The sequence below is a fragment of the Haloferax prahovense genome (assembly GCF_000723845.1).
Taxonomy (GTDB): domain Archaea; phylum Halobacteriota; class Halobacteria; order Halobacteriales; family Haloferacaceae; genus Haloferax; species Haloferax prahovense.
Genome location: NZ_LK053001.1, coordinates 115,343 through 346,028 on the forward strand (window position 1 = coordinate 115,343; position 230,686 = coordinate 346,028).

The following is a 230,686-nucleotide window of genomic DNA, read 5'->3' on the forward strand; positions in this document are numbered from 1 at the left end:
GCTTCGTCAACAACACGCCCATCGTCGCCGTACTCATCCCCGCCGTCACGAATCTCGCCCGGAAGACCGGGACCTCGCCGTCGAAGCTGCTGATTCCGCTATCGTTCGCGTCGATGATGGGCGGAACCCTCACTGTCATCGGGACGTCGACGAACCTGCTTGCGAGCGATATCTGGGCGCAGACCGGTCCGACCGGCGAGCCGTTCTCGCTGTTCGAGTTCACACAACTGGGTGCCGTCGTACTGGCTGTCGGTCTCGTCTATCTACTGACGATTGGGAGATACCTCACGCCCGCCCGGATCACTGCCGAAGGGTCCCCCACAGACCAGTTCGGGATGGCCGACTACCTGACCGACGTCGTCGTGCACGAGAACTCCGACCTCGTCGGGTCGCAGGTCCGAGAGCTGCGGCGCGGCGACCTCGACCTGGATGTGTTCGAGATCGTACGCAACGGTCGCAGCATCGTCCGCGGTCTCCCGAGCGAGCGGATCCACGCTGGCGACATCCTCTCCGTGAGGGCGAGCCAGGAGACGCTCGAACAGGTCATCGGCGACGACCACCTCGATTTCCTGCCGGAACTTCTCGACGCCGCGGAGGACGGGCACGAACCGCTCCCCGACGGGGCCGTGCCCGAACACCACGCGTGGAGCCGACCGTCAGCGACACCCGACCCGAACACGAACGACGACGAGAGCACGGAAAAACCATCTGAAGCCGAGGATGAAATTTCGCTCACGGAGATCGTGTTGCTCCCCGGGACGTGGTTGAACAGACGGAACGGCGTTGCCGGATTCGAACGCGACTACGACGCGACAGTGCTTGCGGTTCGCCGGGGGAATGAAGTGATTCGCCAGCGCCTCCGGGACGTGCGCCTGCAGGGTGGTGACGTGTTGCTCGTCCAGACGAGCGAAGACGTTCTCGACCGACTCCGGGCGGACAACAATATCGTCGTCTCCAGTGACAGACGCTGGGAGGACTTCGACCGGACACAGATTCCCATCGCACTAGGAATCGTTGCCGGCGTCGTCGGACTGGCCGCACTCGAGTATCTCCCGATCATGGTCAGCGCGCTCGCCGGCGTCGTCGCGATGCTCTTTTCGGGCATTCTCCGACCCGCAGACGCCTACGAGGCCGTCGACTGGGATGTCATCTTCCTGATCGCGGGCGTCATCCCGCTCGGCATCGCGTTCGAGGCGTCCGGAACGGCTGACCTAATCGCGACGGGCATCGTGGCCGGGAGTGCCGTCCTCACACCAATTGCGATGCTCGCGACGTTCTACCTCGGCACCGCGCTCATCACGGAGATGGTGAGCAACAACGCGAGCGTCGTGTTGATGCTTCCAATCGCTGTCGAGGTCGCGGGGCAACTCGGCGTCAACGCCTTCGCGTTCGCCCTTGCGGTGACGTTCGCCGCCAGCACGCCCCTGCTCAGCCCGGTGGGCTACCAGACGAATCTCATGGTCTATGGGCCTGGCGGCTACAAGTTCACTGACTTCGCGCGCGTTGGTGCGCCGCTCCAGCTCATCCTGACGGTCGTCACGACCGCTGGCATCGCGTTCTTCTGGGGGCTATGATGAGACAGAATCACGACTGCGACGTGCGCTAAGGCGGCGCGACCGCAGCCGCCCCCTACAAGGCCCCCACACGCCAATACCGGTGTATGGTCAAGTTGCTCTCTATCGGTGGGTTCCTCGCGTTCTTCCTCGTGGTCATGAATGGGGGTGTTCGTCGCCGCCGAATTCGCATTCGTAAAAGTCCGGCCAACTCGGGTGAACGCACCCGTCGACCGCGGGAAACCCGGTGCAGGACTGGTACAGGATGCCATCGAGAACCTCGACGGCTATCTCGCTGTCAGCCAGCTCGGGATTACGCTCTCCTCACTCGGCCTCGGGTGGATCGGTGAGCCGGCTGTCGCAGCGCTCATCGAACCCATTCTCGGGGAACTACTACCTGCAGGCGTGATTCATCTCGTGGCGTTCGCGCTGGGATTCGGCTTCATCACGTTTCTCCACGTCGTGTTCGGCGAACTCGCACCGAAGACCTTTGCTATCCAGGAGGCCGAACGGGTGGCGCTCCTCGTTGCGCCGTTCATGAAGTTCTGTTACTACCTGTTCCTGCCCAGCCTCGTCGTTTTCAACGGCACCGCGAACTACTTCACCAGCCTGGTCGGCGTCTCGCCAGCGTCCGAAAGCGAAGACACTCATTCCGAGGAAGAGATCCTGATGATTCTCACGCGCGCTGAGGAAATAGGACACGTCGACCTTGATGAGGTCGAGATGATCGAGAGCGTCTTCAACCTCGGCGACACGCTCGCCCGGGAAATCATGGTGCCACGCCCCGACGTGGAAACCGTGTCCACCTCGATGGCGCTTTCAGAACTTCGTGCGGTTGCCGCCAGCGGGACCTACACTCGATACATCGTCCTCGACGAAGACGGGGAGCAGCCAACTGGGTTTGTCCACGCGAAAGACATCTTCCAGGCGAGCGAAACCTCATCGAAAAGTGGTTTCATACCCTCAAAATTCGAGTCGACCGCGTCCATAATTCGTGGGTGGGCAGTCACGGCAGCGTCCGCGAGTGGTTCATACAATTTGTGCAATACTACAATTTTCAGAGATCGCATCAAGCGCTCGATGGACGAACGCCAGTCGAGGTGGTTACTAACTAGACAGTGCCGAATGGACATAAATACTGACCGTTGATATGTGACCGGTCTACGTAGCCAACCCGACCGGTCAACGATAATCGAAAGAATGCAGTCCGATAACCAGAGACATCAGCCAGAAACACAGTATCTGAGAACTCGTGTTTCTCACAGATTCCGTGGAGAAACACAGTCGCCGGAACAGCCCCGTGGTGCTTGAACAGCGCGACGTCGACACTCACTTTTGTGAGAGGCCTATTGTGTCTCACAACCAAGACTACTCGCCCATTCCTTATCTGGACAGTACCCAAGAATGTTCCATCTCAGAAGACCAGATCCGAAATGTCGTGAACGGCTTTTAGTAGGCCCCATCCGTTAGGTATCCCAATGGTTACGTCGAGAGGACAGCCATGCGCGTGATCGTCGTCGGGGCCGGTGAAGTCGGAGCGAACATTGCGGTCAGTCTCGCTGAGAGTCACGACGTCATCGTCATCGATATTGATCCAGAGAAAGTCGAGGACCTCACGTATTCGAGTGATATATTGGCGATTAAAGGGGATGGGACCTCGCTGAGAATACTCGAAGAGGCAGGCATCGCCGAGGCAGATATGCTCATCGCCAGCACGGACGACGACGAGACGAACTTAGTCACCTGCGGGACGGCGAAGACAACGGGCGATGTCTTCACTATTGCTCGGGTCCGGAACGCGAACTTCCTCGATACGTGGACGCGATCAGAGAGGGCGTTCGGGGTTGATTTCATGGTCTCGACGAACCTACTGACGGCCAACGATATCGTCCGCGTCGTCGGGCTCCCGGCCGCCGTCGACGTCGACCCGTTCGCCGGTGGACTCGTCCAGATGGCCGAGTTCGAGGTGGCGGCAGATTGTGAAATCGAAGGACAGACCGTCGAAGAGGCGGACAAGTTCGATGCGCTCACGTTCGCAGCACTAGTTCAGGAGGGCGATGTCGTAATCGCCCGTGGACAGACACGAATCGAAGCCGGAAACAGAGTGATCGTCATCGGCAGTCCAGAGAGCGTCCAAGCGTTTTCGAAAACTGTTGCCTCAGCTGAAACCTCAGATGAGGCTCGTGATATCGTCGTCGTTGGTGGGAGTGACATCGGGTACCACACGGCTAGGTTGCTCGAAGAGCGCGGCCTCGAACCTCGTCTGATCGAACAAGACGCGGATCGCGGCCGTCAACTCGCCGAAGACCTTCCCGGAACAATCGTGATGGTACACGACGCGACGGACGTGGACTTCCTTGTCGGTGAACACATCGACCGGGCGGACGCAGTCATCGCAGCGACCGACAGCGACGAAAAGAATCTCTTGGTCTCGTTGCTCGCAAAGAACATCGGTGTCGCTCGTACGGTCGCCGTCGTCGAACAAGGGCAGTACGCAAGCTTATTCGAAGCGGTCGGAACCGACGTCGCGATCAACCCCCGTGAAGCGACCGCGGAGGAAATCGTCCGCTTCACACAGGAGGGACAGGTCGAAAACCTCTCGCTCATCGAGGGTCGCCAGGCAGAAGTGCTAGAGATCGAGGTCGACGAGGCAAGCGTCCTCGCAGGACGCCCCATCCACGAGAGCATTACTGAGCTTCCATCCGGTGTGGTTATCGGTGCGATCACTCGCAATCAGGAGTTCATCGTTCCCCGTGGCGAGACCGTGATCAAAGCAGGTGACCACGTCGTTCTCTTCGTAGCTGCAGATGTCCTCTCTCCCGTTATGGAGCTCGTATGAGAATTCGCGTCGATTGGCGGGTTAGCTGTCGACTGGTCGGGACGATTCTCAAATGGCTGTGGGTACCACTCCTCCTTCCGCTTGGAATCGCCCTCTACGACGGAACGGCGCTGCTCCCGTTCATCTTCCCGATACTTGGGACAGCACTCCTCGGGGTCGGGCTCGAACAGCTCACCGACAAGCGTGACCTCCGAGCGCGGGAAGCGTTTCTGATGGTCTCGCTGACGTGGTTGAGCATTGCGCTCGTCGGTGCGGTCCCATTTGTTCTTGCCGGCGAGGGAATGCTTGTAACGCCGGTGAACGCCCTATTCGAGAGTATGAGCGGAATCACGACGACCGGAGCAACGGTCATCGTGGATTTCGAACGCCACTCACGGGCCATCCTCATGTGGCGAGCGGTCCTGCAATGGCTCGGTGGACTCGGAATTCTGGTTCTGGCGACGGCTGTCCTCTCCCAACTGTCCGTCGGTGGTGCACAGCTCATGGAGACCGAAACCCAGATTCAGGACGTCAACAAGCTCACGCCCCGAATTTCGGAAACAGCAGCCCTTCTCTGGAAGATCTATATCGGCCTGACCGGGCTCCAGGTGGCAGTTCTCTACGGACTCCATTTGATCGGATACGCGCCGGAGATGACGCTGTACGACGCTGTAGCGCATGCGTTTACGACCATCTCGACGAGTGGCTTTTCACCCCGTGGCGACAGCATCGCTGCCTTCTCGCCCGCCGTTCAGTGGGCGATTATCCCGTTCATGGCAATCGGTGCCACGAGTTTCATTCTACTGTACTTCGCCTTTCAGGGGAACTTCGACCGACTCCGCAATAGTGACGAATTCCGCTTTTACGTCGGACTGCTCGGGTTCTTCACGGTCGGTGTCGGGGGGGTGTTGTTGGTTGACGGTGCTCCCTATACAAGCCTCGAACAGATAGCTCGGCACGCACTCTTTCAGGTCGTTTCGATAATGACGACGACAGGTTACGCGAGTACGGATTTCAACCTCTGGTCGGCAGCGGCCAAACATCTCCTGTTCGTCTGTATGTTCATCGGTGGGATGGCCGGTAGTACGACCTGTTCGATCAAGACGCTCCGGTGGCTCGTCGTTGTGAAAGCGTTCAGTCGAGACCTGTTTACCGCCTCGAATCCGAGCGCGGTCCGACCAGTCCGCCACAGTGGGAACGTCGTCGACGAAGAGACGGTTCGGGACATCTACGCCTACACACTGGTTAGTCTCGTGTTCTTCATCGTCGCGACAATCTTCGTCGTCGTCGACGCATCCCGAGTACAGCTGTCAGTCACCGAATTCGAGGCCATGAGCGCTGCGGCAGCCACGTTCTTCAATGTCGGGCCGGCGTTCGGAATCGCGGGACCACTCGAGAGCTACGAGCCGTTCCCGCAGTCGACGAAGATCGTGATGACCTTCCTCATGTGGGTCGGTCGGATCGAAATCATTCCGGTGCTGGTGTTACTGACGCCGTCCTACTGGCGGTCGTGAAAAGCGAGGTGAAATGACACTAGTTTACTTGCGTTCCACTTCTCGATGTCCGGGCGCTCATCACCCTCTTGGGACTCGTCGGGTCACGCTGAGCGTGGAGGTCAACTACTCCGACACGGGAGAGTCGTGTTCCTCCGACCGCGCCCACCCTTAAGTATCTACTTAGCGAACATTCAAGCGGGATAGATATGAGCGAGTTAGTGGATGAGGTGGTCGTCTTGTACGTCGACGACGACGAGGACTTCACCGAACTAACGGCGACGTTCCTCGAACGGGAACACGACCGGTTCCGGGTCGAGACGGCCACCTCGGTCGCCGAGGGGCTCGACCGCGTGGCAGACACGGAGTTCGACTGCGTCGTCTCGGACTACGACATGCCCGAGCGCGACGGATTGGATTTCCTCGAAGCCCTCCGCGAGGACGCGCCGGACCTCCCCTTCATCCTCTTTACTGGCAAGGGAAGCGAGGAGGTCGCGAGCGACGCAATCTCCGCGGGCGTCACCGAGTACCTCCAGAAGGAACACGGGACCAGCCAGTACACCGTACTCGCCAACCGTATCGAAAACGCGGTCGAGCAGTACCGCTCACAGCGCGCGCTCGAGACGAGCGAACAACGCCTCTCCCTGTTCATCGAACAGTCTCCGCTCGGCGTCCTCGAGTACGACAGCGACTTCCAAATCGTCGGGCTCAACGAGCGCGGCGAGGAGATTCTGGGCTATACTGAAGCGGAACTCCGCGGCCACAGCTGGGAACTCATCGTCGCGGACGATAGTTACGACAACGTCGACGCCGTGACAGACCAGCTTGCAGTCGCGGAGGGCGGCTACCACAGCATCGACGAGAACGTCCGAAAGGACGGCGAACACATCCGCTGTGAGTGGCACAACCGAACCATCACTAACGACGACGGTGCGGTCGTCGGCATCATCTCGTTGTTCCAGGACGTGACCGAACGAACCCACCGTGAGGACGAACTCGAACGGACCAACGCCCTGCTCTCGACGCTCATTCGGTCGCTCCCGGTCGGCGTCCTCGCCGAAAACAGCGACCGAACCGTCCTCGCCATTAACGAGCGACTGCTCGAACTGTTCGATGTCTCGGAACCGTCGACGGAACTCATCGGCGCAGACTGTCGGGAACTGGCGCAGATGGCCAGCGAACTCGCGGTTGACTCGGAGGGCTTCGTCGAGCGCGTCGACGAACTGATCGCCGGGACAGAGTCGATCCACAACGAGACAGTCGCTCTGACGAACGGTCGGACGCTCAACCGAAGCTACGAACCGATCGAACTCCCCGAGGGGACCGGCCACCTCTGGATGTATCGCGACACGACCGAACAGCGAAAGCGAGAGCAACAGCTCCAGCGCCAAAACGAGCGGCTGAGCGAGTTTGCGAGCGTCGTCAGCCACGACCTCCGGAACCCGCTGAACGTGGCTGCTGGGAACGTGGAACTGGCCCGCCAAGACCACGAAAGCGACCGTCTTGCGACCGCCGCGCGGGCGTTGAACCGCATCGACGACCTCATCGAAGACCTGCTCACGCTCGCCCGAAAGGGCGACAACGTCGGTGAACTGGAACCGGTGTCCTTGGGTCCGCTCGTCTCCGACTGCTGGGAGACCATCGAAACGGCCGGCGCTGAACTCCAGACGGACGTGACGGCGACGGTCATCGCTGACCGAAGTCGGCTCCAACAGCTCGTCGAGAACCTCGTCAGGAACAGCATCGAACACGGTGGAGACGGCGTGGCGGTGACAGTTGGTGAACTTCCGGACGGCTTCTACGTCGAGGACGACGGTGTCGGCATCCCAGCCGAGCGCCGCGACACCATCTTCGAAGCCGGCCGCACAACCTCGCGTACGGGTACCGGATTCGGGCTCGCAATCGTCAAGCAGGTCGCCGAGGCCCACGGATGGGACGTTAGCGTCGCCGACTCTGACGCCGGCGGGGCACGATTCGAGATTACGGGAGTCACGTTCGCTGATGTCGACGACTGAGCCCCACGCCGGAAGCTTTTACAGGCCCCGTGCGGACCGCTGTCACATGTACTATCACGGCGAATCCGGCAGCGCGGCGCGGAGCGTACGATGACGATTACGAGCGATTGGGGCGAATGGTGGGCCCGGGAGGAACTCAACGGCGTCGACGTCGAGGAGGGAGTCTCACTGTGGTATCTCGGCGTCGCCGGCTGGGCGATACGGACGCCGGAGACCGCCATCTACATCGACCCCTACTTCAGTACCGAGCGGGACCGCGAGTACGTCGCTCGGATGTCGCCGGTGCCGATGGAGCCGCAGTGGGCGGACGCCTGCGACGCAGTCTTCTGCACCCACGACCACCGCGACCACTTCTGGCCGCCCTCGTTCGGCCCGCTTCTCGACCACGGCGGCGACGTCCACGCGCCCGTCGAGTGCTACGAGAACTTCGACGTGAGCGCGATCGACGAGGACAAGCGGACGGCCGTCGAACCCGGCGACAGCTACGAGGTCGGCGACCTCACCGTCCACGTCAGAGGCGGGTACGACCCGGACGCGACCGGCACGGTGACGTACGTTATCGAGCACGAGACGGGAACCATCTTCCACGGCGGCGACAACCGGCCCTGCGAGGCGTTCCACGAGATCGGTGCGGAGTTCGACATCGACCTCGGGATGCTCTCCTACGGAACCGACGCCCGCGTCGTCCAAGACGGCGAGGTCATCACGCGCAAGCTCTACAACGACGCGGACGAAATCATCGAGGCCACGAACGCGCTCGGCATCGACCGCCTGATTCCCGAGCACTGGCGGCGCTGGCGGTCGATTCACGCGGACCCCGGCGCGCTCTCGAAGGCCGCGACGACGTTCGAGTACCCGCACGTGATCGAGGAGGTCGAAGTCGGCGACCGCTTCCGACTCGGCCGGCCGGGCGTCGTCCCACCGGCGCGCCTCGGCGGTGAGTAACTCTCCAACTCGTCACCGAACTCTTCTGCCCCACAGGCGACGTCGCGCGGCGCTCCCATTCAACAGCGATGTCGTACTGTACCACAGAAACCGCAGTCGAGTCAGTCGGTGCGCGGGAGTTCGACGACGAAGACGGCACCCGTCGGTTCGTTGTCTTCGACCCGGACCGAACCGCCGTACCGCGTGACCAGGGTGTCGACGAGGTAGAGTCCGATACCCGTGCCGGGGCTCCCGAGACCTCGCTCACCTTTTCCGAACGCGAGTTCTTTCCTGTCGTCCGGGATGCCCGGCCCGTTGTCGGCGATTCGAATCTCGACATCGTCGTCTCGGGCCGTACACGAGATCTCGACGCGAGGCGCGTCCTTGTCGTTGTGTTGGACGGCGTTGTTCAGGAGGTTCCGAAACACCGAACTGAGCATGCTATTTCCGGCGACCTCGACATCGGGGAGCGCTCCCGCCACCACGAACGCGGCCTCCGGGAAAGACTCCTTGCGAATCGATAGCTCGGTTTCGAGAATCGAGCGAATCGGTACCGACGCGATAGTGACACTCTCGTTCGATGCAATCGTCTCCACGTAGTCGCGTGCGACCTCGGTCAGTTCGACGACGTGCTCACCGCTGTCGAGGATTTTCTGGAGGTACTCGCTCCTGTCATCATCGACGTGGTCTTCGAGCATCTCTGCCCACCCGAGTACGACCCCCATATCGTTGCGGATATCGTGGCGGACGATTCGGTTCAGCAGTTCGAGTTCTCGCTCCCGGCGTTTCTGCTCCGTGATGTCCGTACAGATACCGACGACCTCCGAGACGTCACCGTCGTCATCGCGGAGGAGCACCTGCCGCGTCAGCACCCAGCGAACCGACCCATCGGGTCGGACGACGCGACCCTCGTACGCCTCGTCGTGGGCCCCCTGGGCTGAGGCCTCGATATTCTGTCGCACCCGGTCGCGGTCTTCGGGATGGATGGCGTCGAGCAGCCGTGTGATGTCGTCCATGACCGCCTCGGGGGGAATCCCCCAGATGTCTTCGAAGCCAGCGCTAATGTAGTCGAACTCGCCGGGCGCGGATACCGTCCAAAGCGCGACCCCATCAAGCTGGTCGAACAGGTCCTGGAAATCGGGCCGTTGGCCAAGCGAGCTGTTACTCATACGGGGGTGTTTCGAGGCGAGTGAGATAAGTACCAGTCCCGGAGTCCGACGGCGGAGCAGCCGGCGTCAAAGCTGCGTTCTGAAGGGTGAGTCTCGTTCGTGGACGAGCAAACCGGACGTTAGTGCTAATCGAGTGACGTCGAAGGAGGTCGGCTCGAGCCGACGGAAGGATAACCGAGGAGTCCCACGCGGGGCAGTCCACTGCGACTGGTCGGTGAGTACGTGCAGGAAACGCTATTCCTGTTCTGTATCGCTGACCGACCGGAAGACGACGCGCCGGGCCTCGAAATCCTCCAAGAACGCCTTCGAGCCACCGACGGTAAACGTGTCGTCAGGCGTCTCAACGACGAACGACTCCTGGGTCGGGAAGTCGTTCGAGAAGGGCCGAACGAGGCTCTGTTTCACCGCCACGATCGTCCCAGTCGTCGTCTCGAACGCCGCGTTACTCTGGGTGGGACGGATGTCCATCTCGGCCGTGACGACAGATCCGTCCATCAGATGTAGCGTCGCGTCGAACACCGCGTGGCGGAAACTCGTGAACGTCGCCGGCAGTTGACTTTTTGACCCGACATGCACCTGCTCGCCCATCGGCCAGTAGTTCGCGATAAACGAGTCGAACAACGAGGAGACGATGTGCTCCTCAGCGTGGTAGATGGCATATTCATCGGAGTTCGAGTTCAGTATCGCATCTGCCGAGGCGATGATACCGTCACCCCGGTCAACAGTAAGCGTCACCGGGGCCGGGGCGCTCCACGTCTGGATGATACTCGCGGTCGCACCGTCGATCGAACTCGTGCCGTCATACTCCGTGACGAGAAGCATACAAAATACGCCCCGACTCCGCGCCTCTCTGAGCGAGTCTTCGACCCGATGAAGCACCGATGCGGGAAGTGCGAGAACGAGTTCCGATTCGGCGGCGTCGATCAGCTTATTGAGCTGAGCGAGTATCGTCCGTCGAGATTTGATGATACTGAACTTCTGCTGTTCGTAGCTCTCGGAGTCAAACAGGTCCTCTAACTGGGACTCGACGGTCTGTAGTTGGGAAACGAGGTTGTCGATGCCCTCTGCGGGCGGAATCGCTCGCAACTGCGTCGGTTGGACGTGGTCGTCGATTTCGATGAGGTCGCGCTCCTCGAGTTTTCCGACGATATCGTACGCGTAACTCTTAGAGATGTCAGCCTCTTCAGAGACGACTCGGATTGTCGTCGCCCCGTTACGGAGTATCGTCACGTATGCCCGCGACTCCTTGTCCGAGAGCCCAATCCGCATGAGGCTGTCCACCACCTCGTCTTCCACCATATCCAAGTGTTCGGCCAAGGCGGGGGATAAATCTTAGTAAAGCGTTGGACACCGAGAGGCCATTGTAGGCCGACAGACCAGTATGATGAACGTGATTCCTCCCCGGCGTAAACGGCGGGGTCCCCTCACTACAGAAAGATGAGAGGACAGGCAGGGAGCTGTCCGACGCGTGACCGCCCCGAACCCGTTTCGAACGATAACTCTCTACTCGGTGCAAGTACCTCGGGTGACACGGGACGCGTGCGTGGCTAGTCGAATGGCGTGAGACCAACCCAACGGCGTTGCGCTGTCCGGCGCACCGGTGTCGAAGAACTGCTCTGGGAGGTAGCCCGATGGAAGGCACAGACTACCGTCGAGATCTATTTCGTCGAACAACCGATCCGCCCACGTTTCGGGGTCGTACTCGTCAGTCGACGAGAAGAGTCGAATCGACTTCTCGGCCGCGTACGCGCCCCAGCCAGTCGAGACGGTCCAAACCTTCTCGCTTCCCTGCCCTCGCTGCCGCCACGTATCGCCCTCGAATCGCGTGAGTCCAGAGATGTCGCCGGTCTCTTTCCAAAGCCTGGAAAACGCGGTTTGGAGGTGACACTCGAGTCGCCGCAATCGCGTGTCGCCGATATCCTCGATGGCTCGGTAGGCGAGGTAGGCGTCGACGAGCGAGAACGTCGTGCTGTCGACTCGGTCGTCCAAGTCACCGTCCCCGTCGTCTAATCGGAGCGCGTAGATACCCTTGTCGGCGGCCCACGCCATATCGAGCGCGTCAAAGACCTCCGTTGCCCGCGTCGCTGCGCGCTCGCTGGTGGCGGTATCGTACGTGACCGCCGCAATCGTACTGTAGGCCTGAACGAACTTCGCGGCGGTGTGCGTGAAACGACCATTCGTATTCTCCCACGCGTTTTCGCATACCGTCGGAAAGCCATCGTCTTTCAGCGAACTGTCGAGCCCATCGACTCCCGACTGTAACGCGTTCTCGATGGCCTCGACCGTGACGTTTCGGAGCGACTGTCGGTATGTCGAGAGGTACTCGGCGAGGAAGACGAGGACACTCGCAGTCTGGTCGGCTTGGTACTGCGTTTCCGTGCCCTCGATGTGGCCGTTCGCCCACCCCGGCGCAAGCCGGCCGTTCATCGGCCACACCCGATGAGGCCACCGGCCGTCAGGTAACTGCGTCTGCAAGTAGAACTCGGCGCTCTGTCGGTGTGCCTCGGCTGCGCCGAACCCGAGCGATTCGTCGGCTTCCAAGAGAAACGTCGAAACTTCTCCGTCGTCTCGAAACCACGTGTAGCCATAGCCGCCGGAGTACTGGTAGTATGGGTCGAAATCCGGCCCCGCAATTCGGGCCCCAGTCGGTGCGGAGAGCAACTCAAGGACCGAAAGGTCAGTCGCGACGAGTCGGTCCGTGACCGTGGGATACTGTCCTGCCTGCCGTGCCGTCGCGAGGAGCGCGGCTGAAGCGCTGTTGGTTCGTCGCGTCCGGGTCGCGACCGCAGAGAGCGCATCCGAGCGCGACTGCGTTTCGATGTCCGACAGCAGGGTGACGAGACTGGTCTCACCGTCCTCGAAAGCGACGCGGACGCCAACACCACCGGTGAGGCGACTCTCCTCGTACTCTTCGGACGCACCGAACTCCGGAAACGACCGCGATTCCGCGGCGAGTATCTCGTCGAACCGCTCGAGTACTTGGGGCGTACACTCCACGAACTCAGTCGAGGCGCCGAGGTAGTCGTGTTCTCGGTTGTGATACACCTCAACGACGTCGTCGTGGACGAGTTGCCCGACGCGCCCATCTCGCCCCTCCGGGCTGATCTCGATGAACGCGGCCAGTTCGATATCCTCCGGTGCACCGTCGCCAAGCTCAAACGCCGTCGTGTGGGCGAGCCCGTCGGTAACGTCGCGTTGTACCACGTCGAACCCATCGAGACGGTGCGTCGTCTCGACGAGCGACCGACCCGCTCGGTACGTCTGAATCCCCGTGTCGAGCGCATCGAACCACTCGATAGTGTCACCGATACGGACGCCGAAACGCGAGGACACGATGCCGCCGAATCCCGAAAGTGGGTACGAGTAGTCCCGTAGTGACCCGGCCGGTGACACGTGAACGAGGCGTTGGTCCGACCCGCTGAATCTGCCTCGCCGCGTGCGCCGTTCGCCCGGAAATACGTCGGTCGCGTCTTCGTTCTGCTTGTAATCGTCGAGTGACCGTCGGAGTCCCATACACCTACTGGCCACAGAGTCCAGATAAAGTTCTTGTGATATCTCAAAGATAATCCCTAAATTATAAGTGGCCCTATTTTGATGAACAATTCGGACGATGACAACGAACCCAGAGACGAGCAAGACGACGAAGAAGAGCGTCTCACGACGGCGGTTTATCGCCGCTGCAGGTGCGACGGGAGTCACAGCGGGCCTCTCCGGCTGTGCGAGTATGTTCGGCAACGGCTCCGGCACCGGTGGACAGGTCGGTGAGTCCGAAAGCGGCGGAACGACCGTCGTCTGGGGCTTTGACGCGACTGTCGCACAGGACCACGCGGACCAGCTCCGTACTGCGCTACACGAGAAAGGGGGACTCTCGGACGACATCCGCGTCGAGTTCCAGCCGGGCCAGCCGGACAGCGGGAAGCGCCGGTCGACGTACAACCGGCTCTTGAGCTCTCAGGAGACGACGCCGGATATGTTCATGATGGACAACGGCTGGGTGAACATCTTCATCCAGCGGGGACAGCTCGCTAACCTCTCGGAGGTGCTCCCCGAGAGTGCGCTTTCGACCATCGAAAGCGAGTACTTCGGCGGGTTCACCGAGACGGCCATCGACCCCGCCAGCGGGGACCTGTTCGGTGTCCCGCTGTACCCCGACTACCCGACGATGTTGTACCGGAAAGACCTCGTCGAAGAGGCGGGTTACAATCCGACCGAAGAGAACTGGGCCACCGAGCCGATGACGTGGAAGCGGTGGTCGAATATCGCCGCCGAAACACAGGACGTCTCGGGCGTCGATTACGGCTTTACCACCCAGTGGGATATCTACGTCGGCACCGCCTGCTGTACCTTCAACGAGGTGCTGTCCTCGTGGGGCGGCGCCTACTTCGGTGGTCGAGAGAACCTATTCGGCCCCGTCGGCGAACGACCCGTCACCGTCGACTCGGACCCGGTCGTCAACTCGTTGAATATGATGCGAAAGTTCGTCCACGACGAGAGCTTCGACGGGCAGTTTAGCGACTACGGCGGCGGCTTCACGCCGACGAACATCCTCGGGTGGATCGAAGACAGTTCACTCGCACCGTTCGTCGACGGGAACGCCGTGTTCCACCGCAACTGGCCGTACGCGATTAATCAAGCAGCGTCGGAGTTCGGCGACGACCTCGGGACGATGCCGCTTCCCTACGGTGTCCCTGAAAGCGAGGCGCAGTTCCCCGGGACCGGTGGGTCCACCTCCGCACTCGGTGGCTGGCACATTACTGTCAACCCGAACAGTCAGAAGCTCGACGCAGTCACACAGGTCATCCAAGCGTCGATGCGCGAGGAATTCCAATTGTTCCTTCTGGAGGTCGAGGGGTGGCTACCGCCGCGGGCGAGTCTGTTTAACTCCGAGACGGCTGCGGAGCTCGAACCGGCCGGTGACTACATGGACACGCTCCGCGTCGCCGGTGAGAACACAATGGCTCGACCGGTGACGGCAGTCTGGAACAACCAATCGAGTAAAATCGCGGAGCAGGCCAATCGCGCGGTCGGACAAGAGGTGTCTTCGTCCGAGGCGATGGCGACGCTCCAGTCCAGTCTCGAAGAGACTGAGAGAGACAACTGACGAGTTGAGAGCTTTACACTCAACAGATCAAATCATGAGTTCCACACCTCTCAGAGGGGTAGTATGAGCGCCGATACGACTGCAAAGTCGGTACGCGAGTCACGGCAGTCGGGGCCAGTCGTCGCCTTCTTGCGGTGGCTGGAGAACCTGAGCGACACGCAGTACGCGTACCTGCTGTTGACCCCGGTATTCGTCCTGCTCGGTATCGTGGCCATCTACCCGCTCTTGCGGACGTTCGAGCTGTCACTATACGCCGTCTCGACCGACCTCTCTAGTGTCCGTTTCGTCGGTCTCGACAACTACGTCGCGCTGTTCACCGGGGAGAAAAACCGGTTCCTTCCCGGTGGGACGACGTTCCTCCCGACTGGGTTCGACGCCGCGAGTCTCCTCGATAGCGCCCTCGTAATTACCCTCATCTTCGCCGTGGCCAGCGTACTGTTCGAGACCCTCATCGGACTGGGGCAAGCGCTCGTCTTAGATCAAGACTTCTATGGCCGGCGGTGGGTCCGTGCGGCGATTATCATTCCGTGGGCCGTCCCAATCGTCATTCAGGGGATGATGTTCTTTTTAATGTTCGACTCAAACGTCGGGTTCGCCACGCCGATTCTCGCCGACCTCGGAGTAGTGGCGCCGACCAACACATTGAACGACACGGTCAGCGCGACGTTCATCATTATCGTCGCCGACATCTGGAAGACCTCGGCGTTCATGGCGCTACTCATCCTTGCCGGGCTCCAGAGCATCAATCGTAGCCTGTACGACGTGGCTCGTGTCGCCGGTGCGAGCAAGTGGCAGCAGTTCAGATACATCACGCTCCCGCTCATCCTGCCGACCATCGGGGTTGCGGTGTTATTCCGCTCGGTGCAGGCGATGCGCGTGTACGGTATCATCGATACTGTCTCGAGTTGTACCGTCGTCCCCTCACTCTCCTGCATGGTCGTCTCGACGTTCAACACGCACGAGGGGACGTCGGCCGCCATCGCGTTCGTTACGGCGGCCATCATCGGCGTCGTCGTGATGGGAATCATCCTGTGGCAGGGGGAGGACGCGATATAATGTCCAGCGAAATCGAGGATACGTCAGACGATACCGGGCCGCTCGCACGGTGGGCGCGGAATGCGATCCACAACCCACGACGCGTGTACCGAGCGTTGTTCTACGTCGCGATGGCGTTTTTTATGGTCACGACAGTGTTCCCGTTCTACTGGTTACTCGTCCTCGCGGTGACACCACAAGAGAATCTACTTTCCGGGAGTTTCCTCCCAACTGTCGACCTGTTCGGCGTCAGCGGTACGTTTCCGCTCCCCGTTCCGAAGGGATTCAATCCGACAGCGTTCGTTACCGTCTTCGAGCAGGTTCCGTTCCATCTGTACGTGCTGAATAGCTTCGTGCTAGCTGCCACGACGACAGTTATCGTCCTCGTCGTCGCGAGCCTCGCAGGTTACGTGTTCGGACGGATCGAGTTTCCCGGGCGCGCGCTGTTGATGCTCGGTATCCTCGCCATCAGTTACTTCCCGCCGGCAGCGTTCGTCATCCCGCTGTTTCAGGCGTTCGCCGGTAACGCCCCGATAACGATTCCGTTCGTGGGTATCCCGCTCTTCACACCACCCCGACTGCTGAACACCCCGGGGTCGATGGTCATGCCGTTCAGCGCGCTGTTCCTGCCGCTGTCGATATTCATCCTCACGACCTTCTACGGGCAGATTCCCGACGGGTTGGAGGACGCGGCGCGGGTGGAGGGAACGACCCGACTGGGCGCGCTGTTCCGCGTCATCGTGCCGCTTTCGGCACCCGGCGTGGCGACCGCGGGCGTCCTCACGTTCATCAGCGTCTACAACGAGTACTTTTTCAGCTCGATTATGGCGACGTCGCCCGAAGCGTCCAAGTGGTCGCCAATCGTCGGCGGGATTCTCAGCTACCAGACCCAGTACACGACGCAGTACAACCTCATGGCCGCAGCGAGCGTTGTGGGGGTCATCCCGGTCGTCGTCCTCGTCATCATCGCACAGGAACGCATCGTCAGCGGACTGACCGCAGGAGCACTTAAAGAATAACAATGGCACGACTACGACTCGAACACGTAAGCAAGCACTACGACGACGTAACGGCGGTCGACGACATGAACCTCGACATCGACCACGGCGAATTCATCTGCTTTGTCGGCCCATCGGGGTGTGGGAAGTCGACGACGATGGAAAGCATCGCTGGACTTACGAAGCCGAGTGAGGGCGAAATCCACATCGGCGACCGCAAGGTAACGAACCTCCCGCCGAAGGACCGCGGGGTCGCGATGGTGTTCCAGAACATCGCGCTGTTTCCCCACATGGACGTCTATGACAACGTCTCCTTCGGGCTTCGCCTCCGCAACTACGACAAGGAGGAAATCGAGCGCCGCGTCGAACGCGCCGCCGAAATCGTCCAACTGGAGGGAATGCTCGACCGTATGCCCGACGAGATGTCCGGCGGGCAGCGACAGCGCGTCGCCATCGCCCGCGCCATCGTCCGTGAGCCCGATGTCTTCCTCATGGACGAGCCGCTAGCGAACCTCGACGCGAAGCTCAAGGTGCACATGCGGACTGAACTCCAGCGCCTGCACAAGGAACTGGACACGACCATCATCTACGTCACCCACGACCAGGAGGAAGCGATGACGCTCTCAGACCGTATCGCCGTCCTCGACGCCGGCCAGCTCCAGCAGATCGACCCACCGCTCGTCTGTTACAACGAGCCGGCGAACCTGTTCGTCGCCGGCTTCATCGGCTCGCCGTCGATGAACTTCGCTGAGGCGACAGTCACAGAAGACTCGCTTTCGACGGCGAACTTCTCGCTCGCGTTCGATCCGGCGTCTGTCGAGGCTGTGGACGTGGGTGACGAGGTGACTGTCGGAATTCGTCCCGAAGATATCTATCCCGGCGGAACGCGCGTCGAAGTGGAAGACCCCTCTTCGCTCATCTCCACGCGTGTCGATATTCTCGAACCGATGGGCGACGAGATATTCGCGTACATGCTGTTGGGCGAAGGCCGAACCTCGATGGACCAGTCAGGGACTGATGACCAGTTGCTGATGAGCGTTGAGCCCGACTCGACGATTCGAGAAGACACGGCCGTCGAAGTGGTGATAGACCGGGGGAACGTCCACCTCTTCGATACGGCGTCAGGAAACGCACTCGTCCACGGCCTCCCCCCCGTTTCAGCCGAGTTAGAGACCGAGACGACGGCCGACGCAGACGACTGAAGCGACCCGGCAACCTCGCCGTCGGCGACGGCGAGACGCAGTAACTCCCGGAGGCTACCGGAAGTAACCGCGCGCTCGACTCAGTACGGAGCGCCACAGCTCGGACACATCGGCGGCGCGCCCTCGGGAAGGTCGATACCGCAATGGGGGCACTCCCCGTCCACGTCTGGCGACGTCATCTCGTCGACTGCGTCGTCGGTCGTGCTCCGAACGCCGGCCAGCGACCCAACGCCTTCGACCGGTGACTCCGCTGATTCCCCCTCCGACGCCGCCCGGAGAAATCGGACCCGTTCGGCGACGAACTCGGCCGCTTCGTCGGATTCCGCGTCGAGAACCGAATCCGGTACCCGAACCGCCTCGCCGCTCCCGCGGGCCGACAGTCCGAGCGCCTCGGCGGCGCGGCCCCGGACGAAGGCGTTCTCGTCGGCGAGTCGAGCCGAGAGCGCCGCCCGAGCCTCGGCGAGCGAATCCGGCGCGTCGCAGCCGACGACCGCCACCGCCGTACAGAGGTGGTAGCGAACGAGTTCGTCCCGGTCGTCGAGGTGGTCTGCGAGCGTCGAGACGCGGTGGCGAAGTCGACCGGGGTCGCCGAGCGCAACGCATTCGAGCGCCTTGGCCAGCTTCTGTTTCACCTCGGGTTCGTCGAACGAGAGACCGACGCGGAGGTCCGCGAGCACCTCCGGCGAGGCGACCGCATCGGAGTGTTCGAGCGCGACGTAGCCCAGCGCCTCGGCCGACCGGGCGCGGACGTAGTAGAACTCGTCCTCGTCGGCGAGTCGCTCGGCGAGCGACGGAACGGCGGGAGCGACCGCGTCGGGAGCGGCCTCCGCGACCGCGACGAGCGCTTTCGCGGTCAACAGCCGGGCGGCGCGGTCGTCGTCGGTGAGAAACGGCGTGACAGCGGGGAGGAGCGACCCGAACGCAGTCGGCCGGTCGTCGGCGAGGCGTCGAAGCTCTCGGAGCGCCCGTTTTCGGTCCTCGGTCGACGCCGTTCGGAGCTCCCCGAGCGACCCGCTCACCGCCTCGTAGGCGCGGTTTTCGACTGCTTCGACGAGGCGCTCCAGCGGGGGCGCGTGACGTGTGTCGTCCATCGGTTCGTGCTCCTCGTTAGCGAAGTATCTCCTCGGTACGTCAATAAGTTGGTGGGAGACCGCGTCGTCGACACCGAACAGAACAGACAAAAAGACTACATTTTCGCGGAGCGACGACAGAACCGTGAGCCCGATTACGCTTGCCGCGGCGGCGCTCCTTGGGAGTGTGGCCGCGGCCGCGACGTATCGACACGCGAGACGCCGCGACCGAAACCCGACGAGGTGGAGCGGGGAGGTCGGAGCGACGTTCCTGCTCGCGCCACTTCTCGCGGCCGAAGTGGGACTCGACGCCGTCCGAACAACGCTGGTCGCCACGTCCTCGGCTGGGGTCGTCGAGGCGGTCCCTCCGGTGGCGTTCCACGGCGTGACTATCGCTGTTGGGCTGGTCGCCGGTGCGGCGGCACTCGTCCACTACCGGCGTGCCGCGGTGGCCGGGTAGTCGAGTCGAAGCGACGCGAGGCAACGAACCACGTCGTCCTCGCGGTCACTCCAGCGGGAACCGCGCGACTGCGCCGTCGTCGACGTACGAGACGAACACCGACGCCGGCTCGACGCGGAGGGAAAGCCGGCTGTGCGATTCGGGTTCGTACGACCACCGCGTCTCGCCCGTCTTCCGGGAAAGCACCTCGAAGCCCCGGTCCCAGACGGCGACGACGCGGGAACCCGTGACGGCGAGCGAGTCCAGCGACGGGAGTCCGGTTACGGTCTGCCACCGCCGCGTGCCGTCGAGGTCGAATCGGTCGATTCGGCCGAGAATCCCGCCGTCGGGGTCGTCGACACGGCTCCCGACGAACACCGCGTCGTCCGTGGCCTCGACCGCCCGAATCTGATAGCCCACGGGGTTCGCCCACCGCTTCTCGCCCGTCTCGCGGTCGAACGCGAGCAGTCCCTGACGGCCGTCCGGTCGGTCGCGGGTGAGATACACCTGCGACCCGAGGACAAGCGTACGTCCCACGTCACCGATGGAAATTCGCCACCGAACACTCCCGTCCGACGGTCCGTAGGCCGTCAGCGTCCCGTCCCACGCGGCGACGACGAGCTGGGAGTCCGCGACGGCCCTCGGGTACCACCGCTGGGTGTCGGTCCGCCACCGGACGCTCCCGTCCGCCGGCGAGAGCGAGACGACGCGCGATTCGGTCTCGCTCACCGGTACGCGAACCACGACCGAGTCGTCGGCGACACCGTCGAGGGAGTACGACGAAACCGCCCGTTCGAAGCGTCGGTCGCCAGTCTGTGGGTCGTATCCGGTGAGCGTGCTCTCGGGGCCGGCGAAGTCGAGTTCGGCGACGAGTGACCCGGTGCGGACGAGTCTCGCTCGATGGGCCGTACCCTCGTCGCGCCACAGTTCGTCGCCCGAAGAATCGACCGCGTAGAGGTCGCCGTCGGTGCTGTGGACGTGGTACGGGCCGCCGGACGCCGGGGCGACGGGTCGCGTCTCTATCGGGCCGCCGGTCTCGAACCGGACGGCGGTCGACCCGTCCTCGCGCCGCAGGCCGTACAACGCCTTGTCCTGCATCCCGGCGAGGACCAGTCCGTCGGTGACGGCGGGCGGGCCGGCCATGAACGCCCCGTCGATATCGCGTCGCCAGACCGGTCGTGGCCCGCCGAGCCCCGGAATCGAGCTACAGCCGGCGACGGAGAGCGAGCTGACGGCCGCGAGCGTCCCGAGCACCTCGCGGCGGGTGACGGTTTGCTCCCGGCTTCCGGCCGAACCCGTCCGCTCCGGAGGCTCACTCGGCATCGAGCACCTCCGCGTCGAGGCGAGCGAGTTGCCATTCCTGTCCGACGTAGACGCCGTCGCCCGCGGCGACGACCCAGTTCACCGTGCCGCCGTCGAGGTAGCCCTCGAACCGGTATTCACCGAGGAGAGCGCCGTCGGTCGCGTGGACGTACAGCGCGGTCGGGTCGAACGGGACGGTCCCGCTGTGCCCCCGGACGAGGATGTCCGCCCCCACGACGGTCACCAGTCGGTCGCCGACGCGGGTCGGTCCGCAGGTCACGGGGCCAGCCAGTTCGCGCCGCCACAGTCGGGTTCCCGTCTCGGCGTCGAAGGCGTACAGGAAGTAGTCCGCACCCCCGACGTACACGCGGCCGTCGGAGACGAGCGGCCGGGCGAACACGGTGTTTCGAAGCGACCCACGCCAGCGAACCTCGCCGGTCGCCGCGTCGAGCGCCAGTAGCTCCTCGGTCGCGCTCCCGACGAAGACGGTGTCCCCGGCGACTGCCACCGACGACGGCGACGGACCCACGTCGACGCGCCACGATTCGGAGCCATCCGTGGCGAACCGGCGAAGCGTTCCGTCGAGGACGGGCGCGACGACGCCGGCTTGGGAACCGTCTCCGGCGGGTACGGAGGCGGGCGCGCCGGCGAGCGACGCCGGAAGTTCGGCGCGAAAACGCCGCTCGCCGTCCTCGCGGGACAGCCCGAGCAGTCGGTCTACAACGTCGTTTTCGGTGCCCGAGATGGGGAAGACGACGGTGTCGTCGGCGACGACCGGCGGGTACTGAACGACGCCCGGGTCGGCTCTGTCGACGCCCGTCAGTCCGGTGTCCCACACTCGCTCGCCCGCCTCGTAATCGACCGCCGTGGCTCGCCCCGCCTTCGAGAACAGGTACGCGTGCCGGTCGTCGACGCCGAGGGGTGAGCGGTAGCCCTTCCGGCCGGTCACCGTCCAGCGCTCCTCGCCGGTCTCGGGGTCGAGCGCGGACACCATCGGGTCGGCGTGAAACGGACTTCCAGTCCCGACGAGCAAGGGGCCGGACGACGGGCGCAGGGCGCGGGTCGGAGTTCGCACGCCCGCCGTCCACGCGGTCGGCATCGGGAGCGAGTCGTCGTGGCCCGTGAGGCTCGCACAGCCGGCGAGGCCGGCGGCGAGCGCCGGAATCGTCTTCAGCGCGTCGCGTCGCGAATAGGAGGGCATCAGCGAGGACGTGTGGTCCGGCTGATAATACTCCTGTTGGTTCGGACGGCGGCGGGACCGGTCGCGAGGGCGGGTCTCCGAGCGGGGAGCCACGAAGGTTTTTATCTCGCGCCGAGACGGCGGTCGTATGCTCTCCAGACGCGAGGTACTGGCCGCCGGCGGAGTCGCGCTCGCGGGCGGAGTCGCCGGGTGCGGCGGCTCCCTACCGGCTCCGGACGCGACGTTCGACGCGCCGACGACGGCGTGGCCGACCACCGGCTACGACCCACAGGCGACGGGCCACGCACCGACCGGCCCGTCCGAGGGAACCGTCTCGTGGAGCGTCTCGCGGGGGAGCCTCGACCCGCCGCTCTACGGCGCGCTCGCCCCGCCGGTCGTCGCCGACGGCACCGTCTACGTCACCGGAGTCGCTACCCACTATTACAGGCCGGACGACTTCGTGAGCCCGCTGGCCGCGATTGACGCCGCGTCCGGGTCGGTCCGCTGGGTCGAAGGCTTCGCGGACGGGCTCGGCGGCGGCCCCGCGGTCGTCGGCGACGACCACGAAACCGTCGTCGTCGGCAGTTACGACGGCACGCTCCACGCCGTCGGTGCCGACGGGTCGAGCGAGTGGACTGCGGACCTCGGCGGCCGGCTGGGAACCCCGACGGCGTACGGGAACAGACTGTACGTCGAAAGCGGGAGCGGCCGCCTGCACGCCGTCGGAAGCGACGGGAGTCGGCTGTGGGCCGCCGACCGGCCGGGGGCGCTCGAACTCCTCGTCGGCCCGGACGAGCCGGTCGAGACGACGATGCCCGTCGCCGACGACCGCGGCGTCTACGCCGCCTTCACGCCGTTCGAGCGGGAGCGCGAGGCGGTCGTCGTCCTCGGCTACGACCACGGCGGCGGGCGGCGCTGGCGGACGGTGCTCGACGGTCGGTACGGCCGGTCGCCCAACGGCCTCGCCGTCACCGACGACGCGCTGTACGCGACCGTCGGCGGAACCGTCTACGCGCTCGCCCCCGACACCGGCAAGGAGCGCTGGCGGTTCGTGACCGGCTCGGAGGCCGCCGGCCCGCCGACGGTCGACGGCGAGCGAGTCTACGTCGGCGCGAAGAACCTCTACGCGCTCTCCCGGACCGATGGCGTCGAGCGCTGGCGCGTGGTGAACGAAGCGCCGCCGAGCCACGACCGCGACCCGACGACCCTCCCGTATCTCGCTCGCCCGCCCGTCGCCGACGGGCGAGTCTACCTCCGAACCGGAGCCGTCGACGCCGCCGACGGGACGCGGCTGTGGGGCGGCGACGCCGACGAGTGGCTCCAGTCGGGGAACTACTTCGCCGAACCGTACTACAGGCGGCCGATGGCGTCGCCGGTCATCACCGAGGAGGCGATGTATCTGACCCACGCGCACCGCGGGGTGGTGAAGGTCGCATGACCGACACCGGCCAGCGACCGACTCGGCGGCGACTCTTGGCGAGTCTCGGAAGCGCCGCCGTCGGCGCGGCGGGCTGTCTCGGAACGCGGTCGGAGCACAACCCGACGAGCGGGGAGTGTCCCGAGTACGACCCCGTCGAGCCGGCGACCGCGGACTGGCGCGGCGTGATGGGTCCGACGACGAACACCGGGGCCGTCGCGTCCGAGGCTGTCCCCGAAGGTGACCTCACTGTCGATTGGACGGTGCCCGTGGAGACCCACGTGGGCCACCACGTCCCGGTTGTCGCCGACGGCACCGTCTACGTCCACGACATGGACGACGAACTCTCCGCGGTCGACGCCGACACGGGCGAGCGAGTGTGGACCAGACCGCTCACCGACCCCGAACCCGCGCCCGCAGTCGGCGACGGAACGCTCGTCGTCGTGACCCGCGAGGAGACCCACGCCTTCGACGCGGCGACGGGTGACCGACGCTGGAAACGGGAGGGACTCGGCGGCGGCATCTTCGGTGCGAGCCCCATCGTCGCGGGCGACACCGTCTACGTCCAAGCGGGCGTCGCGACTCACGCGCTGTCACGTTCGACCGGCGAGACCCGCTGGCGGGCCGCGACCGGGTTCCCCTCCGACTCGACGCCTGCCGTCGCCGACGACACCGTCTACACCGCCGGCGACGACACCTACGTCCGGGCACTGGCGGCGGCCGATGGGACGGAGCGCTGGCGTGCGAAGACGAGCGCCCGAATCGCGTGCAACGTCTCGGTGGTCGAGGGGACCGTCCTCGTCGGGACCGGTGCCGGGAGCGTGCTCGGACTCGACGCCGAGACGGGTGAGGAGCGCTGGCGCTATCGACTCGAACCGCAGCGAGCGGGCGGCGAGAGTCGACCGAGGCAGCCCGAGACCATCGCGACCGACGGTAGCCGGGTGTACGTCGCGACCGACGACCGGTTGGTCACGCTCGCGTTGGCCGACGGGACCCGCTGCTGGGACAACCGAAACTACGCCGGAAGCTACGCGAGCGGCATCGCCGTCGGCGCGGGGAACGTGTTCGTCCCGACGCACGACGACAGCGGGGGAGCGGTAACCGTCCTCGACGCCCCCACCGGAAACACGCGACAAGAGCTGGCCGCGGGCAAACGCCAGCGCTTCGACATCGGTCCGAGCATCGCCGAAGGCGGCGTCTACTTCGCCGGCCGGAGCGCCGTCGTCCGACTCAGTTAGGGCGGTCTTCGGGCGTGACCGACCCGAGTGGTTCGTCGAGTTCGTCAGTTCCGGCTCGTCAGTTCCGGTTCGTCGACCCGTCAGTTCGGAAGCGGCGGCCACGTCGTCGCCACCGTCTCGGCGATGAGCCGGGTCTGCGCCCGTCGGAGTCGCTCGGAGGTCGAAGAAGCGGCGATGCCGAGTTCGTCGGCGACCTCCCGCAGGGTTGCCCCGCGGGGGATGTCGAAGTAGCCAAGTTCGTACGCCGTCCGGAGCGCCTCGTCCTGTCGGTCGGTGAGCCCCTCCCCCGGTGGTTCGGGGTCGCCGTCGCGGGCGAGGCGCCGGAGTCCGAAGCCGGCGTTCCGCCGCCAGAACGATGCGAATCGCCCGAACGCGTCGCGGTCCGCGAACCAGCCGGTCTGCCGCCAACCACCCGGTTGGGCCTCGATGCGCTCGATGATGGCGTCGGCGGTGGCGAGGGCCTCCAGTCCGGCGAGGTCGTCGAGGCTGTCCCCGAGCTGTTCTTCGAAGCTCAGCGCCGGGACGGCCTGATACCGGCGGGTCTCGCCCGACTCGCCGATTCGCGTCCAGTCGGCCACGTCGACGGCGTCGTCCATAGCGGTTTCGAGTGCCCGGTGTGCCCCGCCGGTGGCCGTCACGATGAACATCGGCCGCTCGCCGTGATTGTACTGGAGTTCCAACGCGAGCGTCGCCTCCGGAACCGCCGCCGCGACCCCTGTCAGCGGGAGCGCGTCGCAGTCGATGTCGAACTCGGCGATGAGACCCATACGTCCGCCGTCTCGGCGGTCGGTCATGGGCGTGTCGAAGCGGCCGAGACGGTCGCCCGCCCTCGGAGGCCACTTAAACGACCGCACGCCTGAGAGTGCGACTTAGCCGCCGCCGGCGACAAGCGAGGCCGCGATGCAACCGATTCGATTCGAACGCGGAACAGAACTGTCCGACGAACGATTCGGGAGCGGCGCGCCGCTTCTGTGCTGCCACGGCGGGATGGCACCGCCGGCGTACTGGGACGCGGTCGTCCCGCACCTCGACGGCTACGAGGTCGTCGTCCCGGAGCGACCCGGCTTCGGTACCTGCCTGGACGACGCCGAGACGACGCCCGCCGAGGCGGTGCTGGAGCGCGAGGTCGAGTACGTCCGGGAAGTCCTCGACGAGATTCGCGAGGCGACCGGACGCGACCCGGCGCTGTTCGGTCACTCCTACGGCGCGCTCACGGCTCTCGAAGCGGCGACCGACGCGCGGGTGGCCGCCGTCGCCGCCTACGAGCCGGCGGTGCTCCCGGAGGCGTACCGGAGAGAGGCGGACCTCTCGGAGCGCATGGCCGCGCTCGTCGAGGCGGGAGAGCGGCGCGAGGCGGTCAAACGCTACGTCGAGCAGGTGCTCCACCCCGACGGCATCGACGACCTCGACGCGTGGCTCGACGAGTGGCCCGTCTGGCCCGACTGCGTGGCCCTCGCCGAGGAGGTCGTCCGGATGAACCGCGCCGTCGAACGCTACCGGCTTCCGGCCCGCTTGGACGTTGACGCACCCACCGTGGTCATGGCCGGCACCGGGGGCCCGGACTTCCTCCGCGAGAGCGCCCGAAACGTCCACGACGCTCTGCCGACCAGCCGGTTCGTCGAGTTCGACGCGCTCGGCCACGGCGGCCCCGGTGACGACCCCAAACGGGTCGCGGCCGCGGTCGATTCGTTCCTCCGAGACAGGGGCAGTCACGCGTGAAAACATCGATTACACGGGTACAGGTGTAATCACAGTCTCGGCGATACGAGCCGTCTCGCGTTCGTTCGCGACCGAATCTCGGGTCTGAGACCGGACGCGCGAGACGACCTGTCAACCCAACATTCTTTGCTCGGTGCGGAGACGTGGTCGGTATGGCAGCCCTCCAATCCATCGGCACAGCCGCCGGGTCCCTCAGACGGAACCCGATACTGTTCGTCGTCGCCGCGGCGTTCAGCCTCGTCCAACTCCCGTCGCTGTTCGCGCAGACGGTCAGCCCGCTCATCGGAAGCATCGTCTCGCTGGGATTCAGCGGCCTCACCGTGTTCGTCGTCCCGTTCTTCCTCGGTGGCGTCCTCGGCATGGCCAACGAGGCCATCGACGGTCACACCTCGCTCGGGACGCTCGTCAACGAGGGGAAGTCGCACTACGTCTCGCTGCTCGCGGTCTACTTCAGCCTGCTCGCGGTCAACCTCGTGTTGGCATTCATCGGCGTCTTCGCAACGCTGTTCTTTGGCCTCCTCGTCATCGGGAGTGGCAGCCAACCGGGGACCGCCACGCTCGCGATTCTGGGCGTCATCGTCCTCGCCGTGACTCTCACCTACCTCGCCGTGGTGTTCGTCTCGCAGTTCTTCGGCCACGCCATCGTTATCGACGACCTCGGCGCGGTCGACGGCGTCAAGCGCAGCATCTCATGCGTCAGGAACAACCTCGTGTCGGTCTTCGGCTACTCGGTCATCGTCGGACTCGGGGGCCTTCTGGCCGGCGTGGTCGGCGGCGTGGCCTCGCTCCTACTCACCCCGTCGCTCCAGCATCAGGGGGCCGCAGTGGCAGGGTCGGAACCCGGCGCGACCGCCGCGTCGGCGTTTTCGGGACTCCCGACCGTCGGCGTCGTCGGCATGGTCGCCATCGCGGTCGGACTCGTGCTCGTCAGTGGTCTCGTCGGCGGTTTCTTCGCCGCCTACTCGACCGCGTTCTACCGGTCGATTCGACCGGCGAACTCCGAGGGAGTAAACGCCTGACGACGCTGCGAACCGCCGCCATTTCTGTCGGTCGTGTATCAATTCGCAACCGTTAGGCGTCCGGGGGGCGAAACGCGGGCCGTCCCATGCCCTCCACCAACGCGGACGTCGCCGTCGAAGCGACTGACCTCAGGAAGTCCTACGGCTCCGAGGTCGCGCTCGACGGCGTTTCGCTGTCGATTCCGAGCGGAACGGTGTACGGATTCCTCGGGCCGAACGGCGCGGGGAAGACGACGACGATGCGCATCCTGACGGGGCTCTCACAGCCCACCTCGGGGTCGGTCCGCATCTGCGGGCTCGACGTGAGCGACCGCAGGAAACTCGCGCCGCACGTCGGCTACCTCCCGGAGACGCCGCCGCTGTACGACGAGTTCAGCGCCCGCGAGCAGCTCGATTACGTCGCCGACCTCCGCGACATCCCGCCGGAGACCGCCGAGGCGCGCATCGACGACCTGCTCGACCGGTTCGGCCTCGTCGGCGACGCGAACAAGCGCATCGGCACGTACTCGAAGGGGATGAAACAGAAGACCGCGTTCATCCAGAGCGTGCTCCACGAGCCGGACGTGCTGTTTCTCGACGAGCCGACCTCCGGGCTCGACCCCCGCGCAGCGAGACAGATTCGGACCTCCATCGGCGACGTGGCCGACTCGGGGGCGACGGTCTTCCTCTCGACGCACATCCTCCCCGTGGTCGAGGCCGTCGCCGACGAGGTCGGCGTCCTGTTCGACGGCCGCGTCGTCGCCGAAGGGACGCCCGACGAGGTGAAATCGCGCGCCCAGACGGGCGGCGAGGGCTCGCTCGAAGACGCGTTCCTCGCGGTCACGAGCGACGAGACGCAACTGTCGGGTGTCGCCGACGAATGAGCCTCCGACGAGACGTTCGCCACGGCCTGCGAATCGGGCGCGCCGAGTTCGTGCGAAGCCTCCGAGGGTACGCCTCCGAGACGCGCCGAATCATCGGTCTTCTGTTGCTCTTGCTGTTCTTCGGCGGCAGCCTCCTGTTTTCGCTCCCGGCCGTCTACGTCGTCGGCCGGGGCGCGCAGTCCGTGACCGAGATTCCCTTCTTCGACCTCGTCGCCACCGCGATACCGGTGGGGCTCGCGCTCCTCGCGACGTTCCGAACGCTCGAACGCATCGGCCGCGTCGAAAACGAGTCGCTCGTGCTCACGACAGTCCATCCGCAGGCAGTCGTTATCGGGCTCATTACCGCCGAGATCGCTCGAATTGGACTCTGGTTCGGGCTCCCGCTCGCGGTCGTCGCCGCGACGTTCACGGCCGGCCTCGGCGCGCCGTCGCTGTTGTTCACGACGGCCGTCGTCGCGGCCCCGCTGGCGTGCTGTACGACCGTCTGGGGCTACGCGGCCGGCGTCGCCGTACTCCGCGCGTTCAAGCGCCTGCCCGGCGTCCGGCGCACGCTCAAGGTCGTCGGCTTCGTCGCGATGGTTGGACTCGTCCTCGTCTCGCAGTCGTTCGGTCGGTTGCTGGCCGAGGGGTCGCTCCCGCTCGAGTGGCTGGCGGCGACGCTGACGTTCGGCCCGCTCGCAGACTACCTCGCGCTCGCATTCGTCGGGACCCCGCTCGCCCGACCGTTCTCGGCGGCCGCCGTCGTCACCTTCGCGGCCATCGTCGCGCTCACGCCCGTCGGCCTCGTCGTCGCCACCCGACAGGCGAGCGCCCTCTGGTTCACCGACCGCGCGACCGGGGGCGACCGGGGTTCGTCGGCGGCGAGCGCGGAGGCGAACGGCTCGCCCGGCGGCTTCTCGACGCCGAAACCGCTGGCGGCGACGAGCGGCGGCCACGTCGCGTGGGGCCTGCTCGTCCGCGGCGTCCGCCACCCCCAGAAGTTCACGCACCTCGTGATGCTGGCGTTCTTCCTCGGCCCGCTCGGCACGACCATCGTCCAGTCCTCCGCCGACGGCCTCGGCCCGCTGCTCGCCGCGAGCGGGGCCGGCCTCGGCACTTACCTCGCGGGCGCGACGTTCGGTCTCAACCCCATCGGCGACGACCGACCGCAGTTCCCGATGTTGCTGTTGACTCCGACTGCGCCGCAGGAACTGGTTCGCGGTCGCGTGCTCGCCGGCGTGATTCTCGGCGTGCCGGTCGCCGCGGCGCTCCCGCTGGCGGCCGTCGCCCTCGGCACATCGCCGCTGTCAGCGGTCGGGTTCGCGCTCGTCGGCGCCCTCATGTGCGTCGCCGCGGCGGCCTTCTCGGTCGGCATCGGCGCGGCGTACCCGATATACGAGGAACGCGAGTTCTGGGGCGCGACGACCGTCGTCCCCTCGACGCTCGTGTTGATGGCGTTCATGTTCGTCGTCGGCCCCGGCACCGTCATCGGCCTCGTCGCCACGTGGTTCGGCGTCACCGGGCACCTCTCCGCGACGCCGCTTCTCGCCGCCGGACTCGGGCTGTACCTCCTCGTAACCGTCGGCGTCTCCTACGGGTCGTACCGGTACGCGGTTCGACGGTACCGGACGTACACGTTCGAGTGACGACGAGCGCGTCGTGGGGACGCGAAACTCGGCGTCGGCAACCGCGGCGACGGCCCGCTGGCCTCAGTCCGCTACGCGGAACACGCCGGGGTTCCTTCCCGTCCCGGCGAAGTAGAGTTCCGACCCGCGGACCGACAGACCGCCGGTGGGTCGGGCGTCGAGCGCCGTCACCCACAGTTCGTCGCCGGACGCCGCCGAGACGGCGTAGAGTCGGTCGTCGCTCGCCACGAAGCGAGTATCGCCGGCGACGACCGGCGGCCGGGCGAACGTGTCGGCGTCGAGCGACAGCGTCCACTTCGTCGCGCCGTCGGCGGCGTCGAACGCGGCGAGGCTCCCCCGCGAGGACTGGACGTGGACCGTGTCGCCCGCGACGGCGGTCTGCGGGCTTCCGTTCTCCGGGAGCGGAACCGACGCCCGCCACTGCGTCGACCCGTCTTCGAGAGCGAGGGCGAACACGTTCCCGCGGTGGGCGTTATAGTAGAGGTGAGAGTCGCCTATCGCGAGCGGGACGCCGGTCTGCGGGAGGTCCTCGCGCCGCCACCGCTCCTCGCCGGTCGCGGCGTCGAGTGCGGCGACGCCGGTCTGCTCGTGGTCGGCACCAACGGTCGTGTAGACGACGCCTTCGCCAGCGGCGAGAACGGTAGACACCTCACCCGGGTCGTACGTCCACCGCTCCTCTCCGGTCGCAGGGTCGCGCCCGAAGACGGGCGCGCTCCCACCATCGACAAGCGTCCCCGCGGCGAGTATCGGCGCGTTCGCGGAGGTCCCGTACCCGCCCTCGCTCGTCCGCCAGCACCGCTCGCCGGTCCGGGCGTCGTAGGCCGCGACGAACTCCGCGGTCGAGACGAACATCGCGTCGCCGGCGAGCGTGGGCGTGGACTTGCCGTACGCGTAGTCGACAGTCCACGCGTCGTCGGAGTCGGCGGGAGCGGCCTCCGAATCGAGGTCGAGCGCGCGGTAGACGCCGTCCTCGCCGTCCCCGTCGCTGTAGCCGAGCACGCCGCGCCCGCCGGCGAGCGCGACCGAGGTGGCGAGCGCCGCGTCGCCGGACGCGATTCGCTCGACGCTCGCGTCGGCCGACGGACCGGAGTCGGTGGTGTGGCCGGTGTTGGCGAAATCGCGCTGGTACGTCGGCCACGCACCAGTCACGTCGCCGACCGGCGCGTCACGTCGGTAGTCGCGCTCGACATCGAGGGCACCGATTGCGCGGGCGACACAGCCTGAGAGCGACGCGAGGGCGGTCGCGCCGCCGGCCGCGAGGACGGCTCTGCGCGTGTGCATGTTGGAGGGCATACATGTCTGTGTCCCGTCGCTACCGTACTAACAGTTGCCCTTGGAGCGACAGGGATAGGCGGTGGCGTCGGGGGCGGTGACGGCGGGAGTCGCGACTCGTCCTACCGATTCTCGACGAGTGCGTCGACCGGGTTGTCGAGGGCGAAGTCGACGTTCTCGGACGGGTCGTCGGTCCGGGCTTCGAGGTCCGAGACGACCGACTCGGCGCGGTGGCGGAACGCGCGGAGCGTCTGTCTGCCCTCCTCCGTGAGTTCGAGGTAGCGGCGGGTTCCGCGCTGGGTGACGGTGACGTAGCCCTGATGTTCGAGCGTCGCGGTGACGCGGTTGTCGAGGACGTTGTAGTCGCCGGTGACGGGTTCGTAGTCGGCCGCCTCGCCGTCGACGCGGCCGCGCATGAACTGGAGGCCGTAGCGGGCCGCCTCGGTGATGAGCGTCTTCTTCTTCGCGTGTTTGGCGTCGGTGTCGTGGGCCTCGATGATGGCGAGCGCGGCGACCTGGTCGGGAGAGGGCGAGTCGATTTGGTAGGTCGTCAGGAGCGACGCCTGCGCGAAGCCCTCGGTGACCGGCGCGTCGAGGCCGTGCGGCCGGACCTCCGGGTCGACGACGTACGGTTCGGCGTCGGTGCGTTCGTCCATGCAGGCCATCGTCGCGCCGACCGCCGCGCGTTTGGTGCCGGCGGTGACGTTGACGCGGACGAAGTCGTCGGGGTGCCAATCGGCGATTGTCGTAATCGCGCCCATCACCTCGTACATGTCGAAGAGGTCGAGGTACTCGACGTCGGGCGGGGTGCCGACCACGTCGGCGATGAGGTCGACGACCGCATCGTGGTAGGTCGGGCGCTCGACCGCGGGGTCCTCGTGTTCGAGGAGGTAGACCTTGTCCGGCCGGTCGTCCTCGATGGGGCCGACGATGCGGTCGTGTTCGCGCCACAGGGGGACGATGTGAACGCGGAGGTGTCGTTTCATCTGTCACTCTCGGCCACGACCCCCCGCGTCGAAAGTCATTCGGTTGGGAGATTCACCCGTAAGTGAACGATAGAGCGCCCATAAACGCCGAATGGCGAACAATACACGCTATTCATGCTACTCACGTAACTTACGGTAGTTACTGGGGAACCGCCAATATGGGTTGTCGACTACGAATAGTTGCCGCCGGCCGCGCTCCAACGGACCGGCGGTTGCGACCCGCCGACGGCGGCGCGACCACCGGTCCCCGGTCGCGTCCCCGCGGCGGACCCCGCGTCGGCGGACGACCCCCCGAAACCCTCGTTCGGTGCGCTCGGGGCGTCGGCCAGTCCGCCGACCACGCGCCCTCCAGCCCCCTCGCTTCGGCCCTCCACCGCCGGCCGACGCCCCGACAGCACCGTCTTTTTCTCCGAACCTCACTCGTCGCCCGACGAGCGCGGCGCTCTCGACCCGCGGCGGGCGCACAAAAAACGACCGAGTGTCCGCACCGCGATTCACGCGGGTCAGGCCGGTTCAGTTCGGTCCGGCCCGGTTCAGATGTCGAACACGTCGAGACCGGTCCGCTCGTCGAGGTGGTGAGTCAGCGGCGTCTCGCCGAGGTGGATGACGACCTCGAACGTCCCGGAGACGCGCGCGCCGGAACAGTGGCCGCCGAGCGTCTCGAAGTCGCGCGTGCCGACCTGAATGTGCGTGTGAATCTTGTCGGGGCCGATGTTGCCGAGGAAGCTCGTCACCTCGAACTGGCCCGTGAACTCCTCTTCGAGGTACTCCTGGTCGCCCACGTCGTAGTGGCCGAGCGTGACGGAGTCGACCGCGCCGATACCCGTGAGAAAGCCGTGTTCGATGTCGAACTCGTCGCGCACCGTCGCGAGCGAGTCGAGGACCTGTTCGCCGGGGTCTAGCCTGACGACGACCGTGTCGTCTTCTTTGACGTAGTCCATGGTTGTGCCCGAGCGTCCGGTACAGGGCCGGCGGCGTAATATGTTTTGAAAGGCTCAACGTTGCGGGACGAACGGGGTTCCAAATTGTTAGACGCCTGGATAATCACAAGAATAGTCGGTTCAGACGAATGTTAGTCGAGTCTCGTTCTCGACTCCCGCCCGCCCACTTTCACACCAAATCGATGACCGCGGCCCCCTTCCTATTCGCCAGTATCCCCAGAGTACCGGCCCGTAATAGACGGTCTCGCTCTCGAATAGACAGATTCGGTCGGCGGAGTGGTCGTCGAAATCGCGGATGACCACGGACACGACAACCAATCCGACCGCGCTCGTCCGGTCGTCGTCTCGGACGCACAGAAAGTGGGGAGAATCCGTCACAGAGGCGAAATAACGCGTTTTCTCGCGGGGCAGCGTTATCGCGACCGACGGGCGAGGCGTGTCGAACCGACGGAGAGACCGACCGACGGCGAATCGCTCGAAGGTATTCGGACGAGCGACGTTAATTCTGTTATTTGATATATATTTGTTTTTGTCATATTTGACCACCAACTCGGTTCGGCCCGGTGCAACTCGGCACTGTCCGTGACCGCGGTCGGCCGGCGCGTCACCGGAGCATCGACCCGCCGTCGACCGTCAGCACCGTGCCCGTCACGTAGCCCGCGCCGTCGCAGAGGAACGCGACCACGTCGGCGACCTCCTCGGGCGTCCCGATGCGTTCGAGCGGGAGATCGGCGGCGTACTCGGCGAGCGCCTCTTCGGTCCAGAGGTTCGACTCGGTGAGAAGCGGCGTCTCGACGAGCCCCGGCGCGACGCAGTTGACGCGCACCTCGGGGCCGAGCTGTTTCGCCAGCCCCTTCGTGAGCCCGAAGACGCCCGCCTTCGACGAGGAGTAGTGGACGCCGCCGGTCGCGCTTCCGCGGAGGCCAGCGACGCTCGACACGTTGACGATGGCGCCCTCGCCGCGCTCGACCATGGCCGGCGCGACGGCGCGGGCGACGACGTACTGCCCCTTGAGATTCACGTCGAGGACGCGGTCCCACTCGTCTGGGCCGAGGTCCGCGAGAGAGACGGCCCGCGAGATGCCCGCGTTGTTCACGAGCGCCGCCACGTCGGCAACCGATTCGACCGCCGCCACGGCGTCCGCGACCGCGTCGGGGTCGCGAACGTCGACCGCGAACTCGTGGACGCGCTCGTCGCCCCAGTCCGTCTCGCCGGCCTCGATATCGAAGCAAGCGACGTAGTCGTACTCCGCTCGGAGTCGCTCGACGACCGCCCGACCGATACCGCTGGACGCGCCGGTCACGACTGCCGCGCGCTGATTGTCCGTCATGTGGTTCGGGAGGACGCGAACCGTAGTACGTGTTGGGGTGGCGGCGAGCGGTACTGTCGCGGTCGAGAGTGGTTCGAGCGACGTGGTCGAGGCGAGTGGAGTGGTAACTGTTTTCGTGGTTGCGCGTGAGCCGTTCGTATGCAGTTCGCAGTCAACGTTCCGACCAGCGCCGGCGACTCCGTTCACTCTCAGTTGGCGTTCTGCGACGAGATTTCGTGGGACGCGCAGGTCGAGTTCGCCGTGGCGATGGAGAACCTCGGCTTCGACGGCGTCGCCGTCCCCGACCACGTCATGACCGGCAGCGGCCCCACGACGGAGTGTTTCGTCACGCTGGCCGCCATCGCCCGCGAGACCGAGGACGTGTACCTCTACCCGAAGACGGTGAACAACCACTTCCGAAACCCCGCGCTCCTCGCCAAGCAGGCCGCGACGCTCGATTCCGTGAGCGACGGCCGACTGAAACTCGGCATGGGTGCCGGCTGGAAGGAGAGCGAGGCGCGGGCCTACGGCTACGACTGGCCGGACGCGCCGACTCGACTCCGGATGCTGGAGGAGTCGATTCGGATGCTCAAGCGCCTGTGGACCGAGGAGACGGTCAGTTTCGACGGCGACTACTACACCCTCGACGAGGCGATGTGCCGGCCCCACCCCGTCCGAGACCCGCATCCGCCCATCATGGTCGGCGGCGGTGGCGAGTCGTTCACGCTCCGAATCACCGCACAGTTCGCCGACTCGTGGAACTTCTGGGGGCCGCCGGAGGTGATGCAACACAAACTGGACGTGCTCGAACGCCACTGCGAGGGCTACGGCCGGCCGTTCGAGGAGATAGAGCGCTCGTGGTTCGCGCGGTGTCTGCTCCGCGAGGACGAGGCGGAACTCGACGCCCTGCTCGACGAGCACTTCCCGCGGTTCAAACCCGAGAACGTCGCCGACAGCGAGTACCCGCTCGTCGGCACGCCGGAGCAGGTCCGCGAGCGACTGGAGACGTTCGACGAGATGGGCTTCGGCGAGGTCGTCGTGGAGTTCGTGGACTTCCCCGAGACCACGAGCGCCGAGCTGTTCGCCGAGCGCGTCGCGCCGGCGTTCCGGTAAACTGCGGGTCGGGAGTCCCCGAAGCGCTCCGCGCGGGTCGCACCCCGAGAGTGCGGCATGGAAACAGCTATCACATCTATTTTCGTACGTCGAAGCGTGACTCACCACAGCGTCTGCCTCACCTTCGACTTCGACGGCGTCTCGTCGTGGATACACTCGTTCGAATCGCCGGACAGTCCGACGAAACTGTCGAGAGGACTCTTCGGCGTCGACGTGGGCGCGCCCCGCGTCCTCGACCTCTTGGACGAGTTCGGCGTCGAGACCACCTGGTTCACGCCGGGCCACACCATCGATAGCTTCCCCGAGGCCGCCGAGGAGGTGTGGAGCCGCGGCCACGACGTCCAACACCACGGCTGGTCGCACACCCGCCCGCGACAGTACGAGTCGCGAGAGGCCGAGTACGACGACGTGAAACGCGGCGTCGAGAGCATCGTGGACCTCACGGGTCGGCGGCCGACCGGCTACCGCTCGCCGTCGTGGGACTTTTCGACCCACACGCTCGGCATCCTCGACGAACTCGGCTTCGAGTGGGACTCAAGCCAGATGGCGACCGACTTCGAGCCGTACCGCGTCCGCGAGGGGTGGGCTGCCCCCGCCGACGCGCCGTTCGAACGCGGCACCGAGACCGACATCGTCGAGGTGCCCGTCTCGTGGCAACGCGACGACTTCCCGGCGTTCGCCTTCAACCGCGAGCGGGGCTACGCGAACGAGAAAGCGGTGTTCCGCCAGTGGCGCGAGCAGTTCGACTGGATGGTCGACAACGTCGACGGCGGCGTGTTCGTCCTCACGATGCACCCGCAGGTCATCGGGCAGTCCCATCGGCTCGCCCGGCTCGAATCGTTCGTCGAACACGTCGCCGACGCGCCGGGCGTCGCCTTCGAAACCGTGGACGAAGTCGCCGACCGATTCGGGTCGGCGTGAGGGCGAGATAAAGACGGCGGCGCTTTTTCAGGAGTAGTGGTGACAGCTGACGATACGGTCGAGTTCGTCGGGCGAGTCCAGCGCCGGCACCTCGGAGGTACAGACGCTGGGCTCGACGAACGTCTCGGTCAGGAGCGACGCGGCGTCGCGCCACGCGCCGTCGGCCGCGAGCGAGAGCGCGCGCTCCACGGTCGTACCGGCGTCGCCGGCGGGGAGGCCGTCTGGGAAGTAGGTCGCGCGAGCATCGTCGGCGACGACATCCGGGGACTCGCGCTGGACGGCTCTGACGAACCGGCGCACGCGGTCCCACTCCTCGTCGCCGAGGTCGAGTTCCGCCGGGGCGACGAGGCTCGGACACCGGGTGTGGAACCGGCAGCCGCTCGGCGGGTGAATCGGCGACGGAACGTCGCCGGACAGCGGGACGGTCTCGCGGGACACCCTGGGGTCAGGAACCGGAATCGACGAGAGTAACGCCCGCGTGTAGGGGTGTTTCGGCGACTCGAACAGGTCGTCCTTGTCGGCGAGTTCGACCAGTTCGCCGAGGTACATCACGGCCACGCGGTCGCAGACGTGGCGGATGACGCTCAGGTCGTGGCTGATGAAGAGGTACGTCAGCCCGAACTCGTCCTGAAGCTCTTTCATCGTGTTGAGCACCTGCGCCTGCACCGACGCGTCGAGCGCCGAGGTCGGCTCGTCGCAGACGATGAAGTCGGGGTCGACCGAGAGCGCCCGCGCGAGGTTGACCCGCTGGCGCTGGCCGCCGGAGAACTGGTGCGGGTAGCGGTTGTAGTGGTCGGCGTCGAGGCCGACCGTCTCCAGCAGTTCGCGCGCCCGGGCCTCGCGTTCGCCCTCGTAGAGCCCGTGGGCCTGCATCGGCTCCTCGACGATTTCGCCGACGGTCATCCGCGGGTCGAGCGACGCCTGCGGGTCCTGAAAGACGAACTGCATGCGCTTGCGGCGCTTGCGAAGCTCCTCTTTCGACAGTTCGGCGAGGTTCTCCCCGTCGAAGACGATGTCGCCGGAGGTCGGGTCGACCAGCCGAAGGAGCGTCCGCGCGAGCGTCGACTTCCCGCAGCCGGACTCGCCGACGAGGCCGAGCGTCTCGCCGGGCAGGATGTCGAACGAGACGCCGTCGACCGCGCGAACGTACTCGCGGTCGACCGAGAAGGGAAGCAGTCCCGCGTCGCGGTCGAACCGGAGGCGGTCGAGGAAGCCGTCGCTCGCGTCGAAGTACTTCCGCAGGTCGCGCACGCTGAGCAGTGGGTCGGCGTCGGGGTCGAAGGTGGAACCGGTACCGGTGTCGGCGGCGTCGTCGGCCGAAGCGGAATCCGACTCGGCGGCGGCCGACCCGGAGGCGGGCGCGGCGTCGTCGAGCGGGACGCTCTCCCAGTAGCCCGCCTCGGCGAACGAGTCGTTGCGCAGGCACGCCGCCCGGTGCGGCGCGGCGGCGACTTCGGTGACGGCGGTTCCGTCGCCGGCCTGTATCGCCACGTCACCGTCTCCCTCGCCGCCCTCGACGACGAGTCGGGTGTCGGGGTGGACCTGCAGACACGCCTCTCGGGCGTGCGGACACCGCGTGTGGAAGCGACAGCCGCTCGGCGGGTTGATGGCTTCCGGCATGATGCCCTCGATGGGCGACAGACCGTCCACGTCGCGGTCGGGCCGCGGAATCGACCCGAGGAGCGCCTCGGTGTAGGGGTGTTTCGTGTCGTGAAAGAGGTCGTCGACGGTCGCCTGCTCGACGATTTCGCCGAGGTACATCACGGCCACGCGGTCGCATATCTCGGCGACGACGCCCATGTCGTGGGTGACCCAGACGAACGACGTGTCGTAGCGGGCCGCGAGGTCCTTCACGAGGTCGAGAATCTGCGCCTCGACGGTCACGTCGAGCGCGGTGGTCGGCTCGTCGGCGATGACGAGGCTCGGTTCGCACGCGAACGCCATCGCGATGAGGACGCGCTGGCGCATCCCGCCGGAGAACTCGTGGGGGTAGTCGTCCATCCGGCGTTCGGCCTCGGGGATACCGACCTCGCGGAGGCGCTCGACGGCGATGGCCTCGGCCTCGGCCGCCGACACGTCGCGGTTGAGCCCGATAATCTCGCTCAACTGCTCGCCGACGGTGAACACCGGGTTGAGGCTCTCCGTGGGGTCCTGAAATATCATCGCGATTTCGCGGCCCCGAATGCGCTCGCGAATCTCGCGGCTCGACAGCATCTCGGGGTCCTGCCGCGGTTCGTCGTCGGGGTCGTCGCCGCGCTCGACGCCGACGAGCAGGTCGTCTTCGAACCGGACCTCGCCGTTGGCGATGACGCCCGGCGAGTCGATGAGGCGCATGATGCTCCGCGCCGCGACGCTCTTTCCGGCGCCGCTCTCGCCGACTAGGCCGAGCACTTCGCCGCGCTGTACCTCGAACGAGATACCGTCGACGGCCCGGACGGTCCCCGCGTCGGTGCGGAAGTGGGTGTGCAGGTCGCGGACGGTGAGTAGCGTATCAGACATTGGTCGTGGAGTGGTGGGGGGCGTCGGTGCGTGAGATGGGTGCCTCTGCAGAGCCGCGAGAGCGAGTTCCGACGCCGTCCCGGGGAGGGAGCGATAGTTCGGCGGGCGAGCGAGCGGCGGAGACCGGGCTACTCCCGGCCCCGCGGCGGACGGTCGGTGAGACGTGTGGTCCGTTCATCGTCAGTCGTTCGACCGCGGGTCGATTGCGTCGCGCAGGCCGTCGCCCAGCAGGTTGAAGCCGATGACCGTCGCGAGAATCGCGAGGCCCGGCCAGATACTGAACCACGGGTTGACGATCATGTACTGCCGCGAGTGGGCGAGCATCTGCCCCCACGACGGCGTCGGGGGTTGGACCCCGAACCCGAGGAACGACAGCGACGCGACGATGAGGATGTTCACGCCGACCTGCAGCGTCGACTGGACGAGCACCGGCGCGAAACTGTTGGGGATGATGTGGCGGAAGATGATGTGGCGGTCGCGCACGCCGGCGGCCTTCGCGGCCTCGACGTACTCCATCTCCCGGACGCTCAGCACCTGCGATCGAATCAGTCGCGTGAACACCGGAATCGTCGTGATGGAGACGCCGACGATAGCGATGCCGAGTTCCTTGCCGAACGCGGACATGATTGCGATGACGAGGATGAGGAACGGAATCGCGTACAGCGATTCGACGAACCGCTGAAGCACGTCGTCCACCCAGCCGCCGTAGTAGCCGGAGACCGCACCGACGACCGTCCCGATGGTCATCCCGATGCCCGTCGCGATGAGACCGACCTGGACGGCGATGCGGGTGCCGTAGACCAGCCTGACGAGGATGTCGCGGCCGCGGTGGTCCGTCCCGAGCGGATGCGCCCACGACCCCGTCCCGAAGCTGTTTTCGATGCCGACCGGTGGAAGCAGGATGGTGCTTCCCGCCGGGTCGTTCTCCGGGTGGTACCAGAACGTCGCCGCGAACTGGTAGTCGAACAGGTCAGCGTCGATAGTCGTCAACAGCGCGACGAGCGTCACGAGCCCGATGACGTAGAGACCGACGCGCGACGCCGAGTTGCGCTTGAGCTGTCGAAGCACCTGCGAGGTGCGCGAGACGGCCGAGCGCTCGTCGGCGTCCGCGACGCCGCCCGTGCGGGCCGAGTCGCCGACGGCGGCCGTCGAATCACTCACCGGCACCACCCCCGTAGGAGATGCGCGGGTCGATAACCGCGTACAGCACGTCCACGACGAGCACGCCGAGGACGAACACGATGGCGAAGAATATCGTCGTTCCCATGATGAGCTGGTAGTCCTGCGCCCGAACCGCGGTGATGATGAGGTTCCCCATCCCGTTGATGTTGAAGACCGTCTCGGTCAGCACCGCGCCGCCGAGGGCGGTCGTCATCTGGATGCCGATGACGGTGAGCACCGGCAGTTGCGCGTTCTTGAACGCCTGTCGCCGGAGAATCGTCCGCTCTGAGACCCCGTAGGCGCGGGCGAGTTGGACGTAGTCCTTGTTGAGCACTTCGAGCATCGACGACCGCTCGATGCGCGTGATGGCCGCCATCTGGAGCGTCCCCAGCGTGATAGAGGGGAGTATCAGATGCGACGCCGCAGTCACGAGCACGTCCAGTCTCGACGTCGCCCCGTCGACCGACGCGGGGTCGGCCCACGGCATGATGAGCCCGCTCGGCGGCAGGAGGTCGCCGTAGTACGCGAACACGATGATGAGCAGCAGGCCGACCCAGAAGCTCGGGGTGCTGACGCCGATGAGCGACGTGACGCGGGCGAGGTGGTCGTAGCCGTTGTTACGGTTCTTGGCGGCGAAGATGCCCAGCGGAATCGCGGTGCCGATTGCGAGGGTGAAACTCGACGCGAGCAGCAGCAGCGTCACCGGGAGCCGCTCGAAGATTTTCTCCGTCACCGCGACCCCACCGTAGTGGATGCTCGTCCCGAAGTCGCCCGTCGCAACCGCCGCGAGGTACCTGACGTACCGGACGTACAGCGGTTGGTCGAGGCCGTACTTCGCGCGGGCGGCCTCGATAGCCGCCGCGTCGGCGGCCGGCCCGACGAGGATGCGAACCGGGTCGCCGGGTATCGAGTTGATGAGGACGAACGTGACCGTAACGACGAACAGCAAGACCGGAACGATTTGGAGTAATCGCCGTCCGATGTAACCGGTTGTCGTCATGGGTGGAGTGGATGGGGAGTGAGCATATAACGTTTGGTAACTGTTACCGACAGTACAACATCATCTGTCGACCGAGACGTTGTTGTAGCCGGTGAGGAGCCGCGGATTCTGCGGCGAAACCGGGTGGACCTGGAAGTCGCTGACGGCGGACTTCACGCCGTAAGAGTTCTTGTAGTTGAACGCGGGGAGGTGAACTTTGTCCTCCAGAAGCGTCGAGATGGCGGACTGGTAGAGCTGTTGGCGCTCGTCGCGGTCGGTCGATTCGCGCGCGCCCTTAATCTGCTCCATCACCTCGTCGTTCTTGTAGTAGACGCCCTGGTTCACGCCCTCGGACTCCTCGTGGAACAGGTTGAACATGAAGTCGTCGGGGTCGGGGTAGCGGACCCACCCGAGGACGTAGATGTTGTAGTCCGAGGCGTTGCCGGTGTACGCGCGGCTGAGCATCGCGCCCCAGTCGAGCCGTTCGACGTGGGCCTCGTAGCCGGCCTCCTTGATGCCGTTGGCGATGGAGAGGCCGATGTTCTCGCGGTTGTCGTCCGGCGGGACGATAATCTTCGCGTCCCAGTCGGCGGGGACGCCCGCCTCCTCGAACAGCGCCGTCGCCTGCTCGACGTCTTTGTCGTTCGGAATCTCCATCCACTCTTCGAGCGGCATGTCCCACTCTTCGACCATCGGCCCCGGAAGCGGGCCGTACTGGCGGAGTCCGGCCGGGTCGATGTAGCGGTCGACCGCGTCGTCCATCGAGAAGCTGTAGTCGATGGCCTCGCGGACGCGCTTGTCGGCGGTCGGGCCCTCGTTGCAGTTGAACGCGACGTAGAAGTACCCGACGCTCTCGATTTCGGAGATGCTCGTGTCTTCGGTGCTCTCGACGGTGTCCCAGAGCCGGGGCGGAATCGTCTCGATGACGTCCACGTCGCCCGTCCGGAGGTTGGTGACGCGCGTCGTCGACTCCGTGATGGGCGTGAACTCGACGCCCGCGACGTTGGGCAGTTCGTCGCCCCAGTAGTCGTCCCAGCGTTCGAGCGTGACGTAGTTGCTCTCTTCCCACTCGACGAACTTGAACGGCCCCGAACCGATGGGCTGTTGCGTGCTGAACGCCTCTTTGTCCTCCTCGCGGACGGCCTCCGGCACGACCTGGTGGGTGAGGACGTGCTGGAACATCGCGTAGGGGTTCGAGAGGTCGAACTGGACCGTCGTCTCGTCGATGGCCTCGACCGAATCGATGACGCTAAAGATGCCCAAGAGGGGCGTCTCCTCTTCTATCGGCGCGCGGAACGAGTAGGCCACGTCCTCGGCGGTGACCGGGTCGCCGTTGTGGAACATCGCGTTGTCGACGATTTCGACGACGTAGCGGGTGTTGTCCCGCTCGATGGTCGGCATGCTCGTCGCGAGGTTCGGAACCACGTCTGTCCCCTCGCCGTAGGTGTACAGCTGACTGAACACCCGGTTCGCGACGAGCGCGTCGGGGTTCGAAAGCTGCGTTATCGGGTCGAATCGGACGGGGTTCAGCGACTGTCCGATGTTTATCGTCGCGTCGGGGCTCCCGGAGGTCGTCTCCGTCCCGCCGCTCGTGGTCGTTCCGCCGCCGCCGTCGCCCTCGGTCGTCGTTTCGGAACCGGAGTCGGACGTACAGCCGGCGAGTAAGACGGGTATCGACGCACCCGTCGCTTTCAGTATGTTTCTACGTGAGACACTCTCTCTCATCATTGACGCCGAATCATTTCGGCATCACCACCATAAGCATTTGCATACTGTACATTCGTTTCCTCTTGTCCCCCCATACTGCCGCTTCGTGAAGTATTATATACGACAACTGTGCGTATCTCCGTATGGACTCAACGGAGTCACAGTCACTCCTAGCGGAGATGACGTGGCAGGAAGCCGAAACCGCGTTCGACGAGGCGGACTTCGTCGTGCTCCCCTGCGGAGCAACCGAACAGCACTCGACGCACCTCCCGACCTCAGTCGACTCCATCCGGGCGGAGAACCTGACCGCGGAACTCGCCGCGGCGGCCCCGGAACACGACCTGAATCTCCTCGTTCTGCCGGTCCTCCCGTACGGCTACTCGGAGCACCACATCAACTACGCGGGGACCGTCTCGCTCGGAGCCGACACGTACCAGGAGATAATCATCGACGTGGGCCGGTCGGTCCAGCGCCACGGCGCGACCCGGTTTCTCGTCGCCAACTTCCACGGTGGCAACATCGAGCCGCACAAGCTCGCGCTCGACCGACTCCAGCGCGACCACGGACTCGACTCGTACTACGCCCACTGGACCGACTTCGCCCGCGACCAGTTAGAAGAGCGGTTCGGCACCGAGTGGGGTCACGCCGGCGAGTACGAGACGAGCGTCATCGAACACTACCGCCCCGAACTCGTCCACGGCGACCGCAAGACGCCGCAGACGAAGAAGAACCGCTACGAGGTCCGCCAGTACGTCCACTTCGACGACCTGACCGTCGAGGGTGGCCTCGGCGACCCGACGCAGTCCGACCCCGAGTTCCTCGAAGAGGTCATCGAGGCGACGACCGAGCGCATCCTGACGCATCTCCAGTCGGAATTGGAGTGACGCGAACCTCGGCGGCGAGGAGACGGACTGTAGCGAGCGAAAATGCGAACCGAAACGAGAGCTGATTTTCCCGACGACTACCGCTTACAGCGTGAGGTGGAACGGCGGTTCCGTCCCCTCCGGAAGCGCCGACTCGTACTCACCGGGCACCGATGCCTCGAACTCCTCGCGGGCCGACGCCACCAACGCCTCGTCCGAAAAGAGGTCGAGCGTCGTCGCCGCGAGGACTTTCGCGGCGTACACGGCCGCCTTCGACCCGAAGCTCCCGTTTGCGGCGACCGCCTGCCACGTGTGCGACGGCGTCCCAACCGGCCACGACGCCGCCCAGAACTGCGCGGTCGGCGTAATCCAGCTCACGTCGCCGACGTCCGTGGAGCCGTTGAGCACTGTCCCCACGTCGTAGGAGGGTTGGGCGTCGGGATACAGCACCGACGAGCGCGCCGCCTCGCGTCGGTCCTCCGGAAGTTGCGTCGTCCGCGCCTCGATGGTCTCGGCCGAGAGCGTCTCCTGAAGCTCCGCCGCGAACTCGCGGTCCTCGTCGGTGTACGGGATGGGACCGGCAAGTCGCATATTCTCCAGCAGTGTATCCGACAGCGCGTGATTCGCCACGTAGTCGTAACAGCCGGTGTGGAACCGCCGCGACACCGTCGTCTGGGTCATGAGCGCCGCGCCCTCGGCCACGTCGTCGAGCCAGTCGGTGATACGGTCCACCTCGCCGCGGGTCGGCGCGCGAACGTAGAACCACGCCGTCGCCTCCGCGGGGACGACGTTCGGCGCGCCGCCGCCGTCGGGGATGGTGTAGTGGATGCGGGCGTCGTCGGAGACGTGCTCGCGCATGAACTCTGACCCGGTGTTCAGCAGTTCGACCGCGTCGAGCGCGCTCCGACCCGACTGGGGGCTGTCGGCGGCGTGGGCCGACTCGCCGTGAAACGTGTACTCGACGGAGTTCATCGCGAGCGTCTGAGCCATGAACGGGGCGCTGAGGTGGCTCGGGTGCCACGTGAGCGCGGCGTCGAGGTCGTCGAACGCCCCGTCGCGGGCCATGAACACCTTGCCGACGAGTATCTCCTCGGCAGGACAGCCGAAGAACGTGACCGTCCCCTCGGCCCGGCCATCGTCGATGGCGCGCTTCGCGGCGAGGGCAGCACCGACGCCGGCGACTCCGAAGAGGTTGTGTCCGCAGCCGTGGCCCGGCGCGCCGGCCTCGACAGGTTCCCTGCTCGACGACACCGTCTGCGACAGTCCGGGGAGGGCGTCGTACTCGCCGAGGATGCCGACGTGCGGTTCGCCCTCGCCGTAGGTCGCGCTGAACGCCGTCGGCATCCCACCGAGACCCTCGGTGACGTCGAACCCGGCGTCGCGGAGAACCGACGAGAGCAACTCGGCTGACTCGGTCTCGTGAAGCCCGAGTTCGGGCGTCTCCCAGAGCGACTCGGTGAGCGAGACGAGTTCCGCCTCCAGCGACTCGACCGTCTCGAACGTCTCGTTGTGATTCATTGCGTCTCGTGTGCTTCGACTGGAGAAACCATAATAACACTTCCGGAGCGGTGGACGTTCAGGCGCCATATTCGGGTTAGAGATTGTGATTCACGAGGAGCGAATGTAAACGGTGGGAGACGCCGAAACCGAGAAAGCGGCGTAGCACCGGATATCCGGAACGTTCGAGCCGCTGTCCCCCGGTTTCGATTGTCTCGCTCGCCGAACCAACGACGGGGTGATATCCGCCGAATCGAGCACATATCGTGCGTATCGTTCACAAACGACTCGTTCCGGCGTCGGTACGCCCCAGATTCGTCATCTAGAAAATATCATTCGGGAGAGCCGAAAATACTATGTGTCGTGGTGACGACCCGCAGGTAATGACCACAAACGCGAACGACCGCTCGCTCAAAACGACGGTTACAACCCTCAGAATCGTCGAATTACTCCGGGAACGCGACGGTGCCGGCGTGACCGAAATCGCCCGCGAACTCGACATCGCTCCGAGTACCGCACACACCCACGTGACGACCCTCGAAGCACAGGAATACGTGGTCAAAGAGGGCGATACCTACCATCTCGGGCTTCGCTTCCTCGGCCTCGGGAACTTCGTCCGGACGCGGAAACGCCGTTTCGGGAAAGCCGAACACTACACCAACGTGCTCGCCGAGGAGTCCGAGCGGCGCTCCATCTTCACCGTCGAAGAGCACGGCCGAGGAGTGTACGTCCACACCTCGCCCGGAAAACACGGCGTCTGGACGCAGTCGACCGTGGGAAAGCGCGTCTACCTCCACTCGACGGCGAGCGGGAAGGCTATCCTCGCCAACATGCCGACAGAGCGGGTCCGCGAAATCGTCGAGCGAGTCGGACTTCCGAAGGAAACCGACCAGACGATTCACGACGAGGAGGCGCTGTTCGACGAACTCGCCGAAATCAGAGAGCGTGGCTACGCGCTGAACGTCGAAGAACAGATTGACGGCGTCCGCGCGGTCGGAGCCCCGGTCATGGGGCCGGACGGCGACGTGTTCGGCGCGCTGAGCGTCGCCGGCCCGTCCAATCGGATGAAAGGCGAGCAGTTCGACCGTCTCACCGAAGTCCTCCTCGGCATCGCCGAGGAACTCGAACTGAGCATCGCGCTCTCTTGAGCGCGGTCCGCGGCCTTCGGATTCACCCGACTCGTGACACACCTAATAGTGTAAATCGAAACAGGGCGCTCCGCTCGGAGTGCGTCTCGACGCGGGTGCGAAAAAACGAGAGATGAACCCGGCGGCGGCGACGTTACGCCGGCGAGTAGCGCGGGTAGTCGCTGTCGACGGCCTGCGCGTCCTCTTCGAGGAGGGCGACGGCGAGGTAGTCGGCGTAGTCCGCGAAGTAGTCGACGAGCCGCGAGATGCGGTTCGAGTCGATGGCCTCCAGCGAGTCGAGGACCATGAACGGAACCGTCTCGTAGACGTCGTGGATGAGGTAGCCCGCGAGCGCGAACACGAGGCCGGTCACCTCGCGCTCGGACTCGGAGAGGTGGGCGACGGAGTCCTCGTAGCTCACGCCGTCTTCGTTCGTCCGGATGACGTGGAGGTCGAACACCGACTTCTTGACCTTCTTTCGGCCCTCCCGAACCCGCTTTTCGGTGCGCTCGATCCAGATGCGGTCGAGGTTGTCGTACTCGAGCACGTCGAGCACGTCGTCCATGTGGGTGTTGAACTCCTCGACGGCCTCGGATTCGAGGCGCTTGATGCGCGTCCGAAGCTCCGCGAGTTCGTCTTCGATGTCCTCGCGGGCCGCTTCGAGTTCGTCGCGCTCGTCGAGTTTGCGCTCGATGTCCGCGATTTCGTCTTCGACGCCCTCAAGGTCGCTGCGGAGGCGACCGAGGTCGTATTCGAGCTGGTTCGCCTCGCGGTGGAGGTCGAGCAGGTCGCCGTGTTCCTCGCTTTCGAGTTCGTCGACGGTCTGTTCGAGCGAGTCGATTTCGTCTTCGAGGTCCGAGCGATCGGATTTGAGCTCCTCGATGCGCTCTTGGCGCGTCTCGCGCTCGCTTTCGATTTCGGACAGGCGGCGCTCGATGCGGTCGCGCTCGCGCTGGCGACGCTCGTAGGTGGACTTCTCGTCTTCGAGTTCGGAGAGCTGTTCCCGGTGTTCGCGGTTGTCCTCGAGTTTGTCCTCGCGGAGCGTTCGGAGGCGTTCGAGCGTGCCCTCGATTTCGGACTTATCGACCTCGGAACCGCACGTCCAGCAGACGACCTGGTCGTCGCCGAGCAGTTGGTCGGTGACGCTGCCGCCGGAGTCGTCGGCGTCGCGGAGCGCGTCCACGACGTCCGAGGAGGTGCCAGAGAGCATCTCCTCGTTGAACTGAATCACGGACTGGAGCTCGTTGACGGTCGACTGAATCTGCTGGCGACGCGTCCGGAGGCGGCTGATTTCGGACTCGATTTCGTCGATTCTGCCGCCCGCGACTTCGGGGAGGTCCTCGGCGTCGTCCTCGAGTTCGTCCTCTTCCGATTCGAGCGCGTCGAGACTCTGTTTTTCCGTCTCGATGCGGCGGTCCACGTCGTTGATGTCGCGGCGCTTGCTCCGGAGGTCGCCGAGCTTAGATTCGAGCTCGCTCTCGACTTCCTGCCGCTCGCTCACGCTGGCGTCGTACTCTTCGACTTCCTGTTCTTTCTCGGCGAGCTCGTCTTCCTTCTCCTCGATTTGGTCTTCGAGTTTCGTCCGCCGGCGTTCGAGCTGCGGCAGGCGGTCCGAGAGGTTGCTGAGCGTCGAGAGTTCGTCGGCGATGTCGCGTTTCTCCTGCTGGAGCGACTCGATCTGCTCGTTGATGGACTCGACGTCCACCGGACGCATGATGAGGTCGCGGAGGTCGTCACCGCGTGCGACCGCCTGTCGGGCGTCGTTCGTCTCGAGCAGGAACGCGAAGAGGTCCGCGAGGTCCGGGTCGTCGAGGACGGGGTTTCCGCCGGAGATGACCGTGTCGCCCTGTCGCTCGAACGTCCGGGTGTACGTCTCGTCGCCGATAGTGAGCTCGACCGAGCCCTCGTCGGCGTCGCCCTTGAGCGCCACGTCGTCGCTCCCGTGGGCGGCCATGATGGACCGCAAAAGCGACGTTCGGTTCGTGGCGTTCCGTCCCGCCAAAACCGTCACGCCCGGCTCGAACGACGTTGACAGGTTGTCGATGCCACCGATGTTCTCGACCGAAAGGTGGACTTTGGATTTCGACACTTGTTCTGAACTCATACCTTGACCCAATAGGTACACCAATATAAAATCATCCGTTGAATCGAACAGAATGTGACAGAACTAATTATGTAAGCCGCTAGTTCGACACGTCCTCGTCGCAGTCGCATCCACCCCGCCGGAGCAGTTCGATGACCTCGTACTGCGTCCCGCAGTCGCGGCAGTACACCTGCGTGTCCACGAGGACGTCGAAGTCGCCGAGCCGGAGCTTGCTCGTGTTACGGAGCGAACTCAGGCTCTGTTCGATGACCGCGACCAGTCGACCGCGGAGCCGCTGGATGGACTCGACGACGTTGTCGATTCTGTTCCCGGACGAGGACTCTTTCGAGACGCCGCGAATCTCCGTCAGATAGGTGTAGACCGCCTGGTGAGAGACGAAATCGGAGAGCAGTTGGTCGACGTCGACGCCGCGAGATTGGAGTGTGTTCTTCGCCTGAACGCGCATCCCTTCAGTAGTCTCGTCCCCGGTGAGGAGCGTGTAGAGGTTCTCTACCTCACCTTCGAGAACGTCCTCGCCCGCCTCGCGGAGCGCGGCGTCGAGCACCTTCTCGTTCATCAGGTCCGCGAGGTCACGGAGGCTGTCGCTGTCCTCGGGAGCCGTCCAGCGGTCGGCGAGGCGCTCGCCGAATCCGTCCAAGTCGTACGTCTCGATGACCCGTTCTACCTTGCTTAGGCGACGGTTCGTGCTTTGGTCGGTACCCATTACCCGTGATTCACACGGTAACGTAAAATATCTTCAGGTTTGGAGAGCGATTCGCCACACTCGGTGAGGCGCGTTCGTCAGAATTGAGCCGGACATGTCCGGTAATGTCGGATGAGATGGGATCGGATTGGGCGACTCACGCGAGACCGGGCAGTAGCGCGAAACGTGAATCGAGAATGCAGATGCTACGTAGCCGACGGGAAACAGCCGAAAAATGGAGCATCAATGGGACGTTGTGCTCGATGAGGTAGCCACCCCACGCGTTCATGAGTACCAGTTGGGCAGGCGTACTCGGTGGGGGCTACCGCGCGTACAGTATGACTGACGTACTGATGGCTATCGTGCTGGTTGCACGGGATGCTGATCACACATGGGTCAGATTGCTCCGACCATGTGCTACTATGAATCACACCTATATAATAATTATGTACTTGGCAACCGTTGTGAATCGGGTGTGAATCCCCGCCCGAATCCGCCGGTTCGACGCCGATGCTCGAAGGCGACCGGGAGACACCGCGGCGTCGGCGACGTTCCGCGGGCGGGTCGATACTGCTCGGCACGGATATTTCGAGCACCCCGGCTCCGCGCCGTCGCGTCAGTTCGCGTCGGGCCTCCGGAGCGACTGACTGCCGGGGGGTACTACGCAAAAGACGTCCGACGATGCCGGATGAGAATCGCCCGTAGTGACCGCCGATGTGAAACCGACGTGTTGAAAGCTAAAGCACCGATCTCGGCCGTACCAGTGTCCCGGACAGCAGTCGACGAAGGGGACGTATCGAAGCGGGTGAAACGGGACGCGGGCGGTGATGGTGGTGGTGGTGGTGGTGGTGGTGGTGGCGGTGAAACGCCTCGAAACCCGTCGAAATGCGCGCTATTGCTTGAGGTAGCCGCCGTCGATGGCGATTGACTCGCCGGTTATCCAGTCACCCTCCTCGGAGAGGAGCAAGACCGCGACGTGACCGACTTCTTCAGGCTGGCCGATTCGGTCGAGGATGTGCACGTCGAGCGTCTCCGCGAGGATTTCGTCCGGCGACTTGCCCGACTGCTCGGCGTGTTCGTCGAGCCACGCCTCGACCATCGGCGTCTCGACGGTGCCGGGCTTGAGCGCGTTGACGGTGATGCCGTGGTCGCTCAGTTCCTTCGCCAGCACGGTCGTGAAGGCGAGAACGGCCGCCTTGGACGCGCCGTACGCGCCCTGTCCGGCGAAGGGCCGCTCCGCGCCGACCGACGAGATGTTGACGATGCTCCCCTCGATTTCGCGGTCGACCATCCGGGCGGCGACGGCCTTGGAGACGAGAAACGTCCCCTTGGCGTTCACCTCGAAGTGGAGGTCCCAGTCGTCTTCGGTCGTTTCGAGAAGCGGGATGGCCTGCTGAACGCCCGCGTTGTTCACGAGGCCGTGGATGTCGCCGAGCGACTCGACCGCGGCGTCGACGGCGGTTTCGACGCCCTCGGCGTCGGTCACGTCGACCTCGTACACCTCGGCCTCACCGCCCGCCTCGCGGACGAGTTCGGCCGTCTCCGCGGCCACCTCGGGCTTCGTGTCGAAAATCGATACGTCGGCTCCCGCGCGGGCGCAGCGGACCGCGATACCGCGGCCGATGCCACGCGCGCCGCCGGTGACGACGATATGCCTATCTCTCAATCGGGTGTCTGTGTGCGTGCTCATAGTCGGTAGTACCGGGATATCGTATAAATAATTGCGCTGTACGGCGGCCGGTTACTCGTCGCGCTCGGCGACGACCGGGTTGGTAAGCGTGCCGATGCCCTCGATTTCCACGTCGACGCTGTCGCCCGGCGCGAGCAGTTCCGGCGGGTCGCGGAAGATGCCGACGCCGCCGGGCGTGCCGGTGGAGATCACGTCGCCGGGTCGGAGTGTGGTGATGTTACTGATGTACTCGACGACCTCGTCGACGCCGAAGATGAACTCGGAGGTGTTTGACTCCTGTTTCGTCTCGCCGTTGACGCGGCAGGCGACGTCGAGGTTGTGCGGGTCGAGGTCGGCCTCGGGAACGAACGTCGGCCCCATCGGGGCGAACGTGTCGTAGCTCTTGCCGCGGAAGAACTGTCCGTCGTCGAACTGGGCGTCGCGGCCGCTCACGTCGTTGATGGCGGTGTAGCCCGCGACGTAGTCGAAGGCGTTCTCGGCGTCCACGTTCTTGGCCGTCTGGCCGATGACGACGCCGAGTTCGACCTCGTAGTCGACCTCGTCGATGGCCGCCGGGTGGACGATGGGGTCGCCGGGGTTCGTGACGGACGTGCCGGCCTTACCGAACAGAAGCGGACGTTCGGGCACCTCTTCGTCCTGTTCTTCGGCGTGGTCGTGATAGTTGAGCCCGACGCAGACGATTTTTCCGGGGCGCGGGACGGGCGCGAGGAGCTTTACGTCCTCGACGGGGACCGACTGGTCCTCGGCGGCGTCCGCGGCGTCCTCGACGACGGTGAGGAAGCCGGGGCTGTTCAGGTTCTGGACGGTGACGTCTTCGCGGAGGCCGGAAAGCGGGACGACGTCGTCGTCGCGGTGGACGCCCCATTCGGGGGCACCGCCCGCGGTGTATCGAACGAGTTGCATCGTTACACTCTGCCACACCGTGATACGTAACTGTTGCGCTCTACGCAGCATTGCGACGGCGGGGATGGGTCCGCGGCCCGCCGACTACGAGTACGTCAGGTTCACCTCGATGACGTTCGCGCTCTTGAGGATCTGGTTCGGCAGTTCCTCGGTGAACCGCTCCTCGCGCATCCGGCTTTTCGGCCCCGAGACGCTCACGGCGGCGATGGCGTAGTCGTCCTCGTTGAGTATCGGCGCGGCCACACAGCGCATGCCCTTGACGCGCTCTTCGTCGTCGTACGAGTAGCCGCGCTCGCGGACCTGCTCCAGCACGTCGAACAGCTCCTCGCGGTCCGTGATAGAGCGGTCCGTCACCGCCTCTAACCCGTGGCGGTCGAGGATTCGCTCGACTTCCTCCCGCGGCCGGTTCGCCATGATAGACTTTCCGAGGGCCGTCGTCTGCAGGGGGACACGCATCCCCGAATGGGTGTCTAGCCGGACGGCGTCGGGGCCCCGCGACCGGTACAGGAAGACGCCGACACCGTGTTCCTCTATCATCAGGTTCGCGTGCTCGCCGGTCACCTGCGCGAGTTCGTTTATTTCGGGACGGGCGATTTTGAACACCTTCTGGCGGGACCGCGCGTGAGCGCCCAACTGGAGGAACCGCGTGCTGACGTAGTACGTGTCGCCCTCCTTGACGAGGTACTCCTGTTGCTCCAGGGTCCGCAGGTGGTCGTGAATCGTGCTGGTCGGCTTATCGAGCCGCTTGGCTACCTCCGAGACGCCCGCCCCGTCGAGTTCCCGCAGGAGGTCGACGAGTTCGAGCGAGATTTTGACCGCGTTGACCGGAACGTCCTTCGCCATAGTTGGTTATGAATCCTCATCCCTGAAATGTCTTTCCGCTATGGCCGGAAATAGCGTAGCCGTTACGAGCGACGAGCCGATGTGAGGAATATCTGAATCATCTGAATCATTTAGATAATTCAGATATTGTGGGTAGTCAGGTAGACGTATGACGCGAGGGTGGCAAAAAGAAAACGAGTGCCCGAGGGAGACGCGAGCGCGACCCGCGGGGCGTCTCAGCTGAACTGCGGGATGACTTCGTCCGCGAACAGCTCCATCCCGTCGGTGTCGGGGAAGTCGATGAACCAGCCTTGGAACTTCGTCACGCCCGCGTCGATGCGGCGCTCGATGGCCTCCGCGCACTCCTCTGGCGTTCCCATGATGAAGTACTCCCGAGCGTCTTCCTCGGTCACGATGGGCGCTTGGTCCTGATACTCCGCTTCGAACTGGATGGGCGTCATCAGGTCGAGCAGGCGGTCGAACTTCTCCTCGTCGCGGGTGCAGATGACGTGGCCGTCCCACGAGTACTCGATTTCGTCGGGGTCGCGGCCGACGGTCTCGCAGTGGTCTTCGATGACGCCGATTTTGTGTTCGAGCGTCTCCACGTCGCCGTTGAACACGTCGGTGTTCCACACGTCGGCGTGCTTGGCGACGAGTTTGAGCGTGACCTCCTCACCCTGCCCGCCGACGAGGATGGGCGGGTGGGGGTCCTGTACGGGCCCGGGGACACAGTAGGCGTCCTCGATCTGGTAGTGCTTCCCGTCGAAGCTCGCGCCGTCGGTCCCGGCGGCCCACATGCGCTTCATGAGGCGGATGGACTCGTCGAGCCGCATCAGGCGCTCGAAGCCGTCGCGGTACTCCCAACCGTAGGCGTCGTACTCCGGCTCGTGCCAGCCCGCGCCGAGGCCAAGTTCCAGCCGCCCGTCGGAAATCACGTCGAGCGTGGCCGCCATCTTGGCGACGAGCGCCGGGTTGCGGTAGTCGTTACAGAGGACGAGCGAGCCGAGGTTGATGTCCTCGGTGAAACCGGCGATGGCCGACAGCAGCGTCCAGCACTCGTACTCGGCGTGGTCGCGGCCCAACAGCAGGTGGTCGGGTGCCCACACCGCGTCGAAGCCGAGTTCCTCCGCCTTCTGGACGCCCATCTTGGTCGTCTCCCAGTCGAGCGCCTCGTACTCCGGGGTGTCGCGGTGCGTCGGCTCGGTCCCCTCGTCGGGCGCGCCGGCGAAGACGGGGACGTTGTACTCGAAGCTGATGTCAGACATCGTTACTCGATGGCGAAGTGTTCGAGCGCTTCGCGGTTCAGTTGGGTGCTGACACCGGGTTCGTCAGGGAGCGGAATCGACCCGTTTTCGGGCGACGGCGGGTTCTGGAAGATGGCGTCGGCGTAGGTCGACTCGCGTTTCTCCTGACGCTCCTCGAACCACTCGGGGGTCGGGAAGTACTCCGCCATCGGCATGTTCGTGTGCCCGGCGATGGCGTGGAGCGTCGGGTTCGTACCGGCGTGCGGGATGACGGGCACGTCGTGGACTTCGGCCATGTCGGCGACTTTCTGCAGTTCCGTGATGCCGCCGACGCGACCCACGTCGGGCTGGAGGATGTCGACCGCGCCCTCCTCGAGGAGGTCCTCGTGGCCCCAGCGGGTGAACTCGTGTTCGCCGCCCGAAATCGGCATCGGCGCGGCCTCGCGGACCTCGGCGTAGCCGGAGATGTCGTCGGCGATGACCGGCTCCTCGACCCACGCCATATCGTACTTACCGAGGCGCTGGGTCATCTCCTTAGCGTACTTGACCGACCAGCCCATGTAGGCGTCGCCCGCGATTTCGATTTCGTCGCCGACGGCGTCGCGGACGGTCGCGACGATTTCCTCGTTCTTCTTCATGCCCGCGCGGCCGTCCTCGGGGCCGTGGAGGAAGCGGAGCTTCATCGCGTCGAATCCTTCCTCGACGTACTGGATTGCCTCGCGCTCGAGTTTCTCCATGTCGACGGGGTGGAGGTTCGACGCGTAGGCGGGAATCTCGTCTTTGGTGGGGCCGCCGAGCAGTTCGTACACCGGCTTGCCGGCGTCCTTCCCGGCGATGTCCCACAGCGCCTGGTCGACCGCGCTGATGGCCATGACCGCGACCCCCTTCCGGCCGAACGGGAGCGTGGCGCGGTACATCTGTTCCCAGAGCAGTTCGCGCTGCATCGGGTCCTCGCCGACGACGATTTTCGAGAGCGTCTCCTCGACGACGGTGGCGATGGCACCGGTTCCCCAGTTGCCGACGCCGACGCCGGTGATGCCCGCGTCCGTCTCGACCTCGACGACCACGTCACCCACGGGGCCCATCCACTTGCGGCGGGCCTGCGGGTTCTCGCCGTCGACGTTGCGGTACTCGTCGTACTTGGACATGATGGTGACGAGCGGGAATTCGATGAACTCGCCCCACGACTCGTTACTGATTTTCGTCGCTGAGATGTCTGTAATCTCCATGATTTGTTTGGTACGACTTCACATCCAATCGGCACGGGTAAAATAGTTTCTGTCGTTGGGCGACCTGTGGCCCGGAGAGGCCGCTGGTTCGTCGATCGGTCGGCCCGCCGTCAGTCGGTCGGTGAGACTCGAATCGGTCGGTGGCGCGGCGGCGCCGCCTCGGTGGGGTGCCTGCTGTCGTGTCGCTTCAGCCGTCGAACTGGAAGACCGGCTTGCAGGTCTCCGAGTCGAGGAACGCCTCGAACGCCTCGGCCGGGTCGTCGACGCTGTAGGAGGTGTCGATAATCTTGTCGACCGCGATTTCACCGCGCTCCATCAGGCGAAGCGCCTGCTCGAAGTTGGTCCACGTCGAGCCGTAGGAGGTGTTGATGTCGACTTCACCGCGGACGGTCGACGTGAGGCTGAGTTCGCTCGGGGAGTTCGGGATGCCGACGACGACGATTTGGCCGCCCTTACGGACCACGTCGTTCCCGGAGACGACGCCGCTGTGGTGGCCCGTCGCGTCGAAGACCACGTCGAAGCCGATGCCGTCGGTCTGGCTCTCGACCCGCTCGTCGAGGCCGCCTTCCTCCTGGAGGTTCACCGTGTCGATGCCGAGGTCTTCGAGCAGCGGGAGGCGATACGCCGCGTCCTGTCCGAGCCCGGAGACGACGACGTTCGCGCCGAGGGAGTCGGCGACGGCGGCGACGAGCATGCCGATGGGGCCCGGCCCCTCGACGAGGACGTTGTCGCCGGGCGTCGTCACCGACTGGTCGAGGACCGCGCGCGTGGCGATGCTCGTCGGCTCGGTGATGGCGGCGTGCCGGAGGGGAACGCCCTCGGGCACCGCGTGGACGTGCTCGGGCGTGACGGTGACGTACTCCGTGTACGCGCCGTCGCGGTGCATGCCCGTAATAGAGAAATTCTGGCAGACGTTGGGCTGGCCGTTCTGACACTGGAAACAGTGGCCGCAGTCGTGAATCGGCTCCTCGACGACCTTGTCGCCGACCTCGAACGTCTCGACGTTCTCACCGACTTCCGTGACCGTCCCGGAGTACTCGTGGCCCATGATACGCGGGATGGGAATCCACTCGTAGCCGCCGTCGTACTTGTAGGCGTGGGCGTCACTGCCGCAGAGGCCCGCCGTGTGGACCTTGATGAGCAGTTCGTCTGCACTGGGGGTGGGGACCTCTCGCTCCTGTGTCTCTACCGAGCGCGGCCCGGTCTGAATAATGGCTTTCATAGTTGCGAATAACCGTGTGGGTTCGTCTCGTTTACACCATGTGAACACACCGATTAATATGTTTGGGTGCGGGCGGAGAATTTCGGTGATAGCGCGGCTGAAGCCGCGGCTACACGGGGCGAGCTGTCGGCTATATCCGGCGACACGCCCCGTGTCCGCCAGCACGAACCATAAGACGGCGGCTCACCCGAGGTCGACGTGCCGCCGGAACGACTTCCCGGTCAGCCACGACCGGTCGGCCTCCGACAGCGAGTCGACCTGCTTGAGCCAGTTACACGCCTCGGCGTAGCTGGCAACGTCGCTGACGTTGGGGTAGTCCGAGCCCCAGACGACCCGCTCGCGCCCGAAGGTGTCGAGGAGCCATCGGACGTGGTCATGCATGTCGGCGTAGGGGAACGCCGAGTCCGACATGTGGACGATTTCCGAGACCTTCACCGCGACCGAGTCGTGTTCCGCGAGGTCGGCGAACCGGCTGAACGTGCCCTCGTCGGTGGGCGTCTCGGGACCGGCGTGAGCGAAGTGGTCGAACAGGTAAGTGAGTTCGGGATACGCCTCGACGAGTTCGAGCGCCTGGTCGAGTTGGCCGTGGTCGCAGAGAATCTGGACGGCGGCGTCGTGTTCGACCGCGGCCTCCCAAAAGGCGGTCTCCTCGATGCTCTCTCGGAGCCACGTTACGCTCGGGTCGAACGTCTCCCACATCCGGTCGTACGGGCAGGCCGCGCCGAGTCGGAAGCCGAGGACGCCGTCGGTCTCCATGCAGCGGTCGAGGCGCTCGACGGCGTCGTCGGCGAACGGGTCGAGCATCACGATGCCGTGGAGTCGGTCGTACTCGGCGGCGACCCGTCGGGTGTACCAGTTGTCCGTCCAGTCGCAGATAGGGTAGCCCACGACGACCGCCTCGTCCACGCCGTTTCGGTCCATGTCGGCGAGCAGGCGCTCGGCGGTGTAGACGGTGTGCACGTCGAAGCTATCCACGAGGTCCAAGATGGGGCCGTTGGTCCACGGGTGCTCCGGGCTCGCGGCTCCCCACGCGTGGGTGTGGGTATCTATCATTACAGTCGATGACGGGCGACCCCGTACTAAATCTTACCCGCCGAAGAGCTAAGACGGGTGCCGTCGAATCGGGGGTCGTATGGCGCGAATCGCGTTCCACCTTGAGATAAAGGACGGCAAGCGAGAGGAGTACCGAACGAAACACGAGAACGTCCCCGAGGCGCTCGAATCCGCCTATCTGGACTCCGACGCCGGGCTACAGACCTACAGCGTCTTCGAGAAGGACGGCCACGTCTTCGGCTTCATGGAGGTCGACGACCCAGAGGCCATCCAAGAGGTAATGGACAACAGCGAGGCGCAAGCCGACTGGGCAGAGGTCATGAGCGGCATCACTGTCGAGACCGACGACAGTTGGATGGACGAAGTCTACCGGATGATCTGACGCTCGAAGGAGACAGTTGTCCGGCCATGGCGGAGCGCCCGCCATCCACAACGAATTTCTCACCGAGAATAGTACTGGACGAATTACCCCAAAGTCGAATTTACCCCGGAGTAGCGGCGCACAAATGGCCGTCTCCCGGAATAACCGTTCGCTCCGGTCCTTCCGGATACGTATCCGCCACTGGCGGAAACCCGGTGAGGCTCGAATCGACCGTGGAGCGTCACCCGCTAACCGAGTGGTACGACGGCTCGATGTACGCGATTGCCGTCCAAACGGGTTGCACGCCCCTAATCATTACTACCATAGAATTGTAATTTGGAATTATTTCTATGCGGAGTGTCACGGATATATCCTGGAGCACAGATTCGACCGGCCAGACGAGAAGACCACTGCGGGAGAGAGCAATAGAAAACCCGATACTGCACTATTTGGGCCTCTATCCTCGATATACGTCCGATTCAGCTCGATCCCCGGCGCCAGAAGCTCTTCCGGCCATGCCGGAAGACTGTCCGGCGTGAGCGACTGACCGACCGACCGCGGCTCACCACGACGTGATAGGGACCTCCCGGAGCGGCCCCGGAAGCGGGATATCGACCGTCGAATCGGTGTAGTGCGAGAGGTAGAACCCGACGATGATTTCGAGCGAGCGGGTCGCCGCGACGCCGGGCGAGTAGTTCTCCGCCGTCCCGTCGAGGAGGTCCTGCACGTGGGCCGCCGCGTTGGCGAACGACCCCTTGTAGTCCGATTCCCACGTCCACGCGCCCTCGATGCCGGGGAGCGGTCGCTCGACGTGTTCGCCGTCTTCGAGCGACCAGTAGCGCCACTCGCCGTCGTCGTTGTTCATGTAGAGTTTGCCCTCGGTGCCGATGAAACTCAGCGTCATCGAGGAGATGTCCCGCGGAATCGTGCAGTCCACGGTGACGAACGTGCCGTCGTCCATGACGACGTGTCCGCCGCCGCCGGCGTCGACGACCGACTCCGTGGCGTCCAGCGCGTCGAGCGCCTCGTTCTCGCCGGTGATGTGGCCGCTCACCCGCGACGCCCGCGCGTCGAGGAGGTAGACGAGCGTGTCGAGGACGTGCGTGGAGTTCCGCATGAGTTCCATGCGGTACTGCGCGCTCACGGACTTCACGTCGCCGAGGATACCCTCATCGCGGACGAGGTCGCGGAGTCGGCGAAGCTTGTCCGTGAACCGGAAGGAGTGGTTGATGACGAGTTCCGTGTCGGTCCCCTCGCAGACGGCGACCATCTCCTCGGCGTCGCTGACGGACGACGCGATGGGTTTCTCGCACCAGATGACCGAGGGGTCGGCCACGGAGCGCGCGGCGTCGACGACGTGGTCGCGGTGGAGGAACGACGGCGTGCAGACCGACACCGCGTCGAGGTCCTCAGCTTCGAGCATCGCCTCGTGGCCGACGTACCGGCGGTCCGCGGGGATGTCCCACGCCTCGCCGAAGGTGTCCAGCTTCGACTCGTCCACGTCGGCGACGGCGACGAGTTCGATGTCGTCGGTCGCGGCGTACCCGCCCGCGTGGCTCGCGTCGATTTTCTCTCTGCCGATGGCCTCCTCGTCGTGCATGCCGAGGATGCCCATCCCTGCGATGCCGCCCGTGCCGATGATGCCTGCGTGGTAGGTCATGGTGTCTTCTGTCGCTCGCGTTCGTTCGTCAATGTTCGCCGGAGCGCATAACTGTGGTGCCGGCTCCGAAAGCGCCGAGAAGGATACCGGGGGTCGAGGTCAGCCCGAGGTCAGTCGAGCGCGGCCGCGGCCATCAGGAACCAGCCCTGCCCGTAAGGCGTGTCCGTCAGGGGTGCTTCGGGACCGCCCGGCGGCCCTGCGACGCGGTTGACCGCGCCCGCTTCGCCGACGACGCGGGAGACGGCCGCGAGCCCGTCTTCGGCGGATTGGCGGTAGGTCTCCTCGTCGAGGATGCCGAGGTCGATGCCGCGGGCGAAGGCGTAGGCGAACATGAGCGTCCCCGACGACTCCAGCGGCGTGTGGGGGTCGTCGACGAGGTTGTGCCAGAAGCCGCTGCCGTCCTGCAACGGGAGGAGCGCCTCGCAGTGCGACCGGAACAGGTCGAGGAGGTCGTCGCGCTTCGGGTGGTCTTCGGGGAGCCGTTCGAGCACGTCAGCCGACGCGGCGGCGGCCCAGCCGTTGCCGCGGGCCCAGAACGCACCCTGCGGGTAGTGGTTCGGCTGTTCGACCCAGATGTGTCGGAACAGGCCCGTGTGACTGTCGCGGAGGTGCGCCGCGTGAATCAGAATCTGCTCGACCGCCTCGTCGAAGGCGTCGTCGTCGCCCGCGGCCGCGCCGTAGCGCGCGAGGAACGGGCACATCATGTAGACGGAGTCGATCCACAGCGACTTGATGCCCGCGAGTTCGGGGTCGTGGTGGGGGATGCCGCCGTCTTCGGTCCGCTCGAAGGAGAGAAGCGATTCGTAGGCGCGCTCGGCCGCGTCGAGGTAGCGGTCCTCGCCCGTGCGGTCGTAGAAGTCGAGGACGCCGTGACCGATGGCGGTGCTGTTGTTCGTGTTCATGCACTTCTTGACGGTCAGCTCCCAGCTCGCCTCGTACTCGCGGCCGTGGCTGAAAACCTCAATCGGGTAGCTCGGGCCGTAGCTCAACTGCCCGGCGTCGTTCTGGGTCGCCACCGCGGTGTCGACGAAGTGCTTCGCGCGCTCGACCGACTCGTCTCCGCCCTCGGCGAGCAGGCCGTTGATGGCGACGCCGGTAATCCACGATTGACCGTCGATGTCCAACGACCGGAGATACGACGCGGCGCGCTGGACTGGTGTAAGCTCGTCTGCTGGCATGGGTACAGTACCCACACGAATACGTGCGAGGATGAAAAATGTATCCCATGGCATCGCGCCACCACCGGACGGCGGCCGTGCGCGCCAGTCGGTCAGCCGGTCGGAAACCGAGGAGCGCTCGTTCGTCGCAGCAGACTCGTTCCCCAGGCGGGAACAAATATATACGGCTCGGGTTCGACTGTCACACCATGAGCCCCCAACCGAACAAACGCCCCGGCCGAACAATCCGCTCGGTCCAGATAGCGTTCAATATCATCGACCTCCTCCAGGAGGAGGCTGGCATCGGGGTGACGCGAATCGCCGACGAACTCGGCCACTCGAAGAGCACGGTCCACAGCCACCTCCGAACGCTCGAAGAGCGGCGCGTCATCGTCCGAGAGGGCGACGGTTACCGCCTCGGTCTGCGCTTCCTCGACGTCGCCTCGCACGTCCGCGACCAGATAGGCAACTTCGACATCGTCCAAAAGGAGGTCGACTCGCTGGCCGAGGAGACGGGTGAAATCGTCCAGTTCGGCGTCGAGGAGTACGGGATGGTCTCGTACCTCCACAAGGCGCAGGGCGAACACGCCGTCGAGACGCTGTCGCGGGTGGGAACCCAACAGCCGATGTACTCCACGTCGCTCGGCAAGACGATTCTCGCGTACCTCCCACCCGAGCGCATCGAGGAAATCGCGGCGGCGATGGAGTACGAACCCAAGACGGCGAACACCATCACCGGGCCCGAGGAGCTGTTCGAGGAACTCGAAACCATCCGCGAGCAGGGGTACGGTATCGACGACGAGGAGAATATCAACGGCCTGCGCTGCGTCTCCGCGCCGGTCAAGAACGACGAGACAATCCTCGGCGCGATTAGCATCACCGGCCCGTCGAGCCGGTTCACCGAGGACCGCCTGCACGGCGAACTCGCGGACTACGTCCGGAGCGCCGCGAACGTCATCGAACTGAACACGAAGTTCTCCTGAGCGCGCGGGGGCCCGCGGCTCAGTAGTTCTCGTAGATGGTCTTCACCGACGAGAAGAAGTCGAGGCCGGCGTCGCCCTGCTCGCGGTACGTGTTAGTGGACGAGTCCTTGTAGCCGCCGAAGGGGACGTGGAGTTCGAGACCGGTCGTCTTCTCGTTGATTTTCGCGACGCCCGCTTCGACCTCGTTGACGAAGCGCTTGCCCTCGCTGAGGTCCTGCGTGACGATGCTGGCCGACAGCCCGTAGTCAACGTCGTTGGCGAGGTCGAGCGCGTCCTCGAAGGAGTCGGCCTTGACGACCGCGAGGACGGGACCGAAAATCTCCTCTTGAGCGATACGAGCGTCGTTTTCGACGCCGGAGAACACGGTCGGCTCGACGAAGTAGCCGTCGTCGTAGTCGTCGCCGGAGAGTCGGCTGCCACCGGCTTCGAGCGTCGCGCCCTCCGAGGAGCCGATGTCGATGTATTCGAGCGTCGAGGACAGTTCGTTCTCGGAGACGTGCGGGCCCATGTCGGGGTCGTCGAGTCCGTCGCCGACGACGAGCGACTCGGCGTAGTCGGAGACGGCCGCGACGAACTCGTCGTACACGTCCTCGTGGACGATGGCGCGCGAGGTGGCCGTACACGACTGGCCGGTCGTGCCGAACGCGCCGACGCCGACGGTCTCGGCGGCCGCCTCGATGTCCGCGCTGGGCATCACGACGGTCGGGTTCTTGCCGCCCATCTCACACTGGACGCGCTTGAGGTCGACCGCGGCCGTCTCGGCGACCATCGTCCCCACAGCGGTGCTGCCGGTAAACGAGACGCCGTCGATGCGCTCGCTCTCGATGAGCGGACCGCCGACCTCGCTGCCGGAGCCGGTGATGGTGTTCGCCACGCCGGCCGGGAGTCCCGCGTCGTCGAGACATTCGAGGACGATGGAGACGACGCCCGGAGCTTCGGACGCCGGCTTGAGGACGACGGTGTTACCGGCCGCGAGCGCCGGGGCGAGCTTCCAGACCGGGATGGCGATGGGGTAGTTCCACGGCGTGATGAGCGCGACCGTCCCGAGGGGTTCGTGCTTCGTGTAGAGGTCCTTGCCGGGGGCGCTCGCGGACTTGACGGTGCCGCCGAAGTCCCGCGCCTTCGCGCCGTAGTAGTGGAAGATGTCGATGGCGCGCTGTACCTCGCCGCCCGCCTCGGAGCGCGTCTTGCCCTCCTCGCGGACGAGCACCTCGGTCGCCTCTTCCTTGCGCGCTTCGAGGTTGTTGCCGGCCTCGCGGAGAATCGCGCCGCGGGACGGGCCGGGCGTCGACGCCCACTCGTCCTGTGCGGCGACGGCCGCGTCGAGCGCCGCCTCGACGTCCGCTTCGGAGGACGCCGGGTGGACGCTGACGACTTCGCCGGCCGCCGCGGGGTTCGTGACTTCGAACGTCTCTCCCGACTGGGAGTCTGTCCATTCGCCGTCGATGAAGTTACCGTAGGTTCTCGACATTCGACCTAGCCATGCACACCCATCACTAAGTAAGCTTCTCATGCCGGCGGCGGTGGCCGCCACGCGTTCGTGACCGTCACAAGGCGCGAGAGAATCGAATTCGGGCGTTCGGAAGAGCTACCGACGAGCCGCCACCTCAGAGAAGGAACTGGAGGACGACGAAGAGCGTCACGACCGAGACGGCGGTGGTGGCGAACACGTTTATCGACGCGAGGTCGGCGTCGCCGCCGAGTTCGTTCGCGTAGATGAACGACGAGACGGCGGTCGGCGTCGCGAGCATCGTCACGCCGGCTTGGACCGTCGTCCAACTCGACGCGAGCGTCGAGAACACCGCGAAGGCGACGAGCGGCATCAAGATGACCTTGCTACCGACGACGGCCCCGACGGTGCGGAGGTCGAGCGACTCGGCGGAGACGGTGAGCGACGCGCCGATGGAGAGCAGCGCCACGGGGAGCGCGAGCGAGGCGAGCGCGTCGAGGCCCGTCACGAGAACCCCGGGGACGCCGAGACCGAGCCCGGAAAAGGAGAGCCCCAACACGAGCGCCGGGATGACCGGCGTCTTGAGCACGCCGATAAACTCCTCTTTGAACGACACGTCAGCGCCGTTGACGAGGACGAGAACGGTGATGGTGAGCGGGACGTGGGTGAGCGCGCCGACGCCGAGGATGACGCTCGCCTTCGCCGTCGTCAGCGAGCCGAACGTCGAAGCGACGAGCGGGAGGCCGAGGAAGCCGAGGTTAGAGTAGTACGACTGGACGATGGCGACGCTCCGAACCGAGTCCGGCGACACCCGGCGGTGGACGACCCAGCCGACGGCGAGCATGGTGAAGAGGACGAGCCAGAAGCCCAGAAGGAGCGTCGGCTCGATGACCTCGCGAATCGGCTGGTCGTACGTCGAGGTGAACACGAGCGCGGGGAGCGCGAAGGCGAACGCGAAGAACGTGAGCTTGTCGCGGCGGCTACTGTCGAGGAGGCCGAGACGCTTCGCTAGCGCCCCGAGGCAGAGCACCCCGAGCATGTAGCCCAGATTTGCGGCGACGGTCATACCCTCCCATCGAACAGGGGGGTCCTTCCGTGTTACGCTCGCGGAGATTTCGTTCGGAAAATTCGACTACGAGAGCGTCTGAGTCGCGCATATCCCGGTCAATCGTCCATGAGAGATTCGAGCTCGCGCGCGAGGCGCTCACCGATGCGAACCATCGCGTCGTCGCCGGGGTGAACGAGGTCGGTCGTCATCCCGCTGGCGGTCGGCAGGAGGTCGGGACCCTCCACGAGGTGGACGTTGTCGTAGCCGCACTCGGCGACCACGTCGCGAAGGTGCTGGCGAAACGTCTCGGAGAGCGTCGCTTCCTCGTGGTTCCGTTTGTATTCGCGCACGTGCGGGAACAGCGTGATGCAGGCGACGGGTTTCGTCGGGTTCGCCGCGGCGACGGTCTCGACCATATCCGCGGCCCGGTCGCGGAACTCGTCGGGCGAGAACCGACCGACCATGTTCACCGAAAGCGAGAGCGTCGCCACGTCCCAGTCGTCGCGGGCGGCGATGTGCTCGGCCATCGCGGGGTCGCAGTAGGCGGTCCCGCAGGAGCCGAGGTTTATCGGGTCCGCGCCGAGTCGCCGCGCCGTCTGATTGACGTACGTGAGCATCTCCGCAGAGGGGGCTTCGCCCTCGGTAATCGACGTGCCGTACGCGAGGTATCGGAGGCTCGGCACCTCGTCGGCGGTCGGCGGCCGCCGCGTGCCCTCGACGTCGTGGTAGTAGATGTGGCCGCCGCGGTGGTCGCCGGGGAAGACGAGTCGACACACGTCGGGCGCGTAGCGCATCTCGCCGGTCGCTTCGGGGTCGAGGTCGGAAAGCGACTCCGGGGGAGACAGTTCGACCGTCTTCGGTTCCGGCCCGAGCGTGAACTCCTCGCCTGTCGCCTGAAAATCCCCCCAGAACGGACGAACGAGGCTGTTTCGCTCCTCGGAGGAGAGCGTGATACGGACCGTCTCCTCCGGGACGAACCGAATCTCGGTCCCCGCCGGATGAGACATCCGCGTCTGCGCGCCGGTGTTCAGGCCGCTCCTGACCGCCTCCGGAACGCGGAGCAATCGAAGTCCCTCGCGGGGCCGAACCCGTTGGAGCGCCCTGACGTTGTGGAACTGAATGTCGTCGTGCTGGATATCGTCGTGCTGCATACCGTGTGAGTCTCGCACACGCCGCACCTACTTATCGCTACCTCCAGCGACCGACACGCGGCGGCGATCGCGGCGAGATTCGGCGCGAGACGAGCCCTCGTCCGGCAGTCGGGTTCCCGAGGCGGGAAAATTACAGACATATATTTGTAATTTATCAGTGGCTATAGCGCCGAATTCGCGCGTTCGCCGTCCGGAGCGGCGAGCCAAAAAGAACCGCAAACCAGCTAAACCCCCGATTCAACGCAGTTAGAGGCTCGAAACGACCCGTTCGCAAGCAGGGAACGGAGAACCCATCGAGAGTGAACAATGAGGCACAATTCGGCGATTGTTCGTTCGCTAGTGGCGAACAAAATCGGGCGGGACGCGGACCGCGCGGCGCTCAGTCTCCGGAGGACTGTCCGCTCGGCTGCCCGAAGTGAGGAGTAACGCAGTTGTCACGGGTCGAGAGCCGGTGGTTACAAACGGACCGGTGAGCCGTGAAAACGGCTCGGCAGCGGAGTGATGACGGCGAGACGACGAAAAGTGGTGGTGGGGTGCGTCCGACCGATGCGGCCGGGTGCGTCAGACAGGTGTGGTGAGCGTGGTCAGTCGGTGTCGGTGCGGTCGGAGCCGTCGGTTCGCGCTCCGGTCGCAGTCGTCGGTTCAGTCGATGACGCGGGCGATACCGTCGTCGAGTTCCTCGTACAGTTCCTCGGCGCGGCGCTCGTCGGCGGCCGACAGCGACCGAATCGGCTCGCGGACGTTCCCGCCGTGCAGGCCGGCCAGTTCGAGGCCTTTCTTCACCGCGGAGACGCTGATCGCGCCGGGGAGGTCGTTGTCCTCGCCCGTCTCGCCGCGGAAGTCCTGGAACGGAAGCGTCAGGTCGCGAATCTCGCGGGCGTGCTCCCAGTTCTCCTCGGTGAGTGCCTCGAACAGCGCGAGGCCGATTTCCGGCCGGAAGTTACTGACGCCCGCGGAGAATCCCTCGATACCCTCGTTCCAGAACGAGACGGCGTACGGTTCCGCGAGGCCGTCCACCCAGACCACGTCGTCGTCCGCGGCGGCGACGGCGGAGCCGAGTTTGACCGGGTCCTCGATGGCGTACTTGACGCCGACGACGCCCTCGATGCGCGAGAGGTCGCGGAGGAAGGAGACCGAGGGGTCGAAGCCGCGGACGTAGGGAACGAGCGGCGTGTCGGTCGCGGCATCGAGCTTCTCGTAGTAGCGGAGCAGTCCGCGCTCGTGGACGTAGGTGTGGTCCGGCGGCATGACCATCATCGCGTCCACGCCGATGCGGTCGTAGGCTTCCATCAGGTCGGTCGCGGCCTTCGTCGACCCGCCGACGCCGGCGAGGACGCAGGCGCTGTCGGGGAGCGCTTCGACGCTCGTCTCCGTCACGTCGACGCGCTCCTGTTGGGACAGCGAGTGGTATTCGCTGATGTTCGCGGCCGCGAGGAACGACGAGATACCGTCGCCGGAAAGCGACTTCGCGTTAGCTTCGAGTTTGTCGTGTTCGATCTCCAGGTCGTCGTCGAACGGCGTGAGCAAGCCGACGGCGACGCCACGGAGACGACTACGTACACGGTCGTCTGCGAGTGGCATGGTACAGTCAATCTGAGTCAACCGTGATAAAGGCATCGTCAACCCCTGAATCCGATGTTCGCGCGCGAGAGCGCCCGCGAGTGGTCCATCCGCGAGTCAACAGTCAGGCGTTGTGAACTATCGAAACGGTCGGGGGTCGATTCCCGGTGGGCGAGAGACGCCGGCTCGAAGTCGGATTTCGCGGTCACCCATCAATTTATTACGATTTGGTCAGAGTAGATTCGTATGGACGTCTTGATGACCGGCGTCTATGGCCGGTGCGGCACCGCAGTCATAGACCACCTGCACGACGACGACGACTACGACTTCACGTACTTCAACCGCTCCGACCGTCCCGACGACCACCCCTACGGTGGCTACGACACCGTCGTCGGCGACGTGTCCGACTACGACGCCCTCAACGACGCCGCGGAGGGACAGGACGCCATGATCCACATGGCGGCGTACCCCTACACCGACGGCACGTGGGAAGACATCTTCGAGCCCAACATCATCGGGATGTACAACGCGCTCGAAGTCGCCCGCGAGAACGAAATCGAGTCGTTCGTCTTCCTCTCGACCAACCACGTCATGGGCGGCTACGAGGACGAGTTCTCCCCCGAGATTTACGAGCCGGGTCACGGCCTCGTCGTCGGCCACGACGACCCCGTCCGCCCCGACTCGTTCTACGGCGCGTCGAAGGCCTACGGCGAGGACATGGGCCGATACTACGTCGAGAACTACGAATACCCCAAGCAGTTCTACGCCCTCCGGGTGTGCAGCGTCCGGATGCCGGAGTACGACCACCCCTACGGCGACGCCGAGCAGGCCGTCGAGAACGGCGAGTTCGAGCGCGGGAGCGCCGAGTACGAAGAGACCGTCGGGCGCATGAAGGCGATGTGGCAATCCCGCCGCGACTTCGCCCACGAAATCGACTGCTGTCTGCAGGACGACAACGTCGAGTTCGGCATCTTCAGCGGCGTGAGCGACAACCAGCGCCGGTGGTACGACCTCGAACACGCCCGCTCGCAGATCGGGTACCACCCGCAGGACGACGGCGAGGAGTGGGATAGCCCGCCAGAGTAGTCCCGAACGTCCGAGCCACGCCCCGCTGTCTGTCCCGTCTGTCCCATTTTCGATTCTTCTTCCGACGCGTCGACGCTGACGCAAGCGAACCTGATTCTGCAATTAACTTTATGTGTATTTGTTAAAAACAGAGTCATGGGTATGAAAGACACACCCACACCCAGCGATTCGAACCGAGCCTCGCTCACCAGACGAACCGCACTCGCGCTCCTCGGGGGCACGGGTGTCGCGGCGCTGTCCGGCACCGCGGCCGCCCAGTCCGACGACGAACGCGAGGGCGACGAGAGTCACGGGAACGGTCGCGGAAACGACGGAAAGCCGTGGAATCGAGACGTCGACGCGAACGGGAACGGCCTGTATAACCTCGCGTCGCTCGACGTGGACCACCTCTACACCTCGGCGCGCGACGCCGACGTCATCGTCTGGAAGGACGACGACGGGACGTTCCACGCGGACGGCGCGGACGGCGAAGTCGCGTCGGGAGACGGCGTCGTACCGGTCGCGCAGGCGGCCGTTGACAGCCTCACCGAGGGGCGGACGTGGAACGAGAAAGTGCTCATCGCCTCGCCCGGCGAGATTACTGGCGCGGACGGCAACCTCGAACTCCCGAGTTACACGACCCTCGACGCGCCGGCCACGCTCTCGATTCCGGACGGGGAGTCGGTGCCGCCGGTCGTCAGGGCCGTCGGCGCGGAACACGTCGAGGTAGAATCCCTCGTCGTCGACGGGCCCGCGGCGATGGGTATCCGACTCACCAGTTGTTCGAACGTCCGACTCGGCGACATCCGCATCACGGGCGTGACGAGCGACGGCATCCGTATCGACGGGCGGGGCGACGCGCCCCGGTCGACCGACATCCAGATGGGACAGATATACATCGAAGGGAACGGCCACCACGGCGTCGAGACCTACGGCGTCGACCGCATCCAAATCGAGCAGGTCGTCGGCAACGACCCCGCGAGCTGCGTCGTCCTCCTCAATGACACCGTCGACGCGACGGTGAACAGCGTCGTCGGCCTCGAACCCGGCGGGCCCGCGGGCTACGCGACGTTCCGCGTCGCCAACGGCGCGCACGACGTGACGGTCGGCGAGGTCGTCAGCCGCGGCGGAAATCGGGGCGTCTTCGGCGTCTCCGAGTGTTACGACATCACCATCGGCCACGTCAACATCGAGGGCGCGGAGGACCAGGGTATTCTCATCCAGAACTGCCGGGACTTCACCGTGCAGGGCGGCGTCGTCAAGAACACGAACGGCGACGGCGTCCGCATCGACTCGCGGAACGACGGCGAACAGCTTCCCGCGGAGGGTATCTCCATCAGCAATCTCCGGGTCTACGACGACCGCGACGAGCCGAAACAGACGTGGGGCATCCTCGAAACCGGCCCGGCGTGCAACCACAACCGCATCGTCAACAACGACGTTCGGGGCGGCGGGACGACCCGGAACATCGGGATTTTCTCGAACACGACGGTCGTTCGGGACAACGTCGGCGGCGGCTTCACCGACGGCGAGGTGACGCTCTCGGCGGGCGAGTCGCCCGCTGCCCGCGTCGAGGGAATCAGCGAGTTCCCCGACGTGACCATCCCGGGGAGCGTCGACGAACCGGAGGACTTCGAGGCGTCGGCGCTCTCGGTCCGCGCGAAGCCCGCGACGACGGGGTCGTCGGAGACGTACGCGTGGGAGAGCTACGTGGAGTGGAACGGTTCGGCCGGGAGTTGGGACCTCGTCTTCGAGTGGCGCACCGACCCCGGCGTCGACGTGACGCTCGACTACGTCGTGGACAAGACGCGCTGAAGCGGCCGTCGCACTCGGCGGCTGATGACGAACGACTGCGCGGGTCGATAAATCCGAAAAAACAGGTGACGGGTCAGGCCGCCTCGACGACGCTCACTCGGTGTGAAGCGTCACGTAGCCGTCGAAGTTGAGAATCACGAACTGCGCGAGGTCGCCGAACAGCGCCTTCCCGGTCGGCGAGCGGTTCCGACCGAGGATGAACACGTGGTCTGCGCCCTCCTCTTCTGCGACTTCGATGACCGTCTCGGCGCGCTCTTTCTCACTAGCGATTCGCGGGACGATTTCGTAGGACACCTCGTCGTCGGCCCCGAAGACCTCTCGGGCGACTTCCTCGGCGTCGTTCATCGCGCCCTTGAACGCGTCCTGTTCCGTGTACGACGTGTGCTCGACGTCGCCGATGGTGTCGAGGACCTCCTGGGTCTCCTCGAACTCGTCTTCGGTGAGCGTGACGAGGAGGACGAGGTCGGCGTCCGCGCCGAGCGCGTGTTCTCTGGCCTCCCGGAGGAGGTCCGCGTGTAAGTCAGTGTTCTCGATGAGTACTAATCCTCTGTCCATGCACCTGCATTTCGTCTCGTCTTATCTAAGTCTACCGCAGGAACGGACGGCGCGGGCGGGGGTGGCGGGAGTGCGCGCCACCGGACCGCGCTCCTCTCCCCCGCGTGCGACGCGCGACTCGTCACCTGGCGGGGCAGTATACTGAAATACACCGCGGTACTCTACGTAGGCATGCCCGAAACGAGTCTCGCCGACGTGCTCCGCGACTACGAGACCCGGATGAAGTTCGTCCTCGTCATCTCGCTGGCCTCTATCGTCCTGCTACTCATCTCGCTCCCGTCTATCGAACCGGGAACGACGACCCACGCGCTCGTCTACCTCCAGCTGACGACGTTCGGCGGGTTGGCGGTCCTGATGCTCGGACTCCTCCTGTGGACGGCCAGAAGCGCGTGAGGGACGTTCATCGAACCCTGAAAGTCAGGAATCACAACTATGATAGTTATTTTCTCTGGCACGGCCAGTATGGACAAATCCAGTATCTATATTAACCGGGAGTATCATGATAGATGATACCGCATGGCTGGAAAGCGTTCAACCAACTGGAGTAGACGAGACCTTATCAAATACGGGGCAGTCGCTGGCACAGCGGGTCTGGCAGGCTGTTTCGATAGCTCAGGGCAGACGACGACCGAGGAGAGCACCGAAGGCGGCACGGACGGCGGAACGAGCACCGAGGGCGGGGCGACCCTCGCCGACGACACGCTCGACTACCCCGCGGGCCGACCCGCGACGGACGTGCAGTTCAACCGCTACAGCCTCGGCAACTACGCGCACACCCTGCAGGACCAACTGTTCGAGGAAGTCGCGCGCGGCTACGCCGACGGGACGGTCCGACCCGACCTGCTCGAAGACATGACCGTCGACGGGCGGACGCTCACGCTGACGTTCCCCGAGGGGTTCAAGTGGTGGAACGGCGACGACCTGACGGCCGAGGACTACTACATCGGCCTCGAAATCGACCGCCTGCAGTCGCCCGAGCAGTCGCCCATCGAGAGCAACACGCTGGTGGACGACTACACCATCGAGCGGACGTTCAAGACGGCCGTCTCGCCCAACCTCATGAAGGCGAACGTCGCCGAGACGTTCGTCAACACCCCGCGGTCGATCTACCGCGAATACCTCACGCGCTACGAGGAGGCATCGAGTGACAGCGAACGTGAGAGCGTGACGAGCGACCTCCTCGACATGAGCATCACGACCCAACAGCTCATCGACGAGGGACTCGGCAACGCGCTGTACCGCGTCACCGGCTTCAACTCCTCGGAGACCATCCTCGAGAAGTTCGAAGACCACCCGTACGCGAGCCGCACGGACATCCCGAACGTCCGCATCATCCCCGAGACGACCTCCGACGTGGAGTCGCTGTCGGTGAACGACCAACTCGACATGAACCCCGACGTGCTCATGTCGGAGTCCCAGCAGTCCCGGTACCCGGACAACATCGAGAACGTCTACCGGCTCAACTGGTTCCGCACCCAGAAGTTCACGTTCAACTTCAAGAACGAGCACATCGCGAGGCTTCCCGTCCGACGCGCCATCGTCAACGCGGTGGACTTCGAATCGATGGTCGCCGCGATGCGGCAGGCCGGAACCGTCGGCGCGCCCGCCGAGAACCAGACGGCGCTGCGCTCGACGATTCACGAGGAGTACCTCGGCTCGGACTTCGTCGACCAGCTCATCGACTACCCGGTCGGCAAGGACCTCGAAACCGCGACGCAGCTGCTCGAAGACGCCGGCTACACCAAGGAGAACGGGACGTGGGTCGACCCTGACGGCGAGTCCTTCACGTTCACCGTCCTCACGCAGAACAACAACACCCAGGTGCAGGCGACGAAGGTCTTCAACGACCAGCTCAACGCGTTCGGCATCCAGACGAAGATTAGCACGGTCAGCTCGACCGACTACTACCAGCGCCTCCAAACGTACGAGGCGGACATCTTCTGGATATGGCACGTCGCGAAGGCGCTGTGGCACCCGACGGCGTACTTCTCGAACAACTTCTACGGCATCGAGGTCGGCGACCCGTCCAGCGGGAACGAGACCGGCCCGACGGGCAAGCCGTTCACGACGACCATCCCGAGCGAGGTCGGCGCGACCGAGGTTTCGGGCAGCGGCAAGGAGATCCAGCCCGCACAGCTCATGAACGACCTGCCGAACTCCGAGTCGGCAGAACAGGTCAAAGAGCGGACCCGCGACCTCGTCCAGTGGTTCAACTACGCGCTTCCGGACTTCGTCTTCGTCGAGGAAGACTCCGGCTACTGGGGCGACACGCAGGACTTCTCCATGCCGACGGGCGACGACTACGAACTCAACACCAACCGGCCGGGCGAGTTCTCGTTCAAGAACGGATGGATTAGCTCGAACTCGGAGTAAGACGGCACCCCCAACGGGCTTAACCACCACAATTAAGCCCTCTCACGCTAGAAGCCAAACTATTAATAATGACACCAAAGTATTTGTTGAAACGTCTCGGGCAAGCGATACTGACGTTTCTCGTCACGATGACGGTCTCGTTTCTGCTGTACCAAGCCATGCCGGGTGGTCCGACGGAGGCGATGCGGAGCGTGATTCTCTCGCAGAGCGGCGGGAGCGTCGACATCGACCGACTGAACAGGATGATACAGCTCTACACGAACGTGAATCCGGACCAGCCGATGCACGTACAGTACTTCAACTACGCGTCTGACGTGATTCTCCGGCAGGACCTGGGCACTTCGTTCTTCAAGAACGAGAAGGTCACGACGCTCATCATGCAGCGCATCCCGTGGTCGATGTTCATCAGCGTCTACGCGCTCGCACTGGGCTACTCGCTGAGTATCTTCCTCGGCGTGATGACGGCCTACCGAGAGAAGTCGCGGTTCGACTCCACGGTGTCATCTCTCATCATCGGACTCAACTCGATTCCGTACTACATCGTCGGCGTCGTGCTCATCTACTTCCTCGCCATCCAGAACAACTACTTCCCGACGGGCGGCCGAATCGGCTCGGGAATCGCGGCGGGGTACAACCCCGAGTTCATGCTTAGCCTCGTGAAGCACGCGGCGCTCCCGGCGATTTCGATGGGCGCGCTCGCGACCTCCGGGGCGCTCGCCATGCGCGGCAACGCGATTCGCGTCCTCGGCGAGGACTACATCCGCGTGGCGCAGCTCCGCGGGCTCCGCGAGACCCGCATCGCCACGCAGTACCTCGGGCACAACTCCATCCTCCCGATGTACACGCAGTTTATGATCGGCATCGCCGGCGTCTTCAGCAGCGCCGTCATCGTCGAGGAGGTCTTCGCGTACCCGGGCATGGGTCTCCTGATGTTCGAGGCGGTCAAGACGCAAGACTACCCGCTGTTGATGGGCACGCTCCTCGTGTTCACGGCGATTTCGCTGACCGCCATCTTCATCGCCGACCTCACGTACACGCTCATCGACCCGCGCATCTCGGTGGGTGAGGAGTAACTATGAGCGAAACACATTCCGACTCGTTCGACCTGAAGGACCTCTACGACGAGGACATCGACCCGGACCCCGAATCGCGGGCCGACCGCGCAAAGCGGTTCCTCGAGATGAACGTCGTCGCCCCCGCGCGCATCGCAGTCGCCGACTGGCGCGCGCTCGTCGGCGGCGCGATTCTCGCGTTCTTCCTCCTCATGGGAAGCGTCGGCGTCTGGCTCGTCGAGCGGCCGACAAGCGGTGACGCTCCTGTTCTCGCCGCGCCGTTCGAATCGCTCGCGTACCCGCTCGGTACCGACGTGTTCGGCCAGCCGATTCACGCCCAGCTCATCCACGCGACGCCGGGCATGTTCAAGATGATCTTCGCGGGCGCGGTCGTGAGCGTCGGCTTCGCCGCCCTCGTGGGCGTCGTCGCCGGCTTCGAACACGGCACGCGCATCGACTCGTTCCTGATGACCGTCACCGACGTTGTCATCACGATTCCGGGCCTGCCGCTCATCATCGTCATCACGGCCATCTTCCAGCCCGAGAACCCCTACATCGTCGGGGTGTTCCTCGGCATCGACAACTGGCCGGGACTGGCGCGGACCGTCCGCTCGCAGGTGCTGAGCATCCGCGAAGAGTCCTACGTCGAGGCGTCCGAAATCATGGGCATCCCGCTGTCGTCGATTCTCCGGCGGGACATCCTCTCGCAGCTCATGCCGTACGTGATGATTAACGGGGCGCTCACCTCTCGACGCATCATCTTCGAGTCCGTGGGCCTGTACTTCCTCGGCATCCTGCCCTTCACCACGTTCAACTGGGGCGTGATGATGAACCTCGCGTACGAGGGCAACGCGCTCACCCGACCGGATATGCTCCCGTGGATGGTCGCGCCCATGGTCTGTATCTTCCTGCTGTCGTTCGGGCTCGTCCTGCTATCGCAAGGGCTCGACAGCCTGTTCAACGTCCGCCTCCGGGCACGCCACGCGAAAACCTCGAAGAAGAAAGGCACCTCGAAGAACAACCAATCGCAGGCGACCGGCGGGGACTGACCCCGTGCCAACACCTATTACCAGACGATGACTACCAATCAAACAATGCGAACGTCGAATCAGAACGACTCGGACCCGGACCAAGACGTCGTGTTCGAAGTCCGCGACCTGGAGGTCACCTTCGGGACCAACCGAGGCGAATCGAGAGTCGTCCGCAACGTCGACTTCGACATCTACCGCAACGAGACGCTCGGCATGGTCGGCGAAAGCGGCAGCGGGAAGTCGATGACGTCCTCCGCGTTGATGAACGCGGTCGTCAGCCCGGGCGAGACCTCCGGTGAGGTCACCTACTACCCGCCGGACGGCGGCGAGCCGATTTCCGTGCTCGACCTCGACGAAGAGGAGCTTCGGAAGTTCCGCTGGGGCGAAGTCGCCATGGTGTTCCAGGGCGCGATGAGTTCGTTCAACCCCGTCAAGAAGGTCCGCGGCCACTTCAAGGAGACCCTCGAAGACCACAACCGCGACGTTGAGGCTGGGCTCGAACGCGCTCGCCAGATTCTGGGCGACCTCTACTTAGACCCCGACCGCGTCCTCGACTCGTACCCCTACGAGCTGTCCGGCGGGATGAAACAGCGCGCGCTCGTCGCGCTCGCGCTCATCCTCGAACCGGAGGTGCTCGTGATGGACGAGCCGACCGCCGCGCTCGACCTCCTGATGCAGCGCTCTATCGTTTCGCTGCTCAAGGACCTCAAAGAGGAGTACGACCTGACTATCATCTTCATCACGCACGACCTGCCGCTTCTCACTAAGCTCGCGGACCGGCTCGTCGTGATGTACGCGTTCGACATCGTCGAGGTCGGCTCGACCGAAGAGATTCTCTACGACGCGGCGCACCCGTACACCCGGTCGCTCCTCAACGCGACGCCGGACTTGAACGCCCCCATCGAGGAGATGCAGTCGATTTCGGGCTCGAAGCCCGACCCGGTGACTAACATCCCGGGCTGTTCGTACCGGCCGCGGTGCCCGATGGCCGACGAGTCCTGCGCGGAGGCGGAACCGCCGATGGCGGACCGCGGCAACGGCCACCGAACCGCGTGTTTCTACCACGACGACGTGTCCGACGAAATTCCGATTCCCGCGATGGAAGCGGCCGAAGAGGGCGGTGAGGGCGAATGAGCGTCGATAACTCCATCCTCTCGGTGGACGACGTGTCGGTCCACTTCACCGACAGCGGCGGCTTCCTCGGCCTGTTCGGCGAGCGGCAGACGGTCCGCGCCGTCGACGGCATCTCGCTCGACATCGGCGAGAACGACGTGGTCACGCTCATCGGAGAGTCCGGCTGCGGCAAGTCGACGCTCGGAAAGGCCATCATCGGCGCGCAGGAGCCGACCCACGGCTCGATTACCTACCGCGGACAGGACATCTGGGAGGCCAAGAACAGCCGCAACCCGGACATCCCGTTCTCGGAGATTCGGCGGTCCCTCCAGATTATCCACCAGGACCCCGGCAGCGCGCTGAACCCGAACCAGCGCATCCTCACCTCGCTGATGCTCCCGCTGAAGAAGTGGAATCCGAACCTCGGCGAGGAAGAGCGCAGAAAGCGCGTCTACGCGCTCCTCGAACGCGTCGGGCTCACGCCCGCCGAGGACTTCGTCGAGCGGTTCCCCCACCAGCTCTCGGGCGGCGAGAAACAGCGCGTCGTACTCGTTCGGTCGCTGCTCTTGAACCCGGACGTTATCCTCGCCGACGAGGCCATCAGCGCCCTCGACGTGAGCCTCCGGGTGGAGATGATGGACCTGATGCTCGAACTGCAGGACCTGTTCAACACCTCCTACGTCTTCATCAGCCACGACCTCTCGAACGCCCGGTACATCGCCGAGAAGTCCGGCGGCCGCATCGCCGTCATGTACCTCGGCCGCATCGTCGAAGTCGGACCGATAGAGCAGGTCATCGGCAATCCCCAACACCCCTACACGCAGGCGCTGAAGTGGGCGACGCCGAACCTCTACGAGGGAGAAGGCGACGACGACCTCCCGATTCGGAAGATCGACATCCCCGATCCGACGAACCGACCGAGCGGCTGTCACTTCCATCCGCGCTGTCCGAAGGCGCGTGAGGTCTGTGAGACCAACGACCCGGGCGCGTTCGAAGACGAGGACGGCCACGCCGCGCGGTGCTTCCGCGCCGACGACACCCACGAGTACTGGGACAGTCCGAGCATCGTCGACGACTGAGCCATCCGCTCGGGACGCCGCGACCCAGTTTTCAACTATCCGTTTTCGACCCGCAGAGCCGTTCGAACCGGGCGAACGACGCCCGCACGAACAGTATCTATTTGTGTGCGGAGAGCTACCGTGTGAGTACGTATGTCAGTCAACGCATCGCGCGTGCCTTCGCTCCGGAAGGCCGCGTCGTCGAACCGGAGTTTCATCATGACCGTGCTCGCTGGCGTCTTCATGATTGCCCTCGCGCGCTTCGTCCTCGACGGGACGCTCGCGGGGATGTTCGGCGTCTGGGGAATCTCGCTCATCGGCGTCGGTATCGGCGCCTTCCTACTGCTCCGACTCTGGGGTTCGTACAATTGACCGCGGAGGTCCGCCACCCGCACCGAGCGTCGAACTAACACACCGAAAAACAGCGCGCAACGCCGCGCCAGCGACCGCCGTCGATTCTGTTTCGTAGCGGCCCTCGTCAGTTGTTCCGTACTCCGTTTCGCCGCGCGTTCTCGCGCGGTTACTCGACGCGGTTGGCGTCGATGTAGTCCCAGTCGAACGCGTAGCCGAGCCCCGGCGTCTGCGGGAGTTCGACCACGCCGTTCTCGTCGATTTCGTCCGGCGGGTGTTCGAGGCCGGGGAAGTACGTCTCGTAGTCGTGTTTCGGGTGCAGGAGGCCGCGCTCGTAGTACCGACCGGGGAACGCCATCGTCCCGAGCAGTTGGAGATTGGGCGCGTCGCGGCCGTGAATCTCGCACTCGATGTTGAACGACTCGCAGAGGCCGACCGCCTTCAGCGCCGGCGTGATGCCGCCCACGTCGTAGACGCCGACGCGGATGATGTCGGCGATATCCCGCTTTATCCACTCGGCGCGGGTGTGCATCCGACCCTCGGCGGTCTCGGGGCCGACGACGGCGATATCGAGTTCGTTCGAGAGCCACTCGTAGGAGGACATCGAGTGTTCGTCCATCGGCTCCTCGATCCAGCGGAAGTCGAGGTCTTCGAGCGCCTTCCCGATCTTCTTGGCCTCGCTTCGGCTGTAGAAGTGGTGGGCGTCGAGCATGAGGTCGATATCGTCGCCGACGCGCTCGCGGACCGCCCGGCAGGCGGCGATGTCCTGTTCGGGGTCGTCGCCGAACGGCGGCATCCACGTGTGGAGCTTGACGGCCTGATAGCCCTCCTCGACGAGTTCCTCGGCGAAGTCGGCGTACGCCTCGGGCGAGCCGAGTCCGTCGGGGTCGTCGTCACCGACCATCGTACTGCCGTAGGCCGGGACCGAGTCCCGCGCCGCGCCGATGAGTTGATAGACCGGGAGACCGGCGTCCTTGCCGGCGATGTCCCAGAGCGCGCAGTCGATGGGCGCGACGCGCTTGTCGGTGAGCGTTCCCTTGTTCAGTCGCTCGGCCCGGCAGAGCAGTTGCCAGAGCTTCTCGCGGTACAGCGGGTTCTCGCCGACGAGGTGCTTCTTGGCGAACTCGTTGGCCGCCTCGTGGCCGCCGCGGCAGTAGCCGTCGGGGCCGCCGTCGACGACGATGTGCGTGATGGTCCGCGTCGACTCCCTCGGCTCGCCGGGGTGGCCGTGGCCCTTCTCGTCGGGGTCGATGTGGGACTCACAGCTGAACCGGATGGTACGGATGTCGCTGATCTCCATTCGTGATAGTCGGTTACGCGGAACGCTCATAAAAGTACGGCGGGACCGGCGATTTCGGGGACTGGACGGCGCGGAGAGCGAGGGAGAGAACCCAGTGACGCCGGTCGGTCAGTCCAGCACGTCGGCCGGCTCCTCGGGGTACGGCTCGCGGACGAGCCGACCCATGTCGATTTCCTGGTACGGCGCGCGCCGGAGCGTCCCGTTCTCGACGAACTCGTTCGCGCCCGCGTCGGTCAGCTTCTCCGCCAGCGCGGCGCGGAGTTCGGCGACGACCTCGGGGTTGTCGGCGGCGCACTCGTCGAGTTCGTTCGGGTCGGCCGCGAGGTCGAACAGCTGTTCGCGGCCGCCGTTGCGCATGAACACGTACTTCCAGCGACCCTCGCGGACCATCCCGGTGAAGTTCGGGGGGAGCCGCGGCGTCCGGTGGTAGCCGAACAGCCGCTCGCGGGGCTCGGCGTCGCCCCGAATTGTCCCGAGCACGTCGACGCCGTCGCGGAGTTCCTGGTCGCCCGCGGCGGTCGTCGCGATGCCGAACAGGTCGGTCAGCGCCACGAGGTCGTCGCGGCGGTCGCCCTCCGGAAGCTCCGCGGGCCAGCTCACGAGGAACGGGACGCGACACGACGACTCGAAGAACGACGACTTCTCCCAGCCGCGGTGGTCGCCGAGGAGTTCGCCGTGGTCCGAGAAGAAACAGATGAGGGTGTTGTCGGCGTCGTCGCGGGCCTCGACCGCGTCGAGCAGGCGACCGATGCGGCGGTCGACCTCCGATATCATCCCGTAGTAGTACGCCTTGATGACCCGGACGGTGGTGTCGTCGATGCCGCCTTCGCGGGTCGTCCAGAAGTGGTGGTTCTGGGTGGGAATCTTCTCGTCCATGTGGTCGGTTTCGAGGTCGCCTTTCACCGGGTTTTCGAGCCGCTCGGGGTCGTACATCCGGTCGAAGGGCGGCGACGGCGCGAACGGCGGGTGCGGCGGTTCGTACGAGACGAGGCCGAAGAACGGCTCGTCGGTGTCGCGGCCGATGAGGTCGACCGCGCGGTCGGTCATCCACGCCTCGTAGTTGTCGTCCGGCGGGAGCCGGTTCTGTTGGGGAAGGTGGACCATCGCGCCCTGTCGGGCGGTCGTCTTGACCTCGTGGCCGGTCTCCTCGCGGAACGCCTCGAAGCTCAGGCGGTGGTCGTAGCCGAGGTCGATGTCGCGGGGATGGGCGTGATACTTCCCGACGAGGAACGTCCGGTAACCCCGCTCGCGCATGCTCCGGGCGAGGAAGGGGCCGCACCGGTCTTCGAGGTGTCGCGCGTCGCGCTTTTCGTTCCCGAGGTAGCCCGTCGAGACGGCCTCGCAGCCGGTTCGGATGGTGTGTCGCGCTGGGATACAGATTGGGTCGGGCGAGTAGGCGTTGGTAAAGGAGACGCCGCGGTCGACGAGTCGGTCGATGTTCGGGGTGTGGATTCGACTGTTTCCGAGCGCCTGAATCGTGTCCGACCGTTGCTGGTCAGTCATCACGAACAGGACGTTTGGGCGAGCATCACTCACGGCCGAACTCCGACCACCAGTAGTATAAAGATAGGCCACCGCGACGGTACGGGTACATGCCACCCGCAGCGAGTGCCTTCGACGTGACAGCCTACGCCGACTCGACCGACGACCTCCAGACCGAGGCGTTCCAGACGGCCATCGACGACTGCTCGGAGTCCGGCGGCGGAACCGTCACCGTCCCCAGCGGGACGTACACCGTCGGAACCGTCCATCTCCGAAGCAACGTGACGCTCTATCTGGAGGCCGGCGCGGTCGTCAGCCCCGCGAAGGACGAAGCCGAGTACACGGACAAGTTCATCGGCCCCGACAACGAGCGCATCTTCTTCCTCGCCGAGGACGTGGAGAACGTCACCATCGCCGGCGAGGGCGAGTTCGACGGCCTCGGAACCGAGTTCATGCGGATGGACACGCCGATTCAGGGCCACTCCAACGAGAGCGCGTCGCACCCGCTCATCTCGAACGGTCCCCACGAGGCGCGACAGGGCGACGCCTACCTCTCGCGGACGAAGGGGACGGACGGCTGGCCCGTCGCGAAGCCCGACTTCCGCCCCGGTCCGATGTTCCGGTTCAACAACTGTACGAACGTCCGCATCCGCGACGTGACCATCCGCGACATGCCCGCGTGGACGCTGTCGTTCCACGGGACCGAGGAGGTCGACATCCGCGGCGTCGACATCCTCAACCACCTGCTCATCCCGAACTGCGACGGCATCGCGCTCGGCGACACGAAGAACGTCCACATCTCCGACTGCACCATCCAGTCGTGCGACGACAGCATCACCTTCGGCGCGCGACCCGACGAGCCGGTGACCTGCGAGGGCATCGTCGTGACGAACTGCACGCTCCGGTCGAGCGCCTGCGCCATCAAGTTCGGGTCGGGCACCGACGACACGATTCGCGACTGCCTGTTCCAGAACATCGTCGTCCAGGAGTCGAACCGCGGCCTCGGCATCCAGCACCGCGACTCGGGCGTCGTCGAGAACGTGCTTTTCACCGACATCGTCGTCAACTCCAACATGCTCCCCGGCCCGTGGTGGGGCAAGGGCGAACCAATCTACGTCACGTCGGTTCCGCGCGACGACGACACCGACCTCGGCGGGATTCGGAACGTGCGCTTTTCGAACATCGTCGCGCGCAGCGAGAACGGGGCGCTCGTCTACGGCTCCGAGGGCTCCGACATCGAGACCGTCGAGTTCGACAACGTCCGTATCGAACTCACCGGGAGCGAGCACGCCGACGAGGTGGGCGGTAACTTCGACCTCCAGCCGAGTTCTGTCGTCACGCCAATCTTCGCCAACGACATCGCCGGCGTCCACGTCGAGAACGCCCGCGACGTGACGATGCGCGACGTGACCGTCGAGTGGGACGACAGCGGCGACCTGCCCGACTACTACCGGAGCGGGCTGGCCTGCGAGGACGTTGACGGCCTGCTCGTCGACGGCTTCGTCGGCCGACAGGCCCACCGCGACGACGACGCGGCGGCGATTTCGCTCGTCGACACGACGGACATCACGGTTCGGAACTCCCGGGCGACAGAGGGGACCGAGACGTTCCTCTCGCTTTCGAACACGGACGGCGAACGCCTGTTCGTGAACAACGACCTCATCGACGCCGCCGACGCCGGCGACGTGGAGTCGTTCGAGCGGTCGGGGAACGCCCTCCCGCGGTAACCCGTACGTTCAAGCCGACGCGACAACGATAGACGAACGCGAAAACGCGTAGGCGAGTCCGCGGCGTTCGATTCGGTTCAGATAGCCGTATCACCGGCTGTGTCCGCTAAGACGGCTGTTCTCCCCGTGAACGGTGGTTTTTTGCCCCGAGCGGTCGACGGTCGAGTCGATGGTTCAAGAGCTAACGCTAGCCGAAGCCAAGACGATTCTCGACGCGGCGGAGGAGAAAGCCGAAGAACTCGGCGTCCCGCTGAACCTCGCGGTGACGAACAGCGAGGGGAACCTCCTCGGGTTCCGCCGGATGGACGGCGCGAAGCTCGTCGCGAGCAACATCGCACAGAACAAGGCCTACACCGCGGCCGCGGTCAAGAAGCCGACCCACGAACTGAAGGAAGGTGCCGAACCCGGCGGCGACGTGTACGGCCTCCACACCACCGACAACGGTCGCGTCGTCGTCTTCGGCGGCGGGTTCCCCGTCGAACACGACGGCGTCGTCGTCGGCGCGGTCGGTGCGAGCGGCGGAGCGGTGTCCGAAGACATGGAAGCGTCCCAAGCGGGGCTCGAGGCGTTCGAACCGCTCCGCTGAGACGCCCGCGTCGGAGTCGCCGAGTTCGGGTTCGGTTCCGACGACACCCAATCCAGCGTATCTGTCCTCACGGTCCCGTTTCGGTCAGAAGCGAACGTACGCCGAGCGGTCGGTCTCGGCCGCGTAGAGACACCCCGTCATGTCCGCGACGTAGAGCGTCGAACCGTCCGGACCGCCGAGCGTGCAGTTCGTCGGGCGGTTCTCGGGGAACGGGTGGCGTTCCAGCACCTCGCCCGACGGGGAGAAGACGTAAATCGATGGCCCCGGGCCGCTTTTTTCCCATCCGGCGCAGGCGACGATTTCACCCGACGCCGTGAGCGTCATGCCGTCGATACCCCGGTGGTCGCCGAAGTCGTGTAGTATCTCGCGGGGGCCGAGCGACCCGTCGTCCCGAATCGGGTAGGCTCGCAGGTCGGTCTCTTGGTCCGGGCCGTAAGTGCATTCTGCGACGTACAGTCGCGTCTCGTCCGGCGAGAGGAGGATACCGTTCGGACGGTCCATCTCGTCGGTGAGCTGGACGAGTCGCCAGTCGTCACCCGGGTCCGGTCGCTCGGCCCGGAAGACGGAAGTGTGGCCGAGCAACCCCCGGTCCTTGTCGTCGGGGTCGGTGAACCAGACGTCGCCGTCGCGGTCGATTTCGAGGTCGTTCGGCCCGTTGAGCGGCGTTCCTTCGAACTCGTCGACGACGACCGACGCGGGCTCGTCCGGGGCGAGCACGGCGATGCGGTGGCCCTCGGACCCACAGGCGTACAGCTCGCCGCCGAGGCCCTCGTGAAGCCCGACTGCGCCGGCGGTCGAGTCGATGTAGACGCCGGTCTCCCCCGTCTCGGGGTCGTATTCGAGGACCTGATGCTCCGTTATCTCCGTGAATCGAACCGCGTCGCCGGTCCAAATCGGACCCTCAGTCGCCCGGAACGGACCCGCGACTCGCTCGAACTCCCATGCCATCGAGTGGTCGTTCTTTCCACGGAGACTTAAACGTCGTCCGACGGGCTCGAAGTCGGTCGCTCGGTCGTTGGGTTCCATTTTGTCAATTCTAATTCCAATTTTAGAAACAAGACGGGGAGAACTGTCGCAACAAAATCGACGCAGCACTGTCCGAATTCCGGATCCCGTCACAGAACAGAACCCGAAAAATAGTACAAATATCTTGATAATTTTCGAGAACAACCATAAATACATCATGTTGATTTTCCGAGTGGAATGTATTTTAGAAATATTTTCTCATAAATATGTCTTAATTGAATAATTTTGTCCATATTAAGACAGTTTTGGATTCTAAACATATTGTTTTGCAAGTATTCATTCTGATTCGGATATGTCTCGTATAGAAATACCAATTAAGATTTTAACATAGTATTTTGATAAGAGTTCGTGAGTCACCAACCGGTAACGATATCCTCGGAAATCGCGACTCGTCGCGGAGGCGAAGGTGAATCGCGGATGCGCGTGTGAGAGAGTAGTCGACGGCGGAGAAACCGACCCCGGTCGTTCCCTGCGACAGGACGTGGTTCCGTAGAGGTGGGCGGTGTCGGTCGATTACCGCCGCAAGCCGAGTGGTGTGCTAGAAGACACACAACCACGTTGTTCCATATTGTTCATATAGCATTCCACTTTGGACCTAGAATATTATTTTAGGTTACTATACGGTACCTTTATGTGCCATTGCAACTCTGTGAGAATGAGTAACGTATGTCGAGAAAGGACATCACACAGACGCGGTCGCAGGTGGGGTCGAAATCGGAGTCAATCCGCGCTCGGTTCGGAGACGCGGCGAGTCGCCGGAACTTCCTCAAGGTCCTCGGGACGGCCGGCATCGCCGGTCTCGCCGGCTGTTCCGGGGGCGGTGAGAGCTACAACGGTGAAGAGCAGACGACGGCCTCGGGCGGCGACGGCGAGGGGACGGGGACGGAGACGACATCCGGCGGTGACTCGAGTAGTTCGACGCTCCGCATGAGCGCGACCCAGCGCTTCGGGACCGTCGACCCCGCGAAGGGGACGGACTACACGCAGGTGCTCGCGTTGGTCAACCTCTACGACCCGCTCGTGTTCCCCGACACGGAGGGGAACCTACAGGGACACCTCGCCGAGGACTGGACCGTCTCGGACGACAACCGGACCTACACGTTCACGCTCCGCGAGGGCGCGACATTCCACAGCGGCAACCCCGTCACGGCGGAGGACGTGCAGTTCTCTGCCGAGCGGTTCCTCGATATCAACCAGGGCTACTCGTCGCTGCTCGGTAACGTGCTCTCGAAGGAGAACGTGACCGTCGAGGACGAGCGGACCGTGTCGTTCACGCTCGACCGCGTCCACTCGCCGTTCCTCGCGACGCTCGTGTTACTGTTCGTCGTCGACAAACAGCAGGTCCTCGACAACGCCGAGGACGGCGACTTCGGCGACCGCGGCGACTACGCCCAGTCGTTCCTCAACGACAACGACGCCGGCTCCGGCCCGTACGAGCTCGCGGGCTTCGAGCGGCAGGCCCAGATCTCGTTCAGCCGCTACGCGGACTACTGGGGCTCGTTCAAAGACGGCGCGTACGACAACGTCGTCGTCCAGATCATCACCAACGACCCGACGGTTCGCTCGCTGATGAAGACGGGCGAACTCGACATGTCGAGCCAGTACCAAAGCGAGGAGACCTACGAGGCCCTCGCGGCCGAAGACGACATCCGCGTCGAGTCGGTCCCGACGGTGACGACGTTCTACTTCAAAATCAACACCCAGAAGGCACCGACCGACGACCCCGCCGTCCGCGAGGCGATGGCCTACGGCTTCGACTACGAGACGGCGCGTAACGAAATCGCGCCGGGGTCGCTCCCCGCGCAGGGGCCGCTCCCGACGTCGTTCGGCGTCCACAACGACGACATCGTCCAGCCGACCTACGACCCCGAGAAGGCGCGGCAGATTCTCGCCGACGCCGGCTACGAGGAGGGCGACATCACCGTCCAGAACACCTACGTGAAGGACTACGGCCTCGAAGAGAAGATGGGCCTGCTCTTCCAGCAGAACATGGACGAAATCGGCATCAACGTCGAGTTGAACCCCCAGACGTGGGGAACGATGACCGAACTCGCGACGAGCGTCGAGGGGACGCCGCACATCAACCAGGTGTTCTACGGTCCGGTGTACCCCTCGCCGGACACGGTGTTCTACAACCAGTACCACTCTGAAGCCGCCTCGACGTGGATGAGCATGGAACACCTCGAAGACGAGGCGGTCGACTCCCTCATCGACGAAGCGCGCTCGACGGTCGACGCCGACGCCCGCGCCGAACTGTACGCCGAGGTGCAAGAGCGCATCGCGAACCAGTTCCCCGCCCTGTTCATCTTCGTCCAGTCGAAGAAGCACGCCTTCGCGGACGACGTGAAGGGCTACACGTTCCGGCCGTCGATGAGTTTCGACTACTGGTTCCCCGACTTCTACCAAGAATGAAGTACTGGCAGTACCTCGTGCGCCGGCTCGCGGGCATCCTCGTGAGTCTCATCGGCCTGTCGATAATCATCTTCACCACGTCACGAGTGCTCCCCGGGAACCCCGCGCGGATGGCCCTCGGCGCGCTCGCATCCGAAGAACAGGTGCAGGCGCTCGCCGCCGAGATGGGACTGAACAAGCCGATTCCCCTGCAGTACCTCGACTACATGCGAGGGCTGCTCGTCGGCGACCTCGGGACGAGCCTCGAGACCAAGCGCGCGGTCAGCACCGACATCGTCTACTACCTGCCGGCGACGCTCGAACTCATCACGGTGTCGATGTTCCTCACCGTCGTCATCGGGATTCCGCTCGGCGTCATCGCCGCGCAGAACAAAGACGGGCTCACCGACAACGCGACGCGGCTCGTCGCGTTCTTCAGCGTGAGCGTACCCGGCTTCTTCATCGCAATCATGTTCCAGTTGCTGTTCGGCTACCTGCTCGAATGGCTCCCCATCACGGGGCGGCTCGGCTCGGAGTTCGGCTCGGGCGTCTCGCGGTTCACGGGCTTCCTGCTCGTGGACACCCTGCTGTCCGGGAACCTCGCGGCCCACGTCGACGCGTGGGCGCACATCATCCTCCCGGCGCTCGCGCTCTCGCTCGCCGGTATCGGACAGGTGATGCGCATCACTCGGTCGAGCATGATAGACGTGAAAGACCAGGACTACGTCGAGGCCGAACGCGGCTTCGGCCTCCCCTCGTGGCTCGTCACGTACAAGTACACGCTCAAGAACGCGTTCATTCCGACGCTCACGATTCTGGGGCTGTTGTACGCCTCGCTTCTGGGGAACGCGTTCCTCATCGAACTCGTCTACTCGTGGCCCGGTCTCGCGTCCTACGGCGTCACCGCGGTGCTGAACAACGACTTCAACGCCGTCGTCGGCGTCACGATGACCATCGGCGTCGCGTTCGTGAGCATCAACTTCCTCGTCGACGTGCTGCTGGGTCGCGTTGACCCGCGCATCAGACTGGCGATGGAGGAGGCGACATGAGCGCCGAGTCCGCGGGCGTCCTCGACCGGTTCGTCTCGGCCGAGCGCCGCGAACTCTGGCAGCGGTCGTGGAAGCGCTTTACGAGCAGGCCGATGAGCGTCATCGGTCTCGGAATCATCATCGCCATCATCTTGCTCGCCGTCTTCGCGCCCGTCGTCGCGCCGTACCCCGAACACGCCGGGAAGTTCACCGACTTCTCGAACACGCTCCAGCCGCCGAGCCTCGACCACCCGCTGGGGACCGACCACGTCGGCCGCGACGTGCTCTCGCGAATCCTCTTCGGCTACCGGCTGTCGCTCATGCTCGTGGGCGTCGTCCTCGGCTTCGGCGTCCCCGTGGGCGTGCTGCTCGGCCTCGTCGCCGGCTACTACGGCGGCTGGGTCGAGACGATTATCATGCGGGCGACCGACACGGCGCTCGCCTTACCGCCGCTCGTGATGGCGTTGGCCATCACCTCGGCCTTAGAGCCGACGCTGACGAACGCGATGATAGCTATCGCGGCGCTGTGGTGGACGTGGCACGCCCGCCTCGTCCAGAGTATCGTCGCCAGCGAGCGCGGCGAGGAGTACGTGCAGGCCGCGAAGCTCGCCGGCGCGAGCACACCGCACATACTCTTCCGGGAGATTCTCCCGAACACGCTGTCACCGATTCTGGTCAAGGTGACCCTCGACGCGGGCTTCGTCATCCTCATCGGCGCGGGCCTGTCGTTCATCGGCGTCGGCGTCCAGCCGCCCCAGCCCGGCCTCGGGACGATGGTCAGCCAAGGAACGTCCTACCTGCCCGACTCGTGGTGGGTAAGCGTCTTCGCCGGGCTCGCCATCTTCGTCCTCGTGATGGGGTTCAACATGCTCGGCGACGGGCTGCGTGACCTCTTCGACGTGGAGGTGAACCGATGAAACTCGACGAGCCGGTCGCCGAGAACCCGCTTTTGACCGTCGAGGACCTCGAAGTCGGCTTCGAGTCGTTCGACGGCTTCGCGGAGGTCATCGACGGCGTCAACCTCTCTATCGGCAAGGGCGAGGTCGTCACCATCGCCGGCGAGACCGGCTGCGGCAAGTCGGTGACGATGAAGTCCATCCTCCGCCTGCTCAACCAGCCGCCCGCCCGCGTCAGCGGCGAAATCACGTTCGACGGGACGGAGCTACTGTCGCTTTCGGACCGCGAGTTCGAGCGCGTCAAGGGCCAGCGGATGAGCCTCGTCTTCCAGGACCCGATGTCGAGCCTGAACCCGACGTTCACCATCGGGGAACAGCTCACCGACACCGCGCAGTTCGGCGGCGACAGCGACACGGGCGTCGTGGAGTTCTTCCGCCGCCGCTTCAGCGGCGAGCGCAACGAGGCGCGCGAGCGCGTCTTGGAGATGCTCCGCGAGGTTCAGATGCCGGACCCCGAGAACATCATGGACTCGTACCCGTCGCAGCTGTCCGGCGGGATGCGTCAGCGCGCGCTCATCGCGCAGGCCCTGCTGAACGAGCCGGACCTGCTCATCGCCGACGAAATCGGTACCGCGCTGGACGTGACGATTCACGACCAGATTCTCGACCTGCTGAAGGACCTCATCGAGAACCACGACCTGAGCGTCCTGATGATCACCCACAACCTCGGCGTCGCTCGACAGGTGAGCGACCGCGTGTACGTCATGTACGGCGGCCGCATCGTCGAAACCGCGCCGACAGACGAGCTGTTCGAGAACCCGAAACACCCCTACACGCAGGGGCTCATCGCGTCGATTCCGCGCCTGACGGGCGACGAGATGGCGACCGGTATCGACGGCTCGATTCCCGAGTACCTCGACCCGCCGCCGGGCTGTCGGTTCGCGCCGCGGTGTCCCTACGCCACCGCCGAGTGCGAGCAGGCCCGCCCGGAGATGTACGAGCGCGGCCCGCAGACCGGCGTCGAGTGCGTTCTCTACGACGAGGCCGTCCCGGCGTCCGAGCGGCCGACCGTCGAAGAGACCCGGAGCCACATGACCCGGCGACCGGGCAAGCAGAAGGGGGGTGACTGACGTGTCCGAACCCCTGCTCGAAGTCGACGACCTCGAGAAGTACTTCCCCGTCAAAAGCGGCATCATCAAGCGCACGTCCGACTACGTGAAGGCGGTCGACGGCGTCTCGTTCGACATCGAGCGCGGCGAAACCCTCGCGCTCATCGGCGAGTCCGGGTCCGGAAAGAGCACCGTCGCGCGGACAATTATCGGCCTGACCGGCGCGACCGGCGGGACCGTCAGGTTCGACGGCGAGGACATCACGAACGCGACCGACGAGCAACTGGCTCGCCTCCGGTCGCGCGTCCAGATGGTGTTTCAGGACCCCACGTCGAGTCTGAACCCACGGCGGACTATCGGCAAGTCGCTCGCGGTCCCGCTGAAGGCCCGCGGCGTGGCGACGTCCGACCTCCGGGAGCGCGTGGTCGACCTGCTCGAACGCGTCGAGTTGAACGACGAGTACTGGAACAAGTACCCGCACGAACTCTCCGGCGGGCAGAAACAGCGGGTGAACATCGCCCGCGCGCTCGCGGTCGAGCCGGAACTGCTCTTGCTCGACGAGCCGACGAGCGCCCTCGACGTGAGCGTGCAGGCGAAGATTATCGCGCTCCTCGAGGACTTACAGGAGGAGTTCGGACTCACTTACCTGTTCATCACCCACGACCTCTCTCTGGTCCGCAACTTCGCCGACGAGACGGCCGTGATGTACCTCGGCGAGATTCAAGAACGCGGCCCCACGGAGGAGGTCTTCCAGCGGCCGCGACACCCCTACTCGCGGGCGCTCCTCTCCGCGATTCCCGTCACGACCGACGAGGAAGAGGCGTACAAGCCGCGACACGAACCGCTCCGGGGCGAAATCCCGAGCCCGCGGGACGTTCCCACGGGCTGTCGGTTCCACACGCGGTGTCCCTACGCGACGGACGCGTGTTCGACCGACGAACCGCAGTTCGTCGCGGTCGACGCCGGACCCAGCGTCCGGTGTCACATCTACGACGAGGCGTACGCCGACGCGTTCGACGACGTGCCCGAGGTGGCCGTCGCGGCGGTCGCCGACGAGACAGTCGCATCGAACACCCACGAACCATGAAGATAACCACAGACAACATCGACGACTTCGCCACCGGCGCGACCGTCCTCGGGACCGGCGGCGGGGGCGACCCCTACATCGGGAAGCTGATGGCACAGCAGGCAATCGAAGAGCACGGCCCCGTCGACCTCATCGACCCGCGGGACGTGCCCGACGACGCGCTCGTCATCCCGAGCGCGATGCTCGGCGCACCGACCGTGATGGTCGAGAAGATGCCGAAGGGAACCGAGGCGCTGGCCGCCTTCGAGGCGCTCGAAACGCACCTCGGACAGGAGGCCTACGCGACGATGAGCATCGAGGCGGGCGGGCTGAACAGCACCGTCCCCATCGCCGTCGCCGCCGCGCTCGGGCTTCCCCTCGTGGACGCCGACGGCATGGGCCGGGCGTTCCCCGAGGTGCAGATGGTGACGCTCACGATGGGCGGCGTCAGCGCCACCCCGATGAGCATCGCCGACGAGAAGGGCAACTCGCTTCTCGTGAACACCGTCAGCAACGAGTACGCCGAGGCGTTCGCCCGCGTGACGAGCATCGAGATGGGCGGCGCGTGCATGATAGGCACCTACGCGCTCTCCGGCTCGGAGGTCCGCGAGCACGCGATTCTCGACTCGATGTCCCTCGCCCACGACATCGGCGAGGCGATTCGCACCGCCAAGCACCGCTCGCAGGACCCCGTCGAGGCGGTCCTCGACCGCACGGACGGCTACGAACTGTTCGCGGGGAAGATAACTGACGTGGAGCGCCGGACCGAAGGCGGCTTCGCGGTCGGCGAGGCGACCCTCGACGGCATCGACGACTGCGAGGGCCGGACGTTCACCCTCGACTTCCAGAACGAGAACCTCGTCGCCCGCGACTCGGAGCGCGGCGTCGTGGCGAGCACCCCCGACCTGATTACCGTCCTGGACGCCGAGACGGGCGACCCCGTCACCACCGAGCGACTCGCCTACGGCCACCGGGTGCGGGTCATCGGGATGCCGTGTTCGCCGAAGTGGCGGACCGACGAGGGACTCGACCTCGTCGGGCCGGGGTACTTCGACTACAGCATCGACTACGAACCAATCGAAACTCTCCAGCAACCCAAACATGACTGACTACCGAATCGGAATCGACGTCGGCGGCACCAACACGGACGCCGTCGTCATGGACGGCGACGACAACCTCCTCGCGAAGACGAAGACCCCAACCACGGAAGACATCACGTCGGGCATCCTCAACGCCCTCGACGTGGTCCTCGACGACAGCGGTGTCTCCGAGGACGAACTCGACTACGTGATGCTCGGCACCACCCACGCGACGAACGCCATCACGGAGCGCCGCGGCCTCAACGAGGTCGGCGTCATCCGCATCGGCGCGCCCGCGACCCAGAGCATCCGGCCGCTCTTGGAGTGGCCCGACGACCTCGCCGAGGCAATCGGCAACAACGTCGCCATCCTCGACGGCGGCCACGAGTTCGACGGCCGCCTCCTCAACGACCTCGACGAGGAGCAGGTCAGAGCGCAGGTTCGCGAGTTCGCCGACGTGGACGCCTTCGCCGTGACGAGCGTCTTCTCGCCCGTCCGCGACGACCACGAGACGCGGGTCGCCGAACTCATCCGCGAGGAGGTCGGCGACGACGTACCCATCTCCGTCTCGAACGAGATCGGGAGCGTCGGCCTGCTCGAACGTGAGAACGCGACAGCGCTCAACGCCGCGCTCACCAGCGTCGCCTCGGAGGCCGCGAACGCCTTCGTCGACGCGATGAACGAACGCGGCATCGACGCGAACCTCTACTTCGGCCAGAACGACGGGACGCTGATGAGCGTCGACTACGCCATCCGCTACCCCATCTTCACGGTCGCCAGCGGCCCCTCGAACTCGGTCCGGGGCGCGGCGTACCTCTCCGCGGTCGAAAACGGCATCATCGTCGACGTGGGCGGCACGACCACCGACGTGGGCGCGGTCACCGAGGGCTTCCCCCGCGAGAGCAGCGTCGCCGTCGAAATCGGCGAGGTGAAGACCAACTTCCGCATGCCCGACATCATCGCCATCGGCATCGGCGGCGGCTCCATCGTCTCGACCGACGACGGCGTCACCGTCGGCCCCCAGAGCGTCGGCTACAAACTGACCGAGGAGGCGAAGTGTTTCGGCGGGGAGACGCTGACCGCGACCGACCTCGAAGTCGCCGCCGGCACCATCGACATCGGCTCCGAGACGCCGGACGTCGACGGTAAAATCGTCGAGGCCGCCCGCGAGTACGTCAGAGAGCGCGTCGAGCGCGAGGTCGACCGCATGAAGACGAGCGCCGAGCCGGTCCCCGTGGTCATCGTCGGCGGCGGGAGCATCCTCGTCCCCGACGACATCGCGGGCGCGAGCGAGGTCCACAAGCCCGACCACTACGAGGTCGCGAACGCCGTCGGCGTCGCCATCGCGCAGGTCTCCGGCGAGGTCGACCGCATCTACAGCCTCGACGAGATGGACCGCGAGGAGGCCATCCAGCACGCGAAAGACGAGGCCACCGACAACGCGCTCGCCGCCGGCGCGGACGCCGACAGCGTGGACATCGTCGACGTCGAGGAGGTCCCGCTTTCGTACCTGCCCGGCAACGCGGTGCGAATCAAGGTGAAGGCCGCCGGGGCGCTCGACCACTGATGACGGTCGAAATCGGCGTCGAGGAGATAGAAGACATCGCGCTCGGCGCGACTGTCCTCGGCACCGGCGGCGGGGGCGACCCCCACGTCGGCAAACTCGTCGCGAAGCAGGCCATCGAGGAGTTCGGCCCCGTCGAACTCCTCCCCCCGGACGAACTGGACGCGGACGACTTCGTCATCCCGACCGCCCAGATGGGCGCGCCGACCGTCTCGGTCGAAAAGCTCCCGAGCGGGCGGGAGGCTGTCGCCTCGATGGAGCGAATCGAGCGCGAACTCGGGAAGACCGCCGACGCGACGATGCCGATCGAGTGCGGCGGCATCAACTCGACGTTCCCCTTCGCCGTCGCGGCCCGCCGCGGGCTTCCCGTGGTGGACGCCGACGGCATGGGACGCGCCTTCCCCGAACTCCAACACGAGACGTTCAACATCTACGGCGTCAGCGGGACGCCCGCGGCCGTCAGCGACGAGCAGGGGAGCACCTGCCTCATCGAGACGGAGGACAACGACCAGTTGGAGTGGCTGGCCCGCGGCGTCACCGTCAGGATGGGCGGCGTCGCCTACGTCTCGGACTACCCGATGACCGGGACGCAGGTCAAAGAGACCGCCATCCCCGACACGATGTCGCTCGCGAAGAACCTCGGTCGCGCGCTCCGACTCGCCGAAGACGACGCGATGAGCGCCATCCGCGAGGTGACCCGCGAGTCGATTTACGGCGAGGCGCGGTCGCTGTTCGAGGGGAAAATCGTAGACGTTCAGCGCCGCACCGAACGCGGGTTCGTCTTCGGCCACGTCGATATCGACGGCCTCGACGGCGACGAGGGCTCGACGATGCGCATCGAGTTCCAAAACGAGAATCTCGGTGCGGCGGTCGACGGGAGCTACGTGGCGACCGTCCCCGACCTCATCACCGTCCTCGACCGCGAGACGGGCGGTCCGATTCCGACCGAGAGCCTCCGGTACGGGGCGCGAGTCCGCGTGCTCGGCATCCGGACGCCCGAGATAATGCGGACGCCCGCCGCGCTCGACGTGTGGGGGCCGGCGTCGTTCGGCCTCGACGCGACCTACGAACCACTCGCGGACCACCCATGAGTTTCGACATCCCACACCTGACGGAGATAACGCTCGACGACCTCGAAGCGCTCGGCACCGGCGCGGGCATCCTCGGCACCGGCGGCGGCGGCAACCCCCGCCTCGGCCGCCTGCGACTCCAGACGCTCCTCGAAGACGACGCCTACCCCGACTCGGTCGAACTGGTCGACCCGCGGGACCTGCCGGCCGACGCCACCGTGGCGAGCGTCGGCGGGATGGGCGCGCCCACCATCAGCGTCGAGAAGTTCGCCGGCGGCGACGAGGAAGTGCAGTCGCTTCGGGCCATCGAGGAGCTTTCCGGCGAGACGGTCGACGCGCTCATCCCCGGCGAAATCGGCGGCGCGAACAGCATGGCCCCGCTGTGCGTGGCGGCGATGACCGACCTCCCCGTGGTCGACGCCGACGGCATGGGCCGGGCGTTCCCCGAGCTACAGATGGACACGTTCTTCATCTACGGGACGCCCGTGAACTACGCGGCGACGACCGACGAGCGCGGCAATCAGGTCGTCTACCGAGACATCGACTCGGCCAAGCGCCTCGAAGACCTCGCGCGGGCCATCACCGTTCAGATGGGCGGCCGCTCGGGCTACGCCTTCCCGCTCATGACCGGCGCGTTCGTCTCGGAGTACGCGGTACCCCACACCGTCTCACTCGCCACCGAACTCGGGCGGGCGGTCGAACGCGCCCGCGACGCCGGCACCGACCCCGTCGACGCCGGCCGCGAACTCCTCGGCGGCGAGGAGCTGTTCGCCGGCAAAATCGTGGACGTACACCGTCGCAACCGCGACGGCTTCGCTCTCGGGAGCGTCACGCTCACCGGGTTGGACGAGGACGCGACCCTCGAAATCGAGTTCCAAAACGAGTTCCTCGTCGCGCGGGACGACGACGGCGAGCTTCTCACGACCGTCCCCGACCTCATCTGCCTCGTCGACACCGACACCGGCGCGCCGGTCATGACCGACGCCCTGCGGTACGGCCAGCGCGTCCGCGTCCTCGGCGTGCCCGCGCCCGAACTGCTCACGACGCCCGAGGCGCTCGACGTCATCGGCCCCGAAGCGTTCGGCTACGAGATCCCCTACGACCCACTCCCGCGGGACGAGACCGGGTGGTGACGACGCAGTCGCCGCAGCCCCACCGCCGTCCGAACCGCTGAATCGCCCTCGACGCCGCGTTTCGCGCGGCGTCCCGCGACCGAACTAACTCGTACCACCACCCCGCCCCGACGCGTTGACTAGCCAATTCGGCACAACTTACGTGTCGTTTTGATTCGATTACGCCACCAGCAGTTTCAAATCGCACCCCCGAATACATCCGACCATGGAAAACCCCGACCTCACGTCCGCCGACGCCCCGTCCGACCCGAACACGCCGGAGGCGGTCCTCGAAAACTACCTCGACGAGCACGACTACGAGATATTCCGCGCGCTCAACGAGAACGGCCGCATCTCAGACACGGAGCTCGCCGAGCGCGTCGGCCTCTCCCGGACCGCGGTTCGTCGCCGCCGCGAGAAGCTTCAAGAGAGCGACGTGCTCGAAATCCTCGCGGTCATCGTCCTCCAGGAGGCCGACCTCGCCGACGCGCAGGTGCTCGTCTCGTTCAACCAGCACGTCTCTTCGGACGTGCGGACCGAGTTCATCACGATGCTCATCGACGAGGGACTCGTCTACAACACGAGTTCCTGTCTCGGCGAGTACGACCTCGTCTTCAGCGCGTGGCACACCGACCTGAACGCGCTGAAGGAGTACGTCTGGGACCTCTTCGACGGTGAGGAAATCGTCGACGACTACACCATCATCCCGCTTCTGAAGACGTGGAAGGCGTGGGACAAAGAGCTGGACCGACCCTGAATCGGTCGGTAGCGCGGGAGGGAGGACTCTTTTCAGGCCAGGTCGTCCAGCGCGACTCGGAGCGCGTCGACGGCCTCGCCGAGTTGCGCCTGCGAAATCGTCAGCGGCGGCTGGAAGCGCATGACGTTCTTGTAGTAGCCGCCGACGCCCATGACGACGTTGGACTCCTCGCGGAGGTGCTCGCCGACCGCGGCGGCGAGTTCCTTGTCGGGGGCGGGAGCGACGTGCTGCGGGCCGGTCGTCTCCGGGTCGACGAGTTCGATTCCCTGCATCAGTCCGAGGCCGCGGGCCTCGCCGACCACGTCGTAGTCCGATTCGAGCGTGGCGAGTTCGGCCGAGAGCCACTCGCCGTTCTCGCGGGCGGTGTCGATGATACCGTTCTCCAGTTCCTCGATAGTCGCCAGTGCGGCCGCGCAGGCGACGGGGTTGCCGCCGAACGTCGAGAGGTGGTCGCCGGAGCCGAACGCGTCGGCGATTTCCGCGGGGGCCGTGAACGCGCCGAGGGGCAGACCGTTGGCGATGCCCTTCGCCTGCGTCAGGATGTCCGGTTCGACCCCGAAGTGCTCGCTGGCGAACAGTTCGCCGGTGCGGCCGTAGCCGGTCTGGACCTCGTCGGCGATGAGGAGCGCGCCGTGGTCGTGGGCGATGTCCCGGACGCGCTTGAGCCACGCCTCCGAGGGGACGACGATGCCGGCCTCGCCCATGACGGGTTCGACGACGACCGCCGCGAGGTCGCCGCTGGTGTGCGAGCCGATGACCCGTTCGAGCGCGTCGGCGCAGTCCGCGCCGCAGGTGTCGCCGTCGCAGCGGGGGCAGCGGTAGGCGTACGGCGGCGCGGTGTGAGCCACGTCGTTAATCGTCGGGGCCATGTCCTGCTTGTAGGCCCTGTTGCCGGTGAGCGCGAGGCTTCCGAGGGTTCGGCCGTGGAAGCCCATCTCCAGCGAGATGACCTCCTTGGAGCCGGTGTACTTCCGGGCGAGCTTGATGGCCCCCTCGACCGCCTCAGTGCCGGAGTTACAGAAGAAGGACTTCTGGAGGTCGCCCGGCGTCACCTCGGCGATAGTCTCCGCGAGGTCGGCTACCGGCCGGTTCGGGTGGACGTACGAACAGCCGTGAACGAACTCCTCTAACTGCTCGGTCGCGGCCTCGACGACGGCCTCGTTGTTGTGTCCGACGTTCGTCACCGAGATGCCGGAGAACACGTCGAGGTACTCGTTGCCGTCGAAGTCCTCGAGGGTGCAACCGGACGCCCGCTCGACCGGGACGTTCAGCGATTTCCAAATCGGCATGAGGTAGTCGTCGTACGCCGCCTCGACCGACGAGTTCGTCTCCCGTTCTCTCATGAACACAAAGTCTAAACTGAATCCTAATAAATTATTCTGTATGGGATAAAGTTCAAGTCTACTCGTCGGCTTCGGTCACGAAACGGTCGCGCGGAACTCGAACGTGGCTGGATACCTCGTACTCGACTCCGTTCGCCACCGAGGACGTGTTGGACACAGTCCAAATAATCCCACTCTACTGGAACATTTATCAATATCTGGGACGACAGTCGGGGCAAGCGGGAGTCCCGAGCGACCGCCGCGCTCCCGAGAGCCGACCATGAAATCCATCAACCCCGCAACCGAGGAAGTCATCGAGACGCACGAGGAACACGACGAGGCGACGGTCGACGCGCGCTTGGACGCCGCGTGGGACCGGTTCGAATCGTGGCGCGAGACCCCGATTTCGCGGCGCGAGAAGTTGCTCGCGTCCGCGGCCGACGTGCTGCGCGAGCACAGCGAGGAGTACGCGAGCCTGATGACAGAAGAGATGGGCAAGCCCATAGCGCAGGCGGTCTCCGAGGTCGAAAAGTGCGCGTGGGTCTGCGACTACTACGCCGAACACGCCTCCGAGTTCCTGCAGGACGAGCACATCGGCACCGTGCCGGGGTCGAAGACGTACGTCTCCTCCGAGCCCATCGGCCCGGTGCTCGCGGTGATGCCGTGGAACTTCCCGTTCTGGCAGGTGTTCCGGTTCGCGGCCCCGCACATCACCGCCGGCAACGTCGCCGTGCTCAAGCACGCGCCGAACGTCTTCGGCTGTGCCGACGCCATCGCCTCCGTCTTCGAGCGGGCGGGCTACCCCGACGACGTGTTCACCTCGCTGCAGATTCCCGCCGAGCGCGTCGCCGGCGTCATCGAAGACGACCGGGTTCGGGGCGTGAGTCTGACCGGAAGCACCCGCGCCGGGCGGGCCGTCGCGGAGACGAGCGGCCGCGAACTCAAGCCGACGGTGCTCGAACTCGGCGGGAGCGACCCGTTCATCGTCCTCGACGACGCGCCGCTCGAAGCGACCGCGAAGCAGGCCGCACGGGCACGAACCCAGAACAACGGCCAGTCGTGTATCGCCGCGAAGCGCTTCCTCGTCCACGAGGGCGTCTACGACGAGTTCGTCGAACGCTTCACGGAAGAGATGCGCGCGCTGACCGTCGGCGACCCAACGGACCCCGAGACTGATGTGGGGCCACAGGCGAGAGCAGACCTCATGGAGACGCTCCACGAACAGGTCACGGCGTCCGTCGACGCCGGCGCGACGCTCCGACTCGGCGGCGAACCGCTCGACCGACCCGGCCACTACTATCCGCCGACGGTGCTGACCGACGTGCCCGACGGCGCGCCCGCGAGGACCGAGGAACTGTTCGGTCCCGTCGCCACCGTCATCAGGGTCGAAGACGAGGAGGACGCGGTCCGCGTGGCGAACGACACGCCCTTCGGCCTCGGCGCGAGCGTCTGGACGGCCGACGCCGAACGCGGCGAGGCGCTCACGACGAGGCTCACCGCGGGCAACGTCGCCGTCAACCACATCGTCGCGTCGGACCCGCGGGTCCCGTTCAGCGGGACGAAAAACTCGGGCTACGGGACCGAACTCTCCCGACACGGGATTCGAGAGTTCGTCAACACGAAGACGGTCTGGGTCGAGGACGCGCCCGCCGACGAGTAACCGAACAGGAACTCGGCGCGACAGCCGCGACAACACCGGCGGCGACGCCCGGAAGGCGAATCGAACCGAATCGAACGCGGACGCTTTTTTTCGATTCTGCGAGTTGACTACCATTCGAACCGCCGGCCGTTTGCCGATTTTCCGGTGAATCGTCGGCCAGTTTGTCGTTCCAGACCATGGTTCTCTATTGAACTGTGTTCCTTATTTCCTCTAAAAATTGAACACAGTAAGATATATAGTGAATAAGTTAGAATGTGGTGATGTCAATCATAACCATGACAGGAGAACTCTCACGCGTCCTCTCGAAGCGCGACGTGTTCGTGCTCGCGCTCGGGGCGATGATCGGATGGGGTTGGATCGTACAGACGGGGTACTTCATCGACCAGAGCGGCGTCACCGGCGCGATTTCGGCGTTCGTCCTCGGTGGGTTCATGGTGTTCGTCGTCTCGCTCATCTACGGCGAACTCGCCTCGGCGATGCCCTTCGTCGGCGGCGAACACGTCTACAGCATGCGGGCGTTGGGGCCGGCCGGCTCGTTCGTCTGCACGTGGGCGATAATCTTCGGCTACATCAGCGTCGTCGCGTTCGAGGCGGTGGCGCTCCCGAGCGCCCTCGCGTACATCGTCCCCGGTTTCAACGTGTTCGAACTCTGGACGGTCGCCGGCCAGCCGGTCTACGGCACGTGGGTGGCGACGGGCGTCATCGGCTCCGTGGTCATCACGTACCTCAATTACCGGGGGGTCCGCCCGGCCGCGCAGTTCCAGGCGATTCTCGCGCTCGTCATCACGCTGTCCGGCCTGACGCTCCTCCTCGGCGCGCTGTTCAACGGCACCTCGCCGTCGTCGCCGCCGCTCGCGGGAGCCGGCATCGGCGGCGTGTTCACGGTCGCCATCATGACGCCGTTCATGTTCGTCGGCTTCGACGTGATTCCGCAGGCCGCGGGCGAGGCCGACGTGTCGCCGAAGCTCCTCGGCGGGCTCATCGGCCTCTCGGTCGCCTGCGCCGCCGCGTTCTACATCGCCGTCATCTGGGCGGCCGGACAGGTCGCCACGGGCGCGACGCTCGTCGAGAGCTCGCTCCCCGCGGCGACGGCGATGGAAATCGCGTTCGACAGCGTGACCATCGGCCGCATCATGGCGCTGGCCGGCCTCGCGGGCATCCTCACGAGCTGGAACGGCTTCGTCCTCGGAGCCAGTCGCGCCATCTACGCGATGGCCGACTCGAACATGCTCCCCGAGCGGCTCGCGACGATTCACGACGACCACGACACGCCGTCGACCGCAATCGTGCTCGTCGGCGGCCTCGCGGCGCTCGCGCCCCTGTTCGGCGAGCAGATGCTCGTGTGGGTCGTCAACGCCGGGGGCCTCGGCATGGTGTCGGCGTGGTTCCTCGTCGTCGTCTCGTTCCTCGTGCTCCGGTACCGCGACCCCGACTTCGACCGGCCGTTCAAGCTCCCGGCGGGCTACGCGGTCGGCGCGCTCGGCCTGCTGCTGACGGTGTTCTTCGTCGGCCTCTACCTCCCCGGCTCGCCCTCGGCGCTGGCGTGGCCCTACGAGTGGGCGATGGTCGGCGGCTGGTGCCTGCTCGGCGTCGTCCTGTTGGCCGTCGCCGGCGGGCTTCCGACCCGGACGGAGGCCAAGGCGCACCTGAGCGCCCAGCAACTCGAAGACTAAGCCGCCTCCGGCGGTCGAAGCGCGGTGCGGTAGAATTCGGATGCGACGCGGACCGCGTTACGACACGTCGGGAAGCAGCGCGTCTTTCAGTTCTTCGAGTTCGTAGTCGTTCAGCGGGTTCGGCTCGTCCTTGATGGTCGTGATGACGAACGTCGAACTCGTCCGCGAAATCTCGTCTATCTCCTCGAACTCCGAGATGAGGTCCTCGACCATCGCGCGCGAGGCGAGGTGCGAAATCAGGACGAAGTCGGTGTCGCCGAGCGTGAAATACACCTGGTTGACGCCGGGCACCTCGCCGAGTTTGTCGCCGACCTCCTTGTGGTACTCCGAGCCGTACTCGGCCCAGACCTCGGTGATGAGCGTGAGATTCAGTCCGGCCTTCTCGAAGTCGATGTCGAAGATGTCGTTCTTGATGATTCCCTGCTCTTGGAGCCGTTCGAGGCGGTAGTGAACGGTCGACTTCGGGATGCCGGTCTCCTCGGTTATCCGGTCGGGACTCCCCGATTCGAGCGTCCCGATAGCCTTGAGGATTCGAAGGTCCTTCTCGTCCATGAACCGTAATCAGAAGTGCAACGATATTATTGTTCTGCGTCCAATCCCGGCCTCGTCACGGAGATAGCGGCAAGACGGTGGTGAGACGGGCGCGGCGCAGACGCCGGAGGTCGTCGCCGAGACGGTCAGCGATTGGGTCGAACGCCGAGGTTCGACGCGTCGGGACCGAACTCGTCGGCCAACAGCGCCGGCACGTCGTCCGGACGAACGTCGGAGTACCACCGGTTTCGCGGGTGGATGGCGACCGCGGCCCCCTCGGTGCTACAGAGCCCGAGACAGCTCGTTTCGGCGACGTGGACCCGCGACCAGAAGACGCCACGGTCGCGCAACCACGAGGTCACCGCGTCGTACACCGCCGTGCCGTCGGCCTCGGCGCAGTCGGCGTAGTCGGACTCTCGGCTGTTCGTACAGACCAGCACGTGGTCGGTAAAGCCGTGCTCGCGGACCTCGTCGGTTCGGTCGCGCATCAGTCGGCCGCGGGAGCCGCGTCCCGGCCCGCAATCGGGGTCGCCGACTCGGACTCGCCCGACGACCGGAACTGGGCGTGCGCCGCCGCGAGGACCAGCCACAAGAGGAGCTGTCCAAAGGCGAACAGTCCGGCGAGTCCGGTTTCGAGCGTCGGCGACAGCGCCCCGTGAACCGCGTTATCGGGGGCGACGACGGCGACGGCCGCGAGCAGACCGAACGGAACGACCGCACCGACGGCGGCCGCGACGAGGCCGCTCGACTCGCGCAGGCGGACGTAGGCGTAGCCGGCCGAGAGACAGGCGAGCGCCCCGGCGAGCATCATCCCGGCGTAGAGCGGGAGCCGCGTCGCCGCCGAAAGCGACTGCTCCGCGCCCGGCGCGGCCGGCGGGAGGACCAGCCACGGCGCGCCCGAGACGGTGACAAATCCTGCGAACCCCATCAGGTAGCTCTTCGCGGCGTCGGGACCGGGTATCGCCGGTTCGAGGAAGAAGAACGCGACCCCGAAGAACGCGCCGCCGAGCACGACGCCCCACAGCCCGCCGGCCGCGACGCTCACGGCCTTCGTGACCGCCATCGACACCGCGGTGTCGTGATGGCCGCCGCCTTCGCCGGCGTGGGTGCCTCCGGACTTGTGGCTGTGAGCGCCGTCGGACTCGTGGCTGTGAGTCCCCTCCGCCTCGTGGCTGTGGGCGCTCTCCGCCTCGTGGCTGTGGGCGCTCTCCTCGACGGCGGCGTGGTTCAGTTCGTCCGCGTAGGCGACGAGGGGGTTGGCGACGATGGCCATGAACAAGCCGAACACCAGTCCGGCGACCAGTCCCGCCTTCACTCCCCGCGTCAGGTACTCGGCGAACATCGTCAGTGGCAGGCGATACCGGCCGCGTGGCGGAAGTTGTGCAGCGAGTCGTGGACGAGCGGGTCCTGCACGAACAGGAGCGTAAAGCCCAACGCGGCGATGAAGAGGAGTCCCGCGGCCATCTGCGTGGGAGACAGTTCGGTTCGGGCGCGTTCGATTCGGCCGTTGACGGTGTTCGCCGTAGCCATGATAAACTCAGATTGATGAAAACCAAGTCCGGTTGTAAAACTTTCGAAGACAAGCCAGATTGTGTTTCGACAACTTAGATTTAATAACTCGGCGGGGCGATTTTATGAAAGTTAATTTGCTGTATTCCAAGCACAATTGTTTTCAAACCGCGCCCGGATTGTCGAGTCGAATGTCACAGGTAACGCTCCCGCACGACGCCAAGGCGGGACCCACGAAACCGGAGGTGAGAGCGGTCACGCTCGACAAACTCGGCTTGCGGCCGACGGACCACTTCGTCGACGTCGGCTCCTGTACCGGCTCGGTCACCATCGAGGCGGCCCGGCGGGTCGAGCGCGTGACCGCCGTCGAACGGAAACCGAAGCGGCTGGACGTGACGCGGAAGAACCTCGGGGCGAACGAGTACGACGCCGACGTGACGCTCCGCGACGCGGAGGCTCCCGACGGCCTCCCGGCCGACGCCGACGCGATGTTCATCGGTGGCAGTCGAAACTTCGAGGCCGTCCTCGACCACGCCGTCGAGACCGGCGTGGACCGGGTCGTGATGAACGTTTCGCGGGTCGAGCCCGCCGGCGACGCCATCGAGGCGTTCCGCGAGCGCGACCTGCTCTCGGAGGTCGTCCAGCTGCAGGTGAGCCACGGCTACGAACTCGCCGGCGCGACGAGCTTCCGGTCGAACAACCCGGTCTACGTCGTCGTCGGCCGACGCGACGCGGAGGGGTTATGACCGTCTACGGCATCGGTCTCGGCCCCGGCGACGCCGACCTCGTGACCGTCAAGGGGAAACGCCTGCTCGAATCGGCGGCGGTGGTCTACTCGCCCGGCCGACTCTCGCGGACGGTCGCGCTGAACCACGTCCCCGAGGAGCGTATCGGCGACCTCGATTTCCCGATGACGCGCGACCCCGACGAACTCCGCCGCGCGTGGAAGGAGGCGGCCGCCGAGGTGGCCGCCCGCGCCGAGTCCGAGGACGTGGCGTTCGTGACCCTCGGCGACCCCAACGTCTACTCGACGTTCGGGCACCTCCGCCGCACCCTCGACGCGTTCCACCCCGAGGTCGACCTCGAAGTCGTCCCCGGCGTGAGCGCGATGACGGCCTTCACGACCGTGCTCGGCGTCGAAATCGAGTCCGGGACAGGGCTCGCGCTCCGCGAGGCCGCGAACGGCTCCGCGCCGACCGGCCCCGACCGCATGGTGCTGTTCAAGGTCACCGACGCGCCGACGACCCACGAGAAACTGACCGAGGCGGGCTACGACGTTCGGTTCGGCCGCCGCCTGTTCATGGAGCAAGGCGAGACGGTCGTCACCGACGACCCCGACGAACTCGCGGAGCGCGACTACTACACGCTGGCCTACGCGGAGCGCGAGGGCGTCGAGCGCGAGGTGGCGACCGCCGCGTTCGACGGCGTCGAATCGGGAGGGTCGGCGTGAGCGTCGACGGCGACGCGGACACCGGCTTCACCGACGAGGAGGGAATCCCCTTCGTCGGCGCGGGACCGGGCGACCCGGACCTGCTCACTGTCGCCGGAAGAAAACTCGTCGAGGACGCCGACCTCGTGGTTCACGCGGGGTCGCTCGTCAACAGCGAGCTCTTAGACGAGTTCTGCGCCGACGCCGAACGAGTCAACAGCGTCGGCAAGGACCTCGAAGAGCTGATTCCCCTGATGGCGGAGGCCTACGAGTCGGGCCGGACCGTCGTCCGACTCCACAGCGGCGACCCGGCGATTTACGGGGCCGCCTTGGAGCAGATGGACGCGCTAGCCGAGGCGGGCGTTCCGAGCTACCTCGTCCCCGGCGTCACCTCCGCGTTCGCCGCGAGCGCGACGCTCCGCACCCAGTTGACGCTGAACGAGGTCTCGAACCACGTCGTCTTCACTCGACCGCGGGGTCGGACGCTCTCGCCCGAGGAAGACCACATCGGCGACTTCGTCGGCTTCGGCGACACCACGGTCTGCATCTACCTCGGCACCCACGCCGTCGCCGAGACGATGGACCGACTACTGGACGAGGGCCACGACCCCGACACGCCCGTCGCGGTCGTCTACCACGCCTCGTGGCCTGACGAAGACGTTATCGAGGGGACCATCGAGACCATCGGCCAGCGGGTCGAAGACGCGGGCTACCGCGCCTCGGCGCTCGTCATCATCGGCGAGGCGGTGAACGGCTCGAACTACGAGCGGTCGTTCCTCTACGGCGACTGGGCCCGCGGCGGCGACGCGCCGAACGACGAACCCGATTCTGAAACAGAGGGGCAGACACAATGAGCGGCAACTCGACAGACTCCGAAAGCGGCCACTGTAGTACTCCCGACAGCGACGGCGAGGTCGCCGACGAAATCGCCATCGTCAGCTTCGAACGAAAGCTCGACACGGCGGAAGAAATCAAGCGCGACCTCGCGGACGACTACGACCGGATAGACGTGCTCACCTACCACGGCGACGTGTTCGCCGACCACTGGGGCGAGTACGACTGCTTCGTCGGCCTCATGGCCAGCGGCATCGCCATGCGGAAGACCGCGGGCCTCCTCGACGACAAGTGGGAGGACCCGGCGGTCGTCGTCGTCGACGAGGAACTGACGTGGGCGATTCCGCTCACCGGCGGCCACCACGGCGCGAACCAAGTCGCCTACGACCTCTCGAAACTCGGGGCCGTCCCGGCGATGACGACCGCCTCGGAGGCCGCGGGCAAACAGGGCGTCGAGAGCAAGGCGAAGGCGCTCGACTCCCACGTCGTCAACGGCGATTCGACCGTGGCGACGAACCTCGCCGTCCTCAACGACGAACTCGGCCCGGTCGCCCGACTCGACGGCCCGAAGGCGGTCCTCGTCGGCGACGACGTGACAGTCCTGAAGCGCAACGGCGACGACGGCGTCGTCCTCGGGACCGGGAGCGTCTCCGGCGCGAAGAAAGCGCAGTTCCTGACGGCGTGGGAGCGGGCGCTCGACGACGCCGACCGCGACTGGGACGACGTGGAGTTCGTCGCCACCGGCACGCGAAAGGCGGACGAACCCGGTATGCTCGACGCTGCCGAGGAAATCGGCGCGGGCGTCGTCTACTTCGAAAAGGAGACCCTCTCCGAGTTCGAGGGGCCGACGCCCTCGCGGTCGAAGGAACTCATCGGCTGGCCCGGCATCGCCGAGGCGAGCGCCATCGCCGGCGGCCGCGACCACGAACTGGTCGTCGAAAAGCGGCGCTACGACGACGCCGTGACCGTGGCGGTGGGACGATGAGCGACGGCGGCGAACCGGCGTCCGGCTCCAGCGGCCGCGACGAGGTGCCCGACGACTACGGGACGCTCTACGTCGTCGGCATCGGCCCGGGCCTCCCGGACCACATGACCCAGCGGGCGAAGGAACTCGTTTCGACCTCGGACTGCGTGGTCGCTTCGAACCTCTATCAGGAGTTCCTTCGCGACGACGGAACGCTCCCACCCGAAGAAAGCGACGAGGGGCCGGAAGTCGTCCGCTCGTCGATGGGAAAGCAGGTCGAACTGACCCGCGAGGCGTTCGGGCGCGTCCGCGACGGCGAGGACGTGGTCCACGTCTCCGGCGGCGACCCGAACGTCTACGGGAAGTCCGACCTCGTGTTCACGATGGCGGAGACGGACGAGGCGACCGACGTGCCAATCGAAATCGTCCCCGGCGTCACCGCGGCGCTCGGCGGCGCGGCCATGATGGGCGCGCCGCTGTCGAACGACTTCTGTACGGTCTCGCTGTCCGACAAGTGGCGCGGCTGGGACGAAATCGAAGAGAAACTGCGCGCGGCCGCCATCAGCGGCTTCGTCATCGTCCTGTACAACTGCTGGCGGAACTACGAACGCGCCATCGACGTGGTCCGCGAGGAGCGGGCCGACGACGTACCGGTCGGCATCTTCAACGACGCCGGCCGCGGCGAGGCGGGCCGCAATCTGGACGACGAGACGTTCTCGGTGACGACCCTCGGCGACGCGAAAGCCCACGACGACGACGTGGGCGGGATGGGAACCTCGATTCTCATCGGCACCCACGAGACCGAACCCTGGAGCAACGACTACGAAACGTATCTCGTCACGCCCCGCGGCGGGCGCGACGTCGACGACTTCTAACGCATGAGCAAATCAGACACGGAATCCGAATCGAAGTGCGGCGGAGCGACGGCGGAATCGACTGACGCAGCCGACTCAGAATCGAGGTGTGGCGCGTCGTCCTCGAAGGGCGACGGCGACGCTGCTTCGAAGTGCGGCGGCAGTTCGGGCGGTTCGAAGAAGGGACAGACCGCCGAGAAGGTCGAAGCGACCATCGAGGACTTCGACGGCGAACCGGGGCAACTCGTCGCCGTCGGCCTCGGTCCCGGTCGTGCGAGCGAGATGACCACGCTGGCGAAAGACACCCTCCGCGAGGCCGACCACATCGTCGGCTACACGACTTACATCGAACTCCTCCCAGACGACATCGTCGAGGGCGCAGACGACATCTACTCGACGCCGATGTGCGGCGAGGTCTCTCGGACCGAGGAGGCGGTCGACCGAACGCTCGCCGGCAACGACGTGGCCATCGTCGGGAGCGGCGACCCCAACGTGTACGCGCTGGCCGGGCTCGCGCTCGAAATCCTCGAATCGAAGGGCGCGACCGCGAGCATGGTCGACTTCGACGTGGTCGCGGGCGTCCCGGCGGCGCAGTCCTGCGCGGCCCGGCTGGGCGCGCCGCTCGTCAACGACACCGTGACCATCAGCCTCTCGGACCACTTGACCTCGATGCCGACCATCGAGTCGCGCCTCCACGCGGCCGCCAAGGAGGGCTTCACCATCGCCATCTACAACCCGTGGAGCCGCAAGCGCCGGGCGAACTACGAGAAGTGCTGCGAGATTCTCCTCGAACACCGCGCGCCCGACACGCCGGTCGGCATCGTCCACGGCGCGGGCCGCGACGACGAGGAAGTCGAAATCGTCGAACTCCGCGAACTGCCCGACCTCGGCGAGACCGACCTCGTGGACATGACGACGACGCTTCTGGTCGGCAACGAGGAGACGTACGTCTGGGACGACCGGATGGTGACGCCGCGGGGCTACGAGCAGAAGTACGAGTACTGAGATGTTCGAAATCGCAATCGACCGAGACGCCTGCGACGGCATCTTCGCCTGTCTCGCCCGCGACGGGCGGTTCGTCGAGGACGACGACGGGCTCGCCACGATCGACCCCGACGCGGCCGGCGTCGTGCGCGTCGAGCGCAGCGACGAACGCGTCGTCGCCCTCCTCGAAGGCGACGCCGAGGCGGATGACGACGCGACACTCGCGGCGCGAGCCTGTCCGCCCGGCGCGATTTCGGTACGGGAGGTGGACGCGTGAGCGACGCCGGCGTCGACCCTGCGGACGACCTCCTGAAGAGCGCGCCCGAGACGGCCTACCTGTGGGGCCACGTCGCCGGCGGCGGCCGCGTCGAGCGGGGGCAGTTCACGGCGCTGACGGACGACGAGACCTGCGCGAACCGCCTCGCGGCCATCGCCGGCGGCGGCGACATCGACCGCCGAGAGACGGAGCGAGAATACGCGCACAACACCGCCGTCACCCGCGTCAAAGACGAGTACCACGTCATGGTCGAAGGCGACGTGGTCAGACGCGCGAGCGCCGCGTTCGGTCTCCCCGTCGGTGACGACGCCGGCGGCTACCGCTTCGATGTGTTCGAAGACCGGCGAAAACAGCTCCTTCGGGGGCTCCTCGAATCCTGCGGGACGGTCTGTTTCAAGTCCTCGGCGGGGACGGTCGGCATCTCGTTCGTCCACCACGACCGGGCGCTCCTCGACACCGTGGACCGACTGCTCGACGCCTGTCCGGTCGACGCGCCGACCGGCCCGATTCAGGAGACCTCGTCGGGCGGCTACTGGTTCGGTATCGACGACGACGCGGCCGCCGGCTTCGGCGAGTGGGTCTACGAGGGCAGCGACGAGACGAGCCTGTTCGCGCCGACGCGGCGCCGAAAGCTCGTCCGCAGTCTCGAAGAGGCCGAGAACGCATGAGCCTCGAACGGCCCGACCCAGCGCTCGACGACGACGCCGTCCTCCTCGTCGGCCACGGCTCGCGCCGCGAGGAGTCTAACGAGCAGGTGCGGACGCTCGCCGCGAAGTTGGAGTCGCGGCTGTCGGTTCCGGTCGACGCGGCGTACATCGAACTCGCCGAGCCCTCGATAGACGACGCAATCGAGACGATGGCACCGACCTGCCGGACGATGACCGTCGTCCCGCTCTCACTTTTCGCCGCGAGCCACGTCAAAAACGACGTGCCGCTGGCGGTCCAGCGGGCCCGCGCGACCCACGACGACACCGAGTTCCGGTTCGGGTCGCACCTCGGCATCCACCCCTCGCTCGTCGACCTGCTGGACGAGCGGGCGCGGGCGGTCGAGTCCGACCTCGGCGTCGACCGCGAGGACGACGACGTGGCGGTCGTGCTCTGCGCCCGCGGGTCGAGCGACCCCGACTCGAACGGTGACGTGCACAAACTGGCGCGCCTGCTGTACGAGGGCCGCGGGTTCACCCGCGTCGAATCGGCGTTCATCGGCGTCACCACGCCCCGGTTGGAGGAGACGCTTCACACCGTCGCCAAGGACCGCCCGGACGCGGTCGTCGTCCTCCCGTACATGCTCGGCGACGGCGTGCTGACGGGGCGAATCGTGGACACGGCCGAGACGTTCGACGAGGAGTACCCCTACGTCGACGCCGGCGCATCGGGACCGCTCGGCACGGACGACCGGGTGGTCGAGACGCTCGCCGACCGGTATCGAGAGGCCCGCTCGGGGAGCGTCGAGATGTCCTGCGACACCTGCAAGTACAAGGTCGAACTCGCCGGCTACGAGGACGATGAGGGCGGCGCTCGCGCGATGCTCCGCTCGCTCGTCCATCAGGCCGAACACGCCGACCGAAGCGACGTCGACGACGACCCGCACGTCCACGACGCCCCCGAGAAACACGTCGCGGTCTGCACGAACCAGACCTGCGCCGCCAGCGGCGCGGCGACCGTCCTCGAAGAGCTCAGACAGGGCGTGCGCGACGCCGATGACTGCGACGTGCACGTCTCTCGAAGCTCGTGTCTCGGCCAGTGCGGCGACGGCCCGATCGTCGCCGTCTACCCCGACAGCGTCTGGTACGGCGGCGTGACGCCCGACGACACCGACCGCATCGTCTCGTCCCACCTCGAACGGGACCGCATCGTCTCGAACCTCGTCCACCAATCACTCTAATCATGGCCTGCGCAGAACTCGAAGCGCTCCGACTCGCGCTGTTAAACATCACCGGAACGACCGACGAACACGCGAAGCGACACGCGGAAGCCGAACTCGAGGACTACCTCGACGACGCCGGCCCGATTCAGGCGCTCGCGAACGCGACTACCCTCGACGAGGCCCAGCGGCATCTCGACGCCGCGCTCGTCGACCTCGAAGAAGAGGCGACGCGAATCGACGACGACGACCCGCAATCGGGCTACCTCCGGGGACGGCTCGTCGCCGTCCGCGACGCAGAGCGGTCGCTTCGCCGCATCCGCGAGGGAGCCGATGCGTTCCTCGACGACCTCGGAGAGGCGCACCACACGCTCCACGACGCCTTTCCCGTCGAGGACTGAGCCCGATGGCACCGTCCCCACTCACGGTCTGCCGCGACCTCGGGGAAGTCGAGCCCGCGAGCAGTCGCCACAACTGGGCGCGCTCCGCGGTCGAAGCGACCGACGACGCCGTCTTCGTCGGGACCGCGGACGGCCGCGTTATGGCGCTGGAGACTACTGCCGACGCGGCCAGTGCCTCCGACGCCGCGCCCGACGCCGGCGAGCGCTGGCGGACGCGCGGCGAGCACTCCGTGGTGTCGATGGCCGGGAGCGACGAGCTGCTCGTCGTCGGCGAGCGCGGCGGCGACGGGCTGGTTCGCGTCCTCGACGCCGAGACGGGCGTCACCCGCTGGACGTACGCGACGGCTGACGACGTGGGCACGGCGACGAAAGACTCGCTGTTCTTCCGACCGTACGTCGTCGACCTCGCGGTGACGGGCGACAGGGTCGTCGTCGCCGCCCGGCGCTACGAGCGGGACGGCGAGGACAGGGTCTGGCGGAGCGTCGTCCTCGGGTTCGACCGTGGCGGGCGACTCGCGTGGCGCAGACACGTCCACGCGTCGCCCATCGCGGTCGCTGCCGAGGGGGACCGCGTCGCCGTCGCGTACAACCGCTGTCCGAACCCCGAACAGGACGGCCTCGTTCTCCTCGACGCACACTCCGGGGCGCGGGTCGCGTCGTGGGACCCCGACACCGACGGGGGCCGACGCGTCGGCGACGTGGCCTTCGCGGGCGACGCGCTGGCCGTCGCTAGCCACGGCGACAAACGCGGCTACCTCCTCGATTTCGACGGGGAGATGCGGTGGCAACTCGACCTCGCGACCGAGCGCCGCGTCGGCGACGAGACCGTCTACGCCTACCCGAACCACGTCTGCGTCGCCGACGGAACCGCCGTCTTCGTCACGGGGAACACGTTCGCCGAGTCGACCCGCGACCCGGACGCGCGACACCCCGACGAACACACCGCAGTCGGCGTCTCAGTCGCCGGAGGCGACCGTCTGTGGACCCGCGACACCGGCGGATTCGCACGGGCGGCCGCCGCCACCGACTCGCGGGTGTTCGTGCCGTCCGCCCAGCACTTCCGAGAGCGGGAGGCAGAGCGCCACGGCGTCCACGTTTTCGCCCCCGACGCGGGACACGTCGAAACGGAGGGACTCCCCGGAATCCCGACCGCCGTCGCCGCGGGCGGGGGCGTCCTCGCGGTGGTCGAAGAGCCGGTCGAGTACCACGACGAGGGCGTCACTCGCGGGGCGTATCGACTCCACACGCGACCGATTCGATAGGAACACACCATGCCAAAAGAGACGACTGAGTCCCCGCTACTGCCCGTCCGCGGAGCGCGCGGCCTCGGCGACCCGCTCGGCCGACAGGTCGGACAGCGGGATGCGCCGCGCGCCCGTCTCGGAGACGAGGATGTCGGTCACTCCGATACCGCCGTCGCCGGCATCGACGACGACGACCGAGGCGTCGGCGGTGGCGAGGTTCCGCGCCGCCGACCGGGTCTGTCCGGTGGGACTGCCGTCCGCGACGTTGGCCCGACCGTCAGTGACGACGACGACGAGCGCGCCGGCGGCGTCCGAGCGGTCGATGACCCGACGGGCGGCGTCCAGCCCGGACGGAAGCGGCGTCCTGTCGCCCGTGGGGAGTTCCTTCAGGTGCCGCGCCGCCAGCGTGACGCTGTCGGTGGGCGGGAGCAACACCTCGGCGTCGTCGCCGGCGACCGCAACGAACGAGACCTCGTCGCGCTGTTCGTAGGCGTCTTCGAGGAGCGACAGCACGGTGCCTTTCGCCCGCCGCATCGCGGCGCGCATCGACGCGCTCGCGTCCACGACGAACACGACGAGCGTCGCGGCCGACCCGCGGGCGACCGTGGTTCTGAGGTCAGACCGGGTGACGCGGGACCGACCGGCCGAGGTGGCGGCCCGGACCGACGCCGGCACGTCGATGTCGTCGGTCTCGGTCGCCGGTTCGGTCCGCACCCGCGAGCCTCGCCCCTGCCGCGACTCCCGAACTGCGGCGCGGCTCCCGTCGCCCGGCGTCTCCGCGTCGAGGGCCGCGTCCTCGACCGGCGGCCGCTCGACGTCGCCGATGGCGGCCCGGCTCTGCCCGGGGAGAAGCGGCGTTGCTTCGTCGGGGTCGTCGTCTGCGGAGTCGTCGGTATCGCCGTCTCCGGAAGTCCCGTCTTCCGAATCGCCGTCTTCGGGTCCGCTCTCGTCGGCTCCGCCGACCGCTCCACCTCGGTCGTCGCCGCCGGCATCGTCCCCGTCATCGCCGTCCCCAGCATCGGAATCGGAACCCTCTCTCGCGGCGTCGGAACCGGCTTCCTCACCACCGTCGTCGTTGCGGCCGTCGCCTCCACCGTCGCCACCGGCACCTTCGCTCCCGTCACCGCCACCGTCCTGCTCTCCGTCGCCGTCGTCCCGGCCGTCCGCCTCGTCGAAGTGGTCGTCGAGCACGTCGTCGACGTCCGGGTCGTCGTCGAACGGGCGGCTCTGGAGTCGGTGCGGGAGCGCGAGCGCGGCCGCTTCGCGCACGTCGCCTTCGAGCACCTTCGTCCGGCCGTCGAGCGCCGCGAGGGTACGGGCCGCGCGGGCGATGGCGATGTCGGCGCGGTGGCCCTCGACGCCGGCGTCGACGCAGAGTTCGGCGATGTCGCGCTTGAACTCGACCGGGAGCGCGACCGAGTCGAGGCGGTCCGTCGCCTCGCGGAGCGCGGTTTCGAGCGCCGCGGTCCCCTCGCGGTGGGCGTCGGCGACCGTCTCCGGGTCGTCGCCGCCCGCCAGCGCCCGGTCGATAATCTCCACGCGGTCGTCGACGTCGCGGCTGCCGACGACGGTCGCCTGGAGGGCGAAGCGGTCCCGGAGCTGAGGTCGGAGGTCGCCCTCCTCGGGGTTCATCGTCCCGACGAGGGTGAACTCGGCGGGGTGTTCGACGCTCACCCCGTCGCGCTCGACACGGTTGACGCCGCTCGCGGCCGCGTCCAAAAGCAGGTCGACGAGGTGGTCGTCGAGGAGGTTCACCTCGTCCACGTAGAGGATACCGCGGTTCGCGCGGGCCAAGAGCCCGGGGTCGAACGACGCCTCGCCGTCGAGCGCGTCGGCGACGGAGAGCGTGCCCGCGACCCGGTCGCGAGTCGCGCCGAGTGGGAGCGTCACGAGCGGGACCGACCGGCGCTCGACCGCGGGGTCGTCGCGGCCGCGACACGAATCGCACTGGCGGGCCGGGTCGTCCGGGTCCGGCGGACAGCCGTACGGACAGCCAGCGACGACTTCCTGTTCGGGCAGGAGGTCGGCGAGGGCGCGGACCGCGGTCGACTTCGCGGTTCCCTTCTCGCCGCGAACGAGGAGTCCGTCGAGGTCGTCGTTGGCCCCGACGGCCAACAACGCCCGTTTCAGTTCGTCTTGCCCGACGATAGCCGAAAACGGCAGCGTCTGAGTCGTCATCGAATACGAAATCGTACTTGCAGTAAGACAATAACACTTTATCAATGACACCGACAATCGGACTGTACACAGCGACGGAAAACGAGTTGGGCGCGGTCCAGCGGGCCGCGCGCCGACTCGACGGAATCGACCTCGTCGTCCGCTCCGCGAGCGATTTGGACGACGTGACCGACGCGGACGCCTTCGTCGACGAGTTGGAGTCGGCGACGGCGGCCGTCTTCTGGCTCCACGGAGCCGAAGACAGCATGCCCGGCTACGACCACGCGGTCGAACGACTCGAAGCGGCGGGCGTGCCGCTCGTCGTCGAGGCCACCGGCGACGCCTTCGCGCGGCAGGACACGACCGTCGCCGACGCCGACCGCGAGCGCGTCTGCGAATATCTCGACCGCGGCGGCGCGGTGAACGTCGAGAACCTCTGTCGGTTCCTCGCCGCCGAGTACGCCGGCGTCGAGACCGAAGTCGACGACCCGGTCGAACTCCCGACTGAGGGCGTCTACCACCCGGACTACCCCGGCGTCGAGTACGACGAACTGCTCGATACTCACGACCCCGACAAGCCGACCATCGGCGTCTGGTTCTACGAGTCCCACTGGACGCACGCGAACACTCGGTACGTGGACGCGCTCGTGGAGCGACTCGAATCGCTCGGCGCGAACGTCCTGCCCGCGTTCTGCAACCCCGCGACCGACGAGGAGGGACAGGAGAACGCCGAGTGGGTCGCGCGGAACTGGTTTTCAGACGACGACGGCCCCGTCGTGGACGCGGTCGTCAGCTCCTTCATGTTCTCGCTGTCGATGAGCGAGCGCGGCCGCGACGCCGACGACGAGGGCGCGGACGCCGAGGACGTGTTCCTCACCGAACTCGGCGTTCCCGTCTTACAGGCCATCACGACCATGCGCTCCCGAAGCCGGTACGAGTCGAGCGACACGGGCGTGATGGGCTTCGAACTCGCGCTGTCGGTCGCGCTCCCCGAGTTCGACGGCAACGTCATCACCCACCCGATAAGCGGGAAAGAGCGGATGGAAGACGAGGCGGGCGTCGGGAGCGCGCCGAAACAGCACTTCCCCATCGAGGACCGCGTCGACCACGTCGCCCGGCTCGCGGTCAACTGGGCGCGGCTCCGCCACCTCCCGAACGACGAGAAGCGCGTCGCGGTCGTCCTGCACAACTACCCGCCGAGCGACGACGGCATCGGGACGGCCTTCGGGATGGACAGCCCCGCGAGCACGGTCAACCTCCTGTCCGAACTCCGGAGTCGGGGCTACGCCGTCGGCGACCTCCCCGCGGACGGGCAAGCGCTCATCGACGACCTCACCTCGCAGTTGACGCTGGACGACCGCTGGGTCGCGCCCGAAGACGTGCGGGACCTGAGCGTCGACGTGGTCTCACCCGACCAGTACGCCGACTGGTTCGCCGACGCCGACGACCGCTTCCGCGACAACGTCGTCGACGAGTGGGGCGACCCGCCGGAGCGACCCTTTGCGATTCCGGGCGTCGAGTTCGAGAACGTCCTCGTGACCGTCCAGCCCCCGCGCGGGTTCGGGATGGACCCCTCGAAGGTGTACCACGATTCGGACCTCCAGCCGCCGCACGACTACGTGGCGTTCTACGCGTGGCTCCGCGAGGCGTTCGAGGCCGACGCCGTGGTCCACCTCGGCACCCACGGCAGTCTCGAATGGCTCCCCGGCAAGACCGTCGGGCTGAACGGCGAGAGCGCCCCGGACCAACTGGTCTCGGCCCTTCCGAACGTCTACCCGTACATCATCAACAACCCCGGCGAGGGGACGCAGGCCAAGCGCCGGTCGTACGCGGCCATCGTGGACTACCTCACGCCGGTTATGCGCACCGCGGGAACGTACGACGACCTCGCGGACCTCGAAGAACTCGCCCGCGAGTACCGCGAGGCGGGCATGGACGAGGCCCGCCCAGAGCGCGGTGACCAACTCCGCGAACTCCTCCTCGACGCGGTCGACGACCTCGACCTCGCGGTCGAACTCGGGTTCGAAGACGCCGACGCGGTCGGTGACGCAATCGGTGACGCGGATGCCGACGTCGGTCCCGAAGCCGTCGATTTCGACGAACTCGTCGAGCGCGTCCACGAGTACCTGACCGACGTGAAGACGACGCAGATTCGGATGGGCCTCCACACGATGGGCGAACCGCCCGAGAGCGACCGCCTCGTGGAGTACCTCGTCGCGCTCACGCGCCTCCCGAACGCCGACACGCCGAGCCTCCGCGAGAGCGTCGCGGGCGTCATGGGCGTCGATTACGACCGAATGCGAGACGAACCGGGGACGTACGACGACGACCTCGGGATGTACCTCTCGGAGGCCGCAGACCGCGTCTACGACCAGTGCGTCGAACTGGTGTCGGCCCTCGCCGAACGCGACTTCGACGTGCCCGAGTCGGAGGTCGACGCCGGCCCCGACGACGAGGTGAACATGAACCTGCTCGTGGTCGATATCGACCAACTCGGCGACGCGCGAGCCAAGCGCGGCGCGCACGACGACCTCCGCGAAGTGCTGGCGTTCATCTGCGACGAGGCGGCCCCGCGGGTCGCGGCCGCGGAAGCCGAGATTCCGCAGACCGCCGACGCGCTGGCCGGCGAGTACGTCCGCCCCGGCGGCTCCGGCGCGCCGACCCGCGGCGGGGTGGACCTGCTGCCGACCGGGCGGAACTTCTACACGCTCGACCCGCGGAAAGTCCCGGCCAAGCCGGCGTGGAGCGTCGGCGAGCGGGTCGCCGCGGGCGTCCTCGACCGCCACTACGGCGACCACGGCGAGTACCCCGAGGAGTTCGGGGTCGTCGCGTGGGGGACGCCGACGGTCAGAACCCGCGGCGAGACCATCGCGCAGGTGCTCGCGTTCATGGGCGTCGAACCGGTGTGGACCGACGCGGGCCGCGTCGACGGCGTGGAGCCGATTCCGCTGGACGAACTCGACCGCCCGCGAATCGACGTGACCACCCGCGTCTCGGGGCTGTTCCGCGACGCGTTCCCGCAGGCCGCGAGCGTCGTCAACGACGCCGTCGACGCGGTCGTCGAACTCGACGAACCCCACGAGATGAACTACGTGAAAAAGCACGTCGAGGAAGACGCCGCCGAGTTCGAGGCTGATGGCGTCGCCGCCGACGAGGCCGAGAAACTGGCCAAACACCGCGTGTTCACGACGACGCCCGGCGGCTACGGCGCGGGGACGAACAAGGCCGTCGACGAGGGCGAGTGGGACGACCGGAGCGACCTCGCGGACGTGTTCGTCCAGTGGGGCGGCTACGCCCTCGGGAGTCGCGGCAGCGTGACCGAGGCCCACGACGCCTTCGAGCGCCGCTTGAGCGGGGTCGAAGCCACGGTGAAAATCGAGGACACCGCCGAGCAGGACGAGTTCGACTCCTCCGACTGGTACGCCTTCCACGGCGGGTTCGTCTCGGCTGTCGGCGAGATTTCCGGGAGCGACCCGGCCTCGTACGTCGGGGACTCCAGCGACCCCGACAACGTCAGCATCTACACGAACGAGGAGAAGGTCCGCAAGGCGATGCGGGCGCGCGTCCTCAACCCCGACTGGCTCGACAGCATGGAGGAACACGGCTACAAGGGCGCGGGCGACCTCTCGACCACGGTCGACGTGGCGCTCGGCTGGGACGCGACGACGGGCGTCGTCAGCGACACCCTCTGGGAAAGCCTCGCCGACGCCTACGCCTTCGACGAGGACCGACAGGAGTGGCTGCGCGACGTGAACCCGTGGGCGCTCGAAAGCATCACCGCAACGTTCCTCGAAGCCATCGACCGCGACCTGTGGGATGCCGACGACGACGTGAGAGAGCGGTTGCAGGACATCAACCTCTCCGTGGAGGGCGACCTCGAAGCGAACACGACGAACGCCATGGCCGGAACCCAATCAGATGACTGAACGAGACGCCTACGCCGACCTCGGCGCGACGACGCGGGACGCGATGGACATCGCGGAGACGAGCATGGACATCGTCCGGACGTTCGTCCCCGACGAGACGCTGAACGACCGACTGCGACAGAAGGCGGTCCACTCGACCGGCGACATCGAGTTCCAGCACCTCCTTCGCTGTCAGAACGGCCCGGTCGTCGCGGGCGCGAGGGCCGTCCTCGACGAGCGACCCATCGTGACCGACATCACGATGGCGAAGGCCGGCGTCACGGGCCGCGGCCACGACTGCCCGGTGCGGAAGGCAATCGGCAACGGCGCCGAACTCGCCGCCGAGACGGGCATGACTCGGACCGCGGCCGCGGTGCTCGAACTCGACAAGCAGGGCGTCTACGACGGCGCAATCGCGGTCGTCGGCAACGCGCCGACCGCCGCGTTGGCGCTCTGCGACTGCATCGAAAACGGGACCCGACCGGCGGCCGTCGTCGCGACGCCCGTCGGCTTCGTCAAGGCCGAAGCGAGCCGGAAGCGCGTCCGCGAAATCGCCGACGAGTACGGCGTTCCGGCGGTGACGAACGTCGGGAAACGCGGCGGGAGCGGCCTCGCGGCCGCGCTCACGAACGAGTTGATTCACGTCGCGAGCGACGTTCGCAACGGCGACGTCGACCTCGAAGACCATGAGTGAGGACGACCCGTACGGCCTCAATTCGGGGGCGGACCCGGCGACGTTCGCCGCGGCCGCGCCCGAACCGAGCGTCGGCGAAATTGGTGGAGGCAGCGAGGACGCCGAGGACGCCGCCGCGCCGGTCTACGCGGTCGGAATCGGCCCCGGCAACTCGGAGTATCTGACGCCTCGCGGGCGGCGAGCGATTCGGGAGGCCGACGTGGTCGTCGGCTTCGAGACGGTCGTCGACTTCGTCGCCGACGAGACCGACGCCGACCTGCTCACCTGCGGCTACGCCGACGAAGCAGAGGCGCTGTCCGAGTTCGGGAGGCGCGTCGCGGCCGGCGAGCGCGGGACGGCGGTCCTCATGGGCGACGCGAACCACTCGGGCTACCAGTTCCTCGGGAAGGTCCAGCGGGCCGTCGAGCCACCGGTCAGGGTGATTCCGGGCATCTCGTCGCTCCAGATAGCCGCGAGTCGCGCCCGGACGCCGATGGAGGACACGCGGTTCGTCACACTCCACAAGAGCGGGTCACTCGACGCCGACCTCGACCGACTGGCCGAGGCGGTGGGCGAACGCCACCTGCTCGTCTTGCCGCGGCCGTTCGACTGGATGCCGGGCGACATCGCGGAGTTCCTCCTCGATTCGGGCGCGGACGAATCGCTGGACGCCCTCGTGCTCGAACGCCTGACCCACGACGACGAGCGAATCACCCGAACGACGCTCGGCGACCTGCGCGACTCGGCCGGCGGGAGCGGCCCCGACTCGACGCCGTACTCGGACCTCACGGTCCTCGCCGTCAGGGCCCCCGTCGACGCGACGGACTGAGCCGTCCCACACGGGGGAGTTAGGCTCGCCTAAATTTCGAAGACGTTTTAAGCATTTAGGGAAGCCTAAAATACATGGCAAACGACGGACACAGCGGTCGAGAATCGACGCGGCGCGAGTACCTGCAGTACGGCGGCGCGGTCGTCGCGGGCGGTCTGCTCGCCGGCTGTACCGGTGGCGGCGGGTCGGAGACGACGACGACGGAGTCCGAGACGACCACGGCGACGGCGACCGAGACGGCGACAGAGACGGAGACGGAAACCGAGACGACGACCGAGGCGTCGGAATCCTACTCGGTGTCGATAGAGCCGGTCGGCGAGGTCACGTTCGACTCGGTCCCGGAGACGTGGGTCGCGAACAACGGCAGTTGGGCCGACATGGGCGTCGCGCTCGGCCTCGACGCGCCGATGGGCGTCTGGCTCCCCGGCCGGTACCACACGCAGTACTACGACGAGATTCCGGACGTGAGCGTCGACAAGTCGTCCATCCGTCAGCTGTGGGGCGACAGCGGCGTCGGCAAAGAGCAGTTCTACGACATGAACGCGGACGTGCACATCGCCGACCCGAACTTCCTCCTGAACCGCGGCCAGTGGAGCGAGGGCGATATCGAGGAGATTAGCACCCAAGTCGGTCCGTTCTTCGGCAACAGCATCTTCTCGCGCGGCTACGCGTGGCACGAGGACTACCGCTACTACAGCCTCTACGAGGCGTTCGAGAAGCTCGCGCAGGTGTTCCAGCGCGAGGACCGCTTCGAGGCGTTCGAACAGGTCCACGAGGAGTTCCAGGCGAACCTCGCGCCGGTCGTCCCCGCGCAGGGCGAACGACCCTCGGCCGCCGTCGTCTGGGGCGGCGGCGACGAGCCCGAGGAGTTCTACCCCTACATCATCGACGAGGGGACGAGCTTCAAGCACCTCAACGACCTGAAGGTCAACGACGCGCTCGCGACGACCGACGTGAAGGACTTCTACAGCAACCGCGGCGCAGTCGACTTCGAGACGCTCCTGGAGGTCGACCCCGAAGTGCTTCTCCTGCGCGGACAGGAGGCCAAGACCCGCGAGGAGTTCCAGAACACGGTCATCTCGTTCATGGAGAGCCACGAAGTCGCGAGCGAACTCACCGCGGTCAAGAACGACGACGTCTACCGCGCCGGCGCGCTCTACCAGGGCCCTATCACGAACCTCGTCGTGACTGACCGCCTCGCGCAGACGCTGTACGACGCCGACGAGCGCCTGTTCGACGCCCAGCGCGTCAGCGACATCGTCAACGGCGACCTGTAGTTCGGTCCCGCTTCGCGGCCCCGCTTTTCCCGTTTCGCTCCGCCGTCGAGCGGCGCATTCCGCCAGAATTCTTATATGTTTTTAGGCTAGCCTAAAACGCATGGCGACAAGCCGAGATGTCGGGCGGACACCGGATGCCGACGTGGCCCCGGACGACCGCGCCGCGTCAGCGACGTTGCACAGTTTCCTCAACTGCTACCTCCACGAAATCGGCGGTCACGAGGTCGTCAACGCGGCCGAAACGCCGCTTGTGACCGACTGTAAACGAGGGGTTCGACTCCCGCTTCCGGAGCAGGGAATCGAGGTGTTCGTGCCGATTTCGTACTATTCCGCCGGGGACCGACACCTGTTCGGCGGCCCCGGCGTCTCCGTCCTCCCGGACGGCCGGGCCGTCGACCTCGACTACCTCCGACTTGCGCGATTGCTCCTCGAAGAGCTGTCGCTCGCCCGCGACGCGCCGGGTGCGGTGGACGAACTGCTCCTCCGGGTCGTCGAGAGCTGTCGGAACACCGCCCGGGCGGTCGAGGCCCGCTGCGGCGACGAGGAGCGACTCTACGGCTTCGAGACGACGTTCCGCGACGCCGAGCAGTCGCTCGTCTTCGGCCACCACAGACACCCGACGCCCAAGAGCAGGCAGGGCATCGCGCCGCACGACGAACCGCGGTTCGCCCCGGAGCTACGCGGGTCGTTCCGGCTCCACTACTTCCGGGTCGCGGCCGACCTCCTCGACCACGACTCGACGCTCGACCGGAGCGCCCTGGCGTGGATAGCCGACGCGCTCCGGGCGGACGAGTCGGTGCCCGAGTCGTTCGTCGCCGAACACGTCGACGGCGACACCGACGACGGACTCGTCCCGGTCCATCCGTGGCAGGCCGACTACCTCCTCGCACAGCCGGCGGTTCGAGTGCGCCTCGGCGACGGTATCGAGTCGCTCGGCGAGGTCGGCAGGGAGTTCTACCCGACCTCCTCGGTTCGGACGCTGTACTCGCCGGACGCACCGTTCATGGTCAAAGGCTCGCTGAACGTCAAAATCACCAACTCCGCGCGGGTCAACAAGCGGCACGAACTGGTCCGCGGCGTCGCCGTCAGCGAGCTGCTCGACGCCGGCCTCCGCGACGTTATCGACGCCGAGCTCCCCGAGTTCGGTCTCATCGACGACCCGGCCTACGTCACCGTCGACCTCGGCGACGGCGAGTCCGGCTTCGAGACCGTCCTCCGCGAGAACCCCTTCCGCGGCGACGCGGCGACGAACGCGACGCCCGTAGTGGCGCTCTGTCAGAACCCCATCGGCGGCGGTCGCTCCCGACTCGGGACGATTGTCGAGACGCTCGCAGAACGCGAGGGGCGGTCGGCGGGCGCGGTCGCCGAGTCGTGGTTTCGGCGGTACCTCTCGGTCGGGGTCCGGCCGGTGCTGTGGCTCTACCTCCGGTACGGCTTCGGCGTCGAGGCCCACCAGCAGAACAGCGTCGTCCTGTTGGAAGACGGCTATCCGACCGCGTTCCGCTACCGCGACAATCAGGGCTACTACTTCCCCGAGTCGCGGTACGACCGACTCGACGACCTCCTCCCCGGCGTCGGCGAGCGCACGGACACCGTCTGCAGCGACGACATCGCGGACCAGCGCATGATATACTGGACGGTTCTCAACAACGCGCTCGGCGTCGTCAGCGCGCTCGGGCGGAGCGGGCTGGTCGACGAGCGGCGACTGCTCGCGGTGCTCCGCGAGGAACTCGAATCGCTCCGCGAGGTCGACGCACCGGGGTCGTCGCTCCTCGACCAGTTGCTCGCCGAGCCGACGCTGACCCGCCAGTCGAACCTCCTGACGCGGTTCCACGACATCGACGAACTGGACGACTCCCTCGACGACGCGCCGCTTTTCGTCGAGGTCGACAACCCGCTGGTGACGGCGTTCGACGGGGAGCGCTGAGCTAACGCGGCGGCGACGCGAGCGGCCGACGCGAGCCCGAGCGTCCGACTCGACCCGACGCGGCCGGCGTGCGGACAGGGAAAACCGCCGAAAGCGGGGGAAGGCGGGGGAAGGCGGGTCGTCGCGGACGCTCCGCGGCGACCGCGTAGCGGCCGCGCTGTCCCGTTATTATTCAGACAGGGCGTTCCTGCAGTAAACTTTTTGTATTTTTAGGCTAGCCTAAAACTGTATGCTCGACAGCGACAGACCGACGACGAACCGACGGAGGACAGCCCGATGACCGACGCAACGGCCGGCAACGAGGCGTTGCTCGAACAGCAGGCCGCCCGCGAGTCGAGCGCGCGGACCTACCCCCGGCACCTCCCGCACGCGATACGGGAGGCCTCGGGCGTCACCGTCACCGACATGGACGGCGAGGAGTACTACGACTGCCTCGCGGGGGCCGGCACGCTCGCCCTCGGGCACAACCACCCGAAGGTGATCGAATCGATGGAGCGCGTCCTCGCAGAGGACCGCCCGCTCCACACCCTCGACATCACGACGCCCGTCAAGGAGCGGTTCGTCGACACGCTGTTCGACAGCCTCCCCGACGAGTTCGCCGACAACGCGCGGGTGCAGTTCTGTAGCCCCGCCGGGACCGACGCCGTCGAGGCCGCGCTCAAACTCGTCAAGACCGCGACGGGCAACCGGAGCGTCCTCGGGTTTCAGGGCGGCTACCACGGCATGACCAACGGCGCGCTGAGCCTGATGGGCGACACCGACCCGAAGGAGGACGTGCCGGGACTGATGCCCGACGTACACCACCTGCCGTATCCGTACGAGTATCGGTGTCCGTTCGGCGTCGGCGGCGAGGAGTGTCACGAACTCGCCGCCCGGTACGTCGAACGCACCCTCGACGACCCCGAAAGCGGCATCACGGACCCCGCCGGGATGGTGGTCGAACTCGTGCAGGGCGAGGGCGGCGCGATTCCCGCGCCCGACGACTGGACCCGCGAGATTCGGCGGATGACCCGCGAGCGCGACATCCCGCTCGTCGTGGACGAAATTCAGACCGGCCTCGGCCGGACCGGCGAGCTGTACGCCTTCCAGCACGCCGATATCGTCCCCGACGCGGTCACGCTCTCGAAGGCCATCGGCGGGTCGCTCCCGCTTTCGGTCGTCGTCTACGACGAGTCGCTCGACGTCTGGGAGCCGGGCGCGCACGCCGGGACCTTCCGGGGGAACCAACTCGCGATGGCCGCCGGCATCGCCACCATCGAACACGTGCTCGAACACGACCTCGACGACCACGCCGCGCGCATGGGCGACCGACTCCGCGGCCACCTCGACGCGACGAAGCGCGCTCACGACGCCGTCGGCGACGTGCGCGGTCGCGGGCTGATGCTCGGGGTCGAACTCGTCGACCCCGCGGGAGCGCCCGACGCCTGCGGGCGCTTCCCGACGCATCCGGACCTCGCCGACGCCGTCCGCGCGGCGTGTTTCGACCGCGGACTCATCGTCGAACTCGGCGGCCGCCACGGAAGCGTCGTCCGGTTCCTCCCGCCGCTCGTCGTCACGCCGAGCGACGTGGACGCCATCGGGAGCATCTTCGCGGACGCCGTCGAGGCCGCGGTCGAGGAAGTCGGCTCCGACGGCCGGCGGGAGGTCGCCGCATGAACGGCGTCGGCGGCGTCGACGGCGTCGGCGAGCGGCGCGACCCGCGACCGGACGCCGCGAAGTGGTTCCTGAGCGGCGACGGCGACGACCGAGCGCGCTACCGGGACGCGATTCGCCGGGCGTGCGACCTCGTCCTCGACGAGTTCGCCGACGAGGCGACGCCGTACTCGGGGGCGACGCCCGAGAAGCTCGACGACGCGCTCGCCCGGTTGGAGATGTTGCCCCACGAGGGCGACGGCGTGGCCGCGGCGCTCGACCGCACCGAGCCGATTCTGCGAAACTCCGTCGGCGTCTCGGACCCGACCTGCGTCGCGCACCTCCAGTGTCCGCCGACGATTCCGGCGCTCGCGGCCGAGGTGCTCCTGACGGCGACGAACCAGTCGATGGACTCGTGGGACCAGAGCCCCGCCGCGACGCAGCTCGAACGGCGGTTCGTCGACGAGCTGTGCGAGCTGTTCGGCTACGAGGACGGCGACGGCGTGTTCACCAGCGGCGGCACGCAGTCGAACTTCGTCGGCCTACTCCTCGCCCGCAACAAGGCCATTTTGGAGGAGTACGGCGTCGACGTGCAACAGGCCGGCCTCCCGCCGGAAGCGAGGGACCTCCGAATCCTCTGTTCGGCCGACGCCCACTTCACCGCCAAGCAGGCCGCCTCGCACCTCGGTCTCGGCGAGAACGCCGTCGTCACCGTCCCGACCGACGACGACCGCCGCCTGTCGATGGAAGCGTTCGACGAGGCGATCGCTGACCTCCGCGAGCGCGGAAAGCGCCCGTTCGCAATCGTCGCGACCGCCGGGACGACGGACTTCGGCAGCATCGACCCGCTGGGGCCGCTGGCCGACCGCGCGGCCGAACTCGACTGCTGGTACCACGTCGACGCCGCGTGGGGCGGTGCGCTCGCACTGAGCGACGACCACGCCGACAAACTCGCGGGCGTCGAGGCCGCGGACTCCGTCGCGGTCGACTTCCACAAGCTGTTCTACCAGCCGATTAGCTGCGGCGCGGTCCTCGTGCGCGACGAGTCGGCGTACGACCTCATCGACCGCAACGCGGCCTACCTGAACCCGGAGCGCGACGACGACGCGGGCGTGCCGAATCTCGTCTCGAAGTCCGTCCAGACGACCCGGCGGTTCGACGCGCTCAAACCCTTCGTCACGATGCAGGCGCTCGGCCGCGAGGGGCTGGCGTCGATGGTCGAGTACACCATCGACCTCGCCGACGACGCCGCGAGGCTCGTCGAGGCCGACCCCGACCTCCGCCTCGTCCACGACTCCGAGCTGAACGTCGTCGTCTTCCGGTACGTCCCCGGCGACGGACGGAACGGTGACCCCGACAGACGCGGCGCCGACGAGGTGAACGAAGCTATCCGCGACTCCCTCCTCGACGACGGCGAGGCCGTGGTGGCTCGGACCACCGTCGACGGCGAGACGTGCCTGAAGCTGACGCTCCTGAACCCTCGAACGACGCGCGAGGACCTCCGAGAACTCCTGCGCGAGATTTCGACCCGCGGCACCGCACTCGAAACGACGACCGACGACCGACACGCATGAATCCGAACGACACGGCCGAGTCAGCGACGATGCACAGCTTCCTGAACTGCTACCTCCGGGAGACGGGCGACTACACCGTCGTCCCCGCCGGGGACGCACCGGTCGAGACGGACGCCGACGAAGTCGTCCACGCGCCGCTGTTCCACCAGGGCGTCGACCTCTACGTCCCGCTTTCGTACCGGTCGCCGACGGACCGCCACCTGTTCGACCTCCCCGGCGTCTACCGGCTTCCCCGGGGCGAAACGCTCCCGCTCGAGTACACGATGCTCGTGACGCTCGTCACGACCGAACTCAGACTCGACCGCGACGACACCGGCGCGGCCGACGAACTCCTCTTGCGAGTTGTCAAGAGTTGTCAGAACATCGAGCGGTTCGTCGAGGCCCGCCGCGGCGACGAGGAGCGACTCTACGGCTTCGACACCACCTTCCGCGACGCCGAGCAGTCGCTCGTGTTCGGCCACCCGCTACACCCGACGCCGAAGAGCAGACAGGGCATCCCCGACCACGAGTCGCGGACCTACGCGCCCGAACTCCGCGGGTCGTTCCCGCTGGCGTACTTCAGCGCCGACCCCTCGCTCGTCTCGCAGGACTCCGCGCGCGGCGAGTCGGCGGCCGAGTGGGTCGCGTCGGCGCTCCGAGCGGACGAGTCGGTCCCCGAGTCGTTCGTCGCCGAACGCGTCGACGCCGACGAGGTGCTGATTCCCGTCCACCCGTGGCAGGCGGACTACCTCCGCGCGCAACCCGAAGTGCAGGCGCACCTCGGGGACGGCCTCGAATACGTCGGCCAGGTCGGCAGAGAGTTCTACCCGACCTCCTCGGTTCGGACGCTGTACTCGCCGGACGCGCCGTTCATGGTCAAAGGCTCGCTGAACGTCAAAATCACCAACTCCGAGCGGACGAACAAACTCCCCGAACTGGAGCGCGGCGTCGCCGTCACCGAACTGCTGGACACCGAACTCGGCGACGACCTCGAAGAGCGGTTCCCGGCGTTCGACGTCGTCCGCGACCCGGCGTACCTGACGGTCGACCTCGGCGACGGCGAGTCCGGCTTCGAGACCGTCCTCCGCGAGAACCCCTTCCGCGGCAACGCGGCGGCGAACGCGACGCCCGTGGTCGGCCTCTGTCAGGACCACCTCGGCGACGGGTCGTCGCGGCTGGCGACGCTCGTCGAGGGAATCGCCGAGCACGAGGGCAGACCGACCGATGCGGTGGCTGAAGACTGGTTCCGCCAGTACCTCGAACTGTCGGTTCGGCCGGTACTGTGGCTCTATCTCGAACGCGGACTGGGCGTCGAAGCCCACCAGCAGAACAGCGTCCTGACGCTCGACGGCGGCTATCCCGAGACGTTCCGCTACCGCGACAATCAGGGCTACTACCTCCCCGAGTCGACGTACGACGAGGTGGACGCGCTCCTGCCCGGCATCGGCGAGCGCGCCGACACCGTCTGCCCGGACGCCGTCGCCGACGAGCGCATCCGGTACTACGTCATCATCAACAACGCCCTCGGCCTCGTCAACGCCTTCGGCACGGCCGGACTGGTCGACGAGCGACGCCTCTTGGGCGTCCTCCGCGAGGAACTCGAATCGCTCCGCCGGTACGACCGGCCGTCGTCGTCGCTGCTCGACGACCTCCTCACCAGGGAGACGATTCCCTGCAAGGCGAACCTACTCACGCGGTTCCACGACATGGACGAACTGGAGGGCTCGCTGGCGAACCAGTCGGTGTACGCGGACATCGACAACCCGCTGGTCACGGAACTGGAGGTGCCGACGCCATGACCGGCTCGAACGCCGACTCGGCGACCGCGACCGTGGCGGCGCGAGCGGGCGCGGGCCGCGAGTACGCGTATCGGGTTCGAAACGAGCGTATCGACCGGACCGTCGCGTTCGCCGAGGTCGACCCGACTCTCGATTTCGACCGGCTCCGCGCGTGGTTCGGCTCCGACCACGTCAAGCCGTACTGGCAACTCGACCTGCCGGAGGCGGCGTTTCGGGCGAAGCTCGATTCGAAGCTCGGCGACGACCACCTCACGCCCTACGTCGGCCTGTTGGACCACACGCCGATGAGCTACTGGGAGGCGTACCGCGCGGCCGACGACGTGGTCGGCGAGCGCTACGACGCGGAGCCCGAAGACCGCGGCGTCCACCTACTCATCGGGCCGCCGGAGTACCTCGGACACGGCTACGCGGTTCCCCTCCTGCGGGCGATTACCGCGTTTCAGTTCCGCGCGACCGACGCGGGTCGCGTCGTCAGCGAACCGGACGTTCGCAACGAAATCGCCATCCGCGTCTTCGAGCGGTGCGGCTACGAGCCGCAGGGGCGCATCGACCTCCCCGACAAGGAGGCGCTGTTGATGCACTGCGAGCGCGAGCGGTTCTTCGACGCGGTGGCGGAACCCGCGGACGCGAACACAGACGGGGACACCGATAGGTGTGTCGACGTCGCGGCCGACGCGGAGACGGAGGTGGGGCGATGAGCGACACCCCCGTCCACGACGTGGTCGGCGTCGGCCTCGGGCCGTTCAACCTCGGGCTGGCCGCCATGCTCGACGGCGCGCCCGACGACGTGGACGCGGTGTTCCTCGAACAGGACGCCGAGTTCGCGTGGCACGAGGGGATGCTCATCGAGGGGACGACCCTCGAAGTGCCGTTCCTCGCGGATCTCGTGACGCTGGCCGACCCGACGAACCCCCACAGCTACCTCAACTACCTGCGGGAGACCGGCCGCATCTACGAGTTCTACTTCTACGAGACGTTCCAGATTCCCCGGCGGGAGTACGACGACTACCTGCGCTGGGTCAGCCGGCGACTCGACGCCTGCCGGTTCGAACGCCGCGTGACGAACGTCGAGTGGGTCGAAGACGGCTACTTCGAGGTGACCGCCCGCCACCCCGAAAGCGGTGCGGAGCACCGCTACCGGGCCGAGGACGTGGTGTTCGGCGTCGGAAGCCGGCCGCACGTCCCCGATAATCTGGGGGGACACCCCGAGCGTGACGTGTTCCACACCGCGGCGTACCGGAGCCGAAAAGAGCGGTGTCTCGACGCCGACTCGATAACCGTCGTCGGGTCGGGCCAGAGCGCCGCGGAGGTGTTCTTGGACCTCTTGGAGGCGCAGGCCGACGCGGACTACCGACTCGACTGGCTCACGCGCTCGGAGGGGTTCTTCCCGATGGAGTACTCGAAGCTCGGACTCCAGCACTTCACGCCGGAGTACACGTCGTACTTCAACGACCTCCCGCAGGAGACCCGCGACGAGGTGTACCCCGAACAGGACCTGCTGTACAAGGGCATCGACGTGAACACCAGCGCGGAGATATACGACGCGCTCTACCGTCGCTCCATCGGCGACCGCGACCCCGACGTGGGACTGTTCGCCATGACCTCGGTGGAGGGCATCGAGCGGGTGTCCGGTCCCGACGGGCCGCGCTACCGCCTCGATTGCGAGCAGTGGCAGTCCGAGACGCCGTTCGCCCACGAGAGCGAGGTCGTCGTCCTCGGGACTGGTTACCACCGGCCGACGCCGAGTTTCCTCTCGTCACTCGAATCGCGCATCGAGTGGGACGACGAGGGTCGCTACCGAGTCACCGACGACTACCGACTGCGCCTCGACGACGACGTGACGGGGCGCATCTTCGTCCAGAACGCGGAACGCCACACCCACGGCGTCGGCGCGCCCGACCTCGGCCTCGGCTGTTATCGCAACGCGCACATCGTGAACCGACTCTGCGACCGGACGGTCTACCCCGAAGACGAGGACACCGTGTTTCAGGACTTCGCCGTCGAGCGGTTCCTCGAAACGACCGGCGGCGCGACTGCGGCGGCATCGACGGCGGAGGAAGACGAATGAACGGACCAGAACTGCGGACGAACGGACGGACAGGACGCACAGGACAGATAGACGGACTGGAGACGCTCCAGACTGCGCTCGACGCGGACCGGTGGGCGGACGTGAGCCGCGACCTGCTCACGAAGCTGTTCGAGGAGTTCCTGTACGAGGAGCTGATCGACCCCGAAGCACGCGGCACCGACGGCGAGTGGACCCGGTACCGGCTCGACTACGACGGCGTCGTCTACCGGTTCGCGGCCCAATCGCGGCCGTTCGACAGTTACCGGGTCGACCCCGACAGCATCGAGCGACGGGACGGAGACGTCGGCGGCGAGGTGGAGAGCGAAGACGCCGACGAGAACCCGAACGGAAACGGAGACGGAGAGGGCTGGCGGCCCGCGACCGACCCCGTCCAGTTCCTCCTCGACGCGCGGGGGTCGCTCGGCGTGGCCCCCGAGACGGCGAGTCACCTCGTCCGGGAGTACAACAACACGCTGGTCGCCGACGCCCACATCGACGCCCGCAAGGCCGATGCCGACGAGAGCCTACTGGACATGCCGTACGCCGCGGTCGAAGGCGAGATGGAGGGTCACCCGTGGTTCACCATCAACAAGGGTCGTATCGGCTTCGGCTACGACGACTACCGGGCGTACGCCCCCGAGCGCAAGACGCCGCAGTCGCTCGTCTGGGTCGCTGCACACCGCGACCGCGCCGACTTTCGGAGCGTCGAGGGCTTGCGGTACGAATCGCTGATGGCCCAGCAACTCGGCGAGGCCGCGGCGGAGTTCGACGCGACGCTCCGGGCCGGCGGTCACGACCCCGACGACTACTACTACCTCCCGGTCCACGAGTGGCAGTGGAAAAACACCGTCGCGCAGCTGTTCGCCAAGGACATCGCGGCCGGCGACATCGTCCCGCTGGGGACCGGTCCCGACAGCTACCTCCCGCAGCAGTCGGTGCGGACGTTGACGAACCTCACGGACCCAGAAAAGCCGCACGTCAAGGTCCCGATTCGCGTGCTGAACACCATCGTCTATCGGGGACTGCCCGGCGAGCAGGCGCGCGCCGCGCCCCGGGTCACGGAGTACGTGCAGTCGATTCGCGACGACGACCCGTTCCTCCGCGACGACTGCGAGTTGGTGCTGCCGGGCGAGATTGCGAGTCTCAACTACGACCACCCCGAGTTCTCGCAACTGGACGACGCGCCGTACCAGTACCACGAACTGCTCGGGGCGGTGTGGCGCGAGAGCGTCGAAGCCCTCGTCGACGACGACGAGCAGGTGCTCACGCTCTCGGCGCTCATGCACGAGGACGCCGACGGCACGCCCGTCGTCTCCACGCTCGCCGAGCGGGCCGGCTGTTCCATCGACGAGTGGCTAGCCGACTGCTTCGACGTGCTGCTGCCACCGCTGTTGCACTACCTCTACCGCTACGGGATGGTGTTCATGCCCCACGGGACGAACACGATGCTCGTCCTTCGGGACGGCCGGCCGACCCGGCTGGCGGTGAAGGACTACGTGGACGAAATCGCGGTCAGCGAGACGCGACTGCCGGAACTCGACAGACTCCCCGACGACCTGTACGAACACGACGACATCGTCCACCGGAAGTCGCCGGACGGGATGTGCCAGCACATCGTCGGCACGCTGTTCGTCTGCGTCCTGCGCTACGTGGCCGACCGACTAGAGCGCCGCGAGGGCTACGACGAGACACGCCTGTGGCGGCAGGTCCGCGCGAGCATCGAGCGGTACCACGAGCGGTTCCCGGAACTGGAAGACCGCTTCGAGCTGTTCGACCTGTTCAAACCGGAGTACGACAAGCTCTGTCTGAACCGGAATCGGCTCGTGGAGTACGGTTACGACGACGACCACGCGCCGCCGGCGGTGACGGCCCACGGGACCGTCTCGAACGCGCTTTTCGACCTCGAACCGGCGACGCGGGCGGGAATCGAGGACGGAGACCGGGTCCCGGAGAGCGACGCGAGAGGCGACCGATGAGCGACGAACTGTTCGCGCGCGTCGATTCGAACCACAAGCCGGACCCGTGGGGCGAGTACTGCGCCGCGGCGACGTTCACGTTCGACCTCGACGCCAACGAACTGTGGCGCGCGGCCGCCGCGCTCGACCCGGAGTTCGCCCGGTTGGACTACCGCGGCGACTACGGGCCGGAAGTCGGCGTGCCGCGGCTCGTCGAACTGTTCGAAAAGTACGACGTGAACTGCACGTTCTTCGTCCCCGGCAAGGTCGCAGAAGAGTGGCCCGAGGCGGTGAAGCTCCTCCACGAACACGGCCACGAAATCGCCCACCACGGCTACACGCACGTCTCGCCCCGCGAGATGTCCGCCGAGCGCGAGGCGACCGAGTTCCGGCGGACCATCGAGGTGGTCGAAGACCTCACCGGCGAGCCCCCGGTCGGCTACCGGACCGTCGGCGGGATGCGCGACCAGACGCTCGACCTCGTCGAGGACGCCGGGATGCTGTACGACGCCTCGTGGCAGGACACGGATATGCCGTACCTCCGCGAGGACCGCGACCTCGTGGAGATTCCCAACGACTACCTGTTGGACGACTTCGTCTACTGGGGGTTCAACATGGGTCCGACGTTCGAGTTTCAGTCGGGTATCTCGCCGCACGGTCCCGTCTTCGACACGTGGGAAGCCGAGTTCGACGGCATTCGCGAGCGCGGTCGGCTGTTCGTCTTGACGATGCATCCGCAGATTGTGGGCCGAGCGAGCCGCGTCGACGCGCTCGAGTCCCTGCTCCAGCGGATGCTCTCGACCGGCGACACGTGGCTGACGACCTGCGCGGAACTCGCGCGCTACTGGCGCGACCGATACGACTGATGGGTCGCGTGACGAAGCTCCGAGCGTGCCTCGACGGCCTGTTCGTCGGACCGTCCGAACTCGAGTTGACCGAGGGAGGCATCGCGAGGCCGCTTTGCTACCTCGCGGCACCCATCGTCGTCACGAACCTGCTCCAGACGGCGTACAACGTCGCGGACACGCTCTGGCTGGGGCGCTACAGCACCGAGGCGCTGGCGGCCATCTCGTTCGCGTTCCCGCTGGTGTTCCTGTTCCTCTCGCTGGGACTGGGACTCTCTATCGCCGGGAGCGTTCTCGTCGCCCAACACACCGGCGCGGGCGAATCGCTCGACGCGGAACGGGCGGCGGCGCAGACGCTCACGTACGCGGCCATCGCGGCCGTCGGCGTCGGCGCTGTCGCCTACGTCGCGGTCGACGACGTGCTCGCGTTCATGGGCGCGTCACCCGCAGTCCTCCCGCTCGCGACCGCCTACATGCGCATCGTCTCGCTGGGGATGGTGTTCGTGTTCGCGTTCTACGCGTTCATCTCGCTCATGCGGGGCCGCGGCGACACCGTCACGCCCATGCTCGTCATGGCGGGGTCGGTCGCGCTCAACGTCGTCCTCGACCCGATTCTCATCTTCGGCTGGTGGGGCGCGCCGGAACTCGGCATCCGCGGGGCGGCGATAGCGACGGTGTGCTGTCGCGGGCTGGCGGCCGTCGTCGGCGTCGGCATCCTCCTCGACGGACGACGCGGGCTTCGGCTCCGACCGGGACAGTTCGTCCCGAGCGCCGCGGCCGCGAGGCGGCTGTTCCGACTCGGCCTGCCGACCGCCCTCGAAGAGACCGGACGGGCGGTCTCAATCAACCTCCTCTTGGCCGTCGTCGGGCTGTTTTCGACCGGCGTGGTCGCCGGCTACGGGGTCGGGACGCGCATCTTCTCGGTCGTCGTCCTCCCGACGGTCGCGTTCGCGAGCGCGGTCGAGACGATGACGGGACAGAACCTCGGCGCGGGAGCGACCGACCGCGCGACGGCGACTAACCGCTTCGCCGCGGCGTTCCTGTTCGGCGCCATGAGCGCCTGCGGCGTCGTCGTCTGGGTCGCCGCCCGTCCGCTCGTCGGCCTGTTCGCGGCCGACGCGACCGTCGTCGACGCCGGCGTTTCCTTCCTCCGAACGATTGCCCCCTCGTTCGGATTCGTCGGACTGATGCGGGTGTTCACCGGCGGACTGCGCGGGGCGGGGCGGACGACAGCAGCGTCGCTCATCGTTATCCTCGCCCTCGGCGTCGTGCGAATTCCGGCCGCGCTGTGGGGGGCGAGCGCCCTCGGTCCCGGCGGCATCTGGGTCGCGTTCGCCGCCTCGAACGTCGTCGGCGGCGGCGTCGCGTCGCTGTGGTTCTACCGGACCGCCCGGCGGCGCTCGCTCGCTCGAAGCGGTGTGAGGGGGGCCGTGACCGGCGACGACTGACGCCCGCGGGGCGGCCGAGGACTCATCGACGAAATCACAGATTGAATATATTTTGGGGCGAGATATCTGACACGTTTACGCAGTTCTGACAGACGGGGTTATTGGAAGGTTCACTTGTGGCCCAGACATCTAGTAAGACCCATTTTCAGCGACGAAAACGACTGTCCAGAGGGGAGTGAAACGGAAGCGAGTCATCGAGATACGTAGGCTATCTTATAACAACTATGTAAACATCTATAAATGAATTCGGTCGATAATCGAGGTGAGCGTCGGGGAGGAACCAGCGGTCGCGACGGCAAACCGGTCGCGCCGAGGAGACGACCGCCGGGCAAGCTCTACACCCATGCCAAAAAATATCATGCTCCGGCACGAGGTTACGCGTGGTCGGCGCGAGCGGTCCGACCGTGTGACGTGTCAGTCATACCAGTACGCGCGAGGCGGCGGCGGACGCCGTGACAAGTCCAACTCATGAACGCCCACCGCCGACTCTCGCGTTACGCTCAGCATCAACCATCGAAAGCGGTTTTCCGAGTCGAACGGGACGCCTTTCTGCGACTCGGCGTCACCGTTCTCCGGACCAGAACACTTATTCAGATACTTGACAACGAGTAGCTATGGACGCCAAACATCCGGTGCGAACCACCGAGAAGACACTGGCGCTCGTCGAAGAGTTGATGGAGAAAGGACCCTGTGGGGTCACGGAGTTGGCGAGCGACCTCCACATGGGAAAAAGCGCGGTCCACAACCACCTGACGACCCTCCAGAAACACGGGTACGTTCTCAAGGACGGCGACGACTACCGCGTCGGTCTGAAATTCCTCGAAGTCGGCGGTCACAGTCGGAAGTCGATGGAGGTGTATCAGGTCGCCGAACCCGAGGTCAAGTCGCTCGCCGCCGACACGGGTGAACTCGCCAACCTCCTCGTCGAAGAACAGGGGATGGGCGTCTACCTGATGCGGGCGAAAGGCGACGACGCCGTCGACCTCGACACCTACGCGGGCCTCCGAACGAACCTGCACACGACCGCCCTCGGGAAGGCGATTCTCGCGAACCTCCCGGAGTCGCGGGTGGACGAGATAATCGAGCGTCACGGTCTCGAACAGAAGACGCCGAAGAGCATCGGCACGCGACAGGAGCTGTTTCAGGTGCTCGAAGCGGTTCGAGAGCGGGGCTACGCCATCGACGACGGCGAGCGCCTCGAAGGACTGCGCTGCCTCGCGGCACCCATCAAATCGTCCTCCGGCGAGGTGCTCGGTGCCATCAGCGTCTCGGCACCCGCCAGCCGGGTCAGCGACGAAGACCTCCACGGGTCGCTCCCCGAACGCGTCCTGAGCGCGGCGAACGTCGTCGAGCTCAACATCAACTACTGACGCACCCTGTTCGCTATCTCGGAACAGACCGCGAACCCCTCGAATTCTCGATGTAGAGCCGTGTTAACACAGCTCTCGGCGTGTGATTACGAGTGAAAATTACACAGCTAGGCGTGTAACACATACTGTAGTCACCCGCAGAGCATCGTTCTGTTGTAGAGAATCGTGTTTGGAGCGGGCTGAGCCAACAGTCTCGGCCGGGTGAGGGTGCGAATGACGGGTGAGAAAACGACAGCAGAGGAAACGAGAGGAGACGAGAGAAAAGAACGAGACGATTGCAGACGGTCGCTGTCGACGACCGTCGGGAGCCGCTCAGTAGTTGTCGTAGACCGTCTTCTCGATGGTGTAGAAGTCGAGACCGGCGTCGCCCTGCTCGCGCCACGTCTCGGACGAGGAGCGCTTGAACCCGCCGAAGGGGACGTGGAGTTCGAGGCCGGTCGTCTTGTCGTTGACCTTCACGACGCCGGCTTCGGCCTCGTCGACGAAGCGGTTCGCCTCGGTGTGGTCGTCGGTGACGACGCTGGCCGACAGGCCGTAGTCGACGTCGTTCGCGACCACCAGTCCCTCGTCGAAGTCACTCACTTCGATGACGGCGACGACCGGACCGAAGACCTCCTCCTGTGCGATGCGCATGTCGGGGTCGACGTCGGTGAACACCGTCGGCTCGACGAAGTGGCCCGTCTCGACTTCCTCGCCCTCGGGGACGCCGCCGCCGGCGACGAGGGTCGCGCCCTCGCCCTCGGCGATATCGATGTATTCCAGCGTCGAGGAGAGCTCGGACTCGCTGACCTGCGGGCCCATCTCGTGGTCGGTTCCGGGGCCGACGTCGAGGGATTCCGCGCGGTCGACGAGTTCGGCGACGAAGTCGTCGTACACGTCCTCGTGGACGATGGCGCGGGAACACGCCGTACAGGACTGGCCGGTGGTGCCGAACCCGCCGTTAGCGACGATGTCGGCGGCCTCGGCGGGGTCGGCCGAGTCGGCGACGAGCGTCGGGTTCTTCCCGCCGAGTTCGGTCTGAACGCGCTTGCCGGCGTCTGTGGCCTGCTCGTAGACCATCTCGCCGACCTGACTGCTACCGGTGAACGAGACGAGGTCCGTGCCCTCGTTGCCGATGAACTCGCTACCGACCGAGCTACCGGGGCCGGTGACGACGTTGAGGACGCCGTCCGGAAGGCCGGCCTCGTCGAGCGCGCGGGCGATTTCGACGACGACGCCGGGCGCGATGGAGGCGGGCTTCAGGACGACGGTGTTGCCGGCGGCGAGCGCCGGGGCGAGCTTCCACGCGGGGATGGCGATGGGGTAGTTCCACGGCGTGATGAGCGCCGCGACGCCGACGGGCTCCTGCCGCGTGTAGAGGTTCGTGTTCGGTCCGCTCGCACCCTTCCTCGCGCCGCCGAGGTCGGCGGCCTTCGTCGAGAAGTAGTGGAAGATGTCGATTGCGCGTTGTACCTCGCCCGCCGCTTCGGGCCGCGCCTTCCCCTCCTCGGCGATGAGAATCTCCGTCAGTTCGTCCTTCCGCTGGGCGAGGAGCGTGCCCGCCTCGCGGAGGATGCGCCCGCGCTCGGGGCCGGGCATGTTTCGCCACTCGTCTTCGGCCGCCACGGCGGCGTCGACAGCCGCCGCAGCGTCGTTCTCGTTCGAGTGCTGGTACGTCGCGACTACCTCGCTCGGGTTCGCGGGGTTCGTCACCTCGGCCGTCTCGCCGGTCTCCGAAGCGACCCACTCACCGTTGACGTAGTTTTTACTGGGTTCCGTCATCGGTCGTGTGTTCTCTCTTCCGACATACAATTCTTGCGAAATTGTCACCATTTGTAAGCCGTCAACGACGGCCGGTGCTCGGGCGACAGCGACGGTTACTGCTCGGGGAGTACACGCGAACTGAGCGACGAACTACCAACCCACACACTTTTGTAGTGGCTTTCGAGATATACGTGCGCAATGGTTGAGCAAGCGAAGCTTAGCGACCCGAACGCGGAGTACACGATGCGCGACCTGTCCGCGGAGACGATGGATATCACGAATCCGCGAGGCGGCGTCCGCGACGCCGAAATCACGGACGTACAGACGACGATGGTCGACGGGAACTACCCGTGGATTCTCGTCCGCGTCTACACCGACGCGGGCGTCGTCGGCACCGGCGAGGCCTACTGGGGCGGCGGCGACACCGCCATCATCGAGCGGATGAAACCGTTCCTCGTCGGCGAAAACCCCCTCGACATCGACCGTCTCTACGAGCACCTCGTCCAGAAGATGTCGGGCGAGGGCTCGGTTTCGGGCAAGGTCATCTCCGCCATCTCGGGCATCGAAATCGCGCTTCACGACGTCGCCGGGAAGCTCCTCGACGTGCCCGCCTACCAGCTCGTCGGCGGGAAGTACCGCGACGAGGTGCGCGTCTACTGCGACCTCCACACCGAAGACGAGGCCAACCCACAGGCCTGCGCCGAGGAGGGCGTCCGCGTGGTCGAGGAGCTCGGCTACGACGCCATCAAGTTCGACCTCGACGTGCCCTCGGGCCACGAGAAGGACCGCGCGAACCGCCACCTCCGCAACCCCGAAATCGACCACAAGGTCGAAATCGTCGAGGCCGTCACCGAGGCCGTCGGCGACCGCGCCGACGTCGCGTTCGACTGCCACTGGTCCTTTACCGGCGGGAGCGCCAAGCGCCTCGCGTCCGAGCTGGAAGACTACGACGTGTGGTGGCTCGAAGACCCCGTGCCGCCGGAGAACCACGACGTGCAGAAGCTCGTGACCCAGTCCACGACGACGCCCATCGCGGTCGGCGAGAACGTCTACCGGAAGTTCGGCCAGCGGACGCTGCTCGAACCGCAGGCGGTGGACATCATCGCGCCCGACCTGCCCCGCGTCGGCGGCATGCGCGAGACGCGGAAGATTGCGGACCTCGCGGACATGTACTACATCCCCGTGGCGATGCACAACGTCTCGTCGCCCATCGGGACGATGGCCTCCGCGCAGGTCGCCGCGGCCATCCCGAACTCGCTTGCCCTCGAGTACCACTCCTACCAGCTCGGCTGGTGGGAGGACCTCGTCGAGGAGGACGACCTGATTCAGAACGGTCGCATGGAGATTCCCGAGAAGCCCGGCCTCGGGCTGACGCTCGACCTCGACGCCGTCGGAGAACACATGGTCGAAGGAGAGACCCTCTTCGACGAGGAGTAACCCGAGAAAACTGTCCCACAGCGGCCGCATCAGCCTGACATAACACACCGACTGGACGCGACACCGCAGCCGAGAGAAGTGAGCGTCTCACCGCTCGCGGCGCGTCCGCCGTGGCCGCCTTTTACCCGCAGTCGTTCGACACCGGAGCGGCGCGACTCGCGCACGTCGCTACCGCGCTGCCGGGAGGCGAGTACTGACGACTACCGGAGCAGCGCTTGCGAACAAAAGATGAGAGAAGGTGTGGATGGTCAGTCCGAGGAGGTGGGGTGCCTGGAGGGCCCGCAGGGGTGAAAGAACGAACGGCGACAGGGGGTGTCGACCGAGTCGTCAGTCGGAGATGAACGCGCCGATGGCGCGGTTCGACGGGAGCTCTCGGTTCTTCAGCGCGTTGCCGGTCTCCCCGTCGAACAGGTGAATCGCGTCCTCGGGGAACGAGACGGTCGTCCGGTCGCCCGATTCGACCCTCGACCGTCCAGTGGTGGTCGCGGTGAACCGAGTCCCCTCGCGGCCCTCGGCGAACCGCAGATGGACGGTGTTCTCGTTACCCTGCGGCTCGACGACGACCACCTCGGCGTCGAAGGTTCGGTCGCCGGAGCGCCGCTCGCCGACCTCGATATCCTCGGGTCGAATGCCGAGCGTGAGGGCGCTCGCGCCGCCGAGTTGGTCTCTGGTCGCGTCCGAAAGCGGGTAGTCGAAGCCGTCGCCGCGGAAGGTGCCACCCTCCAGCGACCCGTCGAAGAAGTTCATCGACGGCTCGCCGATGAAGCCCGCGACGAACAGGTTGTTCGGCCGGTGGTAGCAGTCCAGCGGCGTCCCGACCTGCTGGAGTTCGCCGTCGTCGAGGACGGCGACGCGGTCGCCCATCGTCATCGCCTCCGTCTGGTCGTGGGTGACGTAGATGGTGGTGACGCCGAGTTCCTCTTGGAGGCGCTGGAGCTCGGTGCGCATCTCCGCCCGGAGCTTGGCGTCCAGGTTGGACAGCGGCTCGTCCATCAGGAACACCTCGGGGTCGCGTACGATGGCGCGCCCGAGCGCGACCCGCTGTTGCTGGCCGCCCGAAAGCTGTCTCGGCTTGCGGTCGAGCAGGTCGGAGATGCCGAGCATATCGGTCGTCTCCTCGACCCGTTGGCGTATCTCGTCGTCCGGCAGGTCGGTCGATTCTTCGAGGCCGAACGACATGTTGCCGCGGACGCTCTTGTGCGGGTACAGCGCGTACGACTGGAACACCATCGCGATGTCCCGGTCCTGCGCGGACACGTCGTTGAGGACGCGGTCTTCGAGTCGGAGTTCGCCCTCGGTGACGGTTTCGAGTCCCGCCATCATCCGGAGCGTCGTCGATTTCCCGCACCCCGAGGGACCGACGAGCACGAGGAACTCCCCGTCGTCGATGTCGAGCGATATCTCTTCGACGGCGACGATGTCGCCGCCGCCGTCCTCGGTGTAAACCTTCGTTACGTCGTCGAGTGTCAATCGTGCCATAGCTACTGTTCGAGTTCTGTGAGGTCGGCTTCCTGGTCGTGTCGGCGGTTGTGTACCGCGGTTCCGGTCTCCGCGTCGAACACGTGAATCGTGTCCGGCGGAATCCTCACCGTGACGCGGTCGCCCCGCGTGACGAGGTGCATTCCCTCCGTGACCGCCTGTAACGCGTCGTCGTCGGAAGGTTGGTCCGGGTGCGAGAGGTGGAGGACGTTCTGGTCGCCGTGGGGTTCCACGACAGTCACGTCCATATGGAGTTCGTGATCGTCGAGCGCGGCGTCGTCGGGGGCCGCGTCGGCGACTTCGATGTCTTCGGGGCGCACCCCCAAGACGAGGTCGTCGCGGTCGTCGACGGACTCCATCACGTCCTCGTCGAGCGGGTACGAGAAGTGTTCACCGACGAACGTCGACTCCGAGCGCGTTCCGCGGACGAGGTTTATCATCGGCTCGCCGATGAACTCCGCGACGAACAGGTTGTTCGGCTCGTGGTAGCACTCGAAGGGAGAGGCAACCTGCTGGAGTTCGCCGTCGTCCATGACGGCGATACGGTCGGCCATCGTCATCGCCTCCGTCTGGTTGTGGGTGACGTAGACGGTCGTGACGGCGAGTTGGTCCTGCAGGTTCTGGAGCTCGGTGCGCATCTCCGCCCGGAGCTTGGCGTCCAGGTTGGACAGCGGCTCGTCCATCAGGAACACCTCGGGGTCGCGTACGATGGCGCGCCCGAGCGCGACCCGCTGTTGCTGACCGCCCGAGAGTTCGTCGGGCTTGCGGTCGAGCAGGTCGGCGATGCCGAGCGTCTCCGCGACTTCGACGACGCGCTCGTCGCGCTCCGCAGACGTGTATCCCTCCTCTTCTTCCAGCCCGAACCGGATGTTCTGCCGGACGGTCATGTGGGGGTACAGCGCGTAGTCCTGGAACACCATCGCGATGTCGCGGTTCTGCGGGACGCGGTAGTTCATGTGGTCCCCGCCGATGTAGATGTCCCCGCTGGTCGGGGTCTCCAGGCCGGCGAGCATCCGGAGCGTCGTCGACTTCCCACAGCCCGACGGGCCGACGAGCACGAGGAACTCCTCGTCGGCGATGTCGAGCGACAGGTCGTCGACGGCGACCGTGTCGCCGAAGCGCTTCGTCAGGTCGGTGAGTTGAATCTGTCCCATAGCTTAGGCCTCCGTGCGAAGTCCCTTGGCGAACTGCTCGGCGAACGCGACGTACAGGATGAGCGTCGGAACCGCGGCGAGGAACGCCGCGGACATCCTGATACCGAAGTCGATGCCGGAAGTCGACGCCCCGATTGCGGGCAGCACCAGCGTGACCGGTGCTGCGGGCGCGTCGGACCCGGTGACGAGCGTGAACGCGAAGAGGAACTCGTTGTAAATCTGCGTGAACTGGTAGATGAACACGACGCCGAACATCGGCTTCGAGATGGGCAGGATGATGCGCCGGTAAATCTTCGTGATGCTCGCGCCGTCGATTTTACCGGCCTCCACGAGCGAGTTCGGGAGGCTCTGGTAGTACGACCGGAACAGTATCGTACAGATGGGAATCCCGTAGGCGATATGGGTGATGACGAGGGGGACGAGTTCCGCGTGGTACCCCTGGAAGAAGGGTATCGACGCCACCATCGGCTCTATCATCCGCGCGAGCGGGAAGATGTTGTTCCAGAAGCGCGCGAGCGGGACCAACACGGCCTGGTAGGGGACGAAGACGCCGACGACGAAGAGCATCAGCACGCCCATCTGGGCCCGCCAGTTGACCATCGTGAGGCCGTAGGCGGCCATGCTCCCGAACAGGACGCTCCCGATAGTCGCCGGAATCGACATGATGAGCGAGTTGAAGAACGACCCCGAGAGCTGTTCGAGGGCGAACTGGATGTTACCGAGGGTGAAGCCCTCGCCGACCGGCGGCGCGAAGGGGAGCGAGCGGGCGACCGACTCGTTCGTCTTGATGGCGGTCATGATTCCCGTCTCTAGCGGGACGAGGAAGAAGCCGAGGAAGAACACGACGAGCGCGTACTGGGCGACGCGCCGGAGGTTCACGTCCTCAACGAGCGATGCGACGTCGAAACTGCCTGTGGATGACGACTGTGACATGGTCAGAGACTCCCCTGTTTGTACTGGTAGTAGAGGTACGGTCCGATGACGCCGAGCGCCATGACGAGGAGCATGGTCGCGATGGCGGCCGAGTAGGCCCACTCACCGAACTTGAACGCGCGGCGCACCATGAGCGTCGCCAGGATGTCCGTCCCGTTCGGCGGGCGGTAGCGTCCGACGAGAGCGTACAGGAAGGTGAACGCCTTCAGCGCGAACACCATCAACACGACGGCCGCGCTGACGGACGCTTCCTTCAGTTGCGGGACGATGATGCGGAGGTAGGTCCGAGTGATGCTCGCGCCGTCGACGCGGGCCGCCTCGAACTGGTCGTCGGGAATCGACTGGAGCCCCGCGAGGTAGACGACCATCGTGTACCCGCTGAACTGCCAGATGAGGGCGAATATCACCGCACCGAGCGCGATTGATGGGTTCCCCAGCCAGTCCACGGGATTGAACCCGAGGGTCGTCACGACGAGGTTGAGGATGCCGCTTTCGACGTTGAACATCCAGAGCCACAGTTGTGCGGTGACGACGAACGAGAGGCTCATCGGGAGGAGATAGACCGTCTGGAACTTCTCGGAAAAGCGGATGCCGTGGTCCAACAGGATTGCGAGGAACAGTCCGAGTACCAGACAGATAGTCGTAAAGCCTACCAGGAGGACCAAGTTGTTCTGCGCGGCGGCGATGAACGCGTCGCTCGACAGCGCCTGGGCGTACATCTCCAGGTCGAGAACGGAGTAATCGGGGGTTCCGAGGCCCTCGTAGTCCGTAAACGAGATGGCGAAGTTGTAGCCGATGCCACCGTAGACGGCGATGCTCATGAGGACGAACGGGATTCCCCAGTACGGCGCGGAGCGAACGAAGTCGCTGTTGAGGAAATACTGGAGCTTCGACTCCCACCCGACCGCCTCGTCGGTCGCGTCGGAGACGTGCTCCGTGTTGTCGTGTGTGGCCATGGATATACCTATTATTTTATTTGTGAGTGATAAAGGTGTAGTTTCGACCGAAGCCCTACTCGGAGACCGCTTCGATGAGCGCGTCGGCGGTGGCCTCGACCTTGAACGGCCCCATGAAGTTGTCGCCGAAGGCGGTCTTACACGCGCCCATCGTCTTGGGCGTGACTGCGAGCCCGTGGGCGATGGTCGGCGGGTAGGCCTCCGAATCGGTGAGGTCCTCGTACGTCATCGCGAGGAAGTCGGTCAGTTCGCTCGGGTCGATGTCGGTGCGGAGCGGAACCGACCCCTTGGGGTTGTTGAAGGCGATCTGGGCCTTCTTCGAGCCGACGAACTTCTGCCACGCGATGGTCTCCTCGCGGCTCGGGTTGTTGCTCGGCGCGACGATGGAGTCGACGTGGTAGAAGTAGATACCTTCCGTGCCCGGGAACGGTATCCAATCCCACTGCTCTTTGTAGTTGAAGCTGTCGTCGGCGCGGAACATGCCGTAGACCCAGTTCCCCTGGTGGATGGTGGCCGCCTTCCCCGAGATGACCTTCTGGCCCGCCGTCGTGAAGCTAATGGACGAGGCGTCGGCGGTGATGTAGTTCTCGTTGATAGTCTTCAGCGCCTCGAGCGCCTCCACGACGGCCGCCCTGTCGGGGTTGCCCTCGATGAAGTTCGTGTACGCCTCGACGCCGCTTTGGCTCGTCAGAATCTGCGCCCAAAGCTGGAGGTTCGTCCACGGCGCGACCATCGCCTGCGCCATCGGCGTCACGTCCGTGTTCTGGTCGATGGTTTCGAGCGCGTCGAGGAGCGCGTCGACGCTATCGAGGCTCGACGCGTCGATGCCGGCCTCCTCGAAGACGGCGGTGTTGTAGAACAGGTTGTTCATCCGGTGGGACCCGATTGGGACCGCCGGCATCTTGTCGTTGAACTTACACAGTTCCACCGCGCGGGACTGCATGGTGTCTTTGAATCCCTCGGCGTCCCACACGTCGGCTTCGAGGTCCATCAGTGCGCCCGAGTACCGTTCGAGGTTCTTCCCCGGCCAGTTGGCGAACGAACTCATCGGGTTGTTGTTCGCGAGCCGTCGAAGAATCGTCGCGTTGAGGTTCACGTTCGCGCTGGCCCCGACCGCCTGGAAGTTCGTATCCATCTCGGGGTGCTCCTCCTCGAACGCCTCGATGAGCGCGGTGACCGCCGCCTCGCCGTCGCCGCCGGCCCAGCCGTGAAGGACTTCGAGTTCCGAGTCCCACGTGCTGCCTGAACTGTCCCCACCGGTCTCGGTGTCGCCGCCGGACCCGTCGGAACCGCTCCCGCTCTCGGTGGCCTCGGTCTCGGAGCCGCCACCCCCGGTACATCCAGCGAGGCCGGCGGCGGCACCCACGGACAGGGCTTTCAGGTACTTTCGGCGGTTCACACTTTCATCGCTACAGCCATGCTCAGCCATGTTGTACCCATGTTATCTTCCCTCATATATAGGTTGTGAATGACTGATGATGATATAAAAACGGAGGGGTCGAATCAACTCGTCTCGAAAATGTTTCGCGTTCGTTCTCCTGAATAATAGTTCGGAACCGCGTTCGACGGGTGAACCAACCGGCGAGCGGGGACGGGCGTCGTCAGCCGCGGCGCGCCTCGCGACAGGTCGGAACCTCACTCACAGTTCGCTCCGGTCCCCGCTCACTCCACGACAGTCGCCGAGTTGTCCCGCGGGCGGTAGCCGATGGCGCGCATCGTCTCCGTGAGCGAGAGGTACCGGTCGTCGTTCGCGGAGACGAGGTTGACCGCGAGCGGCGAGTCCGGGAGGGGAGCCTCGACGGCCCGGCGCATCCCCTGTGCGCAGTCGTCGGGGCTGAGCCACATCGCGCGGACGTAGCGCGCGACGTCTTCTTCCTCGTCCATCTTCTCGCGGACCTCCTCGGCCGTCAGGAGCCACCCGATGCGGAGGTTGAGCACTTCCAGTCCGTGTCGGTCCGCGTAGTAGTTGCCCAGCGCCTCGCCGAACACCTTGCTCACGCCGTAGTACGAGTCGGGACGCGCCGGGTCCGACACGCCGACCGCCTCGGCGTCGGCGGCCAGGGTCTCCGGGCGGGTCGGGTCGGCGATGTTGTACATCTGGTGGACGTGGTTCGTGCTGGCGAAGACGAGTCGGTCGACGTCGGCCGCCAGTGCCGCCTCGTAGACGTTGTACGTGCCGCCGATATTGACCTCGTAGACGCTGTCCCACGCCGCGTCGGGGTTCGGATTGGCCGCGAGGTGAACGACGATATCGTGGCCCTCGAACGCCTCAGTCAGCGCGTCCTCGTCGCGCACGTCGAGGATGATGCTATCGAGTCCCTCGCGTTCTCGGTGCGTGATGGGCGTCACGTCGTGGTCCGAGTCCAGCGTCTCGACCGTGACTCTTCCGACGTTGCCAGCCGCTCCGGTAACCGCAATACGTGCCATACAATGACAATCGACGGAAGTCTAATAAACGTGTTCCAAGCGCCCGTCGCCGGATTGCCACGGGGAAAACACGTATGCGACAGGGTCACAATCACGGTGTATGGTCGACCGACCAACCGCTTTGGAAGACCCGCTCGACGGGCGGGCGGCGCTCGTCACGGGAGCGAGTTCGGGAATCGGCGCGGCGACGGCGCGCGTGCTCGCCGAAGACGGCGCGGACGTATGTCTCGCCGCCCGCAGAGTCGAGCGACTGGAATCGCTCGCGGACGAGATTCGCGCGGCGACGGACGCCGCCGTGAGCGTCGTGCCGACCGACGTGACCGACCCCGACGCGGTCCGGGCGCTCGTCGACGCGACCGTCGAGCGGTTCGGTTCGCTCGACATCGTCGTCTGCAACGCCGGTCTCGGCGTCGACAAGCCGGTCGCTGAACTCACAGACGAGGAGTACCGGCTGATGACCGGCGTCAACGTCGACGGGATGTTCTACACGGCGAGAGAGGCGATTCCGCACCTCGTGGAGACGGAGGGCAATATCGTCTTCCTCGGGAGTATGTCCGGGAACCACCCGCGACCCCACAACCCGGTGTACGCCGCGACGAAGTGGTGGGTCCGCGGGTTCGCGTCGAGCCTGCAGGGGTCCATCGGCGAGGAGAACGTCGGCGTGACCTGCGTCAACCCGACCGAGGTCAGGACCGAGTTCGGCTCCGAGAGCGGCGAGACGCAGGCGGAGTCGTTCGACGAGGGCGAGGTGACGGAGGCGATAGAGGTCGCCGACGCCATCGCCTACGCGGTCCGGCAGCGGTCGCCGAACACGGTGCTCTCGCTCGACCTCTACCGGCGAGACAAGATTTCGCACTTCTGAAGGCGTCGACGAGAGTGGCGGCGACCCCCGCGAACTCGGGGGAAGCGTATTTTGCGGTCGATTGCGAACGAACGGCCATGACTGTCACACGAGCGGTCGACACGTCGTGCCGGCTCGGCGAGGGGCCGGTCTGGCACCCCGACGAAAAGCGGCTGTACTGGGTAGACATCGAAGCCGGGCGGCTCCACCGCTACGACCCCGAGACGGGAGCGCACGACTGTCCCGTCGAAACGTCGGTTCTCGCCGGCGTCACGCTGCAGCGCGACGGGTCGCTGTTGGCGTTCATGGACCGCGGTCGCGTCGGCCGCGTCGTCGGTGGCGAACTCGAAGCGGTGACGCGAATTGTCGACTCGCCGACCCGGTTCAACGATGTCATCGCCGACCCCGCCGGGCGGGTGTTCTGCGGGACGATGCCCACGGAATCCGCGGGCGGGCGGCTGTTCCGCCTCGACACCGACGGGACGGTGACGACGGTCGAGACCGGCGTCGGTATTCCGAACGGGATGGGCTTCACCCGCGACCGCGAGCGGTTCTACTTCACGGAGACCGAGGCACACACCATCTATCGGTACGGCTACGACGAGGAGACGGGAGCCGTCTCGGACCGCGAGCGGTTCGTCGAATCGCCGGACACCCCCGGACTGCCGGACGGTATGACGGTCGATTCGGCGGGCAACATCTGGTCCGCCCGCTGGGAGGGGGGCTGTGTGGTCAAGTACGACGGCGACGGAACCGAACTCGAACGGTTCGACGTGCCGACGGAGAAAGTGACGAGCGTCGCGTTCGGCGGGTCCGACCTCGATACGCTCTACGTGACGACCGCCGGCGGCGACCCGGACGGGAGAGCAGGCGACGCGGCCGGGGCGCTGTTTCGCCTCAACGTGGAGGCGACCGGTCGCCCCGAGTTCCGCTCTGACGTTCGGCTGGACTGAGCCGAAGCGGACACCGCCCGCGGGCGGTCAGTTCAGGTCGACCGCGCGCCCGGTGTCGGCGCTCTCGTAAACCGCGTCGATGGTCCGCATGAGGTCGACGGACTCCTCGCGGTCGATTCGCGGCGTCTCGCCGGTCTCGACGGCGCGGGCGAACGCCTCGACCTCGCGTCGGTAGTTATCTATCGGGTCGAACGTCTCGGTGACGACGCGGCCGTCGGTCGCATAGGTGAGTTCGGCGGACGCCGTCGGCTCGATGTTGAACGCGGTCTTCGCCTCCAGCCAACCGTCGGTGGTCTGGACGCGGTAGTACTGCGTCTCGGGCGTATCGAACGATGACTCGACCCGGGCGGTCGCGCCGGAGTCGTACTCCAAGACGCCCGACATCCGCGTGTCGACGCCGCAGTCGCGCGTGTCGGTCGTGGTCGCGTACACCCGGTCGGGCGTCCCGAGGAAGAGTCGCGCCGCGCTGATGGCGTAACAGCCGACGTCCATGACGCTCCCGCCCGCGAGTTCGGGCTCGATGCGGATGTTCTCCGCCCCGTCGGGCAGCCGGAACGAGAAGTTCGACGTGACCGAGACGACCTCGCCGAGTTCCGAGGCGACGAGTTCCGCGGCCCGCTCGGTCCGCGGGTGGAAGCGATACATGAACCCCTCCATCAGCGTGACGCCCGAGTCCTCGCAGTAGTCGAAGACGGCGGCCGTCTCGTCGGCGCTGGCGGTCAGCGGCTTCTCGCAGAGCACGTGCAGACCGTGGTCGGCGGCCGCCCGAACCCAGTCGGCGTGGAGGCTGTTGGGAAGCGGGATGTAGACCGCGTCGAGGGAGTCGTCGGCCAACAGCGCCTCGTAACTGCCGTACGCGGTGGGAATGCCGACCTCGTCGGCGACCGCGCTCGCCCGCGTCTCGTCGCGGGACGCGATGGCGGCCGCCGCGTGGTCGCTCGCCTGAATCGCCGGAATCACCGATTCGATGCCGATACCTGCGGTGCCGAGGATACCAAACTGCATGCGGGGAGGTGCGGCGACCCCGATAATAAAACTCCGGGCGAAAACGCGTCGAATCGGGGCTTACGCCTCGTCGGAGGCGGAGTCGACGTCGGTGTCGACCGGGACGTCGGTGCCGCGCTCCGCCGCGGCGTAAATCGCATCCATCGCGCGCATGTCTACGAGCGCGTGGTCGCCGTCAGGCTCGGGGTCGGTCTCCGTTAGGAGGCGGGACGCGAAGTAGTCGAACTCCTCGGTCATCTGGTTCACCTGCTCGAAGTCGTAGTCGGCTGACTGGTCCCCCCACGACAGCCGGAAGCCGCGCTTCTGTCGGTTGTAGAACGCGGGCTCGATTTCGAGTTCTCCCTCGGTGCCGGTCACCCGGAGGTGGCTCGACTGGTAGGCCGACTGGCTGGCGGTGCAGACCGCGAGCGTGCCGTCGTCGAAGTCGACGCCGAAGCTGACGTGTTCGTCGCCGACGGCCTCGAACGCCTCGTCGTCGACTCGGGCGCGCGCCCTGACGCGGACGGGGTCGGCGTCGAGGACGAACCGGGCGGTGTTCAGCGGGTAGAGCCCGATGTCCATGACGGTCGCGCCGCCGGAGAGTTCTGGGTCGAGTCGCCACTGGTCGGGGTCGGGGACGACTTCGTCCAGTAGGCGCTGGGACATGTGCCCGTGGACGAACACCGGGTCGCCGACGACGCCGGCTTCGACGAGTTCGCGGGCGCGTCGGACGGCCGGTTCGGTCTGCATCCGATAGGCGACCATCAGGGGCACGTCGGCGCGGTCGCAGGCGGCGACGAGTTTCTCGGCCCGCTCGACCGACGCTTCGAGCGGTTTCTCGCAGAGGACGGCCTTCCCCAACTCGGCGGCGGTCTCGACGTACGGGAGATGTAATCCATTCGGCGTGACGACGTACACCGCGTCGTAGGCGTCGGCCGCGACGCCCTCGTGGAACTCGTCGTAGGTGAGCCCGTGGGTTATCGACCCGGCCAGCTCTCTCGCGCCCTCGGCTTTCTCCTTCGAGCTACTGACGACGACCGTCGTCTCGCAGAACTCGGACTCCTCGACCGCGGGAATCGCCTCGTCGCGGGTCCACCAGCCGAGGCCGATCATGGCGAGCCTAACGGTTCCCGTCACGTCGTCGCCCTGCCAGTCGCGGCGCGTGAACTCCTCTGTGATATCGGTGGGCGTGGGTGTCATACGGTGGTGACGCCGTTCGAGAGGGTGCCGATACCCTCGACGGTGATGTCGACGCGGTCGCCTTCTTGGAGGTCGAACGGTTGTTCGGGGACGAGCGAGGTACCGGTGAGGATGACCGCCAGTTCGGGGACCGTGTTGTGGCGCGTGAAGTACGACACGAGTTCCTCGCAACTGCGGACCATCTCGCTAGTGTTCGTGGCGTCGTCGTAGACGACCTCGCCGTCGCGCTCGATAGTCATGCTCATCTCTAACTCGTGAGGGTCGTCGATGTCATCGGGCGTGACCACGCACGGGCCGAGCGAACAACAGCGGTCGTAGACCTTCGCCTGCGGCAGGTACAGCGGGTTTTCGCCCTCGATCGACCGACTGCTCACGTCGTTGCCGACGGTGTAGCCGACGATTTCGCCACGCCGCAGGACGATACCGAGTTCGGGTTCGGGGACGTCCCACTGGGAGTCGTCTCTGACGCCGATGGCGTCGCCCGGTTCGACGGTCCGAGAGGGGGTGGCTTTGAAGAAAATCTCCGGCCGGTCGGCATCGTACACGTCGTAGTACATGTCCGGCATGGAACTCTCTTCTTCGCGCGCCTGCTCGCTGATCTGGTAGGTGACGCCCGCCGCCCAGACTTCTTCGGCGTCAACTGGGACGGTCGTGTGCTGGTCGACGAACTCTTGGTCGACGACGTCGGCGTTTTCGGTGAGTTCAGCGGCGAGTCGGTCGATTGGGATTCGGGCGATAGCGGCCACCCGGGCCAAATCCCCGAACGTCCGGAGGTCCTCGTCGGCGCTCGTGAGGTCGTACGTCGTGGAGTCGCGAGTTGCCGTGAGACAGCGCTCTCCCGACACCTCAAGCTGGTGGTACTGCATTCAGTATCCCCATTACCATCTATTGTTATAAAAGTACGTCCCGACGTGGACACCAACTGGCGGCGGACGGCGCGGAATCGCGGGACGAGAGCGAGTTCGAGAGGAGATCGTATCCGAGCGACGAGGAGCCGACCGCCGAACGGCGGCCGCGACGTGGCCGCCAAGGGCTCGGAACCGTCGTGCTGGCATCCGACAGGGTTGTTCTCATGGTCAGAACACGGGCGCAGAGAGACGGAACGTTCGACGTTCATGATTTCGGCCGTTTCGGACGTGTTCTCACGGTCTGCCGCCTCCCCGAAGAGACACGTCTGCCAGAGACAGGAGAGATAGTCCGTCTTTGCGTGCGTATCGTTGACATTCAGCGTATCTTCGGCCCGGGGGCGGCCGAATCAACAAGTTCTCTATCACAGAACGATAGGTCGTCGATATCGACCGGGAATGTTCACAACGCAAGCGCTTGACGCTGGACGGTCGCGGCCCAGATTACACAGGTACGCTTGTAATGCAGAAGGGCGGAGGCCGGCGAAAGCGACCGGATTGGGCGAGCACCGAGGAGAGACATGATGCGAGACCGAGCGTGATTCCGCGCCGTAGACTGCATTCTCCATTACAGAACACCTATCGAGTCGCCCTTCGGAACCGGCGGTGACCGCGCGTCGAAGACAGTACGGATGTTCGAGAGAACCCTCTCGGCCGGCGACGGGATGACGACGTGCGGAAGAAGATACGGAGGGTCGCGTCAGAACGCGCTGTCGGCGAACCCGCCGTCGACGGTGACGATCTCACCGGTCACGAACGAAGACGCGTCGCTCGCGAGGTAGACCGCCGCGCCGACGATTTCCTCTCGCTCCGCGACTCGGCCGAGCGGCGTTCGCTCGTCGATTCGCGTGCGTTTTTCGGTCCCTTCGGCGTAGGTGTCGGCGTTCTGTGGCGTGATGACGAATCCCGGCGCGATGGCGTTGACGCGTATCTCGGGCGCGAGCTCCTTCGCCGACGCGCGGGTGAACGCCTCGACGCCGCCCTTCGCCGCCGAGTAGGCGGGGAGGTTCGCCATCGAGAGCCGCGCGGCCAGAGAGGAGATGTTGATAATCGACCCGCCGTCGGCGACGGCCGGGGCCATCGCCTGCGTGACGCGGCGGACGCCCCCGAGCGCGATGTCGGTGACGTGGTCCCAGGCGTCGTCGTCGATGTCGCGGACCGAGTCGCGGGAGATCGCGCCCTGCGAGGCGACGACCACGTCGATACCGCCGAACTCCTCGACGGCGCGCTCGCGGACGCGTTCGAGCGAGGACGGGTCGGTCACGTCGCACGTCTCCCGAACCGCGTTCGCGCCCAACTCCTCGATGGCGTCGGCCGTCTCGTCGACCGCCGACTGGCGTCGGCTGGTTGCGAGTACGTCCGCCCCCTCGCTGGCGAATCCGAGAGCGATTGCCTGTCCGATGCCGCTTGTCCCGCCGACGACGACAGCGCGCTTGTCACTGACGGAGACTGGCGTGTGCTCGTATGCGACCATGGTTCCAGTCCGCACGGTGCCGACATGATAGTTGCGGAACGCGCGATGGGAGTGCCGCATGCAATACGTTTTTACCGACCCGTGCCACATGTGCTCTCATGCGAGGACTTGCCAAAGTGGAGCGTAGCTCCGGCGCTATGGAGTTCGTCGAGCGACAGAAACCGGAACCGGACGCCGGAGAGGTGCTCGTAGAGGTCGACTACGCCGGCCTCTGCGGGAGTGACGCGGGCATCTACGAGTTCGAATCCGCCTTCGAACGGATGGAGCTCCCGACCGTCATCGGCCACGAGTACGCCGGGCGCGTGGTCGAAGTCGGCGACGGCGTGACTGAGTTCGGCGTCGGCGACCGCGTGGTCGAACGGCCGATTCGGGGCTGCGGCGAGTGCTATCAATGTCGCATCGGCGAGGAGAACGTCTGCCAGGACGCGGTCATCACGGGCGTCGACCACGACGGCGCTTACGAGCGGTTCATCGCCGTCCCGGAACGCGCCCTCCATCCGATTCCGGACGACGTGGAACAGCGACACGCCGCGGTCGCCGAACCCACGAGCATCGCCGCACGCGCCGTCATCGAGAACTCTCGCGTCGGCGCGGGCGACCGTGTGCTGGTCGAAGGACCCGGTCCGATCGGTCTGCTCACGGCCCAAGTCGCGGCCGCACAGGGCGGCACCGTCGTCGTCTCCGGCGTGGGACAGGACGCCGACTATCGGCTCCCGCTCGCGGAGGAACTCGGCTTCGAGACCGTCAACGTCGCCGACGACGACACCGAGGCGCGCCGCGAGCGACACACCGGCGGCGTCGGCTACGACGTGGTGTTCGACACGACCGGCCACCCCTCGGGGCTCACGACGGCCGTCGAAGAGGTCCGCAAGGGCGGCCAAATCGTCCTCGTCGGTCAGACCGGTGAGACCTCGATGCCCTACTCCCCGCTCGTCCGGGCCGAAATCGACCTGCAGTGCTCGTACGCGTCCATGTACGAGGACTTCGAGCGCTCCTTCCGGCTGATTCGCGACGGCGACGTGGACTGCGAGACGTTCGTCGACACCCGGTTTTCGCTGCTCGAAGCCGACGAGGCCTTCGAGACGTTCATCGAGGGCGGGACGTGCAAGCCGGTGTTCGATATCTCGGAGTTGGCGTAAGGGGGGTTCCGGTCGACCGCAACCCAGACCGAGAACTAATATAGTATATTAAACACAATATTAGATTCAGGCGAAGAAAGACATATCGGCCACAATCCCCTAACTGTGGCCATAATCAAATTTCTTGCCCAATCTAACTATTAAAAAATAAATATTCAGAATATAATATCCGCGATAGTTTGAATAAACAGCCGCATAGATAGATGACAACACACAAAATAAACCAAAATAGGCAAATAAATTCAATTTTTTGATATCATTCCCAATATATCTCCCGCCACTATTGTTTTTCTCACACAATTTTAATGCGCCAGTCGAACCTTGAACCGGGACATGGGACTACCGGGAGGTCGCCAAAGGACGAAGCGAGGAGAGTCGAAGGGCGGCGTCAGTCGCTGGCCGAGTCGCCGCTGGCCGGCGGCGAGAACTCAGGGTCCCCGTATTGAGAGTCCGAGCGGTCGTCGGCGAGGTCGTCTGCGGCGGGGGTCTCCCCGTCCGGGAAGTAGCATGCGGCGCGGTGCTCGCCGCTTCGGACGGTATCGAGTCCGGGCTCGCTCTCGCGACACGCGTCTTCCGCCTTCGGGCACCGCGGAGCGAAGACGCAGCCCGACGGGAGGTCGACCGGATTCGGTGGCTCGCCGTCGAGCAGAACGCGGTCGCGGTCGACCGTCGGGTCCTTCTCGGGAGCGGCCGCGAGGAGCGAGGTGGTGTACGGGTGTTTCGGCTCGGCCGCGATGGACTCGACGTCTCCCTCCTCGATGACCCGACCGAGGTACATAATCGCGAGACGGTCCGACACCTGCACCAGACTGGCGAGGTCGTGGGAGATGTAGACGATGCCGATGTCCTCGGTGTCCGCGAGTTCACGCAGGAGGTTCAGCAGGTTCACCTTCAGCGACACGTCGAGCATCGACGCCGGCTCGTCGCAGATGAGGAAGTCGGGGTCGAGAACGAGCGCCTTGGCCACCGCGACGCGCTGACGTTGGCCCCCCGATAGCTGGTGCGGGTACTGGTCGAGGAACTTCCGCGCGGGCGTGAGCCCGACTTTCTCCAACGTCTCGATGATGGCCCGTTCGCGCTCGTCGGTCCGGTAGTCGTGGATAGTGAGCGGTTCGCCGACCAACTGCCGAACCGTCTGTCTCGGGTTGAGCGAGTCGAAGGGGTCCTGGAATATTATCTGAACCTTCCGGCGGAACTCGCGCATGTTCCCGTCCGCGTAGTGCTCGTAGGGCTCGCCGTCGAAGACGAACTCGCCGCCGGTCGGCTGTTTCAGGAGCGCGATGGTCTCGCCGAGCGTCGACTTCCCACAGCCGGACTCGCCGGCGATGCCGAGGATTTCGGACCGCCGGACGCGCAGGGAAACGCCGTCGACGGCGCGGACGTAGTTCGGGTCGTTCCCCCTGAGTTGCTCCAAGAGCGGCTGGCTCTGCTCGTAGTACTTCTCGAGACCGTCGGTTTCGAGGAGCACCTCGCCGCGGTCCGATTCGTCGTGACTGTCGGGGATGCCCCACGTCTCCGGGTCGGTGGCATCGCGCCGCATCTGGGCGGCTTTGGTGACGTGGTGGCACGCCGAGCGGTGGTTACGGTTCGGCAGGTCGACGAGGTCCGGATGGGACGCCTCGCATTCCTCGGTCGCGAACGGACACCGGTCCTTGAAGACGCACGCGCTGGGTTCCTCGCTCAGGTTCGGCGGTGACCCCGGAATCGAGACGGGGTCTTGGTCGCCCTCCTCTATCTCCGGGAAGGAGTTCTTCAGCCCCATCGTGTACGGGTTCGTGGGGTTCACGAGGACGTTGTCGACGCTTCCCTGTTCCATGGCTTTTCCGCCGTAGAGGATCGAAAGCTCGTCGCACGTCTCGGCGATGACGCCGATTTCGTGGGTGATGAGCAGCAACGAGCTGTCCATCCGGTCCTGTATCTCCAGAATCTTGTCGATAATCTTGTCCTGAACGATGACGTCGAGCCCCGTGGTCGGCTCGTCGGCGATGATGAGGTCCGGTTCGAGCGCGAGCGCCATCGCGATGGTCACGCGCTGGCGCATCCCCCCGGAGAACTCGTGGGGGTAGTCGTCGATTCGGTCGGGGTCGAGTCCGACGATTTCGAACAGCTCTCGGACCCGCGAACGCGCCTTGTCGTCGGTGACGTTCCGGTGGGTCTGAATCGCCTGCCGAATCTGCGCGCCGGTGGACATCACCGGGTCGAGCGAGTCCATCGCGCTCTGGGGGATGTAGGCGATGTCCTCCCAGAGCACGTCGCGACGCTCGCGCTCGCTGAGGCCGGTCAGGTCGCGGCCCTGGAATTCGATGCTGCCGGATTCGACGGAGCCGTTGCTGGGGAGGAGACCGAGAACCGCCTCGGCGAGCGTCGATTTCCCCGAGCCGGATTCGCCGGCGAGGCCGTAGTTGACGCCCTCGTCGATGCTGAACGACACGTCGTTGACGGCGTGGACGGTTCCGCTGTCGGTCGAGTACGTGACCGTGAGGTCTGTGATGTCGAGGAGGCTCATTGTTCGGTCTGAATCTCCGGGTTGATGACTTCTTCGTAGGCGCGGCCGATGAGGAACACCGAGGTGGTGATGGCTGCGATGCCGAGTGCGGGCGGGAGCACCCACCACCAAGCGACGCGCATGTTGCCCGATTCGAACACCTGTCGGAGCATCCGGCCCCAACTCGTGACGGTCGGGTCGCCGAATCCGAGGAACGCCAGGCTGGCCTGCGCGGCGATGGCCCACGCGATGCCGTAGGCCGTGTAGAGAAAGCCGATGGGGAGCACGTTCGGCGCGACGTGGTAGAGCATCGTCCGCAAGTCGCTCGCGCCGCTGGCGCGCGCCGACTTCACGAAGGTGCGCTCTCTGACGGAGAGGACCTCGGAGCGGACGACGCGCGCGGGCATCTTCCAGAGGAACGCGACGATGATGCCCGTCATGAGCCAGACGCTCGGCGTCACGAACGTCAGGAGTAACAGCGCCATCGGCGTGAACGGCAGCGAGAACGTGAGGTCCGTGAGACGCATGAGAACCTCGTCGACCCAGCCGCCGTAGTAACCGCTGACGAGCCCCACGAGAAAGCCGAGCGCACCGGTCCCGATACCGCCGAACAGGCCGACGATGAACGTCGGTTGCGCGCCGGCGAGGAACTGGCTCAGTACGTCTTTGCCGTAGGCGGTCGTCCCGAACGGGGCCGCGCCGGTCGGTTCGGACAGCCGGAGCATCGAGCCGGCGTCGTCGCGGACGGTGTGCTCGATGGGGTCGTGCGGGGCGAGCGCGGGGCCGAGGAGGCCGAGGAAGACGAACGCCGCGACGATGAGGACGCCGGCGAACGCGAGGCGGTCGCGTCGCAGGAACGTGAACTGGTCGCGGAGCGTCTCCGCGACCCCCTCGACGCGCTTTTTCAGTTCGGCTTCGGGCTTCGTCTCGGTGCTCACGCGGCACCACCTCCGCTGGTCGAGACGGTCGGGTCGAAGTAGGCGTACAGCACGTCGGCGACGAGGTTCGCCACGATGACCGCGAGCGCCATGATGAAGACGGCGGCCTGCACCAGCGGGTAGTCCTGCTGTTGGATGGCGAGCACGAGTTCGCGGCCGATGCCGGGCCAGCCGAAGACGACTTCGAGCAGGATGAGTCCCTGGAAAATCATCCCGAGACGCAGCGCGAAGTAGGTCAGAATCGGCAGCATGGAGTTCCGACCCGCCCGCGCGAGCTGCTGCATCTCCGAGAGCCCCTTCGCGCGGTGGAGCTTGAGGAACTCAGAGCCCCGCTTTTCGACGACGCCGTTGCGTGCCAACAGCAGGAAGTCGCCGCTGTAGTACAGCACCGACACCGTAAACGGCAGGATGTAGTGGTGCAGGAAGTCGAGCGAGGCGAACGTCTCGACGTAGCCCTCCGGCGAGGCGCTGATAGAGCGCATCCCGAATGCGGGCACCAGTTCGAGGTTGTACGCGAAGATGATGACGAACAGGATGCCCGTGATGAACACCGGCGTCGACCGGAGGAACGTCGTGGCGATGATGCTGAGCTTCTCCAGTTTGCTCCCGCGGTTCCAGCCGACGTACATCCCGAGCAGGGAACTCAGGACCGCCGTCGTCACTAACGCGGGGACGAGCAGGATGAGCGTGTTGACGAGCCGCGGGGCCAGTACCCCCCAGACGGGCTGGCTCCGCAGGATGGAGTAGCCGAACTGGAACAGCAGGATGCTCTGGAGGTAGCTGAGGTACTGCCGCCACATCGGCTGGTCGAGGCCGTACATCGCTCGAATCTCGGTGATTTGCTGCTGGCTCAGGTTGCCCGCGGTGACGAGGGATTCGAACGGACTCCCCGGGAGCAACCGCAAGACGACGAAGATGACCGAGACGGCCACGAGGGTGAGCACGATGGAGATGGCGAGCCGCTTTGCGAGAAACCGCTGGAACTCGCTCACGGTCGGACCCCCCAACGCCACGAGTGAGTAGTGTTCGACATGCGTGTCACCTCACGAGAAGTCCGCCTGTCCGAGCTCGTCGCGGCGCTTGTGCATGTTCCCGGGCTGAATACGCTCGACGAAGGCGGCCCACGCGTCCCCGTTGGGGAACCGGAGGTTGCCGTCGTCGTCCCGCGTGTAGCCGGCCTGTTCGAGGAGCGATTTCGCCCCGTCGATGTCGAACTCGTAGTGGGTGGTATCCGACGTGTGCCACGGCGTGAGGTCCGAAATCGGGTTCTCCCCGCTCGGGACGGTCGCGCGGTCCTGCAGCACGTCGGCAGCGAAGCCCTCGGTATCTATCGACTTGGCGAGAGCGACGCGGAACTCCTTGTCGCGAACGAGCGGACAGGAGAACATCAGCTTCGTGTCGAGCGGCGCGAAGTTGCCCGAGGTCATCTTCTCGACGCCGGCGGTGCTCGCGGCGCGGTCGGCCTGCGAGTTCGAGAGCGTCGTGCCGATGGCGTCGATTTCGCCGCCCTGCAGCGAGCCGATCATGGAGTCGATGTTGCCGACGTTTATCCAGATGACGCGGTCGACGCCCTCGCCGGTCGTGGCCTGGTCGCCGAGCACGTCTGCCCGCCAGTCGTCGTCGAACATCCAGTGACCCTCGTTTTTCGACACCTCGAAGCGAGTACCCTGCTCCCAGTTTTCGTACGTGAACGGCCCCGTGCCGACGGGCGACTCGGGGTTGTGCTGAGACGGGTTCTCCACGTCCTCCCACTTGTGCTTGGGGATGATGACGCTGCGAACGACGCGCTGGGTCATGAACGCCGCGTCGGGGCCCTTCAGATTGAACCGAACCTCGTGGTCGCCGAGCACCTCGACCGACTCGACCGGCTCGTAGAACGGCGTCTGACTGGTCGAGGAGTGTTCCTTGTACAGTTCGACGGTGAACTTCACGTCCTCCGCGGTGAACGGCTCGCCGTCGTGCCACTCGACGCCCTCGCGAAGAGTGAGTTCGACGGTGGTGTCGTCGACGAACCCGCCGCCGGTCGCCAGCGCGGGGACGACTTCGAGGTCCGGCGTGGCGTCGAAGAGGCCGTCGTAGATGAACGTCAGCCGCTTCGCCTCCGCGCCGCCGGCGGCCCACGGGAGGTTCAGCGAGTTCATCGAGGTGGTCACGCCCTTGATGTAGGTCCGGTCGTCGGTCTGGGGTTGCAGGTTCACCTCCGACCAGACGAACGAGTCCTTCGTCGGGCCGTTACCCGGCGTCTGGACGTAGCCGCTCCAGCGCTCCGTGTTGACCGCGGTGATGATATCGGGGAACAGCGTAATGAGCGCGCCCACGTCCTCGCTGAAAATGCGCTGCGCCTCGGCGACGAGCTCCTCGCGCTCGGGTCGGTCGGTCGTCTGACTCTGTTCCGTCAGCACCTCCTGCAGGTCGGGGTGGTAGTAGTTGTCGTAGTTCGAGAGGCTCGTCTCGCTCCGCCGCATCAAAAGCGGGTTCGGGTCCAGCCCGCGTTGCGGGTCCGGACCGTGGGTACTCATCGAGATGATCGCTTCGAGCCCCTTCGTGTCCCAACTCTGGGCGTACAGTTGGTTCAGCGGTCGATCGTTGAGTTGCGTCTTGACGCCGAGGGCGTCGAGCCCACGCTGGACCATGAGCGCGTGTTCCCGCATCCACGGGTCGTCCTCGCTCGAAAATTCGAGCGGGACGGGGTCCAACACCGCACCCGCGGTCGCGCTGTAGTCGAGCGGCGGTTCGTCGGCGTCGATGGTCTCCCACTCGCGCCAGTACTTCGTCTCGACCGTCTCCGGGGTTCCAGAAGGAACGTCGGGAGTGAGGCTCGACCCGCCGTCAGTCCCGCCGTTCCCGCTCCCGCCGCCACCGGTACACCCGGCGAGTCCGGTCACGCCGAGGGCGGTCGCAGTCGCCGCCACGTAGTCGCGTCGCGTAAGGCCAGTTCCACGTTCGACACCCGAACTATCACGATTTTTCTCCGACATTGCGACAGCCTGTTATGGAGTATCTTCCATGGTGCTGTTCCCGATACGCCCCGATATCTATCGTTCTTTATATACTCGGTCGCCGAGATGCGGCAATATTCTCCAACAAGGGCTGAGCTACTCCTGTCGCGGACCGTAGATGAGTTCGAGCAGATTTCGCTCCGCGGTCCGGAGTCGTTCGCTCAGCGTGGACTGAGCGATACCCAGTTCCTCGGCGAGTTCGGTCTCAGAGGTCTCCCGCGGAATGTGGAAGTAGCCGTGGTTGAATGCCGTCTCCAGAACCGCGAGTTGGTCGTCGGTCAGCTTAGAGATTAACACCTCCTTTAATCGGCCGCTGTCGAGCGGTTCACCCGGGGCTTCGTCCTGCGTCACGGAGCGGAGTTCGAACTCCCCGAGCGTCTCCTGAATCTCGTCGGCGAGTTCCCTGAAGTGGTCCCAGTCCTGGGCGGTGGCGACGACCTCGAAGACGCCGTCTTGGAGGACGATGCGGTTCGGAATCGTCTCCTGTCTGAGAACCAGTCCGAGGATGAACGGGTACGACTCGTTGGCGAGAATCGTCACTCGACGTATCTGCACGTCGGTCGAGGCGGTCGGAATCTCCTCGTCGTAGAAGACGGTCACGCCCGAGATGTCGGCGAGGAGGGACTCCACGTCGAAGGGGGCGTTCGAGGCGATGGTGAGCGACTCGATCCACGTCCCGTCCTCGACGTAAAACGCGTTGTCCAACTCGATGCTCCGGGCGTCTCGCAGACGGCGGTCTATCTTCGACATGACGCCGGTCGGGGCCGTCGTAAACTCAACACGTAAGATGCGAACTCACCCGTACCGGGCAGATACCGCTCACCTACAAATAGCCCGGTGGTTGTCGCAACGGGGGGCGTCACCGAAACCTGGATTCGCGCGGACGGGTCGGTGCGCCGGTCGTCGACTCAGGCGACGAGCGGCCAATAAAAGAGCCACGAGAGGGTCACGACGACGAGCGACAGGCCCATCGTCACGAACCCGAACAGCGTCACGTCCCGATTCGTCAGCGGTCCGCGGTCTAGCGAGACGAGGACGGCAGTCGTGTTGAACGGGAGAATCGTCGTCGACCCCACCACGAGGAGGACCGCGAGTCCGAGGTAGAGCCGCGTCACGCCGAACGTCTCCGCGAATCGCAGCACGATGGGGAGAATCACCACGATGGCGGCCGACCCGGTCGAAAACAGCACGCGAACGGTGACCGCGAACCCGAGGAGCAGTCCGACGAGTTGCCAGTGACTGAACGCCTCGAACGGGACGAACCGCGCGAGGAGGTCGACGACGAGCGCGATAGTTTGGGTCGCTTCCAGGGCGTCCAGAATCGACAGCGTCGCGCCGATGAGAAAGAGGACGCCCCAACTGAGTCCCTTGACGTCGTCGGCGTCGATAACGTCGACTCCCGGAAGCGCGAGGACGGAGACCGCGGCGACCGCCGGGAGAATCTCGGGAAGTCCGGCGAACGACCCAACGACCCACGCGAGGACGGTCCCGGCCATCACCGCCGCGACGAGTCCCTGTTCGCGGGTCAACTCGCCGTCGGCGGACGCATCCGCAATCCCCGACGTGCCGGGGTCGACAGTCGAGTCGGCGTCGACGGTGTTGAGGAGACCGGCAGCCGCGGCGGCCAGTACGTAGAGCGCCACCGTGGGTGGGACCATCAAGACAGCCCACTCGACCCACGAGAGCGGGCGGACGCTCGTCGCGAGGATGCCCGAGGTGACGAGCGCCATCCCGCCGCCGGTCATGAGCGCCATCGACGCGATGGGGTTGATGTGACCCAAGAGGAGGAACGTCGCGCGCTCGAACCCGCTTCCCGACGGGAGGTCGAACTCCTCGGTTACCTCCTCGACGATGGGGATGAACGCGACCGCGCGGGCCATCGCCGACGGCATGAACAGCGCCAGCACGAGGACGTTCCGCGCGATGGAACGAAACGCCCCGCGGGGGGTGCTGTCCGGGGACAGCAGTCGGTTCGCTAACTGGGTGTCCAACCCCACCGACCGGACCGCGTTGCCGAGGAGTAACAACACGAGGAGGAAGTAGACGAGCGAGGAGGTGAAGCCGCTCACCGCGGCCTCGAAGGAGTCCACGACGCCGAGAGCGTACAACAGGGAGACGCAGGCCAGACTCGAAATCGCGTACGGAACCGGCTTCGTCAACCAAAGCAGGAGCGCGACGACGAAAACCGAAAGCGCGTACTGCGACCGAACCGGAAGGACGGAGACGGGGTGGAGGCCGACGACCGCGAGGAGCAAGGCGGCGGCGACCGCGAGCGTCACCGTCTGCGACGAGAGTTCGGGGGCGCGCAGCCCTCGACCGGGCAACCAATCTATCACGAACGTACCTGCACACAACGGGTCCAAATAGCTACTGCCGGCGACAATTCGGGCCGCCAGTCGGGGGGAGAGCGCGAATCGAGTCGATACAACCCCCAGAATGAATAATTTGGATTATTTAGATAATTTGAGTTGTCCAAAGAGTCGGAGTAACCATAATTATTTCAACTGCGCCGAGAATCTCGCTATCACGGATATCCCCATCATGTCACGTGCAGTCAGCGTCTGTCTCCTCAAAGGCGGTATCGGCAAGTCGACGACCTCCATCAACCTCGCCCGCGAGCTCGCACACCGGGGCAGCGACGTACTGCTCGTGGACCTCGACCCGAACGGACACACCACGACGGGGCTCGGATTCGGCGAGGAGTTCTACTCGGAAGCGCACCTCGGCGACGTGCTCCTCGACGACGCCGAGTTGGAGCCGCGGGAGCTCATCTTGGAGACCGAGTTCGAAATCGACCTCCTCCCGTCGAACGACCGCATCGAGCAGGTCGAGTCGGACCTCGGCGGCGTGATGATGGGGTCGGCGCGGCTCAAACAGCGCGTCATCGACCCGCTTCTCGGCGACGACTACGACTACGTCGTCGTGGACTGCCCCGCGGCGCGCGGGAAACTCAACGACAACGCGCTGTACGCCACGCAGAACCTCGTCTTACCGATGCGCCCCGAGTCGGGTGCGCTCTCGGGGCTCGAAAAGACGGTCAAGCGGCTTATCACGCCCGCGCGGGAGCACTTCGACCTCGAAATCCTCGCGGTCGTCCCGACCGACCTGCGGGACCGAATCGACCACGACCGCCCGACGAGACGGCTCGTGGAGGCGCTCGTCTCGAAGCCGAACATCGCGTCGAAGCTCCCGAACTTCGCGTACACCGACCCGGAGGTGTTCGAGGCCATCGACGACGGCGAGTGGGACGACGACCTGCCGAAGCCCGGAATTCGGCACCGCTCGGCCATCGACGCGTCGATTCGAGAGCACATGCCGCTTCGGGACTACGACAGCACCTGCGACCAGTTGGCGTGCTACGACGAACTCGCGCAGATCGTCGAAGAAGGCGAGGTGGCCCGATGAGCGAAGACCCCTTCGGCGACCTCGACGCCGCGATGGGGAGCGGGGAGTCCGCGTCGGAACCCGAATCCGAACCGGAGCCCGAGGGTGCTGACGCCAACGACGCGGCCGAATCGGAAGTGGAGCCAGAATCGGAACCGCTCGACGAAATCGACCCCCGCGAGCGCCCCGCCTTCGAGTTCGACGAGACCGTCCACAAGGCGCTGTACGTGCTCGAAGCGGTCGCCGACGAGTTCGACGACATCATCACCTACGACGTGGAGCGCGAACTGACTCGCGACCACGGACTCAAGGGCGTCACGAAGAGCGAACTCCACAACGCCGCGCTCGCCGTGGCGACCGAACATCCCGAAGAAATCGTCGAACGCGTCCTCGAACAGCGCGGCGTCGACAACGACGAGAGTTCTGAATAATTCGGATAATCCGCCTTCGTCAAACCTCTTAGCGCCGGACAGAACACGTGCGGAACGACAGCGGGAGCGAAACGCCCGTGACAGCGCTAGAGTAGTGTGACGGCCACCCACGACTAAAGTCGTGGGCTTCCCACGAGCAAAGGCCCGCTGGTTTGGGAGATTTAAGGTTTGCACACCGACCGGGTGCAGGCACCGCCACGATACCGTTACTCCTATCGTCTCCCCGTAGGGCGGATTCGGAGGTACTTGGTTGTTTAACGTCGGTATCCAACCTATTTCGAAGGGGATACCTTCGACTGTCGGTTGGGGAATCCGATACTGTCCAATTGTCCCGGTATGGGCGCGGACGTGCCGCGTCGGATAGCACCCAATACAACAGCGAACACGTTAACAGTATCGTGCGCCGATTCAGCCCACGACTTCAGTCGTGGGCTTTCTCGGCTAATCTCGGTAACGCGAGAGGAACCGGCGCTCACCGAATTATCTTGTCGCGGCCGGGGTCGAAGAGCGGCCCTGACCGGACCGTCGCGGAGTAGGCGTCACCTTCGTACCGGATTTCGACTTCCTGTCCCGCGCTGGCGTACTGTTCGGGGAGGTAGGCGTACGCGATGCCGGCGTCGATAGTGTAGCCGTAATCCGCCCGACAGCAGTAACCGACGACGTCGCCGTCGGCGAACACCGGGTGGCCCGCGTCGACGACGGCCTCCTCCTCGTCGAGCGTTATCGGGACGATGCGGTCGCTCGGGCTGTCGTCGTTTTTGTCTTCCACGAGCGCCGCCTTCCCGACGAAGTCCGTGTCGAGGTCGACCGCGAAGCCGATGCCGGCCTCGTACGGGTTGTGTTCGGGCGTGAGGTCCGTCCCCCAGAGACGGTACCCCTTCTCCATACTCGTCGAGTCGAGCGCGGCCCAGCCGACGGGAGCGATGTCGTACTCCTCGCCGGCCTCCCGAATCGCGTCCCAGAGCTGGCACCCGTACTCGGTCGGGGCGTAAATCTCCCAACCGAGTTCGCCGGCGTACGAGAGTCGAAGCATCGTCACGGGGATGCTCCCGAGATAGGTCTCCTGTGCGGAGTAGAACGGGAATTCGTCGTTCGAGAGGTCGGCCTCGACGAGGTCCGAAAGCACCTTCCGGGAGTCGGGCCCGAAGACGCCGATACCGGTCCGACTGGAGACGTGCGCGGTCACGTCGACGGAGCCGTCGTCGGGCGCGTGTTCTTTGACCCACCGCGAGTGGAGCGTCGCCGAGCTTCCGCCCCCGGTGAACAGCACGAACCGGTCGTCGTCGAGACGGGCGACCGTCAGGTCGGCGAGCACGCCGCCGTCTTCGTTGAGCATCGCCGAGTAGCGCATCCGGCCCGGGGTGACGTCCACATCGTTCGTCAGGAGCCCCTGCAGGAACTCCAGCGCACCCGGTCCCGTCACTTCGATGGGCGTGAAGGTCGTCATATCGACCATGCCGACCTTCTCGCGGAGGTGCTGGTGTTCCGCGCCGTGGACCTTCGACCAGTTCTGCGAGAGCCAGTCGGGGCGGTCCGGAACGTCGTACGTTTCGAGGAGCGTCTCGTTGGACTCGTACCACTGCGGGACCTCCCAGCCGTCGCTGTCGTAGAACTCCGCGCCGAGGTCGGCCTGCCGGTCGTAAAACGGGCTCCGGCGGAGGGCACGCTGTCCGTCCGGCTGTTCGCGCGGGTGGATGAGCTGGTACACCTCCCGGTACTGTTGTGCCCCGCGGCCGTAGGTGTACTCTCGGCTGCCCGTGTGAGACTGGAACCGGGAGACGTGCGCTCCGGAAGCGTTGACTCGGGAGCCGTCGAGCCGCGGCGTCCCGTCCTCCATCCAGCTGGCGACGATGTCGCCCGCGCCGCCGGACTGCGTGACCCAGACGGCGAGCGCCCACCAGAGTCCCTCCGTGTCCTCGTCCGGCCCGAGGATGGGCATGCCGTCGGGGGTGAACGAGAACATCCCGTTGATGGCGGAGGTCCACTCGCAGTCCGCGAAGCCGGGGACGAGTTCGCTGGCGGCGTCGAACGCCGACCGGTCGTGGTCCGGGTGGGTGTTCTCGTAGAAGTGCTCCTCGGTAAACTCGCGGAGAGACGGGTATTCGAGTCCGAGGTCGTCGAGCTTGTCGGGACCGTAGATGTCCGACGGGTCGACGAGGAGCGACTCGTGGTTGTACGAGCCGATACCGTAGCGCTCGCCGTGCTGTCGGTAGTACAGCGAGTGGTCTTGGTGCCGAAGCAGCGGCTGTTCGATTTCGCGCGACGCGCCATCGAGTTCGTCCAGTTCGTCGGAGACGAGATACTGGTGTGCGCAGGGCACGAGCGGGATGTCCGTGCCGACCATCTCGCCGAACAACGGCCCCCAGATGTTCGTGGCGACGAGCACCTCGTCGGCCTCGATTCGGCCGTGTTCGGTATCGACCGCATCGATACTGCCGCCGGAGATGTCGATGTCCGTGACCTCGGTGTGGCCGTAGAACTCGACGCCTGCCTCACGTGCCTGCTCCGCCATCGACTCGGCGGCACTAACGGCGTCGGCCTTTCCGTCCGACGGGACGTAGTACCCGCCGTAGATGACGTCGGAGTTTATCTGCGGGACGCGCGCTTCGACCTCCTCGGGCGTGAGAAGTTCGCCCTCGTCGATGCCGTACGACTGCCCCCACTCGCGCTTGCGTTTGAGGAAGTCCCAGCGCGCCTCGGTGTAGGCGACTTCGATGCCACCGCACGTCCGGAAGTCGCCGAACCCGTCGTAGAGGTCGCGCGTGTACGACGCCATCTCTGTCATCAGCTTGTTCCCGGCCGTCTGGAACACGAGTCCGGGCGCGTGAGACGTCGAGCCCCCGGTCTCGAACAGCGGTCCCCGGTCGAGGACGACGACGTCGTCGCGACCCGACTCGGCGAGGTGATACGCCGCGCTACAGCCGACACAGCCGGCCCCGACGACGACCGTTCCGGCGCGTTCGGGAAACGTAGACCATGTGCTCATATACCAAACAGTAGTGACCGCGGCCTTCGGATGTCTCTCCGGGTCCACTATCTGAGGTGTATAAGTTCCGGGGGAGACGAGAACCGGGTCTGGCCACGGACGAGCGTCACTCGCCAACGAGTATTTCTCGCCGACGAGCGTCACTCGCCGACGAGGTACTTCTCTCTGAGGTAGATAACGAGGCTGGCGCTCAGGAACGCGAGACCCGCGCCCTGTAGCTCACCGACAGTCATCGCGAACAGCGCGACGACGAAAAGGAAGACCGCGAACGCCGCCGAAGCGACAGCGAGCGCGTTCATCGATAGCGTAGAGTCATCGATTCGGTGCTTCCGTTCAGTCGTCCGTCGTCCCGGATTTCTCTCGGATGTTGGTCACGACCGACGTCCGAGACCGACCGACGTCGATGTCGATATCTTCGTCACCCAGGTTCTCTATCCGCTCGGCGAACTCCTCGGACTGCAGGAGTTCGTACTCCTTGTCGAGGCCGAGATAGACCGTGTAGCACGTGACGACGAGGACGATAGCGAACGGGAATCCCGTCGCGATAGCCGCCGTCTGGAGTGCGTCGAGCCCGCCGCCGTAGAGGAGAAGCGACGCGACGACGCCCTCCGTGACCGCCCAGAAGATACGCTGCGTCCGCGGAACATTGTGTTTGCCGCCCGACGTGAGATGGTCGACGACGAGCGACCCCGAGTCTGAAGAGGTCACGAAGAACGTCACTACGAGCGTCACCGCGAGCAGTCCCGAGACGGCGCTGAACGGGAACTGTTCGAGGAGCGCGAACATCGCGACCGTCTGTCCGGCCTCGCCGTAGGTCGCGAGGACGACGCCGTTGCCCTGAAGCGAGTTGAACAGGGCGCTCCCGCCGAACGCCGAGAGCCAAACGGTCGAGAACAGTGACGGCAGGACGAACACGCCGAAGACGAACTCGCGGACCGTCCGTCCCTTCGAGATGCGCGCGACGAACATGCCGACGAACGGCGACCACGCAATCCACCACGCCCAGTAGAACACCGTCCAACCGTTGACGGTGGACGCACCGCCGCCGAGCGTGCCGGTGAAGAACGCCAACGAGAGAAAGTCGCTGAAGTAGTTTCCGAGCCCCTGCACCCACGCGCCGAAGATACTCATCGTCGCGCCGGCGACGAGCACGAACGACAACAAGACGAACATCAGAAAGACGTTCAGCGTGCTCAGACGCCGGATGCCGTCTTCGAGGCCGGCCGCGACGGATGCGGTGGCGATGAGAGTAATCACGGCGATGAGCCCAATCTGCATCCCGGTGTTGTTCGGAACGCTCAGGATGCCGAGCATGCTCTCGCCGAGGATGTACGATAGACCCGTGTTTATCTGTGCGACGCCGAGTCCGAGCGACGTGGCGAGGCCGAACAGCGTCGCGAACACCGACACGAGGTCGATGAGATGGCCCGGCCAGCCGTAGATTCGCTCACCGAGGAGCGGCCAGAAAATCGACCGGAAGGTGAGCGGAAGCCCCCGATTGAACGAGAAGAACGCGAGCCCCAGTCCGACGAGGCCGTAGATGGCCCACGGGTGGAACCCCCAATGGAAGAACGTCTGGGTCATCGCAGCGATGCCCGCGCCACCGGACCCGGCTTCGGCGTCGAAGAAGCCGGGGACGTTGGTGAAGTAGTACAGTGGCTCCGCGACGCTGTAGAACATGAGTCCGATACCCATGCCCGCGCTGAACAGCATCGCCATCCACGAGAAGTCGCTGAACTCCTTTTCGGCCTCGACGCCGCCGAGGGTTATCTCGCCGTACTTACTCAGCGCGAAGTACGCCAAGACGACGATAAAGAGATTGACCGACAGGAGGAAGAACCACCCGAAGTTACCCTCGAAAAAACCCCTGACGCCCGAGTAGACGCTCGCCGCCTGCTCGCCGAGGACGAGCGTCACGGCGACGAAGGCGCCGATTATCAAGAGCGCGGCCGGGAAGACGACGGGGTGGATGTCGAGCCCCCAGCGTTGGATGTTCCCATCACCGGGTTCGCGCTCGGTCTCCGGGTAGAACAGGTCCGCCTGTAGTTCGCTCGTAGACCGGTCGGCCGAGTCGTTGCTATTCGGCATTCGATACACCCTCCGTTAGGAATCGCCTCTGGAATTCGTGTACGCTCATATCGTTGTCCCGCTGTGGGGCCACCCGCGGTCACCGTCGAGGTCGGCGCCTGCTCCGACGCGTCCACTCGAGCTATGACACGAGCCCACACCCCTCACGATTCAACCAACCCATCGGTATTACACATCTTAACCGATAGTCTTCGATAATAGTGGCATTTATACGCAAATAGAGGAACGTTGCGAAAGTTATATCCTCAAATCGGTTGACGGGGTGAAACCGAAAGCCGCGGTCGTCACTCGAACCTGTCGAGCGAGAACATGTCGAGCGGCAGGTCGCTTTCGCCGTCGACGGCGAGGTCGGCGAGGATTTCGCCGATGACGCTGGCGAACTTGAAGCCGTGTCCCGAAAAGCCGGCCCCGACGGCGACCTGCGGGTGGTCGGGGAGCGTGTCGAGGATGAAGTGTTCGTCCGGCGAGTTCGTGAACATGCACGTCGCGAGCGACATCGTCGGCCCCGCGGCCTCCGGGAAGTACTTCTCCGTGACGTCCCGGAGTATCGCCTCGTCGGCGCGGTTCGGCTCGCGGTCGAAGTCGTCGGGGTCGACTTCCTCGTCGCGGTGGTGGTACTTGCCGAGTTTGAAGCCCGGCACGTCGTGGACCGGGAACCCGTAGAACCGACCCTCGGGGACGCTGAGGTTCCAGACGGGGAACTCCTCGGGCGCGAACGTCGACGGCGACTCCGGTTGGAACCACGCGAGCGCCTGTCGCTCGGGGACCGCAAGCCCGTCCAGGGCATCGGCGAGTTTGTAGTTCCACGCGCCCGCGGCGAGCACGAGCGCGTCCGCGACGTACACGCCTCGGTCGGTGCGGACGCGCACGCCACCGTCGTTCGTCTCCGCCCAGTCTTCGACTCGCTCGCGGGCGCGAATCTCGGCACCCCGCGCCTGCGCCGCCTCGGTGTGCGCGATAATCGCCTGCTCGGGGACGATGAACCCGCCGTCCTCTTGATAGACCGCCCGGTACTCCTCGGGGAGTTCGTAGCCGGGGAACCGCTCGTTGACTTCCGCACCGGTCAGCACCTCGTGCGGGATGTCGTGTTCCTCACAGGAACGCTTCGAGCCGGCGAACACGTCGTTGTCGACCGGCCCGGCGTCGATAGAGCCGGTTCGGTGGATGACCTCGCGCCCGGTCTCGTCGGCCAGGTCGTCCCAGAGGTCGTACGCCCGTTCGATGAGCGGGACGTACGAGGGGTGTTCGTAGTACGCGCGCCGGATGATGCGCGTGATACCGTGAGACGACCCCTGCGAGTGGGGAATGTCGTATCGTTCGAGACCGACGACGTCGAGGCCGCGGTCGGCGAGGTGGTACGCGGTCGCGCTTCCCATCCCGCCGACCCCGACCACGGCGACGTCGTATCGGTCGTCGCGGACACTCATTGTGTCCGTCGGTTCGGAACGTCCCCCCTTCACTCTTGACCTGTATCACGGAGCCCCTTTTTCCGTCGTCCGACTCAAAACCCGTCGAGAGCGTCGCTGACGGCCGAACCGTCGCGCCACCGCGATTATCCACCGCCACTTATACGGGTCCACTATTCCCGACGAACCCTTTTCCAAAGATGTGTGTTTCTTCCTCCCATGACACGGTGGAACAACAATCGTGACGAAATCGGTGCGGTTAGCGCCGACATCACTGCGGAAACGAACGCGTTGCCGGCGAAGTACTTCACGGACCCCGAGGTCCACGAGATGGAAAAGGAGAAAGTGTTCGGTCAGTACTGGGTCTACGCGGGTCACGCGACCCACATCCCGGACGCCGGCGACTACTTCACGCGAACCATCGGCGGCAAGCAGATAATCGTCACCCGCGATGACGACGGCGACGTACGGGCGTTCTACAACGTCTGTGCCCACCGCGGGTCGAAGATGCTCGACGACACGCCGATGACCGACCCCGGAAGCCTCAGTCGAATCACCTGCCCGTACCACCTCTGGGCGTACGAACTCGACGGGTCGCTCCAGAGCACTCCGAAGAGCTTCGAGGAGGCGAGTCTGAACCCCGACCTCGACGACGACGCCGTCAGCGAACTCGACCCCGAAGAGAACGGCCTCATGGAGGTCAATACGGACGCTATCGGGCCGCTCGTGTTCGTCAACTTCGAGGACGAACCGAGCCTCTCGCTGGCCGAACAGGCCGGGTCGATGAAGACCGAACTCGAAGACCTGCCGCTCGGCGAGTACGAACACGCCCGCCGCTACGTCTCCGAAGTCGAGTGCAACTGGAAGACGTTCAGCGGGAACTACTCGGAGTGCGACCACTGTCAGGCGAACCACCAAGACTGGGTCCGGGGACTCGAACTCATGGACTCCGAACTCGAAGTCAACGACTACCACTGGGTGCTCCACTACAAGCACAAAGAGGACGTCGACGACGAGATGCGCATCCATCCCGAGCACGAGGCCAAGTTCTACTACTTCTGGCCGAACTTCACGGTCAACATGTACGGCACCGCCGACGGCTACGGCACGTACATCATCGACCCCATCGACGAGGGGCGCTTCCAACTCATCGCGGACTACTACTTCCGCGACGCCGACCTCTCGGAAGAAGAAGAGAAGTTCGTCCAGACGAGCCGACAGCTCCAAGAGGAGGACTTCGAACTCGTCGAACGGCAGTACGAGGGGCTCAAGTCCGGCGCGCTCGGGCAGGCACAGCTCGGTCCGAACGAACACACCGTCCACAAACTCCATCGACTCGCACAGGACGCTTACAATGCCTGACGACGAGGATGCCAAACTAGCCGAAAAACCACGCGCCGGCGTCGTCACCTGCCCGGCGTGCGACCTCCACGTCTCCGTCGCGGAGCCGAACGACGCCGTCGAACTGTACCGACGACACGCGAACGTCACCGGCCACGACGTCGAGTGGGAGCGCGTCGCGTTCGACGCCGAGGCCGAGAGCGACGACGCGAAGGAGGCGCTCATCGAACTCGGCGAGGACCACCCCGACGGCGTCGCGCTCGGGCGACTCGCCGCGGCGCTCGCAGACAACGGCGTCGCCATCGGCGAAACGCTCGACGCCGTCCGCAACCTGCGGATGAGCGGTGAAATCTACGAACCGCAGGACGACTACGTCCTCGCCGTCTGACTCCCACACCTTTTTTGCGGGGCTCACCCGGTCACTCGTCGAGAAGAATCGACTCGACCAGCTCCGCGGTCCCCCGTCTGATGCGCCCGCTGACGGCCGTCGGCGAGATGTCGAGTACCTCCGAGAGGTCGTCTAACGCCGCCTCTCGCGGCTCCTCGAAATACCCGTGTTCGTAGGCGGCGACCAGCGCGTCGCGCTGTGCGTCGGTGAGTTTGCTCGGCTCGCCGTTCATCCAGCCGTCCTGTCGGAACATCCGGTTCAGCTCGAAGGTGATGTCCTTCGCCTCGCAGTACTCCCACAGCTCCGAGAGCGCCTCGCGGTCCGATAGCTGGAGACGGACCCGCCAGCCCGCCGTGTCGTTGCTGCACGCGTCGAGCATGAGCCCGCCGAGCTCCGTGACGATAGGCGAGAGGAGAATCGCGTCCGTCGTGTGTCCGATGCGATACACCGCGGCGTCGTCTCGCTCGGAGACGAGTCGCCAGTCGCTGACTGTGTGGTCGACTTCTAACGCCGCTTCGAACGCCGAGCACTCCGCGCCCTTCACGACGAAGAAGAACAGGCCGGTCTCGGGGTCCGTCGCGGACTGCGAGACGACGTCTATCTCGCTCGCGGCTTCCGACCGAATCGTCGGCGTCAGCGCGAGGTCGTCGTGCGCGATGTCGGCAACAGTTATCAAACTCATCGTGTCTTTACCTCGTAGTCCAAGGGGTTCGAGACCGAGCAAACCAGAGCGTCGGATCGGTTGAAGTACGCGAAGTCGTTTCGACGTTCGCGGTGAAAACGTTTCTCGTGAGCACGATATAGTAGTTTGAACAGCAGATTCTTGTTAATAGTTTTCGCCGCATATTCTGTGGGACTATATAAATCCACTCAGTATTCCACACCGCTTTTCAGGGAGTCCCGGCGCGTCCGTGGTGACCGAGACGGACAATGAGTGTGGGCACATCGCTTCGGCGACTGGGCGAATTCCTCGAAGAATGCGAGCGGACGGACGCCGCGAGCGTCCAAGAGTCGTCCGTGGCGGTCACGGAGACGGGCGCGTCGGCGGACGTCGAGTTCGCGCTCTCGTCGAGCGCCGGCGGCGGCTCCGGCGTCGGAGTCCGAGGGACCTCTCTCGACTCCGACGGGACGATTGGGCTCACGCTCGAAGTCGACGACGTGTTGCCGAGCGGTCGCGAACACGTCGCCGTCGATGCCGCGGACGTCTCGCTCGACGGGGAGCCGTCGGTCGTCGTCACGGTTGCGGCCGATTCGACGCCGACGGCTCCGAAGGAGACGGGCGACGCCGATACCGAGTCACCCGAGACCGTCCGGAACCCGAACGTGCCGGCGTTCGAAGACACGCCGTACCTCGAAACCGTGTACGCGCGGTACGAGACGTTCGAGCGGATGGCCGACGCCTTCGAGATGGACGTGACCGACGAGACGGTCCGCAGGTACATGATAGACCAAGGCGTCCACGAGCCGTCGTCGTATGAAACGTCGCTCGCCGGCGAGCCGGCGGCTATCGAGCGAGCGCCGACGCCGGCCAACGACGCCGGCGAATCGCCCGAGGCGCTCGCCGACGGCATCGGCCTCCCCGAGTCCGTCACAATCGACCAACTCGCCGACGCCGCCAACGACGCCAAGACCGTCTACGAGTTCGGGAAGGTGCTTGGCCTCGAACGTATGGACGCGCTCGAACTGCTCCAAGACCTCGACTTGCTCGAATTCGTGATGGGCCGTCTCACCACCGACGACGACCCCGATGTGAGTCGAGAGGACGTCGTGGCGCGCATCAGAGCGTCGGCCGGAGAGAAGTAGCGGCGTTACTCGACCGCGGCGATGGCCTCGATTTCTACGGCCGCACCCTTCGGCACGTCGCCGACGCCGACCGCGCTCCGTGCGGGCGGTTCCACGTCGAAAAAGGCGCTGTACGCCTCGTCGAACGCGTCGAAGTCGTCGATGTCGTCGAGGAACACAGTCGTCTTGAGCACGTCTTCCGGCGTCAGCCCCTCGGCGGCGAGGATGGCCTCCACGTTCCGAAGGCACTGGCGCGTCTGTTCTTCGACCGATTCGTCGTCGAGCAGTTCCCCGTCCGGGGTGAGCGGGAGTTGCCCGGCCGTGACGAGGATAGAGCCGTTCGTCGTCGCTTGACTGTACGCGCCGACCGCGGCGGGCGCTTCGTCGGTATCGATGATTCGCTTCACGGGGAGAGTGTCGGCGTTCCCGTCCTTCAAGCTGTGTCCCGACGGAACTCGCACGAGGTATCAAAATAATAATAGTTTGTGCTGAGATCGCGAGAGCGACCGAAACCGACGAGCGACGCGGCTATCGCCGGGCCGAAACGTCGTCGACCGCGTAGCCCGCGTCTTCTATCGTGTCCACGACGGCCGCCGCGTGTTCGGCTCCTTTCGTCTCGATACGGAACAGGAGGTGCGCCTCGCCGACGTCGAGGGCGTCGACGGCGCGGACGTGGCGAACGTCGTGAATGTTCGCGTCGCGGTCGGCGATGAGTCGGGAGAGCCGCGCCATCTCGCCGGGTTCGTCTCGGATTCGGACCCGGAGGCGCAGCGTCTGCCGGCGGCTGGTGAGCGCATGGACGAGCACCGTCTGGAGCATCGTCATGTCCAGATTCCCTCCGCAGAGCAGCGGCATGACGGTCTCGCCCTCGACGTCGAGGTGGTCGCTCAGCACGGCGGCGACCGAGGCGGCACCGGCACCCTCCACGACCTGCTTGGCGCGTTCGAGCAAGAGGAGGATGGCCTCTGCGATTTCCCCGTCGGAGACCGTGACGACCTCGTCGACGTGTTCCTCGATGGTTCGGAGCGTCAACTCCGAGATGCCGCCGGTCGCGATGCCGTCGGCGATGGTGTTCGTGTCGTCGAGCGTCACGGGAACGCCTTTGTCGAGGCTCTCGTGGACCGTTTCCGCGCCCGCGGCCTGCACGCCGACGACGCGAATCTCGGGGTCGTGGTGCTTGATGGCGGTCGCGATACCCGAGATGAGCCCGCCGCCGCCGGTGGGGACGACTACGGTGTCCATCTCGGGGAGGTCGCGATACATCTCGACGCCGAGCGTTCCCTGCCCGGCGACGATGTCGCAGTCGTCGTACGCGTGGACGAACTCGGCGCTCGACTCCTCGGCGAGCGACTGCGCGTACGCCATCGTCTCCTGGAAGTCCTCGCCGACGAGTTCGACCGCCGCGCCGTAGTCGCGCGTCGCGTCGATTTTCGTCTGCGGGGCGTTCTCCGGCATCACGACCGTGGAGTCGGCTCCGCACTCGGTCGCGGCGAGCGCGACGCCCTGCGCGTGGTTGCCGGCGCTCGCGGCCACGAACTCGTCGATTCCGCGGTCGGTGTCCTGTCGAATCTTGTTGTACGCGCCCCGCGTCTTGAACGACCCCGTCCACTGGAGATGTTCCATCTTCAGGTAGACGTCCGCGCCGACGAGGTCGCCGAGCGAGGTGCTCCGCTCTATCGGCGTCCGCTTGACGACGCGGTCGTTTTCGAGTCGCTCGCGCGCGCGTTCGATATCGCGGTACTGTACCGGGAGCGACTCCGTCTCACTCATCGGCGACTCACCCCGGCGGTCGGTCGCACGGCGCGCCGGGACGGCAGGCGCGTGTCGCCTCGGGTTCGGGACTGTCCGTAAACTGTGATAGTTCTTAGCACGGTATGTGAGAAACGTGACGAAGTTCCAATATAGAGCTATCGCCGGTCGGCGCTCGTCTGGGTGAGAACCGAGCACAGTACATGCCGTTTTTGGCAGTCAACAACCTCAATTCGGATTATTCGCAGACAGCCACAACGGGCGCTCGTCGCGCCTCTCGGCCCGACCACAGAACATATTCGTTCTGTCAAGTTGTGGTTCTCGCCCGGCGTTCCACCCTCGTCTCGGGGGTCGGCGAAGCGTTATACCGCAGAGTCGAGATGCACCCACGATGCCTTACGACACCGTTCGAGAGACCGACCCGGCCGTCGCCGACGCGCTGACGGGCGAACGCCGGCGGCAGAACGACACGCTCGCCATGATAGCGAGCGAGAACCACGTCAGCGAGGCGGTTATGGAGGCCCAAAGCTCGGAGCTGACGAACAACTACGCCGAGGGCTACCCGGGAAGCCGGTACTACGGCGGCTGCGAGTACGCCGACGAAGTCGAACAACTCGCCATCGACCGCGCGAAGGAACTCTGGGGTGCCGACCACGTCAACGTCCAACCGCACTCGGGGTCGCAAGCGAACATGGGCGTGTTCCTCGCCGTGCTCGACCCCGGCGACAAGATTCTCTCGCTCGATTTGACCCACGGCGGCCACCTGAGCCACGGCCACCCGGTGAACGTCGCGGGGAAGACGTACGAGGTCGAACAGTACGAAGTCGACGCCGAGACCGGCTACGTCGACTACGAGCAACTCGCCGAGAAGGCCGAGGAGTTCGACCCGGACATCATCATCTCGGGGTACTCCGCGTACCCGCGGGAAGTCGAGTGGGAGCGCGTGCAGGCCGCGGCCGAAGCGGTCGACGCGTACCACCTCGCCGACATCGCCCACATCACCGGCCTCGTCGCCGCGGGCGAACACTCCTCGCCCGTCGGCGTCGCGGACTTCGTCACCGGCTCGACCCACAAGACGATTCGCTCGGGTCGCGGCGGCATCATCATGTGCAACGAAGAGCACGCCGACGACGTCGATTCCGCGGTCTTTCCCGGACTCCAAGGCGGACCGATACTGCACAACGTCGCCGGCAAGGCGGTCGGCTTCGGCGAGGCGCTAACCCCTGAGTTCGAGGAGTACGCGTCGCAGGTCGTCGATAACGCCGCCGCCCTCGGCGAGCGGCTACAGGAGCGCGGCCTCGAACTCGTCTCCGGGGGCACGGACACCCACTTGGTCCTCGTCGACCTCCGGCCGTCGCACCCGGACACGACCGGCAAGGACGTCGAAGCGGCCCTCGAAGAGGTCGGTATCGTCCTCAACGCCAACACGGTTCCCGGCGAGAGTCGCTCGGCGTTCAACCCCAGCGGTATCCGCGCCGGCACGCCCGCGCTGACGACCCGCGGCTTCGATGAGGAGGCCTGCCGAACCGTCGCCGACCTCATCTACGAAATCGTCGACGCGCCGCACGACGAATCAGTCAAGGGGTTCGTCGACCAGAAGGTCGACGAACTGACCGACGAGTACCCGCTGTACGACTGAGTCGACCCCGGCCCCAACCCGCGCGACTCACCTCGGACCGAACGGTCCCGGTTCGCGACCGTCGGCGGCGACATGAATTGTCAGTATTTCTACCACTATTGTTTTGCCGGGGAACCGCTCCGGGCGAGACTCAGACGCCCGAAATCGACGGATAGAAGCAGATTCAGTCGCCGACTCGGCGCGGCGGCGCACGTATAAGTAGGGCCGTCGAGACCGGTTTCGACGAAGCGATATGTCCGATGCAATCAATCTCGAGACGGCGAAGGTACTCATCGAAGCGGCGGAAGCGGAGGCCGAATCGATGGGACTGCGAATGGTGATTACGGTCGCGAACCCGGAGGGTAACCTCATCGCACAGCACCGAATGGACGACGCGTGGCTCGCGAGCGTCGACATCTCTCGAAACAAGGCGTACACGGCGGCCGCGCTACAGACGCCCACGCACGAACTCGCCGAGCCGACACACCCCGGCGAGTCTCTCTGGGGACTCCAAACGACCGACGAGAATCGGCTCGTCGTCTTCGGCGGCGGTTATCCCCTCGAAGTCGACGGCGAAATCGTCGGGACCGTCGGCGTCAGCGGCGGCGAGGTGTCCGAAGACATGGCGGTCGCGAGCGCCGCAGTCGAGCGGTTCGAAGAGCTCGTCGAATAATCGAAGTCGCTGTCAGCCGCTTTTTTCGAGTCGTTCGGCCGAGGGCCGACGTTCGGACCGTCAGTTCTCCACGTCTTCGAACAGTCCACGGAGTGCCGTGCAGAGAATGTCGTACCCGGCTTCGACCTCCGACAGCTCGATGTACTCGTCGTAGGCGTGGGCCTGCGCCATCGACCCCGGACCCCACGTAATCGCGTCCATCCCGGCGTCGTTGACGAGGTTCCGAACGTCGGTCGCCGCCCGAATGCCCCACGGTTCGGGGTCGGTGTCGGCCCGCTCGGCGGCCGCGTCCCGAAAGCGCGTCGCGATGTCGCTGTCGGTCGGAACCGCCGCCGACTCGTAGACCCGCGTTCGCGCCCACTCGACGTGCAGGTCGTGTTCGGCCGCGACGTCGGAGAGCACCGTGTCGATTTCGGCGTCGACCTCCTCGACGGACTCCGAGGGAACGAACCGCCTGTCGACCGTTATCGTCGCCCCCTCCGGGACGACGTTCTCCTTGGTCCCCGCCTCGAACTGCGTGACCGTCGCAGTCGGCCGGCCGACGAGCGGGTCGGACCGCTGTCGAATCCGCTCGTCGTACGCCGCGAGCGCGTCGAGGACGAGTCGGGCGTTCCCGATCGCGTTGTCGCCCTCGTCGGGCCGACTCGCGTGCGACGGGTCGCCACCGACGGTAATCTCGTACCAGCCGAGGCCCTTCGCGCTCGTCGCGGTTCGCAGCGACGTGGGTTCGAGCACGACGCCGTAGGTGCCGTCGTAGCCGCGTTCGAGGAGTGTCTTCGTTCCCGGTTCGGCCGTCTCCTCCCCGACGGCGGCGTGGAACACGAGCGACCCGTCGAGGGATCCGGAGTCGAGCGCGTCGGCGAATTCGACCGTCGCGAGCATCGCGAGGGCGACGCCGCACTTCATGTCCGCGCTCCCGCGACCGTACAGCCTACCGTCTCTGACAGTCGGTTCGTACGGCGGGAGGTCCCACTGGTCGCGGTCGCCCGCCGGGACCACGTCGAGGTGGCCGTTGAGGACGACCGAAGGCTCACCGTCGCCGACGCGGGCTACGACCTGCGGTCGGTCGGGATACGGTTCCTCGACGAGCGTCGCCGAGACGCCCCGAGATTCGAGCCAGTCGTACACGAAAGCCGCCGCCGCCCCCTCGTCTCCCGGCGGGTTCTCGGTCTCTATTTCGACGAGACTCGTGAGCAACGATAGTAACTCCTCGTCCATGATTTCGGTCGTCTATCGACAGAGACGGGCGTGTGTTAAGGGTTCGTGCGATAGCTTTTTTTCCAACTCGACCGTCAGCGTGGAAGATTCCGTGCGAACGCACGCGTCGGGCATCGCTATTCGAGCGTGGAGATACGACTGTCTCGGAGAAGCACCCGCTTGACGATGTCCGGGTCCTCGAGAAGGCGGTGGGTCCCGTGGACGCCCTGCCCGCGGCCGCGACCCCGGACTTCGGACTGGATGACGTTGAGGAAATCGAGTTCCTGCAGGAGTTCTTGGACGCGGCGCTCCGAGAGTTGGTCCATGTCGAGGTCGTCGGCGACGGTGAGGTACTGTCGATAAATCTTGTTCGTCGTAATCTCGGCGGTCTTTCGGCCGCCGGTCTGGAGAACGAGGGAGTAGAGGACGGCCTTCGACTGCGTTGCGGTCCCTTCGAGGAGTTCGCTGAAGCGGTCGGCTTCGCTCTTTTCTTTGGCGGCCCGCACGTGGTCGTCGGTGACGGTCTCCGCGCTCTCGTTTCGGGCGATACGACCGGCGTTACGGAGGATATCGATTGCCTTCCGCGCGTCGCCGTGTTCCTGGGCGGCGAGCGCGCTCGCGAGGGGAATCACGTCGTCGGTGAGGACGCCGGGCTTGAACGCGTCCTTCCGGTTTTCGAGGATTTCGCGGAGTTGGTTCGCGTCGTAGGACGGGAAGACGAGTTCGTCGTGGGCGAAACTCGACTTGACGCGCTCTGTGAGTTCCTCGGGGTAGTCGATTTTGTTCGAGATGCCGATGATACCGATACGGGAGTCCACTATCTTCTGGTTCTCGCCCGCGCGCGAGAGCTTTCGAAGCACCTCGTCGTCGCGGAGCATGTCGATTTCGTCGAGGATGACGATGGTCACGTCGGAACAGGTGTCGAGCACCTGCCACAGCCGGTTGTAGTAGTCGCCGGTCGACAGCCCGCGCTCGGGAATCGTCATCCCGCTTTTCGACGGGTCGTTGACCTGCGAGGCGAGCGTCTTGATGACCGACGCCTCGGTGTGCTGTTCGCCGCAGTCGATGACGGCGATGCGAACGTCGACGTCCTCGCGGACCGCCTCGTGTTGGAGCCGCTCGCTCACGAGACGCGCGGTGAGCGTCTTTCCCGACCCGGTCTTTCCGAAGATAAACAGGTGGGTCGGTTCGCGTCCGAAGATGGCGGGGTTGAGCGCCTGTGCGACTTTCGACATGTGCTCGTCGCGGCCGACAATCTTGTCGGGACCGGGGAGATGAGAGATTTTGAGGATATCCTCGTTCGCGAAGATAGGCTGGTCGTAGCGGAACAGCGGGTCGCGAGTCCCGCCCTCGCTCTCGTCCGATGTCATGTGAGTTCGGTATTCATACTCACCCGTAATAAAGGTGAAGGGGTGGACTCGCGTTTGTAACAGCGACAAATACGGCCGTTTGAGCGGTATTTCAGTCCCGGTTTTGGATTCGACGATCAACGAGTAGTATCGCGCAAGTAAGGCTGTCAGACACCACCCTCGCGTTTGTAACGCGCGAGACGGTCTCGGGGGAACCACTCACTGGAGGGGTACGCTCGCGTTTGTAACTCGAGTCGCGAGAGACCACCCTCGCGTTTGTAATTGAACGGGGGGAGTACCGTCGCGTTTGTAACGTTGAGCGTCGAAAGCACCGGTGCAGACACACCACCCTCGCGAATGTAACGCGAATCGGCGTGGGGGTGGTCCGCAGGTCGAGTGATTTCCGGATGTTTTTGCTTCTATATTTACAAACGCGAGGGGGGTGTGTCGAATTCCTCTAGGGTCTGGCGTAGCCGTTACAAACGCGAGGGGGGTGTGTGTGTACTCCCGAGCGCAGACGGACGAATCATGAACAACACCCATTTCGAAGAACAGCCACGACACCTCGACACGCATCCAACGACGCGATGCCGTTCTCCTCACTGACGCACCGAACTAACACTAGTAGCTAGACTACTAGTTCTACTACTCAACACAACACCACAACACCACAACAACAAGCAACGAATCAGAGACTAAAGGAAACAGGACGGACGAGAAGCGGGAGCCGACGGACAACAACCTGAAAACAGCCACCGTCAGCACCGATACCGTCTCCCGACCTCCAGTTAACCGCCTTCCCAGCTTCGCCAACACGCCAGTACGTCACCCGGTGTCTCAACGGCCACCGAGTACCCGTCGACTACCCACCGAGTGCTCACCCGAACAGTCCGAGCTCGCGAACGTCCTCGTCGACCGTCTTGAGCGCTGCTTCGGCGTCGGCAGTCCGCTTCGCCCCCGTAATCACGATTTTTCCGCTTCCGAACATGAGGACGACGACGCTCGGTTCGTCGAGACGGTAGACGAGTCCGGGGAACTGCTCGGGTTCGTACTCGACGGCTTCGAGACCGAGACCGATGGCCAGCGCGTTCAGGTTGAGCGCCTCGCCGAGGTCGGCGCTCGAAACGATGTTCTGGACCGTAATATCCGCATCCTCGGGAACGGGCACGCCGAGGTCGGTGAACTCGTCGAACAGCGTTTCGATGGCTGTGCTCACGTCGTCGACGCTGTCCGCGCCGGTACAGACGATTTTCCCAGACCGAAAGACGAGACACGCCGACTTCGGGTCTCGGGTTCGATAGACGAGTCCGGGGAAGTTCTCGGGGTCGTAGTCCGTCCCGTCCATATCGAGCGAGAGTCGTTCGAGGTCGAGTTCGACCGGAACCTCCGTCGAAGCGACGACGTTCTGAATCTCGATGGACCCGACGGCGTTCACGTGCGACATCTTGTGGATTCGTTGACACTCGCTCGACTTAAACTACCGGGGTCGTTCACACGCGTTAATCACCGGACAACTAGACAACTGGACGGCTAACCCACCGCTGACCGGGCGGCCGGCGTACTGGGCGAGTTGAGACCGGCGGTCGGACAACAGTCGGGACGGGCTCCACATGAGATAACCAATGAATACCACCTCATCATAATTCTTTTTAGCGTCTTCTTCGATTACTCGCCATGGCGTTCACAGACACGATACACGACGAGGCGGACGAGTTCTGGTCGGCCATCCTCGACCATCCGATGGTCGTTCGACTCGGGGAGGGGAGCCTCGACGAGGAGCCGTTCCGCTACTGGGTACGGCAGGACTACGTCTACCTCGTCGAGTACAGTCGGCTCTTCGCGCTCGGTGCCGCGAAGGCCCCGACGCTCGACTCCATGGGGACGTTCGCGAGCCTCCTCGAATCGACCGTCAACGAGGAGATGGACCTCCACCGGAGCTACGCCGCCGAGTTCGGCATCGACCCCGCCGAACTCGAAGCCACGAGGCCGTCGCCGACGACCCGGGCCTATACTGACTTCCTCGTTCGTACCGCGACGCTCGGCTCCTTCGGCGACATCGTCGCCGCCCTGCTTCCGTGTATGTGGGGGTTCAACGAGACGGGACGCCGGCTCGCCGACGCGGGGGCTCCGGACCACGAGCAGTACGCCGCGTGGGTCGAGATGTACGCCGGCGACGAGTTCACCGAACTCACCGACTGGTGTAAGTCGCTCATGGACGACGTGGCCGCGAGCGCGACCGAGTCGGACCGCGAACGCTACCGCGACCTGTTCCGCACGTCGGCGCAGTACGAGTACCTGTTTTGGGACGCCGCCTGGCGGCGAGAGGAGTGGCCCCTATGACCGACACGGACTCGTCGACCCCCGAGACGTACGACGAGTTCGCCGCGTCGCGGTCCGACCCGCGCTTTACCGACTGGCTTCGCGAGCGCGCGGGCGACTCGTGGCGCGACGCGACGAGACATCGACTGACGCGGGAACTCGCCGCCGACGAACTCACAGACGACGTGTTCAGACAGTACCTCGTACAGGACTACGCCTTCGTGGAGACGCTCGTCGGCGTCTTCGGCCACGCCGTCGGTACCGCACCGACCATGGAGTCGAAGTCGGAACTCGTCTCGTTCCTCGGCGTTCTCACCGACGACGAGGACGACTACTTCCTCCGGGCGTTCGACGCGCTCGACGTGCCCGAGTCCGTCTACTCCGACCCGGAGACTACGCCGGCGACGCGCGCCTTTATCGACCTGCTCGAACGCGCCGCGGGGCAGGGCGGGTACGCCGAGACGCTGGCGGTGCTCGTCCCCGCCGAGTGGGTCTATCTGTCGTGGGCGACCGCCGCGGCTGCGACTGACCCCGCGACCGATACCGGTGCCGACGAACCACCCTCGCGGTTCTACCTCTCCGAGTGGGTCGACCTCCACGCGGTCGACGACTTCGCGGCGTTCGTCGAGTGGCTCCGGACCGAACTCGACCGCGAGGGCGCGGCCGCCTCCCCGCGTCGGCAACGGCGGCTCGAGCAGTTGTTCCGTCGCACGGTCGAACTGGAAGTCGCGTTCTTCGACGAGGCGTACGAACTGGCTCCGTCCGGCGATTTGACGGTACCTACGACTTCGTCCGCGTCCTCGAAGTCGAGCGGTCGCTCTTCTCAACCGGGTGACGGCCGATGGTGAGTTCGACCGTCGCGCTCGGCCTGACCGTCGCGACGCTCGTCGCCTTTACCGGCGTCGGCGTGTGGTTCTCCCGCGGTCGCGTCGGCTCCGTCGAGGACCTCATCAGCGCCCGCGACTCCGCGGGGAGCCGGCGGACGACGGCGACGCTCGTCGCGTCCGTCATGGGCGTCTGGGTGCTCTTTTCGGCTCCGGAGGCGGGTGCGAGCTTCGGTATCGCGGCCGTCGTCGGCTACGCGGTCGGCGAGGCAGTCCCGATGCTCGTCTACGCCCGCCTCGGCCCGCGAATCCGGGAACTCATCCCGGAGGGTCACTCGCTGACCGAGTACGCCCACGCCCGGTACGGGTCAGCGATGTACGCCTTCGTCCTCCTCGTGAGCGCGCTCTACATGTTCATCTTCCTCGCCGCCGAGCTGACCGGCATCGCGGGCGCGCTCTCGCTCGTCGCGGGCGTCCCACAGTGGCAGACCGCGCTCCTCGTCGGCGGCTTCGTCCTGCTCTACACGAGCTACGGTGGCCTCCGGGCCAGCATCGCGACCGACGCGGTCCAAGCGGTCGTCGTCATCCCGCTCTTGCTGCTCGCGTTCGCCGGCGCGCTTGTCGCGCTCGGCGGTCCCGCCGCCGCCATCGACGGTATCACGGCGACGAACCCCGCCCTTCTCGACCTCGGCGCGGTCGCCGGCCTACAGTTCGGCCTCGCGCTCGCGTTCGCCATCCTCGGCGCGGAACTCATCAACCAGACGTGGTGGCAGCGCATCTACGCGGCCGATTCGTCAGAGACGGTCGGACGGAGCTTCCGTACTGCGGCGCTCGCCAACGGCGCCATCGTGTTCGTCACCGCCTTCTTCGGCGTCGTCGCGGTCGGTAACGCCGCCGTCGTCACCGACCCCGCGAGCGCGGGCTACAACGCCGACGCCGCCTTCTTCGTCCTCCTCGGCGAGGCGTTCCCCGAGTGGCTCGTCCTCGCGGCGGTCCTCCTCGCGCTCCTGCTCGTGATGAGCTCCATCGACACGCTGTTCAACGCGCTTTCGAGCCTCGTGACCGCCGACCTCGCCCGCCTGCTCGCGGAACCGAGCGACCGCCACCTCGCGCTCGGGTCGAGAGCGCTCACAGTCGTCGTCGCAGCCGCTGCGATTTACGTCAGCCTCCGGGCCCAGAGCGTCCTCCGGCTGTTCTTCTTCGCCGACCTGCTCGGCGCGGCCGTCGCCTTCCCCCTTGTCTACGGGCTGTACTCGACGCGAATCACCGGCCCCGGCGCGCTCGCGAGCAGTCTCACCGGACTCGCCGTCGGCCTCGCGTTCTTCCCCGACCTCCGCGGCGTCATCACGTCGATTCCGGTCGTCGGCGGCCTGCTCCCCGCCGCCGACCCGCTGTATCTCAGTTCCTTCGGCGGGGCGTTCGTGGTGTCGACGGCGGCGGCGCTCGTCGCCGCCCGACTCACGGACGCCGGGTTCGACCTCGGTCGGCTCTCGCGGGAGATTCGCCGGTTCGACGACGGCCGAACTGAGGCGCCGTCGTCCGACTGAGGCGCCGTCGTCTGACTCTCTCGCCTCACTATCCCGGCTGGACGGCTTCAGTACTCGCTGACCGTCACGGTCCCCACCGAGACTCGGACGAGTTCGTTTTCGGGCCACGCGGATTCTTCGGCCCCGTACTTCCGGTTGATTCGCCGGGTCGCGTCTTTCCGGGGGTCGTCGTCGGTGACCACGGTGGCCGTCCCGAGAATCGTCACCTTCCACTGCGCCTGTCCGTTCTCGTCTTTCTGGATTGAGAGCGCGACGCGCGGGTTCTCGCGGATGTTTTCGAGCTTTCGACCCGTGGTGAGAACCTCGATTACTCCGCGGTCGTCCGCGTAGTCGAACCAGACGGGTGCGACGTGGGGACGGTCGTCGACGCTGGTCGCGAGGTGCGCCATGAGCGGTTCGCTCGTCACGAGCGCCGCGGCGCGTTCGGAGAGTCCTGCCATATGCTAACTATCGTCGTGTCGGCGTAAAACGGTGACTTCGCTCCGGTTTTACAAACGCGAGGGTAGTCCCCGCGCTGCTGGCCACGTCCCGTCGAGTCGCTGGTCGCGCCACGTTCCGCCTCGTGGACGCTCGCGACTCCCGTAATCTCGCTCACCTATCTGCCCTGTTCACTCGCTCCTAACGCCAGCCGAAACGCGGTTTGGCTCCGTCCAAATTCGGTGAAATGGGCCTCATAACGGGTTCATAACAAAGTGGTATGACGCGACAGTTCAGGCACCCCACTCATGAGTATCGAGGTTCGACGGGCGACTGGAGACGACGTCCACGGCTGGGACGCGTTCGTCGAACAGTCCCCGCACGGCAACGCGTTCCATCAGTACGACGCGCTTGAGATTCAGGCGGCCCACGCCGGCGCGGAGTTGATACCGCTCGTCGGACGCAAAGGTGAGGAAGTCGTCGGACTGTTTCCGATGTTCCGCATCGACAAAGGACCCATCGCGACGGTGTTCTCGCCGCCGCCGGAACTGCGAGTCGCGTATCTCGGACCGGTCCTGTTGAACATGGATCACATGAAACAGCGAAAGCGCGAGGGCCGGCACCACGAGTTCATCGACGACTGCCTCGAATGGGTCCGCGACGAAGTTCGACCGCGCTACACCCATATCCGCCTCGACGGCCGGTACGACGACCTCAGGGCCTTCTCGTGGAACGACTACGCGATAACGCCGCAGTACACCTACCACGTCGACCTCTCGCCCGGCGCCGACGACGTGTTCATGAGTTTCAGCAGCGATGCCCGGTCGAACATCCGGAACGCGCCCGACGACGCGTACACCATCGAGGAGGGCGGTCCCGAGGAAATCGAACAAATCGTCGAACAGGTCGCCTCGCGCTACGAGGCACAGGGCATCTCGTACCGGTCGACCCCGTCGTTCGTCAAGGACCTCTACACCACCCTCCCCGAGGGACAGATTCGACCCTACGTTCTTCGGACCGACGGCGAGTTCGTCGGCGGCATCCTCGCCGTCGACTACAAGCAGACGGTGTCGCGGTGGCAGGGCGGCGTCCGTGCCGACGTGGACTCCGAACTCGCCGTCAACGACCTGCTCGACTGGCGCATCATGCGCGACGCGATGGACCGCGGGCGGACGACCTACGACCTCGTCGGCGCGAACAACCGCCGCATCAACCGGTACAAGGCGAAGTTCAACCCCGAACTCCACCCCTTCTACAGCCTCGAACGGAACGCGGCGGGGATGAAGACGCTCGCGCACCTCTACAAGACGATTCGCGAGGGCGTGTAATACTTCGCAGATTGGCCGTTAGAGCCCCGCGTAGGGGTCGGGCTTCGCCTCGGTCAGGCGGTCGACCTGCTCGTCCGTGAGGTCGATAGTCGCGGCTTCGAGGTTCTCGGTCAGCTGTTCCACCGTGCGCGCGCCGACGATGGGGGCCGTGACGCCGTCGCGGTGCATGAGCCACGCGAGCGCCGTCTGGGCGGGCGTCGCGTCGACTTCCTCGGCGACCGCGTCGAGTTCGTCGTGCACGTCGAAGTTCTCCGCCGTCAGATACGACTCCTCGAACCGGCTGGACTCCGCGGCGCGGGACTCGCCGGTGAGGCCGTCCTCGCGGGTGTACTTCCCGGTGAGGAAGCCCTGTCCGAGCGGGCTCCACGGACAGACCGCGATGCCGTACGAGCGGGTCATCTCGAGGTAGTCTCCCTCGATTTCGCGGTCGACGAGGTTGTACCGCGGCTGGGCGACGGTGAACGGCTCCCAGCCCTCGGCGCGGGCGATTTCGTTCGCCTTCGCCACCTTCCACGCGTTCGGTCGGAGGGTCGACGCGCCGAGGTAGTGGACCTTTCCGTCCTCGACGAGGCCGTTGAGTGTCTTCATCATCTCGCGGGTGGGCGTCTCGTCGTCCCAGCGGTGGATGTAGAGCACGTCCACGTAGCCGGTGTCGAGGCGGTCGAGCAGGGCGTCGATGCGGTGACGGATGTTCTTCCGGTTCGTCCCGCGGCTGTTCGGGTCGCCGTCGCGAATCTGCCAGTAAATCTTGGACGCGATGGTGAACCGTTCTCGGTCTCGGTCTTCGAGCCAGTCGCCGATCCAGCGCTCGCTCGCGCCGCCGCCGTAGATGTCCGCGGTGTCGATGAAGCGTCCGCCGGCCGCCTCGTAGGCGTCGAGCAGTTCGTGCGCGCGCTCCTCGTCGATCTCGACGTTGCCCTGTTCGGTCTCCTTGCCGAACCGCCACGTCCCGAACTGGAGTTCGCTCGTCTGGAGGCCCGTCTCGCCGAACGGCACGAAGTCCAGGTCGATGTCTTCGGGTGTCGTCATGCCCGCACAGATACGCCGAATCGACGCAAAAACGTTGGGTAGCCGGAAGGCGATTGGGGTGAGTCGCCGCTGTCTCCGCTCTCAGGCGTTCGCGCGAATCAGCGACTCCAGTTCGTCGCGCACCTCACCCGCGTCGGTGGTCCGGACCGTCGTCTGGACCGTCCGCTCGTCCAAGTCGCTAAGCTCGCTCAGCACGCCGCCGCGACGGTCGACTTCGATGTGCAGTTCGAGCGCGTCTTCGCCCGGTCGCGGCACGACTTCGAGCTCGTCCAACTCGCCGGCGAACGGCCCCGACGTGGGTCGGAACTCGAACTCCTGGACGAAGCGCCTGCTCGCGGTGAACACGCCGTGGGGGTCGGCCTCGCACTCGGCGCTGTGCAGCGAGAAGCCGAGGTCGTCGAGCGCGTCGAAGACGGCTTGAAGCCGCGGCGTCGGCTGGACGTTCAGGTAGTCTTTGTCTTCGGGGTCGACGGCCAGTTCGATGTCGAGTTCGGTTTCGACCCACACGTCGACGTTCCCGAGGGTGACGGGCGTTCCGCGAGGGATGTCGAGCGAGACCGCTCGCGTCTCCTGTTCGTCGGATTGGATGGTGAGGCTCTCCGCGAGGGTGTACTGCGCGATATCGACCTCTCGGTAGCCCTCTTCGGTCCGGTAGCGGGTCTCCAGTTCGAACCGAATCTTCCCGATTTCCTGTTCCGTCGAACCCCCTTCGATGTGCACTTCTGCATCGACCGTCTCGCCGGCGCGGACGGTGTCGGAGGGGAGGACGGTATCGACGGTTGCGTTGCCGATTCCGATTCGTGCGAGGACCTTCTTCATGATGCACGCCGACCGTCTCGCTCGCGGTGTAAGTATCTCGTGGCCTCGCGCGATTCTCGTGACGGATACGTGCGTCTCAGGAGTCGAACGGGCGTTATATAGTCGAGCATTTTCGCGTGTCGCAGGGTAGTCACCCCCGACCCCCGCGGAGGGTCACGGGTCGGCGGGTCGGTGTCGCGCCGCCTCGCGCTAGGTTCGGTGGCCGGCCTTTGCGCTCGGTCTGGATGGCGCGACACGCCTCACGTCACGTACACGTCGCCTTCGACTTCGTAGAGGTAGCCCTTGTTCAGGAGCTCGTCGACGGTTTCGGGGTCTTCGCCCGCCGAGCGCACCCGGCGGCGCGCGTCCGCCACGGGCATCCCCGAGTCGCGGTCGGCGACGAGAGGCCGAAGGTGTTCGAACGCTCGCGTCGCGCGAGGAGAAAGCGGCGTGTGTCCGCCCTGTTTCGATGTCATCGAGTCCTCTATTCGCGACCACGGAACGCTCCGTAAAGAAGGTGGGTGCCGATTCGGTCTCTCGCGGGGTGGCCGGGTTCCGTCGCGCTTCGCTCTCCGTTTTCGACTCCGTCGGCGAGCCCCGCCCGAGGCAACCCATTGGCCTCGTTCTCCATATCGACAGTGCTGCCGAAAACGGTGTATCGGTCGACCTTCTCGCCGCGAAGGAGGTTCACCGTGCACACTGCGAAACGGTAGTTCTCGGTAGAACCGAGCCAGAGTGTATCCTCACCGCTGTCCGAACCGGTGACCCCGAGTGGACGAGAATCACCCCCGACGGTGGGCGATGACACGCTACCGGCTGAACCATGATGGCTGTTAACATCGTGGAGCACGATATCTGCGTATGTCTCGTCACGTGGCTTCCTTCGACATCGACTCAAAGACCGATTCGTACGCCGCTCGACGCATCTTGGAGCGAGTCTACGATACGATTCGAGAGGAGTCGTCGAGCGGCCGAGATGACTCGACCGGCACAAGCGAACTCCTCGAATCGTTCAAAACGCTCCGAGACGCAGCGAAACGTCCAACGGCAGGCAAGCTAACGATTACCTACGAACAATACGACGACGGATTCGAGAACTGAGCTCGCGGAACATCCGTCGCCGGAAGAGACGCGCAACCTCAGTGTCCCGCCCGCCAGCGTCCCCCAAGTTCTTCACGTTCGCGATCAGTATATTCTCCACTCCGAAAGACGGTCACACGTCCGTTCTCTTCGCTCAGCGTTACACTGGCAAGAACTTCTTCTCGGAGAGATACTTCTAACGCACTGAGATGTTTGGTTCCCATCCAAGCGGCAGAGGCGATGGGTGTCTCTTCGACCGCTTCAGTAGTATTTGGAGTCCGAACGCGAACCATCTGTTCTTGGATTGTCTTATCTGCGGCAATAACGACTGCTCCATCGCAGCTGAATGCCACGTTGCGGGCTGCGTCGATGAACTCATTGGATGTGATGCCGACTGACCGGCACTGTTTGACGGGCCACGTGTTGTCTCCCAGTGGATCGGTGTATTTTCCGAAATCTATGTCCGCGACGACAATAAAATAGAGACTCGGTCCGGTCACGTATGGTTCGTCCCACCGGCTGAAAGAGAGGCTCAAACTCTCCGCGACATATCTGAGGATGTCGATAGTCTCTGGAATTGTGGCGTACTCCGCTTGACTGTCGTTAGCTTCTACGATAGCTCTCTCACCGACATACTCGATGTACGGGGAGACGCTGTTTGAATGCTCTGCCCGTGATAGAGACGCCTAAGGGACATCACCGCTGACGTACCTACCATCCGTAGACGCTGTACAAACACTCATTCGGCTTGCACCCCTTCTAGAAGCATGGCCGAATTTCCAGACGAACGACAACTCGTACTACGGGCGCGTTCCCGGTTGGACCAGTGGACGAGAAGTGCCAGGATGGAGGCGTACACTGAACTGTTCGAAGGTGACGACCCCATCCTCTCCCTCGAGGAAGTGCAACTGCTCGATGCGCTCGACTCCGAACTGGAACGAGAGGGAGGCGATGGTGTCTGGGGAACCGATCAGTACGGAATTCACACGGCGGGAACCTCGAGTTCGGACTCCTCACTCGGCGTCGTCTGTGTGTACCACCCACAGATCACCAAAGACTCCGTCCTTCGCGGGGCAGACGACCTCGACGACGAGGCCGAAGAGCGACTCAACGCGGCACTCTGGCGGTACAGTGAACGGGTTGCGACGCTCATCGAAGAGGCACTCGGTGAGTTCACCCGTCAAACACAGAGCTGAGGTTCGTCTCGCCACTTTTACTACACTATCTCCGGTGTGCGACTACCGTCTGGTTCGCCCGTGTTCCGGTTCGAGATTTAAAAATACGTCTTCCTCAGCCCCGCACTCTGGACAGGCGTGCATGAAGTGGAGACCGTCCTCGTCGCGCTTTTCGATCCGCCACTCCGACTGAGCGCGGGCTTCGTTCCCGCATACTGGACAGCGTTTGGGATGGTCTTGGAGATATGTGCTCATGAACTCGATGAACGATTTCGTCCCATGGCGGTATGACCGCATATCCGCATGTATACTGCGGCCACGCTATTAGTTATCACTCACCTGATTGGCCGTTTGCACGCGGGAGAGTGGGCGATAACCGTTGCTGAACTCCTCGAACTGGATTCGATATCGACTCCTCCGAAGCACCGAATTACCCGCCGAGAGTCGTGATCTAGACGTGTCTCGGTGAATCCCTGTTTCGGAGTGCGGATAGTGTGTCCACACTGTGCGAACGGACGACAGGGTAAACCGTCTCCCCGGCGTATCTCAAGTGGTAGCCGTACTGCCGAACCGGTGACGACGCGTGTCGATGCAGTCCGTGTCTGCCAGACGGATATGGGCCACTCGGTAGAACACACAGCAAGCCGACTCACTTTCCGCTCGCTGCGTCCGGTACACCAAAGCCGCCAATTATGACTGAACACACAAAGAAAACGATAGAAACGCGAACGATCGACGGCGTCGAAGCACTGGTCAACGTAGATTCGGAAGAGATCTTCATCGATCTCCCCGCGTCGAATCCACGGTACATCCGTGTTCAGAAAGGCGGCCGTATCCAAGAAGGCGACGTCGGTACTCAGTCAACTGCTGAGATGGCTGGGCCGCTACTCACGCATTGGGTCGTCGAATCGATAACCGAAGAAACCGTAATAGGGAGAGATACCGAGACCAACGAGACACGGGAATGGGACCGCGAACAGCTCATTCAGCGCCTTGGGACCGGTGGACTCAGCGCAGAGCTGGCGACGTTCGGACGGGTAAGCGTCACCGAACTCGAAGAGTGGCGCGGGAGGCACACCTCCGAAGGTTCTGAAGAGGCTAAGCCGTACGTGGTTGTTACTGCGTACGGCAACAACGGGGAAAAGTTCACACAACTGTACGCGGCGACCGAGACTGGCAACTGGGATTCACTAGAAGTAGTACAGCAAGATTCACACGTCCAGGCGCTCAGCGACGAGCTACGGACACGCTTCGACGACGCCGTCCACGAGGCGCTCGAAGTCGAACAACGGTATCAATAGATTCGCCCTTAGTGCAATCTGCCCCTCACGGATTATCGGTCAACCGACCATACTGGTTGTCCGTCGATCGACGCCGACCAGCCCTCTCGTGGGAAGGTGAGTTCGTCACCCGCTGAGCCACCAGCCGTAGAGGTGCTCTTGAGACTCAGCGTCGGATTGCTTCTTCGACTGACCGTACGTCTTCCCCTTGAGGAGTTGGCGTTCGACCGCGTTCGCGGCGAGTCGGAGCGCGTGGGTGGCACCGTAGCCTTCGCCATCGGCCGTGAAGTAGCCGCGGTCAGTCACCAGTCGAATCCGTGCCAACACGAGTGGTACACCCCGGCTCTGTTCTTTGTGTTCCTGTAGTTCGATACTGGCCTTGATGACGCTCATCTCGCCGTACTTCGAGGTGACGCTCTCGATCAACGCGGAGACGTCGTCGTAGTCCATCCCCTCTAGCAAGTCGAGTCCGAACACTTGCACGGCGTTCCGGTCGTCGCGTTCCCAGGTGAGCGCCTCAATGACGTCCGTCTTCGTGATGATACCGACTGGGTCGCCCGTTTGGTCGGCCGTGACGACGAGCGACGAGACCTCGTGTTCGAACATCGTTTCGACGACCTCGTCGAGGGGGGCGCTTCGGCGGACCGTCACAACTGCATCGGACATCAGATTCCTGACCGGAAGGTCGAGCATCCGGTCTGAGTCGCCCTCACGAGCACCGAATCCACCGTGAGACCCTCCAGAGCGTCCGCGGCCACCGAAGCTGCCCGACGACCCACCCTGGCTCTTGCTTCCACCTCGCGTCGTGAATTCGATAACGTCGTACAGACTTACCATCCCCACAAGATCGTCCCCGTCGATAACAGGGAGGTGGGCGATACCGGATTCCCGAAGCACGTTAAGGGCTTTTCCGATCGTCGCCTCGGGAGTCGTGCTGACGAGCTTCGGCGAATACGCGTCTTCGACGGTCACGGCATCGAGAAACGGACGCACGGCTTCGAGGATAGCATCTGCGGTCACCACACCGAATATACGCTCTTCATCGAGTACGGGAAGCGTTTTGGCGTCGCTCCCGATCATGAGTCGCGCGACCTCCCGAACGTCTTCGGTGCGTTCGACGGTCGGGACGTGCTGGGCCTGTGAGCCGACCTTTGCGGAGGGCTGATTGGACGAGGAAGCCAACTGTCGGCGGCTGACGACACCACGATACTCGTCACCGTCAGTCACCACGACGGCATCGAGTTCTTGATTCTCGAATGCGCCGGCGACCTTCGACAGCGGCGTCCCGATATCGAACTCGGTGAACTTCGTGGAGAGAATTTCGGAGATATCCATGAGTAACTCTCTAGTGAGAGGGGCGCTGGACGGTTATGCCTGTCCCACACTTGGGGGTCGGGGGTGTTCGAAGGGCGGCGTTACGGCGACGGAGAACGCCAGCAGTCCAACGAGAAGGCTACACCCGACGGCGACGACCCCCGTCGCTAGCACACTCACGTCGCCACGCGAGGCAGCTGAGTGCGTTCAACCGCCGAATCCGGCCGAGTGATGTCCACGACCCGGTCCGTGTGAACGCTCCTCCTTCACGAATCGTCGGTGCGCCACCCGCGCGGCAGTACGTTCATCCCTACTCACCACGAAGTGTTCTCTCATGCCGGTCAACGTTCTCGTCGCCTTCGATGGCTCTCCGCTTTCAGAGCGCGCGCTCGCATATGCCATCGAGACCTTTCCGGACGCGTCCATCACATCGATGTACGTGATTAATCCGCTCGACTCGGTTATCGACGTGGAGGCTGGCGGCTTACCAGTCGCCGAAGACTGGCACGAGAATGCGAAAGAAGTCGCAACCGAAATCCACACGACGGCCACGGACCTCGCGGCGGAACGGAATACCGAACTGGTTACCGTCACGGAAGTCGGCAAACCGGCACGAGCAATCTCGGAATACGCCGACGACCACGACGTCGATCAGATCGTCATGGGCAGCCACGGCCGCTCGGGAATCGACCGTGCGCTCCTCGGGAGCGTTGCCGAGACGGTTACCCGCCGAGCGCGGATTCCGGTGACGATCGTCAGTTGAACCATTCGGACCAGAAGGACTCGAGGGCGGTCGATAGTGGGGACCCGCTTCGTCTGCACTGAGACAGGGACACGATGACAGACCGACAATACAGAATCAGGATGCAGTGTATGGAGAGACCGCGTGACCGTTACTAAATCACCCTCGCTCTCGACGTGTGCTGTCCAGATCGAACGACGAGGCGGTCGCGGCGAAGCGGGGGCGCGAGCCCTCGCACGACACCTCTGGGACACGCCCGGCGTCCACGACGTCGACGTCTCGTTCCGAACGGGGAGCGTTCGAATCACCTACGACGAGAGCGTCACCTCGGAGGAACAGCTTCGAGAAGCGGTTCGCGACCGCGACGTCTCGATTCGGGACGACCCCGACACGGCACCCGGCGAGGCGACCACCCGCTCGGACCTCAGGCGGGAGGCCGTGTTCGTCGGGCTGACGCTGGTCGGCATGGTGACCGGCCTGGCGACGGGATGGCTCGGTGGACCGTCACTCCTCATGTGGGCCGGCTACGGCGTCGCGTACGCCTTCGGTGGCTGGTACGGGCTCAAGGGGGCGATCGAGACGCTCCGTCACGGCGCTGTCGACATCGACCTGTTGATGATCGTCGCCGCGCTCGGGGCGCTCTCTATCGGCGCACCGTTCGAGGGAGCGATGCTCCTCTTCCTGTTTTCGCTGTCGAACACGCTCCAGCACTACGCGATCGGCCGCTCGCGCCGGGCGATCAAGTCCCTCGTCGAGATGCGGCCGGACGAGGCGCAGGTCCTCCGCGATGGTGCGGAGGTGACGGTTCCCATCGAGGAGGTCGCCGTCGGCGACGTGTTCGTCGTCCGCCCCGGCGACAGAATTCCGCTCGACGGCATCGTCACGTCCGGCGAGGGAACGGTGGACCAAGCCTCGCTCACCGGCGAATCAGTTCCCGTACCCAAGGTGCCCGGTGACGAGGTGTTCGGCGGCACGATAAACGAGAGTGGGAGCCTCGAAATCGAAGTCACGCGGCAGGCACACGAGTCGGCGATCAGCCGTCTCATCCACATGGTCGAACGCGCCCAAAGCGAGAAAGCCCCGACACAGCGGCTCATCGACCGTCTCGAACAACCGTACGTCCTCGGCGTGTTCGGGCTCACGATTGCAGCTATCGCCGTTCCGGTCGCGCTCGGGAACGAGTTCACCGGGACGTTCTACCGCGCGATGACGCTCATGGTCGCCGCCTCGCCGTGTGCGGTCATCATCTCGACGCCCGCGGCAGTCCTCTCAGCTATCGCCTCCGGAGGCAGACAGGGCGTCCTGTTCAAGGGCGGCGAGCACGTCGAGACCGCCGCGCGTATCGATGCGGTCGCCTTCGACAAGACCGGGACGCTCACGCAGGGAGACACGCAGTTGACTGACGTGTTCGTCCGTGACGGCACGGCAGACGAGACGCTGACCGAGGACGAACTCCTCTCTATCGTGGCCGCGGTGCAGGCCCGCTCGGAGCACCACCTCGCCCGTGCGACGGTACGGGCGGCAGATGCTCGCTCACTCGACGTCCCCGACGCGGAGCGGTTCCAGTCGGTCGCCGGGAAAGGGGTCAAAGCGGACGTCGACGGCACGACGACGCACATCGGGAACCGCAGTTACTTCGAGACCGTCCTCGGGGACGCGGCGATCGACGGTCTCGAACCGGGCCTCGACCGTCTCCAGACGTTAGCGGCGGAGGGGAAAACGAGCGTCCTCGTCGCCCGAGAGCACCACGGCGACGTCAGCGTGTCGGGGTGGCTCGCCTTCACCGACACCGTTCGCCCTGGCGCGGCCGAGATGATCGACGACCTCCGCTCGCTCGGTGTGGAGCACATCGTCATGCTGACGGGCGACAACGAGCGCGTCGCACAGCGCATCGCCGACGAAGTCGGCATCGACGAGGTACAAGCCGAACTGCTCCCGGAGGAGAAAGTGGCGACCATCGAGGACCTGGTCGGGCGATTCGAGAACGTGGCGATGGTCGGCGACGGCGTCAACGACGCGCCGGCGCTCGCCACGGCGACCCTCGGCATCGCGATGGGCGGTGCGGGAACCGACGTCGCGCTCGACACCGCTGACGTGGTGCTGATGGGCGACGACCTCAGCAAGATTCCCTACGTGCTCGGTCTCGGACGCAGGACTCGCCGGACGCTCACCATCAACCTCGCAATCGCCTTCGGCGCGATTGCACTCATGGTCGGTGCGATCCTCCTCCGAGGTATCCCGCTCCCGCTCGCAGTAGTCGGCCACGAGGGCTCGACGGTCATCGTCTCACTGAACGGCCTTCGACTGCTCGGCTTTCGTGGGTGAGCACGTCACGGGCGACGGAGGCGAACTCCCCCAGGTCGCTCGGAGGACCGCCGGTCTGTCGCGATGACGAGAGGCCGGCGGGCTTTCCAACCAGCCTGTTCATCTACACGCAGGCCGTACGTTCCAGTATGAAGACGGTTCACCGGTTCCTCGCGGCTGCGGGCTTCGTCGCGCTGTCCGGTATGGTGAGCTTGCCGCCTTGATGGCTCCTGTGCTCCTGCCCGTCCTCACTCCCACGGGTTCGTCCCCAGCGCGTGGACCAACAGGATCGCCCCGACGGCGATGCCGACGAGGACGAGCGCGACCGGGAACGCGGCGTCGAGGCCGGTCGAGAGGTACGACACCCAGATCTGCACCGGGAGCGTCCGCGGGTAGTACGCCAGCATGAGCGTCGCGCCGAACTCGCCCATCGCCCGCGCGAACGTCAGGGTCACCCCGGCGAGGATGCCCTGCTTCGCCAGCGGGAGCGTCACGCGCCGGACGCTCCCGATGCGGTCCTCGCCGAGCGAACGGGCCGCCGCTTCGAGTTGCCTGTCCACGCCGTCGAAGGCCGTCTTCGCGGTCACGACCAGAAATGGCGAGGCGACGTAGGTCTGCGCGAGGACGACCCCGACCAGCGAGCGCGTCAGCGGGACGCTCGTCAGCTGACCGAGGCCCGCGGGGCCGACCAGCTTGAGCAGTAACATCCCGCTGACGACCGGCGGGAGGACGAGCGGGAGCATGACCATCGCCAGAATCACGTCGCGGCCGCGGAACGACGTGCGCGAGAGCCAGTAGGCCAAGGGGAGGCCGAAGGCGACGGCGACCAGCGTGCTCAGCGTCGCCGCGACGACGGAGTTGGTGGCGGCGGTCACGACGACGTCGCTCGTCACGTCGCCGACCAGCGACGCCGGCGACTGCGCGAGGACGAGCGCGCCGATGGGAAGCAGGTAGTAGACGAGGAGCATCCCCGCGAGAAGCAGGGTCAGGCCTCGCCACGTCTCGGGCAGGAGTCGCGTGACGCCGCTTTCGCGGCGGTTAGGCGCTCGGTGGGACATCTCCGAAGTAGTGCGGGTGGCTCGCGCGCACGGCGAACCCGGAGGGTTCGAGGAACTCGCCGGCGGTCCCGACGAGCGCCTCGAACACCGATTTCGACGCCGCCGTGTCGGTTCGTCGCGTCGCGGCGTACCGGATTGGGCCGCCGCGGACGGTGACACCCTCCGGGAGCGTGTAGGAGACCGTCGCGTACGCCGACGCGTGTTCGGGGTCGCTCAGGTTGATTTCAGCCGGGAGTTCGAGGTACGGGTAGTCGCGTTCGACGGCCATGCTCCGGTAGACGAACGCCGCGTCGATGCCGCCGGCGTCGAACTGCGCGAGCAGTTGCGTCTCGGGGTAAATCTGGTCGCGGCGGAGCAGGTCGTTGGCGAACGCCGGCCGGCCGTAGTAGCCGGCGGCGAGCGCGAGCGCGAACCGCGTCCGGTAACCCAGCGGGTCGAGGTCGGGGTCGGTTCGGCCGAGGCTGACGTCGTCGTCGAGGAGGGCGTCGGGCCACGACGCGGCGTCGGCGACTCGCTCGCCGCCGTCGGTCTGGGGGTTGTACGCGACGACGAGCGCGTTGTTGGCGAACGTCGCGTACCACGGGACAGAAAGCGGCGCGTCGAACAGCGTCGGGTCCGCGAGGGCGACGATGTCGGGGTCGCGTTGGTCGTCGTCGACCATCCGCGCCACGCGGGCGGAACCGTGTGCCTCGACCTCCACGCGGGTTCCCTCGGGCGATTCGAACTCGGCGGTGAGCGCCCGCTGGAGGCTCCCGGCGGCGAGAATCGACACGGTCGGCGTCGACCCGGCTCGACCGAGACAGCCCGCTGTCGCGGTGAGGCCGGCCGCCGCGACCCCACCGACGGACGCGAGGAACGCCCGCCTGCTCGACCCGTTCGCGGAGTCGCTGGTGTTCTCCGCCGCGTCCGTTCGGGTCGGCCGACTCCGTCTCTCTCGCGTCATCTGGTCAGGGTCTCTTGGAGATGTCTTCGAGCGATTCGGGGTCGGTAGACGGGTCGAGCGCGCGTGCTTCGACGGCGCGGACGCCTTTCACCGTCCGCGACCCGTCGACGTCGGGCGCGATAAAGCGCGTCTCGTAGTCGTGCTCCTCGCCTATCGGCGTCCCGTCGCGGGCGTAGGCGAGCACGGCGTCGAGAGCGTCGTACACGTCGATACAGACGCGATACCCGTCGGCGCTCTCGACGACGAGGTGCGTCGTCTCGTCGTCGAGGTCGACGTCATCGAAGAGGTCGAAGACCGGAACCCCGGTCCACGTCGCGGTGTGGCGCGTCCCCGACGCGCACGCGACCGTCACCGTTCGGTCCTCAGCGGGGAAGTCGAGTAACTCCGCGCCCGACAGCGACGCTCGGTGGTCGCCGCGGAGGAGAATCGGCCCGGACGGGACGGTCGCCGGACGCGACCGGTCGTGTTGTGCGTGCATGCGTATTCACTAGTCCGATATTGGTTGACTCTAACGGTGTGTGTAACCTCAAACAATTAAGGGTTTATAACTGTCTGAAAATGAGTCTCCCGACGTGCTGGGTAGACGGACGTCGGAACCCGGGCGCGCGGTTTCGACTCGGTTGCGAGTCGGCCGATTCCGACGTCCGAACATTCATTATTTCAAGAATGTATGTTTAATCTATATGTTTGGGGCCCAGTCCGAGTTGGCGGTGTTCGTCCTCCTGATGCTCGTCTGGACCGTCTTCGTGCTGTATTCGGCCTCGGTGTTCACGTGGTTCGTCGAGGTGCTCGTCCTCGCGTGGCGACAGACCATCCCCGCCGGGGACGTCGCCTACGGCTACGACGACATCCAAGTTCGCATCATCACCATCGACGCGGCCAACATCGTCCAATCGACGGTGAATGCGGTCCCCGACGACCTCGCCGACGTTCGGGTCGTCGCCGAGAAGCCGATTTCGGTCGACGGCGCGACGGTCCACGCCGTCCCGGAGGAGTTCACCTGCACGGCGTCTCACAAGGGCCGCGCGCTCGAATGGGCGCGCCGCGAGATTCCCTGCGACAAGGAGTTCGTCCTCTACCTCGACGAGGACACGCTGATGGCGAACTTCGAGGGGTTGCCGGAGGGCGACATCATCCAGATAACCGAACTGCCGGTGTACACCGGGTCGTGGGTAACGTACCTCTCAGAGGTGTTCCGTATCGGCTACCAGCGCGAACAGCGGGCGTTCGGCCGCTTCAGCTTCCCGCTGTACGCGTGGGGCGGCGGCATCGCGATTCGGACGAGCCTCGAAAACCGCATCACGTGGGACTCGAAGACCATCACCGAGGACACGGACTTCGCGTGGCGCGCCGCCGCCGCCGCCGACCTCGATTTCAGCGTGCTGAACTGCAAGTTCCGCAATCAGGCCCCGCCGTCGGTGATGACGATGCTCAAGCAGCGTCGACGGTGGTTCTCCGGGACGCGACAGGATTCGGACCTCCTGCCGCTGCACTATCAGCTGTTTCTGCAGTTCCGCCTCGTCGCGTGGGGCTTTTCGCCGCTCATCCCGCTGATAACGCTCGTCACGTTCGTCATCCCCGGCGCGCTCCCCGACTTGGTGCTCTATCGGGTCGGCTCCCTTCTCGAGTTCGCCACGCTGTTCGTCGTGACGGGTGCTGGCGTGGCAAGTTACTGGTCGGAGTCGAAACTCACGCTCCTCGCGGTCCCGTGGACGCCGGTTCTCGTCGTTCTCAACACGGCGGGCGCGCTCTGGGGGTTCGTCTCCCCGGTCGAGCACTTCGCCGTCACGACCAAGGTGCCGCTGGAGACGGTCGAAAAGCGCAACCCCGCGTTCGAGCCCGGCTCGCTCACGAAACACGACGGGCGGAACGACTTACCCGAGCATCTGGACGTGAACCGGCTCACGAGCGAACTCCGCGAATCGCTTCACATCCCTGATGATTGATGTGAGACTCTCGTTCCGTCTCGTTCCCCGGGACCCGATGATCACGGGTCCAACGACCCTCCGGTGGCTGGCTCTCGCGCCGTGACAATCGAGTCGCCGATTGATGCCCTCGCAGCGCGTCTCTTCGCGCATGAACGCGCACGCGAACACCGGCTCCGACCGCGCTCGCAAACACGAGCCCTTCCCGGCGTACGGACCCGTGGACGCGGCGCTCGGGTTCGTCGTCTTCTATCTGTTCGTCGAGCGCGCCACGCCGACTCTCGTCGACACCGTGACGGGTGTCGTTCCCGGGCTCTCGGCGTCGGCGGTCGGCTTCGGACTCGCGGCGTTCTTGTGGTTCATCTTCGTCGTGACGACGCTCGACCAACTCCGCCGGCAACTCGCGGCGCTCGGGGTCGTCGCCGGGGACGCCGACCGACCCGACCGCGTAGCGTCGGGATGGGCCGTCCCCAGCGTCCCGCGACTTCTCGTGTACGCCGTCGTCACCGTCGTCGGCGGCTCTATCGCCGTTCTCACGTTCGACCGCGCCGTCGATGCGGGCATCGCGTTTATCCGGCTCGCCACGGACCTCGGTGTCGGCGTATTCCCGTTCGGCGCGTTCCCGCTCGTCGAGTTCCTCGTCATAGTCGTCTTCTTCGTCGCGTTCGGCGCGGCGACGCACTCGCTCGACAGGGTCGTCATCGGGAGCGTCAGGACCGCGTTCGCGACGGTCCGCCCGTAAATCCGTCAGCGGACACGACGTTCTCTCCGGCGAGACGTATCGAACCACAAGACTGTTATCCTAGTTTTCTGATTGACAGAGACGAGAGTCCCCATGAAGCGTCGTACGTTCCTCCAACTGACCGGCCTCGGGGCCGTCGGCGGACTCGCCGGCTGTCTCGGTTCGAACTCCCCTCCCCCGCGAAAGTCGAGCGTCGTCTCCGACTTCGAGGTCTCCGACGGCTCGCTCGTCGTCGACCTCGCCGACCAGACGTGGGTGATGTCCCGCTACGAAGCCAACGAGCAGTCGTCGCTGTCAGGGTTCGACCCGCAGTCGCTGGCCGCGCTCAGCCCCGTCGGGGTTGCGAGCGCGAAAGGCAAGGGCGGCGGCGGTGGCGGCCGCGGCGCGACCGGCCGCGGCACGGGCGGCTACGCCTCCGCCCCGCGGACGGTCCACGGCCACGCGTGGTACCACGGCGGCGACTACGCCGACGACTGGTACGAGAACAACGCCGGCAAAGTGAGTCGGTTCCCCGTCGGCGTCGCCGCGCTCGGTATCGCCTACCTCGGGTCGACCGCGGCGATGCGAGACGACGCGCCCGACGCCGGCCCGGTCCCGTGGGACCGTGAGATACAGGACCCGAACGAAACCGTCGAGTACGACATGGCGAACGGAAGCCAACTCGGACGAGACGGCTGGTACCGCGTCGGCGCGCACGTCGTCGGCGACGACGTGAACCACGACTTCCGCTGGGAGTGTTACGACCTCGAAGTCACCGACGGTATCGGTGACGCGGGATACTCCATCGAGGAAGAGTGGAAAGTCTCTCCGCGCATCTGAGCGCGGCTGACGCGCGCTTTCCCTCGCCCTCTATCATTCACCCACTCGCCCTTCATCGATGTCCAACACGCGAATCGACACGGCGACGCTCCTGACGCTCACCTTCGTGGTGTCGTTCTGTAGCTTCGCCTACGAGTTCGTCTACTCCGAACTGCTGACAGTGATGTACGGCGGGACGGTCACCCAGTACGTCATCACGGTCGGGCTGTACTTCTTCAGCCTCGGCATCGGCGCGGCGCTCTCGGACGACCTCGACGGCGCGAACCTCGGTGGGAACTTCTTCCGCACCGAGGTGCTCCTGGCCGCGGCCGCACCCGCGGGCTTCCTGCTCATCGTCGGTCTCAACAGCGTCCGCATCCCGCAGGCGGTGCCCGCGGAGGTCATCTGGACCGTCGCCCGCCTCCCCGTCGTCGTCGTCGGATTCCTCTCGGGGTTCGAACTCCCGCTTTTGACCCGCATGTTCGACGAACTCGACGACGACGGGTCGGCGACGCCCTCGTGGCTCCGAACCGCAGGCGCGCGAATCCACGATTTCGTCGTCGCCGCTGTCGGTACCCTCTGGACCGTCGAGCGGACCGAGGGCCGCAGAAGCGGGCTGTCTGTCATCCTCGCGATGGACTACGTCGGCGGCCTCGCCGGTGCCGTCGTCTACGCCCGCGTCCTCTACCCGGGTCTCGGCCTCATCCCGACGATATTCGTGCTGGCGCTCCTCAACGGGGTCGCCGCGCTCGTCTTCGTCGCCCACTTCGGCGAGTGGTCGTGGTGGCCCTTCAGCGACGCCGCCCCGTCCGCAAGCCCCGCCTCGTCCGCCAGCGCCGCACACGGCGGGAACGCGACCGACAGCGCCCGAGCCGACCGGTCGCTCTCGGCCGCCCGGGTCTCGAAGACGCTCCTCGTGGTCTGTCTCCTCTTGACGGCGACCTACGCGGGCGTCGTCGCCAAGCACGACGTCGCCGACGAGCGCCTGTCGCAACTCTACCTCGAACAGCAGATAGAAAACGAGTATCCGCCGGGCGCGATGCGCGCGACGGTCACCTCACAGGAGACGACCGCCTACCAGCACGTCATCAGATACAACCGCACGTGGACCGGCACCGGCCCGAACCCGCACTTCGACGGGCGGACGGAACAGTGCCTCCGCCTCGGCGCGGCCGTCCAACTCTGCGAGAGTTGGGCCGACAGCTACCATTGGGGGCTAGTCGACGTGCCGATGTCGCTGGTCGAACCCGGCCCGGAGACCAAGGTACTCGTCGTCGGCGGCGGCGACTGGATTGCCATCGACCACCTGCGGGAGTACGGCGTCACCGTCGACCACGTCGACCTCGACGGCGAGTTCATGCGCGACGCGAAGACGGACCCCTTCTTTGGCCGCTGGCACGACGACGCCCACGAGTACGACCGGCTGAACACGACGGTCGCCGACGGCTACCGGTACCTCCAAGAGACGAACGAGACGTACGACCTCGTGTTGCTCGACGTGCCCGGCGCGACCGACGACGACCTGCTCACGCTCTACTCGACCGAGTTCTACCGCTCCGTCCGGACCCACCTCTCCGAGGACGGCGTCGCGGTGACGTGGGGCTACTCGCCCGACGCCTACCCCGAACACCACAAGGCGTTCGTCAACACCGTCGGGGCCGCGGGTTTCACCCAAGAACTTTCCTACTGGGTGCGCGAGGACCTCGACGACGACGGCGAGACCGAGCGCGTCGAGCAGTTCTACGTGCTCGCGCCCGGCGACCGGCCCCGGCTCACCGGCGACGGCGCGACCCGGTACGTCCGCGCCCGCGAGGAGCACTACGGCTCCGCCGAGTGGCACGCGGTCCCGCACTACCGCGGCGTCCGCGAGAACTCCATCTTCCACCCGAACTACGACATCCTCGTCGACACCTGATTTCCCATGCCCTCCCAACCACCTTCCACCACCGAACCGCCCGCCGCCTCCGACCCGTCTCCGCCGGCCGAGACACCGACCGAACTGTACTTCGGCTACAGCGCCGACGCGCCAGACCTGACGACCGTGGACGTGAAGACGGTCTCCCCGGCGACGCTCGCGGGCGAACCGGCGGTCCTCACCGTCATCGGCGAGTCCCACTACGTCGGCCTGCCGGCGCTCGACTTCCACGAGCTGTGTTCGTGCAAGCCGCTACCACACGAGCGAACCCACGAGACGCCGCTTTCCGTCGGCTCGGAACGCGAGTTCAGCTTCGAGAGCGACCGAATCAACGCCCAAACGGTCGTCGAAGGCCGGCCGCTTGACGCCTTCCCCGGTCCGGACGACGCGACCGTCGCCTATCGGTTCGGCCCGGAGGCGTGGACCACCATCCGCGTCGGCGACGGCGGCTACGAGACGTACCACACCTACCCGGAGCACGACCTCGCGCTGTACACCGAGACGACGATGACGCCCGAACGAGAGGCTCAGCGATGACTCCCGAACGAACTACCCAACGATGACCCGAAACGCCACCACCTACGACGGCGACGTGACGCTCAACGGCTCCGAACGCCCCCCGGTCGAACTCCGCGACCCAGCGGACGTGTTCGTCGGCGGCGCGAGCGTCGCCGGCGACCTCACCGTGCAGAACGCCGAGTACGTCTTCACCCACGCGCCGGTGACCGACGACGCGGCCGTCGGCGACGCGACCGTCGAGACCGAGATTCGCGGCAGCCTCGAAGACGGCTACGTCCAGTCGGTCGACGGCGACGTGCTCCTCGGCGACGCCGAAGACGTGTTCATCGCGGCCGCCGCCGCCGACGGTGCGGTCTCGGCACCCGGTGCGGAGAACGTCTACGCGGGCGAGGCGACGCCCGGCGCCGCTCCCGACGACTACGACGTGTCCACCTTCGGCTGGAAGCAGTCGGGGAGCGCGACCGACCCCGATACCGGCGTCTACGCGGTCGGCATGGCCCACGACATCGACCTCACGAAGGTCAACTCCGACGTGGAACTCTACCTCGTCGGCCACGGCCACGAGGTGCGGGTCGAGGGCCGGGGCGCGGCGGTCTCCGTCCACTTCGTCGGCTACGACAACACCGTCAGCGTCGGGCCGTACCTCGCGTCGAGCGTCGAGACCGACACCGGGTTCGACAACGCGGTCGACGCCGACCCCTACCCCGCCGAGGACCTCGTCGAGATGTCCCGAAGCGAGGCCTACTCGAACGCCGGGTTCGGCCGCCGCAAGGTGACGTTCCAAGAGCCGGCCGACGGCGACGAGTGGTGTCCGAACTGCGGCAAGCCCGCCGAGGCCATCATCGAGCGCCACCAGATGGAGGCCTTCTTCCTCTTCGGCTGGCCGCTTTGGAGCTTCGAGCAGAGCACCAACCCCGCCCGCGAGTGCGAACACTGCTCGCCCAACGCGATTCACGCCGAACTCTCGGCGTCCGAGCGCCGCGAGATATTCGACTGACGCCGACGGCGGTCCGAAGATATATATCAAAACACCAGACAATGTTGCACATACGACTGTCCGCGCGTTCGACCGTCGCCCCGAAGACCGAACGCGCCCGCCGGGTCTGCACCCTCAGCTGCACCCGCCACACCCGCTGTCCCCGGCACACCCGTCCGCCCCTCCCCAGCTATGTCGAGAAATGAGTCCACGCCGGCGTTGATGTCCTCCTCGTCGTGCCGGTACACGTTCGACCCGTCGGTCCAGACCGACGCCCACCTCCAGACGACGTGGGAGTGCCCGCACGAAGCCCACCCCGAAAGCGAGTTCTGCGTGTTCCACATGAGCCGCGACGAGCGCGCCTCGCTCGACGTGACCGGCGACGACATCGTCGGCGAACTCCGGGCGAACCTCCAGTCGCCCGACACCCGCGTCAACGAGTACGTCGGCGCGGACCTCCCGCACCTTTCGCTCACCTACCAGGACATCAACGGCGCGACGAACCACGTCCTCAACTTCCAGCACGCCGACATCGAGGGGTTGGACCTCACTCACGGCCGCCTCGACCAGGGGTTGATTCTCCGCGAGGCGACGGTCGGCCGCCTCAAACTCGACGAGGCGGTGGTCACCGGCGACGTGGACGCTCGGGAGGTCACCGTGACCGGCGCGGTGACGACCAACGAGGCGACGTTCGAACAGGACGTCCGCTTTTCGGAGGCGACCTTCCGCGGCGAGGTCCGCTGCGACGAGACGGTGTTCCAGGGCGACACCAGTTTCGCAGACGCGACGTTCCACGGCACGGCGCGCTTCCGCAACGTCGAGACCAGCGGGAGCAGCCACGTCCTCGACGACAACATCACCTTCGCGAACGCGACGTTCCGCGACGACGCGAGTTTCAGACAGGCCATTTTCAATTACGTGACGTTCGAGGGCGCGCGGTTCACCGCGGGGTCGGATTTCGAGCACGTCGAGTTCGAGGGCGACGCGCGGTTCGACGGCGTCCGCTTCGACGAGATGGCCGACTTCGACGAGGCGCGGTTCGACGACGACGCGAGCTTCGCCGACGCCCGGTTCATGCAGTTGGCCGAGTTCCGCGGCGTCGAGTTCAACGGCGGGAGCCGGACGACCCACGACGACGTGACGTTCGAGGGCGCGACGTTCGAGGGCGAAGCGGACTACAAGCTCGCGCGATTCCGTTATTCGGACTTCAAGGACGCCGTGTTCAAGGGCGCGGTCAACTTCGACCGCGCGACGTTCACCGCCCGCACCGACTGCTATCGCCTCCGCGTCGACGGCGCGTTCGACCTCTCTTTGGCGTCGTTCGGCGGGCAGGCGAACTTCGACGAGAGCGAGTTCCGCGACGCCGTCGTCGCCGAGGAGACGACGTTCGGGTGCGACGCCTCGTTCGAGGGGGTCGAGTTCGAAGCGAACGCTCGGTTCGGCGAGGCCCGGTTCGAAGAGGACGTGAGCTTCAAGACCGCGGCGTTCCACGGCCTCGCCTCCTTCCGCGGGGCGTTCTTCGAGGGCGAACTGCAGCACCTCGAAGCCAACGCCTCGTTCAACGAGGCGACCTTCGAAGCCGGCGCGGAGTTCGAGGCGGCGAACTTCACGAGCGCGTCGTTCTGGGAGACGACGTTCCACGACCGGGCGGACTTCCGGCAGTCTGACTTCGAGACGGCGCGCTTCCGCGTGCTCGTCGGCGACCGCGACACCTACCTCGACTTCACCGACGCGACGCTCTCCGGCGGCACGATTTCGCAGGGCTCCGGCGAGCCGACGCCGTACGACCTCACCCGCGCGACCATCGGCGACCTGACGCTGGAGGGCGACGGCAACGAACACCAGCTTTTGGACCACTTCCGCTTCTGTCTCACCGAGTTCGACCGCTTCGACTTCAGCGACCACCACGGCTACCTCGAACGCAACGACTGGACCATCCACGACTTCGTCGGCAACGGCGCGACCGGCCAGTTCGCCGTGGAACTGACGCCCGATATCATCGAAGAAACGTACCGGAAGGCGCAGGACAGCGCCAACGCCGTCGGCGACACCCCGGCGAGCCGCGAGTTCGAGTTCAAGCGCTACTACTACAACCGCCAGAAGAACTTCGACATCATCCTCAACGAGTACTCGCTGAACACGTGGGCCCGCGGCAAGAAGGTCGCCAGCGTGGGACTGAACACGCTCATGCAGGTCACCTGCGGCTACGGTAACCGCCTCCCGCGAATCGCGGCGTTCACGTTCCTCCTTCCGGCGCTGTTCGGACTGTGTTACGCCCTCGGCGGGCCGTTTCTGACGCAGGCTGGGAGCGTCTTCGACCCCGCCGCCGTCGACAAGACGACGATGGAGGTGCTCTTCGACAACGTCTACTACAGCTACATCAGCTTCAGCACGGTCGGCTACGGCGATATCAACCCGCTCGGGCCGGCGGCGCGCGTGCTCGCGGCGAGCCAGGGGATGTTGAACGGGCTGTTTTTCACCCTGCTCACGTTCACGCTGTTCAAGCGCGTGCTCGGCGGGAGCTAATCGAGCCGAGTCGCCCGCGTCCTGTCCTCACTCGTCCGACCGCTCGTACACGTCCGGACGCGCGTGCTGGAGCGTCTGCATGTCGCGGCGGATGTCGTCCAGGTGCGACAGGTCGATAGTCGCCGTGACGACTTCCTCGCGGTCCTGCGCCTTCGAAACCACGTTCCCCCACGGGTCGACGACGAGCGTGCGGCCGTAGGTCTCGACCCACGATGGCTTGTCCCCGATTTGGCCGGGCGCGATGACGTACGCCTGGTTCTCGATGGCTCGGGCGCGAAGGAGCGGCTCCCAGTGGTCTTTTCCGGTGTGCATCGTGAACGCCGCGGGGACGAGAAGGACGTTCGCGCCGGACTGCGCCATCGTTCGGTAAAGCTCCGGAAACCGGAGGTCGTAGCAGATAGAGAGGCCGAACGTCGCGAGGTCGGTGTCGACCGTCACCGCCCGGTCGCCGGGGGCGACGTGGTCGGACTCGCGGTGTTCGACGCTCCCGCCGATTTCGATGTCGAACAGGTGGACCTTCCGGTAGGTGTCGAGCACCTCGCCGCTCGGGCCGATGAGCGCCGACGTGTTGTAGACCCGGTCGCTGTTCGGAATCCGTTCGAAGAAACTCCCCGTGTGGACGAAGACGCCGTGTTCGCGGGCCTTCTCCGAGAACCGTCGTACGGTGGGTCCGTCAAGCGGCTCTGCGACCTCGGCGAACCGCTCTTCCGGGCCGATAAAGGTCGTCATCTCCGGGAACGCCACGAAGTCCGCACCGTCGGACGCGGCCTCGTCGAGGAGGCCGAGCGCCCGCTCAACGTTCGCCGCCTTGTCGTCTCGCGAGTCTAGCTGGCACGCGGCCGCCACGAATCGGGACATCTCGTCGGGAGGCTACGTGGACCGACGATATGGTAGTCACGGTTACTCGCTCGGGTCGAACTCGAGGTAGACCAGTCGCTCGTCGCCGACCGTCCATCCGCGGTGTCCCGGCGGGATGGTCGCGGCGCAGCCGGCGGCAATCTCCGTCTGCGTCCCGTCGTCCAGTTCGAGGCCAAGCGTCCCCGAAACGACGTAGATGTCATGGGCGTTCTGGCAGTAGGCGGCTTCCGCTCCATCGTGGTCGGCTTCCGCTCCCCATTCCGGCTCCAGCGTCGCTCGCGTGACCGCCACGTCGCTTAGGTCGACCGACTCCGTGCGGCCGGCTTCGAGCGCTGTCGGGTTTGTGTCGGAAAGCTCTGTGACGACCAGCTCGTCAACTTCTGTACTGTCTGCCATGGAAGACGTTCTCCGGGGATAGTCGTCTCTTTTGTCGCTACTGAAACTCGCGACAGAAATATAAGAATGTTTATCACCATGTGTTAATATACAAATTCCGACAGCATTTGACGAGTGCTCTGTCGGCTCGACGGTCTTCCGTCTGGAATGGTGTCCGGTGCGACCTAGAAGCCGACTCCGAATCGGCAACCCCTGCCAAGCTATATGAACTTTCAGCCGACTTACATAGTTGAATATGGTTTCGACTCCTCGCGTTCGAGCCCTCCCCTCGTCGTGGCAATTCGCGTTCGTCGGGGCGGTCGTCTCGCTCCCCGTCAGTACGGTCCTGAACCGACTGCCGAACTCGGAGGCGACCGTCGGTGCCGGTATCATGATATTCGGGGCGTTCGTCGCGGGCGCTATCGCCGCAGTCCGCTCGGCGGACCCGGACGCCGCCGGACTCCGCGCCGGTTTTCTCGGCGGCGCGCTCGAACTGCTCGTGTTCATGGTGACGTCGGGAACGACGACGGCGTGGCCGCTGTCCAGAGTCGCGTTCTTCGCACTCGCCAGCGCATCTGTTCTGTGTCTCGCCCCCGTCTTCGGTCTGGGTTGCGGTCGAGTCGGTGGGTGGGTGGTACGCTCCGTCGCTTCACGGTGGAACTCTACTGCGAGTACGTCGTAGCTTCCTTGTGATTCCTTGTGCAGAATTGCCAAATAATAAAGATACACAGATAACTGATGTGTTGGCTATAATACTCGCTTTTGGGTTCGAACATCGCCTCCGTTCTCACAGCGAAGTGATTTCGAACTCGTTCAGCAACAATAGTCGCGTTTGTTCCTCTGTGGGGAACAGAACCGTTGCGACGCGCGCTCCTGTTCTCACTCCTCGACGGGTTCGAGCGGGTCGGTTTTCCCCCACCGCGCCGACGCGCCCTCGGTCGGTGTCGCCCACCCGACGGCGTTGTCGATGACTCGCTTGATCTCGTCCTGGTGGAAGATGGGATACTCCTCGTGGCCCGGTCGGAAGGCGAAGATTCGCCCGCGGCCGCGACGATAGCAGACGCCCGAGCGGAACACGTCGCCGCCTTCGAACCACGAGATAAAGACGGTTCTGTCTGGTTCCGGGATGTCGTACGGCTCGCCGTAGGTCTCCGTCGCCGGGATGACGAACTGCTCGTCGAGGCCGTCGGCGATGGGGTGGCCGGGGTCCGCGACCCAGACGCGCTCGCGCTCGCCGCCGTGGCGGTACTTGATGTTGCAGGTCGTGCCCATCAGCCGCGTGAACGGTTTCGAGTTCTTCCCCGAGTGCAGCGGGATGAAGCCCATCCCCTCGTGGACGCGGTCGACGACGCGCTCCGCGACGGCGTCCGTCACCTCGTCGTTGGCGCAGTGGGACCACCAGACTAGCACGTCCGTCGCGTCCAGTGTCTCCTCGTCTAAGCCGTGTTCGGGCTCCTGTAACGTCGCCGTCCGAACCTCGCGGTCCGGCCCCTCCAGATGTTCCGCGATGGTGCCGTGGATTCCCTTCGGATACCGCTCTGCGACCTCTGGTTCTTCCCGTTCGTGGACGTTCTCGTTCCAGACTGTGACTCGTGTCGGCATGCGCCATAGTGTTCGCCCCCGTTGATAAATTCTCCTCCCGAGCGAGATATTGGGTATCAATCGCTGCTCTAAACTGTTCCCCTAAAGGGAACTTATTGTCAATTGTCGACACATGGGCTGTAGCTGCAGAATCTGGAATATTGTGGTTTTGAACGCCACGTGACGAGGGAATATCCTCGTTTTCCCGGCCGACAAGCATTACGATTATATGGTTGTAATCTATCTGCGGAACCGCCTCCTCGATGTTCCCGAGACGGCTTTGAGAATAGTTCTCGATTAATAATTCCCAATAGGGGAACGCCACTCGACTCGATTCCAACTCTCGTGAGTCACCTCCACGTCGAATCGCCCGCCTCGGACCTCACCAATCCTTCTCTTGAATATCTGCCGGTACACCCCAAATATCGTCGTTCCCTCGAAGGGAACGAGAATTGCTATATTGATTTTTCGTGCGCTTCTCCCGAACCCCGCGCGTCGCCGCCGCGGGACCTTACGACGCCGTTTCCGACCACGGGCGTTCGTAACTCGGGTCGTCGACGAAGCGGTCGAGACCGGCGCGAATCGACATCCGACTTCCGGCAGGGAGCCGCACCCGGAGCGCGCCCGTCCCTTCGTCGCCGTCACTTGCGCTGTCGGAGTCTTCCTCGCCGCCGCCGCGCTCCACGCCGTCGGTCTCGACCGTAGTAAAGCGGTGTTCACCGTACGCGCCCGCTTGGACGACGACCTCTTCCTGTCTCGCCCCGGTGTTGACGAGCGTCAGTTCGATTCCGTCTTTCGTCACCGACTCCACGAGCGCGGCGACGCCTGCCGGTAGTCCTGGCCGTTCCCGGCGCGCGTCGAAGTGTCTGACCTGCGCCATCACGAGGCCGCCGTAGTAGACGGGTTGTGGCGCTCCCATGGTGAGTTGGAGCAGTGCCTTGTGGAACGCCGGGTTTCGGTCTCTGAGGTAGTCTTCGTCCACGGTCGTCGGCTCGTTCCCCTCGGCGTCGAACAGGCGCAGTCGCTCGTCGACGTGCTCGCGCGTCGCTTCGAGGATTCGGTCCGGGTAGTCCTGGAACTCCCCGTCGAGGTAGGCCAGCCACGCGTACTCGTGACCGTCGTCGTGTTTCGTCTTCGCCCGCGGGTCGACGCGTCGCCAGTCCTGTTCTCCCCAGTCGCGGAGCCGACGCAGTCGATTTCGGTCCTCGTCGCGCATCGACATGTACCAGAGGTGAACCGCGTAGGGGTCGTCCGTAAGCGGCTGGAACTCGTACCAGCCGTCCCGCCACAGCACCTCCCCGTCGTCCTCCGTGAGGACGCCCGAGGCGTCGTAGTGGTAGTCGCCCTCGCCGCCGTACTTGTGCGGGATGTGGAGGGTGCTGTGTACGTCGTCTTCGGCGACCTCGATGCCGTTTTCGATGAGCACGTCGAGTTGCGACCGCGGGAACTCGAGGTACTCCCGGTCGCCTTCGAGCAGGACCGCGTTCTCGGCGGCGACCGTCGGCCCGATGCCGATGTAGTGCCACCCGCCCCACGACCAGCCGTAGTAGCCGCCGTACCACGACCCGTCTGTGTACTCGCCGATTTCGCCGGAGCGCCCGACGTTGTCGGGGATGATGCCGCCGTTTTCGGCCGTCCGCTCCCGCCACGCGTCGAGGTAATCGGTCACCCACTCGCGGTAGTCGTCGTCGCCCGTGTGGAGATAGGCGTTCGTCATCAGGCTCGTGATGTTGAGGTTCAGTGGGATGTCGCCCTTCGCGCAGCGCTCGTTCAGCACTTCGAACAGGCGCTCTTCGTTCGCCGGGTCGAGGAGGTCCGCGGCCTCGTCGAACTCTAAATCCCGCCACGGGAGGCCGTGTCTGGCCCAGCGGTAGTCCGCGCCGTAGGGGTGGTGTTCGTAGGCGGAGAAGTCGCAGAACTCCGGGCCCATGCTCCCGTTCATCGGCCCGCGAACCACTCGGTTTTCGGCGTCGTAGTTCCCCGTGTCCGAGTCGGCGGTGTAGAGGTCAGCGAACTTCGTCGCTCGGTCGACGACCGCGTCGTCGTCGGGCGCGGCGAGGCCCATGTTGTACGTGTAGAGGTTGCCCTCCCCGAGGTGGAACCAGTCGCGACACTGTTCGAACTCGTCGACGACCATCGGATGGCCGAACGGCGTCTCCGTCGCCGCGCCGCGTTCCAACGCGGACTCGTACACGCGACGGGCGTGGTCGAGCAGGCGTTCGTCGCCGCCCATCGCGTACACGAGCGGCCAGTTGTAGAACCCCTCGACCACGTCGTCGAAGCCGTCGACGCCCACGTGGTCGTCTGGCGGCCAGAACGGCTCCCCGTCGGGGCCGGTGTAGTCGTTGACGAACCGGTCGACTGCATCGGCCGTCAGGTCGAACAGTGCTCGCTGTTTGTGCGCCCACGTCGGCGGTCGAGTCGCCTCGGCGGTCGCTTCGAACTCGCGCATGCCACCATACCCCGCGTCTCGGGTGATGAATATTTGGGTCGCGCGAGTCGCGGCGCTCCGGCCGGTTCGGGCGACGACGATCCGTCTGACCGCGTCGTCGGCGAACCTCCCGATTCAGTCGTCACTCACCGTGCCGACACCGCGCGGCTCGACCTCGTCGCTACCGCGGTTATGCCAGTCGCTCTCGCGGCCCTCGGTCGGTCGGTCGCTGGTTGTCGTCGGTCGTTGGTTGTCGTCGCTCGGCGTCTTCTGTGGGTCGCGTTCAGTCGATGAGGCGCTCGATGTCGTCGTCGAGCTGGTCGTACAGCTCCTCCGCCTGGCGCTCGTCTTCGGCCGACAGCGGGCGAATCGGCTCGCGGACTCCCCCGCCGTGCAGGCCGGCCAGTTCGAGGCCTTTCTTCACCGCCGGGACGCTGATAGCGCCATCGAGGGTGTTGTTCTGTCCAGTCTGGTCGCGGAAGTTCTGGTAGGGCAGACAGATGTTCCGAAGCTCACGGGCGCGCTCCCAGTTCTCTTCGGTGAGCGCCTCGAACAGCGCGAGGCCGACTTCCGGCCGGAAGTTGCTCACTCCCGCCGAGAATCCCTCGATGCCCTCGTTCCAGAACGAGACGGCGAAGGGTTCGGCGAGGCCGTCCACCCAGACCACGTCGTCGCCGGTGGCGCTGGCGGCCGCGCCGAGTTTCACGGCGTCTTCGATGGCGTACTTGATGCCGACCACGCCGTCGAGCCCCGCGAGGTCGCGGAGATAGTTGATTGACGGGTCGAATCCCTTGACGTACGGCACCAGCGGGGCCGACGAGGCTTCGGCGAGCCTCTCGTAGTAGCGAAGCAGCCCGCGCTCGTGGACGTACGTGTGGTCCGGCGGCATTATCATCATCCCGTCGACGCCGATGCGGTCGTAGGCGTCGATGAGTTCCCGCGCACCCGTCGTGCTCCCGCCGACGCCGGCGAGGACGCACACGTCGGAGGGGAGCGCATCGACGGCCGTCTCCGTCACGTCGACGCGTTCCTGCTGGGACAGCGAGTGATACTCGCTGATGTTCGCCGACGCGAGGAACGTGCGGATTCCCTCGTCGTAGAGGGTCCTCGCGTTCGCTGCCAGTTCGTCGTGTTCGATGTCGAGGTCGTCGTCGAACGGGGTGAGGAGCCCGGCGGCGACGCCGCGCAGGTGCTCGCGCACACCGCTCTCTGCGAGTGGCATACCCGAACCACCGTGCACTCGCGCATAAAATCTTCGGACAGGGGGGTCGCACGCGACGACGAGCGCCCGAGGACCGTCAAAACAGTTATCTGCCCCATCTCTGTAGTCGAACCCATGCCGCGTCAGACAGACTCGTCTCCAATCGCCGTCGGAGTCGTCGGCCTCGGAAGCCTCGGTCGTCGGCTCTGTCAACAGTTCGTCGAACTCCCCCGGTCGGAACTCGTCGCCATCTCCGACGTGGACCCAGACGGCCTCGCCGAGGTCGGTGACTCCTTCGACGTTCCCGAGGCGCACCGCTACCCGTCGTTCGAGGCGTTCCTCGATTCGGCCCCGATGGACGCCGTCGCCGTCGCGACGCCTAACGGCCTGCACTACGAGCAGACCTCGGCCGTGTTGGACCGCGGCCTGCACGTCCTCTGCGAGAAGCCGCTCGCGACCGACGCCGAGGAGGCCTACGAACTCACGACCCGCGCCGAGGCGAGCGACCAAACCGTGATGGTCGGCTACCAGCGACACTTCAATCCGGCCTACAAGCGCGCCCACGACGAGTGGGCCGAGGGCGACCGCGTCCCGCGATTTATTACCGGTGAGGTGACCCACGACTGGCAGTCCTACTACGAGAAGGAAGACGACTGGCGGATGAACCCCGAACTGAGCGGCGGCGGTCACCTCCTGAACGTCGGCACGCACGTCATCGACGCCATCCTCTGGACGACCGGACTCACCCCGACCCACGTCAACGCCTACGTCGACTTCCACGACGACGAGCAGGTGTTCGACCGCCAGTCCTCCATCATCATCGAGTTCGCGGAGGGCGCGGTGGCGAACGTCTCCGACACGGGCGTCGTCGCGCGGACCCGCGAGCACGTCCACATCTGGGACGACGAGGGGGCGATATACCTCGAAGGCCACGAGTGGGACGACCGGACCGGCTACGTCATCGACGACGAGGGGACCGAACACCATCCCTACGACGGCTACGAGCGGTGGCTGAGCAAGGGCACCGCGTTCCTCGACGCGATAGAGACCGGCGAGACGCCGCCCGCGACCGCCCGCGACGGCCTCAAGGCGGTGCTCATCACGATGGCGGCCTACGAGTCGGGTCGGCGGAACGAACGCGTCGCACTCGACGAACTCTACCCGTTCGCGTCCGACGTCTTCCAGTAGCGCGCCTTCGTTCTCTCTCGACTGTTTCCACTCCGCGTTCTCCCGCGCGAGGCGGAGTTTTATCGTGGTGGCCGATTCTGTAGAGGTATGCGAATCGCGACTATCAGCGGATACGCTCTCTCGTCACCTATCGAACCGCCGCAGGACCGACCCTTCCACGGCGGCGTCCGTCGCCTCCTCAAACGCGACGTGGTGCTCGTCGTCGTCGAATCGGCCGACGGAACCCGCGGCATCGCCACCGCCGGCGCGAGCAGTTCCGCGATGCGGGAGTACTTCGAGGGCGAATCGCAGGGCACCTTCGCGGACGTGGTAAACGGGGCCGTCGCCGACGCGCTCGAAGGCGAGACCGTCGAGGAGGTCGAAGACGCGCACGCGATGCTCCGCGACACCGACCTCCCCGACCGACTCCGCCATCAGGCCATCTCGGCGCTCGACGTGGCCCTGTACGACATCCGCGGGAAGGAGGTCGGTGCGCCCATCTACGAACTGCTCGCCGACGAGTACGGCACCGACCCGACGACGGAGATGCCCCTGTACGCCAGCGCCGGGATGTACATGGAACCCGAGGGGTACGCCGAACAGGCGGCGACCATCCGCGACCTCGGCTTCTTCGGCTACAAGTACCGACCGGGCATCGGCCCCGACGGGGACCGCCGCACTGTCGAACTGCTCGCCGACGTCGCGGGCGACATGGAAGTGATGCTCGACGTGCACACCTGGTGGAAGATTCGCGACGGCTACGACCGCGAGACGGTCGAAGACCTCGTCACCTTCGCCGCCGAGCGGGACTGCTACTGGGTCGAAGAGCCCGTCTCGCCCGACGACCACGCGGGCTACGTCGAACTCGCGGAGACGGGCGCGCCGCGGGCCGGCGGCGAGAGCGAACCGACGCCCGAGGGCCTCGTCGCGCTCGGCGAGACGGGCGCGGTCGACTTCCTGCAGGGCGACGTTCGGCACCACTGCGGCTACACCGGCTGTCGCCCCGCGGTCGAGTCCTGCGTCGGCCGCGACGTGGAGTTCGTCCCGCACAACTTCGGGACGTGGGTCGGCCTGCTCGCCAACGCGCACCTCGTCGCGGCCGCGCCCGAGGTGTCGCTCCTCGAATACCCGGTCTTCGAGGACGACCCGCTCCTCGACGCCGAGACCGACCCCGGAATGTACCCCTTCGACCTCGCGTTCGACATCATCGAGGGCCAACCCGCCGTCGAGGACGGCGTCCTCTCGCTGTCCGACGAGCCGGGACTGGGAATCGAAGTGAACTTCGACGCGCTCGACGACTACCCGTTCCGCGACGGGCCGTGGACCGAGTTCCACTACGACGAGGACTGAGTCGACGGTTCGAAGCGACTCGCCGCCTTCGTCCCGTCTGTCTCGCCGCGTTCGCCGTCTGCACAAGCTATAATGCGTCTCTCCGTGGTACATTTTTCATGCACGTAACCGACATCGAAGTCATCCCGATATCGCACCGCCTCCCCGAGGGCGAGGGCCTCGGCGACGCGCGCGGGTTCGGCCACGACAGGGCGACGACGCTCATCCGCGTCGACACCGACACCGGCGACGTCGGCTGGGGCGAGGCGTTCGCCCCGGGGAGCGTTATCGCGCCCGTCGTCGACGAGTTCTTCCGCGACGACGTGGTCGGCATGGACCCCTTCGACGTGCGGCGCCTCGCGGAGGCGTCGTACACAGACCCATACCACTTCGGCGGGAGCGTCTTCGTCCAGAGCGCCCTCAGCGGCATCGACGTGGCCCTGTGGGACCTCGTCGGCAAGGCGACCGGCAAGCCCGTCCACCGGCTCCTCGGTGGGACGCCGCGGGAGACGCTCACCGCCTACGCCTCGACGATGTACTTCACCGAGGCGGACCGCGACATCGCCGAGCCGATTCGGGACGCCGTCGACGAAGGATTCTCCGCGGCCAAGATAAAAATCGGCAACGGCACCGACTCGGACGTGGAGCGGGTTCGAACCGCCCGCCAACTCTTCGGCGACGACGCGCGGCTGATGGTCGACATCAACGGGAACTACCGGCCGCGACAGGCGATTCGCACCGCGAAGGCCATCGAGGAGTTCGACATCACGTGGATGGAAGAACCCGTCCCGCCGGAGAACCTCTCGGGCTACCGCGAGGTCAAACGCGGCGTCGACGTGCCCCTCGCGGCCGGTGAGGCGCACTACGGCCGCTTCGAGTTCAAGCGCCTCGTGGACGACCGGACGGTCGACGTGGTCCAGCCGAACCTCGGGCGGTGCGGCGGGCTCTCGGAGGCGAGTCGCATCGCCGACCTCGCCAGCACGGAGAACGTGGCGGTCCGGCCGCACATCTGGAACAGCGCGGTCGGCCTCGCCGCGGCGGTCCAGTTCGCGGCGTCGGTCTCGGACTACCCGCACACGCGGCACGTCCCGGACCCGATGATGGTCGAGTTCGACCGGAGCGAGAATCCGCTCCGCGACGAGATTCTGCGGACCCCGTTCGACCCGACCGGCGGCGAGGTGGACGTGCCGCAGGCCCCCGGCCTGGGCGTCGAAATCGACGAGGACGCGGTCGAACGGTACCGCGCCGACCGCTGAGCGCGGGTCGCTCGTTCGTCTCCCCGCCGCTGCACCGCCGAACCGACCTCGCGCTGTTCCGACTCGCGGGATAGTTTTATGCGTTAAAGCACCGTGGCACCGGTATGCAGTCATCGCTAGTGGTAGTCGACAGCACGGACTCCAACGAGCGCCTCCTCGTCGAGGCGGGGCAAATCGCGGCCGGCACGGACACGCCGCTCGTGCTCCTCACGCGAATCACCGAGGACGAAATCGTCGAGAACGCCGAGACGTTGCAGGCGATGAGCGACGCCGCCAACACGCCGCTGGAGTCGAACTCGGCGCGGGAAGTCGCCACCCGATTCGCGTCGCAGGCCGCCGACGAGGCGTTCGAGTCGGTGAACGGAACCGTCGAGTACGACGCCGTCACCGTCGTCGCCGACGAGGGCGAGTTCGCGGACGAGGTGATTCGCGTCGCCGACGAGCGCGGCTGTGACCACGTCTACGTCGCCGGTCGACAGCGCTCGCCGACAGGGAAGGCGCTGTTCGGCGACACCGCACAGCGCGTCGTCCTCAACTTCGACGGCCCGGTCACCATCCTGACCGAGTGACGGAGCGGCCGGACCCACCGAAACGACAGCTATTTGCGACCGCGACTCGTCACGTGTTATCACATGTATCAGCTGTCGGAGCAAGCGGAGCCTGTACCGTCGGGTTCGTCCCGAACCATCGACATCGGCTACATCGGCGGCGGGAGTCAGGGGTGGGCCCACACGCTCATCAACGACCTCGCGCAGTGTCCGGACCTCGCGGGGAGCGTCACGCTGTACGACGTGAACTACGAGATGGCGTCGAAGAACGCCCTCCTCGGAAACCGCGTGATGGACCGCGAGGAGGCGGTCGGCGACTGGTCGTTCGAGGCGACCCGGAGCATGGACAAGGCGCTCGACGGTGCCGACTTCGTCATCTGCTCGATTCAGGACCCGCCGGGTGAGACGTTCGTCCACGACATCGACGTGCCCCAGGAGTACGGTATCTATCAGACGGTCGCCGACACCGTCGGCCCCGGCGGGGCGATTCGGGCGCTGCGAGCGATTCCGCAGTACCGTGAAATCGCCGCGACGGTCCGCGAGCGCTGCCCGGACGCGTGGGTCATCAACTACACCAACCCGATGACGGTCTGCACGCGGACGCTCTACGAGGAATTCCCCGACATCAAGGCCATCGGGCTCTGCCACGAGGTGTTCAAGACCCAGAAGCTGTTCGCCGAGATGGCGGAGCGCTACATCGACGAGGCCGAGGACGTCGCCCGCGACGAGGTTCGGGTCAACGTCAAGGGAGTCAACCACTTCACGTGGGTCGACGAGGCGCGGTGGCGCGACCGCGACGTGTTCCAGTACCTCGACGAGGAACTCGAACGTCGGAAACCGCTTTTCGACCGCGAGTCGGGCGACCTCGACGCCGAGTCCTACTGGGTGAACAACGAGGAAGTCGCGCTCGACCTCTACGACCGCTTCGGCGTCCTCGGCGCGGCGGGCGACCGTCACCTCGTGGAGTTCGTCCCGTGGTATCTGAGCATCGACGAGCCGGCGGAAATCCAGCGCTACGGTATCCGGCTCACGCCGAGTTCGGCCCGCGTCTCCGACGACGAGGGCCCCGACGAGATGGAACGCTACCTCGAAGGCGACGCGGAGTTCGAGTTCCACGAGTCGGGCGAGGAAGCGGTCGACATCATGCGGGCGCTCTCCGGCGAGGGGACGTTCGTCACGCACCTCAACTACCCCAACGAGGGGCAGGTCGACGGCATCCCCGAGGGCGCGGTCGTGGAGACGAACGCGCTCCTCTCCGGAGACGACGTGACACCCCTCTGTGCGGGCGGCTTACCCGACGAGGTCGAGAGCATGGTCGAGCGCCACGTCACGAATCAGGAGACGCTCGTGCGCGCGGGCTTCGAAGGCGACCTCGACCTCGCGTTTCAGGCGTTCCTCAACGAACCGCTCGTCACCGTCTCGCGCGACGAGGCCCAAGAGCTGTTCGCCAAACTCGTCGAACTGGAGCGCGAGTACTTCGCCGACTACGACCTCGACGCGTCGGTCCTGCGGGCGTAAGCCGGCGTTTCGAACCCTCGCGAACACGTCACTCCCCACCTCCGGGGTCAGCTATTTATCCCGCGGCCCAGTCGGTACACGCGATGTCGAGCGCCAATAGCCGCGGTTTGAGCTTCGGCTGTCAAGTTGTCAGCTACGGAAACGTCGAGAAAACCATCGAGCGAGCGGTCCGAGCCGAGACGGCCGGGTTCGACACCGTCACCGTTCCGGACCACCTGTTTCACCCGACCGGCTCCGAGGAGTATCTGGTGGACCCGCCGTGGGAGGCGTTCTCCGTCCTCGGGGCGATAGCCCAGCGCACCGAGGAGGTGACCCTCATGCCCGGCGTCGCGGACTCGGTGCGCCGCCACCCGACCGAACTCGCGCACGTCACGGCCACGCTCGACCGGATGACGGACGGCCGCGCCGGTCTCGGTATCGGGGCCGGCGAGGCGTTCAACTTCGCGCCGATTTCGGACATCGACTGGGACGACCCGTACACCCGGTTCAGGGAGTGTGTCGCCGTCATCGACGGCCTGTGGAACTCGACGACCGACGAGCCGTTCTCGTTCGCGGGCGACTACTTCGACCTCGACGAGGCACACATGGGGCTGAAGCCCGCACAGGAGCCGCGCCCGCCGCTCTGGATAGGCGGTTACGGCGAGAGCATGCGCGGTCTGACGGGCGCGGTCGCCGACGGCTGGTTCCCGTGGATTTACTCGCCCGACGAGTACGCGGCCGACCTTCGGAAAGTCCTCGACGTGGCCGCGGACCGAGGCCGCGACCCCGACGCCATCGACCGCGCGGTGATGGTTCCGACCACGGTCTCCGAGGACGGCGACGAGGCTCGCGCGGCCGGCATCGAGCGCAACCGCGTGAACCTCGCGCTCCGACCGCCGCTCCTCGCCGACATGGGCTACGAGGACATCGCGGAGTCGACGCCCATCATGTGGCAGATGGCGTTCGACGAGGAACAGGAGCGTCAGTTGTCGGCGGCGGCCGAGCGCATCCCGGACGGGGCCGTCGACGATATCTGCGTCGCCGGCGACCCCGAGCGCGCCATCGAGCGAATCGAGGCGTTCCGCGACGCGGGCGTCGACAACCTCGTTCTCATCCCCGTCGGCGACTACGAGGAGACGATGCGGCACTACGAAAACGAGATTATTCCGTACTTCAGCGAGCGGTAGCGCGGCGGGACGAGTCGGAGCGTCGGTCGCCGACACCGGCTGATGCGGTTAGTCGGTCACTCCTGTGCGCCGTCGCTGACGCCGGGTTCCTGCTGGTTGTCGTCGTCGTCTCCTCTGCTCGCATCGATTCGCGGTTCTACCCCGAACCGGTAGTACGCCGTCCAGACGGCCGCTACGACGGCGACGATGGCGAACAGCGTCGGCGACCACACCATGCCGAACTGCTGGGCCAGCCACATTCCCGAGAGCATGACGCCGAGGACGAACACGAACACGGTCAGGTCGGCGGCTCGAAGATTCATGTACCGACGTTCGGAACCGACCGGGATAAACGTTCACACGGCGACGCGCGAGCGCTCCGCTCAGTCGCGGACCAGCCAGCCGACGGCGTTGCGGAGCAGTCGCCGGTAGTCGTCGTTCTCGAAGGCCTCGGCGGTGTGTCCGAGCGACGCGTAACAGACTCGCCCCGCGCCGTACTCGCGGACCCACGCGACCGGGTAGTCGGTGAGGTCGGGGTGGGCCATGCGCGCGAGCACGGTCACGTCGTCGTCCACGTCGACCTGATACGGCTCGTCGAACACCTCGAAGTCGTCGACGCCGTCGGTCACGGCGTGGTCGGAGACGATTTCGACGCCGAACGTCGATTGCTCGGGGTGGGTGAGGAAGTGGCCGCCGAGGAGGTCGCGGAGGTCGGGAAACGGCTCGTCGCGCTTGTCGAGGCCGCCGTCCCCGTCGTGGACGTTGATGAGGTCGGCGGCGCAGTGGAGACCCAGATAGGCTCCGCCGTCGCGGACGAAACTGAGGAGACCGTCTAACTGCTCGGGTGTCAGGGTGGCGTCCGTCAGGTAGTCCACGACGAGGTCGTAGCCCGCGAGGTCGGCGAGGGCGTCTTTGTCGGTCGTCGCGGTCACCTCGGCGGCGTCGCCGATGGCGGACTCGATGTGCGGTCGCATCTCCTCGAAGTCGTGGAACGAGAAGGTCGTCTCTCCGATGACTAACGCGGACGGCTGCTGCATGGGCTGTCGTTCAGTTCCCGCGCGAAAAGTCGTTTCGGTGCCACCACGGCTTGCTCGGCACGACCGTCCGGGGCACCCGCCCGAGGCGACCGCTCACTCGAACTCGATGCGCCCGAAGTACGCCGGCGAGTGGTACGTCGGCTCCGGCAGTTCGATTCGGTTCCACGTCCCCTTCTGCGCGTCGGGCAGACCGCTCCGGTAGAAGTTCCCGCGCCAGACCGTCTCCGAGTCGAGTTCGAGCGGGAGGCCGGTCAACGACTGGAGCGTCGACCGCGGGAGCCGCGCCGCGAGCCACCACGCGTCGTCGTCCGGGGACGCGGTTTTCGTGGGGCCGGGGACGGACGTTTCCACCTCGACGGCCGCCGCGTCGGTCGGCGAGACGAGGTCGCGGCCGATGTCGCGCTCGCGCCAGTTCGGCTCCTGCCACGCGAGTTTGAACGTGCCGCAGCAGTTCGCCTCGAAGTTGAAGTACCGCCCCGGCGAGCCGTCGTCGGGCGGGGCCGGCGTGGCGAACAGTTCGACCGAACTGTCCTCGAACGTCGGACCGTTCAGCTCCGTCACGTCGGCGGTTATCTCGTCGTCTTCGACGTGGAACTGCAGGTAGAGCGCCTCCGCGTCGAACAGCGCCCTGACCGTCGTCTCCGGGCCGGGTTCGTCGCCCCACGCGTACTCGTCCAGTCGGGCGACGTTCGCCCGCTCCCACACCGTCCCGTCGACCGCGCCGGTCAGCGGGACCGCCCTGTCCGCGTCGATGCGGCTGACCTCGTAGGTTCGCATACGTCTCACTCACTCGACCCGCCCGCAAGAGCGTTCCGCCCGCACCCGACGAAACCACTTTGTCGGGCGCTACCGAATCGCGTGGTATGAGACGAGAGTTCACCGGCTACCGCCGGGAGAGCGGCCGCATCGGGGTCAGAAACCACGTCGCCGTCCTTCCGACCTCGGTCGCGTCGTCCTGCGTCGCCCGCGGTATCGCGGCCGAGGCGGGGGCGTGGGCGCGCGCGACGCCGCACCAGATGGGAGCGAACCAACCGGACGAGGCGCGAGCGCAGACCGAGCGGGTGCTGGTCGGCGTCGGGCGCAACCCGAACGTCGGCGCGGCGCTCGTCGTCGAGTTCGGAACCGAGGACATCGACGCCGCCGACCTCGCGGACCGAATCGCCCGAGACGGCAAGCCGGTCGAGACGCTCTCGGTCCGCGAGGTCGGCGGGACGGCCGCGGCCCTCCAGCGCGGGCGCACCGCCCTCGACTCGCTGAACGAGGCGGCCGCGGACGCCCGCCACGAGTCGGCCGACGCGAGCGAACTCGTCGTCGGCGTCGAGTGCGGCGGGAGTGACGCCACCTCGGGCATCGCCGCCAACCCCGCCGTCGGCGACGCCTGCGACCATCTCGTCGCGGCCGGGGGAACCGCCTCGTTCAGCGAGACGCCGGAGTTCATCGGCGCGGAACACGTCCTCGCGGAGCGATGCGCCGACGAGGAGACCCGCCGCCGACTGCTCGACCGCGTCGAGCGCCGCGAGGCGACCGCCGACCTGATGGGGGTCGACCTCCGGGGCGCACAGCCCTCGCCCGGCAATCAGGAGGGCGGCCTCACGACCATCGAGGAAAAGAGCCTCGGAGCCATCTCGAAGGGCGGGACGACCCCCGTGCGCGGCATCGTCGACTACGCCGAGCGCTTGCCGGTCGGCGGCGGCCTCGTCCTGATGGACACGCCGGGCTACGACGTGGAGAGCGTCGTCGGCAAGGTCGCCGGCGGCGCGCAGATTATCGTCTTCACCACCGGGCGCGGGAGCACCACCGGCAACCCCGTCGCGCCCGTGGTGAAGGTCACGGGAAATCCCCGGACGTGGGAGCGCATGCGGTCGAACATGGACGTGAACGCCGGGGCGGTGGTCGAGGGCGACGCGACGATTTCCGAGGCGGGCGAGCGCGTCTTCGACGAGGTGCTCGCCGTCGCCGACGGGAAGCGAACCGGGGCCGAGACGCGCCGGATGGAGGAGTTCGCCATCACGGAGGTCCACCCGCGCGAACTCGCGGAGGTGCGGGGCAAATGAAGGGCCGCGTCCTCGACGGGGGCGCCCTCGTGCTGGCCGACGGCGACAGCGTGGCGACGGCGCTCGAAGACCTCGACGCCGGGCGCGAGGTCCGCGACGGAGACCGCGCGGTGACGCTCGCCGACGACGTTCCGTTCGGCCACAAATTCGCCCTCGACCCGCTGTCGGCCGGCGAGACGGTCCGCAAGTACGGTGAGGTCATCGGGCGGACCACGGCGGCTGTCGCGGCCGGTGAGTGGGTCCACACGCACAATTGCGAGAGCACCCGCGGCCGCGGCGACGTGGCGGCGGAGGTGGAGCGATGACCCGGAACCCACACCCGGACCGCCGCCGAGTCACCCCAGACTCGTTCGCGGGCCACCGCCGACCCGACGGCCGCCTCGGCATCCGAAACCGGGTGCTCGTCCTCCCGTCGGTCATCTGCTCGCACGTCGTCGCCGAGGAGATAGCCGCTGGTTCGCCCGGTGCGGTGGCCGCGCCCCACGACCACGGCTGCGGGCAGTTGGGCGCGGACGCCGAGCAGACCGAACGGACGCTCGTCGGCCTCGCCGGGAACCCGAACGTCGCGGGTACGGTCGTCGTCGGCCTCGGCTGCGAGACGGTCCGGAGCGACGTCGTCGCCGCGGCGGTCGAAGAACGCGGGCTTCCAGTCCGCGAACTCACGATACAGGACGCCGGGGGGACCGACGCCTGCGTCGACCGCGGCACGGCCGCCGTCGCCGACCTCCGGGAGTCGGCCGCCGCTCAGGGGACGGACGGGGCGACCGCGACAGCCGACGAACAGACGGCGACCCTCGGTGACCTCACGGTCGGCGTCGTCGTCGACGACCTCGCGGACTCGACCAGACGGCACGCCGACCCGCTCGTCGCCGAGTTGGTCGAGCGGGTCGCGTCAGCCGGCGGGCGGGTCGTCGTCGCCGGCAACGAGCGGTTCGCCGCGCACCCCGAGGAGACCCGGTCGCTCGTCGGCGACGCGGCCGCCGACCGACTGCTCGACGCGGCGGGCCGCCCCGCGAGGGCGACGCGCGTCGGAACGGAGGCGGCGGCCCGTGGATTCGACGCGGCGACGGGATTCCTCGGCAACGCGCCGGTCACGGGAGTCGCGGCGTACGGTCAACGAGTCGATGAAACGGACGCTGCCGATGCCGCCGCCGGCGCGGTGACGCTGCTCGACGCGCCCTCTCGGGTCGAGGAGGCCGCGACCGGCCTCGCCGCCGCGGGCGCGCACCTCGTCCTCCACGTCACGGGACAGGGGACGCCCGCCGGCCATCCCATCGTTCCGGTGGTGAAACTCTCGGGCGACGCGGACACGCTCGCGGCCGTCCCCGACGATATCGACCTCGACGCCCGCGAGACCGACGCGGACGACCTCGAAGCGTATCTTCTCGCCGTCGCCGACGGCGACCGGACGTGCGCCGAGCGACACGGACTCACGGAGTTCGCCATCGCCCGCGCCGGCCCGTCGACCTGACGGTCGCATCGAGTCTCGCGCCGCCGTCCTCGGCGCATCGCCTTCCGGCTCGCCAATCTTTATTGGGTGGTAGTGTCACACCGAGTCGTAGTGGTAGTCAATCAGCAGGCTCGACCAGCGAGTCGAGGGCAGCGGAGCGCACTCGCGCTCATCGGTATCTCTCGCGTCGCGTGTGGGTCGCTCTTCGGCACGGCGATGGCGCTCTACATCGGAGAACAGGGGTCGCCGTTCGCGGTGAGCCTCGCGTACGCGGCGTTCTCCTTCGGACTGTTCGTGTTCGCCCCGGTCTGGGGCGCAATCGCCGACATCACGGGTCGGCGGCGAGCGATACTCATCGGGACCGCGTTCCTCTCGACGCTCGCCATCGCCCCGCTGACCGTGACCGCCTCGGTCCCGCTCCAAATCGCCTGTCGTGGCCTCTTCGCGGTGTTCACCGCCGGCTTCCAGTCGGTGATTCTCACCATCGTGAGCGAGTCGGGCGGCGAGTCGGAGCGCGGACGTTCCATCGGTTTCTACAGTAGCGCCCGCTCTAGCGGGGCTATCAGCGGTCGGCTGTTCGTCGGCTATCTCGTCGGCCTGCTCGTGCCGACCGACCTCTATCTCGTCGTCGTCGGCCTCGGCCTCGTGGCGACGCTCCTCACGCTCCGCATCGCCGACCCGACGCCCCCGTCCGAAGAGACGCTGACCACGGGTCGACTCCTTGGGGAAGTCCGCGGGCGACTCCTCCCCGGCGGCGCGCGGCGGGAACTGTTCGAGCGGACCGGACTCGGCTGGCTGTACGTCGGTATCGTCCTCCGGAACATGACCGAGAAGGGCTTCATCTCGGTCGTTCCGGTGTTCCTCGTCGCCGACGTGGGGCTCTCGAACGTCGTCATGGGTGCCGTGCTCGCGGTCAGTCCCGCGGTCCGAGTCGTCTCGATGTACAGCTTCGGTCGCCTGAGCGACAGCATCGGCCGGAAGAAGCTCATCGTGGGCGGACTCGCCGGCAGCGGCGTGCAGGCGCTCGTCGTCGTTCTCGCGCTCGTTCCCGACGGGCAGCTCGCCCGCATCGGTATCAGCAGCACCGCCTTCGTCGTCCACGCGGTCACGTTCTCGATGCTCACCGTGGGCACTATCGCTTTCGTCGCCGACGTGGCCCCCGTCGACCGCGAGTCGGAACTGATGGGGCTCCGGTCGACCGCCCGCGGCCTCGGCGGCGTCCTCGGACCGCTTCTCGTCGGCGTGCTCGCCACCCGGTTCGACTACGCCACGGCGTTCGTCTGCACCAGCGTCCTCGCGTTCGTCGCCGCCGGGTTGGTCGGGCGGACGCTCACGGAGAGTTTCTCGCCCGAGTGAGCCGCGCCGTGCGACCGCTCGGCCCCGCTGGTAAACGCTTATCACGCCGCCCGCTGACGTTCGAGTCGATGACGCCTACAGTCGCTACTTCCCCTTCGCCAGACGGTGAGCGCCGATGACTGAGACGCCGATTCGGGTCGGCATCGTCGGCTGTGCGAGCATGGGACGGTCCCACGCCGAAGCGCTCGCGGACACCGACGGTGTCGAACTCGCGGGCTGTGCAGACCACACCCCGGAGACCGCCCGGTCGTTCGGCGAGACGCACGACTGTCCGTCGTACACCAGTCACGCCGACCTGTTCGCCGACGCCGCGCTCGACGCTGTCTGCGTCTGCACGCCCAACGGGGCCCACCGCGACATCGTCGTCGACGCCGCGGCGGCGGGCATCGACGTGCTCTGCGAGAAACCGCTGGAAATCACGCCCGGCCGCGTCGACGACATGGTCGCCGCCTGCCGCGACGCCGGTGTCACCCTCGCTTGCGTCCTTCAGCGGCGGCTGTTTCCCACGATGCAGTTCGCCCGCGAGGTGGTCGGCGACGGTCGGCTCGGACGGCTCGTGTTCGCCGACGTGCGGGTGAAGTGGCACCGCGACCGGTCGTACTACGACGACTCGTCGTGGCACGGCAGCGCGGACCTCGACGGGGGCGTCCTGTTCACGCAGGCGCTCCACGGTATCGACCTGCTTCAGTGGGTCGCCGGCGACGTGTCACGGGTTGCCGGCACCGGCGACGCGCTGTATCACGACATCGAAGCTCCCGATACGGCCGCGCTCTCGCTCCGGTTCGAAGACGGCGCGCTCGGGCAGGTGTCGGCGACCACGGCGACGCGGCCCCAACAGCCCATCAGCCTCGAATTCAACGGGACGGAGGGAACGCTTCGCGTCACCGAGACGGGCGTCGAACTGTTCGAGGTGAACGGGGAGAAACAGCCCGTCGACCTCCCCGACCCGCGCCCCGACGGCCCGCACGTCGCCCAGATACGCGATTTCGTCGAGGCCGTCTCCGCGGGCCGACCGCCGATGGTGCCGCCGGACGAGGCGAGAAAGGGAGTGGACATCATCTTCGCCGCCGAGCGCTCGGACAGTCGCGGCGAGTGGGTATCGGTGTCGTCGGTCGGCGACCTCCGCGACGCGGACGACTGAATTCGCTGACTCGCTCGACTGCGACCTCACGACTGAGTCGACCTCACGACCGACCTCACCGCAACCGGTCGTTCGACCGACGCGGCGTTTTCGCGGAGCCTGATACGCCCTGAGTGGCTGGGATTCGACCGTTTACGTCTCGATAATGATTATCCGCCAACAATTTTTATTACGGGGCGGGTTCTGAGTCTTGTTGGTGTCATAACATGACTCCCAACAGACGCACGTTCTTGCGTGCACTCGGAGCAGGTAGTATCGGTACCGTCGCGACGTTCAGCGGAACTGCTGCGGCGGCGACCACCGTCACTGTCGAGGGGGCGGGCGAAGACATCTGGGACGCCGCGGACGGGTTCCACTACTATTACGAGGAAGTGAGCGGCGACTTCGACGTCGTCGTCCACAACACCGCCTTGGAAAACACCGATAGCTGGGCCAAAGCGGGCCTCATGGTCCGGCAGACGCTGAACGCCGACGCCGAGAACGCCATGGTTCGCCGCCGACCCAACGGCGAGGCATCGCTCCAGTGGCGCTCGGCCGCCGGCGCGGACACGGTCAGCACGACGTCCGACGGCGGGAGCGGCGAGAGCGAGGTGAGCGGCGGGTCGATTACCGCCGACTGGCTCCGCCTCACACGAAGCGGTGACACGATTTCCGCGTACGGGTCGACCGACGGGAGCAACTGGACGCTCATCGCCGACATCGCCCCCGGAGAAATCGACTTCGCGGAGGACGCCTACGTCGGCCTCGCGGTGACGAGCCACAGCGCCGGCACGCTCTCGACGGCCGAGTTCGAGAGTCTCTCCGGCCTGTCGCCGTCGAGCAACGACGACGTGGGCGACGTGGACGTGGCCGGTAGCGTCTCGACCAGCGACGGCGGCGGCGGGTCCGGCGATGGAGGCTCCGACGACGGCGGGTCCTCCTTCGACGTGGACGCCGGGTTCGCTGACGCCTCGTGGTTCGACGACAGCGTGACCGTTCACCGCGTCCAAGAGGCGACCGAGAGCGCCGTCCGCGCGGCGTTCGAGGCGAACGGTCCGCGCCTCGTCGTCTTCGAGGCCAGCGGTGTCGTCGACCTCGGCGGCGGCGACCTCTCTATCACGAACGACAAGTGCTGGGTGGCCGGCCAGACGGCTCCCTCGCCGGGCATCACCTTCATCAACGGGATGATTCAGGTCGACGCGAACGACTGCGTCGTCCAGCACCTCCGCATCTTCCGCGGGGAAGACGGCGGCGCGGCCGAGGGCGCGGACCCGATGAACAACGCCGACGACACCTCGAACGTCATCTTCGACCACTGCAGCGCCTACTGGGGCCGCGACGAGAACCTCTCTGTCGGCTACAACACGACCGACACGACCTTCGCGAACTGCCTCGTCGCCGAGGGGCTCGACGAACCCGAGGAGAACTCCAACGGTTCGCTCGTCGGTAACGGCGCGCAGAACGTCGCCATCCTCGGCACGGTCTACGCCGCGAACAACGACCGCAACCCGCGGCTGAAAGACGACACCCAGTCGGTCATCGCCAACAGCATCGTCTACTACTTCGACAAGGCCATCTGGGCGTCTCCCGGCGCTCAGTCCAGCGTCGTCGGCAACGCGTACCTCGGACGGTTCGACTGGTCCGACGCGATTGTCAAGGGTGACGGCAGCGTCTACATCGAAGACAACATCGTCGCCGACCCCGGCCTGAACGGGCGGACGTTCTGTTCGGCCACGCAACTCGGTTCTCGTCCCCTGTGGCCCAGCGGACTCACGGCGATGCCCGCCACCGATGTCGAGAGCCACAACCTCGCGTACGCGGGCGCTCGCCCGGCCGACCGCATCAGCCACGAACAGCGCGTCATCGACAACATTCGCAACCGAAGCCTCGACACCGACGTCTCGGACCCGGCGAACGCCCCCGGCATCCCCGGCGACGAGGGCGAAGTCGGTGGCTACCCCGACCACGGCGGAAGCACGCGCTCGCTTTCGGTCCCCGACAGCGGTCTGCGCGACTGGGTCGCTCAGTGGGCGCTCGCCGTCGAAGAGTCGGGCGCGAGCCCTCCCTGACCCGCCGAGCTGACACGACTGTAACGAACCCCGGCTCGAATCGAGACTCGACCAGCTGCCGTGTGCGCCATCTTTTCCAGTTGTAACAACTGCTCGACTCCGCTCTCGCGCTCGCTCCGTCAACAACTATTAGGACTTCTCCCGCGTCGCCCCGGTATGGAGAGTGTGACTCTCGGTATCATCGGTTGTGGAGCCATCAGCGACGTGTACTTCGAGGCGGGGAACCGCTTCGACGCCCTCGACATCGTCGCCTGCGCCGACCTCGATGAGGACCGCGCGAAATCGAAGGCGGACGAGTACGGCATCCCCCGCATCCTCCCGACTGAGGACCTGCTCGCCGACCCCGAAATCGACGTTGCGGTCGTACTCACGCCGGCGGGCACCCACGGCGACCTCGTGTCCGCTGCCCTCCGAGCGGGCAAGCACGCCTACACGGAAAAGCCGCTCGCGGCGACCAAGGCCGAAGGCGAGGCGATTCTGGAGACCGCCGACGAGCGCGGACTGACCGTCGGCGTCGCGCCCGACACCGTTCTCGGCACCGGAATCCAGACCTGTCGCGACCTCATCGACGAGGGCCGCATCGGCGACCCCGTCGGCGCGACGGCGTTCTGGTCGAACCACGGCCACGAGCACTGGCACCCGGACCCCGACGGCTTCTACGCGGAAGGCGGCGGTCCGCTTTTCGACATGGGGCCGTACTATCTCACGTCGCTCGTGACGCTCCTCGGCCCGATTCGGTCGGTCGCCGGGACCGCGAACACGCCGTTCGCAGAGCGCGAGATAACGAGTGAACCGCGCCGCGGCGAGCGGATTCCGGTGTCGGTGCCGACCCACGAGACGGCCGTCGTGACCTTCGAAAGCGGCGCGACGGGGACGCTCCTGACGAGTTTCGACGTGTGGGGGTCAGAACTACCGGGATTCGAGATATACGGCACCGAGGGGACGCTGAGCGTCACCGACCCCAACCGGTTCGACGGGACGCCCCGCGTCCACCTCAGCGACGACGACGACGGCGAGTGGCGCGAGATTTCCGTCGAGCGCGACCACCCCGGCCAACAGCGCGGTCTCGGCCTCGTCGACCTCGCGTACTCGCTCGACTCCGACTGGGACCACCGGACCAGCGGCGACCTCGGGTTCCACGTCCTCGAAGCGATGGACGGCATCCGCGAGTCCGCCGAGGAGGGCGCGTACGTCGAACTCTCGGCGCAGTGCGAGCGTCCGCCGTCGGTCCCCGACGGCTTCCCGACTGACCTCGGCCCGACGGGCGACGCGGAGTGAATTCGGGAGTGAACGCAGGAATCGGTGCGGGAGTGAAAACGGGCGTCAGTGCGGGAGCGAAAACAGGTGTCGGTGCCGGTACCGGTTTCGGTGTTGGCGACGGCGTCTGAACGACGGTCCGAATCGAGGTTTCTCTTTCAGTCGGCCGGCTGTTCCGCGTCGTCCGCGACGTCGATGTCGAGGTCGTCGGTGATTGGCTCGCTGTTCCGGTAGTCGATTCTGTCGTGCGCGTCGAAGCAGGCCGCCTCGTGGCGGTCCGACGGGCCGCTCATGCCGGAGAGGTCGGGCGTGTTCGACGTGCAGTACTCCCGCGCCTCGGGACAGCGGGTGTGGAACCGACAGCCGCTCGGCGGGTTCTCCGGGTCCGGGATGTCGATTTTCCTGACCGGCGGCGTCTCGATGGGGTCGTTTATCTCCGAGAGACCGGAGGTCGCCCACAGGAGGCTCTTGG

197 protein-coding genes and 3 pseudogenes (2 of these 200 cut by a window edge) are annotated in these 230,686 nt (G+C 65.8%); 113 read left to right on the forward strand and 87 right to left on the reverse strand.

Annotation, left to right across the window (positions count from 1 at the left end):
- The 3 genes and pseudogenes from BN984_RS15600 to BN984_RS19505 all read left to right on the forward strand — a co-directional run.
- A protein-coding gene (locus tag BN984_RS15600) for an SLC13 family permease (protein ID WP_049968677.1) crosses the window boundary here: on the forward strand, positions 1–1,574 show its 3' portion. It extends 400 nt beyond the left edge of the window; 1,574 of the gene's 1,974 nt are visible here — the last part of the coding sequence; its start codon lies off the left edge, out of view; its stop codon occupies positions 1,572–1,574.
- An 86-nt stretch (positions 1,575–1,660) separates the two neighbouring features.
- Positions 1,661–2,501, forward strand: a pseudogene (locus BN984_RS20170) (hemolysin family protein); the annotation flags it as partial.
- Positions 2,483–2,668 (forward strand): annotated as a pseudogene (locus BN984_RS19505) (IS6 family transposase); the annotation flags it as partial. The pseudogenes BN984_RS20170 and BN984_RS19505, both read left to right, overlap by 19 nt.
- Before the next feature lie 32 nt (positions 2,669–2,700).
- Here BN984_RS19505 and BN984_RS20015 read toward each other — a convergent pair.
- A pseudogene (locus BN984_RS20015) lies at positions 2,701–2,892 on the reverse strand (IS6 family transposase); the annotation flags it as partial.
- A gap of 162 nt (positions 2,893–3,054) precedes the next feature.
- Between BN984_RS20015 and trkA the strand changes: the two are divergent.
- The 4 genes from trkA to BN984_RS15625 all read left to right on the forward strand — a co-directional run bounded on the left by trkA (position 3,055) and on the right by BN984_RS15625 (position 8,824).
- Positions 3,055–4,392 (forward strand): Trk system potassium transporter TrkA, encoded by a 1,338-nt coding sequence (trkA, locus tag BN984_RS15610; RefSeq protein WP_049968678.1) that lies wholly within the window; start codon positions 3,055–3,057, stop codon positions 4,390–4,392.
- The gene (locus BN984_RS15615; RefSeq protein ID WP_008096858.1) at positions 4,389–5,885 is read left to right on the forward strand and encodes a TrkH family potassium uptake protein; all 1,497 of its coding nucleotides are present in this window, start codon (positions 4,389–4,391) and stop codon (positions 5,883–5,885) included. The genes trkA and BN984_RS15615 overlap by 4 nt, the downstream gene beginning before the upstream one ends.
- A gap of 188 nt (positions 5,886–6,073) precedes the next feature.
- Positions 6,074–7,879, forward strand: a complete 1,806-nt coding sequence (locus BN984_RS15620) for a hybrid sensor histidine kinase/response regulator (protein ID WP_004971942.1) — start codon at positions 6,074–6,076, stop codon at positions 7,877–7,879.
- 90 nt (positions 7,880–7,969) lie between these two features.
- Positions 7,970–8,824: an MBL fold metallo-hydrolase gene (locus BN984_RS15625; RefSeq protein ID WP_004971943.1), complete on the forward strand. Its 855-nt coding sequence runs from the start codon at positions 7,970–7,972 to the stop codon at positions 8,822–8,824.
- A gap of 101 nt (positions 8,825–8,925) precedes the next feature.
- Here BN984_RS15625 and BN984_RS15630 read toward each other — a convergent pair whose 3' ends face one another.
- The 3 genes from BN984_RS15630 to BN984_RS15640 form a co-directional block, all read right to left on the reverse strand.
- Positions 8,926–9,972, reverse strand: a complete 1,047-nt coding sequence (locus BN984_RS15630; protein WP_008096861.1) for a PAS domain-containing sensor histidine kinase — start codon at positions 9,970–9,972, stop codon at positions 8,926–8,928.
- Between the two features lie 234 nt (positions 9,973–10,206).
- Positions 10,207–11,271 (reverse strand): TrmB family transcriptional regulator, encoded by a 1,065-nt coding sequence (locus BN984_RS15635; protein WP_008096863.1) that lies wholly within the window; start codon positions 11,269–11,271, stop codon positions 10,207–10,209.
- 204 nt (positions 11,272–11,475) lie between these two features.
- Positions 11,476–13,485: a glycoside hydrolase family 15 protein gene (locus BN984_RS15640; RefSeq protein ID WP_181950721.1), complete on the reverse strand. Its 2,010-nt coding sequence runs from the start codon at positions 13,483–13,485 to the stop codon at positions 11,476–11,478.
- Between the two features lie 211 nt (positions 13,486–13,696).
- Here BN984_RS15640 and BN984_RS15645 point away from each other — a divergent pair, with 211 nt between their 5' ends.
- From BN984_RS15645 to BN984_RS15660, 4 genes are all read left to right on the forward strand, one after another.
- Complete coding sequence (locus BN984_RS15645) at positions 13,697–15,073, forward strand: extracellular solute-binding protein (protein ID WP_081909242.1); 1,377 nt, start codon at positions 13,697–13,699, stop codon at positions 15,071–15,073.
- A 63-nt stretch (positions 15,074–15,136) separates the two neighbouring features.
- Entirely contained in the window at positions 15,137–16,129 is a 993-nt protein-coding gene (locus BN984_RS15650) for a carbohydrate ABC transporter permease (RefSeq protein WP_008096891.1), read from the forward strand.
- Positions 16,129–17,127, forward strand: coding sequence for a carbohydrate ABC transporter permease (locus tag BN984_RS15655; RefSeq protein ID WP_049968680.1), 999 nt, complete (start codon positions 16,129–16,131; stop codon positions 17,125–17,127). Before BN984_RS15650 ends, BN984_RS15655 begins: the two co-directional genes overlap by 1 nt.
- 2 nt (positions 17,128–17,129) lie before the next feature.
- Entirely contained in the window at positions 17,130–18,308 is a 1,179-nt protein-coding gene (locus tag BN984_RS15660) for an ABC transporter ATP-binding protein (protein WP_049968681.1), read from the forward strand.
- A gap of 80 nt (positions 18,309–18,388) precedes the next feature.
- Here the strand turns inward: BN984_RS15660 and BN984_RS15665 are convergent, their stop codons facing one another.
- Positions 18,389–19,399 (reverse strand): HEAT repeat domain-containing protein, encoded by a 1,011-nt coding sequence (locus BN984_RS15665; RefSeq protein WP_008096894.1) that lies wholly within the window; start codon positions 19,397–19,399, stop codon positions 18,389–18,391.
- Positions 19,400–19,523: 124 nt separating this feature from the next.
- On the opposite strand from BN984_RS15665, the gene BN984_RS15670 reads away from it, so the two are divergent.
- Positions 19,524–19,838, forward strand: a complete 315-nt coding sequence (locus BN984_RS15670) for a hypothetical protein (RefSeq protein WP_233517306.1) — start codon at positions 19,524–19,526, stop codon at positions 19,836–19,838.
- Positions 19,839–19,883: 45 nt separating this feature from the next.
- Here the strand turns inward: BN984_RS15670 and BN984_RS15675 are convergent, their stop codons facing one another.
- Together BN984_RS15675 and BN984_RS15680 are read right to left on the reverse strand one after the other, a co-directional pair.
- The gene (locus BN984_RS15675; protein ID WP_049968683.1) at positions 19,884–21,140 is read right to left on the reverse strand and encodes an outer membrane protein assembly factor BamB family protein; all 1,257 of its coding nucleotides are present in this window, start codon (positions 21,138–21,140) and stop codon (positions 19,884–19,886) included.
- Positions 21,130–22,320, reverse strand: coding sequence for a PQQ-binding-like beta-propeller repeat protein (locus BN984_RS15680; protein ID WP_049968684.1), 1,191 nt, complete (start codon positions 22,318–22,320; stop codon positions 21,130–21,132). Before BN984_RS15680 ends, BN984_RS15675 begins: the two co-directional genes overlap by 11 nt.
- Before the next feature lie 127 nt (positions 22,321–22,447).
- Here BN984_RS15680 and BN984_RS15685 point away from each other — a divergent pair, with 127 nt between their 5' ends.
- Together BN984_RS15685 and BN984_RS15690 are read left to right on the forward strand one after the other, a co-directional pair.
- Positions 22,448–23,737 (forward strand): outer membrane protein assembly factor BamB family protein, encoded by a 1,290-nt coding sequence (locus BN984_RS15685; RefSeq protein WP_049968685.1) that lies wholly within the window; start codon positions 22,448–22,450, stop codon positions 23,735–23,737.
- The gene (locus tag BN984_RS15690) at positions 23,734–24,954 is read left to right on the forward strand and encodes an outer membrane protein assembly factor BamB family protein (RefSeq protein ID WP_008096899.1); all 1,221 of its coding nucleotides are present in this window, start codon (positions 23,734–23,736) and stop codon (positions 24,952–24,954) included. Before BN984_RS15685 ends, BN984_RS15690 begins: the two co-directional genes overlap by 4 nt.
- Positions 24,955–25,034: 80 nt before the next feature.
- Here the strand turns inward: BN984_RS15690 and BN984_RS15695 are convergent, their stop codons facing one another.
- Positions 25,035–25,721 carry a helix-turn-helix domain-containing protein gene (locus tag BN984_RS15695; RefSeq protein ID WP_049913720.1) on the reverse strand — a complete coding sequence of 229 codons (687 nt, stop codon included), beginning with the start codon at positions 25,719–25,721 and terminating at the stop codon, positions 25,035–25,037.
- A gap of 133 nt (positions 25,722–25,854) precedes the next feature.
- On the opposite strand from BN984_RS15695, the gene BN984_RS15700 reads away from it, so the two are divergent.
- The 4 genes from BN984_RS15700 (at position 25,855) to BN984_RS15715 (ending at position 30,180) form a co-directional block, all read left to right on the forward strand.
- A complete protein-coding gene (locus tag BN984_RS15700; protein ID WP_049968686.1) occupies positions 25,855–26,673 on the forward strand; it encodes an alpha/beta fold hydrolase in 819 nt (272 codons plus the stop codon).
- 152 nt (positions 26,674–26,825) lie between these two features.
- On the forward strand, positions 26,826–27,692 hold the full coding sequence (locus BN984_RS15705; protein ID WP_008096903.1) for a DUF7847 domain-containing protein: 867 nt from the start codon (positions 26,826–26,828) through the stop codon (positions 27,690–27,692).
- Between the two features lie 86 nt (positions 27,693–27,778).
- Complete coding sequence (locus tag BN984_RS15710) at positions 27,779–28,555, forward strand: ABC transporter ATP-binding protein (RefSeq protein ID WP_049968687.1); 777 nt, start codon at positions 27,779–27,781, stop codon at positions 28,553–28,555.
- Positions 28,552–30,180, forward strand: a complete 1,629-nt coding sequence (locus BN984_RS15715; RefSeq protein WP_049968688.1) for a hypothetical protein — start codon at positions 28,552–28,554, stop codon at positions 30,178–30,180. Before BN984_RS15710 ends, BN984_RS15715 begins: the two co-directional genes overlap by 4 nt.
- Positions 30,181–30,243: 63 nt before the next feature.
- Here the strand turns inward: BN984_RS15715 and BN984_RS15720 are convergent, their stop codons facing one another.
- From BN984_RS15720 to BN984_RS15735, 4 genes are all read right to left on the reverse strand, one after another.
- Entirely contained in the window at positions 30,244–31,473 is a 1,230-nt protein-coding gene (locus BN984_RS15720) for an outer membrane protein assembly factor BamB family protein (protein ID WP_049968689.1), read from the reverse strand.
- Between the two features lie 101 nt (positions 31,474–31,574).
- Positions 31,575–32,438 (reverse strand): HFX_2341 family transcriptional regulator domain-containing protein, encoded by an 864-nt coding sequence (locus BN984_RS15725; protein ID WP_049968690.1) that lies wholly within the window; start codon positions 32,436–32,438, stop codon positions 31,575–31,577.
- Positions 32,439–32,971: 533 nt separating this feature from the next.
- On the reverse strand, positions 32,972–33,379 hold the full coding sequence (locus BN984_RS15730; RefSeq protein ID WP_004971991.1) for a PPC domain-containing DNA-binding protein: 408 nt from the start codon (positions 33,377–33,379) through the stop codon (positions 32,972–32,974).
- Positions 33,380–33,983: 604 nt separating this feature from the next.
- Complete coding sequence (locus BN984_RS15735; protein ID WP_008096918.1) at positions 33,984–34,709, reverse strand: SDR family NAD(P)-dependent oxidoreductase; 726 nt, start codon at positions 34,707–34,709, stop codon at positions 33,984–33,986.
- 138 nt (positions 34,710–34,847) lie between these two features.
- On the opposite strand from BN984_RS15735, the gene BN984_RS15740 reads away from it, so the two are divergent.
- Positions 34,848–35,801: an LLM class flavin-dependent oxidoreductase gene (locus BN984_RS15740; RefSeq protein ID WP_049968691.1), complete on the forward strand. Its 954-nt coding sequence runs from the start codon at positions 34,848–34,850 to the stop codon at positions 35,799–35,801.
- Positions 35,802–35,897: 96 nt separating this feature from the next.
- A complete protein-coding gene (locus tag BN984_RS15745) occupies positions 35,898–36,722 on the forward strand; it encodes a polysaccharide deacetylase family protein (RefSeq protein WP_049968692.1) in 825 nt (274 codons plus the stop codon).
- Between the two features lie 27 nt (positions 36,723–36,749).
- Here BN984_RS15745 and BN984_RS15750 read toward each other — a convergent pair whose 3' ends face one another.
- From BN984_RS15750 to BN984_RS15765, 4 genes are all read right to left on the reverse strand, one after another.
- Positions 36,750–39,221: a dipeptide ABC transporter ATP-binding protein gene (locus tag BN984_RS15750; RefSeq protein ID WP_049968693.1), complete on the reverse strand. Its 2,472-nt coding sequence runs from the start codon at positions 39,219–39,221 to the stop codon at positions 36,750–36,752.
- A 180-nt stretch (positions 39,222–39,401) separates the two neighbouring features.
- The gene (locus BN984_RS15755; protein ID WP_181950717.1) at positions 39,402–40,382 is read right to left on the reverse strand and encodes an ABC transporter permease; all 981 of its coding nucleotides are present in this window, start codon (positions 40,380–40,382) and stop codon (positions 39,402–39,404) included.
- The gene (locus tag BN984_RS15760; protein ID WP_049968694.1) at positions 40,375–41,382 is read right to left on the reverse strand and encodes an ABC transporter permease; all 1,008 of its coding nucleotides are present in this window, start codon (positions 41,380–41,382) and stop codon (positions 40,375–40,377) included. Before BN984_RS15760 ends, BN984_RS15755 begins: the two co-directional genes overlap by 8 nt.
- Positions 41,383–41,442: 60 nt before the next feature.
- Positions 41,443–43,086: an ABC transporter substrate-binding protein gene (locus BN984_RS15765; protein ID WP_049913721.1), complete on the reverse strand. Its 1,644-nt coding sequence runs from the start codon at positions 43,084–43,086 to the stop codon at positions 41,443–41,445.
- A gap of 161 nt (positions 43,087–43,247) precedes the next feature.
- Between BN984_RS15765 and BN984_RS15770 the strand changes: the two genes are divergently transcribed.
- A complete protein-coding gene (locus BN984_RS15770; protein ID WP_049968828.1) occupies positions 43,248–43,952 on the forward strand; it encodes a creatininase family protein in 705 nt (234 codons plus the stop codon).
- Positions 43,953–44,036: 84 nt separating this feature from the next.
- On the opposite strand, the gene BN984_RS15775 is transcribed toward BN984_RS15770, so the two are convergent.
- Positions 44,037–45,449: an amidohydrolase gene (locus tag BN984_RS15775; protein ID WP_049968695.1), complete on the reverse strand. Its 1,413-nt coding sequence runs from the start codon at positions 45,447–45,449 to the stop codon at positions 44,037–44,039.
- Positions 45,450–45,811: 362 nt separating this feature from the next.
- Here BN984_RS15775 and BN984_RS15780 point away from each other — a divergent pair, with 362 nt between their 5' ends.
- Positions 45,812–46,576, forward strand: a complete 765-nt coding sequence (locus BN984_RS15780; RefSeq protein ID WP_008096933.1) for an IclR family transcriptional regulator — start codon at positions 45,812–45,814, stop codon at positions 46,574–46,576.
- Positions 46,577–46,709: 133 nt separating this feature from the next.
- On the opposite strand, the gene BN984_RS15785 is transcribed toward BN984_RS15780, so the two are convergent.
- The 9 genes from BN984_RS15785 to rhcC form a co-directional block, all read right to left on the reverse strand.
- Positions 46,710–48,659, reverse strand: coding sequence for an archaea-specific SMC-related protein (locus tag BN984_RS15785; protein ID WP_049968696.1), 1,950 nt, complete (start codon positions 48,657–48,659; stop codon positions 46,710–46,712).
- Between the two features lie 79 nt (positions 48,660–48,738).
- Positions 48,739–49,362 (reverse strand): rod-determining factor RdfA, encoded by a 624-nt coding sequence (gene rdfA / locus BN984_RS15790; RefSeq protein ID WP_008096935.1) that lies wholly within the window; start codon positions 49,360–49,362, stop codon positions 48,739–48,741.
- A gap of 871 nt (positions 49,363–50,233) precedes the next feature.
- Positions 50,234–51,031 (reverse strand): L-rhamnose 1-dehydrogenase, encoded by a 798-nt coding sequence (gene rhcB, locus BN984_RS15795; protein WP_008096936.1) that lies wholly within the window; start codon positions 51,029–51,031, stop codon positions 50,234–50,236.
- 51 nt (positions 51,032–51,082) lie between these two features.
- Complete coding sequence (gene rhcF / locus BN984_RS15800; protein ID WP_008096937.1) at positions 51,083–51,934, reverse strand: 2,4-diketo-3-deoxy-L-rhamnonate hydrolase; 852 nt, start codon at positions 51,932–51,934, stop codon at positions 51,083–51,085.
- Between the two features lie 84 nt (positions 51,935–52,018).
- Positions 52,019–52,777 (reverse strand): IclR family transcriptional regulator, encoded by a 759-nt coding sequence (locus BN984_RS15805; RefSeq protein ID WP_004972025.1) that lies wholly within the window; start codon positions 52,775–52,777, stop codon positions 52,019–52,021.
- 215 nt (positions 52,778–52,992) lie between these two features.
- Entirely contained in the window at positions 52,993–54,021 is a 1,029-nt protein-coding gene (locus BN984_RS15810; RefSeq protein WP_008096939.1) for a TIGR03560 family F420-dependent LLM class oxidoreductase, read from the reverse strand.
- A 2-nt stretch (positions 54,022–54,023) separates the two neighbouring features.
- Positions 54,024–55,229, reverse strand: coding sequence for an L-rhamnonate dehydratase (rhcD, locus tag BN984_RS15815; protein WP_004972028.1), 1,206 nt, complete (start codon positions 55,227–55,229; stop codon positions 54,024–54,026).
- A gap of 187 nt (positions 55,230–55,416) precedes the next feature.
- Positions 55,417–56,451: a 2-keto-3-deoxy-L-rhamnonate dehydrogenase gene (rhcE, locus tag BN984_RS15820; protein ID WP_008096940.1), complete on the reverse strand. Its 1,035-nt coding sequence runs from the start codon at positions 56,449–56,451 to the stop codon at positions 55,417–55,419.
- Between the two features lie 183 nt (positions 56,452–56,634).
- Positions 56,635–57,504, reverse strand: coding sequence for an L-rhamnono-1,4-lactonase (gene rhcC / locus BN984_RS15825; RefSeq protein ID WP_049968697.1), 870 nt, complete (start codon positions 57,502–57,504; stop codon positions 56,635–56,637).
- Positions 57,505–57,583: 79 nt separating this feature from the next.
- Between rhcC and BN984_RS15830 the strand changes: the two genes are divergently transcribed.
- Positions 57,584–57,886: an L-rhamnose mutarotase gene (locus tag BN984_RS15830; RefSeq protein WP_004041051.1), complete on the forward strand. Its 303-nt coding sequence runs from the start codon at positions 57,584–57,586 to the stop codon at positions 57,884–57,886.
- 541 nt (positions 57,887–58,427) lie between these two features.
- On the opposite strand, the gene BN984_RS15835 is transcribed toward BN984_RS15830, so the two are convergent.
- Together BN984_RS15835 and BN984_RS15840 are read right to left on the reverse strand one after the other, a co-directional pair.
- On the reverse strand, positions 58,428–59,525 hold the full coding sequence (locus BN984_RS15835; protein WP_049968698.1) for a Gfo/Idh/MocA family protein: 1,098 nt from the start codon (positions 59,523–59,525) through the stop codon (positions 58,428–58,430).
- A 110-nt stretch (positions 59,526–59,635) separates the two neighbouring features.
- Entirely contained in the window at positions 59,636–60,703 is a 1,068-nt protein-coding gene (locus tag BN984_RS15840) for a glycoside hydrolase family 88/105 protein (protein ID WP_049968699.1), read from the reverse strand.
- 188 nt (positions 60,704–60,891) lie between these two features.
- On the opposite strand from BN984_RS15840, the gene BN984_RS15845 reads away from it, so the two are divergent.
- Positions 60,892–61,665 carry an IclR family transcriptional regulator gene (locus BN984_RS15845; protein ID WP_008096945.1) on the forward strand — a complete coding sequence of 258 codons (774 nt, stop codon included), beginning with the start codon at positions 60,892–60,894 and terminating at the stop codon, positions 61,663–61,665.
- Positions 61,666–61,684: 19 nt separating this feature from the next.
- On the opposite strand, the gene xacF (BN984_RS15850) is transcribed toward BN984_RS15845, so the two are convergent.
- From xacF (BN984_RS15850) to BN984_RS15865, 4 genes are all read right to left on the reverse strand, one after another.
- On the reverse strand, positions 61,685–63,136 hold the full coding sequence (gene xacF / locus BN984_RS15850; protein WP_008096947.1) for a 2,5-dioxovalerate dehydrogenase: 1,452 nt from the start codon (positions 63,134–63,136) through the stop codon (positions 61,685–61,687).
- A 136-nt stretch (positions 63,137–63,272) separates the two neighbouring features.
- Positions 63,273–64,181 (reverse strand): AEC family transporter, encoded by a 909-nt coding sequence (locus BN984_RS15855; RefSeq protein WP_004972049.1) that lies wholly within the window; start codon positions 64,179–64,181, stop codon positions 63,273–63,275.
- A gap of 98 nt (positions 64,182–64,279) precedes the next feature.
- Positions 64,280–65,314 (reverse strand): SGNH/GDSL hydrolase family protein, encoded by a 1,035-nt coding sequence (locus BN984_RS15860; protein WP_008096949.1) that lies wholly within the window; start codon positions 65,312–65,314, stop codon positions 64,280–64,282.
- Between the two features lie 642 nt (positions 65,315–65,956).
- Positions 65,957–66,895, reverse strand: a complete 939-nt coding sequence (locus BN984_RS15865) for a dihydrodipicolinate synthase family protein (RefSeq protein ID WP_081909243.1) — start codon at positions 66,893–66,895, stop codon at positions 65,957–65,959.
- A gap of 225 nt (positions 66,896–67,120) precedes the next feature.
- Between BN984_RS15865 and BN984_RS15870 the strand changes: the two genes are divergently transcribed.
- Together BN984_RS15870 and BN984_RS15875 are read left to right on the forward strand one after the other, a co-directional pair.
- Positions 67,121–67,960: an NAD-dependent epimerase/dehydratase family protein gene (locus tag BN984_RS15870; RefSeq protein ID WP_004972056.1), complete on the forward strand. Its 840-nt coding sequence runs from the start codon at positions 67,121–67,123 to the stop codon at positions 67,958–67,960.
- Positions 67,961–68,101: 141 nt separating this feature from the next.
- A complete protein-coding gene (locus BN984_RS15875) occupies positions 68,102–69,754 on the forward strand; it encodes a right-handed parallel beta-helix repeat-containing protein (protein ID WP_049968829.1) in 1,653 nt (550 codons plus the stop codon).
- Between the two features lie 93 nt (positions 69,755–69,847).
- On the opposite strand, the gene BN984_RS15880 is transcribed toward BN984_RS15875, so the two are convergent.
- On the reverse strand, positions 69,848–70,309 hold the full coding sequence (locus BN984_RS15880; RefSeq protein WP_008096952.1) for a universal stress protein: 462 nt from the start codon (positions 70,307–70,309) through the stop codon (positions 69,848–69,850).
- A gap of 171 nt (positions 70,310–70,480) precedes the next feature.
- On the opposite strand from BN984_RS15880, the gene BN984_RS15885 reads away from it, so the two are divergent.
- The 7 genes from BN984_RS15885 to BN984_RS15915 all read left to right on the forward strand — a co-directional run bounded on the left by BN984_RS15885 (position 70,481) and on the right by BN984_RS15915 (position 77,308).
- A complete protein-coding gene (locus tag BN984_RS15885) occupies positions 70,481–70,702 on the forward strand; it encodes a hypothetical protein (protein ID WP_004041061.1) in 222 nt (73 codons plus the stop codon).
- Between the two features lie 123 nt (positions 70,703–70,825).
- The gene (locus BN984_RS15890) at positions 70,826–72,682 is read left to right on the forward strand and encodes an ABC transporter substrate-binding protein (protein WP_049968700.1); all 1,857 of its coding nucleotides are present in this window, start codon (positions 70,826–70,828) and stop codon (positions 72,680–72,682) included.
- A 68-nt stretch (positions 72,683–72,750) separates the two neighbouring features.
- Positions 72,751–73,755: an ABC transporter permease gene (locus tag BN984_RS15895; protein WP_222114939.1), complete on the forward strand. Its 1,005-nt coding sequence runs from the start codon at positions 72,751–72,753 to the stop codon at positions 73,753–73,755.
- A gap of 2 nt (positions 73,756–73,757) precedes the next feature.
- Positions 73,758–74,783 carry an ABC transporter permease gene (locus tag BN984_RS15900; RefSeq protein WP_008096955.1) on the forward strand — a complete coding sequence of 342 codons (1,026 nt, stop codon included), beginning with the start codon at positions 73,758–73,760 and terminating at the stop codon, positions 74,781–74,783.
- A gap of 45 nt (positions 74,784–74,828) precedes the next feature.
- Entirely contained in the window at positions 74,829–75,899 is a 1,071-nt protein-coding gene (locus BN984_RS15905) for an ABC transporter ATP-binding protein (protein WP_008096956.1), read from the forward strand.
- Positions 75,896–76,957, forward strand: a complete 1,062-nt coding sequence (locus BN984_RS15910; RefSeq protein ID WP_008096957.1) for an ABC transporter ATP-binding protein — start codon at positions 75,896–75,898, stop codon at positions 76,955–76,957. The genes BN984_RS15905 and BN984_RS15910 overlap by 4 nt, the downstream gene beginning before the upstream one ends.
- 132 nt (positions 76,958–77,089) lie before the next feature.
- Positions 77,090–77,308 (forward strand): hypothetical protein, encoded by a 219-nt coding sequence (locus tag BN984_RS15915; RefSeq protein ID WP_008096958.1) that lies wholly within the window; start codon positions 77,090–77,092, stop codon positions 77,306–77,308.
- A gap of 148 nt (positions 77,309–77,456) precedes the next feature.
- Here the strand turns inward: BN984_RS15915 and BN984_RS15920 are convergent, their stop codons facing one another.
- Both BN984_RS15920 and BN984_RS15925 read right to left on the reverse strand, forming a co-directional pair.
- Complete coding sequence (locus BN984_RS15920) at positions 77,457–78,587, reverse strand: enolase C-terminal domain-like protein (protein WP_049968701.1); 1,131 nt, start codon at positions 78,585–78,587, stop codon at positions 77,457–77,459.
- 108 nt (positions 78,588–78,695) lie between these two features.
- Positions 78,696–80,123 carry a sulfatase family protein gene (locus tag BN984_RS15925; protein ID WP_081909244.1) on the reverse strand — a complete coding sequence of 476 codons (1,428 nt, stop codon included), beginning with the start codon at positions 80,121–80,123 and terminating at the stop codon, positions 78,696–78,698.
- A gap of 56 nt (positions 80,124–80,179) precedes the next feature.
- On the opposite strand from BN984_RS15925, the gene BN984_RS15930 reads away from it, so the two are divergent.
- On the forward strand, positions 80,180–81,796 hold the full coding sequence (locus BN984_RS15930; protein WP_338036224.1) for a glycosyl hydrolase family 28 protein: 1,617 nt from the start codon (positions 80,180–80,182) through the stop codon (positions 81,794–81,796).
- Between the two features lie 169 nt (positions 81,797–81,965).
- Entirely contained in the window at positions 81,966–82,382 is a 417-nt protein-coding gene (locus tag BN984_RS15935; protein ID WP_004972082.1) for a GlcG/HbpS family heme-binding protein, read from the forward strand.
- A gap of 84 nt (positions 82,383–82,466) precedes the next feature.
- Here the strand turns inward: BN984_RS15935 and BN984_RS15940 are convergent, their stop codons facing one another.
- Positions 82,467–83,330 (reverse strand): SMP-30/gluconolactonase/LRE family protein, encoded by an 864-nt coding sequence (locus tag BN984_RS15940; protein ID WP_049968831.1) that lies wholly within the window; start codon positions 83,328–83,330, stop codon positions 82,467–82,469.
- A gap of 744 nt (positions 83,331–84,074) precedes the next feature.
- On the opposite strand from BN984_RS15940, the gene BN984_RS15945 reads away from it, so the two are divergent.
- From BN984_RS15945 to BN984_RS15990, 10 genes are all read left to right on the forward strand, one after another.
- Positions 84,075–85,820 carry an ABC transporter substrate-binding protein gene (locus BN984_RS15945; RefSeq protein ID WP_008096973.1) on the forward strand — a complete coding sequence of 582 codons (1,746 nt, stop codon included), beginning with the start codon at positions 84,075–84,077 and terminating at the stop codon, positions 85,818–85,820.
- Positions 85,817–86,848: an ABC transporter permease gene (locus BN984_RS15950; RefSeq protein WP_008096974.1), complete on the forward strand. Its 1,032-nt coding sequence runs from the start codon at positions 85,817–85,819 to the stop codon at positions 86,846–86,848. The genes BN984_RS15945 and BN984_RS15950 overlap by 4 nt, the downstream gene beginning before the upstream one ends.
- Complete coding sequence (locus BN984_RS15955; RefSeq protein WP_008096975.1) at positions 86,845–87,744, forward strand: ABC transporter permease; 900 nt, start codon at positions 86,845–86,847, stop codon at positions 87,742–87,744. The genes BN984_RS15950 and BN984_RS15955 overlap by 4 nt, the downstream gene beginning before the upstream one ends.
- The gene (locus tag BN984_RS15960; protein WP_049968702.1) at positions 87,741–88,853 is read left to right on the forward strand and encodes an ABC transporter ATP-binding protein; all 1,113 of its coding nucleotides are present in this window, start codon (positions 87,741–87,743) and stop codon (positions 88,851–88,853) included. Before BN984_RS15955 ends, BN984_RS15960 begins: the two co-directional genes overlap by 4 nt.
- Positions 88,846–89,919, forward strand: coding sequence for an ABC transporter ATP-binding protein (locus BN984_RS15965; protein WP_008096977.1), 1,074 nt, complete (start codon positions 88,846–88,848; stop codon positions 89,917–89,919). Before BN984_RS15960 ends, BN984_RS15965 begins: the two co-directional genes overlap by 8 nt.
- Complete coding sequence (locus tag BN984_RS15970) at positions 89,916–91,007, forward strand: DUF917 domain-containing protein (protein WP_049968703.1); 1,092 nt, start codon at positions 89,916–89,918, stop codon at positions 91,005–91,007. Before BN984_RS15965 ends, BN984_RS15970 begins: the two co-directional genes overlap by 4 nt.
- Positions 91,000–92,544 carry a hydantoinase/oxoprolinase N-terminal domain-containing protein gene (locus BN984_RS15975; RefSeq protein WP_049968704.1) on the forward strand — a complete coding sequence of 515 codons (1,545 nt, stop codon included), beginning with the start codon at positions 91,000–91,002 and terminating at the stop codon, positions 92,542–92,544. Before BN984_RS15970 ends, BN984_RS15975 begins: the two co-directional genes overlap by 8 nt.
- Positions 92,544–93,632 (forward strand): DUF917 domain-containing protein, encoded by a 1,089-nt coding sequence (locus BN984_RS15980; protein WP_049968705.1) that lies wholly within the window; start codon positions 92,544–92,546, stop codon positions 93,630–93,632. The genes BN984_RS15975 and BN984_RS15980 overlap by 1 nt, the downstream gene beginning before the upstream one ends.
- The gene (locus BN984_RS15985) at positions 93,629–94,744 is read left to right on the forward strand and encodes a DUF917 domain-containing protein (RefSeq protein ID WP_049968706.1); all 1,116 of its coding nucleotides are present in this window, start codon (positions 93,629–93,631) and stop codon (positions 94,742–94,744) included. Before BN984_RS15980 ends, BN984_RS15985 begins: the two co-directional genes overlap by 4 nt.
- Positions 94,745–94,949: 205 nt before the next feature.
- The gene (locus BN984_RS15990; protein ID WP_007274222.1) at positions 94,950–95,480 is read left to right on the forward strand and encodes an Lrp/AsnC family transcriptional regulator; all 531 of its coding nucleotides are present in this window, start codon (positions 94,950–94,952) and stop codon (positions 95,478–95,480) included.
- Positions 95,481–95,512: 32 nt separating this feature from the next.
- Here BN984_RS15990 and BN984_RS15995 read toward each other — a convergent pair whose 3' ends face one another.
- Positions 95,513–96,823, reverse strand: coding sequence for an aspartate aminotransferase family protein (locus BN984_RS15995; protein WP_008096995.1), 1,311 nt, complete (start codon positions 96,821–96,823; stop codon positions 95,513–95,515).
- Positions 96,824–97,082: 259 nt separating this feature from the next.
- Between BN984_RS15995 and BN984_RS16000 the strand changes: the two genes are divergently transcribed.
- Together BN984_RS16000 and BN984_RS16005 are read left to right on the forward strand one after the other, a co-directional pair.
- The gene (locus BN984_RS16000; RefSeq protein WP_049968707.1) at positions 97,083–98,462 is read left to right on the forward strand and encodes an NAD-dependent succinate-semialdehyde dehydrogenase; all 1,380 of its coding nucleotides are present in this window, start codon (positions 97,083–97,085) and stop codon (positions 98,460–98,462) included.
- Between the two features lie 260 nt (positions 98,463–98,722).
- Positions 98,723–100,135 (forward strand): APC family permease, encoded by a 1,413-nt coding sequence (locus tag BN984_RS16005; protein WP_008096997.1) that lies wholly within the window; start codon positions 98,723–98,725, stop codon positions 100,133–100,135.
- 57 nt (positions 100,136–100,192) lie between these two features.
- Here the strand turns inward: BN984_RS16005 and BN984_RS16010 are convergent, their stop codons facing one another.
- The 4 genes from BN984_RS16010 to BN984_RS16025 all read right to left on the reverse strand — a co-directional run bounded on the left by BN984_RS16010 (position 100,193) and on the right by BN984_RS16025 (position 102,196).
- The gene (locus BN984_RS16010; protein ID WP_008096998.1) at positions 100,193–100,687 is read right to left on the reverse strand and encodes an Lrp/AsnC family transcriptional regulator; all 495 of its coding nucleotides are present in this window, start codon (positions 100,685–100,687) and stop codon (positions 100,193–100,195) included.
- A 125-nt stretch (positions 100,688–100,812) separates the two neighbouring features.
- Complete coding sequence (locus BN984_RS16015) at positions 100,813–101,154, reverse strand: (2Fe-2S) ferredoxin domain-containing protein (protein WP_049968708.1); 342 nt, start codon at positions 101,152–101,154, stop codon at positions 100,813–100,815.
- The gene (locus tag BN984_RS16020; RefSeq protein ID WP_049968709.1) at positions 101,154–102,008 is read right to left on the reverse strand and encodes a CbtA family protein; all 855 of its coding nucleotides are present in this window, start codon (positions 102,006–102,008) and stop codon (positions 101,154–101,156) included. The genes BN984_RS16015 and BN984_RS16020 overlap by 1 nt, the downstream gene beginning before the upstream one ends.
- A gap of 2 nt (positions 102,009–102,010) precedes the next feature.
- A complete protein-coding gene (locus tag BN984_RS16025; protein WP_008097001.1) occupies positions 102,011–102,196 on the reverse strand; it encodes a CbtB domain-containing protein in 186 nt (61 codons plus the stop codon).
- 170 nt (positions 102,197–102,366) lie between these two features.
- Here BN984_RS16025 and cbiT point away from each other — a divergent pair, with 170 nt between their 5' ends.
- The 11 genes from cbiT to BN984_RS16080 are packed head-to-tail and all read left to right on the forward strand — an operon-like array spanning position 102,367 to position 111,044.
- Positions 102,367–102,921, forward strand: a complete 555-nt coding sequence (gene cbiT / locus BN984_RS16030; protein WP_049968710.1) for a precorrin-6Y C5,15-methyltransferase (decarboxylating) subunit CbiT — start codon at positions 102,367–102,369, stop codon at positions 102,919–102,921.
- Positions 102,918–103,625 (forward strand): cobalt-factor II C(20)-methyltransferase, encoded by a 708-nt coding sequence (locus tag BN984_RS16035; protein ID WP_049968711.1) that lies wholly within the window; start codon positions 102,918–102,920, stop codon positions 103,623–103,625. The genes cbiT and BN984_RS16035 overlap by 4 nt, the downstream gene beginning before the upstream one ends.
- Entirely contained in the window at positions 103,622–104,458 is an 837-nt protein-coding gene (cobM, locus tag BN984_RS16040) for a precorrin-4 C(11)-methyltransferase (RefSeq protein ID WP_008097005.1), read from the forward strand. The genes BN984_RS16035 and cobM overlap by 4 nt, the downstream gene beginning before the upstream one ends.
- The gene (cbiG, locus tag BN984_RS16045) at positions 104,455–105,423 is read left to right on the forward strand and encodes a cobalt-precorrin 5A hydrolase (protein ID WP_049968712.1); all 969 of its coding nucleotides are present in this window, start codon (positions 104,455–104,457) and stop codon (positions 105,421–105,423) included. The genes cobM and cbiG overlap by 4 nt, the downstream gene beginning before the upstream one ends.
- Positions 105,420–106,277 carry a precorrin-3B C(17)-methyltransferase gene (locus BN984_RS16050; protein WP_049968713.1) on the forward strand — a complete coding sequence of 286 codons (858 nt, stop codon included), beginning with the start codon at positions 105,420–105,422 and terminating at the stop codon, positions 106,275–106,277. The genes cbiG and BN984_RS16050 overlap by 4 nt, the downstream gene beginning before the upstream one ends.
- Before the next feature lie 3 nt (positions 106,278–106,280).
- Positions 106,281–107,261 (forward strand): precorrin-3B C(17)-methyltransferase, encoded by a 981-nt coding sequence (gene cobJ, locus BN984_RS16055; protein WP_049968714.1) that lies wholly within the window; start codon positions 106,281–106,283, stop codon positions 107,259–107,261.
- Position 107,262: 1 nt separating this feature from the next.
- Positions 107,263–107,517 (forward strand): ferredoxin, encoded by a 255-nt coding sequence (locus tag BN984_RS16060; RefSeq protein ID WP_008097009.1) that lies wholly within the window; start codon positions 107,263–107,265, stop codon positions 107,515–107,517.
- Positions 107,514–108,185 (forward strand): hypothetical protein, encoded by a 672-nt coding sequence (locus tag BN984_RS16065; RefSeq protein ID WP_049968715.1) that lies wholly within the window; start codon positions 107,514–107,516, stop codon positions 108,183–108,185. The genes BN984_RS16060 and BN984_RS16065 overlap by 4 nt, the downstream gene beginning before the upstream one ends.
- On the forward strand, positions 108,182–109,402 hold the full coding sequence (locus BN984_RS16070; protein ID WP_049968716.1) for a CbiX/SirB N-terminal domain-containing protein: 1,221 nt from the start codon (positions 108,182–108,184) through the stop codon (positions 109,400–109,402). The genes BN984_RS16065 and BN984_RS16070 overlap by 4 nt, the downstream gene beginning before the upstream one ends.
- A 2-nt stretch (positions 109,403–109,404) precedes the next feature.
- Positions 109,405–109,782 carry a DUF3209 family protein gene (locus tag BN984_RS16075; protein ID WP_008097013.1) on the forward strand — a complete coding sequence of 126 codons (378 nt, stop codon included), beginning with the start codon at positions 109,405–109,407 and terminating at the stop codon, positions 109,780–109,782.
- 5 nt (positions 109,783–109,787) lie between these two features.
- Positions 109,788–111,044: an outer membrane protein assembly factor BamB family protein gene (locus BN984_RS16080; protein ID WP_049968717.1), complete on the forward strand. Its 1,257-nt coding sequence runs from the start codon at positions 109,788–109,790 to the stop codon at positions 111,042–111,044.
- A 36-nt stretch (positions 111,045–111,080) separates the two neighbouring features.
- Here BN984_RS16080 and BN984_RS16085 read toward each other — a convergent pair whose 3' ends face one another.
- Positions 111,081–113,204, reverse strand: coding sequence for a VWA domain-containing protein (locus BN984_RS16085; RefSeq protein ID WP_049968718.1), 2,124 nt, complete (start codon positions 113,202–113,204; stop codon positions 111,081–111,083).
- Between the two features lie 44 nt (positions 113,205–113,248).
- On the opposite strand from BN984_RS16085, the gene cobN reads away from it, so the two are divergent.
- The 14 genes from cobN (at position 113,249) to xacR (ending at position 134,464) form a co-directional block, all read left to right on the forward strand.
- Positions 113,249–117,109: a cobaltochelatase subunit CobN gene (cobN, locus tag BN984_RS16090; protein ID WP_049968719.1), complete on the forward strand. Its 3,861-nt coding sequence runs from the start codon at positions 113,249–113,251 to the stop codon at positions 117,107–117,109.
- Positions 117,102–117,782: a precorrin-8X methylmutase gene (locus BN984_RS16095; RefSeq protein ID WP_008097016.1), complete on the forward strand. Its 681-nt coding sequence runs from the start codon at positions 117,102–117,104 to the stop codon at positions 117,780–117,782. Before cobN ends, BN984_RS16095 begins: the two co-directional genes overlap by 8 nt.
- Positions 117,775–118,590, forward strand: a complete 816-nt coding sequence (locus BN984_RS16100) for a cobalt-precorrin-7 (C(5))-methyltransferase (protein WP_049968720.1) — start codon at positions 117,775–117,777, stop codon at positions 118,588–118,590. Before BN984_RS16095 ends, BN984_RS16100 begins: the two co-directional genes overlap by 8 nt.
- Before the next feature lie 74 nt (positions 118,591–118,664).
- Positions 118,665–119,867: an ABC transporter substrate-binding protein gene (locus BN984_RS16105; RefSeq protein WP_008097018.1), complete on the forward strand. Its 1,203-nt coding sequence runs from the start codon at positions 118,665–118,667 to the stop codon at positions 119,865–119,867.
- 142 nt (positions 119,868–120,009) lie between these two features.
- On the forward strand, positions 120,010–121,794 hold the full coding sequence (locus tag BN984_RS16110) for an IucA/IucC family protein (RefSeq protein WP_049968721.1): 1,785 nt from the start codon (positions 120,010–120,012) through the stop codon (positions 121,792–121,794).
- Between the two features lie 225 nt (positions 121,795–122,019).
- Positions 122,020–123,450: a diaminobutyrate--2-oxoglutarate transaminase gene (locus BN984_RS16115; RefSeq protein WP_255563891.1), complete on the forward strand. Its 1,431-nt coding sequence runs from the start codon at positions 122,020–122,022 to the stop codon at positions 123,448–123,450.
- The gene (locus BN984_RS16120) at positions 123,447–125,000 is read left to right on the forward strand and encodes a pyridoxal phosphate-dependent decarboxylase family protein (protein ID WP_049968723.1); all 1,554 of its coding nucleotides are present in this window, start codon (positions 123,447–123,449) and stop codon (positions 124,998–125,000) included. Before BN984_RS16115 ends, BN984_RS16120 begins: the two co-directional genes overlap by 4 nt.
- A complete protein-coding gene (locus BN984_RS16125; RefSeq protein ID WP_049968724.1) occupies positions 124,997–126,778 on the forward strand; it encodes an IucA/IucC family protein in 1,782 nt (593 codons plus the stop codon). The genes BN984_RS16120 and BN984_RS16125 overlap by 4 nt, the downstream gene beginning before the upstream one ends.
- Entirely contained in the window at positions 126,775–127,476 is a 702-nt protein-coding gene (locus tag BN984_RS16130; RefSeq protein WP_049968725.1) for a GNAT family N-acetyltransferase, read from the forward strand. The genes BN984_RS16125 and BN984_RS16130 overlap by 4 nt, the downstream gene beginning before the upstream one ends.
- Entirely contained in the window at positions 127,473–128,846 is a 1,374-nt protein-coding gene (locus BN984_RS16135; protein ID WP_049968726.1) for a lysine N(6)-hydroxylase/L-ornithine N(5)-oxygenase family protein, read from the forward strand. Before BN984_RS16130 ends, BN984_RS16135 begins: the two co-directional genes overlap by 4 nt.
- Positions 128,843–130,822, forward strand: coding sequence for an IucA/IucC family protein (locus BN984_RS16140; protein WP_049968727.1), 1,980 nt, complete (start codon positions 128,843–128,845; stop codon positions 130,820–130,822). Before BN984_RS16135 ends, BN984_RS16140 begins: the two co-directional genes overlap by 4 nt.
- Positions 130,819–131,667, forward strand: a complete 849-nt coding sequence (locus BN984_RS16145; protein ID WP_049968728.1) for a polysaccharide deacetylase family protein — start codon at positions 130,819–130,821, stop codon at positions 131,665–131,667. Before BN984_RS16140 ends, BN984_RS16145 begins: the two co-directional genes overlap by 4 nt.
- Positions 131,667–133,094 carry an MATE family efflux transporter gene (locus BN984_RS16150; RefSeq protein WP_049968729.1) on the forward strand — a complete coding sequence of 476 codons (1,428 nt, stop codon included), beginning with the start codon at positions 131,667–131,669 and terminating at the stop codon, positions 133,092–133,094. The genes BN984_RS16145 and BN984_RS16150 overlap by 1 nt, the downstream gene beginning before the upstream one ends.
- A gap of 614 nt (positions 133,095–133,708) precedes the next feature.
- Positions 133,709–134,464, forward strand: coding sequence for an HTH-type transcriptional regulator XacR (gene xacR / locus BN984_RS16155; protein ID WP_008097029.1), 756 nt, complete (start codon positions 133,709–133,711; stop codon positions 134,462–134,464).
- A 312-nt stretch (positions 134,465–134,776) separates the two neighbouring features.
- On the opposite strand, the gene xacF (BN984_RS16160) is transcribed toward xacR, so the two are convergent.
- The gene (gene xacF, locus BN984_RS16160; protein WP_049968730.1) at positions 134,777–136,225 is read right to left on the reverse strand and encodes a 2,5-dioxovalerate dehydrogenase; all 1,449 of its coding nucleotides are present in this window, start codon (positions 136,223–136,225) and stop codon (positions 134,777–134,779) included.
- Positions 136,226–136,405: 180 nt separating this feature from the next.
- Here xacF (BN984_RS16160) and BN984_RS16165 point away from each other — a divergent pair, with 180 nt between their 5' ends.
- A complete protein-coding gene (locus tag BN984_RS16165; RefSeq protein ID WP_004972176.1) occupies positions 136,406–137,644 on the forward strand; it encodes a xylonate dehydratase in 1,239 nt (412 codons plus the stop codon).
- Positions 137,645–137,971: 327 nt separating this feature from the next.
- On the opposite strand, the gene xacK is transcribed toward BN984_RS16165, so the two are convergent.
- The 6 genes from xacK to BN984_RS16195 form a co-directional block, all read right to left on the reverse strand.
- Positions 137,972–139,123, reverse strand: a complete 1,152-nt coding sequence (xacK, locus tag BN984_RS16170) for a xylose/arabinose ABC transporter ATP-binding protein XacK (RefSeq protein WP_049968731.1) — start codon at positions 139,121–139,123, stop codon at positions 137,972–137,974.
- 2 nt (positions 139,124–139,125) lie between these two features.
- Entirely contained in the window at positions 139,126–140,277 is a 1,152-nt protein-coding gene (xacJ, locus tag BN984_RS16175) for a xylose/arabinose ABC transporter ATP-binding protein XacJ (RefSeq protein WP_049968732.1), read from the reverse strand.
- Between the two features lie 3 nt (positions 140,278–140,280).
- The gene (xacI, locus tag BN984_RS16180; protein WP_004972182.1) at positions 140,281–141,210 is read right to left on the reverse strand and encodes a xylose/arabinose ABC transporter permease XacI; all 930 of its coding nucleotides are present in this window, start codon (positions 141,208–141,210) and stop codon (positions 140,281–140,283) included.
- Between the two features lie 2 nt (positions 141,211–141,212).
- A complete protein-coding gene (xacH, locus tag BN984_RS16185; RefSeq protein ID WP_008097040.1) occupies positions 141,213–142,166 on the reverse strand; it encodes a xylose/arabinose ABC transporter permease XacH in 954 nt (317 codons plus the stop codon).
- Positions 142,167–142,221: 55 nt separating this feature from the next.
- Entirely contained in the window at positions 142,222–143,532 is a 1,311-nt protein-coding gene (locus BN984_RS16190; protein ID WP_181950722.1) for an extracellular solute-binding protein, read from the reverse strand.
- Between the two features lie 296 nt (positions 143,533–143,828).
- Complete coding sequence (locus BN984_RS16195) at positions 143,829–144,593, reverse strand: NAD-dependent epimerase/dehydratase family protein (RefSeq protein WP_008097042.1); 765 nt, start codon at positions 144,591–144,593, stop codon at positions 143,829–143,831.
- 100 nt (positions 144,594–144,693) lie between these two features.
- Here BN984_RS16195 and BN984_RS16200 point away from each other — a divergent pair, with 100 nt between their 5' ends.
- Both BN984_RS16200 and xacC read left to right on the forward strand, forming a co-directional pair.
- Positions 144,694–145,455: an SDR family oxidoreductase gene (locus tag BN984_RS16200; protein WP_162832780.1), complete on the forward strand. Its 762-nt coding sequence runs from the start codon at positions 144,694–144,696 to the stop codon at positions 145,453–145,455.
- 77 nt (positions 145,456–145,532) lie between these two features.
- Positions 145,533–146,387: a pentonolactonase XacC gene (gene xacC / locus BN984_RS16205; protein WP_049968734.1), complete on the forward strand. Its 855-nt coding sequence runs from the start codon at positions 145,533–145,535 to the stop codon at positions 146,385–146,387.
- Positions 146,388–146,414: 27 nt separating this feature from the next.
- Here the strand turns inward: xacC and BN984_RS16210 are convergent, their stop codons facing one another.
- From BN984_RS16210 to BN984_RS16225, 4 genes are all read right to left on the reverse strand, one after another.
- Positions 146,415–147,392 carry a D-xylose 1-dehydrogenase gene (locus BN984_RS16210; RefSeq protein WP_049968735.1) on the reverse strand — a complete coding sequence of 326 codons (978 nt, stop codon included), beginning with the start codon at positions 147,390–147,392 and terminating at the stop codon, positions 146,415–146,417.
- A 60-nt stretch (positions 147,393–147,452) separates the two neighbouring features.
- A complete protein-coding gene (gfo6, locus tag BN984_RS16215) occupies positions 147,453–148,571 on the reverse strand; it encodes a D-xylose 1-dehydrogenase Gfo6 (RefSeq protein WP_049968736.1) in 1,119 nt (372 codons plus the stop codon).
- Positions 148,568–149,437, reverse strand: coding sequence for a fumarylacetoacetate hydrolase family protein (locus tag BN984_RS16220; RefSeq protein ID WP_049968737.1), 870 nt, complete (start codon positions 149,435–149,437; stop codon positions 148,568–148,570). The genes gfo6 and BN984_RS16220 overlap by 4 nt, the downstream gene beginning before the upstream one ends.
- Before the next feature lie 739 nt (positions 149,438–150,176).
- Positions 150,177–150,950, reverse strand: coding sequence for an SDR family NAD(P)-dependent oxidoreductase (locus tag BN984_RS16225; RefSeq protein WP_049968738.1), 774 nt, complete (start codon positions 150,948–150,950; stop codon positions 150,177–150,179).
- 98 nt (positions 150,951–151,048) lie between these two features.
- Between BN984_RS16225 and BN984_RS16230 the strand changes: the two genes are divergently transcribed.
- On the forward strand, positions 151,049–152,089 hold the full coding sequence (locus tag BN984_RS16230; protein WP_008097059.1) for a zinc-dependent alcohol dehydrogenase: 1,041 nt from the start codon (positions 151,049–151,051) through the stop codon (positions 152,087–152,089).
- Between the two features lie 388 nt (positions 152,090–152,477).
- Here BN984_RS16230 and BN984_RS16235 read toward each other — a convergent pair whose 3' ends face one another.
- The 6 genes from BN984_RS16235 to BN984_RS16260 all read right to left on the reverse strand — a co-directional run bounded on the left by BN984_RS16235 (position 152,478) and on the right by BN984_RS16260 (position 160,790).
- Positions 152,478–154,595: a dipeptide ABC transporter ATP-binding protein gene (locus BN984_RS16235; RefSeq protein ID WP_049968739.1), complete on the reverse strand. Its 2,118-nt coding sequence runs from the start codon at positions 154,593–154,595 to the stop codon at positions 152,478–152,480.
- Complete coding sequence (locus tag BN984_RS16240) at positions 154,592–155,512, reverse strand: ABC transporter permease (protein ID WP_004041131.1); 921 nt, start codon at positions 155,510–155,512, stop codon at positions 154,592–154,594. Before BN984_RS16240 ends, BN984_RS16235 begins: the two co-directional genes overlap by 4 nt.
- Positions 155,509–156,504, reverse strand: a complete 996-nt coding sequence (locus BN984_RS16245) for an ABC transporter permease (protein ID WP_049913740.1) — start codon at positions 156,502–156,504, stop codon at positions 155,509–155,511. Before BN984_RS16245 ends, BN984_RS16240 begins: the two co-directional genes overlap by 4 nt.
- Before the next feature lie 51 nt (positions 156,505–156,555).
- Positions 156,556–158,424 carry an ABC transporter substrate-binding protein gene (locus tag BN984_RS16250; protein ID WP_008097063.1) on the reverse strand — a complete coding sequence of 623 codons (1,869 nt, stop codon included), beginning with the start codon at positions 158,422–158,424 and terminating at the stop codon, positions 156,556–156,558.
- A 183-nt stretch (positions 158,425–158,607) separates the two neighbouring features.
- Positions 158,608–159,261: a helix-turn-helix domain-containing protein gene (locus tag BN984_RS16255; RefSeq protein ID WP_004041134.1), complete on the reverse strand. Its 654-nt coding sequence runs from the start codon at positions 159,259–159,261 to the stop codon at positions 158,608–158,610.
- Positions 159,262–159,419: 158 nt separating this feature from the next.
- Positions 159,420–160,790, reverse strand: a complete 1,371-nt coding sequence (locus BN984_RS16260; RefSeq protein WP_008097067.1) for an SLC13 family permease — start codon at positions 160,788–160,790, stop codon at positions 159,420–159,422.
- Between the two features lie 262 nt (positions 160,791–161,052).
- Here BN984_RS16260 and BN984_RS16265 point away from each other — a divergent pair, with 262 nt between their 5' ends.
- Together BN984_RS16265 and BN984_RS16270 are read left to right on the forward strand one after the other, a co-directional pair.
- Complete coding sequence (locus tag BN984_RS16265) at positions 161,053–161,916, forward strand: ParA family protein (RefSeq protein WP_049968740.1); 864 nt, start codon at positions 161,053–161,055, stop codon at positions 161,914–161,916.
- Positions 161,913–162,326 (forward strand): hypothetical protein, encoded by a 414-nt coding sequence (locus BN984_RS16270; protein WP_008097069.1) that lies wholly within the window; start codon positions 161,913–161,915, stop codon positions 162,324–162,326. The genes BN984_RS16265 and BN984_RS16270 overlap by 4 nt, the downstream gene beginning before the upstream one ends.
- Positions 162,327–162,798: 472 nt before the next feature.
- Here BN984_RS16270 and BN984_RS16275 read toward each other — a convergent pair whose 3' ends face one another.
- From BN984_RS16275 to solA, 4 genes are all read right to left on the reverse strand, one after another.
- Positions 162,799–165,312, reverse strand: coding sequence for a GcvT family protein (locus tag BN984_RS16275; RefSeq protein WP_049968741.1), 2,514 nt, complete (start codon positions 165,310–165,312; stop codon positions 162,799–162,801).
- 140 nt (positions 165,313–165,452) lie between these two features.
- Complete coding sequence (locus BN984_RS19835) at positions 165,453–165,611, reverse strand: hypothetical protein (protein ID WP_008097074.1); 159 nt, start codon at positions 165,609–165,611, stop codon at positions 165,453–165,455.
- Between the two features lie 34 nt (positions 165,612–165,645).
- Positions 165,646–167,400, reverse strand: coding sequence for a BCCT family transporter (locus tag BN984_RS16280; RefSeq protein ID WP_008097076.1), 1,755 nt, complete (start codon positions 167,398–167,400; stop codon positions 165,646–165,648).
- A gap of 284 nt (positions 167,401–167,684) precedes the next feature.
- Positions 167,685–168,827, reverse strand: coding sequence for an N-methyl-L-tryptophan oxidase (gene solA, locus BN984_RS16285; RefSeq protein WP_008097077.1), 1,143 nt, complete (start codon positions 168,825–168,827; stop codon positions 167,685–167,687).
- A 198-nt stretch (positions 168,828–169,025) separates the two neighbouring features.
- On the opposite strand from solA, the gene BN984_RS16290 reads away from it, so the two are divergent.
- On the forward strand, positions 169,026–170,168 hold the full coding sequence (locus tag BN984_RS16290) for an aromatic ring-hydroxylating oxygenase subunit alpha (protein WP_008097078.1): 1,143 nt from the start codon (positions 169,026–169,028) through the stop codon (positions 170,166–170,168).
- Positions 170,161–170,535, forward strand: coding sequence for a hypothetical protein (locus tag BN984_RS16295; protein ID WP_049968742.1), 375 nt, complete (start codon positions 170,161–170,163; stop codon positions 170,533–170,535). The genes BN984_RS16290 and BN984_RS16295 overlap by 8 nt, the downstream gene beginning before the upstream one ends.
- A 31-nt stretch (positions 170,536–170,566) precedes the next feature.
- Here BN984_RS16295 and BN984_RS16300 read toward each other — a convergent pair whose 3' ends face one another.
- On the reverse strand, positions 170,567–171,217 hold the full coding sequence (locus BN984_RS16300) for a helix-turn-helix domain-containing protein (RefSeq protein WP_008097082.1): 651 nt from the start codon (positions 171,215–171,217) through the stop codon (positions 170,567–170,569).
- Between the two features lie 248 nt (positions 171,218–171,465).
- On the opposite strand from BN984_RS16300, the gene BN984_RS16305 reads away from it, so the two are divergent.
- Positions 171,466–172,338 (forward strand): hypothetical protein, encoded by an 873-nt coding sequence (locus BN984_RS16305; protein WP_049968743.1) that lies wholly within the window; start codon positions 171,466–171,468, stop codon positions 172,336–172,338.
- Positions 172,339–172,343: 5 nt separating this feature from the next.
- Here the strand turns inward: BN984_RS16305 and BN984_RS16310 are convergent, their stop codons facing one another.
- Together BN984_RS16310 and ilvA are read right to left on the reverse strand one after the other, a co-directional pair.
- Positions 172,344–172,724 carry a Rid family detoxifying hydrolase gene (locus BN984_RS16310; protein ID WP_004972257.1) on the reverse strand — a complete coding sequence of 127 codons (381 nt, stop codon included), beginning with the start codon at positions 172,722–172,724 and terminating at the stop codon, positions 172,344–172,346.
- Between the two features lie 121 nt (positions 172,725–172,845).
- On the reverse strand, positions 172,846–174,087 hold the full coding sequence (gene ilvA, locus BN984_RS16315; RefSeq protein ID WP_049968744.1) for a threonine ammonia-lyase: 1,242 nt from the start codon (positions 174,085–174,087) through the stop codon (positions 172,846–172,848).
- A 370-nt stretch (positions 174,088–174,457) separates the two neighbouring features.
- Between ilvA and glyA the strand changes: the two genes are divergently transcribed.
- Positions 174,458–175,705, forward strand: coding sequence for a serine hydroxymethyltransferase (glyA, locus tag BN984_RS16320; protein ID WP_049968745.1), 1,248 nt, complete (start codon positions 174,458–174,460; stop codon positions 175,703–175,705).
- A gap of 232 nt (positions 175,706–175,937) precedes the next feature.
- Positions 175,938–176,357, forward strand: a complete 420-nt coding sequence (locus tag BN984_RS16325) for a GlcG/HbpS family heme-binding protein (RefSeq protein WP_004972263.1) — start codon at positions 175,938–175,940, stop codon at positions 176,355–176,357.
- 60 nt (positions 176,358–176,417) lie between these two features.
- On the opposite strand, the gene BN984_RS16330 is transcribed toward BN984_RS16325, so the two are convergent.
- The 3 genes from BN984_RS16330 to BN984_RS16340 all read right to left on the reverse strand — a co-directional run bounded on the left by BN984_RS16330 (position 176,418) and on the right by BN984_RS16340 (position 180,347).
- Complete coding sequence (locus BN984_RS16330) at positions 176,418–177,575, reverse strand: M20 family metallopeptidase (protein WP_049968746.1); 1,158 nt, start codon at positions 177,573–177,575, stop codon at positions 176,418–176,420.
- Positions 177,576–177,691: 116 nt separating this feature from the next.
- Positions 177,692–178,924 (reverse strand): Cdc6/Cdc18 family protein, encoded by a 1,233-nt coding sequence (locus tag BN984_RS16335; RefSeq protein WP_004041152.1) that lies wholly within the window; start codon positions 178,922–178,924, stop codon positions 177,692–177,694.
- Positions 178,925–179,780: 856 nt separating this feature from the next.
- Positions 179,781–180,347, reverse strand: a complete 567-nt coding sequence (locus BN984_RS16340; RefSeq protein WP_008097102.1) for a TATA-box-binding protein — start codon at positions 180,345–180,347, stop codon at positions 179,781–179,783.
- Between the two features lie 230 nt (positions 180,348–180,577).
- On the opposite strand from BN984_RS16340, the gene tenA reads away from it, so the two are divergent.
- Genes tenA through BN984_RS16355 form a run of 3 tightly spaced genes read left to right on the forward strand, consistent with a single transcriptional unit; the run spans position 180,578 to position 183,593 of the window.
- The gene (gene tenA, locus BN984_RS16345) at positions 180,578–181,243 is read left to right on the forward strand and encodes a thiaminase II (protein ID WP_049968747.1); all 666 of its coding nucleotides are present in this window, start codon (positions 180,578–180,580) and stop codon (positions 181,241–181,243) included.
- Positions 181,240–182,070, forward strand: a complete 831-nt coding sequence (locus tag BN984_RS16350; RefSeq protein WP_049968748.1) for a TenA family protein — start codon at positions 181,240–181,242, stop codon at positions 182,068–182,070. The genes tenA and BN984_RS16350 overlap by 4 nt, the downstream gene beginning before the upstream one ends.
- Positions 182,064–183,593, forward strand: coding sequence for a sodium:solute symporter family transporter (locus tag BN984_RS16355; RefSeq protein ID WP_049968749.1), 1,530 nt, complete (start codon positions 182,064–182,066; stop codon positions 183,591–183,593). The genes BN984_RS16350 and BN984_RS16355 overlap by 7 nt, the downstream gene beginning before the upstream one ends.
- Positions 183,594–183,640: 47 nt before the next feature.
- Here BN984_RS16355 and BN984_RS16360 read toward each other — a convergent pair whose 3' ends face one another.
- Positions 183,641–184,033 carry a pyridoxamine 5'-phosphate oxidase family protein gene (locus BN984_RS16360; RefSeq protein ID WP_008097107.1) on the reverse strand — a complete coding sequence of 131 codons (393 nt, stop codon included), beginning with the start codon at positions 184,031–184,033 and terminating at the stop codon, positions 183,641–183,643.
- 285 nt (positions 184,034–184,318) lie between these two features.
- Between BN984_RS16360 and BN984_RS16365 the strand changes: the two genes are divergently transcribed.
- Entirely contained in the window at positions 184,319–185,338 is a 1,020-nt protein-coding gene (locus tag BN984_RS16365) for a lipid II:glycine glycyltransferase FemX (RefSeq protein ID WP_049968750.1), read from the forward strand.
- Between the two features lie 18 nt (positions 185,339–185,356).
- Here BN984_RS16365 and BN984_RS16370 read toward each other — a convergent pair whose 3' ends face one another.
- From BN984_RS16370 to BN984_RS16380, 3 genes are all read right to left on the reverse strand, one after another.
- Positions 185,357–186,367: an aldo/keto reductase gene (locus BN984_RS16370; protein WP_049968751.1), complete on the reverse strand. Its 1,011-nt coding sequence runs from the start codon at positions 186,365–186,367 to the stop codon at positions 185,357–185,359.
- Between the two features lie 81 nt (positions 186,368–186,448).
- Positions 186,449–187,186: a sporulation protein gene (locus tag BN984_RS16375; protein ID WP_049968752.1), complete on the reverse strand. Its 738-nt coding sequence runs from the start codon at positions 187,184–187,186 to the stop codon at positions 186,449–186,451.
- A gap of 239 nt (positions 187,187–187,425) precedes the next feature.
- A complete protein-coding gene (locus tag BN984_RS16380; protein ID WP_004971465.1) occupies positions 187,426–187,641 on the reverse strand; it encodes a hypothetical protein in 216 nt (71 codons plus the stop codon).
- 385 nt (positions 187,642–188,026) lie between these two features.
- Between BN984_RS16380 and BN984_RS16390 the strand changes: the two genes are divergently transcribed.
- Positions 188,027–188,266, forward strand: coding sequence for a hypothetical protein (locus BN984_RS16390; RefSeq protein ID WP_049913727.1), 240 nt, complete (start codon positions 188,027–188,029; stop codon positions 188,264–188,266).
- A gap of 38 nt (positions 188,267–188,304) precedes the next feature.
- On the opposite strand, the gene BN984_RS19155 is transcribed toward BN984_RS16390, so the two are convergent.
- Positions 188,305–188,745 carry a diadenylate cyclase gene (locus BN984_RS19155; RefSeq protein WP_342339227.1) on the reverse strand — a complete coding sequence of 147 codons (441 nt, stop codon included), beginning with the start codon at positions 188,743–188,745 and terminating at the stop codon, positions 188,305–188,307.
- Positions 188,746–189,012: 267 nt separating this feature from the next.
- Here BN984_RS19155 and BN984_RS16395 point away from each other — a divergent pair, with 267 nt between their 5' ends.
- The gene (locus tag BN984_RS16395) at positions 189,013–189,441 is read left to right on the forward strand and encodes a DUF7539 family protein (RefSeq protein WP_049913728.1); all 429 of its coding nucleotides are present in this window, start codon (positions 189,013–189,015) and stop codon (positions 189,439–189,441) included.
- A gap of 671 nt (positions 189,442–190,112) precedes the next feature.
- The gene (locus BN984_RS16400) at positions 190,113–190,721 is read left to right on the forward strand and encodes a hypothetical protein (RefSeq protein ID WP_049968753.1); all 609 of its coding nucleotides are present in this window, start codon (positions 190,113–190,115) and stop codon (positions 190,719–190,721) included.
- Between the two features lie 105 nt (positions 190,722–190,826).
- Here BN984_RS16400 and BN984_RS16405 read toward each other — a convergent pair whose 3' ends face one another.
- Positions 190,827–192,035 (reverse strand): CBS domain-containing protein, encoded by a 1,209-nt coding sequence (locus tag BN984_RS16405; protein ID WP_049968754.1) that lies wholly within the window; start codon positions 192,033–192,035, stop codon positions 190,827–190,829.
- A 313-nt stretch (positions 192,036–192,348) separates the two neighbouring features.
- On the opposite strand from BN984_RS16405, the gene BN984_RS16410 reads away from it, so the two are divergent.
- The gene (locus tag BN984_RS16410) at positions 192,349–192,777 is read left to right on the forward strand and encodes a universal stress protein (RefSeq protein ID WP_008097119.1); all 429 of its coding nucleotides are present in this window, start codon (positions 192,349–192,351) and stop codon (positions 192,775–192,777) included.
- 123 nt (positions 192,778–192,900) lie between these two features.
- Positions 192,901–195,081, forward strand: a complete 2,181-nt coding sequence (locus BN984_RS16415; protein WP_049968755.1) for a heavy metal translocating P-type ATPase — start codon at positions 192,901–192,903, stop codon at positions 195,079–195,081.
- Positions 195,082–195,308: 227 nt separating this feature from the next.
- Here BN984_RS16415 and BN984_RS16420 read toward each other — a convergent pair whose 3' ends face one another.
- From BN984_RS16420 to BN984_RS16430, 3 genes are read right to left on the reverse strand one after another with little or no spacing between them, the layout of a single operon-like run.
- Positions 195,309–196,118 (reverse strand): molybdate ABC transporter permease subunit, encoded by an 810-nt coding sequence (locus BN984_RS16420; protein ID WP_008097121.1) that lies wholly within the window; start codon positions 196,116–196,118, stop codon positions 195,309–195,311.
- Positions 196,099–197,061, reverse strand: a complete 963-nt coding sequence (locus tag BN984_RS16425) for an extracellular solute-binding protein (RefSeq protein WP_049968756.1) — start codon at positions 197,059–197,061, stop codon at positions 196,099–196,101. Before BN984_RS16425 ends, BN984_RS16420 begins: the two co-directional genes overlap by 20 nt.
- Positions 197,062–197,065: 4 nt before the next feature.
- Complete coding sequence (locus BN984_RS16430; RefSeq protein WP_008097123.1) at positions 197,066–197,539, reverse strand: molybdopterin-dependent oxidoreductase; 474 nt, start codon at positions 197,537–197,539, stop codon at positions 197,066–197,068.
- Between the two features lie 205 nt (positions 197,540–197,744).
- Between BN984_RS16430 and BN984_RS16435 the strand changes: the two genes are divergently transcribed.
- The 7 genes from BN984_RS16435 to BN984_RS16465 all read left to right on the forward strand — a co-directional run bounded on the left by BN984_RS16435 (position 197,745) and on the right by BN984_RS16465 (position 206,462).
- A complete protein-coding gene (locus BN984_RS16435) occupies positions 197,745–199,007 on the forward strand; it encodes a glycosyltransferase family 2 protein (protein WP_081909246.1) in 1,263 nt (420 codons plus the stop codon).
- 130 nt (positions 199,008–199,137) lie between these two features.
- Positions 199,138–199,728, forward strand: coding sequence for a hypothetical protein (locus BN984_RS16440; RefSeq protein WP_244877482.1), 591 nt, complete (start codon positions 199,138–199,140; stop codon positions 199,726–199,728).
- A gap of 93 nt (positions 199,729–199,821) precedes the next feature.
- Positions 199,822–200,547: a hypothetical protein gene (locus BN984_RS16445; protein WP_008097127.1), complete on the forward strand. Its 726-nt coding sequence runs from the start codon at positions 199,822–199,824 to the stop codon at positions 200,545–200,547.
- A gap of 58 nt (positions 200,548–200,605) precedes the next feature.
- Entirely contained in the window at positions 200,606–202,441 is a 1,836-nt protein-coding gene (locus BN984_RS16450) for a spermidine synthase (protein ID WP_049968758.1), read from the forward strand.
- A 6-nt stretch (positions 202,442–202,447) separates the two neighbouring features.
- On the forward strand, positions 202,448–202,978 hold the full coding sequence (locus BN984_RS16455) for a hypothetical protein (protein ID WP_049968759.1): 531 nt from the start codon (positions 202,448–202,450) through the stop codon (positions 202,976–202,978).
- Between the two features lie 22 nt (positions 202,979–203,000).
- Complete coding sequence (locus BN984_RS16460) at positions 203,001–203,957, forward strand: hypothetical protein (protein ID WP_049968760.1); 957 nt, start codon at positions 203,001–203,003, stop codon at positions 203,955–203,957.
- A 201-nt stretch (positions 203,958–204,158) separates the two neighbouring features.
- Positions 204,159–206,462: a pentapeptide repeat-containing protein gene (locus tag BN984_RS16465; RefSeq protein ID WP_049968761.1), complete on the forward strand. Its 2,304-nt coding sequence runs from the start codon at positions 204,159–204,161 to the stop codon at positions 206,460–206,462.
- A gap of 27 nt (positions 206,463–206,489) precedes the next feature.
- Here the strand turns inward: BN984_RS16465 and BN984_RS16470 are convergent, their stop codons facing one another.
- Positions 206,490–207,320, reverse strand: coding sequence for a carbon-nitrogen hydrolase family protein (locus BN984_RS16470; protein ID WP_008097139.1), 831 nt, complete (start codon positions 207,318–207,320; stop codon positions 206,490–206,492).
- 42 nt (positions 207,321–207,362) lie between these two features.
- Positions 207,363–207,716 carry a cupin domain-containing protein gene (locus BN984_RS16475; RefSeq protein WP_008097140.1) on the reverse strand — a complete coding sequence of 118 codons (354 nt, stop codon included), beginning with the start codon at positions 207,714–207,716 and terminating at the stop codon, positions 207,363–207,365.
- A gap of 235 nt (positions 207,717–207,951) precedes the next feature.
- Here BN984_RS16475 and BN984_RS16480 point away from each other — a divergent pair, with 235 nt between their 5' ends.
- A complete protein-coding gene (locus BN984_RS16480) occupies positions 207,952–208,377 on the forward strand; it encodes a DUF5518 domain-containing protein (RefSeq protein WP_008097141.1) in 426 nt (141 codons plus the stop codon).
- Between the two features lie 197 nt (positions 208,378–208,574).
- Here BN984_RS16480 and BN984_RS16485 read toward each other — a convergent pair whose 3' ends face one another.
- From BN984_RS16485 to BN984_RS16495, 3 genes are all read right to left on the reverse strand, one after another.
- Positions 208,575–209,297 (reverse strand): ThuA domain-containing protein, encoded by a 723-nt coding sequence (locus tag BN984_RS16485; protein WP_049968762.1) that lies wholly within the window; start codon positions 209,295–209,297, stop codon positions 208,575–208,577.
- 490 nt (positions 209,298–209,787) lie between these two features.
- Positions 209,788–211,728, reverse strand: a complete 1,941-nt coding sequence (locus tag BN984_RS16490; RefSeq protein WP_049968763.1) for a hypothetical protein — start codon at positions 211,726–211,728, stop codon at positions 209,788–209,790.
- 262 nt (positions 211,729–211,990) lie between these two features.
- Positions 211,991–212,929 carry a dihydrodipicolinate synthase family protein gene (locus BN984_RS16495; protein WP_049968764.1) on the reverse strand — a complete coding sequence of 313 codons (939 nt, stop codon included), beginning with the start codon at positions 212,927–212,929 and terminating at the stop codon, positions 211,991–211,993.
- Between the two features lie 114 nt (positions 212,930–213,043).
- On the opposite strand from BN984_RS16495, the gene BN984_RS16500 reads away from it, so the two are divergent.
- From BN984_RS16500 to BN984_RS16525, 6 genes are all read left to right on the forward strand, one after another.
- Positions 213,044–214,096, forward strand: coding sequence for a Gfo/Idh/MocA family protein (locus tag BN984_RS16500; protein WP_008097147.1), 1,053 nt, complete (start codon positions 213,044–213,046; stop codon positions 214,094–214,096).
- A gap of 87 nt (positions 214,097–214,183) precedes the next feature.
- Positions 214,184–215,425, forward strand: coding sequence for a mandelate racemase/muconate lactonizing enzyme family protein (locus BN984_RS16505; RefSeq protein ID WP_049968765.1), 1,242 nt, complete (start codon positions 214,184–214,186; stop codon positions 215,423–215,425).
- 98 nt (positions 215,426–215,523) lie between these two features.
- Positions 215,524–216,660: a mandelate racemase/muconate lactonizing enzyme family protein gene (locus BN984_RS16510; RefSeq protein WP_049968766.1), complete on the forward strand. Its 1,137-nt coding sequence runs from the start codon at positions 215,524–215,526 to the stop codon at positions 216,658–216,660.
- Between the two features lie 119 nt (positions 216,661–216,779).
- A complete protein-coding gene (locus BN984_RS16515) occupies positions 216,780–217,229 on the forward strand; it encodes a universal stress protein (RefSeq protein ID WP_049968833.1) in 450 nt (149 codons plus the stop codon).
- 63 nt (positions 217,230–217,292) lie between these two features.
- Complete coding sequence (locus BN984_RS16520) at positions 217,293–218,726, forward strand: family 4 glycosyl hydrolase (RefSeq protein WP_008097156.1); 1,434 nt, start codon at positions 217,293–217,295, stop codon at positions 218,724–218,726.
- Positions 218,727–218,809: 83 nt separating this feature from the next.
- Complete coding sequence (locus BN984_RS16525; protein ID WP_049968767.1) at positions 218,810–219,892, forward strand: LLM class flavin-dependent oxidoreductase; 1,083 nt, start codon at positions 218,810–218,812, stop codon at positions 219,890–219,892.
- Between the two features lie 56 nt (positions 219,893–219,948).
- On the opposite strand, the gene BN984_RS16530 is transcribed toward BN984_RS16525, so the two are convergent.
- The 3 genes from BN984_RS16530 to BN984_RS16540 form a co-directional block, all read right to left on the reverse strand.
- Positions 219,949–220,194 carry a hypothetical protein gene (locus BN984_RS16530; protein ID WP_004041200.1) on the reverse strand — a complete coding sequence of 82 codons (246 nt, stop codon included), beginning with the start codon at positions 220,192–220,194 and terminating at the stop codon, positions 219,949–219,951.
- 60 nt (positions 220,195–220,254) lie between these two features.
- On the reverse strand, positions 220,255–220,908 hold the full coding sequence (locus BN984_RS16535) for a ThuA domain-containing protein (RefSeq protein WP_049968768.1): 654 nt from the start codon (positions 220,906–220,908) through the stop codon (positions 220,255–220,257).
- Between the two features lie 93 nt (positions 220,909–221,001).
- Entirely contained in the window at positions 221,002–221,685 is a 684-nt protein-coding gene (locus BN984_RS16540; protein WP_049968769.1) for a carbohydrate-binding family 9-like protein, read from the reverse strand.
- A gap of 86 nt (positions 221,686–221,771) precedes the next feature.
- On the opposite strand from BN984_RS16540, the gene BN984_RS16545 reads away from it, so the two are divergent.
- The 7 genes from BN984_RS16545 (at position 221,772) to BN984_RS16575 (ending at position 230,235) form a co-directional block, all read left to right on the forward strand.
- Positions 221,772–222,962: a UxaA family hydrolase gene (locus BN984_RS16545; protein ID WP_049968770.1), complete on the forward strand. Its 1,191-nt coding sequence runs from the start codon at positions 221,772–221,774 to the stop codon at positions 222,960–222,962.
- On the forward strand, positions 222,959–223,267 hold the full coding sequence (locus BN984_RS16550; protein ID WP_008097161.1) for a UxaA family hydrolase: 309 nt from the start codon (positions 222,959–222,961) through the stop codon (positions 223,265–223,267). Before BN984_RS16545 ends, BN984_RS16550 begins: the two co-directional genes overlap by 4 nt.
- Positions 223,264–224,433, forward strand: a complete 1,170-nt coding sequence (locus BN984_RS16555) for a UxaA family hydrolase (protein ID WP_049968771.1) — start codon at positions 223,264–223,266, stop codon at positions 224,431–224,433. The genes BN984_RS16550 and BN984_RS16555 overlap by 4 nt, the downstream gene beginning before the upstream one ends.
- 150 nt (positions 224,434–224,583) lie before the next feature.
- A complete protein-coding gene (locus BN984_RS16560) occupies positions 224,584–225,768 on the forward strand; it encodes an MFS transporter (RefSeq protein ID WP_081442863.1) in 1,185 nt (394 codons plus the stop codon).
- A 115-nt stretch (positions 225,769–225,883) separates the two neighbouring features.
- Positions 225,884–226,909 carry a Gfo/Idh/MocA family protein gene (locus BN984_RS16565; RefSeq protein WP_049968772.1) on the forward strand — a complete coding sequence of 342 codons (1,026 nt, stop codon included), beginning with the start codon at positions 225,884–225,886 and terminating at the stop codon, positions 226,907–226,909.
- Positions 226,910–227,115: 206 nt separating this feature from the next.
- The gene (locus BN984_RS16570; protein ID WP_081909248.1) at positions 227,116–228,957 is read left to right on the forward strand and encodes a DUF1349 domain-containing protein; all 1,842 of its coding nucleotides are present in this window, start codon (positions 227,116–227,118) and stop codon (positions 228,955–228,957) included.
- 156 nt (positions 228,958–229,113) lie between these two features.
- Positions 229,114–230,235 carry a Gfo/Idh/MocA family protein gene (locus BN984_RS16575; protein ID WP_049968774.1) on the forward strand — a complete coding sequence of 374 codons (1,122 nt, stop codon included), beginning with the start codon at positions 229,114–229,116 and terminating at the stop codon, positions 230,233–230,235.
- A 137-nt stretch (positions 230,236–230,372) separates the two neighbouring features.
- Here BN984_RS16575 and BN984_RS16580 read toward each other — a convergent pair whose 3' ends face one another.
- Positions 230,373–230,686, reverse strand: partial view of an ABC transporter ATP-binding protein gene (locus BN984_RS16580; RefSeq protein ID WP_008097168.1) — the final stretch only. 802 nt of this gene lie beyond the right edge of the window; only the last 314 of its 1,116 coding nucleotides appear in the window; its start codon lies off the right edge, out of view — the gene reads right to left on this strand; the stop codon is at positions 230,373–230,375.

What these genes read in the sequence shown, in the direction of transcription:
- trkA (WP_049968678.1), top strand. Translation starts at nt 3,055, where the DNA reads ATGCGCGTGATCGTCGTCGGGGCCGGTGAAGTCGGAGCGAACATTGCG.
- BN984_RS15615 (WP_008096858.1), top strand. Translation starts at nt 4,389, where the DNA reads ATGAGAATTCGCGTCGATTGGCGGGTTAGCTGTCGACTGGTCGGGACG.
- BN984_RS15620 (WP_004971942.1), top strand. Translation starts at nt 6,074, where the DNA reads ATGAGCGAGTTAGTGGATGAGGTGGTCGTCTTGTACGTCGACGACGAC.
- BN984_RS15625 (WP_004971943.1), top strand. Translation starts at nt 7,970, where the DNA reads ATGACGATTACGAGCGATTGGGGCGAATGGTGGGCCCGGGAGGAACTC.
- BN984_RS15630 (WP_008096861.1), bottom strand. Translation starts at nt 9,972, where the DNA reads ATGAGTAACAGCTCGCTTGGCCAACGGCCCGATTTCCAGGACCTGTTC.
- BN984_RS15635 (WP_008096863.1), bottom strand. Translation starts at nt 11,271, where the DNA reads ATGGTGGAAGACGAGGTGGTGGACAGCCTCATGCGGATTGGGCTCTCG.
- BN984_RS15640 (WP_181950721.1), bottom strand. Translation starts at nt 13,485, where the DNA reads ATGGGACTCCGACGGTCACTCGACGATTACAAGCAGAACGAAGACGCG.
- BN984_RS15645 (WP_081909242.1), top strand. Translation starts at nt 13,697, where the DNA reads ATGTTCGGCAACGGCTCCGGCACCGGTGGACAGGTCGGTGAGTCCGAA.
- BN984_RS15650 (WP_008096891.1), top strand. Translation starts at nt 15,137, where the DNA reads ATGAGCGCCGATACGACTGCAAAGTCGGTACGCGAGTCACGGCAGTCG.
- BN984_RS15655 (WP_049968680.1), top strand. Translation starts at nt 16,129, where the DNA reads ATGTCCAGCGAAATCGAGGATACGTCAGACGATACCGGGCCGCTCGCA.
- BN984_RS15660 (WP_049968681.1), top strand. Translation starts at nt 17,130, where the DNA reads ATGGCACGACTACGACTCGAACACGTAAGCAAGCACTACGACGACGTA.
- BN984_RS15665 (WP_008096894.1), bottom strand. Translation starts at nt 19,399, where the DNA reads ATGGACGACACACGTCACGCGCCCCCGCTGGAGCGCCTCGTCGAAGCA.
- BN984_RS15675 (WP_049968683.1), bottom strand. Translation starts at nt 21,140, where the DNA reads ATGCCGAGTGAGCCTCCGGAGCGGACGGGTTCGGCCGGAAGCCGGGAG.
- BN984_RS15680 (WP_049968684.1), bottom strand. Translation starts at nt 22,320, where the DNA reads ATGCCCTCCTATTCGCGACGCGACGCGCTGAAGACGATTCCGGCGCTC.
- BN984_RS15685 (WP_049968685.1), top strand. Translation starts at nt 22,448, where the DNA reads ATGCTCTCCAGACGCGAGGTACTGGCCGCCGGCGGAGTCGCGCTCGCG.
- BN984_RS15690 (WP_008096899.1), top strand. Translation starts at nt 23,734, where the DNA reads ATGACCGACACCGGCCAGCGACCGACTCGGCGGCGACTCTTGGCGAGT.
- BN984_RS15695 (WP_049913720.1), bottom strand. Translation starts at nt 25,721, where the DNA reads ATGGGTCTCATCGCCGAGTTCGACATCGACTGCGACGCGCTCCCGCTG.
- BN984_RS15700 (WP_049968686.1), top strand. Translation starts at nt 25,855, where the DNA reads ATGCAACCGATTCGATTCGAACGCGGAACAGAACTGTCCGACGAACGA.
- BN984_RS15705 (WP_008096903.1), top strand. Translation starts at nt 26,826, where the DNA reads ATGGCAGCCCTCCAATCCATCGGCACAGCCGCCGGGTCCCTCAGACGG.
- BN984_RS15710 (WP_049968687.1), top strand. Translation starts at nt 27,779, where the DNA reads ATGCCCTCCACCAACGCGGACGTCGCCGTCGAAGCGACTGACCTCAGG.
- BN984_RS15715 (WP_049968688.1), top strand. Translation starts at nt 28,552, where the DNA reads ATGAGCCTCCGACGAGACGTTCGCCACGGCCTGCGAATCGGGCGCGCC.
- BN984_RS15720 (WP_049968689.1), bottom strand. Translation starts at nt 31,473, where the DNA reads ATGCCCTCCAACATGCACACGCGCAGAGCCGTCCTCGCGGCCGGCGGC.
- BN984_RS15725 (WP_049968690.1), bottom strand. Translation starts at nt 32,438, where the DNA reads ATGAAACGACACCTCCGCGTTCACATCGTCCCCCTGTGGCGCGAACAC.
- BN984_RS15730 (WP_004971991.1), bottom strand. Translation starts at nt 33,379, where the DNA reads ATGGACTACGTCAAAGAAGACGACACGGTCGTCGTCAGGCTAGACCCC.
- BN984_RS15735 (WP_008096918.1), bottom strand. Translation starts at nt 34,709, where the DNA reads ATGACGGACAATCAGCGCGCGGCAGTCGTGACCGGCGCGTCCAGCGGT.
- BN984_RS15740 (WP_049968691.1), top strand. Translation starts at nt 34,848, where the DNA reads ATGCAGTTCGCAGTCAACGTTCCGACCAGCGCCGGCGACTCCGTTCAC.
- BN984_RS15750 (WP_049968693.1), bottom strand. Translation starts at nt 39,221, where the DNA reads ATGTCTGATACGCTACTCACCGTCCGCGACCTGCACACCCACTTCCGC.
- BN984_RS15760 (WP_049968694.1), bottom strand. Translation starts at nt 41,382, where the DNA reads ATGACGACAACCGGTTACATCGGACGGCGATTACTCCAAATCGTTCCG.
- BN984_RS15765 (WP_049913721.1), bottom strand. Translation starts at nt 43,086, where the DNA reads ATGAGAGAGAGTGTCTCACGTAGAAACATACTGAAAGCGACGGGTGCG.
- BN984_RS15770 (WP_049968828.1), top strand. Translation starts at nt 43,248, where the DNA reads ATGACGTGGCAGGAAGCCGAAACCGCGTTCGACGAGGCGGACTTCGTC.
- BN984_RS15775 (WP_049968695.1), bottom strand. Translation starts at nt 45,449, where the DNA reads ATGAATCACAACGAGACGTTCGAGACGGTCGAGTCGCTGGAGGCGGAA.
- BN984_RS15780 (WP_008096933.1), top strand. Translation starts at nt 45,812, where the DNA reads ATGACCACAAACGCGAACGACCGCTCGCTCAAAACGACGGTTACAACC.
- BN984_RS15785 (WP_049968696.1), bottom strand. Translation starts at nt 48,659, where the DNA reads ATGAGTTCAGAACAAGTGTCGAAATCCAAAGTCCACCTTTCGGTCGAG.
- rdfA (WP_008096935.1), bottom strand. Translation starts at nt 49,362, where the DNA reads ATGGGTACCGACCAAAGCACGAACCGTCGCCTAAGCAAGGTAGAACGG.
- rhcB (WP_008096936.1), bottom strand. Translation starts at nt 51,031, where the DNA reads ATGAGCACGCACACAGACACCCGATTGAGAGATAGGCATATCGTCGTC.
- rhcF (WP_008096937.1), bottom strand. Translation starts at nt 51,934, where the DNA reads ATGCAACTCGTTCGATACACCGCGGGCGGTGCCCCCGAATGGGGCGTC.
- BN984_RS15805 (WP_004972025.1), bottom strand. Translation starts at nt 52,777, where the DNA reads ATGGCGAAGGACGTTCCGGTCAACGCGGTCAAAATCTCGCTCGAACTC.
- BN984_RS15810 (WP_008096939.1), bottom strand. Translation starts at nt 54,021, where the DNA reads ATGTCTGACATCAGCTTCGAGTACAACGTCCCCGTCTTCGCCGGCGCG.
- rhcD (WP_004972028.1), bottom strand. Translation starts at nt 55,229, where the DNA reads ATGGAGATTACAGACATCTCAGCGACGAAAATCAGTAACGAGTCGTGG.
- rhcE (WP_008096940.1), bottom strand. Translation starts at nt 56,451, where the DNA reads ATGAAAGCCATTATTCAGACCGGGCCGCGCTCGGTAGAGACACAGGAG.
- rhcC (WP_049968697.1), bottom strand. Translation starts at nt 57,504, where the DNA reads ATGATAGATACCCACACCCACGCGTGGGGAGCCGCGAGCCCGGAGCAC.
- BN984_RS15830 (WP_004041051.1), top strand. Translation starts at nt 57,584, where the DNA reads ATGGCGCGAATCGCGTTCCACCTTGAGATAAAGGACGGCAAGCGAGAG.
- BN984_RS15835 (WP_049968698.1), bottom strand. Translation starts at nt 59,525, where the DNA reads ATGACCTACCACGCAGGCATCATCGGCACGGGCGGCATCGCAGGGATG.
- BN984_RS15840 (WP_049968699.1), bottom strand. Translation starts at nt 60,703, where the DNA reads ATGCCAGCAGACGAGCTTACACCAGTCCAGCGCGCCGCGTCGTATCTC.
- BN984_RS15845 (WP_008096945.1), top strand. Translation starts at nt 60,892, where the DNA reads ATGAGCCCCCAACCGAACAAACGCCCCGGCCGAACAATCCGCTCGGTC.
- xacF (WP_008096947.1), bottom strand. Translation starts at nt 63,136, where the DNA reads ATGTCGAGAACCTACGGTAACTTCATCGACGGCGAATGGACAGACTCC.
- BN984_RS15855 (WP_004972049.1), bottom strand. Translation starts at nt 64,181, where the DNA reads ATGACCGTCGCCGCAAATCTGGGCTACATGCTCGGGGTGCTCTGCCTC.
- BN984_RS15860 (WP_008096949.1), bottom strand. Translation starts at nt 65,314, where the DNA reads ATGCAGCACGACGATATCCAGCACGACGACATTCAGTTCCACAACGTC.
- BN984_RS15865 (WP_081909243.1), bottom strand. Translation starts at nt 66,895, where the DNA reads ATGCCACTCGCAGACGACCGTGTACGTAGTCGTCTCCGTGGCGTCGCC.
- BN984_RS15870 (WP_004972056.1), top strand. Translation starts at nt 67,121, where the DNA reads ATGGACGTCTTGATGACCGGCGTCTATGGCCGGTGCGGCACCGCAGTC.
- BN984_RS15875 (WP_049968829.1), top strand. Translation starts at nt 68,102, where the DNA reads ATGAAAGACACACCCACACCCAGCGATTCGAACCGAGCCTCGCTCACC.
- BN984_RS15880 (WP_008096952.1), bottom strand. Translation starts at nt 70,309, where the DNA reads ATGGACAGAGGATTAGTACTCATCGAGAACACTGACTTACACGCGGAC.
- BN984_RS15885 (WP_004041061.1), top strand. Translation starts at nt 70,481, where the DNA reads ATGCCCGAAACGAGTCTCGCCGACGTGCTCCGCGACTACGAGACCCGG.
- BN984_RS15890 (WP_049968700.1), top strand. Translation starts at nt 70,826, where the DNA reads ATGGCTGGAAAGCGTTCAACCAACTGGAGTAGACGAGACCTTATCAAA.
- BN984_RS15895 (WP_222114939.1), top strand. Translation starts at nt 72,751, where the DNA reads ATGACACCAAAGTATTTGTTGAAACGTCTCGGGCAAGCGATACTGACG.
- BN984_RS15900 (WP_008096955.1), top strand. Translation starts at nt 73,758, where the DNA reads ATGAGCGAAACACATTCCGACTCGTTCGACCTGAAGGACCTCTACGAC.
- BN984_RS15905 (WP_008096956.1), top strand. Translation starts at nt 74,829, where the DNA reads ATGCGAACGTCGAATCAGAACGACTCGGACCCGGACCAAGACGTCGTG.
- BN984_RS15910 (WP_008096957.1), top strand. Translation starts at nt 75,896, where the DNA reads ATGAGCGTCGATAACTCCATCCTCTCGGTGGACGACGTGTCGGTCCAC.
- BN984_RS15915 (WP_008096958.1), top strand. Translation starts at nt 77,090, where the DNA reads ATGTCAGTCAACGCATCGCGCGTGCCTTCGCTCCGGAAGGCCGCGTCG.
- BN984_RS15920 (WP_049968701.1), bottom strand. Translation starts at nt 78,587, where the DNA reads ATGGAGATCAGCGACATCCGTACCATCCGGTTCAGCTGTGAGTCCCAC.
- BN984_RS15930 (WP_338036224.1), top strand. Translation starts at nt 80,180, where the DNA reads ATGCCACCCGCAGCGAGTGCCTTCGACGTGACAGCCTACGCCGACTCG.
- BN984_RS15935 (WP_004972082.1), top strand. Translation starts at nt 81,966, where the DNA reads ATGGTTCAAGAGCTAACGCTAGCCGAAGCCAAGACGATTCTCGACGCG.
- BN984_RS15940 (WP_049968831.1), bottom strand. Translation starts at nt 83,330, where the DNA reads ATGGCATGGGAGTTCGAGCGAGTCGCGGGTCCGTTCCGGGCGACTGAG.
- BN984_RS15945 (WP_008096973.1), top strand. Translation starts at nt 84,075, where the DNA reads ATGTCGAGAAAGGACATCACACAGACGCGGTCGCAGGTGGGGTCGAAA.
- BN984_RS15950 (WP_008096974.1), top strand. Translation starts at nt 85,817, where the DNA reads ATGAAGTACTGGCAGTACCTCGTGCGCCGGCTCGCGGGCATCCTCGTG.
- BN984_RS15955 (WP_008096975.1), top strand. Translation starts at nt 86,845, where the DNA reads ATGAGCGCCGAGTCCGCGGGCGTCCTCGACCGGTTCGTCTCGGCCGAG.
- BN984_RS15960 (WP_049968702.1), top strand. Translation starts at nt 87,741, where the DNA reads ATGAAACTCGACGAGCCGGTCGCCGAGAACCCGCTTTTGACCGTCGAG.
- BN984_RS15970 (WP_049968703.1), top strand. Translation starts at nt 89,916, where the DNA reads ATGAAGATAACCACAGACAACATCGACGACTTCGCCACCGGCGCGACC.
- BN984_RS15975 (WP_049968704.1), top strand. Translation starts at nt 91,000, where the DNA reads ATGACTGACTACCGAATCGGAATCGACGTCGGCGGCACCAACACGGAC.
- BN984_RS15980 (WP_049968705.1), top strand. Translation starts at nt 92,544, where the DNA reads ATGACGGTCGAAATCGGCGTCGAGGAGATAGAAGACATCGCGCTCGGC.
- BN984_RS15985 (WP_049968706.1), top strand. Translation starts at nt 93,629, where the DNA reads ATGAGTTTCGACATCCCACACCTGACGGAGATAACGCTCGACGACCTC.
- BN984_RS15990 (WP_007274222.1), top strand. Translation starts at nt 94,950, where the DNA reads ATGGAAAACCCCGACCTCACGTCCGCCGACGCCCCGTCCGACCCGAAC.
- BN984_RS15995 (WP_008096995.1), bottom strand. Translation starts at nt 96,823, where the DNA reads ATGAGAGAACGGGAGACGAACTCGTCGGTCGAGGCGGCGTACGACGAC.
- BN984_RS16000 (WP_049968707.1), top strand. Translation starts at nt 97,083, where the DNA reads ATGAAATCCATCAACCCCGCAACCGAGGAAGTCATCGAGACGCACGAG.
- BN984_RS16005 (WP_008096997.1), top strand. Translation starts at nt 98,723, where the DNA reads ATGTCAATCATAACCATGACAGGAGAACTCTCACGCGTCCTCTCGAAG.
- BN984_RS16010 (WP_008096998.1), bottom strand. Translation starts at nt 100,687, where the DNA reads ATGGACGAGAAGGACCTTCGAATCCTCAAGGCTATCGGGACGCTCGAA.
- BN984_RS16015 (WP_049968708.1), bottom strand. Translation starts at nt 101,154, where the DNA reads ATGCGCGACCGAACCGACGAGGTCCGCGAGCACGGCTTTACCGACCAC.
- BN984_RS16020 (WP_049968709.1), bottom strand. Translation starts at nt 102,008, where the DNA reads ATGTTCGCCGAGTACCTGACGCGGGGAGTGAAGGCGGGACTGGTCGCC.
- BN984_RS16025 (WP_008097001.1), bottom strand. Translation starts at nt 102,196, where the DNA reads ATGGCTACGGCGAACACCGTCAACGGCCGAATCGAACGCGCCCGAACC.
- cbiT (WP_049968710.1), top strand. Translation starts at nt 102,367, where the DNA reads ATGTCACAGGTAACGCTCCCGCACGACGCCAAGGCGGGACCCACGAAA.
- BN984_RS16035 (WP_049968711.1), top strand. Translation starts at nt 102,918, where the DNA reads ATGACCGTCTACGGCATCGGTCTCGGCCCCGGCGACGCCGACCTCGTG.
- cbiG (WP_049968712.1), top strand. Translation starts at nt 104,455, where the DNA reads ATGAGCGGCAACTCGACAGACTCCGAAAGCGGCCACTGTAGTACTCCC.
- BN984_RS16050 (WP_049968713.1), top strand. Translation starts at nt 105,420, where the DNA reads ATGAGCGACGGCGGCGAACCGGCGTCCGGCTCCAGCGGCCGCGACGAG.
- cobJ (WP_049968714.1), top strand. Translation starts at nt 106,281, where the DNA reads ATGAGCAAATCAGACACGGAATCCGAATCGAAGTGCGGCGGAGCGACG.
- BN984_RS16060 (WP_008097009.1), top strand. Translation starts at nt 107,263, where the DNA reads ATGTTCGAAATCGCAATCGACCGAGACGCCTGCGACGGCATCTTCGCC.
- BN984_RS16070 (WP_049968716.1), top strand. Translation starts at nt 108,182, where the DNA reads ATGAGCCTCGAACGGCCCGACCCAGCGCTCGACGACGACGCCGTCCTC.
- BN984_RS16075 (WP_008097013.1), top strand. Translation starts at nt 109,405, where the DNA reads ATGGCCTGCGCAGAACTCGAAGCGCTCCGACTCGCGCTGTTAAACATC.
- BN984_RS16080 (WP_049968717.1), top strand. Translation starts at nt 109,788, where the DNA reads ATGGCACCGTCCCCACTCACGGTCTGCCGCGACCTCGGGGAAGTCGAG.
- BN984_RS16085 (WP_049968718.1), bottom strand. Translation starts at nt 113,204, where the DNA reads ATGACGACTCAGACGCTGCCGTTTTCGGCTATCGTCGGGCAAGACGAA.
- cobN (WP_049968719.1), top strand. Translation starts at nt 113,249, where the DNA reads ATGACACCGACAATCGGACTGTACACAGCGACGGAAAACGAGTTGGGC.
- BN984_RS16095 (WP_008097016.1), top strand. Translation starts at nt 117,102, where the DNA reads ATGACTGAACGAGACGCCTACGCCGACCTCGGCGCGACGACGCGGGAC.
- BN984_RS16100 (WP_049968720.1), top strand. Translation starts at nt 117,775, where the DNA reads ATGAGTGAGGACGACCCGTACGGCCTCAATTCGGGGGCGGACCCGGCG.
- BN984_RS16105 (WP_008097018.1), top strand. Translation starts at nt 118,665, where the DNA reads ATGGCAAACGACGGACACAGCGGTCGAGAATCGACGCGGCGCGAGTAC.
- BN984_RS16120 (WP_049968723.1), top strand. Translation starts at nt 123,447, where the DNA reads ATGAACGGCGTCGGCGGCGTCGACGGCGTCGGCGAGCGGCGCGACCCG.
- BN984_RS16125 (WP_049968724.1), top strand. Translation starts at nt 124,997, where the DNA reads ATGAATCCGAACGACACGGCCGAGTCAGCGACGATGCACAGCTTCCTG.
- BN984_RS16130 (WP_049968725.1), top strand. Translation starts at nt 126,775, where the DNA reads ATGACCGGCTCGAACGCCGACTCGGCGACCGCGACCGTGGCGGCGCGA.
- BN984_RS16135 (WP_049968726.1), top strand. Translation starts at nt 127,473, where the DNA reads ATGAGCGACACCCCCGTCCACGACGTGGTCGGCGTCGGCCTCGGGCCG.
- BN984_RS16140 (WP_049968727.1), top strand. Translation starts at nt 128,843, where the DNA reads ATGAACGGACCAGAACTGCGGACGAACGGACGGACAGGACGCACAGGA.
- BN984_RS16145 (WP_049968728.1), top strand. Translation starts at nt 130,819, where the DNA reads ATGAGCGACGAACTGTTCGCGCGCGTCGATTCGAACCACAAGCCGGAC.
- BN984_RS16150 (WP_049968729.1), top strand. Translation starts at nt 131,667, where the DNA reads ATGGGTCGCGTGACGAAGCTCCGAGCGTGCCTCGACGGCCTGTTCGTC.
- xacR (WP_008097029.1), top strand. Translation starts at nt 133,709, where the DNA reads ATGGACGCCAAACATCCGGTGCGAACCACCGAGAAGACACTGGCGCTC.
- xacF (WP_049968730.1), bottom strand. Translation starts at nt 136,225, where the DNA reads ATGACGGAACCCAGTAAAAACTACGTCAACGGTGAGTGGGTCGCTTCG.
- BN984_RS16165 (WP_004972176.1), top strand. Translation starts at nt 136,406, where the DNA reads ATGGTTGAGCAAGCGAAGCTTAGCGACCCGAACGCGGAGTACACGATG.
- xacK (WP_049968731.1), bottom strand. Translation starts at nt 139,123, where the DNA reads ATGGCACGATTGACACTCGACGACGTAACGAAGGTTTACACCGAGGAC.
- xacJ (WP_049968732.1), bottom strand. Translation starts at nt 140,277, where the DNA reads ATGGGACAGATTCAACTCACCGACCTGACGAAGCGCTTCGGCGACACG.
- xacI (WP_004972182.1), bottom strand. Translation starts at nt 141,210, where the DNA reads ATGTCACAGTCGTCATCCACAGGCAGTTTCGACGTCGCATCGCTCGTT.
- xacH (WP_008097040.1), bottom strand. Translation starts at nt 142,166, where the DNA reads ATGGCCACACACGACAACACGGAGCACGTCTCCGACGCGACCGACGAG.
- BN984_RS16195 (WP_008097042.1), bottom strand. Translation starts at nt 144,593, where the DNA reads ATGGCACGTATTGCGGTTACCGGAGCGGCTGGCAACGTCGGAAGAGTC.
- BN984_RS16200 (WP_162832780.1), top strand. Translation starts at nt 144,694, where the DNA reads ATGGTCGACCGACCAACCGCTTTGGAAGACCCGCTCGACGGGCGGGCG.
- xacC (WP_049968734.1), top strand. Translation starts at nt 145,533, where the DNA reads ATGACTGTCACACGAGCGGTCGACACGTCGTGCCGGCTCGGCGAGGGG.
- BN984_RS16210 (WP_049968735.1), bottom strand. Translation starts at nt 147,392, where the DNA reads ATGCAGTTTGGTATCCTCGGCACCGCAGGTATCGGCATCGAATCGGTG.
- gfo6 (WP_049968736.1), bottom strand. Translation starts at nt 148,571, where the DNA reads ATGACACCCACGCCCACCGATATCACAGAGGAGTTCACGCGCCGCGAC.
- BN984_RS16220 (WP_049968737.1), bottom strand. Translation starts at nt 149,437, where the DNA reads ATGCAGTACCACCAGCTTGAGGTGTCGGGAGAGCGCTGTCTCACGGCA.
- BN984_RS16225 (WP_049968738.1), bottom strand. Translation starts at nt 150,950, where the DNA reads ATGGTCGCATACGAGCACACGCCAGTCTCCGTCAGTGACAAGCGCGCT.
- BN984_RS16230 (WP_008097059.1), top strand. Translation starts at nt 151,049, where the DNA reads ATGCGAGGACTTGCCAAAGTGGAGCGTAGCTCCGGCGCTATGGAGTTC.
- BN984_RS16235 (WP_049968739.1), bottom strand. Translation starts at nt 154,595, where the DNA reads ATGAGCCTCCTCGACATCACAGACCTCACGGTCACGTACTCGACCGAC.
- BN984_RS16255 (WP_004041134.1), bottom strand. Translation starts at nt 159,261, where the DNA reads ATGTCGAAGATAGACCGCCGTCTGCGAGACGCCCGGAGCATCGAGTTG.
- BN984_RS16265 (WP_049968740.1), top strand. Translation starts at nt 161,053, where the DNA reads ATGTCACGTGCAGTCAGCGTCTGTCTCCTCAAAGGCGGTATCGGCAAG.
- BN984_RS16270 (WP_008097069.1), top strand. Translation starts at nt 161,913, where the DNA reads ATGAGCGAAGACCCCTTCGGCGACCTCGACGCCGCGATGGGGAGCGGG.
- BN984_RS16275 (WP_049968741.1), bottom strand. Translation starts at nt 165,312, where the DNA reads ATGAGCACATGGTCTACGTTTCCCGAACGCGCCGGAACGGTCGTCGTC.
- BN984_RS19835 (WP_008097074.1), bottom strand. Translation starts at nt 165,611, where the DNA reads ATGAACGCGCTCGCTGTCGCTTCGGCGGCGTTCGCGGTCTTCCTTTTC.
- BN984_RS16280 (WP_008097076.1), bottom strand. Translation starts at nt 167,400, where the DNA reads ATGCCGAATAGCAACGACTCGGCCGACCGGTCTACGAGCGAACTACAG.
- solA (WP_008097077.1), bottom strand. Translation starts at nt 168,827, where the DNA reads ATGAGTGTCCGCGACGACCGATACGACGTCGCCGTGGTCGGGGTCGGC.
- BN984_RS16290 (WP_008097078.1), top strand. Translation starts at nt 169,026, where the DNA reads ATGACACGGTGGAACAACAATCGTGACGAAATCGGTGCGGTTAGCGCC.
- BN984_RS16295 (WP_049968742.1), top strand. Translation starts at nt 170,161, where the DNA reads ATGCCTGACGACGAGGATGCCAAACTAGCCGAAAAACCACGCGCCGGC.
- BN984_RS16300 (WP_008097082.1), bottom strand. Translation starts at nt 171,217, where the DNA reads ATGAGTTTGATAACTGTTGCCGACATCGCGCACGACGACCTCGCGCTG.
- BN984_RS16305 (WP_049968743.1), top strand. Translation starts at nt 171,466, where the DNA reads ATGAGTGTGGGCACATCGCTTCGGCGACTGGGCGAATTCCTCGAAGAA.
- ilvA (WP_049968744.1), bottom strand. Translation starts at nt 174,087, where the DNA reads ATGAGTGAGACGGAGTCGCTCCCGGTACAGTACCGCGATATCGAACGC.
- glyA (WP_049968745.1), top strand. Translation starts at nt 174,458, where the DNA reads ATGCCTTACGACACCGTTCGAGAGACCGACCCGGCCGTCGCCGACGCG.
- BN984_RS16325 (WP_004972263.1), top strand. Translation starts at nt 175,938, where the DNA reads ATGTCCGATGCAATCAATCTCGAGACGGCGAAGGTACTCATCGAAGCG.
- BN984_RS16330 (WP_049968746.1), bottom strand. Translation starts at nt 177,575, where the DNA reads ATGGACGAGGAGTTACTATCGTTGCTCACGAGTCTCGTCGAAATAGAG.
- BN984_RS16335 (WP_004041152.1), bottom strand. Translation starts at nt 178,924, where the DNA reads ATGACATCGGACGAGAGCGAGGGCGGGACTCGCGACCCGCTGTTCCGC.
- BN984_RS16340 (WP_008097102.1), bottom strand. Translation starts at nt 180,347, where the DNA reads ATGTCGCACGTGAACGCCGTCGGGTCCATCGAGATTCAGAACGTCGTC.
- tenA (WP_049968747.1), top strand. Translation starts at nt 180,578, where the DNA reads ATGGCGTTCACAGACACGATACACGACGAGGCGGACGAGTTCTGGTCG.
- BN984_RS16350 (WP_049968748.1), top strand. Translation starts at nt 181,240, where the DNA reads ATGACCGACACGGACTCGTCGACCCCCGAGACGTACGACGAGTTCGCC.
- BN984_RS16355 (WP_049968749.1), top strand. Translation starts at nt 182,064, where the DNA reads ATGGTGAGTTCGACCGTCGCGCTCGGCCTGACCGTCGCGACGCTCGTC.
- BN984_RS16360 (WP_008097107.1), bottom strand. Translation starts at nt 184,033, where the DNA reads ATGGCAGGACTCTCCGAACGCGCCGCGGCGCTCGTGACGAGCGAACCG.
- BN984_RS16365 (WP_049968750.1), top strand. Translation starts at nt 184,319, where the DNA reads ATGAGTATCGAGGTTCGACGGGCGACTGGAGACGACGTCCACGGCTGG.
- BN984_RS16370 (WP_049968751.1), bottom strand. Translation starts at nt 186,367, where the DNA reads ATGACGACACCCGAAGACATCGACCTGGACTTCGTGCCGTTCGGCGAG.
- BN984_RS16375 (WP_049968752.1), bottom strand. Translation starts at nt 187,186, where the DNA reads ATGAAGAAGGTCCTCGCACGAATCGGAATCGGCAACGCAACCGTCGAT.
- BN984_RS16380 (WP_004971465.1), bottom strand. Translation starts at nt 187,641, where the DNA reads ATGACATCGAAACAGGGCGGACACACGCCGCTTTCTCCTCGCGCGACG.
- BN984_RS16390 (WP_049913727.1), top strand. Translation starts at nt 188,027, where the DNA reads ATGTCTCGTCACGTGGCTTCCTTCGACATCGACTCAAAGACCGATTCG.
- BN984_RS16395 (WP_049913728.1), top strand. Translation starts at nt 189,013, where the DNA reads ATGGCCGAATTTCCAGACGAACGACAACTCGTACTACGGGCGCGTTCC.
- BN984_RS16400 (WP_049968753.1), top strand. Translation starts at nt 190,113, where the DNA reads ATGACTGAACACACAAAGAAAACGATAGAAACGCGAACGATCGACGGC.
- BN984_RS16405 (WP_049968754.1), bottom strand. Translation starts at nt 192,035, where the DNA reads ATGGATATCTCCGAAATTCTCTCCACGAAGTTCACCGAGTTCGATATC.
- BN984_RS16410 (WP_008097119.1), top strand. Translation starts at nt 192,349, where the DNA reads ATGCCGGTCAACGTTCTCGTCGCCTTCGATGGCTCTCCGCTTTCAGAG.
- BN984_RS16420 (WP_008097121.1), bottom strand. Translation starts at nt 196,118, where the DNA reads ATGTCCCACCGAGCGCCTAACCGCCGCGAAAGCGGCGTCACGCGACTC.
- BN984_RS16425 (WP_049968756.1), bottom strand. Translation starts at nt 197,061, where the DNA reads ATGACGCGAGAGAGACGGAGTCGGCCGACCCGAACGGACGCGGCGGAG.
- BN984_RS16430 (WP_008097123.1), bottom strand. Translation starts at nt 197,539, where the DNA reads ATGCACGCACAACACGACCGGTCGCGTCCGGCGACCGTCCCGTCCGGG.
- BN984_RS16435 (WP_081909246.1), top strand. Translation starts at nt 197,745, where the DNA reads ATGTTTGGGGCCCAGTCCGAGTTGGCGGTGTTCGTCCTCCTGATGCTC.
- BN984_RS16440 (WP_244877482.1), top strand. Translation starts at nt 199,138, where the DNA reads ATGAACGCGCACGCGAACACCGGCTCCGACCGCGCTCGCAAACACGAG.
- BN984_RS16445 (WP_008097127.1), top strand. Translation starts at nt 199,822, where the DNA reads ATGAAGCGTCGTACGTTCCTCCAACTGACCGGCCTCGGGGCCGTCGGC.
- BN984_RS16450 (WP_049968758.1), top strand. Translation starts at nt 200,606, where the DNA reads ATGTCCAACACGCGAATCGACACGGCGACGCTCCTGACGCTCACCTTC.
- BN984_RS16455 (WP_049968759.1), top strand. Translation starts at nt 202,448, where the DNA reads ATGCCCTCCCAACCACCTTCCACCACCGAACCGCCCGCCGCCTCCGAC.
- BN984_RS16460 (WP_049968760.1), top strand. Translation starts at nt 203,001, where the DNA reads ATGACCCGAAACGCCACCACCTACGACGGCGACGTGACGCTCAACGGC.
- BN984_RS16465 (WP_049968761.1), top strand. Translation starts at nt 204,159, where the DNA reads ATGTCCTCCTCGTCGTGCCGGTACACGTTCGACCCGTCGGTCCAGACC.
- BN984_RS16470 (WP_008097139.1), bottom strand. Translation starts at nt 207,320, where the DNA reads ATGTCCCGATTCGTGGCGGCCGCGTGCCAGCTAGACTCGCGAGACGAC.
- BN984_RS16475 (WP_008097140.1), bottom strand. Translation starts at nt 207,716, where the DNA reads ATGGCAGACAGTACAGAAGTTGACGAGCTGGTCGTCACAGAGCTTTCC.
- BN984_RS16480 (WP_008097141.1), top strand. Translation starts at nt 207,952, where the DNA reads ATGGTTTCGACTCCTCGCGTTCGAGCCCTCCCCTCGTCGTGGCAATTC.
- BN984_RS16485 (WP_049968762.1), bottom strand. Translation starts at nt 209,297, where the DNA reads ATGCCGACACGAGTCACAGTCTGGAACGAGAACGTCCACGAACGGGAA.
- BN984_RS16490 (WP_049968763.1), bottom strand. Translation starts at nt 211,728, where the DNA reads ATGCGCGAGTTCGAAGCGACCGCCGAGGCGACTCGACCGCCGACGTGG.
- BN984_RS16495 (WP_049968764.1), bottom strand. Translation starts at nt 212,929, where the DNA reads ATGCCACTCGCAGAGAGCGGTGTGCGCGAGCACCTGCGCGGCGTCGCC.
- BN984_RS16500 (WP_008097147.1), top strand. Translation starts at nt 213,044, where the DNA reads ATGCCGCGTCAGACAGACTCGTCTCCAATCGCCGTCGGAGTCGTCGGC.
- BN984_RS16505 (WP_049968765.1), top strand. Translation starts at nt 214,184, where the DNA reads ATGCGAATCGCGACTATCAGCGGATACGCTCTCTCGTCACCTATCGAA.
- BN984_RS16510 (WP_049968766.1), top strand. Translation starts at nt 215,524, where the DNA reads ATGCACGTAACCGACATCGAAGTCATCCCGATATCGCACCGCCTCCCC.
- BN984_RS16520 (WP_008097156.1), top strand. Translation starts at nt 217,293, where the DNA reads ATGTATCAGCTGTCGGAGCAAGCGGAGCCTGTACCGTCGGGTTCGTCC.
- BN984_RS16525 (WP_049968767.1), top strand. Translation starts at nt 218,810, where the DNA reads ATGTCGAGCGCCAATAGCCGCGGTTTGAGCTTCGGCTGTCAAGTTGTC.
- BN984_RS16530 (WP_004041200.1), bottom strand. Translation starts at nt 220,194, where the DNA reads ATGAATCTTCGAGCCGCCGACCTGACCGTGTTCGTGTTCGTCCTCGGC.
- BN984_RS16535 (WP_049968768.1), bottom strand. Translation starts at nt 220,908, where the DNA reads ATGCAGCAGCCGTCCGCGTTAGTCATCGGAGAGACGACCTTCTCGTTC.
- BN984_RS16540 (WP_049968769.1), bottom strand. Translation starts at nt 221,685, where the DNA reads ATGCGAACCTACGAGGTCAGCCGCATCGACGCGGACAGGGCGGTCCCG.
- BN984_RS16545 (WP_049968770.1), top strand. Translation starts at nt 221,772, where the DNA reads ATGAGACGAGAGTTCACCGGCTACCGCCGGGAGAGCGGCCGCATCGGG.
- BN984_RS16550 (WP_008097161.1), top strand. Translation starts at nt 222,959, where the DNA reads ATGAAGGGCCGCGTCCTCGACGGGGGCGCCCTCGTGCTGGCCGACGGC.
- BN984_RS16555 (WP_049968771.1), top strand. Translation starts at nt 223,264, where the DNA reads ATGACCCGGAACCCACACCCGGACCGCCGCCGAGTCACCCCAGACTCG.
- BN984_RS16565 (WP_049968772.1), top strand. Translation starts at nt 225,884, where the DNA reads ATGACTGAGACGCCGATTCGGGTCGGCATCGTCGGCTGTGCGAGCATG.
- BN984_RS16570 (WP_081909248.1), top strand. Translation starts at nt 227,116, where the DNA reads ATGACTCCCAACAGACGCACGTTCTTGCGTGCACTCGGAGCAGGTAGT.
- BN984_RS16575 (WP_049968774.1), top strand. Translation starts at nt 229,114, where the DNA reads ATGGAGAGTGTGACTCTCGGTATCATCGGTTGTGGAGCCATCAGCGAC.